This is a genomic window from Pseudomonas sp. GL_103, from assembly GCF_057835175.1.
The window spans coordinates 5,027,857-5,255,733 of sequence record NZ_CM174420.1 but is presented as its reverse complement, the minus strand read 5'-3'; the positions used below and the strand labels follow the sequence as shown (position 1 = coordinate 5,255,733).

203 protein-coding genes and 1 other RNA gene (1 of these 204 only partly in view) are annotated in these 227,877 nt (G+C 59.9%); 103 read left to right on the top strand and 101 right to left on the bottom strand.

Features of this window, described 5'->3' with window-relative positions; all coding sequences use genetic code 11:
• A protein-coding gene (locus tag AC3IP0_RS23600; RefSeq protein ID WP_489317185.1) for a tryptophan--tRNA ligase crosses the window boundary here: on the top strand, positions 1-1,055 show its 3' portion. The gene continues 301 nt to the left of window position 1, outside the view; 1,055 of the gene's 1,356 nt are visible here — the last part of the coding sequence; its start codon lies beyond the left edge, outside the window; the stop codon is at positions 1,053-1,055.
• A 90-nt stretch (positions 1,056-1,145) separates the two neighbouring features.
• Positions 1,146-2,240, top strand: coding sequence for a cell division protein ZapE (gene zapE / locus AC3IP0_RS23595; RefSeq protein WP_489326043.1), 1,095 nt, complete (start codon positions 1,146-1,148; stop codon positions 2,238-2,240).
• Between the two features lie 90 nt (positions 2,241-2,330).
• On the opposite strand, the gene AC3IP0_RS23590 is transcribed toward zapE, so the two are convergent.
• The 5 genes from AC3IP0_RS23590 to AC3IP0_RS23570 all read right to left on the bottom strand — a co-directional run bounded on the left by AC3IP0_RS23590 (position 2,331) and on the right by AC3IP0_RS23570 (position 8,763).
• The gene (locus AC3IP0_RS23590; RefSeq protein ID WP_489326041.1) at positions 2,331-3,314 is read right to left on the bottom strand and encodes an asparaginase; all 984 of its coding nucleotides are present in this window, start codon (positions 3,312-3,314) and stop codon (positions 2,331-2,333) included.
• Between the two features lie 77 nt (positions 3,315-3,391).
• Positions 3,392-4,585: a hypothetical protein gene (locus tag AC3IP0_RS23585; RefSeq protein WP_489326039.1), complete on the bottom strand. Its 1,194-nt coding sequence runs from the start codon at positions 4,583-4,585 to the stop codon at positions 3,392-3,394.
• Positions 4,586-4,601: 16 nt separating this feature from the next.
• Positions 4,602-5,489: a nitrilase family protein gene (locus AC3IP0_RS23580; RefSeq protein WP_218426738.1), complete on the bottom strand. Its 888-nt coding sequence runs from the start codon at positions 5,487-5,489 to the stop codon at positions 4,602-4,604.
• A 207-nt stretch (positions 5,490-5,696) separates the two neighbouring features.
• Positions 5,697-7,643: a flavin monoamine oxidase family protein gene (locus tag AC3IP0_RS23575; protein ID WP_489326037.1), complete on the bottom strand. Its 1,947-nt coding sequence runs from the start codon at positions 7,641-7,643 to the stop codon at positions 5,697-5,699.
• 199 nt (positions 7,644-7,842) lie between these two features.
• Complete coding sequence (locus AC3IP0_RS23570) at positions 7,843-8,763, bottom strand: GlxA family transcriptional regulator (RefSeq protein WP_489327834.1); 921 nt, start codon at positions 8,761-8,763, stop codon at positions 7,843-7,845.
• A 221-nt stretch (positions 8,764-8,984) separates the two neighbouring features.
• On the opposite strand from AC3IP0_RS23570, the gene AC3IP0_RS23565 reads away from it, so the two are divergent.
• Complete coding sequence (locus AC3IP0_RS23565) at positions 8,985-10,121, top strand: acyl-CoA dehydrogenase family protein (protein ID WP_489326035.1); 1,137 nt, start codon at positions 8,985-8,987, stop codon at positions 10,119-10,121.
• A 109-nt stretch (positions 10,122-10,230) separates the two neighbouring features.
• On the opposite strand, the gene AC3IP0_RS23560 is transcribed toward AC3IP0_RS23565, so the two are convergent.
• A complete protein-coding gene (locus AC3IP0_RS23560; RefSeq protein ID WP_489326034.1) occupies positions 10,231-11,271 on the bottom strand; it encodes an NADP(H)-dependent aldo-keto reductase in 1,041 nt (346 codons plus the stop codon).
• Positions 11,272-11,516: 245 nt separating this feature from the next.
• Here AC3IP0_RS23560 and rplM point away from each other — a divergent pair, with 245 nt between their 5' ends.
• The 7 genes from rplM to AC3IP0_RS23525 all read left to right on the top strand — a co-directional run bounded on the left by rplM (position 11,517) and on the right by AC3IP0_RS23525 (position 16,405).
• Positions 11,517-11,945 (top strand): 50S ribosomal protein L13, encoded by a 429-nt coding sequence (gene rplM, locus AC3IP0_RS23555; RefSeq protein ID WP_007917032.1) that lies wholly within the window; start codon positions 11,517-11,519, stop codon positions 11,943-11,945.
• Between the two features lie 14 nt (positions 11,946-11,959).
• Positions 11,960-12,352 (top strand): 30S ribosomal protein S9, encoded by a 393-nt coding sequence (gene rpsI / locus AC3IP0_RS23550; protein WP_003228056.1) that lies wholly within the window; start codon positions 11,960-11,962, stop codon positions 12,350-12,352.
• Positions 12,353-12,620: 268 nt separating this feature from the next.
• On the top strand, positions 12,621-13,214 hold the full coding sequence (gene petA / locus AC3IP0_RS23545) for a ubiquinol-cytochrome c reductase iron-sulfur subunit (RefSeq protein WP_046041913.1): 594 nt from the start codon (positions 12,621-12,623) through the stop codon (positions 13,212-13,214).
• Positions 13,214-14,425 carry a cytochrome b gene (locus AC3IP0_RS23540; RefSeq protein ID WP_008045954.1) on the top strand — a complete coding sequence of 404 codons (1,212 nt, stop codon included), beginning with the start codon at positions 13,214-13,216 and terminating at the stop codon, positions 14,423-14,425. The genes petA and AC3IP0_RS23540 overlap by 1 nt, the downstream gene beginning before the upstream one ends.
• Positions 14,425-15,207 (top strand): cytochrome c1, encoded by a 783-nt coding sequence (locus tag AC3IP0_RS23535; protein ID WP_489317178.1) that lies wholly within the window; start codon positions 14,425-14,427, stop codon positions 15,205-15,207. Before AC3IP0_RS23540 ends, AC3IP0_RS23535 begins: the two co-directional genes overlap by 1 nt.
• Before the next feature lie 150 nt (positions 15,208-15,357).
• Positions 15,358-15,975, top strand: a complete 618-nt coding sequence (locus AC3IP0_RS23530; RefSeq protein ID WP_007972581.1) for a glutathione S-transferase N-terminal domain-containing protein — start codon at positions 15,358-15,360, stop codon at positions 15,973-15,975.
• 16 nt (positions 15,976-15,991) lie between these two features.
• The gene (locus AC3IP0_RS23525) at positions 15,992-16,405 is read left to right on the top strand and encodes a ClpXP protease specificity-enhancing factor (RefSeq protein ID WP_007998247.1); all 414 of its coding nucleotides are present in this window, start codon (positions 15,992-15,994) and stop codon (positions 16,403-16,405) included.
• A gap of 51 nt (positions 16,406-16,456) precedes the next feature.
• Here the strand turns inward: AC3IP0_RS23525 and AC3IP0_RS23520 are convergent, their stop codons facing one another.
• From AC3IP0_RS23520 to AC3IP0_RS23505, 4 genes are all read right to left on the bottom strand, one after another.
• Positions 16,457-17,035: a BON domain-containing protein gene (locus AC3IP0_RS23520; RefSeq protein WP_008045952.1), complete on the bottom strand. Its 579-nt coding sequence runs from the start codon at positions 17,033-17,035 to the stop codon at positions 16,457-16,459.
• Positions 17,032-17,625: a phosphoheptose isomerase gene (locus AC3IP0_RS23515; protein ID WP_007972584.1), complete on the bottom strand. Its 594-nt coding sequence runs from the start codon at positions 17,623-17,625 to the stop codon at positions 17,032-17,034. Before AC3IP0_RS23515 ends, AC3IP0_RS23520 begins: the two co-directional genes overlap by 4 nt.
• 103 nt (positions 17,626-17,728) lie before the next feature.
• Positions 17,729-18,091 carry a YraN family protein gene (locus AC3IP0_RS23510; protein ID WP_008045939.1) on the bottom strand — a complete coding sequence of 121 codons (363 nt, stop codon included), beginning with the start codon at positions 18,089-18,091 and terminating at the stop codon, positions 17,729-17,731.
• On the bottom strand, positions 18,091-19,902 hold the full coding sequence (locus AC3IP0_RS23505; protein WP_489317177.1) for a penicillin-binding protein activator: 1,812 nt from the start codon (positions 19,900-19,902) through the stop codon (positions 18,091-18,093). The genes AC3IP0_RS23510 and AC3IP0_RS23505 overlap by 1 nt, the downstream gene beginning before the upstream one ends.
• Before the next feature lie 177 nt (positions 19,903-20,079).
• On the opposite strand from AC3IP0_RS23505, the gene rsmI reads away from it, so the two are divergent.
• The 18 genes from rsmI (at position 20,080) to lpxC (ending at position 39,696) form a co-directional block, all read left to right on the top strand.
• The gene (gene rsmI / locus AC3IP0_RS23500; protein WP_162130270.1) at positions 20,080-20,985 is read left to right on the top strand and encodes a 16S rRNA (cytidine(1402)-2'-O)-methyltransferase; all 906 of its coding nucleotides are present in this window, start codon (positions 20,080-20,082) and stop codon (positions 20,983-20,985) included.
• 75 nt (positions 20,986-21,060) lie between these two features.
• Positions 21,061-21,414: RNase P RNA component class A (gene rnpB / locus AC3IP0_RS23495), an RNA gene on the top strand.
• A gap of 448 nt (positions 21,415-21,862) precedes the next feature.
• Complete coding sequence (gene mraZ / locus AC3IP0_RS23490) at positions 21,863-22,318, top strand: division/cell wall cluster transcriptional repressor MraZ (RefSeq protein ID WP_007917012.1); 456 nt, start codon at positions 21,863-21,865, stop codon at positions 22,316-22,318.
• Entirely contained in the window at positions 22,315-23,262 is a 948-nt protein-coding gene (gene rsmH, locus AC3IP0_RS23485; RefSeq protein ID WP_007972589.1) for a 16S rRNA (cytosine(1402)-N(4))-methyltransferase RsmH, read from the top strand. Before mraZ ends, rsmH begins: the two co-directional genes overlap by 4 nt.
• Positions 23,259-23,552 (top strand): cell division protein FtsL, encoded by a 294-nt coding sequence (gene ftsL, locus AC3IP0_RS23480; protein WP_056726225.1) that lies wholly within the window; start codon positions 23,259-23,261, stop codon positions 23,550-23,552. Before rsmH ends, ftsL begins: the two co-directional genes overlap by 4 nt.
• The gene (locus tag AC3IP0_RS23475; RefSeq protein WP_489319820.1) at positions 23,552-25,291 is read left to right on the top strand and encodes a peptidoglycan D,D-transpeptidase FtsI family protein; all 1,740 of its coding nucleotides are present in this window, start codon (positions 23,552-23,554) and stop codon (positions 25,289-25,291) included. The genes ftsL and AC3IP0_RS23475 overlap by 1 nt, the downstream gene beginning before the upstream one ends.
• A complete protein-coding gene (locus tag AC3IP0_RS23470) occupies positions 25,291-26,754 on the top strand; it encodes a UDP-N-acetylmuramoyl-L-alanyl-D-glutamate--2,6-diaminopimelate ligase (protein ID WP_489317175.1) in 1,464 nt (487 codons plus the stop codon). Before AC3IP0_RS23475 ends, AC3IP0_RS23470 begins: the two co-directional genes overlap by 1 nt.
• The gene (locus tag AC3IP0_RS23465) at positions 26,747-28,114 is read left to right on the top strand and encodes a UDP-N-acetylmuramoyl-tripeptide--D-alanyl-D-alanine ligase (protein WP_489317174.1); all 1,368 of its coding nucleotides are present in this window, start codon (positions 26,747-26,749) and stop codon (positions 28,112-28,114) included. Before AC3IP0_RS23470 ends, AC3IP0_RS23465 begins: the two co-directional genes overlap by 8 nt.
• Positions 28,114-29,196, top strand: coding sequence for a phospho-N-acetylmuramoyl-pentapeptide-transferase (mraY, locus tag AC3IP0_RS23460; RefSeq protein ID WP_016773275.1), 1,083 nt, complete (start codon positions 28,114-28,116; stop codon positions 29,194-29,196). The genes AC3IP0_RS23465 and mraY overlap by 1 nt, the downstream gene beginning before the upstream one ends.
• 6 nt (positions 29,197-29,202) lie before the next feature.
• A complete protein-coding gene (gene murD, locus AC3IP0_RS23455; RefSeq protein ID WP_489326032.1) occupies positions 29,203-30,549 on the top strand; it encodes a UDP-N-acetylmuramoyl-L-alanine--D-glutamate ligase in 1,347 nt (448 codons plus the stop codon).
• Complete coding sequence (gene ftsW / locus AC3IP0_RS23450; protein ID WP_056726220.1) at positions 30,546-31,763, top strand: putative lipid II flippase FtsW; 1,218 nt, start codon at positions 30,546-30,548, stop codon at positions 31,761-31,763. Before murD ends, ftsW begins: the two co-directional genes overlap by 4 nt.
• On the top strand, positions 31,753-32,823 hold the full coding sequence (gene murG, locus AC3IP0_RS23445) for an undecaprenyldiphospho-muramoylpentapeptide beta-N-acetylglucosaminyltransferase (RefSeq protein WP_489326030.1): 1,071 nt from the start codon (positions 31,753-31,755) through the stop codon (positions 32,821-32,823). Before ftsW ends, murG begins: the two co-directional genes overlap by 11 nt.
• A complete protein-coding gene (gene murC, locus AC3IP0_RS23440) occupies positions 32,816-34,276 on the top strand; it encodes a UDP-N-acetylmuramate--L-alanine ligase (protein WP_489317171.1) in 1,461 nt (486 codons plus the stop codon). The genes murG and murC overlap by 8 nt, the downstream gene beginning before the upstream one ends.
• Positions 34,273-35,256: a D-alanine--D-alanine ligase gene (locus AC3IP0_RS23435; RefSeq protein WP_489326028.1), complete on the top strand. Its 984-nt coding sequence runs from the start codon at positions 34,273-34,275 to the stop codon at positions 35,254-35,256. The genes murC and AC3IP0_RS23435 overlap by 4 nt, the downstream gene beginning before the upstream one ends.
• Before the next feature lie 4 nt (positions 35,257-35,260).
• The gene (locus tag AC3IP0_RS23430) at positions 35,261-36,130 is read left to right on the top strand and encodes a cell division protein FtsQ/DivIB (RefSeq protein ID WP_489317169.1); all 870 of its coding nucleotides are present in this window, start codon (positions 35,261-35,263) and stop codon (positions 36,128-36,130) included.
• Positions 36,131-36,145: 15 nt separating this feature from the next.
• Positions 36,146-37,405: a cell division protein FtsA gene (gene ftsA, locus AC3IP0_RS23425; RefSeq protein ID WP_007972611.1), complete on the top strand. Its 1,260-nt coding sequence runs from the start codon at positions 36,146-36,148 to the stop codon at positions 37,403-37,405.
• Positions 37,406-37,478: 73 nt separating this feature from the next.
• Positions 37,479-38,672 carry a cell division protein FtsZ gene (gene ftsZ, locus AC3IP0_RS23420; protein ID WP_046041931.1) on the top strand — a complete coding sequence of 398 codons (1,194 nt, stop codon included), beginning with the start codon at positions 37,479-37,481 and terminating at the stop codon, positions 38,670-38,672.
• A gap of 112 nt (positions 38,673-38,784) precedes the next feature.
• Complete coding sequence (lpxC, locus tag AC3IP0_RS23415; protein ID WP_007916984.1) at positions 38,785-39,696, top strand: UDP-3-O-acyl-N-acetylglucosamine deacetylase; 912 nt, start codon at positions 38,785-38,787, stop codon at positions 39,694-39,696.
• Positions 39,697-39,869: 173 nt separating this feature from the next.
• Here lpxC and AC3IP0_RS23410 read toward each other — a convergent pair whose 3' ends face one another.
• From AC3IP0_RS23410 to AC3IP0_RS23380, 7 genes are all read right to left on the bottom strand, one after another.
• Positions 39,870-41,372: a sensor domain-containing diguanylate cyclase gene (locus AC3IP0_RS23410; protein ID WP_489326026.1), complete on the bottom strand. Its 1,503-nt coding sequence runs from the start codon at positions 41,370-41,372 to the stop codon at positions 39,870-39,872.
• 246 nt (positions 41,373-41,618) lie between these two features.
• On the bottom strand, positions 41,619-41,843 hold the full coding sequence (locus tag AC3IP0_RS23405; protein WP_489317166.1) for a hypothetical protein: 225 nt from the start codon (positions 41,841-41,843) through the stop codon (positions 41,619-41,621).
• A gap of 148 nt (positions 41,844-41,991) precedes the next feature.
• Complete coding sequence (locus tag AC3IP0_RS23400; protein WP_489317165.1) at positions 41,992-43,356, bottom strand: heavy metal sensor histidine kinase; 1,365 nt, start codon at positions 43,354-43,356, stop codon at positions 41,992-41,994.
• Positions 43,346-44,023 carry a heavy metal response regulator transcription factor gene (locus AC3IP0_RS23395; protein WP_056726212.1) on the bottom strand — a complete coding sequence of 226 codons (678 nt, stop codon included), beginning with the start codon at positions 44,021-44,023 and terminating at the stop codon, positions 43,346-43,348. Before AC3IP0_RS23395 ends, AC3IP0_RS23400 begins: the two co-directional genes overlap by 11 nt.
• Before the next feature lie 8 nt (positions 44,024-44,031).
• Complete coding sequence (locus AC3IP0_RS23390) at positions 44,032-47,133, bottom strand: multidrug efflux RND transporter permease subunit (RefSeq protein ID WP_489326024.1); 3,102 nt, start codon at positions 47,131-47,133, stop codon at positions 44,032-44,034.
• Positions 47,130-48,290 (bottom strand): efflux RND transporter periplasmic adaptor subunit, encoded by a 1,161-nt coding sequence (locus tag AC3IP0_RS23385; protein WP_489317163.1) that lies wholly within the window; start codon positions 48,288-48,290, stop codon positions 47,130-47,132. Before AC3IP0_RS23385 ends, AC3IP0_RS23390 begins: the two co-directional genes overlap by 4 nt.
• A 709-nt stretch (positions 48,291-48,999) precedes the next feature.
• Positions 49,000-49,968 (bottom strand): LysR family transcriptional regulator, encoded by a 969-nt coding sequence (locus AC3IP0_RS23380; protein ID WP_008050110.1) that lies wholly within the window; start codon positions 49,966-49,968, stop codon positions 49,000-49,002.
• Positions 49,969-50,310: 342 nt separating this feature from the next.
• Between AC3IP0_RS23380 and AC3IP0_RS23375 the strand changes: the two genes are divergently transcribed.
• From AC3IP0_RS23375 to AC3IP0_RS23360, 4 genes are all read left to right on the top strand, one after another.
• Positions 50,311-51,810, top strand: a complete 1,500-nt coding sequence (locus tag AC3IP0_RS23375) for an efflux transporter outer membrane subunit (RefSeq protein WP_489326022.1) — start codon at positions 50,311-50,313, stop codon at positions 51,808-51,810.
• Between the two features lie 138 nt (positions 51,811-51,948).
• Entirely contained in the window at positions 51,949-54,141 is a 2,193-nt protein-coding gene (locus AC3IP0_RS23370) for an FUSC family protein (RefSeq protein WP_489326021.1), read from the top strand.
• Complete coding sequence (locus tag AC3IP0_RS23365; protein WP_489317160.1) at positions 54,131-54,331, top strand: DUF1656 domain-containing protein; 201 nt, start codon at positions 54,131-54,133, stop codon at positions 54,329-54,331. Before AC3IP0_RS23370 ends, AC3IP0_RS23365 begins: the two co-directional genes overlap by 11 nt.
• A 39-nt stretch (positions 54,332-54,370) precedes the next feature.
• On the top strand, positions 54,371-55,234 hold the full coding sequence (locus AC3IP0_RS23360; protein WP_057395860.1) for an efflux RND transporter periplasmic adaptor subunit: 864 nt from the start codon (positions 54,371-54,373) through the stop codon (positions 55,232-55,234).
• Positions 55,235-55,278: 44 nt separating this feature from the next.
• On the opposite strand, the gene AC3IP0_RS23355 is transcribed toward AC3IP0_RS23360, so the two are convergent.
• The 15 genes from AC3IP0_RS23355 to yaaA form a co-directional block, all read right to left on the bottom strand.
• Complete coding sequence (locus tag AC3IP0_RS23355; protein WP_489326019.1) at positions 55,279-56,103, bottom strand: SDR family oxidoreductase; 825 nt, start codon at positions 56,101-56,103, stop codon at positions 55,279-55,281.
• Positions 56,104-56,137: 34 nt separating this feature from the next.
• Positions 56,138-56,602 carry a multidrug transporter gene (locus tag AC3IP0_RS23350; RefSeq protein ID WP_489317157.1) on the bottom strand — a complete coding sequence of 155 codons (465 nt, stop codon included), beginning with the start codon at positions 56,600-56,602 and terminating at the stop codon, positions 56,138-56,140.
• Positions 56,603-56,892: 290 nt separating this feature from the next.
• Positions 56,893-58,344, bottom strand: a complete 1,452-nt coding sequence (locus tag AC3IP0_RS23345) for a mannose-1-phosphate guanylyltransferase/mannose-6-phosphate isomerase (RefSeq protein ID WP_489317156.1) — start codon at positions 58,342-58,344, stop codon at positions 56,893-56,895.
• 125 nt (positions 58,345-58,469) lie between these two features.
• Positions 58,470-59,126 (bottom strand): alginate O-acetyltransferase AlgF, encoded by a 657-nt coding sequence (locus AC3IP0_RS23340; RefSeq protein WP_489317155.1) that lies wholly within the window; start codon positions 59,124-59,126, stop codon positions 58,470-58,472.
• 14 nt (positions 59,127-59,140) lie between these two features.
• Complete coding sequence (locus AC3IP0_RS23335; protein WP_489317154.1) at positions 59,141-60,316, bottom strand: alginate O-acetyltransferase; 1,176 nt, start codon at positions 60,314-60,316, stop codon at positions 59,141-59,143.
• Positions 60,317-60,327: 11 nt separating this feature from the next.
• Positions 60,328-61,893 carry an MBOAT family O-acyltransferase gene (locus AC3IP0_RS23330; protein WP_489326017.1) on the bottom strand — a complete coding sequence of 522 codons (1,566 nt, stop codon included), beginning with the start codon at positions 61,891-61,893 and terminating at the stop codon, positions 60,328-60,330.
• A gap of 209 nt (positions 61,894-62,102) precedes the next feature.
• On the bottom strand, positions 62,103-63,227 hold the full coding sequence (locus AC3IP0_RS23325; protein WP_489317153.1) for a mannuronate-specific alginate lyase: 1,125 nt from the start codon (positions 63,225-63,227) through the stop codon (positions 62,103-62,105).
• A gap of 8 nt (positions 63,228-63,235) precedes the next feature.
• Complete coding sequence (locus AC3IP0_RS23320; RefSeq protein WP_489326015.1) at positions 63,236-64,699, bottom strand: alginate O-acetyltransferase; 1,464 nt, start codon at positions 64,697-64,699, stop codon at positions 63,236-63,238.
• 10 nt (positions 64,700-64,709) lie between these two features.
• Positions 64,710-66,299 carry a mannuronan 5-epimerase AlgG gene (gene algG / locus AC3IP0_RS23315; protein WP_489317151.1) on the bottom strand — a complete coding sequence of 530 codons (1,590 nt, stop codon included), beginning with the start codon at positions 66,297-66,299 and terminating at the stop codon, positions 64,710-64,712.
• A 26-nt stretch (positions 66,300-66,325) separates the two neighbouring features.
• Positions 66,326-67,810: an alginate export family protein gene (locus AC3IP0_RS23310; protein ID WP_489326013.1), complete on the bottom strand. Its 1,485-nt coding sequence runs from the start codon at positions 67,808-67,810 to the stop codon at positions 66,326-66,328.
• A complete protein-coding gene (algK, locus tag AC3IP0_RS23305; RefSeq protein WP_489317149.1) occupies positions 67,807-69,309 on the bottom strand; it encodes an alginate biosynthesis TPR repeat lipoprotein AlgK in 1,503 nt (500 codons plus the stop codon). Before algK ends, AC3IP0_RS23310 begins: the two co-directional genes overlap by 4 nt.
• A gap of 15 nt (positions 69,310-69,324) precedes the next feature.
• Positions 69,325-70,494, bottom strand: a complete 1,170-nt coding sequence (locus AC3IP0_RS23300) for a PilZ domain-containing protein (protein WP_489317148.1) — start codon at positions 70,492-70,494, stop codon at positions 69,325-69,327.
• A 36-nt stretch (positions 70,495-70,530) separates the two neighbouring features.
• Positions 70,531-72,012 (bottom strand): mannuronan synthase, encoded by a 1,482-nt coding sequence (gene alg8 / locus AC3IP0_RS23295; RefSeq protein ID WP_489326012.1) that lies wholly within the window; start codon positions 72,010-72,012, stop codon positions 70,531-70,533.
• Positions 72,013-72,181: 169 nt separating this feature from the next.
• Entirely contained in the window at positions 72,182-73,498 is a 1,317-nt protein-coding gene (locus AC3IP0_RS23290) for a nucleotide sugar dehydrogenase (RefSeq protein WP_489317146.1), read from the bottom strand.
• An 824-nt stretch (positions 73,499-74,322) separates the two neighbouring features.
• Entirely contained in the window at positions 74,323-75,102 is a 780-nt protein-coding gene (gene yaaA / locus AC3IP0_RS23285; RefSeq protein ID WP_489317145.1) for a peroxide stress protein YaaA, read from the bottom strand.
• Between the two features lie 244 nt (positions 75,103-75,346).
• Here yaaA and AC3IP0_RS23280 point away from each other — a divergent pair, with 244 nt between their 5' ends.
• Both AC3IP0_RS23280 and AC3IP0_RS23275 read left to right on the top strand, forming a co-directional pair.
• Positions 75,347-76,471, top strand: coding sequence for a polysaccharide deacetylase family protein (locus tag AC3IP0_RS23280; RefSeq protein ID WP_489317144.1), 1,125 nt, complete (start codon positions 75,347-75,349; stop codon positions 76,469-76,471).
• Between the two features lie 336 nt (positions 76,472-76,807).
• Complete coding sequence (locus tag AC3IP0_RS23275; protein ID WP_223440979.1) at positions 76,808-78,202, top strand: PhoH family protein; 1,395 nt, start codon at positions 76,808-76,810, stop codon at positions 78,200-78,202.
• Positions 78,203-78,330: 128 nt separating this feature from the next.
• On the opposite strand, the gene AC3IP0_RS23270 is transcribed toward AC3IP0_RS23275, so the two are convergent.
• A complete protein-coding gene (locus AC3IP0_RS23270) occupies positions 78,331-78,774 on the bottom strand; it encodes an HIT family protein (protein ID WP_489317143.1) in 444 nt (147 codons plus the stop codon).
• Between the two features lie 599 nt (positions 78,775-79,373).
• On the opposite strand from AC3IP0_RS23270, the gene moaC reads away from it, so the two are divergent.
• From moaC to AC3IP0_RS23250, 4 genes are all read left to right on the top strand, one after another.
• Positions 79,374-79,847, top strand: a complete 474-nt coding sequence (gene moaC / locus AC3IP0_RS23265) for a cyclic pyranopterin monophosphate synthase MoaC (protein WP_056726185.1) — start codon at positions 79,374-79,376, stop codon at positions 79,845-79,847.
• Complete coding sequence (moaD, locus tag AC3IP0_RS23260; protein ID WP_075945584.1) at positions 79,844-80,086, top strand: molybdopterin converting factor subunit 1; 243 nt, start codon at positions 79,844-79,846, stop codon at positions 80,084-80,086. Before moaC ends, moaD begins: the two co-directional genes overlap by 4 nt.
• Before the next feature lie 3 nt (positions 80,087-80,089).
• Positions 80,090-80,542 carry a molybdopterin synthase catalytic subunit MoaE gene (gene moaE / locus AC3IP0_RS23255; RefSeq protein ID WP_007993258.1) on the top strand — a complete coding sequence of 151 codons (453 nt, stop codon included), beginning with the start codon at positions 80,090-80,092 and terminating at the stop codon, positions 80,540-80,542.
• Between the two features lie 307 nt (positions 80,543-80,849).
• Complete coding sequence (locus tag AC3IP0_RS23250; RefSeq protein ID WP_489326009.1) at positions 80,850-81,626, top strand: ABC transporter substrate-binding protein; 777 nt, start codon at positions 80,850-80,852, stop codon at positions 81,624-81,626.
• 84 nt (positions 81,627-81,710) lie between these two features.
• Here AC3IP0_RS23250 and AC3IP0_RS23245 read toward each other — a convergent pair whose 3' ends face one another.
• The 5 genes from AC3IP0_RS23245 to AC3IP0_RS23225 all read right to left on the bottom strand — a co-directional run bounded on the left by AC3IP0_RS23245 (position 81,711) and on the right by AC3IP0_RS23225 (position 87,030).
• Positions 81,711-82,352 (bottom strand): helix-turn-helix transcriptional regulator, encoded by a 642-nt coding sequence (locus AC3IP0_RS23245; protein WP_489317141.1) that lies wholly within the window; start codon positions 82,350-82,352, stop codon positions 81,711-81,713.
• A 90-nt stretch (positions 82,353-82,442) separates the two neighbouring features.
• Positions 82,443-83,570 (bottom strand): NAD(P)/FAD-dependent oxidoreductase, encoded by a 1,128-nt coding sequence (locus tag AC3IP0_RS23240; RefSeq protein WP_489326007.1) that lies wholly within the window; start codon positions 83,568-83,570, stop codon positions 82,443-82,445.
• Positions 83,571-83,716: 146 nt separating this feature from the next.
• The gene (locus AC3IP0_RS23235; protein ID WP_489326005.1) at positions 83,717-84,661 is read right to left on the bottom strand and encodes an ornithine cyclodeaminase family protein; all 945 of its coding nucleotides are present in this window, start codon (positions 84,659-84,661) and stop codon (positions 83,717-83,719) included.
• A 123-nt stretch (positions 84,662-84,784) separates the two neighbouring features.
• Positions 84,785-86,275: an ATP-dependent RNA helicase RhlB gene (gene rhlB / locus AC3IP0_RS23230; RefSeq protein ID WP_489317138.1), complete on the bottom strand. Its 1,491-nt coding sequence runs from the start codon at positions 86,273-86,275 to the stop codon at positions 84,785-84,787.
• 98 nt (positions 86,276-86,373) lie between these two features.
• Positions 86,374-87,030 (bottom strand): alpha/beta hydrolase, encoded by a 657-nt coding sequence (locus AC3IP0_RS23225; RefSeq protein ID WP_489317137.1) that lies wholly within the window; start codon positions 87,028-87,030, stop codon positions 86,374-86,376.
• Positions 87,031-87,498: 468 nt separating this feature from the next.
• On the opposite strand from AC3IP0_RS23225, the gene AC3IP0_RS23220 reads away from it, so the two are divergent.
• The 9 genes from AC3IP0_RS23220 (at position 87,499) to AC3IP0_RS23180 (ending at position 95,888) form a co-directional block, all read left to right on the top strand.
• Positions 87,499-88,530, top strand: coding sequence for an amino acid ABC transporter substrate-binding protein (locus AC3IP0_RS23220; RefSeq protein WP_046041975.1), 1,032 nt, complete (start codon positions 87,499-87,501; stop codon positions 88,528-88,530).
• A 65-nt stretch (positions 88,531-88,595) separates the two neighbouring features.
• Complete coding sequence (locus AC3IP0_RS23215) at positions 88,596-89,777, top strand: amino acid ABC transporter permease (protein WP_489317136.1); 1,182 nt, start codon at positions 88,596-88,598, stop codon at positions 89,775-89,777.
• A gap of 10 nt (positions 89,778-89,787) precedes the next feature.
• Positions 89,788-90,885, top strand: a complete 1,098-nt coding sequence (locus tag AC3IP0_RS23210; RefSeq protein WP_218494240.1) for an amino acid ABC transporter permease — start codon at positions 89,788-89,790, stop codon at positions 90,883-90,885.
• A 28-nt stretch (positions 90,886-90,913) separates the two neighbouring features.
• Positions 90,914-91,678 (top strand): amino acid ABC transporter ATP-binding protein, encoded by a 765-nt coding sequence (locus tag AC3IP0_RS23205; protein WP_489317135.1) that lies wholly within the window; start codon positions 90,914-90,916, stop codon positions 91,676-91,678.
• Between the two features lie 290 nt (positions 91,679-91,968).
• Positions 91,969-92,628 (top strand): FadR/GntR family transcriptional regulator, encoded by a 660-nt coding sequence (locus tag AC3IP0_RS23200; RefSeq protein WP_489326003.1) that lies wholly within the window; start codon positions 91,969-91,971, stop codon positions 92,626-92,628.
• Positions 92,618-93,922 (top strand): CynX/NimT family MFS transporter, encoded by a 1,305-nt coding sequence (locus tag AC3IP0_RS23195; RefSeq protein WP_489326001.1) that lies wholly within the window; start codon positions 92,618-92,620, stop codon positions 93,920-93,922. The genes AC3IP0_RS23200 and AC3IP0_RS23195 overlap by 11 nt, the downstream gene beginning before the upstream one ends.
• Before the next feature lie 110 nt (positions 93,923-94,032).
• Positions 94,033-94,503: a nuclear transport factor 2 family protein gene (locus tag AC3IP0_RS23190; protein ID WP_489325999.1), complete on the top strand. Its 471-nt coding sequence runs from the start codon at positions 94,033-94,035 to the stop codon at positions 94,501-94,503.
• Positions 94,504-94,543: 40 nt separating this feature from the next.
• On the top strand, positions 94,544-94,864 hold the full coding sequence (locus AC3IP0_RS23185; RefSeq protein ID WP_489317131.1) for a GIY-YIG nuclease family protein: 321 nt from the start codon (positions 94,544-94,546) through the stop codon (positions 94,862-94,864).
• Positions 94,865-94,952: 88 nt separating this feature from the next.
• A complete protein-coding gene (locus AC3IP0_RS23180; RefSeq protein WP_489317130.1) occupies positions 94,953-95,888 on the top strand; it encodes a glutathione S-transferase family protein in 936 nt (311 codons plus the stop codon).
• Between the two features lie 102 nt (positions 95,889-95,990).
• Here AC3IP0_RS23180 and AC3IP0_RS23175 read toward each other — a convergent pair whose 3' ends face one another.
• On the bottom strand, positions 95,991-96,341 hold the full coding sequence (locus AC3IP0_RS23175) for a glutaredoxin family protein (RefSeq protein WP_489317129.1): 351 nt from the start codon (positions 96,339-96,341) through the stop codon (positions 95,991-95,993).
• Positions 96,341-97,345, bottom strand: a complete 1,005-nt coding sequence (gene yejK / locus AC3IP0_RS23170) for a nucleoid-associated protein YejK (RefSeq protein ID WP_008018580.1) — start codon at positions 97,343-97,345, stop codon at positions 96,341-96,343. Before yejK ends, AC3IP0_RS23175 begins: the two co-directional genes overlap by 1 nt.
• A 396-nt stretch (positions 97,346-97,741) precedes the next feature.
• On the opposite strand from yejK, the gene AC3IP0_RS23165 reads away from it, so the two are divergent.
• Entirely contained in the window at positions 97,742-98,023 is a 282-nt protein-coding gene (locus AC3IP0_RS23165) for an HU family DNA-binding protein (protein ID WP_007905514.1), read from the top strand.
• A gap of 72 nt (positions 98,024-98,095) precedes the next feature.
• Here AC3IP0_RS23165 and rlmF read toward each other — a convergent pair whose 3' ends face one another.
• The 5 genes from rlmF to AC3IP0_RS23140 all read right to left on the bottom strand — a co-directional run bounded on the left by rlmF (position 98,096) and on the right by AC3IP0_RS23140 (position 106,004).
• On the bottom strand, positions 98,096-99,124 hold the full coding sequence (gene rlmF / locus AC3IP0_RS23160; RefSeq protein ID WP_489317128.1) for a 23S rRNA (adenine(1618)-N(6))-methyltransferase RlmF: 1,029 nt from the start codon (positions 99,122-99,124) through the stop codon (positions 98,096-98,098).
• Between the two features lie 158 nt (positions 99,125-99,282).
• Positions 99,283-102,129 (bottom strand): valine--tRNA ligase, encoded by a 2,847-nt coding sequence (locus AC3IP0_RS23155; protein ID WP_489325996.1) that lies wholly within the window; start codon positions 102,127-102,129, stop codon positions 99,283-99,285.
• 238 nt (positions 102,130-102,367) lie between these two features.
• A complete protein-coding gene (locus AC3IP0_RS23150; protein ID WP_489317126.1) occupies positions 102,368-103,684 on the bottom strand; it encodes an MFS transporter in 1,317 nt (438 codons plus the stop codon).
• Positions 103,685-103,946: 262 nt separating this feature from the next.
• Positions 103,947-105,179 carry a transporter associated domain-containing protein gene (locus tag AC3IP0_RS23145; protein ID WP_489317125.1) on the bottom strand — a complete coding sequence of 411 codons (1,233 nt, stop codon included), beginning with the start codon at positions 105,177-105,179 and terminating at the stop codon, positions 103,947-103,949.
• Positions 105,180-105,191: 12 nt separating this feature from the next.
• Complete coding sequence (locus AC3IP0_RS23140; RefSeq protein WP_489317124.1) at positions 105,192-106,004, bottom strand: cytochrome C assembly family protein; 813 nt, start codon at positions 106,002-106,004, stop codon at positions 105,192-105,194.
• 210 nt (positions 106,005-106,214) lie between these two features.
• Here AC3IP0_RS23140 and ffh point away from each other — a divergent pair, with 210 nt between their 5' ends.
• The 5 genes from ffh (at position 106,215) to rplS (ending at position 109,786) form a co-directional block, all read left to right on the top strand.
• Complete coding sequence (gene ffh, locus AC3IP0_RS23135) at positions 106,215-107,591, top strand: signal recognition particle protein (RefSeq protein ID WP_053155091.1); 1,377 nt, start codon at positions 106,215-106,217, stop codon at positions 107,589-107,591.
• A gap of 250 nt (positions 107,592-107,841) precedes the next feature.
• Positions 107,842-108,093 carry a 30S ribosomal protein S16 gene (gene rpsP / locus AC3IP0_RS23130; RefSeq protein ID WP_108214983.1) on the top strand — a complete coding sequence of 84 codons (252 nt, stop codon included), beginning with the start codon at positions 107,842-107,844 and terminating at the stop codon, positions 108,091-108,093.
• 5 nt (positions 108,094-108,098) lie between these two features.
• On the top strand, positions 108,099-108,635 hold the full coding sequence (gene rimM / locus AC3IP0_RS23125; RefSeq protein ID WP_489325994.1) for a ribosome maturation factor RimM: 537 nt from the start codon (positions 108,099-108,101) through the stop codon (positions 108,633-108,635).
• Positions 108,636-108,637: 2 nt separating this feature from the next.
• Positions 108,638-109,390, top strand: a complete 753-nt coding sequence (gene trmD, locus AC3IP0_RS23120; RefSeq protein WP_007897583.1) for a tRNA (guanosine(37)-N1)-methyltransferase TrmD — start codon at positions 108,638-108,640, stop codon at positions 109,388-109,390.
• A gap of 45 nt (positions 109,391-109,435) precedes the next feature.
• Positions 109,436-109,786, top strand: coding sequence for a 50S ribosomal protein L19 (gene rplS / locus AC3IP0_RS23115; RefSeq protein WP_003175895.1), 351 nt, complete (start codon positions 109,436-109,438; stop codon positions 109,784-109,786).
• A gap of 202 nt (positions 109,787-109,988) precedes the next feature.
• On the opposite strand, the gene AC3IP0_RS23110 is transcribed toward rplS, so the two are convergent.
• Positions 109,989-111,800, bottom strand: a complete 1,812-nt coding sequence (locus AC3IP0_RS23110; protein WP_489317122.1) for a cation:proton antiporter — start codon at positions 111,798-111,800, stop codon at positions 109,989-109,991.
• Between the two features lie 107 nt (positions 111,801-111,907).
• Here AC3IP0_RS23110 and xerD point away from each other — a divergent pair, with 107 nt between their 5' ends.
• The 6 genes from xerD to AC3IP0_RS23080 all read left to right on the top strand — a co-directional run bounded on the left by xerD (position 111,908) and on the right by AC3IP0_RS23080 (position 118,655).
• Entirely contained in the window at positions 111,908-112,804 is an 897-nt protein-coding gene (gene xerD / locus AC3IP0_RS23105) for a site-specific tyrosine recombinase XerD (protein WP_489317121.1), read from the top strand.
• Positions 112,805-113,084: 280 nt separating this feature from the next.
• Positions 113,085-113,816, top strand: coding sequence for a bifunctional protein-disulfide isomerase/oxidoreductase DsbC (dsbC, locus tag AC3IP0_RS23100; protein WP_008053501.1), 732 nt, complete (start codon positions 113,085-113,087; stop codon positions 113,814-113,816).
• 134 nt (positions 113,817-113,950) lie between these two features.
• Positions 113,951-115,255, top strand: coding sequence for a homoserine dehydrogenase (locus AC3IP0_RS23095; RefSeq protein WP_007998527.1), 1,305 nt, complete (start codon positions 113,951-113,953; stop codon positions 115,253-115,255).
• A gap of 66 nt (positions 115,256-115,321) precedes the next feature.
• Positions 115,322-116,731: a threonine synthase gene (gene thrC / locus AC3IP0_RS23090; RefSeq protein WP_056726157.1), complete on the top strand. Its 1,410-nt coding sequence runs from the start codon at positions 115,322-115,324 to the stop codon at positions 116,729-116,731.
• Positions 116,732-116,850: 119 nt separating this feature from the next.
• Positions 116,851-118,206, top strand: a complete 1,356-nt coding sequence (locus tag AC3IP0_RS23085; RefSeq protein WP_489317120.1) for a transporter substrate-binding domain-containing protein — start codon at positions 116,851-116,853, stop codon at positions 118,204-118,206.
• A gap of 161 nt (positions 118,207-118,367) precedes the next feature.
• Positions 118,368-118,655, top strand: coding sequence for a DUF3509 domain-containing protein (locus AC3IP0_RS23080; protein ID WP_046041997.1), 288 nt, complete (start codon positions 118,368-118,370; stop codon positions 118,653-118,655).
• A 169-nt stretch (positions 118,656-118,824) separates the two neighbouring features.
• Here the strand turns inward: AC3IP0_RS23080 and AC3IP0_RS23075 are convergent, their stop codons facing one another.
• On the bottom strand, positions 118,825-119,793 hold the full coding sequence (locus AC3IP0_RS23075; RefSeq protein ID WP_489325992.1) for a TIGR02285 family protein: 969 nt from the start codon (positions 119,791-119,793) through the stop codon (positions 118,825-118,827).
• Positions 119,747-120,946, bottom strand: coding sequence for a CaiB/BaiF CoA transferase family protein (locus tag AC3IP0_RS23070; protein ID WP_090457552.1), 1,200 nt, complete (start codon positions 120,944-120,946; stop codon positions 119,747-119,749). The genes AC3IP0_RS23075 and AC3IP0_RS23070 overlap by 47 nt, the downstream gene beginning before the upstream one ends.
• Before the next feature lie 147 nt (positions 120,947-121,093).
• On the opposite strand from AC3IP0_RS23070, the gene AC3IP0_RS23065 reads away from it, so the two are divergent.
• The 3 genes from AC3IP0_RS23065 to AC3IP0_RS23055 all read left to right on the top strand — a co-directional run bounded on the left by AC3IP0_RS23065 (position 121,094) and on the right by AC3IP0_RS23055 (position 124,785).
• Positions 121,094-121,636: a YaeQ family protein gene (locus AC3IP0_RS23065; protein ID WP_007971297.1), complete on the top strand. Its 543-nt coding sequence runs from the start codon at positions 121,094-121,096 to the stop codon at positions 121,634-121,636.
• Positions 121,637-121,702: 66 nt separating this feature from the next.
• A complete protein-coding gene (recJ, locus tag AC3IP0_RS23060; protein ID WP_046042001.1) occupies positions 121,703-123,412 on the top strand; it encodes a single-stranded-DNA-specific exonuclease RecJ in 1,710 nt (569 codons plus the stop codon).
• Between the two features lie 266 nt (positions 123,413-123,678).
• On the top strand, positions 123,679-124,785 hold the full coding sequence (locus AC3IP0_RS23055; protein WP_056726151.1) for an NADH:flavin oxidoreductase/NADH oxidase: 1,107 nt from the start codon (positions 123,679-123,681) through the stop codon (positions 124,783-124,785).
• A 67-nt stretch (positions 124,786-124,852) separates the two neighbouring features.
• On the opposite strand, the gene glpD is transcribed toward AC3IP0_RS23055, so the two are convergent.
• The 4 genes from glpD to AC3IP0_RS23035 all read right to left on the bottom strand — a co-directional run bounded on the left by glpD (position 124,853) and on the right by AC3IP0_RS23035 (position 129,922).
• On the bottom strand, positions 124,853-126,391 hold the full coding sequence (gene glpD, locus AC3IP0_RS23050; protein ID WP_489317117.1) for a glycerol-3-phosphate dehydrogenase: 1,539 nt from the start codon (positions 126,389-126,391) through the stop codon (positions 124,853-124,855).
• 248 nt (positions 126,392-126,639) lie between these two features.
• Positions 126,640-127,395 (bottom strand): DeoR/GlpR family transcriptional regulator, encoded by a 756-nt coding sequence (locus tag AC3IP0_RS23045; RefSeq protein WP_046042004.1) that lies wholly within the window; start codon positions 127,393-127,395, stop codon positions 126,640-126,642.
• 95 nt (positions 127,396-127,490) lie between these two features.
• A complete protein-coding gene (gene glpK, locus AC3IP0_RS23040; protein WP_489317116.1) occupies positions 127,491-128,996 on the bottom strand; it encodes a glycerol kinase GlpK in 1,506 nt (501 codons plus the stop codon).
• 74 nt (positions 128,997-129,070) lie between these two features.
• Positions 129,071-129,922, bottom strand: coding sequence for an MIP/aquaporin family protein (locus AC3IP0_RS23035; RefSeq protein ID WP_489317115.1), 852 nt, complete (start codon positions 129,920-129,922; stop codon positions 129,071-129,073).
• A gap of 347 nt (positions 129,923-130,269) precedes the next feature.
• On the opposite strand from AC3IP0_RS23035, the gene ybaK reads away from it, so the two are divergent.
• Both ybaK and AC3IP0_RS23025 read left to right on the top strand, forming a co-directional pair.
• A complete protein-coding gene (ybaK, locus tag AC3IP0_RS23030) occupies positions 130,270-130,740 on the top strand; it encodes a Cys-tRNA(Pro) deacylase (protein WP_489317114.1) in 471 nt (156 codons plus the stop codon).
• A 106-nt stretch (positions 130,741-130,846) separates the two neighbouring features.
• Positions 130,847-131,629, top strand: a complete 783-nt coding sequence (locus AC3IP0_RS23025) for a PhzF family phenazine biosynthesis protein (protein ID WP_489317113.1) — start codon at positions 130,847-130,849, stop codon at positions 131,627-131,629.
• Between the two features lie 114 nt (positions 131,630-131,743).
• On the opposite strand, the gene AC3IP0_RS23020 is transcribed toward AC3IP0_RS23025, so the two are convergent.
• Together AC3IP0_RS23020 and argF are read right to left on the bottom strand one after the other, a co-directional pair.
• The gene (locus AC3IP0_RS23020) at positions 131,744-132,853 is read right to left on the bottom strand and encodes an ABC transporter ATP-binding protein (RefSeq protein ID WP_489325989.1); all 1,110 of its coding nucleotides are present in this window, start codon (positions 132,851-132,853) and stop codon (positions 131,744-131,746) included.
• The gene (gene argF / locus AC3IP0_RS23015; RefSeq protein WP_489325987.1) at positions 132,850-133,770 is read right to left on the bottom strand and encodes an ornithine carbamoyltransferase; all 921 of its coding nucleotides are present in this window, start codon (positions 133,768-133,770) and stop codon (positions 132,850-132,852) included. Before argF ends, AC3IP0_RS23020 begins: the two co-directional genes overlap by 4 nt.
• Positions 133,771-134,344: 574 nt before the next feature.
• On the opposite strand from argF, the gene AC3IP0_RS23010 reads away from it, so the two are divergent.
• Positions 134,345-136,453, top strand: coding sequence for a molybdopterin oxidoreductase family protein (locus AC3IP0_RS23010; protein ID WP_489325985.1), 2,109 nt, complete (start codon positions 134,345-134,347; stop codon positions 136,451-136,453).
• Between the two features lie 97 nt (positions 136,454-136,550).
• A complete protein-coding gene (gene grxD, locus AC3IP0_RS23005) occupies positions 136,551-136,892 on the top strand; it encodes a Grx4 family monothiol glutaredoxin (RefSeq protein ID WP_046042012.1) in 342 nt (113 codons plus the stop codon).
• Positions 136,893-137,053: 161 nt separating this feature from the next.
• Here grxD and bfr read toward each other — a convergent pair whose 3' ends face one another.
• Complete coding sequence (bfr, locus tag AC3IP0_RS23000; RefSeq protein ID WP_489317110.1) at positions 137,054-137,527, bottom strand: bacterioferritin; 474 nt, start codon at positions 137,525-137,527, stop codon at positions 137,054-137,056.
• A 198-nt stretch (positions 137,528-137,725) separates the two neighbouring features.
• Positions 137,726-137,944, bottom strand: coding sequence for a bacterioferritin-associated ferredoxin (locus tag AC3IP0_RS22995; RefSeq protein ID WP_008053520.1), 219 nt, complete (start codon positions 137,942-137,944; stop codon positions 137,726-137,728).
• Between the two features lie 311 nt (positions 137,945-138,255).
• Between AC3IP0_RS22995 and AC3IP0_RS22990 the strand changes: the two genes are divergently transcribed.
• Entirely contained in the window at positions 138,256-138,858 is a 603-nt protein-coding gene (locus tag AC3IP0_RS22990) for a peroxiredoxin (RefSeq protein WP_489317109.1), read from the top strand.
• A gap of 88 nt (positions 138,859-138,946) precedes the next feature.
• On the opposite strand, the gene rnt is transcribed toward AC3IP0_RS22990, so the two are convergent.
• Both rnt and pyrC read right to left on the bottom strand, forming a co-directional pair.
• A complete protein-coding gene (rnt, locus tag AC3IP0_RS22985) occupies positions 138,947-139,624 on the bottom strand; it encodes a ribonuclease T (protein ID WP_046043606.1) in 678 nt (225 codons plus the stop codon).
• Positions 139,621-140,667 carry a dihydroorotase gene (gene pyrC, locus AC3IP0_RS22980; RefSeq protein ID WP_223447880.1) on the bottom strand — a complete coding sequence of 349 codons (1,047 nt, stop codon included), beginning with the start codon at positions 140,665-140,667 and terminating at the stop codon, positions 139,621-139,623. Before pyrC ends, rnt begins: the two co-directional genes overlap by 4 nt.
• A 159-nt stretch (positions 140,668-140,826) precedes the next feature.
• Between pyrC and AC3IP0_RS22975 the strand changes: the two genes are divergently transcribed.
• Both AC3IP0_RS22975 and AC3IP0_RS22970 read left to right on the top strand, forming a co-directional pair.
• Positions 140,827-141,732 carry a flagellar protein MotY gene (locus AC3IP0_RS22975; protein ID WP_489325983.1) on the top strand — a complete coding sequence of 302 codons (906 nt, stop codon included), beginning with the start codon at positions 140,827-140,829 and terminating at the stop codon, positions 141,730-141,732.
• Positions 141,733-141,861: 129 nt separating this feature from the next.
• The gene (locus AC3IP0_RS22970; RefSeq protein ID WP_489317107.1) at positions 141,862-143,079 is read left to right on the top strand and encodes an argininosuccinate synthase; all 1,218 of its coding nucleotides are present in this window, start codon (positions 141,862-141,864) and stop codon (positions 143,077-143,079) included.
• Between the two features lie 149 nt (positions 143,080-143,228).
• Here the strand turns inward: AC3IP0_RS22970 and AC3IP0_RS22965 are convergent, their stop codons facing one another.
• A complete protein-coding gene (locus AC3IP0_RS22965) occupies positions 143,229-143,927 on the bottom strand; it encodes a hypothetical protein (protein WP_489325981.1) in 699 nt (232 codons plus the stop codon).
• A 543-nt stretch (positions 143,928-144,470) separates the two neighbouring features.
• On the opposite strand from AC3IP0_RS22965, the gene AC3IP0_RS22960 reads away from it, so the two are divergent.
• Positions 144,471-145,097, top strand: coding sequence for a response regulator transcription factor (locus AC3IP0_RS22960; protein ID WP_008053528.1), 627 nt, complete (start codon positions 144,471-144,473; stop codon positions 145,095-145,097).
• Positions 145,098-145,177: 80 nt separating this feature from the next.
• Here the strand turns inward: AC3IP0_RS22960 and AC3IP0_RS22955 are convergent, their stop codons facing one another.
• From AC3IP0_RS22955 to metG, 8 genes are all read right to left on the bottom strand, one after another.
• Positions 145,178-145,357, bottom strand: a complete 180-nt coding sequence (locus AC3IP0_RS22955; protein ID WP_007972325.1) for a PA3496 family putative envelope integrity protein — start codon at positions 145,355-145,357, stop codon at positions 145,178-145,180.
• Positions 145,358-145,463: 106 nt separating this feature from the next.
• On the bottom strand, positions 145,464-146,102 hold the full coding sequence (nth, locus tag AC3IP0_RS22950) for an endonuclease III (RefSeq protein WP_007972326.1): 639 nt from the start codon (positions 146,100-146,102) through the stop codon (positions 145,464-145,466).
• A gap of 25 nt (positions 146,103-146,127) precedes the next feature.
• Positions 146,128-146,712 (bottom strand): Rnf-Nqr domain containing protein, encoded by a 585-nt coding sequence (locus tag AC3IP0_RS22945; protein WP_489325979.1) that lies wholly within the window; start codon positions 146,710-146,712, stop codon positions 146,128-146,130.
• Positions 146,705-147,316: an RnfABCDGE type electron transport complex subunit G gene (locus AC3IP0_RS22940; protein ID WP_489317103.1), complete on the bottom strand. Its 612-nt coding sequence runs from the start codon at positions 147,314-147,316 to the stop codon at positions 146,705-146,707. Before AC3IP0_RS22940 ends, AC3IP0_RS22945 begins: the two co-directional genes overlap by 8 nt.
• Entirely contained in the window at positions 147,313-148,299 is a 987-nt protein-coding gene (locus AC3IP0_RS22935) for an RnfABCDGE type electron transport complex subunit D (RefSeq protein ID WP_489317102.1), read from the bottom strand. The genes AC3IP0_RS22940 and AC3IP0_RS22935 overlap by 4 nt, the downstream gene beginning before the upstream one ends.
• On the bottom strand, positions 148,286-149,299 hold the full coding sequence (rsxB, locus tag AC3IP0_RS22930) for an electron transport complex subunit RsxB (RefSeq protein ID WP_489317101.1): 1,014 nt from the start codon (positions 149,297-149,299) through the stop codon (positions 148,286-148,288). The genes AC3IP0_RS22935 and rsxB overlap by 14 nt, the downstream gene beginning before the upstream one ends.
• Positions 149,296-149,865 (bottom strand): electron transport complex protein RnfA, encoded by a 570-nt coding sequence (locus AC3IP0_RS22925; RefSeq protein WP_489317100.1) that lies wholly within the window; start codon positions 149,863-149,865, stop codon positions 149,296-149,298. Before AC3IP0_RS22925 ends, rsxB begins: the two co-directional genes overlap by 4 nt.
• Positions 149,866-150,008: 143 nt before the next feature.
• Entirely contained in the window at positions 150,009-152,060 is a 2,052-nt protein-coding gene (metG, locus tag AC3IP0_RS22920; protein WP_223459662.1) for a methionine--tRNA ligase, read from the bottom strand.
• A 265-nt stretch (positions 152,061-152,325) separates the two neighbouring features.
• Between metG and apbC the strand changes: the two genes are divergently transcribed.
• Positions 152,326-153,420: an iron-sulfur cluster carrier protein ApbC gene (gene apbC, locus AC3IP0_RS22915; protein WP_095943841.1), complete on the top strand. Its 1,095-nt coding sequence runs from the start codon at positions 152,326-152,328 to the stop codon at positions 153,418-153,420.
• A 102-nt stretch (positions 153,421-153,522) separates the two neighbouring features.
• Here apbC and AC3IP0_RS22910 read toward each other — a convergent pair whose 3' ends face one another.
• Positions 153,523-154,281 (bottom strand): SDR family oxidoreductase, encoded by a 759-nt coding sequence (locus AC3IP0_RS22910; protein WP_150728303.1) that lies wholly within the window; start codon positions 154,279-154,281, stop codon positions 153,523-153,525.
• Positions 154,282-154,444: 163 nt separating this feature from the next.
• Between AC3IP0_RS22910 and AC3IP0_RS22905 the strand changes: the two genes are divergently transcribed.
• From AC3IP0_RS22905 to groL, 4 genes are all read left to right on the top strand, one after another.
• Positions 154,445-155,176, top strand: a complete 732-nt coding sequence (locus AC3IP0_RS22905) for a HugZ family pyridoxamine 5'-phosphate oxidase (protein ID WP_489317099.1) — start codon at positions 154,445-154,447, stop codon at positions 155,174-155,176.
• 66 nt (positions 155,177-155,242) lie between these two features.
• Positions 155,243-155,719, top strand: coding sequence for an FxsA family protein (locus AC3IP0_RS22900; RefSeq protein WP_008053539.1), 477 nt, complete (start codon positions 155,243-155,245; stop codon positions 155,717-155,719).
• A gap of 248 nt (positions 155,720-155,967) precedes the next feature.
• Positions 155,968-156,261, top strand: a complete 294-nt coding sequence (locus AC3IP0_RS22895) for a co-chaperone GroES (protein ID WP_095057064.1) — start codon at positions 155,968-155,970, stop codon at positions 156,259-156,261.
• 50 nt (positions 156,262-156,311) lie between these two features.
• Positions 156,312-157,958, top strand: a complete 1,647-nt coding sequence (groL, locus tag AC3IP0_RS22890) for a chaperonin GroEL (RefSeq protein WP_150728305.1) — start codon at positions 156,312-156,314, stop codon at positions 157,956-157,958.
• A gap of 173 nt (positions 157,959-158,131) precedes the next feature.
• Here the strand turns inward: groL and AC3IP0_RS22885 are convergent, their stop codons facing one another.
• Positions 158,132-158,875: a phosphatase PAP2 family protein gene (locus tag AC3IP0_RS22885; RefSeq protein ID WP_489317098.1), complete on the bottom strand. Its 744-nt coding sequence runs from the start codon at positions 158,873-158,875 to the stop codon at positions 158,132-158,134.
• A gap of 218 nt (positions 158,876-159,093) precedes the next feature.
• On the opposite strand from AC3IP0_RS22885, the gene colR reads away from it, so the two are divergent.
• From colR to AC3IP0_RS22860, 5 genes are all read left to right on the top strand, one after another.
• Positions 159,094-159,777: a two-component system response regulator ColR gene (gene colR / locus AC3IP0_RS22880; protein WP_007978572.1), complete on the top strand. Its 684-nt coding sequence runs from the start codon at positions 159,094-159,096 to the stop codon at positions 159,775-159,777.
• Positions 159,767-161,041, top strand: a complete 1,275-nt coding sequence (locus tag AC3IP0_RS22875) for a sensor histidine kinase (protein WP_489317097.1) — start codon at positions 159,767-159,769, stop codon at positions 161,039-161,041. The genes colR and AC3IP0_RS22875 overlap by 11 nt, the downstream gene beginning before the upstream one ends.
• 154 nt (positions 161,042-161,195) lie before the next feature.
• A complete protein-coding gene (locus AC3IP0_RS22870) occupies positions 161,196-161,864 on the top strand; it encodes a class I SAM-dependent methyltransferase (protein WP_489319818.1) in 669 nt (222 codons plus the stop codon).
• A 4-nt stretch (positions 161,865-161,868) separates the two neighbouring features.
• Positions 161,869-162,582, top strand: a complete 714-nt coding sequence (locus AC3IP0_RS22865) for a lipopolysaccharide kinase InaA family protein (protein ID WP_489317096.1) — start codon at positions 161,869-161,871, stop codon at positions 162,580-162,582.
• Positions 162,583-162,584: 2 nt separating this feature from the next.
• Positions 162,585-162,812: a hypothetical protein gene (locus tag AC3IP0_RS22860; protein WP_489317095.1), complete on the top strand. Its 228-nt coding sequence runs from the start codon at positions 162,585-162,587 to the stop codon at positions 162,810-162,812.
• A 93-nt stretch (positions 162,813-162,905) separates the two neighbouring features.
• Here the strand turns inward: AC3IP0_RS22860 and AC3IP0_RS22855 are convergent, their stop codons facing one another.
• The 8 genes from AC3IP0_RS22855 to AC3IP0_RS22820 form a co-directional block, all read right to left on the bottom strand.
• Entirely contained in the window at positions 162,906-165,932 is a 3,027-nt protein-coding gene (locus AC3IP0_RS22855; RefSeq protein ID WP_489317094.1) for a multidrug efflux RND transporter permease subunit, read from the bottom strand.
• Between the two features lie 13 nt (positions 165,933-165,945).
• Positions 165,946-167,094 carry an efflux RND transporter periplasmic adaptor subunit gene (locus tag AC3IP0_RS22850; RefSeq protein ID WP_458370392.1) on the bottom strand — a complete coding sequence of 383 codons (1,149 nt, stop codon included), beginning with the start codon at positions 167,092-167,094 and terminating at the stop codon, positions 165,946-165,948.
• A 201-nt stretch (positions 167,095-167,295) separates the two neighbouring features.
• Positions 167,296-168,396, bottom strand: coding sequence for a DUF1513 domain-containing protein (locus AC3IP0_RS22845; protein WP_489317092.1), 1,101 nt, complete (start codon positions 168,394-168,396; stop codon positions 167,296-167,298).
• A gap of 14 nt (positions 168,397-168,410) precedes the next feature.
• Positions 168,411-169,475: an imelysin family protein gene (locus AC3IP0_RS22840; protein WP_223445979.1), complete on the bottom strand. Its 1,065-nt coding sequence runs from the start codon at positions 169,473-169,475 to the stop codon at positions 168,411-168,413.
• A 27-nt stretch (positions 169,476-169,502) separates the two neighbouring features.
• Positions 169,503-170,930 carry a di-heme oxidoreductase family protein gene (locus AC3IP0_RS22835; protein ID WP_489317091.1) on the bottom strand — a complete coding sequence of 476 codons (1,428 nt, stop codon included), beginning with the start codon at positions 170,928-170,930 and terminating at the stop codon, positions 169,503-169,505.
• Positions 170,931-171,125: 195 nt separating this feature from the next.
• A complete protein-coding gene (locus AC3IP0_RS22830) occupies positions 171,126-172,475 on the bottom strand; it encodes an imelysin family protein (RefSeq protein ID WP_489317090.1) in 1,350 nt (449 codons plus the stop codon).
• A gap of 185 nt (positions 172,476-172,660) precedes the next feature.
• Positions 172,661-174,712, bottom strand: coding sequence for a putative bifunctional diguanylate cyclase/phosphodiesterase (locus AC3IP0_RS22825; RefSeq protein WP_489317089.1), 2,052 nt, complete (start codon positions 174,710-174,712; stop codon positions 172,661-172,663).
• A gap of 4 nt (positions 174,713-174,716) precedes the next feature.
• Positions 174,717-175,055: a hypothetical protein gene (locus tag AC3IP0_RS22820; protein WP_489317088.1), complete on the bottom strand. Its 339-nt coding sequence runs from the start codon at positions 175,053-175,055 to the stop codon at positions 174,717-174,719.
• 759 nt (positions 175,056-175,814) lie between these two features.
• Between AC3IP0_RS22820 and AC3IP0_RS22815 the strand changes: the two genes are divergently transcribed.
• On the top strand, positions 175,815-176,081 hold the full coding sequence (locus tag AC3IP0_RS22815) for a DUF6124 family protein (protein ID WP_489317087.1): 267 nt from the start codon (positions 175,815-175,817) through the stop codon (positions 176,079-176,081).
• A 129-nt stretch (positions 176,082-176,210) separates the two neighbouring features.
• Here AC3IP0_RS22815 and AC3IP0_RS22810 read toward each other — a convergent pair whose 3' ends face one another.
• The 3 genes from AC3IP0_RS22810 to AC3IP0_RS22800 all read right to left on the bottom strand — a co-directional run bounded on the left by AC3IP0_RS22810 (position 176,211) and on the right by AC3IP0_RS22800 (position 177,982).
• Positions 176,211-176,807 (bottom strand): superoxide dismutase, encoded by a 597-nt coding sequence (locus AC3IP0_RS22810; RefSeq protein WP_008022038.1) that lies wholly within the window; start codon positions 176,805-176,807, stop codon positions 176,211-176,213.
• A 164-nt stretch (positions 176,808-176,971) separates the two neighbouring features.
• Positions 176,972-177,574, bottom strand: a complete 603-nt coding sequence (locus tag AC3IP0_RS22805; RefSeq protein WP_489317086.1) for a LysE/ArgO family amino acid transporter — start codon at positions 177,572-177,574, stop codon at positions 176,972-176,974.
• Positions 177,575-177,580: 6 nt separating this feature from the next.
• Positions 177,581-177,982 carry an ACT domain-containing protein gene (locus tag AC3IP0_RS22800; RefSeq protein ID WP_095943858.1) on the bottom strand — a complete coding sequence of 134 codons (402 nt, stop codon included), beginning with the start codon at positions 177,980-177,982 and terminating at the stop codon, positions 177,581-177,583.
• Positions 177,983-178,078: 96 nt separating this feature from the next.
• On the opposite strand from AC3IP0_RS22800, the gene AC3IP0_RS22795 reads away from it, so the two are divergent.
• From AC3IP0_RS22795 to AC3IP0_RS22780, 4 genes are all read left to right on the top strand, one after another.
• Complete coding sequence (locus AC3IP0_RS22795; protein WP_489317085.1) at positions 178,079-178,972, top strand: LysR family transcriptional regulator ArgP; 894 nt, start codon at positions 178,079-178,081, stop codon at positions 178,970-178,972.
• Positions 178,973-179,026: 54 nt separating this feature from the next.
• Positions 179,027-180,019, top strand: a complete 993-nt coding sequence (locus AC3IP0_RS22790; protein ID WP_489317084.1) for an NAD-dependent epimerase/dehydratase family protein — start codon at positions 179,027-179,029, stop codon at positions 180,017-180,019.
• Positions 180,020-180,135: 116 nt separating this feature from the next.
• Positions 180,136-181,008, top strand: coding sequence for an ATPase (locus AC3IP0_RS22785; protein WP_489317083.1), 873 nt, complete (start codon positions 180,136-180,138; stop codon positions 181,006-181,008).
• Positions 181,009-181,159: 151 nt separating this feature from the next.
• The gene (locus AC3IP0_RS22780) at positions 181,160-182,008 is read left to right on the top strand and encodes a cache domain-containing protein (RefSeq protein ID WP_489317082.1); all 849 of its coding nucleotides are present in this window, start codon (positions 181,160-181,162) and stop codon (positions 182,006-182,008) included.
• Between the two features lie 123 nt (positions 182,009-182,131).
• On the opposite strand, the gene AC3IP0_RS22775 is transcribed toward AC3IP0_RS22780, so the two are convergent.
• Both AC3IP0_RS22775 and pobA read right to left on the bottom strand, forming a co-directional pair.
• Positions 182,132-183,649 (bottom strand): MDR family MFS transporter, encoded by a 1,518-nt coding sequence (locus AC3IP0_RS22775; protein ID WP_489317081.1) that lies wholly within the window; start codon positions 183,647-183,649, stop codon positions 182,132-182,134.
• Between the two features lie 78 nt (positions 183,650-183,727).
• Positions 183,728-184,921 (bottom strand): 4-hydroxybenzoate 3-monooxygenase, encoded by a 1,194-nt coding sequence (gene pobA, locus AC3IP0_RS22770; RefSeq protein ID WP_489317080.1) that lies wholly within the window; start codon positions 184,919-184,921, stop codon positions 183,728-183,730.
• A 181-nt stretch (positions 184,922-185,102) separates the two neighbouring features.
• On the opposite strand from pobA, the gene AC3IP0_RS22765 reads away from it, so the two are divergent.
• Positions 185,103-185,999, top strand: coding sequence for a helix-turn-helix domain-containing protein (locus AC3IP0_RS22765; protein WP_489317079.1), 897 nt, complete (start codon positions 185,103-185,105; stop codon positions 185,997-185,999).
• Positions 186,000-186,008: 9 nt separating this feature from the next.
• On the opposite strand, the gene AC3IP0_RS22760 is transcribed toward AC3IP0_RS22765, so the two are convergent.
• Both AC3IP0_RS22760 and AC3IP0_RS22755 read right to left on the bottom strand, forming a co-directional pair.
• Positions 186,009-186,230: a hypothetical protein gene (locus AC3IP0_RS22760; RefSeq protein WP_489319836.1), complete on the bottom strand. Its 222-nt coding sequence runs from the start codon at positions 186,228-186,230 to the stop codon at positions 186,009-186,011.
• A gap of 101 nt (positions 186,231-186,331) precedes the next feature.
• Entirely contained in the window at positions 186,332-187,237 is a 906-nt protein-coding gene (locus AC3IP0_RS22755; RefSeq protein WP_489317078.1) for a LysR family transcriptional regulator, read from the bottom strand.
• Between the two features lie 114 nt (positions 187,238-187,351).
• Between AC3IP0_RS22755 and AC3IP0_RS22750 the strand changes: the two genes are divergently transcribed.
• Both AC3IP0_RS22750 and AC3IP0_RS22745 read left to right on the top strand, forming a co-directional pair.
• A complete protein-coding gene (locus AC3IP0_RS22750; RefSeq protein ID WP_489317077.1) occupies positions 187,352-188,230 on the top strand; it encodes an MBL fold metallo-hydrolase in 879 nt (292 codons plus the stop codon).
• Positions 188,231-188,276: 46 nt separating this feature from the next.
• Positions 188,277-188,891 (top strand): NAD(P)-dependent oxidoreductase, encoded by a 615-nt coding sequence (locus AC3IP0_RS22745; RefSeq protein ID WP_489317076.1) that lies wholly within the window; start codon positions 188,277-188,279, stop codon positions 188,889-188,891.
• 102 nt (positions 188,892-188,993) lie between these two features.
• Here the strand turns inward: AC3IP0_RS22745 and AC3IP0_RS22740 are convergent, their stop codons facing one another.
• A complete protein-coding gene (locus tag AC3IP0_RS22740; protein WP_489317075.1) occupies positions 188,994-189,875 on the bottom strand; it encodes a LysR substrate-binding domain-containing protein in 882 nt (293 codons plus the stop codon).
• A gap of 159 nt (positions 189,876-190,034) precedes the next feature.
• Here AC3IP0_RS22740 and AC3IP0_RS22735 point away from each other — a divergent pair, with 159 nt between their 5' ends.
• The 6 genes from AC3IP0_RS22735 (at position 190,035) to AC3IP0_RS22710 (ending at position 197,412) form a co-directional block, all read left to right on the top strand.
• Entirely contained in the window at positions 190,035-191,672 is a 1,638-nt protein-coding gene (locus tag AC3IP0_RS22735) for a 5-guanidino-2-oxopentanoate decarboxylase (RefSeq protein WP_489317074.1), read from the top strand.
• On the top strand, positions 191,669-193,117 hold the full coding sequence (locus tag AC3IP0_RS22730; RefSeq protein WP_489317073.1) for an aldehyde dehydrogenase family protein: 1,449 nt from the start codon (positions 191,669-191,671) through the stop codon (positions 193,115-193,117). The genes AC3IP0_RS22735 and AC3IP0_RS22730 overlap by 4 nt, the downstream gene beginning before the upstream one ends.
• A 217-nt stretch (positions 193,118-193,334) precedes the next feature.
• Positions 193,335-194,438: an extracellular solute-binding protein gene (locus tag AC3IP0_RS22725; RefSeq protein WP_095942819.1), complete on the top strand. Its 1,104-nt coding sequence runs from the start codon at positions 193,335-193,337 to the stop codon at positions 194,436-194,438.
• 146 nt (positions 194,439-194,584) lie between these two features.
• The gene (locus tag AC3IP0_RS22720; protein WP_489317072.1) at positions 194,585-195,493 is read left to right on the top strand and encodes an ABC transporter permease; all 909 of its coding nucleotides are present in this window, start codon (positions 194,585-194,587) and stop codon (positions 195,491-195,493) included.
• The gene (locus tag AC3IP0_RS22715; RefSeq protein ID WP_223532186.1) at positions 195,490-196,338 is read left to right on the top strand and encodes an ABC transporter permease; all 849 of its coding nucleotides are present in this window, start codon (positions 195,490-195,492) and stop codon (positions 196,336-196,338) included. Before AC3IP0_RS22720 ends, AC3IP0_RS22715 begins: the two co-directional genes overlap by 4 nt.
• An 18-nt stretch (positions 196,339-196,356) precedes the next feature.
• Positions 196,357-197,412: an ABC transporter ATP-binding protein gene (locus AC3IP0_RS22710; protein WP_218427002.1), complete on the top strand. Its 1,056-nt coding sequence runs from the start codon at positions 196,357-196,359 to the stop codon at positions 197,410-197,412.
• 132 nt (positions 197,413-197,544) lie between these two features.
• On the opposite strand, the gene AC3IP0_RS22705 is transcribed toward AC3IP0_RS22710, so the two are convergent.
• Positions 197,545-198,474, bottom strand: a complete 930-nt coding sequence (locus AC3IP0_RS22705) for an AraC family transcriptional regulator (protein ID WP_489317071.1) — start codon at positions 198,472-198,474, stop codon at positions 197,545-197,547.
• A gap of 431 nt (positions 198,475-198,905) precedes the next feature.
• Here AC3IP0_RS22705 and AC3IP0_RS22700 point away from each other — a divergent pair, with 431 nt between their 5' ends.
• Positions 198,906-199,259 (top strand): putative quinol monooxygenase, encoded by a 354-nt coding sequence (locus AC3IP0_RS22700; RefSeq protein WP_477776903.1) that lies wholly within the window; start codon positions 198,906-198,908, stop codon positions 199,257-199,259.
• Between the two features lie 41 nt (positions 199,260-199,300).
• A complete protein-coding gene (locus AC3IP0_RS22695) occupies positions 199,301-199,531 on the top strand; it encodes a hypothetical protein (RefSeq protein WP_489317070.1) in 231 nt (76 codons plus the stop codon).
• Here AC3IP0_RS22695 and AC3IP0_RS22690 read toward each other — a convergent pair whose 3' ends face one another.
• From AC3IP0_RS22690 to AC3IP0_RS22665, 6 genes are all read right to left on the bottom strand, one after another.
• Positions 199,532-200,161: a flavin reductase family protein gene (locus AC3IP0_RS22690; RefSeq protein ID WP_489317069.1), complete on the bottom strand. Its 630-nt coding sequence runs from the start codon at positions 200,159-200,161 to the stop codon at positions 199,532-199,534. It abuts the gene before it with no gap.
• Between the two features lie 247 nt (positions 200,162-200,408).
• On the bottom strand, positions 200,409-200,642 hold the full coding sequence (locus AC3IP0_RS22685; RefSeq protein ID WP_489317068.1) for a hypothetical protein: 234 nt from the start codon (positions 200,640-200,642) through the stop codon (positions 200,409-200,411).
• A 456-nt stretch (positions 200,643-201,098) separates the two neighbouring features.
• Entirely contained in the window at positions 201,099-202,418 is a 1,320-nt protein-coding gene (locus tag AC3IP0_RS22680) for an MFS transporter (protein WP_489317067.1), read from the bottom strand.
• Positions 202,419-202,718: 300 nt separating this feature from the next.
• On the bottom strand, positions 202,719-204,053 hold the full coding sequence (locus tag AC3IP0_RS22675) for a sigma-54-dependent transcriptional regulator (protein WP_489317066.1): 1,335 nt from the start codon (positions 204,051-204,053) through the stop codon (positions 202,719-202,721).
• Positions 204,047-205,813 carry an ATP-binding protein gene (locus AC3IP0_RS22670; RefSeq protein ID WP_489317065.1) on the bottom strand — a complete coding sequence of 589 codons (1,767 nt, stop codon included), beginning with the start codon at positions 205,811-205,813 and terminating at the stop codon, positions 204,047-204,049. Before AC3IP0_RS22670 ends, AC3IP0_RS22675 begins: the two co-directional genes overlap by 7 nt.
• 144 nt (positions 205,814-205,957) lie before the next feature.
• Positions 205,958-207,481, bottom strand: coding sequence for a fumarate hydratase (locus AC3IP0_RS22665; RefSeq protein WP_489317064.1), 1,524 nt, complete (start codon positions 207,479-207,481; stop codon positions 205,958-205,960).
• Between the two features lie 313 nt (positions 207,482-207,794).
• Between AC3IP0_RS22665 and AC3IP0_RS22660 the strand changes: the two genes are divergently transcribed.
• Genes AC3IP0_RS22660 through AC3IP0_RS22650 form a run of 3 tightly spaced genes read left to right on the top strand, consistent with a single transcriptional unit; the run spans position 207,795 to position 210,608 of the window.
• Entirely contained in the window at positions 207,795-208,901 is a 1,107-nt protein-coding gene (locus AC3IP0_RS22660; protein ID WP_489325975.1) for a GGDEF domain-containing protein, read from the top strand.
• Positions 208,894-209,829, top strand: a complete 936-nt coding sequence (locus AC3IP0_RS22655) for an iron-sulfur-binding ferredoxin reductase (RefSeq protein WP_489325974.1) — start codon at positions 208,894-208,896, stop codon at positions 209,827-209,829. The genes AC3IP0_RS22660 and AC3IP0_RS22655 overlap by 8 nt, the downstream gene beginning before the upstream one ends.
• Before the next feature lie 29 nt (positions 209,830-209,858).
• A complete protein-coding gene (locus AC3IP0_RS22650) occupies positions 209,859-210,608 on the top strand; it encodes an enoyl-CoA hydratase-related protein (RefSeq protein WP_489325973.1) in 750 nt (249 codons plus the stop codon).
• Positions 210,609-210,705: 97 nt separating this feature from the next.
• Here AC3IP0_RS22650 and AC3IP0_RS22645 read toward each other — a convergent pair whose 3' ends face one another.
• Positions 210,706-211,989, bottom strand: a complete 1,284-nt coding sequence (locus AC3IP0_RS22645) for an NHL repeat-containing protein (RefSeq protein ID WP_489325971.1) — start codon at positions 211,987-211,989, stop codon at positions 210,706-210,708.
• Positions 211,990-212,178: 189 nt separating this feature from the next.
• A complete protein-coding gene (gene pyk / locus AC3IP0_RS22640) occupies positions 212,179-213,630 on the bottom strand; it encodes a pyruvate kinase (protein WP_150726740.1) in 1,452 nt (483 codons plus the stop codon).
• Between the two features lie 208 nt (positions 213,631-213,838).
• On the opposite strand from pyk, the gene AC3IP0_RS22635 reads away from it, so the two are divergent.
• On the top strand, positions 213,839-214,222 hold the full coding sequence (locus AC3IP0_RS22635; protein ID WP_489317060.1) for a tetratricopeptide repeat protein: 384 nt from the start codon (positions 213,839-213,841) through the stop codon (positions 214,220-214,222).
• Positions 214,223-214,452: 230 nt separating this feature from the next.
• Positions 214,453-214,812 carry a PilZ domain-containing protein gene (locus AC3IP0_RS22630; protein WP_489317059.1) on the top strand — a complete coding sequence of 120 codons (360 nt, stop codon included), beginning with the start codon at positions 214,453-214,455 and terminating at the stop codon, positions 214,810-214,812.
• Between the two features lie 37 nt (positions 214,813-214,849).
• Here AC3IP0_RS22630 and AC3IP0_RS22625 read toward each other — a convergent pair whose 3' ends face one another.
• Together AC3IP0_RS22625 and AC3IP0_RS22620 are read right to left on the bottom strand one after the other, a co-directional pair.
• Positions 214,850-216,178: a DUF58 domain-containing protein gene (locus AC3IP0_RS22625; RefSeq protein WP_489325970.1), complete on the bottom strand. Its 1,329-nt coding sequence runs from the start codon at positions 216,176-216,178 to the stop codon at positions 214,850-214,852.
• Positions 216,175-217,176: an AAA family ATPase gene (locus AC3IP0_RS22620; RefSeq protein ID WP_489317057.1), complete on the bottom strand. Its 1,002-nt coding sequence runs from the start codon at positions 217,174-217,176 to the stop codon at positions 216,175-216,177. The genes AC3IP0_RS22625 and AC3IP0_RS22620 overlap by 4 nt, the downstream gene beginning before the upstream one ends.
• A 1,192-nt stretch (positions 217,177-218,368) precedes the next feature.
• On the opposite strand from AC3IP0_RS22620, the gene AC3IP0_RS22615 reads away from it, so the two are divergent.
• Positions 218,369-220,879, top strand: a complete 2,511-nt coding sequence (locus tag AC3IP0_RS22615; protein WP_489317056.1) for a putative bifunctional diguanylate cyclase/phosphodiesterase — start codon at positions 218,369-218,371, stop codon at positions 220,877-220,879.
• 203 nt (positions 220,880-221,082) lie between these two features.
• On the opposite strand, the gene AC3IP0_RS22610 is transcribed toward AC3IP0_RS22615, so the two are convergent.
• The 4 genes from AC3IP0_RS22610 to AC3IP0_RS22595 are packed head-to-tail and all read right to left on the bottom strand — an operon-like array spanning position 221,083 to position 225,473.
• Entirely contained in the window at positions 221,083-222,246 is a 1,164-nt protein-coding gene (locus AC3IP0_RS22610; RefSeq protein ID WP_489317055.1) for a DUF4350 domain-containing protein, read from the bottom strand.
• The gene (locus AC3IP0_RS22605) at positions 222,243-223,787 is read right to left on the bottom strand and encodes a DUF4129 domain-containing protein (RefSeq protein WP_489317054.1); all 1,545 of its coding nucleotides are present in this window, start codon (positions 223,785-223,787) and stop codon (positions 222,243-222,245) included. The genes AC3IP0_RS22610 and AC3IP0_RS22605 overlap by 4 nt, the downstream gene beginning before the upstream one ends.
• Positions 223,774-224,751: a stage II sporulation protein M gene (locus AC3IP0_RS22600; protein WP_489317053.1), complete on the bottom strand. Its 978-nt coding sequence runs from the start codon at positions 224,749-224,751 to the stop codon at positions 223,774-223,776. The genes AC3IP0_RS22605 and AC3IP0_RS22600 overlap by 14 nt, the downstream gene beginning before the upstream one ends.
• The gene (locus tag AC3IP0_RS22595) at positions 224,748-225,473 is read right to left on the bottom strand and encodes an RDD family protein (RefSeq protein WP_489317052.1); all 726 of its coding nucleotides are present in this window, start codon (positions 225,471-225,473) and stop codon (positions 224,748-224,750) included. Before AC3IP0_RS22595 ends, AC3IP0_RS22600 begins: the two co-directional genes overlap by 4 nt.
• A gap of 187 nt (positions 225,474-225,660) precedes the next feature.
• On the opposite strand from AC3IP0_RS22595, the gene sbcB reads away from it, so the two are divergent.
• Positions 225,661-227,091: an exodeoxyribonuclease I gene (sbcB, locus tag AC3IP0_RS22590; protein ID WP_489325967.1), complete on the top strand. Its 1,431-nt coding sequence runs from the start codon at positions 225,661-225,663 to the stop codon at positions 227,089-227,091.
• 99 nt (positions 227,092-227,190) lie between these two features.
• On the opposite strand, the gene mvaT is transcribed toward sbcB, so the two are convergent.
• Positions 227,191-227,568: a histone-like nucleoid-structuring protein MvaT gene (mvaT, locus tag AC3IP0_RS22585; RefSeq protein ID WP_007933316.1), complete on the bottom strand. Its 378-nt coding sequence runs from the start codon at positions 227,566-227,568 to the stop codon at positions 227,191-227,193.
• Between the last annotated feature and the right edge of the window lie 309 nt (positions 227,569-227,877).

Here is a 227,877-nt window from a genome sequence, read left to right as displayed (position 1 = left end):
TTGCCGCCAAGGGCCTGCTCAATCGCGCCCATGCCTACAAGGCTTCGGTGGATAAGAACGTCGAGACCGGTGAAGACCCGGACGCCGGCATCACCATGGGCCTGTACAGCTACCCGGTACTGATGGCCGCGGACATCCTGATGTTCAATGCGCACAAGGTGCCGGTCGGTCGTGACCAGATCCAGCACGTGGAAATGGCGCGGGACATCGGTCAACGCTTCAACCACCTGTTCGGCCAGGGCAAAGAGTTCTTCACCATGCCCGAGGCGTTGATCGAAGAGAGTGTCGCCACGTTGCCGGGCCTGGATGGCCGCAAGATGTCGAAGAGCTACGACAACACCATCCCACTGTTCAGCAGCGCCAAAGAGATGAAGGACGCGATTTCGCGGATCGTCACCGACTCCCGCGCGCCGGGCGAAGCCAAGGATCCGGACAACTCGCACCTGTTCACCCTGTTCCAGGCGTTCGCCACCCCGGCGCAAGCCGACGAGTTCCGCTGCGAACTCTTGCAGGGCCTGGGTTGGGGCGAGGCGAAGAATCGTCTGTTCCAGCTGCTGGACAGCGAACTGGGCGAATCCCGCGAGCGTTATAACCAGCTGATCGAGCGTCCGGCGGATCTGGAAGACATCCTGCAGCACGGCGCGAAAAAGGCCCGTTCGGTAGCGACGCCGTTCCTCAACGAACTGCGTGAGGCGGTGGGCCTGCGCTCCTTCGTTGCCCAGACCCAAGTGGCGGCGACCACCAAGAAGAAAGCCGTGAAGGCTGCACGTTTTGTCAGCTTCCGTGAAGACGACGGTAGTTTCCGCTTCCGTCTGCTGGCGGCCGATGGCGAACAACTGCTGCTGTCGCGCAACTTCGCCGACGGTAAAACCGCGGGGCAGGTGACCAAGCAACTGCAAGCGGGCCAGGATCTCGACGTGCGCAGTGAAGGCCTGGGCTTCAGCGTCTGGCTGGAAGGCGAGTGCGTTGCCGACAGCCCGGCCTTTGCCGACAGCGCCGTGCGTGACGCTGCCATCGAAGCCTTGCGCATCGCCCTGACGCCGGTTCAGGAATAAACAACGGTTCGGCCCGACCAAGGGCCGATTGCCATTCCTCGGGGCCGTCGCTACAGTGTCGGCCCGTTTTTGTTGCCTTGCTAACGAATTATGACGCCCCTAGAACGATATCAAGCTGATCTGAAACGCCCGGAATTCTTCCATGACGCCGCACAGGAAACTGCCGTGCGTCATTTGCAGCGCCTGTACGACGACCTGGTCGCGGCCGAGCAAAACAAGCCGGGCCTGCTGGGCAAGTTGTTTGGCAAGAAGGATCAGACCCCGGTCAAGGGCCTGTATTTCTGGGGCGGCGTAGGTCGCGGCAAGACTTACCTGGTGGACACCTTCTTCGAAGCGCTGCCCTTCAAGGAAAAGTCCCGTACGCACTTCCACCGCTTCATGAAGCGCGTGCACGAAGAGATGAAGACCCTGAGCGGCGAGAAAAACCCGCTGACCATCATCGCCAAGCGTTTCGCCACCGAAGCCCGGGTCATCTGCTTCGATGAATTCTTCGTTTCCGACATCACCGACGCCATGATCCTTGGCACCCTGATGGAAGAACTGTTCAAGAACGGCGTGACCCTGGTCGCAACGTCGAACATCGTGCCGGACGGCCTGTACAAGGACGGCCTGCAACGCGCGCGCTTCCTGCCGGCCATTGCGCTGATCAAGCAGAATACCGAGATCGTCAATGTCGACAGCGGCGTCGACTATCGTCTGCGTCACCTCGAACAAGCCGAGCTGTTCCACTATCCACTCGACGAAGCCGCCAACGAAAGCCTGCGCAAGAGCTTCCGTGCGCTGACACCGGAATGCACGGCGGCGGTCGAAAATGACGTGCTGATGATCGAAAACCGTGAAATTCGTGCCCTGCGCACCTGCGATGACGTGGCCTGGTTCAACTTCCGCGAACTGTGCGACGGCCCGCGCAGCCAGAACGACTACATCGAACTGGGCAAGATCTTCCACGCCGTGCTGCTCAGCGATGTCGAGCAGATGAGCGTCACCACCGACGACATCGCCCGACGCTTCATCAACATGGTCGACGAGTTCTACGACCGTAACGTGAAGCTGATCATTTCTGCCGAAGTCGAGCTTAAAGACCTGTACACAGGTGGCCGCCTGAACTTCGAGTTCCAGCGTACCCTCAGCCGACTGCTGGAAATGCAATCCCACGAATTCCTGGCCCGGGCGCACAAGCCTTAGGACGATTCGGAAAATAAAAAAGGCCTGCGATTGCAGGCCTTTTTTGTCAGCGCAAATCCTCCGACCACAGGTTTGTACATTGTTTTGAAGTCAAATGTCTTCGTTGAGATACTGCGCAAGCTCGTGCTGCCGTTGGCAACCAAGCAGCAGCCAAAGCAGAATTCTGGCTTTTCGCGGACATAGAAAACCCGCCATCGATACCCCCTTGCGGATCAAGTCCATTTCACCACCGCCAAAACCGTAAGAGGCTCGTGCGGTGGAGCCGGAGCCGGTTCGGGTCGCAATGATTACGGGGATTCGTTTGGCAATATGCTCAATCATTGTCGCCCAGCGCTGCGAGATGTGACCGGCGCCGAAACCGCCGATCACCAGCCCGTCGTAATCGAGTGCGAGAATATTTTCCAGTAGCAGGGTGTCGGCCGAAAGTGAGGCCTCAAGCAGCGCAACCTTCTGTGTGGTCTGTTGCGGCAACGGTAACATCGTGCGCGGCCCCGGCGGGCGCAGGTAGCGAACAAGGTCTTCCAACAGTAGGCCCGCGGGCCCCACGACCGGAGAGGAAAACGCCTGCAATGCCAGCGAATCGGTTTTGCGTACGCTGCACGCTTGATGAATCTGTCCGTTCATCACGACCTGGACACCACGCTGCCGGCTGTTCTGCGCCAAGGCAACGCGACATGCATCCAGAAGATTGGCCGGTCCATCGGCACCTGGCTGCGCTGCGGAACGCATGGCACCGGTCAGCACCAAGGGGGTGTCGTAGGGCCACAGGTAATCCAAAAACACCGCGGCTTCTTCGAGGGTGTCGGTGCCCTGGGTTATCACGACCCCAACGGCGCCCTGTTTGACCTGAAACTCAGCCCAGGACAATACGTTCAGCAAAAACTCGAAATCCAGGGACGCACTGGGCAGCAGGCCGAGGGTCTCGACGGTGACTCCGGCCAGTGTCGTCAGTTCCGGTATGGAAGTCAGCAGGGCTTCGCCGCTGACAGTCGGGATGACGCCTTCACCGGCATTGCTCGCTTGCATGCTTACAGTGCCGCCAAGTGCCGCGATGGATAGTTTGGGCAGGTCCATGGGATACCTCGCTTGTCTGTAATGAAAAATGGCTGTATCCGCTTTTGAGGCCGCGATACAGCCGAATGGCTGGGGCATTAATCAGCGATCAAAAAACCGATCAGCGGCACGATCAGCAGTGTGCTGATGGCCATCGACAGTACATTGGCGATGTAGGCATGCATGTCGGCCGGTAATTTCCTGGCAATCACACAGGCCAGCGGTGGTGCGAGTAATGCCCCCAGCAGTGCACTTGAGACGATAATCTGCCAGCTGCCGCCATAGGCCAGGATCGCCGCGGGCACCACTGAAACCAGCGGGATGTAAGTGGGATACCAGCCGCGCAACTTCCATTGTTGACGCCAGATCAGCACGCCGATGGCCGAGGCCAATGCCTGTGCTCCAATGATGTGCAGCAACAGGCCCGATCCGTACGCGGGGCTTGAAGGGTTCAAACCGTACGCCAGCAGTGCACCCAGTATCAGGCCAAGGCTGGCCAGTTCATTGCCGAAGAACGGTGCTTCGGAAAAGTCCGCCAGAATCCGGCGCAGGCTCCAGGTGACGCCATAGTCGGGCGTCTTGGCGGGGGCGATCGAGGCGGGTGGCGTTTCCGACGACCTGGATTTCACCAGGCTCGGCCAATAGCGGCAGAACAGAAACGCCAGGACGCTGGCAACCGCCATGCCCAGCACATTGCCAATCACTGCAGGCAAGGCCAGCGGTTGGCACACGTAATTGACGATCAACAGGCACATCGGTGTGACGAGTACGGCGCCCATGAGTGCGCCGTTGATCGTGACCCTCCAGCCTCCGCCAAACATCAGCACCATCGCCGCTGGCAGCGAGACGAATGCTACGAATGTGGGTTGCCAGGTTGTGGCTGTTACCGTCCAGCCCCACAGCAGATTGCTCAGCAGCAGCCCGAGCAACGAACTGGTGACCAGCCAGGGCCAAAGTCCCGTTCCATAGGAGATGGCAAACCCTTGCCAGGATTTCCCCGTTCGATTCGCCCAGTAAGCCAGATAAGCGCCCGCCAGCAGGCCGATCGAGGCGAACTCGTGCTTGTAGAAAGCCACCTCGCTGATGTCGCCTAACACCCAACGCAACCAGGCACTCGGTTCGGGTAGCAGCGATACCATGTCGCCGTACCCGGGCCAATGCGCTCCCCAGAAAGTCCGGTTGCTGAAAGAAAGCCAGACGATCAGCAGTGTCGCGCCGATCATTAGCAGGACGACGGCTGTATCAATCGGTGATTTGTGCGATGGTTGGTTTTTGTCGGTTGTAACTTCCATGCGATAGCCCTCCTGATCAACGTGGGAGGCAAGGGTGTTGGGTGTAGCCGAGCATCTGGTCGTAAAGATCGGCTCGGCGATCGCGATGCAGATCGTTCAGGTTGTTCCAGATGGGCGCACTGCGGGAGCTGGTCAGGTCAACATCGGCAAACAGGATTTCCTGCCTGTCTGCCGAAGCCACGGCGCCAATCGGCCAGCCGTTGGTTCCGGCAATCAACGAGCAACCCAGGTAGCGCGCGCCGCGCTCCTCGCCGATCCGGCTGGCGGCAGCGATAAACACGTTGTTGACGTGAGCGGCGGTCATCGTTAGATACGACGCCATGCACTTACCGGCATCGTCGAACAGCGGCGGCGGTGTCCAGACCCAGTTGTTCAGGCTGCAAATGATGTCTGCGCCTTGTTGGGCGAGGATCCGTGGCACCTCCGGGAACCAGATGTCCCAGCAGATCAACAGCCCGATGCGGCCGATCGGTGTGTCGAAAACCGGGAAACCCAGGTCGCCGGGGGTGAACCAGAGCTTCTCCAGATTCCACAAATGGGCTTTGCGGTACTTGCCGATAAAACCGTCTGGTCCCACCAGAACGCCGGTGTTGAAGAGTCGCATACCGTCGCGTTCGGCCAGACCGGCCACGAGGTAAACGTTGTGCTCGCGGGCGAAGTCGATCCAGCACTGCACGCTTGGCCCGTCGGGAACCGCTTCGGCATGGGCGAAGGCATCCTGTCGATTGCTGAAGAAATAGCCGGTATTGGAAAGCTCGGGCAGAACGATGAGATTCGCACCGCCGTTTACCGCTTCAAGCGCCAATTCCAGGCTGCGACGCAGATTACCTACACATTTCTCGATGCCGACTTGTGGATCGAATTGCACGACTGCTACACGAACAGGGCTTGTTGGCTCAGTCATTCCGTCTTTCCTCTATTTATTGTTTTTCAAGCTGTTAAATGGCGTGTTTATAAGAGGGGAATCAGGAATGGGGCGTAAGTCAGCTACTTCCGTTTAGGTCGTAGTCCTTGTCCGAAAATGGATCAGCGTGATGTTTGATGGCGGTGGGTAGCAGGGGCGAGAGGTAGAGCCATGTATTGCGTGCATGGCTCTGGAACGGGGATGTGATCAGATTTTGAGTTGGTAGTGCGGGTAGTCGCTCAAGGAAAATCCGCCATTGAAGGTCGCGGCGGTTTTGTTGCAGATATGAATCACTGCATCGACAGCACCGCGAAAACATGGCTCCGTCCAACCGGCATCGACGGAAAATGACTCGCCGGACAAATACAAGCCTGATACATGAGCAAGGTCCCGGTTGTACTTCATCAGGCCGACGGCATCGTAGTAGGTGCCCGGTCGGTAAAGCTTGGCACAGCCCAGAGCATTTTTATCAGTGATCCAACGCTGAACCACCGCTTGATCAATGCCGATGTAGGGAGATATTTTTTCCTGGACGTTGGCAGAGTTCATGAGTATGCGATCCAGCTCTTCGGCGCATTTTGATACCAGCTCCTTATCGCTGAATGAGGCGAGCTTGGTTGCGTCATCTTCCCAGGTATAACTCAGCAGGATGCAGTCATAGCTGTAATTGTCGTTGTAGCGGTAGGTATATACATCGTGGATAAAACTGTCGGTTACGATGGCTTGCGGGATGTTTTTGTTTTTCGAGAGAAATGATTTTTTCAGCGGTGCAAACACTTTGCAGCTAGTTTCCCAGTGTGCGGTTTTGTAGGCGTTAATCGTCTCGAAAGGCAGCATCTCCCGGGTGAAATTTTCGAGCTTGATTCGAGTTTCAATCAGCCAGGAGGGTAGTGTCATGATGACCGAGTCAAAGTCATCAAATTGCTCCTGGATTTGCTCGGGTTGACTGTGTTTCCAGTTGTAATAGACGCGTATTTTTTGATTGGTCAGCTTTTCCAGTTTTGTGACGGATGAGTCGGTGAGCAGCCCATTGCTTCTTTCGAGGCAATGTTCGTAGATGGACTTTCCGGTTTCGTCGGTTTTCACAAACAGCAGGCATTCGTCCAAAGCGGCGAGGCCGATGTAGCGGGGCCTGTCGAAACTCTGCCCCATTGAGTCAAAAACGGCTTCGCTATTCAGGTAGGGCGAATCCAGTGGATCGCCGTTTGAGTCCACTCGACCATGGATCAGTTGCAATTGGCTGCTGAAACCGAAAATCGCGGTACGCAGAGGGTAGAGGCAGCAGACGTCGTAAAAAGCTCCCCAGCTACCGTCACCTATACCTATCGCGTAAAAAATTGCGGACTCTTGCGCAGACATTCCCATTCCGCCGAAATCCCCGGGTGAGCGGCCATCCCAAGCTTCCAGTGCTGGCATGCTGACCAGGTCGCGGAACGAGACACTCTCGTATTTTTCAACGATAGAAGCCCATATGGCTTCCCATTCCTGGCTCGCATAAAGCTCAGCAACGTGGCGGGTCATGCGATCGGCAAAGGCTTTCCACTTGGAATAAACCTTTTGCAGTTCATCGCCGGGAGGTGGTGTGACGCCGTCTTCGTTTTTCCATATCAACATTTGCGACGCCGATCCGCCGCCCATGCTGCCCTCCCGGAGATAGATGCCTGTCGAGTTAACCCATTGGCTACCGGGGTTGGCGAAGTCTGAAAACGCCAATTCAAATTGATTGGCGTAGTAAGCCATCAGTGACCGACCTTCTGTCGGTGGCTCATCCGCCCGGTTGAAGAAGGGCATGCGCATGGCGCCCATTTCAAACGGTGTATGGCTTGCTGCCGAGTTTTGGCTACCGGGAACGGTCAGATGCCTGCCGCCGATGCGTCTGGATTGTTCGATGAGAGTGATATGGGTAAAGCCGCAGCGATAGAGTTCTCTGGCGGCGGTCAGACCTGTGACGCCGGCGCCGATGATGCAGACTTTATGTTGCGGGTCAGTTGCCCTGGCGATGCCGTTTTCCTGTTCTACCAGTGCACGATAGTCAAAGCACAAATCCGGCGGATTGGGAAAGCGAGCCGCCCATTTGTTTTTAGCCGAGCGCTTTGTTCGGGCGGCCTCCTTGGCGATGTATGAAGGGTAGTTGTAGCTTGATCCGATAGTCATGGTTGATCTTCCCTGATGGTGTTTGCAGGGAAGATTTTGAAGTTTTTTAAGGGGCTGCGTCTGTGGGCGGGGTTGGGTTCTCCGGCGCTCTGTATTCCGCTTTTTACGTAGGAAAATGCACAGCGAAAGCACTGCGTGGCCGGCGCAAGATTCTATGTGGACGCGAGCAGGCTCGCTCCCACATTCGGTTGGGGTTCGGCTACGCAGCCTGCTGAAACTGCTGCCGATACTGGTTCGGCGACAACTCCGTATGCTGGCGGAACAGTCGTGCAAAGAAGCTCGCATCGTCATAGCCAACTTCATAGCTGATGGTCTTGATGCTCTTGCGGCTGCCGGACAGCAGGCCCTTGGCGGTTTCGATGCGCAGGCGTTGCAGGTAATGCAGTGGCTTGTCGCCGGTGGCGGTCTGGAAGCGGCGCATGAAGTTGCGGATGCTCATGCCGTGTTCGCGGGCGACATCTTCGAAACGGAACTTGTCGGCGAAGTGTTCTTCGAGCCAGTGCTGGATCTGCAGGATGATCACGTCCTGGTGCAGCTTCTGCCCGCCGAATCCAATCCGTCCCGGTGAATAGTTGCGCTGCACTTCATAGAGGATGTCTCGGGCGACGGCCTGGGACACGTTGGCGCCGCAGAAGCGCTCGATCAGGTAAATGTACAGATCGCATGCCGAGGTGGTGCCGCCGGCGCAGTACAGGTTATCGGCGTCGGTCAGGTGCTTGTCCTGATTGAGCTGGACCTGGGGGAAACGTTCGGCGAAGGCATTGAAGAAGCGCCAGTAGGTGGTCGCTTCCTTGCCATTGAGCAGCCCGGCTTCGGCCAGCCAGAAAACTCCGGTGGCTTCGCCGCACAGTACGGCGCCGCGCGCATGTTGCTGGCGCAGCCAGGGCAGGACTTGCGGGTAACGCTTGCAGAGGCTGTCGAAATCGTCCCAGAACGCGGGAAGAACGATGATGTCGGCGTTTTCCAGCCCGCCATCCACCGGAATCATCACATCGCTGAAGGTATTGACCGGTTTGCCATCGGGGCTGACCAGGCGGGTTTCGAACGCCGGTGTCAGGCCCTGGCCCAGCTGTTTGCCGTAGCGCAGGCTGGCGAGGTGGAAGAAGTCCTTGGCTTGCATGAGGGTGGAAGCGAAAACCCGGTCGATGGCCAGGATGCTGACGCGCCGCAGGGGCGTGGAGGCTTGGTTAGACATAATTCAACTTTATTTTTATAGGGGGAAGTGGTCACCAGACGGCTGGATCGTCTTATTTTTTGTCGGATGTGTCCAGTGTCCTGTATCGGAAGCGAGGCATAGTCTCTGAAGGTCAACTCCTTCTAAAAACAAAGAAAAGGTGCCGCATGATCCCCAGAACCCTGTTCAGTTCCGAGCACGAGCTTTTTCGCGACAGCGTGCGGACGTTCCTCGAAAAAGAGGCGGTGCCGTTCCATGGGCAATGGGAAAAACAAGGCTATATCGACCGCAAACTGTGGAACAAGGCGGGGGAGGCGGGGATGCTGTGTTCGCACCTGCCGGAAGAGTACGGCGGCCTGGGGGCGGACTTTCTCTACAGTGCGGTGGTGATCGAAGAAGTGGGGCGGCTTGGCCTGACCGGCATCGGTTTTTCCCTGCACTCGGACATCGTGGCGCCGTACATCCTGCATTACGGCAGTGAAGCGCTGAAGCAGAAGTACCTGCCGAAACTGGTGTCCGGCGAGATGGTTACCGCGATCGCCATGACTGAGCCGGGCGCCGGTTCCGATCTGCAAGGGGTGAAAACCACGGCCGTGCTCGATGGCGATGAGTACGTGATCAACGGCTCCAAGACTTTTATCACCAACGGCTACCTGGCCGATCTGGTGATCGTCGTCGCCAAGACCGATCCGAAGGCTGGTGCGAAGGGCACCAGTCTGTTTCTGGTGGAAGCCAATACGCCGGGGTTCGACAAGGGCAAGCGCCTGGAGAAGGTCGGGATGAAAGCCCAGGACACCTCGGAGCTGTTCTTCCAAGACGTGCGTGTGCCCAAGGAAAACCTGCTGGGCCAGGCCGGGATGGGCTTTGCCTACTTGATGCAGGAATTGCCCCAGGAGCGCCTCACCGTGGCCATTGGCGGATTGGCTTCAGCCGAAGCTGCGCTGCAATGGACGCTGGACTACACCCGCGAGCGCAAGGCGTTCGGCAAGTCGATCGCGGATTTCCAGAATACCCGGTTCAAGCTGGCGGAGATGGCCACGGAAATCCAGATCGGTCGGGTCTTCGTCGACCGCTGCCTGGAACTGCACCTGCAAGGCAAGCTCGACGTGCCGACGGCGGCGATGGCCAAGTACTGGGGCACCGACCTGCAGTGCAAGGTGCTCGACGAGTGTGTGCAGTTGCACGGTGGCTACGGGTTCATGTGGGAGTACCCGATCGCGCGGGCATGGGCGGATGCGCGGGTGCAGCGGATCTATGCCGGCACCAATGAAATCATGAAGGAGATTATTGCGCGGTCGCTTTGATTGGCGCTGATGGTTGAAAAGATCGCAGCCTCCGGCAGCTCCTACACAGAATTGGCGTACACCCTGTAGGAGCTGCCGAAGGCTGCGATCTTTTCGTGGTCATGACAAATTATGGAGCCGGATTCGGATGATCCTTGTGAATCGCCTCGATCCCTTCCAGCACTTCCTCCGACAGCTTCAAGTCGAAACTGCCGATGTTGCTCTCCAGTTGCTCCATCGTCGTCGCGCCAATGATGTTGCTGGTCACGAATGGCTGCTGCGTCACGAACGCCAGGGCCATTTGTGCCGGGTCCAGACCGTGCTCGCGAGCCAGGGCCACGTAACGGCTGCAGGCAGCTTCCGACTGCGGGTTGAAATAGCGGCTGAAGCGACTGTAGAGGCTCAGGCGACCTTTTGGTGGGCGGGCGCCACCTTCGTACTTGCCCGACAGGAAACCGAACGCCAGCGGCGAATAGGCGAGCAGGCCGCATTGCTCGCGGATGGCGATTTCCGCCAGGCCGACTTCGAAGCTGCGGTTGAGCAGGTTGTACGGGTTCTGGATCGACACGGCGCGCGGCCAGCCTCGGGCTTCGGCCAGGGCCAGGAAGCGCATGGTGCCCCATGGCGTCTCGTTGGACAGGCCGATGTGGCGGATCTTGCCGGCGCGGACCTGCTCGTCCAGCGCTTCGAGGGTGTCTTCGAGCGGGGTCAGGTTGGCTTCGATCTTGTGCTGGTAGCCCAGCTGTCCGAAAAAATTGGTGCTGCGCTCCGGCCAGTGCAATTGATACAGGTCGATGTAATCGGTCTGCAGGCGCTGGAGGCTGGCGTCCACCGCTTCGGTGATGTGCTGGCGGTTGTGGCGCAGGTTTTTATCGCGAATGTAGTCGATGGTGTTGCCGGGACCGGCGATCTTGCTGGCCAGGATCCAGTCGGCGCGGTCGCCGCGACTTTTGAAGTAATTGCCGATGTAGCGTTCGGTGGTGGCGTAGGTTTCGGCCTTGGGTGGCACCGGGTACATCTCGGCGGTGTCGATGAAGTTGATCCCGGCACTCTTGGCCCGCTCAATCTGGGCGAAGGCGTCTGCTTCGCTGTTTTGCTCGCCCCAGGTCATGGTTCCGAGGCAGAGGGCACTCACGTTCAGATTGGTTCGGCCTAGCTGGCGATAGTCCATCGGGTGCTCCTTGGGCAAAACAATCATAAAAGCAGGTTGAATTATTTTTCGCAATCTGCATAATTGCGCACCTCTTTCTGCAGTGGAAGTGATGCGCCGCCGCCGAAGAATCTTGCCGTTGAACGGACGCGCCGACCCGAGCCCCCGAAAGCGTCTGTATCCGGCTGCCTTTGACTTGTCAAAGTACGCACTATTCAGTAAGATCCGCCGTCTAATTTACAGGGCGGCCCCTGAGGCTATAAAGAATGAAAACTTTTACTGCTAAACCGGAAACAGTAAAGCGCGACTGGTTTGTCGTCGACGCTGCTGGTCAGACCCTGGGTCGTCTGGCCACCGAAATCGCGAGCCGTCTGCGTGGCAAGCACAAGCCTGAGTACACTCCTCACGTTGACACCGGCGACTACATCGTCGTAATCAACGCTGAGCAGATCCGTGTTACCGGTGCTAAAACCACTGACAAAATGTACTACTCCCACTCCGGTTTCCCGGGCGGCATCAAGTCGATCAACTTTGAAAAGCTGATCGCCAAGGCCCCTGAGCGCGTGATCGAGACCGCGGTTAAAGGCATGCTGCCTAAAAACCCACTGGGTCGCGACATGTACCGTAAGCTGAAAGTCTATGCGGGCGCTGCACACCCACATACTGCTCAGCAGCCCCAAGAACTGAAGTTTTAACGGAATAGTACATTATGTCGGCGACTCAAAATTACGGCACTGGCCGTCGCAAGACCGCAACCGCACGCGTTTTCCTGCGTCCGGGTACTGGTAACATCTCCATCAACAACCGTTCGCTGGATAACTTCTTCGGTCGCGAAACTGCCCGCATGGTAGTTCGTCAGCCGCTGGAGCTGACTGAGACTGTCGAGAAATTCGACATCTACGTCACCGTGATCGGCGGTGGTGTGAGTGGTCAGGCTGGCGCAATCCGCCACGGCATCACTCGTGCCCTGATGGACTACGACGAGACTCTGCGCAGCGCCCTGCGTAAAGCCGGCTTCGTAACCCGCGATGCTCGTGAAGTTGAACGTAAGAAAGTCGGTCTGCGTAAAGCGCGTAAGCGTCCGCAGTACTCGAAGCGTTAATTCGCTTTCACGTTCAAAAAAGAACGCCCAGTTTCCTCACGGAGCTGGGCGTTTTTTTGTGTCTGCGATTTATCAAAGAATTGCGCTGTGACAACTTGCCACATCCGCAGACGCCCTATACTACAAGGCTTGGGGGTGAGGGGCTCGGGTAATTACCTTGTCAGAATTGGGGCTTTTCATTACCATTCGGCAAAATTTTTATAAGTACATAGTTTTACTTAGTAGATGCCTGATTTAACAGGCCACAAAGCTGATGGGAGAGGACTGAATGAGCAATGACGGCGTGAATGCAGGCCGGCGTCGCTTCTTGGTAGCAGCCACATCCGTGGTGGGTGCTGCAGGAGCGGTGGGGGCTGCGGTCCCGTTCGTGGGGTCATGGTTTCCCAGTGCCAAGGCGAAAGCCGCAGGTGCACCGGTGAAAGTGAATGTCAGCAAGATCGAGCCAGGCCAGCAGATGATTGCTGAGTGGCGCGGCCAGCCGGTGTTCATCGTCCGCCGTACACAGGAAATCCTGGGGAATCTGAAGAAGATCGAGGGCCAGCTCGCTGACCCGACCTCCAAGAACTCGACACAACCGACTTACGTTGATCCGGAAACCCGTTCGATCAAACCCGAGGTCCTGCTGCTGATCGGTATCTGCACGCACCTGGGTTGCTCGCCGACCTTCCGTCCCGAAGTGGCACCTGCGGATCTGGGTAAAGACTGGGTAGGCGGCTATTTCTGCCCTTGCCACGGTTCCCACTACGATCTGGCTGGTCGCGTCTACAAGTCGCAGCCTGCGCCTTTGAACCTGCCAGTTCCCCCGCATTCCTATGAGACCGATGAAATTATTATCATTGGCGTCGATACGGAGAAAGCGTGATGAGCAAGTTCATGGATTGGGTTGATGCACGCTTTCCCGCCACCAAAATGTGGGAAGACCATCTCAGCAAGTACTACGCTCCGAAAAACTTCAACTTCTTCTATTTCTTTGGCTCCCTGGCGCTGCTCGTTCTGGTCAACCAGATCGTCACCGGTGTCTGGCTGACCATGAGCTACAACCCGTCGGCGGAAGAGGCGTTCGCTTCCGTCGAATACATCATGCGTGACGTCGAGTACGGCTCGATCCTGCGTCTGCTGCACTCCACCGGCGCTTCGGCGTTCTTCATCGTGGTCTATCTGCACATGTTCCGTGGCCTGCTCTACGGTTCGTACCAGAAGCCGCGTGAGCTGGTGTGGGTCTTCGGCATGCTGATCTACCTGGCGCTGATGGCCGAAGCCTTCATGGGCTACCTGCTGCCGTGGGGCCAGATGTCCTACTGGGGTGCCCAGGTGATCATCTCGCTGTTCGGTGCGATCCCGGTCATCGGCAACGACCTGACCCAGTGGATTCGTGGTGACTACCTGATTTCCGGTATTACCCTGAACCGCTTCTTCGCCCTGCACGTGGTTGCCCTGCCGATCGTTATCCTGGGTCTGGTGGTGCTGCATATCCTGGCGTTGCACGAAGTCGGTTCGAACAATCCGGACGGCGTGGACATCAAGAAGCACAAGGACGAAAACGGCATACCGCTGGACGGCATTGCCTTCCACCCGTACTACACCGTGAAAGATATCGTCGGCGTGGTGGTGTTCCTGTTCATCTTCTGCTCGATCGTGTTCTTCTTCCCGGAAATGGGCGGCTACTTCCTCGAAAAGCCGAACTTTGAAGTGGCGAACGCCTTCAAGACCCCAGAGCACATCGCTCCGGTCTGGTACTTCACCCCGTTCTACGCCATCTTGCGTGCGATTCCGGACAAACTCCTGGGCGTGATCGCCATGGGTGCGGCCATTGCTGTGCTGTTCGTCCTGCCGTGGCTGGACCGTAGCCCGGTCAAGTCGATGCGCTACAAGGGCTGGCTGAGCAAGATCTGGCTCTGGGTGTTCTGCATCTCGTTCGTGATCCTGGGTGTGCTGGGCGTATTGGCCCCAACCCCTGAGCGTACGTTGCTGTCGCAGGTATGTACCTTCCTGTACTTCGCCTACTTCATTCTGATGCCGTTCTACACCAGGCTTGAGAAGACCAAACCGGTTCCGGAAAGGGTGACTGGCTGATGAAAAAACTATTTGCTGTATTGATGCTTGCTGCGCTGCCGGTGTTTGCTTTCGCAGCCGAGCACGGTGGCCCCGAGCTGGAAAAAGTCGACATCGACGTTTCCGATAACGCAGCCATGCAGGACGGCGCGCGTACGTTCGCCAACTACTGCATGGGTTGCCACAGTGCCAAGTTCCAACGCTATGAGCGTGTTGCCGACGACCTGGGCATTCCCCATGAGTTGATGCTGGAGAAACTGGTATTCACTGGCGCCAAGATCGGCGACCACATGAGTATCGGCATGCAGCCAGCGGACGCCAAGGCCTGGTTTGGCGCAGCGCCGCCTGACCTGACCCTGGTTGCCCGTGTTCGCGGCACCGACTGGCTCTACGGTTACCTGAAGTCGTTCTACGAAGATCCTTCGCGCCCATGGGGCGTGAACAACAAGGTCTTCCCGAACGTGGGCATGCCTAACGTCCTGGCCGGCCTGCAAGGTCGCCAGGTGGTTGGTTGCAAACAGGTTCAGATCGTCGAAGACGGCAAGAAGCAATTTGATCCGTTGACTGGCACGCCATTGACTCATGAGGCGTGCGATCAACTGACCATCGTGCCGAAAAGCGGTGCCCTGACTGCAGAGCAGTTCGATGAGAAGGTCAAGAATCTGGTAACCTTCCTGGCTTACTCGGCTAACCCGGTTAAGCTGCAACATCAGCGCATCGGTACGTATGTATTGTTGTACCTGGCGTTCTTCTTCGTCTTCGCTTACCTGCTCAAGCGCGAATACTGGAAAGACGTGCACTGATAAAGCTTCAAGCTATTGCTGTTAATCGCGCGCGCCCAAGGGCGCCTCTGAAAATGTAGCGAAACTGGTGATCCAGTCGTTACGGGAGGCGCCCTCTGGGCGCGCTCGTTTTTGAGCTTTCGATAATTTCTACAAGCGAGGAGGATCGCCATGGGCGTGACCAATCGGTTGGCCTGTTACTCCGACCCCGCCGACCACTATTCCCACCGAGTGCGCATCGTACTGGCAGAGAAGGGTGTCAGCGCCGAGATCATTTACGTGGAGGCTGGTCGCCAGCCACCTAAACTGATTGAAGTGAACCCTTACGGCAGCTTGCCCACACTGGTCGACCGCGACCTGGCGTTGTGGGAGTCGACTGTGGTGATGGAATATCTGGATGAGCGTTACCCGCACCCGCCGCTACTGCCGGTTTATCCCGTGGCGCGTGCCAACAGTCGCCTGCTGATACACCGCATTCAGCGAGACTGGTGTGGTCTGGTGGACCTGATTCTGGATTCGCGGACCAAGGAGGCGGCCCGTGCCGTGGCTCGAAAAGAGTTGCGCGAAAGCCTGACGGGTGTGTCGCCACTGTTTGCCGACAAACCGTTTTTCCTCAGTGAGGAACAAAGTCTGGTGGATTGCTGCCTATTGCCAATACTCTGGCGATTGCCGATTCTGGGTATAGAACTGCCGCGGCCTGCCAAGCCGCTGCTTGATTATATGGAGCGCCAGTTTGCGCGTGAGGCTTTCCAGGCGAGTCTGTCTGGTGTCGAACGCGACATGCGCTAAGGCTTAAGGAGCCGTTATGAACTCCAGTCGACCTTATCTGGTCCGTGCGCTCTATGAGTGGATTGTGGACAACGATTGCACCCCGCACATGCTGGTCAATTCCGAGTATCCGTCGGTGCAGGTGCCTCAGGGGTTTGCCAGTGACGGACAGATCGTCCTGAACGTATCGCCACAAGCCGTGCGTCATTTGCACATGGATAACGAGGCGGTCAGTTTCGAGGGGCGCTTTGGTGGCGTACCACACACCTTGTACGTGCCAATTGCTTCGATCCTGGGTATCTACGCCCGGGAGAATGGCCAGGGCATGGTGTTCGATCTGGAGTCGCCGATGGGCGAGGACGACGAGATCGAGCCGGATGACGATCTTCCACCACCCGACAGCGAGCCTCCGCGTCCAAGCGGTCGCCCCAGTCTGAAAGTGGTGAAGTAATAAAAAAGGCGATCCAGATGGATCGCCTTTTTTATTGCGTGGGATTGCAGGTCAGTCGATGTACTCGAACAACTTCACAATCTTCTGCACGCCGGATACGCCCTGAACCAGGTTGGTCGCCTGCGCCGCTTCCTGCTTGGTCAGCAGGCCCAGCAAGTAGACGATGCCGTTTTCAGTGACAACCTTGATGCGCGAGCCAGGGATGTTCGCATCGGCGAGCATCTGGGTCTTGATCTTGGTGGTCAGCCAGGTGTCGTTCTGGCGTGCCAGCAACGAGGAGGGCGGCAGGACTTGCAGTTCGTTGTGCACCTGTTTCACGCGCTGGACAGCGGCGGCGGCCTGTTCGGCCTTGGCCTTGAGGTCCGCGCGTGGCGTTTGCCCGGCGAGCAGCACGACACCGTTGAAGCTGGTGACGACGATGTGCGAATCCTTATCCAGGGCCGGGTCGGCCTTGGCGATGTTCACGCCGACCTTGGTGTCGATCAGGGAATCGTCGATCTTGCTGCCCAGTGTGCGAGTGCCGCGGTCATCTTCAATCGGTGCTTCACGGCTGGCGGTCACCACCGAGGTGCAGCCGCTGATGCCGAGGCACAGGGTCAAGGCCAGTAGGCCAAGGCGATTAGGGGTCATTCTTCACTCCCGAACAATTGGCTGTCGATCAAGTCGCAAAGGCAATGGATCGCCAGCAGGTGGACTTCTTGAATACGAGCGGTGACGTTGGCCGGTACGCGAATCTCGACGTCCTCGGGCAATAGCAGCGACGCCATGCCGCCGCCATCACGCCCCGTCAATGCTACGACAATCATTTCGCGATCATGTGCGGCCTGGATCGCTTGAATTATGTTGGCCGAGTTGCCGCTGGTGGAGATGGCCAGCAACACATCGCCCGGTTGGCCGAGTGCACGAATCTGCTTGGAGAAGATTTCGTTGTAGCTGTAGTCGTTGGCGATCGAGGTGATTGTCGAACTGTCGGTCGTCAGGGCGATGGCCGGCAGGCTCGGACGCTCGCGCTCAAAGCGATTGAGCAGCTCGGACGAGAAGTGCTGGGCATCGCCGGCAGAGCCGCCGTTGCCGCAGGAAAGCATTTTGCCTTCGTTGAGCAGGGCGTTGACCATGACCTGGCTGGCTTGCTCGATGTGCGGTGCAAGTACTTCCATCGCCTGTTGCTTGGTGTCGATACTGGCCTGAAAAAGCTGGCGAATTCGCGATTGCATGTCCATCTGTGTGACCTTAAGTAGCGCGGCTGTTCGGCACGTGAATGTGCAGCCCGCAAAGCAAAGAGCAAAAGTGTGGGTGATAGTGTCCGGTTCGCAATGCCGGCGATCAGCCGTCGAAGGCATTCTGTAGCCAGTTCAATTGATCGAGGTTGCTGTCGATGGCAATCACGTCGAAGCGGCAAGGGGAATTGGCCCAGCGCGGCTCGCGCTGAAGAAAATATTGCGCGGCGAAAATCAGTTTTTGCCGTTTGCGCTCATCGATGCTATCGAGCGCGCCACCCCATTGAGTGTTTTTTCTGTAGCGGACTTCGACGAATACTACTGTATCGCCATCTAGCATGACCAGATCAAGCTCGCCGCGTTTACACAACCAGTTCTGCGCCAGCAGGCGCAGACCCTGTTGTTGAAGATGCTCGAGCGCATGGCGCTCGGCATCCTTGCCGCTTTGCTGGCGTGACCTGTCGGGCATCAGCGAGCGGTGTCCGGCAGGCGCTGAACCTGGCCATTGGCGAACTCGGCCCATGGCAACTGGCGCACGACCCGCTGACTCTGAGACATGCCAAGGCTGCCCGACTCACCGTCGATGCGGCTGTCCGGCAGGGACTTGAGCTGGCCCAGGCGTGGCGCCAGGCGATAAGCGTCCACACCCATTGCATACAGGCGCCCCAGGCTGCCGGCGGCTTGTGGCCACTGGGCGGTGACCTGGCGGCGCAGTGGATCATTGGCGTCCAGCAACCATGGCGTCTCGCAGAAGCGAATGCCATTCATGTCGTTGTACTGGTTGACGTCGCCGCTGGCGCTGAACACGTGGGAGGTGGCGTAGACCGGAACATCGCCTGCGTACTGGAAGTTCAGGGTCGGTTTGATCTGCTGGGCCTGTTGCGGTGTCGCGGCGAGGAAAATGAACTCGATGTCCTGGCGGCGCGATGGCTGGGCGGCCACTTGCGAGCCAACGGTGCTTTGCAGGCTCTTGGCGCGACCTTCGCTCTGGCGCAGCTGGAACATGTCGGCAATCTGCTGGGCCAACTGGACCGGCTGGTCGACGCGTTCGGTGGCGACGATGGTGCCGCCATTGGCTTGCCAATCCTGGCTGAACGCCTTGAGTACGCGGTCGCCCCACTCACCTTTCGGCACCATGATGGCTGCGCGATGCAGGCCGTCGGCGCGAGCGCGGCGCGACACTTCGCGAGCTTCGTCTTCAGCGGCAAGGCCGAACTGGAACAACTGCGCCGGGCCTTGATCGCCCTCGCTGTAGTTCAGTGCCAGGGTGGTGATCGGCAATTGCGGGCGAGTGCTCAACTGTTTGACCAGCGGCTTCTCCAGCGGGCCGACGACCAGTTGCACGCCATCGGCCTGGGCCTTGCGGTAGAACTCGTCCATGGAGGTCAGGCGCGAGCTGTCATAGAACTCGATGGCAGGTGGTTTCTGCCCGGCCTGTTGGGCCTGGTAGTGAGCGGCCATGAAGCCGTCGCGCAGCGCTTTGCCAACCGAGGCCAGTTGGCCGTCCTGAGGCAACAGCAGGGCGATCTTGCTCAGGGGCTGGCTGGCCAGCTCCTTGAGTTGGGTCAGTGGCTGCGGTAATTGAATGGCTGCCGGGTGCTTCGGATTCTGCGCGCGCCAGTTGTCGATGGCGGCCTGTTGCTGCTCCAGGGTGCCGGCGGATTTCACTGCCTGCGCCAAGGCCATCCAGCCGCCGAGATCGTCGGTGGTGTTTGGCTGCAACTGATTGGTCGGCAGCGAAGCGATCAGGGTCCAGATGGCTTCGTGGTTTTTGCTCGCGGCTTCACCTTCGAGCATCGGGGCGATGAAAATGCGCTGGCGAGCGGCGGCGAGGGTCTGGCCATCGGCTTCAAGTGCGCGGGCGTGAACGGTGCCGGTGCGGACCTGTTGTTCGTCGGGCAGTTCGCTCAAGTATTGCAGGCTTGGGTGGCTCAAGGCGGCCAGTGCGGCCTTGGGCTGATTGCGGGTCATGGCCAGTTCAGCCGCCAGGGTGTTGGCGAAAACCTGTGGGCCCGGCTTGAGCTGTTCGACAGGAACCTGTTGCAGGATTTGCGCGGATTGGCCGGCATTACCCTGGCGATAGGCCAGGTCGGCAGCGCTCAAGCGCAGCAGGGCGGCATCTTCCGGTGATTTGCTTTGGGAGGCCTTCTCAAGCAGTTGCTCGATACTGGCATCCGGTGTCCGTGGAAGTTCGCCAAGGCTGGACGAGGGCGAGCTGGCGCAAGCCGCCAGCAAGGCAGCGAGGCAGAGGGCAGATAACAGCCGCAGGCAAGCGATCATGTAAGCGTTCCTGATACTCGATCAAATTAGCGTGGAATTGTACCCAAGCACTGGCCGGGGCGCGATGTTACTGGCGTGAATCGATCAATTTAGCTGGTGTAAATGTTGCGCCAGCGCACAAACGGTCGCCGATACCTCGTTTGCTTGCGGGTATCGTGAGTCTCGCTACGCGCTACAATGGCGACTTTTACCGATCATGAGGTGTGCGCTTTGACTGCTCCAGGTGCTTTGAATTCCGCTGCTGGCTCGCTTTATGTGGTGGCGACGCCCATCGGCAACCTGGATGACATCAGTGCGCGGGCGCTGAAGATCCTGCGTGAAGTGGCCTTGATTGCCGCGGAAGACACCCGTCATTCCCAGCGCTTGATGCAACACTTCGGCATCTCGACGCCATTGGCGGCCTGCCATGAGCACAACGAGCGGGATGAAGGTAGTCGCTTTATCACTCGCCTGCTTGCCGGTGACAACGTGGCGTTGATCTCGGATGCCGGGACGCCGCTGATTTCCGATCCGGGTTATCACCTGGTACGGCAGGCCCGGGCGGCGGGCATCAATGTGGTGCCGGTTCCGGGTGCCTGCGCGTTGATTGCCGCGCTGTCGGCAGCAGGGCTGCCTTCCGACCGATTCATTTTCGAAGGTTTTCTGCCGGCCAAGGCGGTGGGGCGGCGTGCGCGTCTCGAACAGGTAAAGGAAGAACCTCGTACATTGATCTTCTATGAGGCCCCGCATCGCATCCTGGAATGCCTGCAGGACATGGAGCTGGTGTTCGGTCCCGAGCGCCCGGCACTGCTTGCCCGTGAGCTGACCAAGACGTTTGAGACCCTCAAGGGGCTGCCGCTGGCCGAGCTGCGCGAGTTTGTCGAGTCGGACAGCAATCAGCAGCGCGGCGAGTGCGTGGTGCTGGTGGCGGGCTGGTCCGCGCCCGAGGAGGAGGGTGCCGTCAGCAGTGAGGCGATGCGCATCCTCAACCTGTTGCTCGAAGAAATGCCGCTCAAGCGTGCAGCGGCTTTGGCGGCGCAAATCACCGGCGAGCGAAAGAATGTGCTGTACCAGATCGCGCTGGATCAGCAGAAGGGCGAGTAAAACCCGACGCACAGGCGTGCTCAATGGCGCTTGGCGCTTGTTCTTCGGGCGCTGTGCCGGTAACCTTCGCGGCGGAGAGTCGATCGGACAGTCGCTGCCCTCTATGAAAATTAGGGGGGGGAGGAAAGTCCGGGCTCCATAGGGCGAAGTGCCAGGTAACGCCTGGGAGGCGTGAGCCTACGGAAAGTGCCACAGAAAATAACCGCCTAAGCGCTTCGGCGCCGGTAAGGGTGAAAAGGTGCGGTAAGAGCGCACCGCACGTCTGGCAACAGTTCGTGGCTAGGTAAACCCCACTTGGAGCAAGACCAAATAGGGTCCCAAGGCGTGGCCCGCGCTGGGACCGGGTAGGTTGCTAAAGATGTCCAGTGATGGCCATCGTAGACGAATGACTGTTCAAGACAGAACCCGGCTTACAGATCGACTCTCCACCTTTTTCTCCTCTCTGCTTAATTTTTTGGGCAGAGTGTGTCGGTGGTAGCAATTTCCCTCCTGCACCATCGTCAGGAGAAGTGGTTTTGTGATATCGATTGGCCCGCGCTTGTAGTGATTGCATAAACTCCACGCAGCACCGGTTTCCCTCCTTACACAATCATCCGCAGAACCTCTTTTGTAATACCAAAAAAATCTTACTCTTAATAAATTACTTTAACTTTCGAACGCAGCCTTCTGTGCTGATTCAAGTTATCGGTCAGTTTCATCTGCCGGATTCTCGTTACCCCTCCGTTAATGCTCCTAAATCTCAGTTCTGTAAGGGTTTTCCTTTAATCCGCGCCTTGACGGTGTGGTGGGCGCATTCCTATAGTGTGCGTAAGTGGCGGAAAGTGGCATGAAGTGGGTTTTTTGAACTCAAAACGCTAGAATTTGGAGAAACGCTGACGTGTTTCGCGGAGCTAACGCTATCAGTCTCGATGCAAAGGGCCGTCTCGCAATGCCGAGCCGGTACCGTGACGAGCTCGATTCGCGCAGCTCCGGTCAATTGATCGTGACAATTGATGCCGTTGATCCTTGTTTGTGTGTTTACCCCCTCGATGAGTGGGAAATTATTGAAACCAAACTGCGCGCACTACCTTCGCTTCGCGAAGAGAACCGCCGCCTGCAACGTTTACTGATTGGTAATGCCGTCGACCTCGAGCTCGATGGCAGTGGTCGTTTTCTGGTTCCGCCGCGTCTTCGTGAATATGCCAAGTTGGATAAGCGCGCGATGTTGGTAGGCCAACTGAACAAGTTCCAATTGTGGGACGAGGATGCCTGGAACGCGGTTTCTGCCGCTGACCTGGCTGCCATTCAACAACCGGGCGCTATGCCTGATGAACTGCGTGATTTGATCCTGTGACTATTGATAGCGGCTTTAACCACATCACCGTACTGCTTGACGAAGCCGTCGAGGCTCTCGCCGTACGTCCTGATGGCTGCTATCTGGACGGCACGTTCGGGCGCGGCGGACACAGCCGGTTGATCCTCAGTCAGCTCGGTCCCGATGGTCGGTTGCTCGGATTCGATAAAGATCCACAAGCGATTGCCACCGGGCAGACGCTAGCGGCCGAAGACGGCCGCTTTGTCGTTGTGCAGCGCAGCTTTGCCGAGCTCGGTTCGGAAGTCGCCGAACGCGGTCTGGCCGGCAAGGTCAGCGGCGTGCTGCTGGATCTGGGCGTGTCTTCGCCACAGCTCGACGATCCTGAGCGCGGCTTCAGTTTCCTCAACGACGGCCCGCTGGACATGCGCATGGATCCGTCCCGTGGCATCAGCGCCGCTGAATTCGTCAACACCGCGCCCGTGGAAGAAATCGCCCGGGTGTTCAAGGAATACGGCGAAGAGCGTTTCTCCGGCCGCATGGCCCGTGCCGTGGCCGAGCGCCGCGACATCAAGCCATTCGAGCGCACAGGTGACCTGGCAGAAGTCCTGAAGGTCGCCAACCCGGCGTGGGAAAAGGGCAAGAACCCTGCAACCCGCGCGTTCCAGGGCCTGCGTATTCACGTCAACAACGAACTGGGTGATCTGGAAACCGGCCTCGAAGCCGCGCTGGAATGCCTGGAAGTGGGCGGTCGCCTGGTGGTGATCAGCTTCCATTCGCTGGAAGACCGTATCGTCAAACTGTTCATGCGCAAGCTGGTGAAAGGCGAAGCCGACAACCTGCCGCGCAACCTGCCGGTTCGGCATGTCGCTTTCGAACCGAAAATTAAAGTCCATGGCAAAGCGCAGACGGCCTCCGACGCCGAACTCAAAGCCAACCCACGTTCCCGTAGCGCTGTCATGCGTGTGGCGGAGAAGCTGCGGTGAGCAGGCTTTTCGCCAAGCCATTGCCCGGCGGAAGCTTCTTCATGCTGCTGCTGTTTGTCGGCGTGCTCGTGTCGGCCATCGGCGTGTCCTACAGCGCGCACTGGAACCGTCAGCTATTGAATTCGCTGTACAACGAACTGAGCGTGCGCGACAAGGCGCAGGCGGAGTGGGGCCGGTTGATTCTGGAGCAGAGCACTTGGACCGCCCACAGCCGTATCGAAGTGCTGGCCACCGAACAATTGAAAATGCACATCCCCGGTGCCGCTGACGTGAAAATGGTGGCGCCATGATGAAACTCGAAGGCGCGCTCTTCCCGTGGCGGTTCCGTCTGGTGCTGGGTTTACTCGGCATCATGGTGGCCGCGATTGCCTGGCGCATCATCGATTTGCAAGTGGTCGACCGTGCCTTCCTCAAAGGTCAGGGCGATGCCCGCAGTGTTCGTCATATTCCAATTCCGGCTCACCGTGGTCTGATCACCGACCGTAACGGCGAGCCTTTGGCAGTGAGTACTCCGGTCACCACCCTTTGGGCCAATGCCAAGGAAATGCAAACGGCCAAAGAGAAGTGGCCAGCATTGGCCGCTGCGCTGGGGCAAGACCCTAAAGCTTTGGCCGAGCGCCTTGAAGCGCAAGCCAATAAAGAATTCATTTATCTGGTGCGCGGGCTGACGCCTGAGCAGGGCCAGGCGGTGCTCGATCTGAAAGTGCCAGGCGTCTATGGCATCGAAGAGTTCCGCCGTTTCTATCCGGCCGGTGAAGTGACCGCGCATATGGTCGGCTTTACCGACATCGATGACCATGGAAAGGAAGGTATCGAGCTGGCCTATGACGAATGGCTGGCCGGGGTGCCGGGTAAACGACAAGTCATCAAAGACCGGCGCGGCCGGTTGATCAAGGATGTCCAGGTCACCAAAAACGCCAAGGCCGGAAAGCCCTTGGCGTTGTCCATTGACCTGCGCCTGCAATACCTGGCCAATCGCGAACTGCGTAACGCGATCATCGAGAACGGCGCCAAGGCCGGCAGCCTGGTGATCATGGACGTGAAGACCGGCGAGATTCTCGCGATGGTCAACCAGCCGACCTACAACCCGAACAACCGCCGCAACCTGCAGCCGGCGATGATGCGTAACCGCGCGATGATCGACGTGTTCGAGCCAGGCTCGACCATGAAAGCGATCTCGATGAGCGCCGCCATCGAAACCGGCCGCTGGAAACCGAGCGACACGGTCGAGGTGTATCCGGGCTCCCTGCAGATTGGCAAGTACACCATCAAAGACGTTTCCAAGACCGAAGGACCGGTGCTCGACCTGACCGGCATCCTGATCAATTCCAGTAACGTCGGCATGAGCAAGGTCGCGTTCGATATCGGCGGCGAAACCATTTTCCGTCTGGCGCAGAAAGTCGGTCTCGGCCAGGACACCGGCCTGGGCTTCCCGGGCGAGCGCGTCGGCAACCTGCCGAACTACCGCGAGTGGCGCAAGGCCGAGACCGCAACGCTGTCTTATGGCTACGGTGTTTCCGTGACCGCGATCCAGCTGGTCCACGCCTTCTCGGCCCTGGCCAACAACGGTCGCCTCGCACCGCTGACCCTGATCAAGACCGACAAGGCGCCGCAAACCACCCAGGTGTTGCCGGAGGCCGTCGCGAAAACCATGCAAGGCATGCTGCAACAAGTGATCGAGGCTCCGCGCGGTGTGTTCCGTGCGCAGGTACCGGCGTATCACGTGGGCGGCAAGTCGGGTACTGCGCGTAAAACCTCGGTCGGCACCAAGGGTTACGCCGAAAACTCCTACCGTTCGCTGTTCGCCGGCTTCGGCCCGATGAGCGATCCGCGTTACGCCATCGTGGTGGTAATCGACGAGCCGACCAAGGCTGGTTACTTCGGCGGCCTGGTTTCCGCGCCGGTGTTCAGTCGCGTGATGTCGGGCACCCTGCGCCTGATGAACATTACGCCGGACAACCTGCCACCTACTCAACAAGCGAACGCAACACCGGTCGTTCCGCTGAAAGCCAATGGAGGGCGCGGCTGATGTCTCTGAGCCTGAACAAGATTTTCCCTCACGCCGGCCACGATCTGCTGATTCGCGAGCTCGCCCTGGACAGCCGCAATGTGCGCGCAGGTGATCTGTTCCTCGCCGTGCCGGGCGGGAAATTCGATGGGCGCGCGCATATTGCCGACGCCTTGCAGCGCGGTGCTGCCGCGGTGGCCTATGAAGTAGAAGGCGCCACGGTCCTGCCGATCACTGAAGTGCCGCTGATTCCGGTCAAGGGGCTGGCGGCCCAGCTGTCGGACATCGCCGGGCGTTTTTATGGCGAGCCGAGCCATCACCTGAACCTGATAGGCGTGACCGGTACCAACGGCAAGACCAGCGTGACTCAACTGGTTGCCCAGGCACTGGACCTGCTCGGCCAGCACTGCGGCCTGGTCGGCACGCTCGGTTCGGGTTTCTACGGCGCACTGGAAAGCGGTCTGCACACCACGCCGAACCCGATTGCCGTGCAAGCGACTCTGGCGGACCTGAAAAAGGCCGGCGCCAAAGCCGTGGCGATGGAAGTTTCTTCCCATGGTCTGGACCAGGGCCGCGTGACTGCACTGGCGTTCGATGTGGCAGTGATGACCAACCTGTCCCGCGATCACCTGGATTATCACGGCACCATGCAGTCTTACGGCGAAGCCAAGGCCAGGCTGTTTGACTGGAATGACTTGAAATGCCGCGTGGTCAACCTCGACGACGAGTTCGGCCGGCAACTGGCCGCCGACAAGCGCGAGTCGCGGTTGATCACCTACAGCCTGGAAGATTCCAGCGCCTACCTGTATTGCCGTCAGGCGCAATTCGACGACGAAGGCGTGCGCGCCACGCTGGTCACGCCACAGGGCGAGCACCACTTGCGCAGCACCTTGCTTGGTCGCTTCAACCTGAGCAATGTCCTGGCGGCGGTCGGGGCGTTGCTCGGTCTGGATTACGCCCTGGACGAAATCCTCAAGGTACTGCCGAAGCTTGAAGGCCCTGCCGGGCGCATGCAGCGCCTGGGCGGTGGCTCGCAGCCGCTGGTGGTGGTCGATTACGCCCACACCCCGGATGCCCTGGAAAAAGTGCTGCTGGCCCTGCGTCCACACGCCAAGGGCCGGTTGCTGTGCCTGTTCGGCTGTGGCGGCGACCGTGATCGAGGCAAGCGTCCGTTGATGGCCGAAGTGGTCGAGCGCCTGGCCGATGGCGTGCTGGTCACCGACGACAATCCGCGTACTGAAGACCCGGCAGTGATTTTCGATGACATCCGCGCCGGTTTCACGGCTGTGGATAAAGTGGAGTTCGTTGCCGGTCGTGGTCAGGCGATTGCCCGGCTGATCGCCAGTGCCTCGGTGGATGACGTGATTGTCCTGGCCGGTAAAGGTCACGAGGACTATCAGGAAATCAACGGCGAGCGTCATGCCTTTTCCGATCTGGTCGAGGCCGATCACGCTTTGACCGCGTGGGAGGTGGCCCATGCTTAAGGCCTTGAAACTGAGTGAACTGACCGGTGCGCTGAGTGCTCGCCTGGTGTCCGTCGATGCCAGCTTCGACGGCGTCAGCATCGACAGCCGGGCGATCAAGCCGGGCCAACTGTTCATTGCCCTGACCGGTCCGCGTTTTGACGGTCATGACTATCTGAATGAAGTCGCCGCCAAGGGCGCCGTGGCTGCGCTGGTCGAGCGTGAAGTCGCTGGCAGCACGCTGCCGCAGTTGCTGGTCAGCGACACTCGCCAGGCCCTGGGCCAGTTGGGCGCGCTGAATCGTGCCGCCTACACCCATCCGGTTGCGGCAATCACTGGTTCCAGCGGCAAGACCACGGTCAAGGAGATGCTTGCGAGCATCCTGCGTACGCGCGGTGCAGTGCTGGCCACCCGTGGCAACCTGAACAACGACCTCGGCGTGCCGCTGACCTTGCTCGAACTGGCGCCGGAACACACCGCTGCCGTGATCGAGCTGGGTGCTTCGCGCCTGGGCGAAATTGCCTACACAGTCGGCCTGACCAGGCCGCACGTGGCCATCCTCAACAACGCCGGGACCGCCCACGTCGGCGAGTTCGGCGGTCCGGAAAAAATCGTCGAAGCCAAGGGCGAGATTATCGAAGGGCTGGATGCCGATGGCGTCGCCGTTCTCAATCTCGACGACAAGGCATTCGGTATCTGGAAGGCCCGCGCCGGTGATCGCAAAGTGCTGACGTTTGCGTTGAGCAATTCCAGCGCCGATTTCCATGCCAGTGATCTGGCCACCGATGCCCGCGGTTGCCCGGCCTTCAACCTGCACAACCCTGAAGGTGTGGAGCGTGTTCAACTGAACCTGCTCGGCACCCATAACGTCGCCAATGCCATGGCTGCCGCCGCTGCCGCCCATGCCCTGGGTGTGTCGCTGTCCGGGATCGCCACCGGCCTTGGCGCGGTGCAGCCGGTCAAGGGGCGCACCGTCGCGCAACTGGCCAGCAACGGCATGCGCGTGATCGATGACACTTACAACGCCAACCCCACCTCCATGTGCGCTGCCGTTGATATACTGGCCGGCTTTTCCGGTCGCACCGTCCTGGTGCTCGGGGATATCGGCGAGTTGGGCGAATGGGCGGAGCAGGGGCACCGCGACGTGGGCGAATACGCCCGTGGCAAGGTTTCTGCGCTGTACGCCGTCGGGCCAATGATGGCTCACGCCGTGAACGCATTCGGTCCACAGGCTTTTCACTTCAGCACGCAGGCTGAGCTGATCAAGGCCCTGGGCGCCGAGCAAGATACAAACACCACCATTTTGATCAAGGGGTCGCGCAGCGCTGCGATGGAAAACGTCGTCGCCGCCTTGTGCGGGTCCAGTCTGGAGAAACATTAATGCTGCTGCTGCTAGCGGAGTATCTGCAACAGTTCTACAAAGGCTTCGCGGTCTTCCAGTACCTGACCCTGCGCGGGATTCTCGGTGTACTGACCGCGCTGGTCTTGTCGCTGTGCTATGGCCCATGGATGATCCGCACGTTGCAGAACCGTCAGATCGGTCAATCCGTTCGCAACGACGGCCCGCAGTCGCACCTGTCCAAGTCGGGTACACCGACCATGGGCGGCGCGCTGATTCTGTCGTCCATCGGTGTCAGCACCCTGCTGTGGGCTGACCTGAGCAACCGTTACGTCTGGGTCGTGTTACTGGTGACCCTGTTGTTTGGCGCTATCGGCTGGGTCGACGACTACCGCAAGGTCATCGAGAAGAACTCCCGTGGCTTGCCGAGCCGCTGGAAGTATTTCTGGCAATCGGTATTCGGCCTGGGCGCGGCGATCTTCCTTTATATGACTGCCGCCACGCCGGTGGAAACCACGCTGATCCTGCCGATGCTGAAGGATTACAGCATTCCGCTGGGCGCCGGTTTCATCGTGCTGACCTATTTTGTGATCGTCGGTTCGAGTAACGCGGTCAACCTGACCGACGGCCTCGACGGCCTGGCGATCATGCCGACCGTGATGGTCGGCGGTGGCCTGGGCATTTTCTGCTACCTGTCGGGTAACGTGAAATTCGCCGAATACCTGCTGATTCCTTATGTACCGGGCGCCGGTGAGTTGATCGTGTTCTGTGGCGCGTTGATCGGAGCTGGCCTGGGCTTCCTCTGGTTCAACACCTATCCGGCACAGGTCTTCATGGGTGACGTCGGCGCACTGGCGCTGGGCGCGGCCCTGGGCACCATCGCGGTGATCGTCCGTCAGGAAATCGTCCTGTTCATCATGGGCGGCGTATTCGTGATGGAAACCCTGTCCGTCGTCATTCAGGTCGCCTCTTTTAAACTGACCGGTCGCCGCGTATTCCGCATGGCGCCCATTCACCACCACTTTGAACTCAAGGGCTGGCCCGAGCCGCGCGTGATCGTCCGTTTCTGGATCATCACCGTGATTCTCGTGCTGGTCGGCCTTGCCACCCTGAAGCTGAGGTAGAAACACGTGTCTCTGATCGCTTCTGACCACTTCCGCATCGTTGTCGGCCTCGGCAAGAGCGGCATGTCCCTGGTTCGCTTCCTGGCGAACCGGGGCGTGGCGTTTGCAGTGGCCGATACGCGGGAAAACCCACCGGAACTGGCCACGCTCAAGCGTGACTATCCCCACGTGGAAGTGCGTTGTGGCGAGCTGGACGTCGAATTCCTGTGCCGTGCCGACGAGCTCTACGTGAGCCCCGGCCTGGCGCTGGCGACCCCGGCCCTGCAGGCTGCCGCCGCCCGTGGCGTGAAGTTGTCCGGCGACATCGAGCTGTTCGCGCGTAACGCGAAGGCGCCGATCTTGGCCATCAGCGGTTCCAACGCGAAAAGCACCGTGACCACGCTGGTCGGCGAAATGGCGGCTGCGGCCGGCAAACGTGTTGCCGTCGGTGGCAATCTCGGTACCCCGGCGTTGGACTTGCTCAGCGACGACATCGAGTTGTACGTGATGGAGTTGTCGAGTTTCCAGCTGGAAACTACCGATCAGCTCAACGCCGAAGTGGCGACCGTGCTCAACGTCAGCGAAGACCACATGGACCGTTACAGCGGTCTGCCGGCCTATCACCTGGCCAAGCACCGGATCTTCCGTGGCGCCAGGCAGTTCGTGGTCAACCGCCAGGATGCCCTCAGTCGTCCGTTGATGGGCGAGGGTCAGCCTTGCTGGACCTTCGGCCTGAACAAACCAGATTTCAAAGCCTTCGGTATTCGTGAAGAAGGCGGCGAGAAATACCTGGCCTTCGAATTCCAGAACCTGATGCCGGTGCGCGAATTGAAGGTTCGTGGCGCCCACAACCAGTCCAACGCCCTGGCGGCCCTGGCCTTGGGCCATGCGGTCGGCCTGCCGTTCGATGCCATGCTGTCGAGCCTGCGCACCTTCGCCGGTCTCGAGCATCGTTGCCAGTGGGTCCGTGACCTCGACGGCGTGGGCTACTACAACGATTCCAAGGCCACCAACGTCGGCGCCGCACTGGCGGCCATCGAAGGCCTGGGCGCGGACATCGACGGCAAGGTCGTGCTGATCGCCGGTGGCGACGGCAAGGGTGCCGAATTCAAGGACCTGCGCGATCCGGTGGCGGCCAACTGCCGCGCCGTGGTCCTGATGGGCCGCGACTCCGACAAGATCGGCGAGGCCATCGGCGACGCCGTACCTCTGATCCGCGCCGGCTCCCTGGTCGAAGCCGTCGAGCAATGCCGTGCCGCAGCCCAGCCAGGCGATGTAGTACTGCTGTCGCCAGCCTGCGCCAGTTTCGACATGTTCAAGAACTACGAAGACCGTGGTCACCAGTTCGTCCAAGCCGTGGAGGATCTGGCATGAGCCTCAAAGGCATCATCAAGCCGTATCCATCGCCGCTCATCACCGGGCGCGGTATCGACCTCGACTTCCCGATGCTCGCCGGTTGCCTGACGCTGCTCGGCCTGGGGCTGATCATGATCGCCTCGGCATCGACCGAAGTGGCGGCCGTGCAGTCGGGCAGCGCCCTGTATTACATGATTCGCCACCTTATTTACGTAGTGCTGGGCCTGGGTGCCTGCATCGTCACCATGATGATCCCGATCGCTACCTGGCAACGCTTGGGCTGGCTAATGCTGCTGGGGGCGTTCGGCTTGCTGGTGATGGTGATCATTCCGGGGATCGGTCGTGAAGTTAACGGCTCGATGCGCTGGATCGGCTTCAGTTTCTTCAACGTCCAGCCTTCCGAGATCGCCAAGGTGTTCGTGGTGATCTACCTCGCCGGTTATCTGGTGCGTCGCCAGAAAGAAGTGCGTGAAAGCTGGATGGGCTTCTTCAAGCCGTTCATCGTGCTGCTGCCGATGGCGGGCCTGCTGCTGATGGAGCCGGACTTCGGTGCCACCGTCGTGATGATGGGGGCGGCGGCGGCGATGCTGTTCCTTGGCGGCGTCGGGCTGTTCCGTTTTTCCCTGATGGTGGTCCTGGCCGTCGGCGCGGTGGTGCTGTTGATTCAAATGCAGCCGTATCGAATGGCGCGTCTGACCAACTTTGCCGACCCGTGGGCCGACCAGTTCGGCGCCGGCTATCAGTTGTCCCAGGCATTGATCGCCTTCGGTCGCGGCGAGTGGCTGGGCGTTGGCCTGGGCAATAGCGTGCAGAAACAGTTCTACCTGCCGGAAGCCCACACTGACTTCGTGTTCTCGGTCCTGGCCGAAGAGCTGGGGGCGGTGGGTTCGTTGTGCACCGTGGCACTGTTCGTCTTTGTGTGTATTCGCGGCATGTACATCGGTTTGTGGGCTGAAAAGGCCAAGCAGTTTTTTGCAGCTTACGTGGCATACGGTCTGTCGTTCCTGTGGATTGGTCAATTCCTGATCAACATCGGCGTGAACGTCGGCCTGCTGCCGACCAAGGGTCTGACCCTGCCGTTCCTCAGCTATGGCGGTAGTTCGTTGGTGATCTGCTGTGCCTGTCTCGGCTTGTTGCTGCGAATCGAGTGGGAAAGTCGAACCCACCTTGGCAGTGAAGAGATGGAGTTCCATGAGAGCGACTTCGCCGAGGAGCCGAACCATGGGCGCTAACGTCATGATCATGGCCGGCGGCACCGGTGGTCACGTGTTCCCGGCGCTGGCCTGTGCCCGCGAATTCCAGGCGCGCGGCTATACCGTGCACTGGCTCGGCACCCCGCGTGGGATCGAGAACGATCTGGTGCCGGCGGCAGGTATCGAGTTGCATCGGATCCACGCCAGCGGTCTGCGGGGCAAGGGCAAATTGTCCCTGCTCAAGGCACCGTTCATGGTGATCAAGTCGGTCTGGCAGGCGCGGGCGATCATTCGCCGTCTGCAACCGGTCTGTGTCGTCGGATTTGGTGGCTTTGTGACCGGCCCAGGCGGCGTCGCGGCAAAACTGGCCGGCGTGCCGGTGATCGTTCACGAACAGAACGCCGTGGCCGGTACCGCCAATCGGTTGCTGGTGCCGTTGGCCGCCCGAGTCTGTGAAGCGTTCCCCGACACCTTTACCCTGTCGGACAGCCGCCGGACCACCGGTAATCCGGTGCGCACCGAGCTGTTCCTCGAGACATCGCGACCTGCCCTGGCCGGTCGCAAGGCGCGTTTGCTGATCCTTGGCGGAAGCCTGGGCGCAGAACCGTTGAACAAGTTGCTGCCTGAAGCCCTGTCGCAAGTCGCTGCCGACTTGCGTCCGGAAGTGTTCCATCAGGCCGGCAAAAACCACGATGAAGTGACTGCAGAGCGCTATCGCGCGGCTGGCGTCGAGGCGCAGGTGCAGCCCTTCATCAAAGACATGGCCCAAGCCTACAGCTGGGCCGACCTGGTGGTATGTCGCGCAGGCGCGCTGACCATCAGTGAACTGGCCGCCGCCGGTCTGCCCTCGATGCTGGTGCCTTTGCCCCACGCCATCGACGATCACCAGACCCGCAACGCCGAATATTTGGCCCGTGAAGGCGCAGCCTTCCTGATGCCACAAAGAACGACTGGCGCAGCGGATCTTGCTGCTCGCCTGACAGAGGTCCTGATGCAACCACAACGACTCAACGAAATGGCTACCGCGGCACGCCGCCTGGCCAAACCCGATGCCACCCGTAACGTGGTCGATAGCTGCCTGGAGGTGGCCCATGGTTGAGAGTCAGAAAGCCATGCCACAACCGGAAATGCGCCGTATCCGCCGCATCCACTTCGTCGGTATCGGCGGTGTGGGCATGTGCGGGATTGCCGAAGTGCTGCTGAACCTGGGTTATGCCGTGTCCGGCTCTGACCTGAAGGCTTCGCCGGTGACTGAACGTCTGGAGTCCTTCGGGGCGCAGATCTTCATCGGCCATCGCGCCGAAAACGCCGCGACCGCCGACGTGCTGGTGGTGTCGAGTGCCGTGAACACGTCCAACCCGGAAGTCGCTACCGCGCTGGAACGCCGTATCCCGGTGGTGCCGCGCGCAGAGATGCTGGCTGAACTGATGCGCTATCGCCACGGTATCGCCGTTGCCGGTACCCACGGCAAAACCACCACCACCAGCCTGATCGCTTCGGTGTTCGCCGCCGGAGGCCTGGATCCGACATTCGTGATCGGTGGCCGCCTGAACGCCGCGGGCACCAATGCCCAGCTCGGCACCAGCCGCTACCTGATCGCCGAAGCCGACGAAAGCGACGCCAGCTTCCTGCACTTGCAGCCGCTGGTGGCCGTGGTCACCAACATCGACGCCGATCACATGGCGACCTACGACGGTGACTTCAACAAGCTGAAGAAAACCTTCGTCGAATTCCTCCACAACCTGCCGTTCTACGGTCTGGCGGTGGTGTGCCTTGACGATCCGGTGGTGCGTGAAATCCTCCCGCAGGTCAAACGCCCGACGGTCACCTATGGTTTCGGCGAAGACTGCGACGTGCGCGCTATCAATGTGCGCCAGCAAGGCATGCAGACCTTCTTCACCGTGCTGCGCCCTGACCGCGAGCCGCTGGATGTTTCGGTGAACATGCCGGGCAACCACAACGTATTGAACGCACTGGCGACCATCTGCATCGCCACCGACGAAGGCGTCAGCGATGAAGCCATCGTCCAGGGCCTGTCCGGGTTCCAGGGTGTCGGCCGACGCTTCCAGGTCTACGGCGAACTGCCGGTGGACGGCGGCAATGTGATGCTGGTCGATGACTACGGTCACCACCCGACGGAAGTCGCGGCCGTGATCAAGGCCGTACGCGGTGGCTGGCCGGAACGCCGCCTGGTGATGGTCTACCAGCCGCACCGTTACAGCCGCACCCGTGACCTGTACGACGATTTCGTCAATGTACTGGCCGACGCCAACGTCCTGCTGCTGATGGAAGTCTATCCGGCCGGCGAAGAGCCGATTCCGGGGGCCGACAGCCGCAAGCTGTGCAACAGCATCCGTCAGCGTGGCCAGCTCGACCCGATCTACATCGAGCGTGGTGTCGACCTCGCACCAGTGGTCAAGCCACTGCTGCGTGCCGGCGACATCCTGCTGTGCCAGGGCGCCGGCGATATCGGCGGTCTCGCACCAAAACTGTTGAAAAGTGAGTTGTTCGCCGGTGCCGTTGCCGCGCCGGAGAAGGGGAAGTTGAAATGAGTGCTGCCTACGCCAACCTGGTCTCCACGATCGCGCCGAAAGACTTCGGCCGCGTCGCCGTGCTGTTCGGCGGCAAGAGCGCCGAGCGTGAAGTGTCCCTGAAGTCGGGTAACGCTGTTCTGGACGCACTGCAAAGCGCCGGTGTGGACGCGTTCGGCCTCGACGTGGGCGATGACCTGCTGCAGCGTCTGCAGAGCGAAAAGATCGACCGCGCCTTCATCATCCTCCACGGTCGTGGCGGTGAAGACGGCAGCATGCAGGGCCTGCTCGAATGCCTGGGCATTCCGTACACCGGCAGCGGCATCCTGGCGTCGGCCCTGGCCATGGACAAGCTGCGCACCAAGCAGGTCTGGCACAGCCTGGGCATTCCGACGCCGCGTCACGCGGTCCTTTGCAGCGAGGCCGATTGTATTTCGGCGGCGACGGAACTGGGCTTCCCTTTGATCGTCAAACCGGCCCATGAAGGTTCAAGTATCGGGATGGCCAAAGTGAGTTCCGCGTCCGAGCTGATCGACGCATGGAAAGCGGCCAGTACCTACGATTCGCAAGTGCTGGTCGAGCAATGGATTCACGGTCCGGAGTTCACCATCGCCACCCTGCGTGACCAGGTGTTGCCACCGATTGCCCTGGGCACGACGCACAGCTTCTACGACTACGACGCCAAGTACATCGCCAACGATACCCAGTACCGCATTCCGTGCGGTCTGGACAGCACCAAGGAAAAGGAACTCATGGACCTCACGGCGAAAGCCTGTGAAGCGCTGGGTATCGCCGGTTGGGGCAGGGCAGACGTGATGCAGGACGCCGACGGGCAGTTCTGGTTCCTGGAAGTCAACACCGCACCGGGCATGACCGATCACAGCCTGGTGCCGATGGCGGCCCGTGCCGCCGGTCTGGATTTCCAGCAACTGGTTCTGGCCATTCTGGCCCAGAGCGTTGTCGGCAACACTGCCGGTAACCAAGAGTCGACGAGAGGTTAAGGCCATGCAAGGCGCTCAGCTCAGACATCAGCCCTCCGCACCGACCGGCCGCAAGCCGGTGCCGCGGGGTGCCAGCCGAATGGTGGCCAAAGAGCCGATGTCCGCGCGCCTGCCGAAAGCCAACTTCGGTTTTCTCAAAGCGTTGTTCTGGCCGGTACTGCTGGTGGCCTTGGGGTTCGGTACTTACGAAGGCGCGACACGGTTGTTGCCGTATGCCGACAGGCCGATCACCAGGATCAATGTGCAGGGCGACTTGAGTTACATCAGCCAGCAAGCGGTGCAGCAGCGGATCGCCCCGTACGTGGCGGCGAGCTTCTTCACCATCGACCTGGCGAGCATGCGCACCGAGCTGGAAACGATGCCATGGATTGCCCACGCCGAAGTGCGCCGGGTGTGGCCGGATCAAGTGGTGATCCGCCTGGAAGAACAACTGCCGGTGGCCCGCTGGGGCGACGAGTCGCTGTTGAACAACCAGGGCCAGGCCTTCACCCCGCGCGAGCTGGCGAACTATGAACACCTGCCACAGCTGTTCGGCCCACAGCGGGCCCAGCAGCAAGTGATGCAGCAATACCAGGTGCTGAGCCAGATGCTCAGGCCGCTGGGCTTCTCGATTGCACGCCTCGAACTGCGTGATCGCGGCAGCTGGTTCCTGACCACCGGCCCCGGCAGTGCGGGTCCCGGGATCGAACTGCTGCTGGGACGCGGCAACCAGGTGGAAAAGATGCGCCGTTTCATCGCCATCTATGACAAGACGCTCAAAGAACAGATTACGAACATTGCGCGCATCGATCTGCGCTACGCCAACGGCCTCGCTGTTGGCTGGCGGGAACCTGTAGCGCCCACGGCAGCCCAACCCGCTGTCGCGAAGAATTAAGAAGAGGCAGGACCCATGGCAAACGTGCAAAGCGGCAAAATGATCGTCGGTCTCGATATCGGCACCTCCAAGGTGGTGGCGCTGGTGGGCGAGGTCGCGGACGACGGCACGCTGGAAATCGTCGGGATCGGTACCCATCCGTCCCGTGGCCTGAAAAAAGGCGTGGTGGTGAACATCGAATCCACCGTGCAATCGATCCAGCGCGCTATCGAAGAAGCGCAGCTGATGGCTGGTTGCCGCATTCACTCGGCGTTCGTCGGCGTGGCCGGCAATCACATCCGCAGCCTGAACTCCCACGGCATCGTGGCGATTCGTGATCGCGAAGTCAGCTCGGCGGACCTCGAGCGTGTGCTCGACGCCGCCCAGGCCGTTGCGATCCCGGCTGACCAGCGAGTGCTGCACACCCTGCCGCAGGATTACGTGATCGATAACCAGGAAGGCGTCCGCGAGCCGCTGGGCATGTCCGGCGTGCGTCTGGAAGCCAAGGTCCACGTGGTCACCTGCGCCGTCAACGCCGCACAGAACATTGAAAAATGCGTGCGCCGCTGCGGTCTGGAAATCGACGACATCATTCTCGAGCAACTGGCTTCCGCGTACTCGGTACTGACCGATGACGAGAAAGAGCTGGGCGTATGCCTGGTGGACATCGGTGGCGGTACTACCGACATCGCGATCTTCACCGAAGGCGCGATCCGTCACACCGCGGTGATCCCGATTGCCGGTGACCAGGTGACCAACGACATCGCCATGGCGTTGCGCACCCCGACCCAGTACGCCGAAGAAATCAAGATTCGCTACGCCTGCGCCCTGGCCAAACTGGCCGGTGCCGGTGAAACCATCAAGGTGCCAAGCGTCGGCGACCGTCCGCCGCGCGAGCTGTCCCGCCAGGCCCTGGCCGAAGTGGTCGAGCCGCGCTACGACGAACTGTTCACGCTGATCCAGGCCGAACTGCGCCGCAGCGGCTACGAAGACCTGATCCCGGCCGGCATCGTGCTGACCGGCGGTACCGCGAAGATGGAAGGCGCCACTGAACTGGCCGAGGAAATCTTCCACATGCCGGTGCGCCTGGGCGTGCCTCACGGCGTGAAAGGCCTGGATGACGTAGTGCGCAACCCGATTTATTCCACCGGCGTCGGCCTGTTGATGTACGGCCTGCAGAAGCAGTCCGACGGCATCTCGTTCTCGGGCATCGGCAGTCGCGACAGCTACAGCAACGAAGAGCCACAGGCTCCGTTGCTGGACCGACTGAAGAAGTGGGTCCAGGGCAATTTCTGAAGATTTACCGCAATACCGTTACACCGAAGCACGCAGTAGGCGAAAAAACTAGAGAATTGAAAGGAGAGGGAAAATGTTCGAACTCGTAGACAACATCCCCGCAAGCCCGGTAATCAAAGTTATCGGTGTCGGCGGTGGCGGCGGCAACGCTGTCAACCACATGGTCAAGAGCAACATTGAAGGCGTCGAGTTCATCTGCGCCAACACTGATGCCCAGGCGCTGAAATCCATCGGCGCGCGGACCATCCTGCAACTGGGTACCGGTGTGACCAAGGGCCTGGGCGCTGGCGCCAACCCTGAAGTAGGTCGTCAGGCTGCTCTGGAAGACCGTGAGCGCATTGCCGAAGTCCTGCAGGGCACCAACATGGTGTTCATCACCACTGGCATGGGCGGCGGTACCGGTACCGGTGCTGCGCCGATCATCGCCGAAGTGGCCAAGGAAATGGGCATCTTGACCGTTGCGGTCGTGACTCGTCCGTTCCCGTTCGAAGGTCGTAAGCGCATGCAGATCGCCGACGAAGGCATCCGTCTGCTGTCTGAAAGCGTCGACTCGTTGATCACCATTCCCAACGAGAAGCTGCTGACCATCCTCGGTAAAGACGCAAGCCTGCTGTCGGCTTTCGCCAAGGCTGACGATGTACTGGCCGGTGCCGTTCGCGGTATCTCCGACATCATCAAGCGTCCGGGCATGATCAACGTCGACTTCGCCGACGTGCGTACCGTGATGAGCGAAATGGGCATGGCGATGATGGGCACTGGCTGCGCCAGCGGTCCGAACCGTGCACGCGAAGCCACCGAAGCGGCCATTCGCAACCCGCTGCTCGAAGACGTGAACCTGCAAGGCGCTCGCGGCATCCTGGTGAACATCACCGCCGGTCCTGACCTGTCCCTGGGTGAGTACTCCGACGTGGGTAGCATCATCGAAGCCTTCGCTTCCGAGCACGCGATGGTCAAGGTCGGTACCGTTATCGATCCGGACATGCGCGACGAGTTGCACGTGACTGTCGTTGCCACCGGTCTTGGCGCTAAAATCGAGAAGCCTGTGAAGGTCATCGACAATACCGTCCACACTTCGATGGCTGCACAGCCACAACAACAGGCCCCTGTTCGTCAGGAAGCTCCAGCGGTGAACTACCGTGACCTGGACCGTCCGACCGTCATGCGCAACCAGGCCCAGGCCGGTGCTGCGACTGCCGCGAAGATGAATCCGCAAGATGACCTGGACTACCTGGACATCCCGGCTTTCCTGCGTCGTCAGGCCGATTGATGGAATGTATCAGGGCTATGAAGGTGATTGGTGTTCAGCAAAGGCTCGGTCTGCTATCATCGCCAGCCTTTGTTGATACCAGTTCGCAATTTGCGCTGAAGCGGCCCAAGCCATGATTAAACAACGCACACTGAAAAATATTATCCGTGCCACAGGTGTAGGCCTGCACTCCGGGGAGAAGGTCTACCTGACCCTCAAGCCTGCGCCTGTCGACACTGGCATTGTGTTTTGTCGCGCTGACCTCGACCCTGTGGTGCAGATTCCTGCCCGCGCGGAAAACGTCGGTGAAACCACTATGTCGACCACGCTGATCAACGGCGACGTCAAAGTGGACACGGTAGAGCACTTGCTCTCGGCCATGGCTGGCCTGGGCATCGATAACGCCTACGTCGAGCTCTCCGCGTCCGAAGTCCCGATCATGGATGGCAGCGCTGGACCCTTCGTATTCCTGATTCAATCGGCAGGCCTGGAAGAACAGGACGCCGCCAAGAAATTCATCCGCATCCTGCGTGAAGTGACAGTGGAAGACGGCGACAAGCGCGCCACTTTCGTCCCTTTCGAAGGGTTCAAGGTGAGCTTCGAGATCGATTTCGATCACCCGGTTTTCCGGGACCGCACCCAAAGTGCAAGCGTGGATTTTTCCAGCACTTCGTTCGTAAAAGAAGTCAGCCGCGCCCGTACCTTTGGTTTCATGAGTGACATCGAGTACCTGCGCAAGCACAACCTCGCACTCGGCGGCAGCGTTGAAAACGCAATCGTGGTCGACGCCGATGGCGTACTGAACGAAGACGGCCTTCGCTATGAAGACGAATTCGTGAAGCACAAGATCCTCGATGCAATTGGCGATCTCTACCTGCTGGGCAATAGCCTGATTGGTGAGTTCAAGGGCTTCAAGTCCGGCCACGCACTGAACAACCAGCTGCTGCGCAAGTTGATTGAGCAGACAGATGCCTGGGAAGTCGTGACGTTCGAAGACGCCAGCACCGCACCAATCTCTTACATGCGCCCGGTTGCGGCGGTGTAAGCAAAAAACCTCTCTAGTTTTTAAAGGCTGCCTTCGGGTGGCCTTTTTTTATGTCCTGAATTTTGTGTTGCCTGACAGGCCGCTTTCGCGAGCAAGCCCGCTCCCACAGGGAAACGCGGTCAACTGTGGGAGCGGGCTTGCTCGCGAAGAGGCCAGTCGATTCAGCATAGAATTCAACTGGCACAAACAACCCGGTTACGCCCCCCTTCCTTGGCCTGATACAACGCCTTGTCCGCGCTGAACAGCAATTGCTCCAGGTTGATATCGCTGGCCGCCGTCCAGGTGGCAATACCGATACTTACGCTCATCGGCGGCTCACCGGGGTCCACCAGTGGCAGTTTCTGCACCGCCTCGCGGATGTGCTCGGCGATCTGCTTCGCGCCTTCACCGTCAGTTTCGGCCAGGACCACCGAAAACTCCTCGCCGCCATAGCGAGCCACCAGATCCGCCGGGCGATGGACATTGGCGCGGATGACCTCGGCCAATGCCCGCAAGGCTTCGTCGCCGGCCTGATGCCCGTGCCGGTCATTGAAGGCCTTGAAGTGATCGGCATCGATCATCAGCAACGACAACGGCTTGCCACTGCGCTGCGCGCGAAACCATTCATGGCGCAGGGTCTGATCAAGGGATCGACGGTTGGCCACGCCGGTCAAGGCATCGGTGGCCGCCAGTTGCGCCAATTCCTGCTCGGCACTTTGGCGCCGTCGCAGCTCACGGCAGAGCAACCAGGTCAGCCACAACAGGCCGATGCACAAAACCCCTGTTGCACCACTGATCACATAGGCCGTGCGGTTCCAGGTGGCGAACACTTCATCGATGGAAAGGGCCACGATGACGGTCAGCGGCAGATTGCCGACCCGGGTAAAGGTGTACAGGCGCCGTTGATGATCGACACTCGATACGCTTTCAAAGGTGCCGCTGCGCTCGCGCAGCATGCGTACGACGTTGGGGCGGCTGGAGAAGCTTTTGCCGATGGTGTTTGGTTCCCGGTATGGTTTCTGCGCCAGGAGAATCCCGTCGTCGTTGATGATGCCCAGCGTACTGCCGTTGCCGATGTCGAGGCTGCTGAACAGCTGATCGAAGTAGCTCATGCGCATCGACGCCACCGCGACCCCCAGAAACTCACCCGTGGGCGATGAAATGCGCCGGCTGAAACTGATGCGCCATTCGTCGCTGTCATCGCAATCGCAGCGTGGCTTGAACGGCCGGCTGATAAACATGCCGGTGTCGCGATTGAAGGCATGGGCCAGGAAATAATCGCGATCAGCGAAGTTGCCCTGTTTCGGCTCGATCAATGATGAGTCGGCCAGCACGTCGCCGTGCTTGTCCAACAGCAGGACGTCGCCCTTGTAGCGCGCGGTGGTGGAGCGGTCGAACAACACCAGATGACGAATCTGTGGTGCAACCTGTTTAAGGTCGTCCCGTTGGGCGGCGGCGATCAGGCCCTGCAAGGTCAAGTCATAGAGCTCGACCGTACGCAGGACATCGGCATCGATCAGTTGCGCAATGGTAGTCGCGCTGCGTGTGGCGGTCTGCTGGGCGTTGGCGTGTTCGCGGATCAGCAGAAAGGCGACGATGCACAGGATCGAGATGACTGTCAGGGTGCTGCCCAAGATCACCATGATCTCGGGTCGCCCGGTCGGGCCTTGAAAATGTGCGGTGCGGCTTGCGGTCATAGGGCTGACGTCTGCTAAAGGGACGCTCTAAGCGTAGTTGCATAAACGCAGCAGCCGAGTGAATCCTGCCTGTTGCTCGAACGATTGATCGTTGACGTGGGCGTCAGTGACTTTGGTTGCAGAAATTGCAAGGAAGGTCGAGTCGCCACTATAAAAAAAGCCGCTGACAACAGCGGCTTTGGAGACAACTTTTCAAAGGGAAAAGCCGATGAAAGTGTCGAGGGAAACGGGAGTGATCAGTGCCGGTCAGCTGTCTTTCTCGGCCAGTGGCCGGGCCTGGATGCTGGATGCCTGCGGGGCTTGGGAGTCTTGCGCAGCCTTGGCCGTCATCTCGATCTGATGCTCTTCGAACGTCGCAGCGCGTGCGGCGTTATGCGCGACGAAAGTCTGCGATTCTTCCGCCATCGCCAATGGCGACAGGAACAAAGAGGACAAAACGAAAGCGCTGGCAATACCCATACTGTTGGACATCTTGAAAACCTTCTTGCTTGGCAAGTGCTGTTTGGTGCGGGCAAAGATAAGGATATGAGGCGAGGGGAAAAAGAGTGGATTCATGAAAGGACTGTTGCTGTTATGGCAATAGTTTTAGTGCCAGGTGTTTTTCTGTGGCGAGGGAGCTTCAGACGGGAAGGTGTATGCCGAAGGTATTCATCCCATGATCACTGCGCACAAACACATCCCCGCCATGCATCAGCGCAATCGCCTTGACGATGGCCAGCCCCAGACCGTGATTGTGGCCGCTGTTGCTGCGCGACGCATCGACCCGGTAGAAACGCTCGAACAGGCGCGGCAGATGCTCACTGGCAATCGGCGAGCCGGGGTTGGCGACGCCGATGCTGACTTGATGCTCCTGGGCTTCGATCCGCACTTGAATCACCTGCCCGGGCGCGGTGTGCTGCACCGCGTTATTCAACAAGTTGATCAACGCCCGGCGCAGATGGGCGATCTCGATCCGCACTTGCGCGTCACCACTGACCTCAACCTGGACCTGAGCGTCCTCGAGAATGAAATCCAGATACTCCAGGGTCGTGGCTACTTCATCCGCCAGCGACGTGGACGTCAGTTTGGTCGCCTTGCTGCCCTGATCGGCGCTGGCGAGGAACAGCATGTCGTTGATGATCGAACGCAGTCGCTCAAGCTCTTCGAGGTTCGATTGCAGCACTTCGAAGTAATGCTCGGCGGAGCGTCCTCGGGTCAACGCGACCTGGGTCTGGCCGATCAGGTTGGTCAGTGGCGAGCGCAGTTCGTGGGCGACATCGGCGTTGAATGACTCAAGGCGCGAGTAGGCTTGCTCGACCCGTTCCAGGGTCGAGTTGAACGAGCTGACGAATTGATCGAGCTCCGGCGGCAATGGTGACAATCGCAAGCGCCCCGAGCGCAACGGCGGGGCCAGGCGCTGGGCTTCCTGGGACAGTTTGATCAGTGGTTTGAGCCCGATCCGCGCCACCCAGTAACCCAGTGCCGAAGCCAGCAGCACGCCGACAATCGCCAGGCTGATCAGCGCGACCAGCAGGTGATGCTGGGTATGGAAAAACGTTTCGGTGTCGATGGCGATCATGAAACGCAGCGGTGGGCGCTGATCCTTGGCCGGGAATTCGCTGACCAGCACTTTCAGCGGATACGGGTGATCCGGCAGATGCATGTCGCGCGTGCCCAGCGGCCCTTGGGCAAAGGCACGGATCTGCGGGGTCAGGTTGCCATATTCGTAGTGTGGATCGCCGCTGATGATCCAGAAACTGATGCGCTTGTCTTCTTCACTCAGCAGGTTGAGCTTGTTGTTGATCTTCACCCAGTGCTCGGGCGTGCCGTAACGGCCGACCGTGGATTCGAGCACGCTGTAGCGCGCATCGAGTTCGGCTTCTGGCAGCAGGCCCAGGCCTTTGTCGACCTGCTGGTACAGCGCCCAGCCGATCAACAGAAAGACCAGAAGCGCCACCAGCGTGAACATCCCGCTTAGACGCAGGGCGATGGAATTACTGGACACCACGGCTCTCCAGCACATAACCCATGCCACGAATGGTGTGCAGTAGCTTTTCTTCGAATGGCCCGTCGAGCTTGGCCCGCAGGCGTTTGATCGCGACTTCGACGACGTTGGCGTCGCTGTCGAAATTGATGTCCCAGACCATCTCGGCAATGGCGGTTTTCGAAAGGATTTCACCCTGGCGCCGCGCCAGTACGCTAAGCAGCGAGAACTCCTTGGCGGTCAGGTCCAGACGTGTACCGGCACGGGTGGCCTTGCGGCTGATCAAATCTATCCACAGGTCGGCGATGCTCACCTGCACCGGTTCATGGCCGCCGCTACGGCGGGTCAGCGCTTGCAGGCGTGCCACCAGTTCAAGGAAGGAAAACGGTTTGCCCAGATAGTCATCGGCGCCTTCGCGCAGGCCCTTGATGCGATCTTCCACACGCTCGCGGGCGGTGAGCATGATCACCGGGGTTTGCTTGCGCGCACGCAGGGCGCGCAACACACCGAAGCCGTCGAGGCCCGGCAGCATCACGTCGAGGACGATCACCGCGTAGTCGCTCTCCAGCGCCAGGTGCAGGCCTTCCACACCATCGCGGGCCAGATCCACGGTGAAACCCTGTTCCGTCAGGCCGCGGTGCAGATAGTCCGCGGTTTTTTCTTCGTCTTCGATAATCAGAACGCGCATGACCCGCCTCAGTCTGTGGTCGCCAGCACCGGTTCTGGCGCAGGTTTAGGTCGATGGAATAGCCGCTCAAGCCACAAGTATATGACCGGCGTGGTGAACAGCGTCAGCGCCTGGCTCACCAGCAAGCCGCCGACCACCGCGATCCCCAGGGGCTGGCGCAACTCGGCACCGGTGCCATAGCCGAGCATCAGCGGCAGGGCGCCGAGCAGGGCGGCGAGGGTGGTCATGATGATCGGCCGGAACCGCGTGATGCAGGCCTTGAAAATCGCTTCCTCAGGCGACAGCCTGCCATTGCGCTGCGCTTCGAGGGCAAAGTCGATCATCAGGATGCCGTTCTTTTTCACGATACCGATCAGCAACACCAGCCCGATCAGCGCCATGATCGAAAAGTCCTGGCCGCAAATCCACAGCATGATCACCGCGCCGAGGCCCGCCGAAGGCAAGGTCGAAATGATCGTCAGCGGGTGCACGAAGCTCTCGTAGAGCACGCCGAGAATGATGTACACCGCCAACAGCGCCGCCAGGATCAGCCACGGCTGGCTGGCCAGCGAACTCTGGAACGCCTGGGCGGCGCCCTGGAAATTGCCGCTGATGGCGGTCGGCATGCCGATGTCGGCCTTGGCCTGGTTGAGCATGATCACCGCATCGCCCAACGCCACGCCGGGCGCGAGGTTGAACGACAGGTTGGCCGCCGGGAACATCCCGTCATGGGCGATGGACAGCGGGCCGATGGCCGGCGCATCGAACCTGGCCAGGGCCGACAGCGGCACCATTTCCCCGCTCAGGGGCGAGCGCAGGTAGAAGTAGTTGAGGCTTTCGGCCTTGCCGCGCTGTTTGGTGTCCAGTTCCAGGATCACGTTGTACTGGTTGATCTGGGTCTGGAATTCATTGACCTGGCGCTGGCCGAAGGCATCGTACAGGGCTTCGTCGACGTCGCTGGCGGTGAGGCCGAAACGCGCAGCGGCGCTGCGGTCGATGCTGATGTGGGTGATGCTGCCGCCCAGTTGCAGGTCGTTGGAAATGTCGCGGAAGGCCGGGTTGGCGCGCAGTTTTTCCGTCAGGCGCTGGGTCCAGGTACTGAGGGTCGCACCGTCGTTGCTTTTGAGGACGTATTGGTACTGGGCGCGGCTCGGGCCTGAGCTGAGGTTGATGTCCTGGCCTGCACGCAGGTACAGGACGATGCCCGGGACTTTCATCAGTTGCGGGCGAATCCGGTCGATGAACTGGCTGGCCGAGACATCGCGATCCCCGCGTTTTTTCAGGGTGATCCAGAAGCGGCCGTTAGCAATGGTCTGGTTGCTGCCCGAGACGCCGACTGAGTGCGAGAAGGTTTCGACAGCGGGGTCGGCGGCAACGATTTCGGCCATCGCCAGGTGTTTTTTCACCATGTCGCCGTAGGAAATATCGGCAGCGGCTTCAGTGGTACCAAGGACGAAACCGGTGTCCTGGATCGGGAAGAAACCCTTGGGAATGAAGATGTAGCCGGCAACGGCCAGCCCCAGCGACAAAGCGAACACGCCGATCATCAATTTCTGGTGGGCGAGGGCATGGCGCAGGCCTTTTTCGTACCACGCCAGCAGACGTTCACCAAAGCCCGGTTTGCTATGAGCGTGATGCACCGGTGCCCGCATGAACAGCGCTGCCAGCGTTGGCGCCAATGTCAGCGAAACCACCACCGAAATCAAAATGGTGGAGGTGGCGGTCAGGGCGAACTCCTTGAAAAGTCGCCCGACCACACCGCCCATGAACAGCAGCGGAATGAACGCTGCCACTAGCGAGAAACTGATCGACACCACGGTAAATCCGATCTCTCCGGCCCCCTTGATCGCCGCCTCGCGCATGCCGTCACCGGCCTCGAGATGTCGGTGGATGTTCTCCACCACCACGATTGCATCGTCCACCACAAAGCCCACGGCGACCACGATCGCCACCAGCGTGAGGTTGTTCAGGCTGAAGCCCATGACGTACATCAGCGCAAAGCTGGCGATCAGCGACACACCGAGCACTGCCGACACGATCAGCGTGGCCGACAGTTGGCGCAGGAACAGCGCCATCACCGCCACTACCAACATGATTGCAATCAGCAGGGTGATTTCCACTTCATGCAGCGAGGCACGGATGGTCTGGGTGCGGTCGATCAGCGTCTTGACCTGCACCGAGGCGGGGAGCATCGCTTCCAGTGCCGGCAAGGCGGCCTGGATGCGGTCCACGGTCTCGACGATGTTGGCGCCTGGCTGGCGGAAAATCACAAGGTTCACGCCCGGTTGCGAACCCGCCCACGCCTGAACGTAGGCATCTTCCGAACCGTTGACGACTTTCGCGACATCCTTGAGGTGAACCGGGGCACCGTCCTTGTAGGAAACGATCAACTGGCTGTATTCGTCGGGGTGGAACAACTGGTCGTTGGTCGACAGGGTTGAAATGCTCGATTCGCCGTACAGCGCCCCTTTGGCCAGGTTGAGGCTGGTCTGCTGGATCGCCAGGCGAATGTCCGTCAGGGTCAGGCCGATGGCGGCGAGTTTGTCGGCGGACACCTGGACGCGAATCGCCGGACGCTGCTGACCGGTGATGACGACCTGGCCTACACCGTCGACCTGACTGAGCTGACGGGACAACAGGGTTTCCGTCAGGTCGCTGAGCTCAGGGCCAGGCATCAGCGAGGAGTTGACGCTGAGGATCAGCACCGGGCTGTCGGCCGGGTTGACCTTGCGCCAGGTCGGCAGGTTCGGCATGTCCTTGGGCAGTTTGCCCGCGGCAGTATTGATCGCCGCCTGCACTTCCTGGGCGGCGGTGTCGATGCTCTTGTCGAGGGTGAATTGCAGGGTCAGGTTGGTCGAGCCCAGTGCACTGCTCGAGGTCATCTGGGTAACGCCGGGAATGGCACTGAATTGCACTTCAAGGGGCGTGGCCACCGAGGAAGCCATGGTTTCCGGGCTGGCGCCCGGAAGTTGCGCGGCCACCTGGATGGTCGGGAATTCCGCCTCCGGCAACGGCGCTACCGGCAGGCGCGGAAACGCGATGACACCCAGCAGCACCAGGGCGAACGTCAGCAGGACCGTGGCCACCGGGTGGTCGATGCACCAGGCTGACACCGAACCATGGCCCTTCATTGCGCCGCCTCCGATCGCACCACTTGAGGCGGCTCGGTCAGCACTTGCACAGTAGCGCCGGGCTTGAGCCGCGACTGACCATCGCTGACCAGTACATCACCCGGCTTCACACCCTTGATGATGTCCTGGCCGCTGCCTTGATAGACCATCTGCACCTGCACGGCTTCGACCTTGTCCCCATTGACCCGGTACACGAAGTGCTGGTCGAGGCCGCGTTGTACGACTGTCGGCGGCACCACCAGCGCATCTTTATCCAGGGCTGTCTGAATCTTTACCGTCACCAGCAGGCCCGGCCAGAGTTTCTGTGCGTCGTTGTCGAATTCGGCCTTGGCGCGGATGGTGCCGGTGTTGGCGTTGATCTGGTTGTCGATCAGGGTCAGGTGACCTTCGCCGAGCAGGTTGCCGGTTTCGCCGTCGGTGTCGGCCCCGATGTAGGCCTTGACCCGGGCGTGCTGTGGGTCGTTGATCAGGCCCTGCAAGGTCGGCAGCATTTGCTGCGGCAGGGAGAACTCCACGGCGATCGGGTCGATCTGGGTCACTGTGAACAGGCCTTGGGTGTCGGTCATGCGCAGGAAGTTGCCTTCGTCGACGGTGCGAATGCCGACGCGACCGGTCACTGGGGAACGAATCTGTGTGTAGGAAAGTTGTACCTGAGCTGCGTCGATTGAAGCCTGATTGCCTTGGGCGGTGGCTTTGAGTTGGTTCACCAGCGCCTGTTGCTGGTCGTAGGTCTGCTTGGAAACGCCGTCGTCAACGCTCAGCAGTTTGTAGCGTTTAAGGTTGACCAGCGCCACTTGCAGTTGCGCCTGGCTTTCGCCCAGTTGTGCCCGGGCCTGGTCGAGGCTGGCGCGGATCGACCGGTCGTCGATGGTGGCCAGCAGATCGTCTTTTTTCACCAGTTGGCCTTCCTTGACCATGATTTTGGTGAGAATGCCGTCGATTTGTGGGCGGACTACGACGCTGTGCAGGGACAGTACCGAACCGATGCCGCTGACGTAACGCGGCACGTCTTTTTCGGCGACGGCGACCACGCGCACGGGGATGGCGGTGGGGGTGGCGAGTTTGGCCTTGGCCGGTTTGGTCGCGTACCACAGGCCCAGCGCTGCCAGGACGATCAGAAGGGCGACGAGCAGGGCGGATTTTTTCTGGATTCGCATGCGAGTGGGGCGCCGGGGCTGGGTGGTCGGTAGGTGGGTAAGGTAGTTTCCTTTATAAACCTGTTTGCTGGTCAGGAGGGTGACTGCTAACTGACGGCGCTGTCAGTTTGCGGTTTGGTTAGGTCTTGGCGGCCTTTGGGCCGACCATGTTGTGGGGGACCGTGTACATATCCGTTTCTTCGGTAACGGCCACCTATGGTTTCGCCCTTACGGCGACTCACTTTTTTTAACAAGCGCCTCAAAAAAAGTAAGCAAAAAAAGCGCTCGCCCCGAACGTACGGCCCCTCGCCTGGGCTCGGGGTTCCTTCGCTCCGGCATTCATCCGGGGGCATTGCCCTCCGGTCTGCTTCGCGACGACCTACATGCAATGAGTTCGACTGCGTCGAACGGCGCTGCGCGCCAATCCCCGGATGAACGCCTCCGCTCAGCCTGCCGAGGGGGCGGGCAGATCAAAAGCAGCCGAGGCGGCCTACCGGCCGGCCTGATTTTATTGACCGTGCATAATTCAAAATGTGGGAGCGGGCTTGCTCGCGAAGGCGGCCTGACAGCCGGCCAATTTCTGGCAGATTGATGCAAATCCAACTGTGGGATCGAGCCTGCTCGCGAAAGCGGTGTATCTGCTCACAGAGATTTGAATGTGAGAACGCCATCGCGAGCAGGCTCGCTCTCACAATGAATCAATCTGATGTGAGCCGGGTTCGGGCATCCATCAATTCGCCACCCGAACCCCACCCAAACTCCCACTCAATTCATACGCCGCCAATTCCGCCTGATGCGCCGCCAGCAATTCCGGCAACGATCCACGCAAATACTCGACCCAGGTCTTGATCTTCGCATCCAGATACTGGCGCGACGGGTAGATTGCATACAGGTTCAGTTCCTGGGAGCGGTAGTTGGGCATCACGCGCACCAGCGTGCCGTTGCGCAGGCCTTCTATCGCGGCATACAGCGGCAGGACGCCAACGCCCATGCCGCTGATGATCGCGGATTTCATCGCGTCGGCGGAGTTCACCAGGAAGGGTGAGCTGTTGATGGTGACCATTTCCTGGCCATCAGGACCGTCGAAGGCCCATTTCTCCAGCGGAATCACCGGGCTGACCAGGCGCAGGCAGGCGTGGTTGAGCAGGTCGCTGGGTTTTTGTGCGCAGCCGTTGGTTTTGACGTAGGCCGGGGAGGCGCAAACGATGCTGTAGGTGATGCCCAGGCGCTGGGAGACGAAACCCGAATCCGGCAGTTCGCTGGCGAGGACGATGGACACGTCGTAACCCTCGTCGAGCAGGTCCGGCACGCGGTTGGCCATGGTCAGGTCGAAGGTTACATCCGGGTGGGTCTTGCGGTAGCGGGCGATGGCGTCGATCACGAAGTGCTGGCCGATGCCGGTCATGGTGTGCACTTTCAGTTGCCCGGCCGGGCGCGCGTGGGCGTCGCTGGCCTCGGCTTCGGCTTCTTCGACGTAGGCCAGGATCTGTTCGCAGCGCAATAGGTAGCGCTTGCCGGCTTCGGTCAGGGCGATGCGTCGGGTCGTTCGATTGAGCAGGCGGGTTTGCAGGTGGGCTTCCAGGTTGGAGACCGCGCGCGAGACGTTGGCCGTGGTGGTGTCCAGTTGCACGGCGGCGGCGGTGAAGCTGCCGGCTTCGGCCACGTAACTGAAGGCGCGCATGTTTTGCAAAGTGTCCATGGGGTGCTCTCTCGTCGAATGACAAATTGTGACACGAAGTTTCTGTTTGTTTACAGGCGACTAAAGATCGACTTACGGATTATCTCGTTAACGGTAACAAAGATTCACAGGAATCCCAGCTTATCGCCTTTCAGGCCGCCCCATAGAATTGCGCAACTTGGGTAACCGGGGTTCGACCCACCGCATAACCTGTGGGAGCGGGCTTGCTCGCGAAGACGGTCTGACATTCACCATCAATGTCGACTGATGTACCGCTTTCGCGAGCAAGCCCGCTCCCACAAAAGCGGAACCCCGGTTTCCAAAAAATCTCGTACCTCCCCCCTATTTCAGGAAATCGCAGCAGTGCCGCGTCGCATCAGCAGAGCGCTTCAGCCGCTCAGTGTTTTGGCTTTAACCCTGGCAATCAGCGGCTGCATCGGAACCGGAGGTATTGCCCCACAGGGCAAGGCGCTGGAGGCCAATTCACTGGCCACCGATGAAGCGATCCAGAGCGCTGCGCAAGATGCGCACTGGCCCACCGCGCAATGGTGGCAATCCTATGGCGATCCGCAACTGAATCGCTGGATCGACCTCGCCCTGCAAGGCAGCCCGACCCTGGCCATGGCCGCCGCCCGGGTACGCCAGGCCAAGTCCATGGCCGGTGTGGCCGAAGCCGCCGAGTCGCTGCAGATCAATGGCGAATCCACCCTCAAGCGTCACAACTGGCCTACCGACCAGTTCTATGGCCCCGGTGAGCTGGCCAACAGCACCACCTGGGACAACAACGCGGCGCTGGGTTTCAGCTATGCCCTCGACCTCTGGGGCCGCGAAAGCAATGCCACCGAGCGTGCCGTGGACATGGCGCACATGAGCGTCGCCGAAGCGCGTCAGGCCCAGCTCGAATTGCAGGACAACATCGTACGGGTCTACATCGAGTTGTCGTTGCATTACGCCCAGCGGGACATCGTCGAGGCGACCTTGAAGCAGCAACAGCAGATCCTTGAACTGGCGCAAAAACGCCTGAGCGGGGGCATCGGCACCCATTTCGAGGTCAGCCAGGCCGAGACGCCGCTGCCGGAAACCCATCGCCAGATCGACGCCCTCGACGAAGAAATCGCCTTGAGCCGCAACCAGCTCGCCGCTCTCGCTGGCAAGGGGCCGGGGGAGGGCGCGCAGTTGCAGCGGCCAACGCTGTCACTGGGTGCGCCGCTGAAACTGCCGTCGTCGCTGCCGGCGCAATTGCTCGGCCAACGCCCGGACGTGGTCGCCAGCCGCTGGCAAGTGGCGGCGCAGGCGCGGGGCATCGATGTCGCCCATGCCGGTTTCTACCCGAACGTCGATCTGGTCGGCAGCCTCGGCTACATGGCCACCGGCGGCGGGGCCCTGGAGTTCTTGACCGGCAAGAAACTCAACTACAGCGTGGGGCCGGCGATTTCGTTGCCGATCTTCGATGGCGGACGCTTGCGCTCGGAGTTGGGTGAAGCCTCGGCGGGTTATGACATAGCCGTGGCGAAGTACAACCAGACCCTGGTCAATGCGCTGAAAAACATCTCCGACCAGTTGATCCGCCGCGAGTCCATGGACAAGCAACAGGCTTTCGCTGCCGAGTCGGTGGCCACCGCGCAGAAGACCTACGACATCGCGATGATCGCCTACCAGCGTGGGCTGACCGATTACCTCAACGTGCTCAATGCCCAGACCCTGCTGTTCAAGCAGCAGCAAGTGCAGCAGCAGGTTCAGGCGGCACGCTTGAGCGCCCATGCCGAGTTGGTGACGGCGCTTGGCGGTGGTCTCGGTGCCGGTAATGACGTGCCGAACGCCGAACAGACCCAGGCACCGAAACCCCCGAGCCTTTTGCGTTGAACACAAGACCTGTGGGAGCGAGCTTGCTCGCGATGAGGGCGGCACATCCAACATTGATGCCGGCTGATACTCCGCTATCGCGAGCAAGCTCGCTCCCACAGGTTCCGGTTTTCACTGGAATTTATTGAGCAGGATTTGATGACTCCCTTGCCCGCACCCTTGCGCTGGCTGTACTCCCTGGAATGGCGTCGGGGTTTCTTCGACTGGGCACGCAGCGACGGCGTGACCTGGGTCTACATCTTCAAGGTGCTGTTCGCGGCATTCCTCACGCTATGGCTGGCCATGCGCCTGGAACTGCCGCAACCGCGCACGGCGATGATCACCGTGTTCATCGTCATGCAGCCGCAAAGCGGCCAGGTGTTCGCCAAGAGTTTCTATCGTTTTCTCGGTACTCTGGCCGGGTCGGCGGTGATGGTCGCGCTGATCGCCTTGTTTGCGCAGAACACTGAACTGTTCCTCGGTTCGCTGGCGATCTGGGTCGGTATCTGCACGGCCGGCGCCGCCCGCTGCCGCAACTTCCGCGCCTACGGTTTCGTACTCGCCGGATACACCGCGGCGATGGTCGGCTTGCCCGCGCTGGCCCACCCGGACGGCGCGTTCATGGCCGCGGTCTGGCGGGTACTGGAAATCTCGTTGGGCATTCTCTGTTCGACACTGATCAGTGCGGCCATCCTGCCGCAATCGGCGAGCGCGGCGATGCGCAATGCCTTGTATCAGCGCTTTGGCGTGTTCGCCCTGTTCGTCACCGACGGCTTGCGCGGTCGCAGTCAGCGCGAGGCGTTCGAGGCCGGCAACGTGCGTTTCATCGCCGAAGCCGTGGGCCTGGAAGGCTTGCGCAGTGTCACTGTGTTCGAAGACCCGCACATGCGTCGGCGCAATGGCCGGCTCAGTCGCCTGAACAGCGAGTTCATGGGCATCACCACGCGCTTCAACGCCTTGCACCAGTTGCTCGAACGCCTGCGCAGCAGCGCGGCGGACCAGGTGGTGGCGGCGATCAAACCGGGTTTGCAGGACCTCGCCGAACTGCTCGACGGCTTCAGCGGTCGTGCGCTGACCAGCGCCGATGCGGCGCGCTTGGTCACGGTGCTGAGCGCCTACAAGGAAGGGTTGCCGGCGCGGGTGCGTTGTCTGCGGGCGACGTTCCAGCAGCACAATCCGAGCGATGCCGAGCAACTGGATTTCCATACCGCCTACGAACTGCTCTATCGCTTCGTCGACGATCTGCACAGTTATGCACTGACCCACGCCTCCCTGGCCGATCACAGTCACGAACGGGAGCGCTGGGACGAGCCGTTCACTCCGCAAACCAACTGGATGGCAGCGGCAGCATCGGGGATACGCGCAGCGTTCATCCTGGCGGTATTGGGCAGCTATTGGGTGGCAACCGCCTGGCCGAGCGGCGCGACCATGACCCTGATTGCCGCCGCGACTGTGGGCCTGTCCGCCGCCACCCCGAACCCCAAGCGCATGGCCTTTCAGATGGCGTGCGGGACGTTGCTCGGGGCGCTGATCGGCTTCGTCGAGATGTTTTTCATTTTCCCGTGGATCGACGGATTTCCGTTGCTGTGCGTGATGCTCGCACCGGTGATCGTACTCGGCTCGTTCCTGACCTCGCGGCCGCAATACGTCGGCGTCGGCCTGGGCTTACTGATCTTCTTCAGCACCGGTTCGGTGCCGGACAACCTCACGGTCTACAACCCCTACACCTTCATCAACGACTACATCGCCATGGTGCTGGGCATGTTGGTATGCGCAGCGGCCGGGGCGATCATTCTGCCGCCCAACAGCCGCTGGCTGTGGCGTCGGCTGGAGCAGGATCTACGCGGCCAGGTGGTGTACGCCATCAGCGGCAAGCTCAAGGGGCTGGCGTCGAGTTTCGAAAGCCGCACCCGTGATCTGGTGCATCAGGCCTACGGCTTCGCTGCGGGTCAGCCGCAAGTGCAGCGGGACTTGCTGCGCTGGATGTTCGTGGTGCTGGAAGTCGGTCACTCGATCATCGAGTTGCGCAAGGAACAGTCGATTCTGCCGGTGCATCCGGCCTATGCCGAATCCCAACCATGGCGCCAGGCAATCCGGGTGATGGGGCGTGCGTTGGTGCGGCTGTTCCTGCAACCGAGCAGCAGCAACCTGGAGCGCGCGCTGATTGCCGTCGATCACGCGATCAGCCGTGTGCAGTCCACCGACGAACCCTTCGCCCCGCACTTCGATACCTCGGCGTTGCGCCGGGTGAAGAGCTACCTGCACTTTATCCGCACCTCGCTGCTCGATCCGCAATCACCGCTCGCCGCCTTTGCAAGCAGCCAGCCCCAAGGACTTGAACATGCCTCGTGAAATCGCCTTCCACGGCGTGTACATGCCAACCATGACCCTGATGTTTTTCATCGCGGCGGCGCTTGCCTGGGCGCTGGACCGGTTCCTGTCCGGGTTCGACCTATACCGTTTTTTCTGGCATCCGGCGTTGCTGCGCCTGAGCCTGTTTACCTGTCTGTTCAGCGCGTTGGCGCTGACTGTCTACCGTTGACTCTCTATCACTGACTCTCTATCTCTGAAGAATGCCCCGATGAAAAAGTTTTTCAGCCTGCTCGCGACCTTGCTGGTGCTGGCCCTCGCGCTGTGGATCGGCCGCTCCTTGTGGGAGCACTACATGAACACGCCGTGGACCCGTGACGGCCGCGTGCGCGCCGACATCATCAACGTCGCCGCCGACGTCACCGGCGAAGTGGTGGACGTGCCGGTGCGCGACAACCAGCTGGTGAAGAAGGGCGACTTGCTGATGCAGATCGACCCCGAGCACTACCGTCTGGCGGTCAAGCAGGCACAAAGCCTGGTGGCATCGCGCAAGGCGACCTGGGAGATGCGCAAGGTCAATGCCCATCGTCGCGCCGATATGGACAACCTGGTGATCTCCAGGGAAAACCGTGACGACGCCAGTAACCTCGCCGACTCGGCCCTGGCCGATTACCAGCAGGCCCAGGCGCAACTGGAAGCCGCCGAACTCAACCTCAAGCGCACTGAGGTGCGTGCGGCGGTGGATGGCTACGTCACCAACCTCAATGTGCATCGTGGCGACTACGCGCGCATTGGCGAGGCGAAAATGGCCGTGGTCGACATGAACTCGTTCTGGGTCTACGGCTTCTTCGAAGAAACCAAGCTGCCCCATGTGCGCGTCGGTGATAAGGCCGATATGCAACTGATGAGCGGCGAAGTGCTCAAGGGCCATGTGGAAAGCATTTCTCGCGGCATCTACGATCGCGACAACCCGGAGAGCCGCGAACTGATCGCCGATGTCAACCCGACCTTCAACTGGGTACGCCTGGCGCAGCGGGTGCCGGTGCGGATTCACATCGATGAAGTGCCGGAAGGGGTGCTGTTGGCGGCGGGGATTACTTGTACGGTGGTGGTCAAGCAAGGTGATGGGGCATAACCGATAGACCGAGTCGCCTGCTCGCGAAGTGGGGCGATCCGGTCTCAGAGCTGCCCACGCAACCCGAACCGCTTCATCAACCCTGATTCGAGCAAACCTTTGGGCAACAAACCTGCCAGCAGCGGCAACGCGCGGCTGCCATTGCCCAAGCGAATCAGTCGCGGTGGCTTGTCCTGCTGCACAGCCTTGAGCAGTCCGGCGGCAAACTCATTGGCCGGGGTCGGGTTGTCCTGAGAGGCTTTGGCCCGGGCGCGAATGCCTTCGCGCAGCGCAAACCATGGCGACTGTTCGCTGATCAGTTGCTCGGCTTCGTGCCCGGCGTTCTTGGCGAAGCTGGAGGCGATGGCCCCCGGCTGGACTTCCATGACTCGCACACCGAACGGCGCCAGTTCCATGCGCAAGGCATCGCTCAAGGCATGCACGGCGGCTTTCGAGGCGCAGTAGGCGCCGGCGAATGGCGTGACCAACACACCCGAAACGCTGCCGATATTCACGACCAATCCTTTGCTCCGGCGCAGCACGGGAAACATCGCACGGGTGACGCCAACGACAGCGAATACATTGGTTTCGAACTGGCGCTGCATGGCCGGTACGCCGCCATCGAGCAGCGGCCCCATGGCGCCATAACCCGCGTTGTTGATCAGCACGTCGAGACCACCGCGCTCCTGGTTGATGCGCTCGCTCAACTGCTCAAGGGCAACACCGTCGTTTACATCAAGCTGCACGGCGGTAAACCCGGCAGCGCCCAGCATGGCGACATCTTCGGCCCTGCGCGCACTGGCCCAGACGTCATAGCCGGCGACCTTGAAGGCATCGGCAAGGGCGCGGCCAATGCCGCTGGAACAACCGGTAATCAACGCAACGGGCATGGCGCATTCCTTGTGCAAAAAAAGGGCGGAGGGATCAGTCGGAAAAACTACCCTGCAATCGCTCGGCGCGAAACTCCAGGGTTTCCGGACGGTAGCCAGGGCGCAGTGGCGGCAGCGGCAAGCAATCTTCCCAGTTGCCTCCGGCCTGCAGTTCGCCGGGGCCACGATAGCGCGGTGCGGTGTATTGATTGTCGGCCAGGTTCACCGTATCGCCCGGTGCATAAGCCGCGACCCGCCAGCGCAGCTCAGTCAGCGGCACGTCATTGCCGTTGTTCAGGGTCAATTGCAATGGGCGGTCGGCGGGGCATTGTTGTGGCGCGTAAGTGATGCGCAACTCCAGGCGTTGCAGTTGCTTGAGTTCGTGGTGGTCCATCCAGATGACCCAGGTCGCGACGATGCCCAACCCCGCGGCAGCCGCCAGGGATACGGGCAAGGCCTTGGCCGGATAGCGCAGTAACAGGATCACCCAGGTGATGACCAGCAGGACGCCGATGAACATGACGTGAAATCTCGGGAATAGAGAGGGTCATCCTACCTAAGCGCAGGTGGGGTTGGCGATGGGCGATTCGGTGGTGTGCTGACTGGCCCCATCGCGAGCAAGCCCGCTCCCACAGTGGACCGAGCCGAGCACAAAATCTGTTATCAACCCAATACCCTGTGGGAGCGGGCTTGCTCGCGAAGAGGCCAGTCGAGGCACTACAAAAACCCAGTGCAAAAAAAGCCCCCGCCCAGCCTGCTGCGGATAGGGAACGCAGCAGGCTGGACGAGGGCTTCTTGTTTTACTGAGCGTTACTGCGCGATGGTTTTCACCGCCACGCCACGCTCAACCGGCGTCGAGCGCCCGTAGATATCTTCAAACCGCTCGATATCGTCTTCGCCCAGGTAGCTGCCCGATTGAACTTCGATGATCTCCAACGGAATCTTGCCCGGGTTGCGCAAACGGTGAACCGAAGCGATCGGAATGTAGGTCGACTGGTTCTCGGTCAGCAGGAACACGTTCTCGTCACAGGTCACCTCGGCAGTGCCGCTGACCACGATCCAGTGCTCGGCGCGGTGGTGGTGCATCTGCAGCGACAGGCACGCGCCCGGTTTGACCGAGATGTGCTTGACCTGGAAACGGCCACCCATGTCCACCGAGTCGTAGGAGCCCCACGGACGGTAGACTTCGCAGTGGTTCTGGGTTTCAGTGCGGCCCAGTTCGTTGAGGGTGTTGACCATCTGCTTCACGCCTTGGACCTTGTCCTTGTGGGCGATCATCATGGCGTCCTTGGTTTCGACCACGACGATGTTTTCCAGGCCGATCACCGACACCAGCTTGCCGTTGCCGTGGATCATGCAGTTTTTGCTGTCCTGGATCACCACGTCGCCTTTGGTGACGTTGCCGTTGGCGTCTTTGGCATTCACTTCCCACAGCGACGACCAGCAGCCGACATCGCTCCAGCCCGCGGTCAGCGGCACGACGCAGGCGCGTTGGGTTTTTTCCATCACCGAGTAGTCGATGGAATTGTCCGGGCAGCAGGCGAAGGTGGCTTCGTCGAAGGTGATGGTATCGGCATCCTGATGGCTGCGTTCCAGGGTCAGCAGGCAGGTATCGTAGATGTCCGGATCGTGCTTCTTCAGCTCTTCGAGGAAGCGGCTGGCGCGGAACAGGAACATGCCGCTGTTCCAGAAGTAACCGCCGGACTGGACGAACTCGGTAGCGCGCTTCACGTCGGGTTTTTCGACGAAGTGCGAGACGCGGCTGACGCCTTCAGGCAGCAGCGAGTCGTTGGTCGACTTGATGTAGCCATAACCGGTTTCCGGCTTGGTGGCCGGCACGCCGAACAGCACCATTTCACCGTTTTCGGCGGCGACGGTGGCCAGGGCCAGGGCGCGTTGCAGGGCTTTCTGGTCTTCCAGTACGTGGTCGGCCGGCAGCACCAGCATCAGCTCGTCGCGACCTTCACTGACCAGCATCATCGCAGTCAGGGCCACGGCCGGCGCGGTGTTGCGACCGAACGGTTCCATCAGGATGCGCTGGGACTCCAGCTTGCGGGCCGCCAATTGCTCGTTGACGATGAAGCGGTGGTCCTTGTTGCAGACCACGATTGGCGAATCCATGCCTTCGAACACCAAGCGTTCCAGGGTTTGCTGGAACAGGGTGTGTTCGCCGGTCAGGGCCAGGAACTGCTTAGGGAATTGTTTACGGGAAAGCGGCCAAAGACGTGAGCCACTACCACCTGACAAGATCACCGGAATCATGTTGTTACTCCTTGAATATCGATTGGTTAGAGCTACTGCGTTCTGTCGTTTCACTCTTGTTTTTGTTCCGTGTCCCGGCTGACGCTGCGATTCAGTGTGGGAGCGGCGTCAGCCAGGCAAATCGTTTAGCGCGTCGACACCGGGCGCTTCACCCAGACCGGCGACAGGCTGCTGCCGCTGCCGGTGACGTACAGCACCGCGGCTTCACCGCGTTCCAGGGCCACTGGCTTCACGTCGCCGACTTTGGTGGTGCCGTCATACAGCGCCAGGCTGACCTTCACCGGGTTGATTTCACGCTCGCCGCGACCCTTGGGCGCAACGTTCGGGACCACGTCGGTCTTGCCGTCGGCGGTCTTCAGGGTCAGCGCCTTGTCGCTGAGGTTTTGCACGCGTACCAGGGACTTCTGCTTGTTCTTGAACGGCGGCTCTTCGATCAGTTGCGGTGCGCCACTGGCGTTGTTGACCAGGGTGTAATAGTGGTCGCCGGCCAGTTTCACCGGCAGGCTCTGGCTGCCGACCTTGGCGCTGTAGTCGCCGCCCGGCATGAAGCTGAAATCACTGCTCGCCAGTGGCGCGACGTCGCTCAGGTTGGTGCTGCCGACGGTCGCGCTGACTTCCGCGTTGCTGGCGTTGTAGATGCGCACGAAGGTCGAGCCTTTCGGCGCGGTCGGGCCATACAGGGCGGCGTCGCCTGCGGCGAATGCCTGTACCGACAGCACGCTGAGGCCGGCAACCAGGGCAAAGCTTTTAGCGAGACGACGAGGAGTTGTAGTGAAAGTCATGGTGTACCTCTCTTTCAGTTTTGCGCCCGGTCGGGCGTCTCGGATTTAGTGTTTGCAGCTACGTTTTGTTGGCGGGCGCCGGCTTGTTTAAGCTCTGCGACCCACTGCGGGTCGGCGTCGCCGATTTCGTTGTTCACAGGCAGATATCGTTCAGGGAACTCCCAGATCAGCACCTGTGGCGGGCTGTTCTTGAAGGCGTCACTTTTGAGGTAGCTGAGCATCGGCAGAATCGGGCCGTGGCCGTCTTCGGCGTAATTGACCACGTCGCTGTTCAGCGCTTGCTTGAGCGCACCCACAAAATTCCAGCTGGGGTTGGCGCTGTAGCTGGTGCCGATCAGGGCCACCGGCACTTCGGTGTTGGCGAACAGCGCGTCGTCGCCGGCGGGCTGATCTTCAGCCGCGACCGTATTGCGCTTTTGCAATTGCTCCTGTTTAGGCATCAGGTTTTCGAACAGCGGGTCCAGTGGCAGGAACAGACGCAGGTCGCCCTTGTGCGTAATGGTTTCCGCAGGTTCAGTGACGAAACGCTGCGGCTCGCCGCTCAGCGGGTACTTGTCGGCGATGGTCCTGGCCAGATGGTTGGCGGCGATCTCGGCGCCTTGCGGGGTCCAGTGGGTGTCGGTGCGCAGGAACACTTGCTGGCCATTCTGCTTGGCCTGTTGCAGCGGGCCGAGCAGGTCAGGGGCCGGAATCCGGTCGGCGGCCAGGCGCTGGTGGAAGTCCTTGTAGAGGTTGGCGTGGATGCTCGCCGGTTTCACTTCACCGAGGTGTTCCGGGTACAGGCGCACCTTGGCCGGCACCACCGCCATCACCAGTTGCACGCCTTTCTCTTTCAAGGTCTGGCGTACGCCTTCGACCAGCGCGTAGTTGCCTTGCAGGTTCAGCTCTTCGTTGACCACCGGGTGGAATTCTTCATCGCTGTACAACCACTGGTCGCGACCGAGCACCACGCCCGGACGACCTTCGTTGAACAGTTTGAAATCCAGCGCGGCCCAGAGGTTGGTGCCCAGGCGCTTGATCGGGAACTCGTCGTCGTAGTGCGTTTCCACGGCTTTGCTCCAGCGGCCGTTGAGCACCGTCGCATCGGCGTTGGTGCTGAAGCCGAAGAAGCTGCGCACCGACCACAGACCGAGCACCAGCAGGGTCACCAGGAACAGCGCGATGTAGAAGATGCGTAATGAGCGGGTCATGGTCAGATCCCTCAGAACTGGAAGTAAAGGAACGGCGAGAAGCTTTGCGCCGAGAGTTTGAGAATCGAGGCGATGAACAGCAGCAGCACCAGCGCACGCATTACGTAACGCGACCAGTCAGCGGTCCAGTAGGCCGGTTGCACCTGGGCTTCGACGCCGACGGTGTAGCCAGGCTGGTGGATGCTCGCCGGGTTATCCCCAGGCACGGCCTTGATGGTTCCCGGTGTCGCAGCGGCCGGGCCATCAGAGTCGACGTTCACAGCGGGTTTGGTCTTGACCGGAGGCTGATTGGTGTAGAAATCCCGCAGGCCGAAGAACGCCAGGGTTACGTAGGCCACGATCAGGGTCGCCACTTGCAGACCGGTGAGGCTGGCCTGGTTGAGTTCCGACAGCGACCAGTCGCCGAAGCTGAACATCGCGCCGTACATGCGCCCGGCGACGTGCAGGTTTTCCGCGCGGAAGATCACCCAACCCATCACCACCAGCAGGAAGGTCAGTGCCCAGCGGATCGGGTTGATGCTGCGTGGCGAGGTGTTCAAGCCGATGGCTTTTTCAATCGCCAGCCACATGCCGTGCCACGCACCCCAGACGATGTAGGTGATGTTCGCGCCGTGCCACAGACCACCCAGCAGCATGGTCAGGAACAGGTTGCGATAGGTCATCAGCGTGCCCTTACGGTTACCGCCGAGGGTGATGTACAGGTAGTCACGCAGCCAGGTCGACAGGCTGATGTGCCAGCGCCGCCAGAACTCGGTGATCGACTGGCTGATGTACGGCTGCTTGAAGTTTTCCATGAAGCGGAAACCCATCATCAGGCCCAGGCCGATGGCCATGTCGCTGTAACCGGAGAAGTCGAAATACAGCTGCGCGGTGTACGCCAGCGCGCCGAGCCAGGCATCGCCCGTGGTCGGGTTTTGCAGGGCGAAGCAATGGTCGGCCACCACCGCCAGGGTGTCGGCGATGAAGACTTTCTTGATGAAACCCTGCATGAACCGCGTGCAGCCCTCGGAGAACTTGTCGAGGGTGTGGGTGCGGTTGTTGAACTGATCGGCCAGGTCGCGAAAACGCAACACAGGGCCGGCGATCAGGTGCGGGAAGATCGCCACGAACGCCGCGAAGTCGATCAGGTTGCGGGTCGCCGGGGTGTCGCCACGGTAGACATCGATGATGTAGCTGATGGACTCGAAGACGTAGAACGAGATCCCGATCGGCAGCAGTACGTGGGTCAGGATGAAAGGCTCCAGGCCCACCGACGTCATCATTGCGTTGATGCTGTCGACGCCGAAGTTGGCGTACTTGAAGTAACCGAGGATGCACAGGTCGACAGCCACGCCGAGCAGCAGCCAGCGCTGTGCCGGTTTGGTCCTGACCCCGGCGGCCCCGACTTTCAGGCCGATCCAGTAGTTCCACAGCGTGACGCCGGCGAACAGCGCGAGGAAGTCCACACGCCACCAGGCGTAGAACACGTAACTGGCAATCAGCAGCAGCAAATTGCGATAGCGTTGCCCGCTCAGGTAGTACAAGCCGAGGAAGATCGGCAAGAACAAAAACAGGAACACGTTGGACGAAAAAACCATCCCGATCTCTCCTTGTTTGAACCAACAGTCAAGGGCCAACGGCCCCCCCAAACCCCCCACAAAAATCCGGGGGGCTAACTCACAAAACCTACTTTCGACACCGACCCTGTAGGAGCTGCCGAAGGCTGCGATCTTTTGATCTTGATCTTTAAAAAGCAGGATCAAAAGATCGCAGCCTTCGGCAGCTCCTACAGGGGGGTGTGTCTGGTCTAGGAACCCTTGCTGCCCTTTTCATTGGCCGGGTCGTAGACCTTGGTCAGGTCACCGCCAAGGCGGAAGGTCTTGAACGGTTGCATCTTGTGCTTCTTCGCCAGCACCTCGGGCGAGCAGGTGTAGAGCGAGCAGAACGGTTCGAGCCAGGCGAATTTCATGTCCTCTTTCAGGTCGGTCATGTCCTGTTCCTTGCCGTTCTTTTCCTCGAACTCATCCGGGTCTTTCACCCCGGACAGCACCCGGTCACCCAGGCGTTTGAGTGCGCCATTGTTTTCCTGACGCAAGTCCACACCGTTGACCTGGGCGAAACTGGCGATCATCGCCAGCGGCGGCAGGGCGTAGTTGTGGTAGGCCAGGGCCCGTTGCTGACGCTTGAGTTCGTTGGGCAGGTAGCCGTCGGCGTCGACCTGGTTGGCGCCGACCTTGTATTCCTTGACCGCCCAGTCGAACAGGTCGCGGCGGTTGGTGGCGACGGAAGTGGCCATCACCGACCAGGCGGCCCAGTACGAGTGGTTGTTGGTCTGGTCGAGCGGCAGGTTGTCCCAGTCGCTGACCACCTGGTCGGCCATCTTGCTGAACCAGGCTTCGATCAACTGCGCTTGCTGCTGATGGGTGGCCAGCGGGTGGGAGTCGGAAAACTTCAGGCGGATATACGCCGAAGCCATGCTGCCCAGCGCCCATTTGCGCATCGACTTGCCGGTGTGGTTGAAGTCCTTGGACATCAAGGCATCGGCCTGGGCCCAGGCCGTCAGCCAGCTCAGCGTGCATTCCAGTTGTTCCGGGCGGCCGTCACGCATGAACTGCATCACGCGCTTGCTGATGCCGCGCTCGATCTTGGTGATGTCGGCGGTGCTTTCGCGGAAGGCTTTTTCCGACTGCTCGTTCAGGGTCGCGCGGGCCTTGTCCGAACCTTCGTACTTGCTGCGAAATTGCAACGAGCCGGTGTACGGCGTCGGCATTGCATCGCAGCCTTCGCTCTTGTCGCCCGTCTTGAATTTATCCACAGGCGCAAAATAGCCCTGGGGTGGACGCAGTGGCGCAGCCGCTTGCGTGGCCCCGGCGAACATCGCCAGGCTCAAGAGCGTCGGTGCCAACAGTGTTGAAAATTTCGGATAGTGCATAGCAGACCTCATTGCCCGACCGAAGCAGTACGCTGTTCGGCGCCCGGGAATACGTTGCGTTTGCAGATTTTCGCTTCGACTTTCTGTGGCGCGGCACCCGCTTGTTCCGGGCCCTGGACTTCGACGGCCAGCAGGTTCTGCGAGGCCCAGTCTTCGTCCGTGCGCAACTCGAAGGCGAAACGCCCGTCAGTCTCGGAGGTTTCCGGTTTGTCGATCTTGATGTCCTCGTGGCGACCGTTCATGTACCAGAGGGTGGCTTGCAGGGTTTTCACCGACGTGTCGGCGAAGCGGATGTCGACCTGGTGGCTAGCGTTGCGCAGGTCCAGGTTCTTGCTGTTGACCATCAACTCGTTTTTGCCCGGCTTGAGCGTGGCGCTGCCGGACATCTGTGCATCCTTGCCTTCGCAACCATTGTCCAGCAGCGCCATCATCTGGCGGTAGATGGTTTCCTGGTCGAGGCGGTACAACGGCGAGAATTCCCAGATGAGAATCTTCGGCGGGTTCTTCTGGAACTCGTCGCTGCCCAGGTACTGCAGCATCGAACCTTCCAGGCCACCGCCGGGGAACGCCACGTTGAGGATGTCGGCGCCGATGGCCTCTTCGAGGAAACCGGCGAAGTTGTAGTTCTTGCCACTGTGGGAGGTACCCACGAGGGTGATTTGCGGGTTACCGGATTCGCCGAACAGATCGCCATCGCCCGCTTCGCCCTTGGGCTCGGTGGTGAACTGATCCATGTACTGGATCGCGTAGCTGGTGCCACAGAGTTGACCGGCCATGTTGTGCAAGGTTCCGGTCTTGCCCATGCGCCCCGACTTTTTGGTCTCGAATTCGCGCTTGGGAATGTCGGCGAACTCGGGCAATTGCTTGACCTTCTCGGCGACGATTTTCGCCGTGCGCTGGGCACCGTACGGGGTCCAGTGCTGGTCGCCACGGAAGTAGAAATCGTGGGCGGGCAGGGTGTCGGGCAACGACTCGTTGGTGAGCGGCGACAGGTCCGGAACGACGTAGCCCATCTGCGCGAAACGACCGAGCATGGACTTGTAGTTCCTCAGCGCCTTGTCGAAGTCGAAGCTGGCTTTTTCCGCCGGGTTGAGCTTGTTGCGGTTCACCAGGCCACGGGTCGGCTGGTACACGACAACCAGTTCCACGCCTTTGCTCTTGAACGCATCGTGCAGTTGTTTCATGCGTTTGTAGCCGGCGGGCGTGGTGTCGAACTCGGTACGCAAGTCTTCTTGCGTACGGAACAGCCAGTCGCCCTGGGCCTGTACCAGCGTGGTGAAGTTCTGCTGATAACGGGTGGTGTAGTTCTTCGCGTCGTGGGCGGCCGGGCACAGGCTGCAGCAGGGTTCGGCTGTGAATTTTGGTGGGCTTACTTTACCGGCAACCTCATCGGCACGCGCGCCGCCGCTGGCCGCGAGAATGCCGGCGGTCAGGGCCGACAGGCTGAGTAATTTGATCAAGTGTGGGTGCATAAGATTATCCTCAGTCCCGCATTTCGGTCTGGCGTTCGACAGGGTCGATCAGCACGGCTTTCTGCTGGCGCACCAGCAGGTCGAGAATTTCATCCTGGCGCTCGCCAAGAATGCCGGTGAAGCTGATGCCGCTGGATTTGGTCGGTGCGAGCATGGACACGCGATACAACTCGACACTCAACGGCGAGTCGATGGACAGCGGTCCGCTGCCGTTGGCCGCCAGCTCACCGCCGACCACGATCAGCGACACCTGGGCGTCGAACGGGTCGAGCTTGATGTCACGGTCGGTGTTGCTCAGGTCCTTGATGTGCCCGTAGACACCGGTCAGGCCGTTGGCCATGGCGACGTTTTCGTACAGGCGAATGTTCACGCTGTTACGAATGCGGATGCCGTGGCGGCGGTTGCTGACGACTTTGTTGCCCCACAGCAGGTTGTCGGCACTCTCGTAGAGGGTGATGCCGTCGGTGTGGTTCTGGTAGATCTCGTTGTGGGCGATCAGGTTGTTGACGCTGTTACGGTCGATCACCAGGCCTGACAGCTTGTTGTCGTAGCTGCGGTTGTTGAAGATGAAGCTGTCGTTGACCTCACGGGAAATAATGATCCCGTGCTTCTTCTTGGTCCCGTACACCGTGTTGTCGGCAATGATCAGACCGTGGGAACGGTCGTGCGGGTCAATGCCGTAGACGATGTTGTCTTTGTAGGTGTTGCCCTTGACCACGAAGTCGCGGGTCTCATAGCAGTAGAAGCCGTACCACATGTCCGAGAATTCGGAGCCGACGATCCAGCCGGTCGGCTCAGGACGCTTGAGCACCTTGGCCATGTTTGGCGTGTACTGGGAAATACTCACGCCGTAGGACTTACTGTTGGCATAGCCGAAACTGGCGATCTTGCTGTTGGCGATGTAGGTCTCGGTGCCGCCCCAGGACAGCAGGAACGGACGGAATTCCTTGGGCGAGTTGAACGTCGCCGGGCCGTTGTCCTTCTCGCGCCAGCCAGTGATCTTGGTATCGCGTACGAACAACTGGCCGTCGTTGACCAGGAACGCACCGGCCTCCTGGGACAGGCGCAGTTCCTGGGTCTGCTTGTCGATTTCCAGGATGCCGTGACGACCGACCACGATCGGCAACCGGGAGAGGAACACACCTGGCGAGGTTTCGCTGAAGTACTGCTTGGGCAGCTTCTTCGCCAGGTCCTTGAGGTTCATGTAGCCGTCGTCGACGAAGATCGCCTGAGGGATGCCGTGCTGACGCACCACCCACTCGGCCATCTTGTTGTCGCCACCGATGAAATCCTTCAGGGCGTCTTCCTGCATCATCCGGCGCACGCTGATCTTGCCGGCCTTGCTGCGCACGATTTTCGCGGCGATGGCCTCAGCGGTGTAGCCGGAAACGTCCGGCAGTTTCGGCGTGGCCAGTTCCAGCGGCGCGGTCGGTGCGCTGCTGACGGTGTAGGTCTTGGCCTGTTGCAGCTCCTTGGCCACGGTCGCAGGCTTCGCCGGTGCCACATTGGCCGGCTCCACATTGGCGAAGCCAGTCGCACTGGCCAGCAGCATCGCGCCGGCCAACAGGCTGATCGAGCCTTTTCGGGCTGGATGATTCATCTGGGAGACTCCCTTCGCAATGTGCATCAGAAGCGCCAGATCACGTCGATGAACGCGCGGTGCATGTACGAATCGACTTCCTTGCCGTACGCATCGCCTGGCTTGAACACGCCACCACGGAAGCGCACCAGGGCCGACGGCTCATCGATCGCCTGACTCATCGACGCCGGCAACAAGCCTTGCTTGAAGTACTTGGTCACCACCAGGTCCATTTCCTGACCGAGGTCTTTCTCGCCATCGTTCAGCGGCAAGGACGTGCTGGAGAGGATCGCGCCGGTCACGTCGTCGGTGTTGTTCTGCACGGCGTCGATGCCGTTGCTGCCGACCGGCTTGTTGCCGTCGACGCGCCAGAATTTGTGGTAGATCAGGCTGGCGTCGTATTCGTCGTTGAGCATCCACGAACCGAACAGGGTGGCGCTCTGCATGTTGTTCATTTCGCCACGGAAGGCCTCGCCGAAACGGTGCACGCGCGAGCGGGTACCGGTGTAGTTCGAGCGGTTACTTTCCAGACCGTTCTGTTCATAGTCTTCGCTGGCGCGAGCGTAGGCCGCACCGACTTGCCATTGCGGATCGAGGCGCAGGCGAACACCCAGGTCGGTGGCCCAGCCATCGACATCGCCGCTGCGCTTGGCTTGTGCGGGAGCGGTGCCATCGGCGTTCAGCGGGTTGACCGTGTCGCGGTCGCCGCTCATGCCGGTGATGCTGCCCCAGTAGTTGACGGTGTTGGTGTTGCGCCAGTTATAGGCGTCGCTGTCGGCGGTGAGGCCGAGCCAGCTGATGTCGCCGTTCTGTTTCTTGTCCAGCGAATCGCTCGGCACGCCCGGTTGTGCGTAGTCGAGTTTGCCGTCGTCGTGGGTGTGATGACCGCGAATGCCGACCCAGTTGCCCGGTGTCCACTGGTACGCCGCATCGGCGTAAGCGTGCAGGCGATCCTTGTCCTCTGGCGCGAGCTCCTTGAGGTCGGTGCGGTACTCGCTGAAGCGTTCGGCGATACCGACGTTGGCGCGCAACAGGGTGGTGTCGAAGGTCCAGTTCAGGGCTTCGATGTTGGTGTCGCGCCACTGGCCGTCGTCGTTGCGCAGGCGCTGGCGACCGAGCTTCAGGATCTCGCCAGGGTAAGGCGTGAAGCCGCTGTAGCCGACCCAGAACTCACGCATGGCCAGGTAGTTTTTCTTGGTCTCGCGATCACCGTTGTCGGTGTTCTCGGCGCCATCGGATTGTTGCAGGGTGTCGGTCTCGATGATGTCGGTGGACGTCACCGCCTGACCCATGGCGTAGGCGCTCCACGCGCCACTTTCGCCGTAGACCCATGGACGCAGGTCGAGGCCGACGCCGTTGACGTCGCCGCCGGGAGCGGTGCCGAGGTCGCGGTCATCTTCGGACTGGCCGGTGATTTTCACGTCCAGGCCGAAGTTCTTGGTTTCTTCAGTCATCGCAGCAAGCGTCGGGCAAGACCAGATCAGCGCGAATGTCAGGCCGATGCCGGCCTTCATGAATGGATTCAACTTCATTGGGATTCCTCGCCATCTTCTTCTTGCAGGGCATGCAGTTCCGGCGTGTTCGGGCTCAGGGCACCGCGCACGGCCTGTTCTTGTTTCAACAGGCGTTGGGCTTCGGCCAACCGGTCGGGCGGCAATTGCGTTTGGATTGTTTGCGCAAGCTCGGTGGCTTGCGGAGTGTTCTGGGCCAGGGCCAGTTGGCTGAAGACGTACGCGTTCAGCGGATCAGGCTTGGTGCCCTTGCCTTGGGAAAACAGTTGGGCAATGGCGAAGTCGGCGCTGTTCTGGCCGTTGCGCGCAGCGGTCAACAGATGGTCGAGGGCCTTCTGCGGATAGACCTTGCCCAGGTAGCCACGGCGATAGATCTGGCCGAGGTAGTAATCGGCAGCGACTTCGCGGCCGACGGCTTTCTGGAAATGCGCTTCGGCGACCTTGGCATCGGCCGGCACCAGTTTGCCTTCGAAGTAGAGCTTGCCCAGCAACAGCTCGGCGCGGGGCTGGTCGGCGGCGCGACCGTTGTCCAGGTACTTCATCATCTGGTCGACGTCGCCGAGTTCCGGGAAGTCGTAGAGCAATTGCGCGAGGGTGACCCACGACGCCGGGTAACCCGGTGCGATCGGTTCGAGCAGCGACTGCGCGGTTTTCTCGTCAGTCTTGCCCAGGGACGCATCGGCGAGCACGCGGGCGACGCTGTCGACGCGCTGCGCCGAAACGGTGCCTAGGGCATGAGCCGCTTGCATCTGCTTGATCAGCTCGGCCTGTTGCTCTGGCTTGGCCTGTTTCTGATAGACCGTGGCCAGTTCGACGTAGCAGATATCGCTGATGTTGAGCGCGGCCTTGCAGATTTTTTCCACGTCATCCAGATGCTGGTCGTAGGTGCCCTGGGTGCGATAGAGCAGCACCTGCGCCAGACCCGCTTCCGGTTTGTTTTCGGCACGCCATTGGCTGATCTGCTGCTGCGCGTTCACGTTGGGGAAGCTGTGCGGGTATTGCAGGTACAGCATCGCCAACGGGATCAGCGTGTTGCCTTCGCCTGCCGCAGCGGCTTTTTTCAACAGGGTTTCGGCTTCGTGTTGTTCCGCTTCGGTGGAGCCGGGCTTGGCCACCAGCAGGCGACCGAGGCGTGCCTGGGCGCGCGGCGAAACGCTGGCCGCAGCGCGGTAAGTCGCCTCGGCCTGTTTCATCTGCGCCGGGTCACGGCTGTCGACCTGGATATCGGCCAGGCCGACCTGCGCTTCGCTGTAGCCCAGGTCTGCCAGTTGCCGGTAGTTCGCCGCGGCAGTGGTGGTGTCGCCACGCTTGAGCGCTTCGTTGGCCAGGCGCTGGTCGGGCAGGCCGGCGCAGCCGCTGAGGCTGACCGCCAGCGCCAGTGCACACAACGCATACCCAGTGTGGGAGCGAGCCTGCTCGCGAAGCAGGCGACTCGGTGCATCAGACAGACCGCGTCGATCCCATCGCGAGCAAGCTCGCTCCCACAGGGTCGGCGGCGTGTTGAGGGTTGGAGTAGTCACAGGCATGTCCTCGACTTAAAGACCGACAGCCATGGCTTTGTCGATCAGCCAGTTCAGGTTCGGGCCACGGTCGCTGTTCACTTCCACCGGGCGGCCGGCGAGGGAGCTGTCCAGGGTTTCGTCCGGCTGGATCAGCACGCGGATGTCCGAAGACAGGTCGGCGCTTTTCAGGCTGGTGCTGCTGACGATCTTGCCGGTGCGGCTCTTGTCCTCGCCGGCGATCTGGAAGCGCACCGAAGTACCCGGGCGCACGTCGCCGAACTGGCGATAGGAGAAGCGCGCTTCAACATTGGCTTCGCCGCCCCGCGGGACCAGTTGGAAGATCACGTCGCCTTTGCTGGCGTACTGACCGTTGGCGACCATTTGCTGGGCCACGGTGCAGTCGCAAGGCGAGGTCAGGGTGCCGGTCATCTGCTTGCCGAACAGTTCTGCAACCTTGGCCGGTTGCAGTTGGTCTTCGTCCAGATGGCCCTTGAGCACGTCGAGCATGCTGGTGCTGAAGGTCGCCAGCGGTGCGCCCTTGGCGGCCACGCCGTCGGCTTTCACCAGGCTCTGCACGGTGCCGTCGCGGGGCATGGTGATGTTCACGCCCGGCACGCTGACCAGGCCGGCCTGGGCGTGACTGACGAAGTACATGCCGTACACCGATTTGAAGACAAAGCCGAATGCAGCCACGCCGACAACGAAGATCCCCAGGCTGAAGGTCACGGCTTTCAGGCGTCCGAACGCGGACATGCCGTGGCCGCCGTCCTTGACCTTGCGCGCCTTGGTGAAGTTGTCGCGCTGCAGGGTCGCCAGCATTTCACCCACGCTGACGATGTCGCCCGCCAGGTGCGAAGTGATCAGGTGGCGCAGGGTCGAGATGTCCCGTGGTTCCAGGTTCTGGAACTGGCAGCCGGCGCGTCCGGTCTCGCGGTCGAAGGAGCGGACCTGCAACTCGACGTCCATGGCCAGGCCGAGGTTGTCGATGACGAATTGCAGGCGGGCCTTGTACACGTCACCCATCTTCAGCGGCAATTGACCGGCGTTGAAGGCCAGGCCACCGGCGGACAGGTCGATCACCCGGGCTTCGACCGGCGTCCGGTCAGGGCCGAAGAAACGCAACTTGGCCGGGATTTTCACTCGGGCGTGTTGGCGCTGGGCTTCGGATTCGTGCACTACGTTGGCGTTGACGGCGGTATTCATAGGGGGCGTTTTCCTAGTTAATTCAGGCGAGTTCGGTCAGACCATCAACAGCAGCACGGCGACAAAAATGCTGCCGGCAGAGAAGGTCATGGTCCGAGACGACCAGGTGTTGAACCAACGTTGAAAGCTGGCGAGATCACGGGTCAGAGAAGTGGGTTGGCGAGTCCAGGACTGTTGGTCGAGGCGGAAGAACACGTAGATCTTCACCAGCGCGCCGACGATCTGGTTGTAATAGAGAATCGCCGGGTAGGCCGGGCCGATCCGGTGTCCGGAGCACGACAGCAACAAGGTCAGGATGAACCGGGTGATGCCGATCCACAGCAGGTACACCAGGATGAACGCGGTGCCGTACTTGAAGCTGGCGATCAACGCCACGGTCAGGCCCAGCAGCGAGGTCCACATCGACACGCGCTGGTCGAACAGCACCACCGAAGTGAACACGCCGAGGCGTTTGATCCCCAGGCCCAGGGCGCGGGAGTTCTGCCGCAGGTTGTTGCCGTACCAGCGGAACATCAGCTTGCGACTGGCCTTGATGAAGCTCTTTTCCGGCGGATGCTCGACGGTGTTGATCGCCGCGTCGGGCACGTAGAAGGTGTCGTAGCCCAGGCGCATCAGGCTGAACCAGCTCGACTTGTCGTCGCCGGTAAGGAACTTGAAACGACCCAGGCGCCAGTGTTGCAGCGAGTCGCTTTCCACGTCGGCGATGAACTCCGGGTTGGTGACCACGGTGGCACGGAACACCGACATCCGCCCGGTCATGGTCAGCACGCGCTTGGACAGGGCCATCGAGCACATGTTGATGTGACGCTGGGCGAAACGCAGCTTGTGCCATTCGCTCATGATGTAGCCGCCGCGCACTTCGCAGAACTCGTTGGTGGTCAGGCCGCCGACGTTGCCGAACAGCTGGAACCACGGCACGGTCTTGCGCACCGTGCCTTCGCCGAGCACGGTGTCGCCATCGATCACCGCGACCACGGCGCGATCATCCGGCAGGTGCCGGGAGATGGCGCGGAAGCCGTAGGCCAGGCCATCGCGCTTGCCGGTGCCGGGAATACGCACGAAGTCGAGCTTGACCCGGGACGGCGGGTTCATCCGTTTCCACAGGCTTTTGACCAGCAGCTCATCGGACATTTCCACGATGGAGCAGACCACGGTGGTCGGCAGGCCGCAGTCGATGGCTTCGCGGATCACCGAGCTGTAGACCTGCGCGGTGGTCAGGGCGTCGATGCGGAAACTGGTGACCATCAGGAACACGTGGGACGGGTCAGCCGCTTTGCCCAGCTTGCGCACTTTGCGCCGCAGGTGCGGGTAGACGATGTACAGAAAAATCATGCCGCGCACAAAGTGCGTGGCACCCATCGAGTAGCGCCAGATACCCACGGCGCCAATCAGGAAAATGAAGTCCTTCGACTCGGAGTCGAACGTGGACACGGGCAACGCCATGGCGAGGCCCATCAGTAAACTCAGGTAGAACAGCCAACCGGCGGCCTGGAGTAGGCCGTGCTTTAGCCTGTGCATAATCTGCATCCGTCTCGATCTCGGGCGAGCCTTTGGGGTGGCCCGATGGGGTTTAGGCAGGCGTAGAAAGCAGCCCGTAGGAGCTGCCGCAGGCTGCGATCCAGGGATCCCTGGCGCCCGTGAAGGCGCCAAAGGATCGCAGGCTTCGCCAGCTCCTACGGAACCGTGGTTACCAGCAAATGCCTTCAGTGCGGGCAGTTGTGCTGGTGGCCTTGGACATGAAACCAACCAGGTCGATCACCTGCTTGCCGTGTGGAACGTCCTGCACCAGGGCGCGGAATTTCTCGTCACGGTTGCCGAGGATGATCACGTCGGAGTTGTTGATCACCGCGTCGAAGTCGGAGTTCAGCAAGGACGAGACGTGAGGGATCTTCGACTCGATGTAATCCTTGTTCGCACCGTGAACGCGGGCGTACTCGACGTTGCTGTCGTAGATGCTCAGGTCATAGCCCTTGCCGATCAGCATTTCCGCCAGGTCGACCAGCGGGCTTTCGCGCAGGTCGTCGGTGCCGGCCTTGAAGCTCAAGCCCAGCAGGGCGACTTTGCGTTTGTCGTGGCTGGAAACGATGTCGAACGCGTTCTGCACCTGGGATTCGTTGCTGCGCATCAGCGAGTTGAGCAACGGCGCTTCCACGTCCAGGGAACCGGCGCGGTAGGTCAGGGCACGCACGTCTTTTGGCAGGCACGAGCCGCCGAAGGCGAAGCCTGGGCGCATGTAGTACTGGGACAGGTTGAGGGTCTTGTCCTGGCAGACCACGTCCATGACTTCGCGGCCGTCGACGCCGACCGCCTTGGCGATGTTGCCGATTTCGTTGGCGAAGGTGACCTTGGTAGCGTGCCACACGTTGCAGGTGTACTTGATCATCTCGGCGACCGCGATGTCCTTGCGGATGATCGGTGCGTCGAGCTCTTCGTACAGCGATTGCAGAACGTCGCCGGACGCCTTGTCGAATTCGCCGATGACGGTCATTGGCGGCTGGTCGTAGTCGGCGATCGCGGTGCTTTCGCGCAGGAACTCAGGGTTCACGGCCACGCCGAAATCAACGCCGGCCTTCTTGCCGGAGCAGTCTTCGAGAATCGGGATGACCACGTTGGCCACGGTGCCCGGCAGCACGGTGCTGCGTACGACGATGGTGTGGCGGGTGGTCTTGTCACGCAGGACAAAACCGATTTCGCGGCACACGGCCTCGATGTAGTTCAGCTCCAGGTCGCCGTTCTTCTTGCTCGGCGTGCCCACGCAGATCATCGACAGGTCGGTGTCGCGAATCGCCTCGGCGAAGTTGGTGGTGCCACGCAGACGACCTGTCTGGATGCCCTGGGCCAGAAGTTCACCCAGGCCCGGTTCAACGATCGGCGATTTGCCGGCATTGATCATATCGATCTTGTCTTTGGCCACATCGACGCCAACGACGTCATGGCCCCGTGCAGACAGGCAACCGGCACATACTGCGCCGACGTAACCCAAACCAAAAATGCTGATGCGCATCGCAATTACCTCTCTGTTATCAAGCCTGTATACATCAAGCCATTAGATGGCCGGAGTTAATGGTGTTCAGCGTGTTTAGTGCACTCGCAAGTGTGCCTTTCAGGCACGAAAATGCCCTGTGCTGGCATATAAGTTACGAGTGTCTAAATAAATGCACTCAAGGTGTGCGCAACTAGGCCTTGTTGTTATGATTTGCCCTGTTATGTAGCCGATCCTCCTTTCAGAAGGATGCAGGTGCAACGGCCTTGCACGCTTGATGTCAGGCCGAAAGCCCGTGGATCAAGCGGTTGGGTGCTCGGGTGAGCACGTTTATAGGGGCGCTGTCGTGGCCTTGTAGGGGATAGTCATACCGCGTTATCTCCTGTCCGATTGCTGTTGTCCAAATCAGTGATTAGTCAGCGCAAGTTTGTATTACAACTTCGCTACATGAATCGCTTATCTGCGTAAGTTATCTCGTACACGCTCGGCGAGAATCGTTACCGGTGGTATGAGCGGCGCGTTTGGACATAGTTCCAGTCCGCTCATCGCGAAATCTGAAATTTCTTGAAATATTGAGAAAGATGGCACTGCTCTCAAACTGATAGCACTTGCCGTTTCGCCCTTTATATATAGGCGGATCATTGGGCGGGATATTTTTGTGCCACTACTGTTAAAAAAAGTCAGTGCCACTACGCAAAAAAATGATTGAAGTCGAGTGAAACTAAAGTTAGAAAACCGCTTGGTATTTTTCTGGCGCCATAAAAATGGCGAAAAGGCGGGGAAGGCTGAAGTGAGTCAAGGGTCGGCGCACTAGGGTGGTGGAGGTCGTGCGCCGACCGGATGCATCACTCTGGTGCGTGATCGCGCAGAAACACCAGATTGTCCGGCTTGGACTGTTCGGCGCTGTAGCGATAGCCTTGAGCGTCGAACTGCTTGAGGGTGGCCGGGTCGTTGATGCGTTCTTCGATGACGAAGCGGCTCATCAAGCCGCGGGCCTTTTTCGCGTAGAAGCTGATGATCTTGTACTGGCCGTTCTTCAGGTCCTTGAATTCGGTATTGATGATGCGCGCGTTCAAGGCATTGCGCTTGACCGCCGAGAAGTACTCGTTGGACGCCAGGTTGAGCAGCACGTCATCGCCTTGATCGACCAGGGCTTCGTTCAGCCATTCGCTGATGCGCGTACCCCAGAAGGCATACAGATCCTTGCCCCGGGCGTTGGCCAGCCTGGTGCCCATTTCCAGGCGATAGGGTTGCATCAGGTCCAGCGGGCGCAGCAGGCCATAGAGGCCCGAGAGCATGCGCAGGTGTTTTTGGGCGTAATCGAAATCGGCTTCGCTGAGGGTTTGCGCATTCATGCCGGTGTACACATCGCCCTTGAAGGCCAGCAGCGCCTGCTTGGCGTTTTCCGGGGTGAACGCGGGCGTCCAGCTGCCGAAACGCGCGGCGTTGAGCCCGCCGATCTTGTCGGAGACGTGCATCAACTCGCTGATTTGCGCGGGCGTCAGCTCGCGCAATTGCAGGATCAACTCCTGGGAGTGGTCGAGGTACTGCGGCTGGGTGAAGCGCTGGGTCGCCGGCGGTGTTTCATAGTCGAGGGTCTTGGCGGGTGAAATCACCATCAGCATGAAGTCGTCTCCTTTAATCGTGGCGGCGATTCTAGGGGGTTGTTGGTGTTGACTCCAGCTATCGAGGCTATAGGTGATCGGTGGTGCCATGGGACAAGATCGCAGCCTCGCTTCGCTCGACAACTCCTACGGGACCGGGTTGGCTCAAAAATGGAATCGGATCGCGTAGGAGCTGCCGTAGGCTGCGATCTTTTGATCTTCCCGGGATATAGTGCCGCGCGGGTTTTGTTATGGAGACATCCCATTGCGTATCGCTTTTCTCATCTCGATCTGGCTACTGAGCTTCGGCGCCATCGCGGCCCCGGGCGATGTGGCGACGCTCGATCGCAGCACCTGGCCGGAAAAACTCGGTAACCCGACGCTGTTCGACGTGGCGTCGAGGGCCGAGATCCTCATGTTTTCCAGTGTCCTGTTGGCCAGCGAGGCGCTGGATGAATCCGCCCTGGCCCAGCGTCTGGGCTTGCGCACGATCAATCTGGAGTCGGTCAACCGGGTTCGCCAGCGCATGTGGCAACGGCTGCTGGCCAACTACAACTTCGCCCAACAGAGCTGCGACCAGGATGCTTCCTTCTGTTTTCTGGTCGAGGACATGCCCACCTTGCGCGAGCAGGCTGCCAAATTCCAGGTCGGCGCAGACAGCTACTACATCAAGTGGGCCGAGCCGAGCCGTGTGTTCCACACCCAGTACCTGGACGAACAGTTGCGCAAGGCCGCTTTGTTCCCGCAAACCAGCAGCGAAGTCGATCATTTTGGCGACTATGAGCGCAGCGGCGACGGGATGCATGACCGGCTGTTTCTGCTGACCTTCGACAGTGCCGCCAACGCCGTACCGGATAACACCGCCTGGGTCACCGAGTACCTGCGCAAGTCGAACCTGAGCGGGACGTTCTTCGTCCTCGGCAAGGACATCCAGGCGCGTTTGGCCGAGCATTCGGTGAGTAACCTGCAAGCGACCTACTCGAGCCAGTGCATCGGCGTACAAGGCTGGGAGTTCCGTTCTCACAGCCACTGGCAGGACTGGCAGGACTCGGTGCGCCGCAGCGCCGAACTGGTCAAAAGCAAGTTGCCGGAGAACTACGTGCCCCTGTTCCGTCCACCCGATGGCCAGCGCCGTTCAGATGCCGAAGGCTTCTTCAAGACTCAGGGGCTGCAGGTAGCGTTGTGGGATATCGATGCCCAGGACGGTGCCGGCAAACTCAAGGGCAACCCGAGTGCGCAACGGGTGCTGACCTTGATGCTGCTGTGGCGGCACGGGGTGATCAATTTCAATGCGAAACAGGATGCAGTGAAAACGGCGTTGCCGTGGCTGGTCGCGCAAACGGCGCCTGTCGGGATCGGCTGGGAGGATTGCCAGGATGCGTTTCGCTGAAAATGACAAAACCCCGTAAACATTGGGTTTTTGGCAATTTTGGAAGGGGATTCGTTGCAGGTGGACTTCCGACTGTAAACGGGTGATGGCAGTCCGCCAAGTGCTATCGGTCATTCTGAAAAATAAATTTCAAAAAAGCGTCAAAGTACTTTTTTCTGTCACACGTTTTGGAGTATTACGAAGACAGACCGCCGAAACCTGCAACACAGGTGGCGTCTTCCAAGACCCCGCATGTATGCAGAACACTTGAGTCCCCGCAGGTGTATTCGGCAGTCACTTCGAGGCGCAGCACCGCCAAGGTATTGCGTCGAATGGCTCCCACAAAGGTGACCGAGTATGGATGATCACGGACGTAGCTCTTCTTCCAACCAGCCAATCCTTTATGTACTCGATACCAACGTATTGATTCACGATCCAAACGCGCTGCTTAACTTCGAAGAACACCACGTCGCGATCCCGATGACCGTGCTTGAAGAGCTCGACAAGCTCAAGAGCGGGCATCACAGCGTAGCCGCCGAATGCCGCCAGGCCATCCGCCTGATCGACAAGACTCTGGGCGATGCCTCACCCGAGGATGTCGAGCAGGGTGTGCCGATCCAGCGTGGCAAAAGCGGACCCAAGGGTTTGCTGTCAATTCTGATGAGCAAGCATGCCGAGCCGAACCTGATTCTGCCCGAGCACCTGAACGACAACAAAATCATCAATCAACTGATCGACCTGCACGCGCGCGACCCGAAGAAGCCCGTGGTGCTGGTCACCAAAGACATCAACATGCGCCTCAAGGCGCGCGCCTGCGGGATCGCGGCCGAGGACTACAGCACCGACCAACTGGTCGATGACGTGTCCTTGCTGCCCAATGGCTACCACAACATGACCGGCTCTTTCTGGGACCGCGTGAGCAAGGTCGAAACCCGTCAGGACCACGGCCGCACCTGGCATCAGGTGCAATTGATCGACAACCTGCCGGCAGTGCACATCAACGAATTCATCATTGATGAACAGGGCTTTGTCGGCTGGATCAAGGAGATTGAAGAAGACCGCTTGCTGATTCTCGACCTGCACCAGGAACCGCTGCTGCACCAGGAAGCCTGGGGCCTTAAACCGCGTGATATCTATCAGAGCCTGGCGCTGTATGCCTTGCTCGATCCTGACATCCACCTGGTCAACCTGTCGGGTGCCGCGGGTTCGGGTAAAACCATCCTTGCGCTGGCCGCTGCGATCGAGCAGACCATGGTCAGCAAACGATATCGCCGCATCATCGCCACCCGTAGCGTGCAGGGCCTGGACCAGGAAATCGGTTTCCTGCCCGGCACCGAGGCGGAAAAAATGGAGCCGTGGCTGGGCGCCATCACCGACAACCTCGAAGCCTTGCACATGGATGACGAAAGCACCCATGGCAGCGTCGACTACATCCTCAGCAAAGTGCCGTTGCAGTTCAAATCCCTCAACTACATCCGGGGCCGCAGCTTCCAGCAGAGTCTGATCCTGATCGACGAATGCCAGAACCTCACGCCGCACCAGATGAAAACCATCATCACCCGTGCCGGCGCCGGTTCCAAAGTGGTGTGCCTGGGCAACCTGGCGCAGATCGATACTCCTTACCTGTCCGCGACCAGCTCCGGGCTGACCTACCTCACTGAACGCTTCAAGGACTTCCCGAACGGGGTGCACATCACCCTGCAAGGGGTACCACGCTCGATCCTGGCCGAATACGCCGAAACGCATTTGTAACTGTCCACCGGAACCGGGCGGCCCTACAGCCGCCCGGTTTTTTGTACGCGACGAAAAGGCCGTGCCTCTGGGCAGACTCAATACCGATGAATGTGTTTCTGCAAAGCCTGGGGCGAAAGCAGTCTTGTTTACAGAGATTGCGAAAAATAGCCCTTGAGGGTTTCCGTCAGAATTGATTGAGCGTTCAATACCTCTTGGGTCGGCTCAGGCTGTGAGCTACTAAACTTTTTTCGCGTCCAGCTGAAAAAGAAGGGGCCATCAATAATGCGTTCATTGTGTTCCGACAAATATAATTTGGTCACGGAGGCATACCTGGGGAAAACATGAAAATGTAGCTCATGATTGAGCTCGGAAATACGCATTATGTATATTTTCTCAGGAGAAAATAGAGTGTTTAAAGCTCGCTCCGTAAATGCCAAACCTTTCATCAGCTCAGCACTTTCCGTCGAACTTAACTCTTCCAGTTTAAATATCTTCCGCTTGAGAGAAATAATCATGTAGCCCGGGATGTCACAGTCCCGGCAGTGAGAGATTACGATGTGTTTTCCTGAGTAAATTGTCCGCGCTGACATGACTAGCCTCCCGTGTGCCACCATGGTTGACGTGTAGGACCTGCCCCGTTGAGCTGCTGCCGGAGGTCAGTAGAAAAAACCTAATGCGATACCTCAGTACTGAGATTTTTAGAGTCGTTAGCTTTGTTGGTCAGTTTTTCTCGAATTAACAAATCGGTCTAACATTCAATTGTAGGAAGTTTCATGGCGGGCCATGAGTGCGTACTTACGGAAAATTCTCACGTCGAGATTTGTTATAAAATAATCAGTAACTTATCGGCTGGTGCACCAATTAAAACTGATCGGTGATGGCAGAAAAAGCGAATACTTAGTAGGCTTTTGTTACATTTCTTTCTGTTGTTTGGTATGACTTTAATTTGTGTTTTTAAAACTTAATAAGGAATCGCATCTGAAACTGTCCACCGAGTCCGGGCGTATGAGGAACCTGTGGGAGCGAGCTTGCTCGCGATGACGGTGTGTCAGTCGACATCTCAGGTTAATGACAGGCCGCTTTCGCGAGCAAGCCCGCTCCCACATTGGTTTGTGGTGGGCCGATAATCAGGCGTGCGAAAAATTGACCCGCAGGTTTACAATCGACGCTCCTGATCAGGAGTAATCCCGTGCTGACTCATCTCGATTCCCAAGGTCGCGCCAACATGGTCGACGTCACTGAAAAAGCCGTGACGTTCCGTGAGGCGACCGCTCAAGCGCTGGTGCGCATGCTGCCCGAAACCCTGCAGATGATCGTCAGCGGCGGCCACCCCAAGGGTGATGTGTTTGCTGTGGCGCGCATTGCCGGCATTCAGGCGGCGAAGAAAACCAGCGATCTGATTCCCCTGTGCCATCCGCTGATGCTGACCGGTGTCAAGGTCGAGCTCAGTGCCGAAGGCGACGATTCGGTGCGCATCGTGGCGCGCTGCAAGCTGTCCGGGCAGACCGGCGTCGAGATGGAGGCCCTGACCGCCGCCAGCGTCGCCGCGCTGACGATCTACGACATGTGCAAGGCCGTGGATCGTGGCATGACCATCGAAAGCGTGCGTCTGCTGGAGAAGGTCGGCGGCAAGAGCGGACATTTCCAGGCGGAGCAGTCATGAACGTTACCGTGAAGTTTTTCGCCCGTTATCGTGAAGCGCTGGGGCTGGACTCGGTGAAAGTGGAAGGCAACTTCGCCACCGTCGACGACGTCCGCGCACTGTTGGCCCAACGTGACGGCGCCGAGGTGTTGAGCGAGCAGAACCTGATGTGCGCCCGCAACGAAGACCTGTGCCAGCTCGACGAGCCGGTCAGCGAGGGCGATGAAGTGGCGTTCTTTCCGACTGTGACCGGAGGCTGAGCCATGGCGATTCGCGTGCAGTCCACTGCGTTCGACCCGGGTGCCGAAGTCAACGCCATGCACGATGCCAATGTCGGCGTGGGTGCGGTGGTGAGTTTTGTCGGCTACGTGCGCGATTTCAATGACGGGCTCGATGTTGCGGGGATGTTCCTCGAACACTATCCGGGCATGACCGAAAAGGCCTTGGGCAAGATCGCCGTCGAGGCCGAGCAGCGCTGGCCGTTGCTCAAGCTGGAAGTGCTGCACCGCATCGGCGCCCTGGAGCCGGGCGAGCCGATTGTCTTCGTCGGCGCGGCCAGCGCCCATCGTCAGGCGGCATTCGACGCCTGCGCCTTTGTCATGGATTACCTGAAAACCCGTGCGCCGTTCTGGAAGAAAGAAAACACCAGTGACGGACCGCGTTGGGTCGAGGGGCGTGACAGTGATCATGCGGCGGCGGATCGCTGGAAGCAGTAAATCCTGCGGCGTTCTCAAGTCAGCCTTCGCGAGCAAGCCCGCTCCCACAATGGATCTGGTTGAACACAAATTTTGTGTACGACACAGAACCCTGTGGGAGCGGGCTTGCTCGCGAAGGGGCCATCTGACTCACCCAATACCTTGCAGAACCACCACCCGACCATCGGCCGGCACGGGCTGCATTTGCCTCATTGACGATTTATACGTAAAAGTCCAGTATGGAATTATAAGTACAAAAAAAGGTTTCCACCCGTTTCAGCTTTTTCTTCTGTCTTGCCAAACCAACAACAACCGCGAGAAAACGAACATGAAGAAGTTCCCCCTCATCACCTGTCTGGCCCTGAGCCTGTTGGCGTGCAGCGCTGTGTTCGCCGCCGAGAAAACCCTGCGCATCGGTATCGAAGCGGCGTATCCACCGTTCGCCTCGAAAACCGACAAAGGCGAAATCGTCGGTTTCGACTATGACATCGGCAACGCCCTGTGCGCGCAGATGAAGGCCAAGTGTGTGTGGGTCGAAGGCGAGTTCGACGGTCTGATTCCTTCCCTGAAGGTGAAGAAAATCGACATGGCGCTGTCGTCCATGACCATCAACGAAGACCGCAAGAAGTCGGTGGACTTCACCCACAAGTACTATTTCACTTCGTCGCGCCTGGTGATGAAGGATGGCGCGGTGGTAGATGACCAGTACGCCAGCCTTAAGGGCAAGAACGTCGGTGTGCAGCGCGCCACCACCACCGACCGTTACGCCACCGAGGTGTTCGAGCCCAAGGGCATCAACGTCAAGCGTTACAGCAACAACGAAGAAATCTACATGGACCTGGCAGCCGGCCGCCTCGACGCGATTTTTGCCGACACCATTCCGCTCAATGACTTCCTGTCGATGCCGCGTGGCAAGGGTTACGCCTTTGCCGGGCCGGAGCTGAAAGATCCGAAATATGTGGGCGAGGGTGCCGGGATTGCAGTGCGCAAGGGCAACGCCGAGTTGGTCAGCGAGCTGAACACGGCCATTGATGGCATTCGCGCCAGTGGTGAGTACCAGAAGATTTCGGACAAGTACTTCAAGTCTGATATCTACGGCGACTGATTAAAAAGATCGCAGCCTGCGGCAGCTCCTACAGGGGAATGCGTTCCACTGTAGGAGCTGGCGAAGCCTGCGATCTTTTGATTTTCAGCCCTTCAATTCCTTCAAATGCTTGTACACCGTCGCCCGGCCCATGTTCAGCACATTGGCCACGTAGTTCGATGCGCTTTTGCCCTTGAACGCGCCTTCGGCGTGCAACGCCAGCACCAGTTCACGCTTGTGGTCGCGAGTCAGCAGATTCAGGCTCAACTGGCGCTCGCGCAGCCAGGCGTGGAGGAAGGTGTTGATCCGCTCCTGCCAGTCATCGCGAAACAGTGAATCCGGTTGCGGGATCAGCTTGGTCGGCGACAGGAACAGGTCCAGGGCGGCCTTGGCATTTTCGAACAGCGAAATATTCAGGTTGATGCACAGCACCGCCAGTGGACGATCTTCGCTGTCCCGTAGCACCGTGCTGAGGCTGCGAATCTTCTGACCATCCCAATTGAGCTTTTCGTACGGCCCGATGTTTCGTTCGCTGACATCGTCGCTGAGCATGTCTTCCAGCGCCGAGTCGTCGCCGATTTCCCGCTTGGACAGATTGTTGGCGATGTAGTCGACCTTTTGCGTGCGCAGGTCGTGCAGCACCACTTCGGCGTGGGGGAAAAACAACGTGGCGATGGCGTCGGCAATCGCATGGAAGTTATCCAGGGACGTGTCGTCCAGGGCCGAGTCTTTTTCGGGGGCGTTCATACAGTGGAACTCCAGGCAGCGTCAGCGCCCCATCAAAGGGGCGCTGAAAGTGTGCCGTAATCGTGTGGGCACGTCACCTGAGGATCAGGATCAGCCGAGGCGGGCAGGGGAGAGCATTTCGGCATTCAGGCCGAAATGGCTGAGCGACTCGGGCAATGCGGCGCCGCGCACCAGTGCCGCGCTGGCCTGGCCCATGGCCGGCGAGGTCTGGATGCCATAACCGCCCTGTGCCGCGACCCAGAACAGCCCCGGCACCTGTGGATCGAAGCCGGACAGCAAGTCGCCGTCGCTGACGAAGCTGCGCAGGCCGGCCCAGGTGCGGGTCGGGCGGCGAATGGTCAGGGTCGTGGCTTCTTCGATCTGGTAGATGCCCATGGCAATGTCCAGCTCTTCGGGCTGCACATCGTGGGGTTCCACCGGGTCGGCGTTGGCTGGCGAGCCGAGGAACATCCCGGCGTCGGGTTTCATGTAGAAGGATTCGTCGAGGCTGACCAGCATCGGCCAATGATGGATGTCCAGGCCTTCGGGGCCGGCGAAGATGAACGCGGCACGGCGTTTGGGTTGCAGGCCCAGCGGCTTGGCGCCAGCCAGTTCGCCGATCTTGTCGGCCCAGGCGCCGGCGGCGTTGATGATAATCGGCGCGCTGAAGGTCTGGTTGCCGGTCTGGACGTGCCATGTACCTTGGTCGTCGCGGCTCAGGCTGACGACTTCGCTGTCGGTAAGCACTTCGCCCTGATTGCGACGGATACCACGCAAATAGCCCTGGTGCAGGGCGTCGGTGTCGATGTCGCTGGCGGTCGGGTCGTAGATGGCGCCGTGGACCTTTTCCCGGCGCAGGATCGGCACTAGCGCGCAGGCCTCGTCGACGCCGAGCAATTGCATCTCCGGCACCGTGGTTTTTGCGCTCTGGTATTGCCTGTTCAGTTCGTCCGGGTCACCGGTCAAGTCCACGGTCATTTCGCCCCGCGGGGTCAGCAGCGGGTGTTCGCAGAAACCGCTGGGCGGGTTGTCGAAAAAGCCCCGGCTGGCCAGGGTCAACGCCCGCACTTGCGGGGTGCCGTAGGCCGCTGTGTACAGCGCCGCCGAACGGCCGGTGGAGTGATAGGCCGGATGGGATTCGCGTTCGAGCACGATCACGCGCCCGTGCTGCGACAGCCAGAAACCCGTGGAAGCACCGGCAATCCCGCCGCCGATGATGATGAAATCTGCCTGGCTCATGAACGTCTCCAGTGAAGTGCGATGCTGAAATAGTGGTGATCCCCTGTGGGAGCGGGCTTGCTCGCGAAAGCGGTGTGACAGTCGACATCGCAGGTGAATGTCGGACCCTATTCGCGAGCAAGCCCGCTCCCACAGGTTTCGCAGTGTTAGTGATTCAGGCGATAGATCGCATTGGCCAGCGCAATGTCTTCCAGGCCCAGGCCGATGGAGCGGAAAAACACATGGCGATCGTAATCCGGGCGCAGGGCTTTTCCGCTGAGCAGGTCGGGCAGGTCGCCGACAATCGCATCCTTGTCCCAGCCGTGCCGTTCGGCGGCGATCAGCATTTCACCGGCCGAGCCCGGGGTGGTCAGGCGATAGTCGCAGAACACCTGCATGTCGTTGAGGCTCTGCGGCGGCACTTCGTGGGCGCGTGGGGCGTTGGTGCTGATGGAGGTGATCAACGCCGGTTTGCACAAGCTCGATGGATCGATCACCGGACCGGCGGACGAGGTGCAGAGCATGATCACGTCGGCGTCCTGTACGGCAGCTTCGCGACTGTCGACGATGTTCACGCGTGGCTCGATGTTTTTCAGCAGGCTCACGGTTTCGGCGTCTTCGCTCAAGCTCGGCGAGTACAGGCTGATGCTCTGCCAGTCGCGCAGGCCTTTCACGTAATGCAGGTGCGCCTGGGCCACTTTGCCGCTGCCAATAATGGCAAGGCGATTGGCTGTGAGTGGTGCGAGGGCATCGACCGCCACGGCGGTGGTGGCCGCAGTGCGCGCGGTGGTCAGTTCGCCTGCATCGCACAGCAACAGCGGCTGACCGGTCTGCATCGACATCAGCAGCGTCCACGCCGTCACCAGCGGCCCTTGTTCGCGCACGATGTATGGCGAGGTCTTGATCCCGTACACACCGTCTTCAGCCAACACACCCAGGTAGTTGATGAAGTCGCCGGCACCCTGTGGAAACTCCACCAGTTGCTGTGCCGGTTGTACGGCCTGCCCGGCGGCCAGGTCGCGGAACAGTTTGCGCAGGATCTGCGGCACATCGACCTGCGCCAGTAGCTCGCGAGCCTGGGCCTGGGGGATCACTTGGGGCGTACTGGACATGGTCGGCTCCGGAGCTGGAAGTAAACTAATTTGTCCATTATGGACTTTTAGTTATCGCGAGCAATATCCAAAGCAAAAAAAAGCGCAGTCCGTTTCCGGCTGCGCTTGTCTTTTCAGCGTCGCTTAATGAGGACGCTTGCGTTCAACGGCCCGCAACAGATGCGTCGGTGGCGTTTCACAGCTGATCTTGCGCCCCAGCAGTTCTTCGATGGACGGTAGCTGGTAGGAGTCGTCTTCACCGGCAAAGCTGATGGACACACCGTCGGCACCGGCACGCCCGGTACGCCCGATGCGATGCACGTAGTCGTCCGGCACTTCCGGCAGGGTGAAGTTGATCACGTGGCTGATGCCGTCGATGTGGATGCCGCGACCGGCCACGTCGGTGGCGACCAGTACGCGGATCTTGCCTTCGCGGAAACCTTCGAGGGTCTTGATGCGCTTGTGCTGCGGCACGTCGCCGGACAGTTGCGCGGCGTTGATGCCGTCGCGCACCAGACGTTCTTCGATGCGCCGCACTTCATCCTTGCGGTTGGCGAAGACGATGACCCGCTCCCAGCCGTTGTCGTTGACCAGGTTGTAGAGCAGTTTGTATTTGTCAGCGCCGGCCACCGCGTAGATGTGCTGCTCGACGTTTTCGCTGGCTACGTTCTGCGACTCGATCTCGACGATCGACGGGTCGGTGGTCCATTGCTTGGCCAGGTTCATCACGTCTTCGGTGAAGGTCGCGGAGAACAGCAGCGTCTGGCGCTCGGACTTCGGCGGCGTCTGGCGAATGATCTGGCGCACTTGCGGGATGAAGCCCATGTCGAGCATGCGGTCGGCTTCGTCCAGCACCATCACTTCGACCATGTCCAGATGCACGTCGCCGCGCTGGTTGAAGTCCAGCAGGCGGCCCGGCGTGGCCACGAGGATGTCGCAGTGGCGGGCTTCGAGGTGCTTGAGCTGCTTGTCGAAGTCCATGCCACCGACGAACGTCATGACGTTGAGGCCGGTGTACTTGGTCAGGTCGGCGGCGTCCTTGGCGATCTGCACCACCAGCTCGCGGGTCGGCGCGATGATCAGTGCCCGTGGTTCACCCATGTAGCGCTCTTTCGGCGGCGGGGTTTGCAGCAACTGGGTGATGATCGAGACCAGGAACGCAGCAGTCTTGCCGGTACCGGTCTGGGCGCGGCCGATGGCGTCTTTGCCCGCGAGGGTGAAGCCCAGCACCTGTGCCTGGATCGGCGTGCAATACGGGAAGCCCAGGTCCTGGATGGCGTGCATCAGTTCCGGGGCGAGTTTGAAATCGTGGAAGCGGGTCTTGCCTTCCTGGGGCTCGACGACGAAGTCTTCGAGTTTCCATGGAATGACCGGGGCCTTGGGTTTGGGTTCGCGGCGCGGTCTGGCGGGTTTCGGCGTTTCGCTGAGCGGCTGTTCCGGGGCTGTTATCGCCGCAGGCTGGTCAGCTATTGCGGTCTTCGGCTCATGCTTGGGTGCCGCCGTGGCGGTGGCTCGTTCAGACTGATTACCGTCGGTGCGGTGGCCGGGAGCGTGAGACGCAGGGCTGGGAACTGGCGCGAGTTGCTCAGTCTCGCTTTTACCGAACATTTTCTTGAGTGCTTTGAGCACGGTCATCTCATCAATTGATTAAGGAATGTACGCCGGGCAGTGTAATGCAAGAATCGGGCGCGGCGTAGTGGGATGGATCAAAGGGCGCTTTTAAACAGAAATGCTTAACGCAAGCGCTCGGCGAGCCAGACGCCGATGTCGCGAATTTCTTCGGGTAACACTTCGTGACCCATTGGGTACTCCTGCCATGTCACGGTGACACCACGCAGCTTCAAATGCTCGTAGGCGCTACGCCCCATCGAGTTTTGCACCACATCGTCGTACTGGCCGTGCATCGACAGCACCGGGATCCGCTGCTGGCTGGCGGACAATTGCAGTTCTTCGCTGAAGGTCGGTGCATAAGTAGAAAGGGCAACTACGCCACCCAACGGTCCTTGCCATTTCAGAAACGCGGTGTGGAATACCACGGCACCGCCCTGGGAAAAACCTGCCAGGAAGATCCGCGAGGCGTCTATTCCGCTGGCCTTCTGCGTTTCGATCAGTTCGATGATCCAGTTGGTCGACTCTTCCAGTTGCTCGCGATTGATCGCGCGCGCCGGGCTCATGGCCAATATGTCGTACCAGCTCGGCATCTCGTAACCGCCGTTGATGGTCACGGCGCGGCTCGGTGCCTGGGGCAAAACAAAGCGGGTGCTCAACAGGGTTTCCTGCAGGGCTTCGGCCACTGGCAGAAAGTCGTAGCGATCGGCACCCAGGCCGTGCAGCCAGATAACGCAGGCATCTGCGGTCTTGACGGGTTGAAGAATCAAGGGGTTGGTCATGGCTGCTCCAAAAATGTGCGTGCGCTCTCATTGAGTGCGAGGGCTGAGTGCGCGTCTGGTTGATCTGTTACGAAGATGTCGCAAGGTTACAAGTTTTGCTATTGACCTGCAGCTGAACCGCTTCGGAGAGCGGTGTGGTACGGGCTTTGCTATGGCGAAGTCTGTATGAAAAATCCCACGCCTGTCGGTAACACTATCAGGCCAAGGTTATTAGTGGGATTGAAAAGAATCCGGTGATGGATGTTCGCCAAAGGCCGATACGGGGCTTCGCGAACGTGAAAGGGCTACAGCCCGTTCGGCCGACTGGTGAGAGCGAGTTTTCCATGACGTGGATTTTCTCCTACTAGACTCATAGCTAACGTCTTACGTCGGTTGACCCCAAAAAAAGCCAACACGGGTCAACTACGCCTCAAAAGGGTGCGACAGGACTCACGCTCCGACACAACAAGAGCAAAACTGGAGGTTTGAATGAAGATGTTGAAATCCACCCTGGCTATCGTGACTGCAGCCGCGGTACTCGGTGTCAGCGGGTTTGCCCAGGCGGGCGCAACCCTGGATGCAGTGATGAAGAAAGGTTTCGTGCAGTGTGGCGTCAGCGATGGCTTGCCAGGCTTCTCGGTTCCGGATTCCACCGGCAAGATCGTCGGTATCGATGCTGACTACTGCCGTGCAGTAGCGGCGGCTGTCTTCGGCGACGCGACCAAGGTCAAGTTCAGCCAGTTGAACGCCAAGGAGCGCTTCACCGCGCTGCAATCCGGCGAAATCGACATCCTGTCGCGCAACACCACCATGACCAGCTCCCGCGATGCGGGCATGGGCCTGAAATTCCCGGGCTTCATTACCTACTACGACGGCATCGGCTTCCTGGTAAACAACAAGCTGGGCGTCAAGAGCGCCAAGGAACTGGACGGTGCAACCATCTGCATCCAGGCCGGTACCACCACCGAACTGAACGTTTCCGATTACTTCCGCGGCAACGGCCTGAAATACACCCCGATCACCTTCGACACCTCCGACGAAAGCGCCAAGTCGCTGGAATCCGGTCGTTGCGACGTACTGACCTCGGACAAATCCCAGCTGTTCGCCCAGCGCAGCAAGCTGGCTTCGCCGAAAGACTACGTGGTTCTGCCGGAAACCATTTCCAAGGAGCCTCTGGGCCCGGTCGTGCGTAATGGCGACGACGAGTGGCTGGCCATCGTGCGTTGGACTGGTTACGCCATGCTCAACGCTGAAGAAGCCGGCATCACTTCGAAGAACGTCGAAGCCGAAGCCAAGGGCACCAAGAACCCTGACGTTGCCCGTCTGCTGGGTACCGACGGTGAATACGGCAAAGACCTGAAAGTGAAGAAAGACTGGGTCGTGCAGATCATCAAGCAAGTCGGCAACTACGGCGAAGTGTTCGAGAAAAACCTCGGCAAGGGCACTCCGCTGGAAATCGACCGCGGGCTGAACGCCCTGTGGAACGCTGGCGGCATTCAATACGCACCACCAGTGCGCTGATGGTTCTGTCACCCGGTGGGCCAACCACCGGGTGATGTTCTGTTCCATTATTTCCGGGGCACTTCATGCAAAATTCAATCGGCGCACCAAAGCAGAGGCTCAGCCTCAGCGATCCGAAAGTGCGTGCGTGGCTATTCCAGATCATCACCATTGTCGCGGTGGTCTCGATGGGCTGGTATCTGTTCGATAACACCCAGACCAACCTGCAACACCGGGGAATTACCTCCGGTTTCGACTTTCTGGAGCGCAGTGCCGGTTTCGGCATCGCTCAACACCTGATCGACTACACCGAATCGGACACTTACGCCCGGGTGTTTGTCATCGGCCTGCTCAACACGCTGCTGGTGACCTTTATCGGCGTGATCCTGGCGACGATCCTCGGGTTCATCGTCGGCGTGTCACGGCTGTCGAAGAACTGGATCATCAGCAAGGTAGCGACGGTGTATGTGGAAGTCTTCCGCAATATTCCGCCACTGCTGCAAATCCTGTTCTGGTATTTCGCGGTGTTCCTGACCATGCCGGGGCCGCGTAACAGTCATAACTTCGGCGACACCTTCTTTGTCAGCAGCCGTGGCCTGAACATGCCGGCGGCGTTGATGGCGGACGGTTTCTGGCCGTTTGTGATCAGCGTTGTAGTCGCCATCGTCGCCATCGTGCTGATGAGCCGCTGGGCGACCAAGCGCTTCGAAGCCACCGGTGTGCCGTTCCACAAGTTCTGGGTTGGCCTGGCGATATTCCTGGTCATCCCTGCGCTGTGCGCGCTGGTTTTCGGCGCACCGGTGCACTGGGAAATGCCGAAGCTGCAAGGCTTCAACTTCGTCGGTGGCTGGGTGTTGATCCCGGAACTGCTGGCGCTGACCCTGGCCCTGACGGTGTACACCGCGGCGTTCATCGCCGAGATCGTGCGTTCGGGCATCAAGTCGGTCAGCCATGGCCAGACCGAAGCGGCGCATTCCCTCGGCCTGCGCAACGGTCCGACCCTGCGCAAGGTGATCATCCCGCAAGCCCTGCGCGTGATCATTCCGCCGCTGACCAGCCAATACCTGAACCTGGCGAAGAACTCCTCGCTGGCGGCCGGTATCGGTTATCCGGAGATGGTCTCGCTGTTCGCCGGGACCGTGCTCAACCAGACCGGCCAGGCGATCGAGGTGATTGCCATCACCATGAGCGTGTACCTGGCGATCAGTATCAGCATTTCCCTGCTGATGAACTGGTACAACAAGCGCATTGCGCTGATCGAGCGGTAAGGAAAAGCGCATGAGTACTCATACTTTCAAACCTGACATGCCTCCACCGAGCCGCAGCATCGGTGCGGTGGCGTGGATGCGCGCGAACATGTTCTCCAGCTGGCTCAACACCCTGCTGACCCTGTTCGCGTTCTACCTCATCTACCTGGTGGTACCGCCGATCCTGCAGTGGGCGATCCTTGACGCCAACTGGGTCGGCACCAGCCAGGCCGACTGCACCAAGGAGGGCGCCTGCTGGGTGTTCATCCAGCAGCGTTTCGGCCAGTTCATGTACGGCTACTATCCGCCGGTACTGCGCTGGCGCGTGGACCTGACGGTGTGGCTGGCGATTGTCGGCGTGGCGCCGTTGTTCATCTCGCGCTTTCACCATAAAGCGGTGTACGGGCTGAGCTTCCTGGTGCTGTACCCGATCATTGCCTGGTGCCTGCTGCATGGCGGTGTACTGGGTCTGGACGCCGTGGCGACCAGCCAGTGGGGCGGCCTGATGCTGACCCTTGTGATCGCCACCGTCGGCATCGCCGGTGCGTTGCCACTGGGCATCGTCCTGGCGCTGGGCCGTCGTTCGAACATGCCGGCGATTCGGGTGGTCTGCGTGACCTTCATCGAATTCTGGCGCGGCGTGCCGTTGATCACGGTGCTGTTCATGTCCTCGGTGATGCTGCCGTTGTTCCTGCCTGAGGGCATGAACTTCGACAAGCTGCTGCGGGCACTGATCGGCGTGATCCTGTTCCAGTCGGCCTACGTGGCTGAAGTGGTGCGTGGCGGTCTGCAAGCGATTCCCAAAGGTCAGTACGAAGCGGCGGCGGCGATGGGCCTGGGTTACTGGCGCAGCATGGGCCTGGTGATTCTGCCGCAAGCCCTGAAGCTGGTGATCCCCGGCATCGTCAACACCTTCATTGCGCTGTTCAAGGACACGAGCCTGGTGATCATCATCGGCCTGTTCGACCTGCTCAACAGCGTCAAGCAAGCCGCCGCCGACCCGAAATGGCTGGGCATGGCCACCGAAGGCTATGTGTTCGCCGCCCTGGTGTTCTGGATTTTCTGTTTTGGTATGTCGCGCTATTCCATGCATCTGGAACGCAAGCTCGACACTGGCCACAAGCGCTAAGTCGCTACCTAATTTAGGAAGTTTTGTGATGAGCGAAGCAATCAAACAGCCTGTGAGCCCTGAAGGCATTATTCAGATGCAGGGCGTGAACAAGTGGTACGGTCAGTTTCACGTACTCAAGGACATCAACCTCAACGTCAAGCAGGGCGAGCGTATCGTGCTGTGCGGGCCGTCGGGTTCCGGAAAATCCACCACCATCCGCTGCCTCAACCGTCTGGAAGAGCACCAGCAGGGCCGCATCGTGGTCGATGGCGTGGAGCTGACCAACGACCTCAAGCAGATCGAAGCGATCCGTCGTGAAGTCGGCATGGTGTTCCAGCACTTCAACCTGTTCCCGCACCTGAGCATCTTGCAGAACTGCACGCTGGCGCCGATGTGGGTGCGCAAGATGCCCAAGCGCAAGGCCGAGGAAATTGCCATGCACTACCTGGAACGCGTACGCATTCCGGAGCAGGCGCACAAGTACCCGGGGCAACTGTCCGGTGGTCAGCAACAGCGTGTGGCGATCGCTCGCGCGCTGTGCATGAAGCCGAAGATCATGCTGTTCGACGAACCGACCTCGGCACTCGACCCGGAGATGGTGAAAGAGGTGCTGGACACCATGATCGGCCTGGCCGAAGACGGCATGACCATGCTCTGCGTGACCCACGAAATGGGCTTCGCCCGCACCGTGGCCAACCGCGTGATCTTCATGGACAAGGGCGAAATCGTCGAGCAGGCGGCGCCGAACGACTTCTTCGACAAGCCGCAGAATGAACGCACCAAGCTGTTCCTGAGCCAGATCCTGCATTGATCGACCCCAGGCACTGAAATAAACCCGGACTGAGTTCCGGGTTTATTTTTGCCTTCAATTAAACATCCAAACGCCAAACCCTGTGGGAGCGGGCTTGCTCGCGAAAGCGGAGTGTCAGGCAACATACTAGTTGAATGTTAAGCCGCCTTCGCGAGCAAGCCCGCTCCCACAGGGGGATTGTGCTACCGACTCCATTGATCACGCGCCAATTCTGAACGGTTGCCCTCTTGGAACAAGCTGACTAACATGTCAGAAAATTCATCCTATGATTGGATGAGAGGGCGAATTCCATGTCAGAAATTTCTCCATTGGTGAAACGATCCCTGGTCGATCAGGCCCTGGATCAGTTGCGCCTGCGCATCAACCAGGGCACCTGGGTCGTGGGCCAGCGTTTGCCCACCGAGCCTGAGTTGTCCGCCGAGCTGGGCATCAGCCGCAACACCGTGCGCGAAGCCATGCGCGTGTTGGCGTTTTCCGGGTTGATCGAAATCCGTCAGGGCGACGGCAGTTACCTGCGGGCGGTGATCGATCCGCTCGATACCTTGAAGGCACTGTCCCGTTGCTCCCTTGAGCAGGCCCGGGAAACCCGGCACATCCTCGAAGTCGAGGCCATCGGCCTGGCGGCAGTGCGCCGTACCGATGAAGACCTGGTGGCATTGCGCGAGGCCCTGGGTGTCAGCGGTAGCCACTATCACGGCGATCTCGACACCTACATCGCCTGCGACCTGGTGTTTCACCGACGTCTGGTGGACGCCGCGCACAACCCGACCCTCAGTGAGCTGTATCGCTATTTCTCCAGCATCGTCGGCGGGCAGTTGCGCCAGACCCTGAGCATCGTCCCGCGCCGTCAGGAAGTGTTCGACCTGCATATCGCGTTGCTCGATGCCGTCGAGCAACGCGACCCGGAACGGGCCAAAGCCCTGTCGAGGCAGTTGATCAATGAACCTTGAAACCGAGAAGTCCATGCACCGCAGTGAGTTATCCACAGCCCTAAAACGCTCGGCAGAGCTGGAAGAGCTGCTGATCGATGCCGAGGCCGATGACGAACAGGTCCAGCAAACCCACCCGGTTCTGCGCCGGCCATGGTTGTTGCTGCTGGGTCTGATTCTGGTGGCGCTGAACCTGCGCCCGGCGCTGTCGAGCATGGCGCCGATGCTCAGCGAGGTCTCGAAGTCCCTTGGCTTGTCGGCGTCCGCGGCGGGATTGTTGACCACGTTGCCGGTGCTTTGCTTGGGCCTGTTTGCGCCGTTGGCACCCGTGCTGGCGCGGCGATTTGGTGCGGAGCGGGTGGTGCTGGGCATTCTTCTGACCCTGGCGGGCGGGATCATCCTGCGCAGTTCGTTCGGTGAGATCGGCCTGTTTGCCGGCAGTGTGCTGGCCGGTGCCAGCATCGGCGTGATCGGCGTGTTGCTGCCGGGCATCGTCAAGCGCGATTTCCCGAAACAGGCCGGGACCATGACCGGTGTCTACACCATGGCCCTGTGTCTGGGAGCGGCGATGGCGGCGGGTGCGACCGTGCCGTTGAGCGAACACTTTGACAAGAATTGGGCGATGGGCCTCGGCTTCTGGGTCATTCCGGCATTGGCGGCCGCGCTGTTCTGGTTGCCGCAAGTCGGCCAGAAACACGGCGCGCACAACGTGGCCTACCGGGTTCGCGGCCTGCTGCGCGATCCGCTGGCCTGGCAGGTGACCTTTTACATGGGCCTGCAATCGTCACTGGCCTACATCGTGTTCGGCTGGTTGCCGTCGATCCTGATCGGGCGCGGCCTGACCCCGACCCAGGCCGGACTGGTGCTGTCGGGTTCGGTGATCGTTCAACTGGTCAGCTCCCTCGCCGCGCCATGGCTGGCGACACGGGGCAAGGATCAGCGTCTGGCGATTGTGATCGTGATGGTGTTGACCCTTGGCGGTCTGTTCGGTTGTCTGTACGCCCCGATTGAAGGTCTGTGGGGCTGGGCGATTGTGCTGGGGTTGGGGCAGGGCGCCACGTTCAGCCTGGCATTGACCCTGATCGTGCTGCGCTCGCGGGACTCCCACGTTGCGGCGAACCTGTCGAGCATGGCCCAGGGCTTCGGTTACACCCTGGCGTCCATGGGGCCGTTCGCGGTCGGCATCGTGCATGACTGGACCGGCGGCTGGACGGCCGTGGGCTGGATCTTCGGTGTCATCGGCCTTGGTGCGATCCTCGCCGGCCTGGGGGCCGGACGTGCGTTGTACGTGCAGGTCGAAAGCGAAAAAGTCTGATCCCGCACACTGTCGGTATTCGTCTTGCGAATGCCGATAGTGTTCGACCCATTTGCAGACTATCGTGCAGGCAATCTTTCGATACCCATTGCACAACAGGGAGTCTGCCCATGAGTGAAGTCCACAGCGCCTTGATCACCCGCTTCTACCAGGCCTTCCAGCGTCTCGATGGCGAAGCGATGGCTGCCTGCTACACCGATGACGTGGTGTTCAGTGACCCGGCGTTCGGCGAGCTCCGTGGTCGTGATGCTGGCGATATGTGGTGCATGCTCACCACCCGCGCCAAGGATTTCTCCCTGACCTTCGATCATGTCCGTACCGATGATCATATCGGTAGCGCCCATTGGGTCGCGACCTATCTGTTCAGTCAAACCGGCAATACCGTGGTCAATGACATCCAGGCACGTTTTGTCTTTCGCGATGGCAAGATCTGCGAGCATCACGACAGTTTCGACCTGTGGACATGGTCGCGTCAGGCCCTGGGTTTCAAAGGCCTGCTGTTGGGCTGGACGCCACTTGTTCGCAACGCCGTTCGCTCACAGGCCCTGAAGGGGCTGAAGGCATTCCAGGCCAGTCGCTGATAAGATCGCGGCTTGTTTTCTTTCAAGCCCTGATCGTTACGTGACCACCCTCAGCGAAAGCCCTGTCGACGCCGATACCCCCGCGAGCAAAACCTGGTTCGTCTACCTCGTTCGCGCGGCCAACGGTTCGCTTTATTGTGGGATCAGCGATGATCCCGTGCGTCGCTTCGCCAAGCATCAAAGCGGCAAGGGAGCGCGATTCTTTCTTTCCAGCCCGGCCATGGCCCTGGTCTACACCGAACGCTGTCGCGACAAAAGCGATGCGTTGCGTCAGGAACGGCTGATCAAAAAACTCAAGAAGAGCGCCAAGGAATGCCTGGTGGCGAGCGCAGCGAGTGCCGCCCTTGGCCCATCACTCTGACTGATCAGTTCCCATCAGGCAGATCTGTAGGCTGCCAGGTGATTGCGCGCTAAGCTGCGGACTCCTGATCCTTGCGGCGGAGCCGAGCATGTCCGAGTTGATTCTGCATCATTACCCGACGTCCCCCTTTGCCGAGAAGGCCCGCCTGCTGCTGGGCTTCAAGGGCTTGTCCTGGCGCTCGGTGAAGATCTCGCCAGTGATGCCCAAACCGGATCTCACGGCGTTGACCGGTGGCTACCGCAAGACACCGGTGTTGCAGGTCGGTGCCGATATCTATTGCGATACGGCATTGATTGCCCGGCGACTGGAACAGGAAAAGGCCTTGCCTGCGTTCTTCCCGGAAGGCCAGGAAATGATCACTGCATCGTTTGCCGCCTGGGCTGATTCGGTGATGTTCCAGCATGCGGTCAGCCTGGTGTTCCAGCCGGAATCGATCGCGGTGCGCTTTGGCAATTTGTCGCCGGAAGCGATCAAGGCGTTTCTGGCCGACCGTGCCGGCTTGTTCAGTGGTGGAAGCGCGACAAAATTGTCTACCGAACAGGCGAAGCATCAGTGGCCAACGATCATGTCGCGTCTGGAGCAACAGTTGCAGCGCGAGGAAGGTGACTACCTGTTTGGCGAGCCGTCGATTGCCGACTTCGCCCTGGCTCATTGCCTCTGGTTCCTCAAGGCCACGCCGGTGACGGCTCCGCTGGTCGAAGCTTATCCGGCAATCAATGCATGGCATGCGCGGGTATTGGGCTTCGGTCATGGTGCCTCCAGCGAGATGAGTTCCGAGGAGGCTCTGGCAGTGGCGCGCGCGTCCACGCCAGCGGCCTTGCCGGATGAGCAATTCGTCGATCCCAATGGATTAAAGGTGGGGCAGCAGGTAGTGATCGCAGCCACGGACTACGGCGTGGATCCGGTGGCCGGGGAGTTGTTGTTTGCCGGCCGCGAGGAGCTGATTGTACGGCGAGAGGACGAGCGTGGCGGTGTGGTGCATGTGCACTTCCCGCGGTTTGGATTCCGGATCGAAGCCTGCTGACATTTCTGTTGATAGCAAAAACGAAAAGATCGCAGCCTTCGGCAGCTCCTACACCAATCTCATGTAGGAGCTGCCGAAGGCTGCGATCTTTTGATATTTGGGTTACTTCAGTGCAGCCAAAATCGCATCCGGGTCATACCCGCGAATCAGCGTCCCGTTCACATCGATGATCGGAATGCCGCCACCGCCCAGCGCCTGATAGTCCTCGCGCGCGACGGCATCCTTCTCGATATCGAACTCCTTGTACGGAATGCCTTTCTGATCGAGGAAACGCCGGGTCAGCTTGCAGTAGCCACACCATTCGGTGGCGTAGAGCACGACGTTGGCCTTGGCCTGGGTCTGCGCAGGCACCACTTGCGATGGGTTGAACACCCGCTCGATCTTGCCCCAGTTCTGATAGGCCACGACCACCAGCAGGATCAGCAGGAATTTCTTCAGCACGCCGCCGAGCATCAGTTGCGACGCTTCAGCTGATCGGTGAGCGAAGTGGGCAGGCCCTTGATGATCAACGTGCCGGCTTCTTCGTCATATTCGATCTTCGAACCCAGCAGGTGCGCTTCGAAACTGATCGACAGGCCTTCGGCGCGGCCGGTGAATCGGCGGAACTGGTTCAGGGTGCGTTTATCGGCCGGGATTTCCGGCGAGAGGCCGTAATCCTTGTTGCGGATGTGATCGTAGAAGGCCTTCGGGCGTTCTTCGTCGATCAGTCCGGACAATTCTTCCAGGCCCATCGGTTCACCGAGCTTGGCCTGGCTGCTGGCGTAATCCACCAGGGTCTTGGTCTTCTCGCGGGCGTCGTCTTCCGGCAGGTCTTCGCTTTCAACGAAATCACTGAAGGCCTTGAGCAAGGTGCGGGTTTCACCCGGACCGTCGACGCCTTCCTGGCAGCCAATGAAGTCGCGGAAATACTCCGAAACCTTTTTGCCGTTCTTGCCTTTGATGAACGAAATGTACTGCTTGGATTGTTTGTTGTTCTGCCACTCGGAAACGTTGATCCGCGCCGCCAGGTGCAACTGGCCAAGGTCCAGGTGACGGGACGGGGTTACGTCCAGTTCGTCGGTCACGGCCACACCTTCACTGTGGTGCAGCAGGGCGATGGCCAGGTAGTCGGTCATGCCTTGCTGATAGTGTGCGAACAGCACGTGGCCGCCGACCGACAGGTTCGATTCTTCCATCAGCTTTTGCAGATGCTCGACCGCCACGCGGCTGAATGCAGTGAAATCCTGGCCGCCCTCGAGGTACTCCTTCAGCCAGCCGCTGAACGGGAACGCGCCGGATTCCGGATGGAACAGGCCCCAGGCTTTACCCTGTTTGGCGTTATAGCTTTCGTTGAGGTCGGCGAGCATGTTCTCGATGGCCGCGGACTCAGCCAGTTCAGAGTCACGGGCGTGGAGAACTGCAGGTGTGCCGTCGGGTTTTTTGTCGATCAGGTGGACGATGCAATGACGGATCGGCATGGGCTTCTCGGCTGAATGAAGAGAGGAGGGCGTGCTCCCCCGAAAAAGCGCTCAGTGTACCGCAACCACTGGTTTTGGCGCGGTGCGAAGGGCAATTGACGGGCGACCGACGGCGCTTATGCAGTTTTTTCCTGTTTTAGCGCAATAAAGCTGACCAAATGGGTAGCTAGAGGCGGATATTTCCACGTCTGTGTGCTAGCTTTGCCCGGTCTTGCGCGAAGTCACTGCGTTAAGCGTGCAGTCAGCATTTGTCAGGTCGAACCAAACCCTGATTTCGGTATCTATAACCCCGATCCCGAGGTTATTTGGCCGAGGGTGCCAGATCCAAAAGATCGGGCTCGATAGCTGACATTGCACTCTGCAATCCATATGAATTTGATAGGGAAGGAACACTAAATGGCTCTTACTAAAGACCAACTGATCGCCGACATCGCTGAAGCTATCGACGCGCCGAAAACCACCGCGCGTAACGCTCTGGACCAACTGGGCCAAATCGTTGCCGATCAGCTGGAAAACGGCGGCGAAATCACTCTGCCAGGTATCGGCAAACTGAAAGTGACTGAGCGCCCTGCCCGTACTGGCCGCAACCCTTCGACTGGCGCTGCCATCGAAATCGCTGCCAAGAAAGTGATCAAGCTGGTTGTGGCCAAAGGCCTGACCGACGCTGTTAACAAGTAAGACTTGTTAAGAAAAAACCGTGCACCGGAGCGATCCGGGCACGGTTTTTTTGTGGGCGCGATAAAGCGCTCACTACGCTTGAGCGTTGCTCCATCGTGCCTGGCGCCAGGCCTGTTGCTGCGCTTTGGTCTGGAAGGTCCAGGCGACGAAGCGGCTTTGCTTCTGCCCTTGGGACATTTCCACTACCTGGCTTTCCAGGGCGCCGGCCTTTTTCAGGGCGGTCTGGATCGCCGGCAGGTTGGACGCCTTTGACACCAATGTACTGAACCACAGCACCTGCTGAGCGACCTGCACGCTTTCGCTGACCAGTTGGGTCACGAAGCGTACTTCACCGCCTTCACACCACAACTCGGCCGACTGGCCGCCAAAGTTCAACACCGGCAGCTTGCGTTTCGGATCGGCTTTGCCCAGGGCGCGCCATTTGCGCGTGCTGCCCCGCGTGGCGTCGTCCAGCGAGGCGTGGAATGGCGGGTTGCACATGGTCAGGTCGAAGCGTTCTGTGCTCTCCAGCAGGCCTGTGAGGATCTGCTTGGGATTGCTCTGTTGGCGCACCTGAATGGCTTTGTTCAGACCATTGGATTGAACGATGGCCTTCGCCGCGGCGATGGCGGTCGCATCGATATCGGAACCGAGGAACTGCCAGCGATAGTCGCTGTAACCGATCAGCGGATACACGCAGTTGGCGCCCATGCCGATGTCCAGCACTTTCACGGCGGCGCCACGGGGAATCACACCGTCATTGCCGTTGGCCAGCAGGTCGGCAAGGAAGTGCACGTAATCGGCACGGCCTGGCACCGGTGGGCACAGGTAGTCGGCCGGAATGTCCCAGTGAGCGATGCCATAGAACGACTTGAGCAGCGCCCGATTGAACACCCGCACGGCTTCCGGGCTGGCGAAGTCGATGCTTTCCTTGCCGTATGGATTGATGATCACGAACTTCTTCAGTTCCGGGGCGCTTTTGATCAGCGTCGGAAAGTCGTAGCGACCCTGATGGCGATTGCGCGGATGCAGGCTGGCCTTTTCCTTCGGGGCGACGGCCGTGGCCGGGGTCTTCGGGGCAGGCTTTTTGCGCGCAGGCTTGGGGGAGCGGGGGGCGGTCATGGCGGTGGTCGATTCGGGTATGGCTAAAAGTGGCGGGCATTGTCCCACATCTGTGGGGCAACACCGATCAAATGTGGGGGTCTTCATTGGATGTAAGAAAGTGGCAGGCATAAAAAAGGGAGGCCACTTGGGCCTCCCTTTTTCATAGCGATTTGCCCTTACAGGCTGGCAATCCGCGCATGTTGCTCGGCCAGCTTGCCCAGGGCCTGTTCGGCCTCGGCCAGTTTGGCGCGTTCTTTCTCGATGACTTCGGCTGGGGCCTTGTCAACGAAACCGGCGTTGGACAGCTTGCCGCCGACTCGTTGCACTTCACCTTGCAGGCGCTGGATTTCCTTGTCCAGACGCGCCAGTTCCGCACCCTTGTCGATCAAGCCGGCCATTGGCACCAGCACTTCCATCTCGCCGACCAGTGCGGTGGCGGACAGTGGTGCTTCTTCGCCAGCAGCCAGCACGGTGATCGATTCGAGGCGCGCCAGCTTCTTCAGCAGGGCTTCGTTCTCGGTCAGGCGACGCTGATCCTCGGCGCTGACGTTCTTCAGGAACAGCGGCAGCGGTTTGCCCGGGCCGATGTTCATTTCGCCACGGATGTTGCGAGTGCCGAGCATCAGGCCCTTGAGCCATTCGATGTCATCTTCGGCGGCCTGATCGATGCGAGTTTCGTTGGCCACCGGCCAAGGTTGCAGCATGATCGTCTTGCCATCGATGCCGGCCAGCGGCGCGATGCGCTGCCAGATTTCTTCGGTGATGAACGGCATGAACGGGTGCGCCAGGCGCAGGGCGACTTCCAGCACGCGTACCAGGGTGCGACGGGTGCCGCGCTGGCGTTCGACCGGTGCGTTTTCGTCCCACAGCACAGGCTTGGACAGTTCCAGGTACCAGTCGCAATACTGGTTCCAGATGAACTCGTACAAGGCTTGTGCGGCCAGGTCGAAACGGAACTGGTCCAGCTGGCGGGTCACTTCGGCTTCGGTACGTTGCAGCTGCGAAATGATCCAGCGGTCAGCCAGGGACAGCTCGTAGGCTTCGCCGTTCTGGCCGCAGTCTTCGCCCTTGTCCAGCACATAGCGCGCTGCGTTCCAGATCTTGTTGCAGAAGTTGCGATAGCCTTCGACGCGGCCCATGTCGAACTTGATGTCACGACCGGTGGATGCCAGCGAGCAGAAGGTGAAGCGCAGGGCGTCGGTGCCGTAGCTGGCGATGCCTTCGGCGAACTCGTCGCGGGTCTGCTTTTCGATCTTCTTCGCCAGTTTCGGCTGCATCATGCCGGAGGTGCGTTTCTGCACCAGGGCTTCGAGCTCGATGCCGTCGATGATGTCCAGCGGGTCCAGGACGTTGCCCTTGGACTTGGACATCTTCTGGCCCTGGCCGTCACGCACCAGGCCGTGCACGTACACGGTCTTGAACGGAACCTGCGGCGTGCCGTCTTCGTTTTTCACCAAATGCATGGTGAGCATGATCATCCGGGCAACCCAGAAGAAAATGATGTCGAAGCCAGTCACCAGGACGTCGGTGGAGTGGAACTTCTTCAGGAATTCGGTTTTTTCCGGCCAGCCGAGGGTGGAGAACGTCCACAGGCCCGAGCTGAACCAGGTGTCGAGAACGTCATTGTCCTGTTGCAGCGCAACGTCCGGGCCGATGTTGTGCTTGGCCCGCACTTCGGCTTCGTCGCGACCGACGTAGACCTTGCCCGACTCGTCGTACCAGGCCGGAATCCGGTGGCCCCACCACAGCTGACGGCTGATGCACCAATCCTGGATGTCACGCATCCACGAGAAGTACATGTTTTCGTACTGTTTCGGCACGAACTGGATGCGGCCGTCTTCAACGGCGGCAATCGCAGGCTCGGCCAAAGGCTTGGTGGACACGTACCACTGGTCGGTCAGCCACGGTTCGATGACGGTGCCGGAGCGGTCGCCTTTCGGCACTTTCAGGGCGTGATCGTCAACGCTGACCAACAGGCCGACAGCGTCGAACGCGGCCACGATCTGCTTGCGCGCTTCGAAGCGGTCGAGACCGGCGTATTCGGCCGGGATCTTGCCGTCGATGGTTTCGTTTAGCGTGCCGTCGAGGTTGAACACCTGGCACGCTGGAAGAACGGCTGCGTTCTTGTCGAAGATGTTCAGCAGCGGCAGGTTGTGACGCTTGCCGACTTCATAGTCGTTGAAGTCGTGGGCCGGGGTGATTTTCACGCAGCCGGTGCCGAATTCAGGGTCGCAGTAATCGTCGGCGATGATCGGGATGCGGCGGCCAACCAGTGGCAGCTCGACAAATTTGCCGATCAGGGCTTTGTAGCGTTCATCGTTCGGGTTAACGGCCACGGCGGAGTCGCCGAGCATGGTTTCCGGGCGAGTGGTCGCGACGATCAGGAAATCGTTGCCTTCAGCGGTCTTGGCGCCGTCAGCCAGCGGGTATTTCAGGTTCCACAGGAAACCTTTCTCGTCGTGGTTTTCCACTTCGAGGTCGGAAATCGCCGTGTGCAGCTTGGTGTCCCAGTTGACCAGGCGCTTGCCGCGGTAGATCAGGCCGTCTTCGTGCAGGCGTACGAAAGCTTCTTTAACGGCTTCCGAGAGGCCGTCGTCCATGGTGAAGCGCTCGCGGCTCCAATCTACGGACGAACCGAGGCGACGGATCTGACGGCTGATGTTGCCACCTGACTCATCCTTCCACTCCCAGACTTTCTCGAGGAATTTCTCGCGGCCCAGGTCGTGGCGGCTCTGGCCCTTGGCTTCGAGCTGACGCTCTACCAGCATCTGCGTGGCGATACCGGCGTGGTCGGTACCCGGCTGCCACAGGGTGTTGCGACCCTGCATGCGGCGGAAACGGATCAGGGCGTCCATGATCGCGTTGTTGAAGCCGTGGCCCATGTGCAGGCTGCCGGTGACGTTCGGCGGCGGGATCATGATGGTGTAGGACTCGCCCGCGCCTTGCGGGGCGAAGTAATTCTCTGACTCCCAGGTGTTGTACCAGGAAGTTTCAATGGCGTGCGGCTGGTAGGTCTTATCCATGCGCGGCGGGACCCTATTGGCATTTATTCAGGAAAAGCCGGGAAGTATAGCGGGGATGAGCCGATGCGCGTAGAGCGAGGTGACAATGGGTGGGGGAAAGTTGTGGTTTTTCAGGGGGTGTTTTGTCTGCAATGACGCCATCGCGGGCAAGCCACGCTCCCACAGGATCAATGTCGATCACAAAATAGTGGTTCGACAAAATACCTGTGGGAGCGGGCTTGCCCGCGAAAGCTATCTATCAGACAACCTGATTCAGGTCGTTATGCCGCGTTTCCTTCAGGCACAGCACTGCAATCAAACTCAGCACCGCCGCCCCGGACACATAGCCGCCGACGTAACTCAACCCGCCCATCGCCACCAGTTTCTGGGCGAAGAACGGCGCTGCGGACGCACCGACGATACCGCCCAGGTTGTAGGCCGCCGAGGCGCCGGTGTAGCGCACGTGGGTGGGGAACAGCTCCGGCAGCAGCGCACCCATCGGCGCAAACGTCACGCCCATCAGAAACAGTTCGATGCACAGGAACAGCGCCACACCCCAGGTCGAGCCTTGGGTCAGCAGCGGTTCCATGAGGAAGCCGGACAGGATCGCCAGTACACCGCCGATGATCAGCACGGGTTTGCGCCCGTAACGGTCGCTGGCCCAGGCCGACAGCGGGGTGGCGGCAGCCATGAACAGCACCGCGAAGCACAGCAGGCCGAGGAAGGTTTCGCGGCTGTAGCCGAGCGTTGCCACGCCGTAACTCAGGGAAAACACGGTGGAGATGTAAAACAGCGCGTAGCACACGACCATCGCGCCGGCGCCCAGCAATACGGGTACCCAGTACTGGCCGAACAGCTCGAACAGCGGGATCTTCACTCGTTCCTGGCGCGCCATGGCATTGGCGAATACCGGGGTCTCATGCAGCTTGAGGCGCACGTACAGGCCGACCATCACCAGGGCGGCGCTGAGCAGGAACGGAATACGCCAGCCCCATGAGCGGAACTGTTCATCGTCCAGCACCACGGCCAGGGTCAGGAACAGGCCGTTGGCCGCCAGAAAGCCGATGGATGGACCCAGTTGCGGGAACATGCCGAACCACGCGCGCTTGCCTTTCGGCGCGTTCTCCGTGGCCAGCAGTGCCGCGCCACCCCATTCACCGCCCAACCCAAGGCCTTGGCCGAAACGCAGGACGCAAAGCAGGATCGGTGCCCAGGCGCCAATGCTGTCGTATCCCGGCAGCACGCCGATCAGCGTGGTGCACACGCCCATCAGCAGCAGCGAGGCGACCAGTGTCGACTTGCGGCCGACACGGTCGCCGAAGTGACCGAAAAGGGCCGAACCCAAGGGGCGTGCAAGGAAGGCGATGCCGAACGTGAGGAACGCCGAAAGCATCTGGGCGGTGCCGGATGTCTGCGGAAAGAACACTGGGCCAATTACCAGTGCGGCGGCGGTGGCATAGACGTAGAAGTCGTAGAACTCGATGGCGGTACCGATGAAACTCGCGGTGGCCACGCGGGTTGCGGAGTTCGTCGGTTGCGCAGGTGTGGAGTCGCTGTAAGTCGTGCTGGTCGTCATGCGGTTATCCCTGACAGTCATGTGCTCCAGTGGAGCGAATTATTATGGTCGAGAACCCAGGGATGTGGGTGGAAGCACGGTCGCTGTTCAAGGTAGGAACAGTCGTCGGTTTATTGCGGACTTTGCTGATGGACGGGCCGGAAGCTGCGAAGTGCGGGGTAAGCACGGGGGCCGGCGAGGCTTGGGTAAGCGCTTCGATTATAGGAAGGTGGCTAACGATCGAACAAGTGGCTTGAGTGGCCACAAAAGATTTGCCCGATTGTTAGATAACGACCGGCATCGAGCTGGTCTGCCAGATCAGCACCCGCGTGACACGGTTGTCCTCGGTCTCGAGAATTTCCAGGCGATACCGGCCGATCTTCAGGCACACCGCGCTTTCGGGAATGGTTTCCAGCGCCTCGGTGACCAGGCCGTTCAGGGTTTTCGGGCCATCGCTGGGCAGGTGCCAGCCGAGGCTCTTGTTCAGCTCGCGAATGGATGCGGCACCGTCGATCACCAGACGTCCGTCGGCTTGCGGATGAATGTGCGGATTGTCCAGGCTCTGCTGGCTTTCGAACTCGCCGACGATTTCTTCGAGAATGTCTTCCAGAGTGACGATGCCCAGCACTTCGCCGTATTCGTCGACCACCATGCCCAGGCGCCGTTGCTGTTTGTGGAAGTTGAGCAGTTGCAGCTGCAACGGCGTACTTTCCGGTACGAAGTACGGCTCGTGACTGGCCGCCAGCAACGCTTCCCTGGTCAGGCTCGCATCGGGCAGCAAGTGAAGGATGTGCCGGGTGTTGAGGACGGCTTCGACCTGGTTGATATCACTGTGGAACACCGGTAGGCGAGTACGCCTGTTGTGGCGCAATTGTTCGATGATTTCTTCGATGGAGTCATCGAGATTGATGCCGTCCACGTCACTGCGCGGTACCAGGATGTCATTGACGGTAATGTTGTCCAGCGCGTGGATGCCTGGCAGCGGGTGAGGGCGGTTTACGGTTTCGGAGGGCACATGCCGCTCCGTCAGCGCTTCGTCCTCACTCTGTTGCACCACTTTGGCTCTACGGGCGAATGGCCGCGTCAGCAACTGACTGATGCTATTGAGCAGCCATGCCGCGGGATAGATGATTTTCAGCGGCACCCGCAGCAGGTTGTTGCCCTGGACCAGGATCGCATCCGGATAGCGTGCGGCGAGGGCGCGTGGCAAGTAGTCGGAAAACACCAGCAACATGGCGCCCGCCCCGAGGCAGGCGACCCACGGGCCGTTCTCGGCCCAGGTGAAAATGGCCAGCAAGGTGCTGATGACCACCACGAGTGCGCGGCACAGGGTGTTGCAAAAAATCAGGCTGGCCAGGGGGAAGCTGAGTTTCGCCACCGGTTTGTCGCTGGAACGCGTTGCGGTGCGCTGGGCCAGCAAATGCTGGTGCGCCGCTTCGATGGCGGTAAACAGCCCCGACCATAAAACCAGCAGGGTCACTACCGCGAGCATCGGCCCTATGGGCAAGTCGTCCATTAATGCCGCCCGTCAGATATGCAGGATGTATTCACGAACCAGCTTGCTGCCGAAATACGCCAGCATCAACAGGCAAAAACCGGCCAGGGTCCAGCGAATGGCTTTGTGCCCGCGCCAGCCAAGGCGATTGCGTCCCCACAGCAGCACGCTGAAAACGACCCAGGCCAGGCAGGCCAGCAGGGTTTTGTGCACCAGATGCTGGGCGAACAGGTTCTCGACGAACAGCCAGCCGGAAATCAGCGACAGCGACAACAGCGTCCAGCCGGCCCAGAGGAAACCGAACAGCAGGCTTTCCATGGTTTGCAGCGGCGGGAAGTTCTTGATCAGCCCGGATGGGTGCTTGTGCTTGAGCTGGTGGTCCTGGATCAGCAGCAGCAAGGACTGGAACACCGCGATGGTGAACATGCCGTAGGCCAGGATCGAAAGCAGGATGTGGGCGAGGATGCCCGGCTCCTCGTCGATGACCTGTACCGTGCCGGCGGGGGCAAAATGCGCCAGCAACACGGTCAGGGCCCCAAGCGGGAGCAGCAGGACCAGCAGGTTCTCCACCGGAATCCGCGAGCAGGCCAGCAGGGTCAGTGCGATGACTGCCACGGCAATCAGGCTGGCGGCACTGAAGAAGTCCAGGGCCAGGCCGGTCGGGGTCAGCAGGTGGGTGAGCAGGCTGACGCTGTGGGCCAATACGGCGAGCACGCCGAGCATGACCAGCAGGCGTTTGTTGACCTTGGCGCCGGACGCCAGGCGAGTGCCCTGGTAAATGGTCGCAGCGGCATACAAGCAGGCGGCGGCGAGGGTAGTTAGCAAGCTGGGTGACAAGGGGAGCATAAATCCTGTTAGGCAAGCCCGAAAGTCGCTGAGTTTGGCATAGAACCCCCACCACACGAAAGACCGCGCAACCCGACAGCGAGGTGTCCGCCGGCCACAGTCTTCGCTATAATCCGCGACCTGCCCACGCCGCAGGCTCGCCGAGCACACGTTTAGTCCGGTCCGGGCCGCCATTATCCCGGTCTACACAGGGCCTGAAAGGATCGCGCAATGTTTGAAAACTTAACCGACCGTCTCTCGCAGACGCTGCGCCATGTCACCGGCAAGGCCAAGCTGACTGAAGACAACATCAAAGACACCCTGCGTGAAGTGCGCATGGCGTTGCTCGAAGCCGACGTCGCCCTGCCGGTGGTCAAGGATTTCGTCAACTCGGTCAAGGAGCGTGCCGTCGGTACCGAGGTGTCGCGCAGCCTGACGCCGGGCCAGGCCTTCGTGAAGATCGTCCAGGCCGAACTCGAAAGCCTGATGGGCGCGGCCAACGAAGATTTGAACCTGAGCGCCGTGCCGCCAGCGGTCATCCTCATGGCCGGTTTGCAGGGCGCTGGTAAAACCACCACCGCCGGCAAGCTCGCGCGCTTCCTTAAAGAGCGCAAGAAGAAGACCGTCATGGTCGTGTCCGCCGACGTTTACCGTCCCGCGGCGATCAAGCAGCTGGAAATGCTCGCCGGTGAAGTCGGCGTTACCTTCTTCCCGTCCGACCTGAGCCAGAAGCCGGTCGAGATCGCGCAAGCGGCTATTAAGGAAGCAAAACTCAAATTCATCGACGTGGTCATCGTCGATACCGCCGGTCGCCTGCACATCGATGAAGAGATGATGGGCGAGATCAAGGCCCTGCACGCCGCGATCAACCCGGTCGAAACCCTGTTCGTGGTCGACGCCATGACCGGCCAGGACGCCGCCAACACGGCCAAGGCCTTCGGCGATGCATTGCCGCTGACCGGTGTGATCCTGACCAAGGTCGACGGCGACGCCCGTGGCGGTGCCGCGCTGTCGGTGCGCGCCATCACCGGCAAGCCGATCAAGTTCATCGGTATGGGCGAGAAGAGCGAAGCGCTCGATCCGTTCCACCCAGAGCGTATCGCCTCGCGCATCCTCGGCATGGGCGACGTGCTCAGCCTGATCGAGCAGGCGGAAGCGACGCTCGACAAGGACAAAGCCGACAAGCTTGCTAAAAAGTTGAAGAAGGGCAAGGGCTTCGACCTCGAAGACTTCCGCGATCAGCTGCAACAGATGAAGAACATGGGCGGCCTCGGCGGGCTCATGGACAAGCTGCCGAACATGGGTGGCGTGAACCTGGCGCAAATGGGCAACGCCCAGGGCGCGGCAGAAAAGCAATTCAAGCAGATGGAAGCCATCATCAACTCCATGACCCCGGCCGAGCGCCGCGACCCTGAGATGATCAGCGGTTCGCGCAAGCGCCGGATCGCCATGGGCTCAGGCACCCAGGTGCAGGACATCGGTCGCTTGATCAAGCAGCACAAGCAGATGCAGAAGATGATGAAGAAGTTCTCCGCGAAAGGCGGAATGGCCAAGATGATGCGCGGCATGGGCGGTATGTTGCCCGGCGGCGGCATGCCCAAGATGTAAAGAATTCGCGCCGGTCGTCGCACCGGCGCTAACCCACACGGACGTGGGATACACAGCAAACCCGCACTTGGCGGGAGCTGATCGGCCGTTTTCAACGACGGCTCTATAGCAAATCTGCATGGCGGCCGATAGACCGCCGGAAAAAGTCATTTGCAAAAGTCCGGATATTCCTTAGAATATGCGGCCTTTCGGGCACCCATGCCCGCTGTGCCTTTAGATTTGCAGCACCGACTACAGGAACGATGTTCACATGCTAACAATCCGTCTTGCCCTTGGCGGCTCCAAAAAGCGCCCGTTTTACCACTTGACCGTAACCGACAGCCGCAACCCGCGCGACGGTTCGCACAAGGAACAGGTTGGCTACTTCAACCCTGTTGCCCGTGGTCAGGAAGTTCGTCTGTCCGTGAACCAAGAGCGCGTAGCCTACTGGCTGAGCGTTGGTGCACAACCTTCTGAGCGCGTTGCTCAGTTGTTGAAGGAAACTGCTAAGGCTGCGGCCTGAGCAATATGAACGCGACGCCTGCCATTGCTGATGATTTGATCGTTATCGGCAAGATTTATTCTGTTCACGGCGTTCGCGGCGAAGTGAAGGTGTACTCCTTTACTGATCCGATTAAAAACCTGCTGGACTACAAGACCTGGACGCTCAAGCGTGAGGGTAATGTAAAGCAGGTAGAGCTGGTCAGCGGACGCGGGAACGACAAGTTCCTGGTCGCAAAGCTCAAAGATCTCGATGATCGCGAAGAAGCTCGTCTTCTGGCCGGTTATGAGATCTGCGTGCCGCGCAACCTGTTCCCTGAACTCACCGACGGCGAGTACTACTGGTACCAGCTGGAAGGTCTCAAGGTCATCGACACCCTCGGACAACTGTTCGGGAAAATCGATCACCTGCTGGAGACCGGCTCGAACGATGTCATGGTGGTCAAGCCTTGCGCTGGCAGCCTGGATGATCGCGAACGCCTGTTGCCCTATACGGAGCAATGCGTGTTGGCCGTCGACCTGGCCGCGGGCGAGATGAAGGTGGATTGGGACGCGGATTTCTAAGCGTGGCTAACTTGCGCGTAGAAGTGATCAGTCTGTTTCCCGAGATGTTTTCCGCCATCAGCGAGTACGGCATCACCAGTCGGGCGGTGAAACAGGGGCTCTTGCAGCTCACCTGTTGGAATCCGCGAGACTACACGACGGATCGACATCACACTGTGGACGATCGCCCGTTTGGCGGTGGTCCGGGCATGGTGATGAAGATCAAGCCCCTGGAAGATGCTCTGGTTCAGGCCAAGGCAGCAGCCGGGGAGGCGGCGAAGGTAATTTACCTGTCCCCCCAAGGCCGTCAACTGACTCAGTCGGCGGTACGCGAGTTGGCGAATCTGGATGCATTGATCCTGATTGCCGGCCGCTATGAAGGCATTGACGAGCGTTTTATTGATGCTCATGTCGATGAAGAGTGGTCGATTGGCGACTATGTACTGTCTGGCGGCGAGCTGCCGGCGATGGTCCTGATCGATGCGGTTACACGACTGCTGCCTGGAGCTTTAGGGCATGCGGACTCCGCCGAGGAAGATTCCTTTACGGATGGTTTGCTGGATTGCCCGCACTACACCCGACCGGAGGTGTATGCGGATCAGCGTGTTCCCGACGTATTGCTAAGTGGCAATCACGCGCACATCCGGCGTTGGCGTTTACAGCAGTCCCTTGGTCGGACCTTTGAACGACGCGCCGATCTTCTGGAAAGCCGCTCGCTTTCTGGAGAAGAGAAGAAGCTGCTCGAGGAATACATCCGCGAGCGGGACGATAGTTAACAACGTATCGATGGTAGATCCGACGATTTACCTTAGGAGCACAGCATGACTAACAAAATCATCCTTGCACTCGAAGCAGAGCAGATGACCAAAGAGATCCCTACCTTTGCCCCGGGCGACACCATTGTCGTTCAGGTGAAAGTGAAGGAAGGCGACCGTTCGCGTCTGCAAGCGTTCGAAGGTGTTGTTATCGCCAAGCGTAACCGCGGCGTAAACAGTGCATTCACCGTTCGTAAAATCTCCAACGGTGTTGGCGTAGAGCGTACTTTCCAGACCTACTCCCCGCAAATCGACAGCATGGCTGTCAAGCGTCGCGGTGACGTACGTAAAGCCAAGCTGTACTACCTGCGTGACCTGTCGGGTAAAGCAGCTCGCATCAAGGAAAAACTGGCTTAAGTCCAGCTTCCGATGCAAAAAAAGCAGCCTGTGGGCTGCTTTTTTGTTGTCTTCGATTTAATGAGTTCTCCGGTTCGCGGCCTGGCGCAAGACCGAGTCGCGGCCATCGCGAGCAGGCTCGCTCCCACAGGTGATCTTCAGTGGATGCAATATCTGTGAGCACCAAAGATCATTGTGGGAGCGAGCTTGCTCGCGATGCGTTTTAGCCGGCGCCAACAGTCTCCGGCTGAATCAACGCCAGCAACGTCCATCCCGCCGCGGGCTTGATCGTGCTTTCCGGTGTCACCACGTGCACCCAACCGCTGTCGTCGCGCACGAACAGCAGGGTCGCACGCTCGCCATGCAGCGCGCGGTAGTCGTCCCAACTGAAACCGTCTGTCAACGTTGTGCTGTACAGCTCTGAGCCCTGGCTCAGCTGGCTGGCGAGTTTGGCGTAGGTCAGCGCTTCGCTGCCCAGTTGATTGCCGCGATGTTCCAGGCTGGTACGGTGCTTGTCGGTGCGGCGGCTTTCCTGGCCGCTGGCCAGGCCGAACATGCGCTGATGGCCCAGTTCATGCCGAAAGCGCATCAGCGCCAGGGTGTTCATCTCGCCGGAGGGGGACAACGCCAGCAAATGCCCGAGGCCGACCAGGTCCAGGTGCGCATCGGCATGTTGCGATGCCGGGTTGCCAAAATAGGTCGGCAAGCCTTCCATCCGCGCTGAGCGAATGTTTTCCCAGCTCGAATCCGTCAGCAATACGCGACTGCCCAATTGTTGCAGGGCCTTGCCCAGCGTGCGCGCAGGTCCGTTGGCGCCGATGATCAGGAAGCCGCTCGGTGCCGGTTCCGCCACCTTCAGCAGGCGAGCCAGCGGTCGTGCCGTCGCGCTTTGCAACACCACCGTGCCGATGATCACCGCAAAGGTGAGCGGCACCAGCAGCAACGCTCCCTGATGACCGGCCTCATGCAGGCGAATAGCGAAGATGGCCGACACCGCCGCTGCCACGATGCCCCTTGGGGCAATCCATGCCAGCAGCGCTCGCTCGCGCCAACCCAGGCTGGAGCCCGCCGTGCTCAGCAGCACATTCAAAGGTCGGGCGATGAACTGAATGACCAGCAGCAAAATCAGCACCAGAGGCCCGAGGCCGATCATGGCGTTCAGGTCCAGCCGTGCCGCCAGCAGAATGAACAGGCCGGAGATCAGCAGCACGCTGAGGTTCTCCTTGAAGTGCAGGATGTGCCGCACGTCCACGCCTTTCATGTTGGCCAGCCACATGCCCATCAAGGTCACGGCCAGCAACCCGGATTCGTTGGTGACTTCGTTGGAGCCAATGAAAATACCCAGGACTGCCGCGAGCGCTGCCAGGTTGTGCAGGTATTCCGGCAGCCACTGGCGGCGAATCAGTGTACCGAGCAACCAGCCACCAAAAACACCGAACAGGCTGCCGCAAAAAATCACGCCACCGAAGGTCAGCAGGCTTTCCTCGAGGCCGTTCCCTTCGGAGCTGGCGATGATGAAGCTATAGACGACCACCGCCAGCAGGGCACCGATGGGGTCGATGGCAATGCCTTCCCAGCGCAGGATGTTGGCAATCGACGCTTTCGGGCGCACGACGCGCAGCATCGGTACGATCACGGTCGGCCCGGTCACCAGGGTCAGGCTGCCGAACAGGATGGCCAGCATCCAGTCGAAATCCAGCAACCAGTGAGTGGCGACAGCAATGACCACCCAGGTGGAGAGGGCGCCAATCGTGACCAGGCGATGGACGACGCTGCCGATTTCGCGCCACTCGGACAGATGCAGGGTCAGGCTGCCTTCAAACAGGATCAGCGCCACTGCCAGGGACACCAGGGGCATCAACAGTGGTCCGAACATCTCCTGCGGGTCGAGCAAGTGCAGCACGGGGCCGGCCAGGATGCCGGTCAGCAGCAGAAAAAGAATCGCCGGCAGTTTCAAGCGCCAGGCCAGCCATTGGCAAAGCAGCGCCGCCGCGCCTATCCCGCCAAATGCCAATAAAATCTGCTGCTCGCTCATTGCTGCTCCCTGTTCCTTGAAATGGCGGCCTATGAAAGACTAGCGGCCGTTTCCGTGTCCAATTTTAATTTTGTGCGCAGTCCCAAGGCTGCGTGATTCGAGTGCCCATGCCTGCCATCGATCACCCGCTGATAGACCAATTCCTCGATGCCTTGTGGCTGGAGAAAGGCCTTTCCGATAACACCCGCGATGCCTATCGCAGTGACCTGGCGCTGTTTAACGGCTGGTTGCAGGACAAAGAGCTGGAGCTGGTCAATGCCGGGCGCGAGTTGATACTCGACCACCTGGCCTGGCGCCTGGAGCAAAACTACAAGCCTCGTTCCACTGCGCGATTTCTCTCGGGTGTGCGTGGCTTTTATCGTTACCTGCTGCGGGAAAAGATGATCTCGGTCGATCCGACATTGCGCGTTGATATGCCGCAACTCGGCAGGCCGCTGCCAAAGTCCTTGTCTGAGGCGGATGTGGAAGCCTTGCTGAAGGCGCCTGATTTGAGCGAGGCCATCGGCCAGCGCGACCGGGCGATGCTTGAAGTGCTGTATGCCTGCGGCTTGCGGGTGACCGAGCTGATCAGCCTCACCCTGGAACAAGTCAATTTGCGTCAAGGCGTGTTGCGAGTGATGGGCAAGGGCAGCAAGGAGCGGCTGGTGCCGATGGGCGAGGAGGCGATTGTCTGGGTCGAGCGCTACATGCGTGATGCCCGCAGCGAACTGCTTGGCGGGCGTCCCAGCGATGTGTTGTTCCCGAGTCTGCGTGGCGAGCAGATGACCCGCCAGACCTTCTGGCACCGGATCAAGCACCAGGCCAAGGTGGCGGGGATCGGCAAGTCGCTGTCGCCACACACCTTGCGCCATGCCTTCGCCACGCACCTGCTCAACCACGGCGCAGACCTGCGGGTGGTGCAGATGCTGCTGGGGCACAGCGATTTGTCGACGACGCAGATCTACACCCATGTTGCCCGGGCACGGTTGCAGGATTTGCATGCTAAGCATCATCCACGCGGGTGAACTTCCCGAGATCCGCTTTTCTGTGGGAGCGGGCTTGCCCGCGAAGAGGCCGGCACATACAACATTGATGTCGCCTGACACGACGCTTTCGTCGGAACGCCGCCCGGGGCAAGCTCGCTCCCACAGGGGATTGTGTCGCCACAAATGTCTTGCATCAGGTGCATTCGGCCCTGCGGACCTTATGTGATAGGCTGGGCCGGTTTGCACGATGGGCGGTTATGACCCGGTGTTTCGGCACGGGCGTTCTGATCGTCCCATTTGTCCGCCTTCAGGAGTTCTCATGCGTCTGACCCAGATTTTCGCCGCCGCAGCCATTGCGTTGGTCAGCACCTTTGCCGTCGCCGATGACGCGGCCGACAAAGCCATTCGTAAAAGCCTGGAAAACCTCCAGCTCGAAGTGCCGGTAGAGACCATCACCGCCAGCCCGTTGCCAGGCCTGTACGAAGTCAAGCTCAAGGGCAGCCGTGTGCTGTACGCCAGCGCCGACGGCCAGTACGTGGTTCAGGGCTACCTGTTCGATCTCAAGGACGGCAAGCCGGTCAACCTGACCGAGAAGACCGAGCGTCTGGGCATCTCCAAGCTGATCAACGCCATCCCGGTTGCCGAAACCGTTGTCTACCCGGCCATTGGCGAAACCAAGTCGCACATCACCGTATTCACCGACACCACCTGCCCGTACTGCCACAAGCTGCACGCCGAAGTGCCGGAGCTGAACAAGCGCGGCATCGAAGTGCGTTACGTCGCGTTCCCGCGCCAGGGCCTGGGTTCGCCGGGTGACGAGCAACTGCAAGCGGTGTGGTGCTCGAAAGACAAGAAAGCGGCCATGGACAAAATGGTCGACGGCAAGGAAATCAAGGCCGCCAAGTGCGATAACCCGGTTTCCAAACAGTTCGCACTCGGTCAGTCGATCGGCGTGAACGGCACACCGGCCATCGTTTTGGCCGACGGTCAGGTCATTCCGGGCTACCAGCCTGCGCCACAAGTCGCCAAACTGGCGCTGGGCGCGAAGTAAATTCGCATCGTCACGGTCAGCCATTGACGATCATGGTCCGGTAGCGACATTCGCCGGGCCATCAATAGAGAACCGCGAGCATGCGGTTGTTTTCACGGCCGGCCTCGAGTCGGCCGTTTTATGGGGAGTTCACAGTGAAACCGGTCAAAGTAGGCATCTGTGGGTTAGGAACCGTCGGTGGCGGTACCTTCAACGTACTTCAGCGCAACGCCGAGGAAATTGCTCGTCGTGCCGGGCGTGGGATCGAAGTGGCACAAATTGCCATGCGCACGCCAAAGCCTCAGTTCCAAACGACCGGTATTGCGATTACCAACGATGTCTTCGAAGTGGCCACGAACCCTGAGATCGACATCGTTATAGAGCTGATGGGCGGCTACACCGTTGCCCGCGAGCTGGTACTCAAGGCCATCGAGAATGGCAAGCATGTGGTCACCGCGAACAAGGCGCTTATCGCCGTTCACGGTAATGAAATTTTCGCCAAGGCCCGCGAGAAGGGCGTGATCGTTGCGTTCGAAGCGGCGGTGGCCGGTGGCATCCCGGTGATCAAGGCGATCCGCGAAGGCCTGTCCGCCAACCGCATCAACTGGGTAGCCGGCATCATCAACGGCACCGGCAACTTCATCCTGACGGAAATGCGCGAGAAGGGTCGCACCTTCGAAGACGTATTGGCCGAAGCCCAGGCACTGGGTTACGCCGAAGCCGATCCGACCTTCGACGTCGAGGGTATCGACGCGGCTCACAAGCTGACGATCCTGGCGTCCATCGCGTTCGGTATTCCGTTGCAGTTCGACAAGGCTTACACCGAAGGCATCACCAAGCTGACCACCGCCGACGTGAACTACGCCGAAGCGCTGGGCTACCGCATCAAGCACCTGGGCGTGGCGCGCAGCACCGCGGCCGGTATTGAACTGCGCGTGCATCCGACGCTGATCCCGGCCGATCGCCTGATCGCCAACGTCAACGGCGTGATGAACGCGGTGATGGTCAACGGCGATGCTGCCGGTTCGACCCTGTTCTACGGCGCTGGCGCCGGCATGGAGCCGACCGCTTCGTCGGTGATCGCCGATTTGGTGGACGTGGTTCGCGCCATGACTTCCGACCCGGAGAACCGCGTGCCGCACCTGGCGTTCCAGCCGGATTCGCTGTCGGCGCACCCGATCCTGCCGATCGAAGCCTGCGAAAGCGCCTACTACCTGCGTATTCAGGCCAAGGACCATCCGGGCGTGTTGGCTCAGGTCGCGAGCATCCTTTCGGAGCGCGGCATCAACATCGAGTCGATCATGCAGAAGGAAGCCGAGGAGCACGACGGCCTGGTGCCGATGATCCTGCTGACCCACCGCGTGCTGGAACAGCATATCAACGATGCCATTGCTGCTTTGGAAGCCTTGGCGGGTGTGGTCGGTCCGGTCGTACGGATCCGTGTCGAGCACCTGAACTAAGTCGATATCGTTGACCGGGCCCGCTTGCGGGTCCGGCACTACGAACACTGTCCATTGGAGTCAGTCATGCGTTACATCAGTACCCGCGGCCAGGCACCGGCCCTGAATTTCGAAGACGTCCTGCTGGCAGGCCTTGCCACCGACGGCGGTCTGTACGTCCCGGAAAACCTGCCACGTTTCACCCAGGAAGAAATCGCTTCGTGGGCAGGCCTGCCGTATCACGAGCTGGCTTTCCGCGTCATGCGCCCGTTCGTCACCGGCAGCATTCCCGATGCCGATTTCAAGAAGATTCTTGAAGAAACCTACGGCGTGTTCGCCCACAGCGCCGTTGCGCCGCTGCGTCAGCTGAACGGCAATGAATGGGTGCTGGAGCTGTTCCACGGCCCGACCCTGGCGTTCAAGGACTTCGCCCTGCAACTGCTCGGTCGTTTGCTCGACTACGTGCTGGAAAAGCGCGGCGAGCGCGTGGTGATCGTCGGTGCCACCTCCGGTGATACCGGTTCGGCTGCCATCGAAGGCTGCAAGCACTGCGAAAACGTCGACATCTTCATCCTGCACCCGCACAACCGGGTGTCCGAAGTGCAGCGTCGGCAGATGACCACCATCTTCGGTGAGAACATCCACAACATCGCCATCGAAGGCAACTTCGATGACTGCCAGGAAATGGTCAAGGCGAGCTTCGCCGACCAGGGCTTCCTCAAGGGCACTCGCCTGGTGGCGGTGAACTCGATCAACTGGGCGCGGATCATGGCCCAGATCGTTTACTACTTCCACGCAGCTCTGCAACTGGGCGGCCCGGCGCGTTCGGTGTCGTTCTCGGTGCCGACCGGCAACTTCGGCGACATTTTCGCCGGTTACCTGGCGCGCAACATGGGCCTGCCGATCAACCAGTTGATCGTCGCCACCAACCGCAACGACATCCTGCACCGCTTCATGAGCGGCAACCAGTACGTCAAGGAAACCCTGCACGCCACGCTGTCGCCGTCCATGGACATCATGGTGTCGTCGAACTTCGAACGCCTGCTGTTCGACCTGCATGGTCGCAACGGCGCGGCCATCGCCGGGCTGATGGATTCGTTCAAGCAGGGCGGCGGTTTCAGCGTCGAGCAAGAGCGCTGGACCGAAGCCCGCAAGTTGTTCGACTCGCTGGCCGTGGATGATGCGCAAACCTGCGAAACCATCGCCGAAGTCTACGAGCAGACTGGCGAAGTGCTGGATCCACACACGGCCATCGGCGTGAAAGCTGCCCGGGAATGCCGCCGTAGCCTGGACATTCCAATGGTGATCCTGGGCACCGCCCACCCGGTAAAATTCCCGGACGCCGTGGAAAAAGCCGGTGTAGGAAAAGCTCTCGAACTGCCGGTACATCTTTCTGATTTGTTTGAGCGAGACGAACGTTGCACCGTATTGCCAAATGACCTGAAGGCCGTGCAGGCCTTTGTCAGTAAGCATGGCAACCGCGGCAAGCCGCTGTAACCGGTCAGCACAGTTACATTTTGAAGCCCGTCTCCTGACGGGCTTTTTCATTTCTGCATGCACACTTGTCGTGTTATCGCCGCGAAGGGACAGGCGAATGGATCACCAAGGACGTGGGAATGCTGTTTACAAGTGTGTTCAAGCCAGTCGCGCGCTGGCTGTTTTTGTTTGGCGTGCTGGGAATCGCCGAATGGGGAGGGGCGAGCCCTGCATCGATTCAGGAGCGTGGGAAGACTGTCGCACGTTCAACGGTTGTGCTGGATGACCGGGAGCTGCAGTGGATGGCCAGCCATCCACGGGTCGTGGTCACGGCACTGGAATACCCGTTGTACCTGTTCAAGGATGAACATGGCCGATGGACGGGCTTGAACAGTGACCTGCTCAAGCGCATCAGTGAAATGACGGGATTGCAGTTCGTTTACCAAGAGTCTTTTTCCACCGATCAGATGCTGGCCCATCTGGAAAGCGGCGCTGCGGATTTGAGTACGACCCTGGCGATGAATGACGAACGCAAGGCGTTTCTCGATTTCAGCCATGCGTTCGGCGGTGCAGGATGGGTCTTTGTCGGGCGGGCCGGGGCACCGCCGGTGCAGTCGCTGGAGGATATGGCGAAGCGGGTACTGGTGCTGCCGACCCGGCATGCACTGGAAGCGATGATCCGTCGCAATTATCCGGCAATCGAGTTGCGTTCGGTTAAAACCTACGCCGAAGCCCGTGCCTGGGTGGAAAGCGGCGAAGCCTACGCCACCATCGAAAGCGAAATCGGTGCCCAGCTTATTCCGTCGGGCCGGCTACAGATCGGCGCCGTGGTACCGGGCAAATGGGATGCGGATTATCTGGCGGTGCGCAAAGGCCAGCCGCAGCTGCTGAGTATCCTCAACAAGGCGCTTGAGGCGTTTCCTGAACAGGAGTTGCGCGACCTTCGCCGGAAGTGGTTCGGCGGCGCAACCGTGCCACAGGTGTCTGGCCTCTGGCAGCGGATTGACCAGTGGGTTTGCTGGGGCGTGTTGGTGGTCAGCCTGTTCGGTCTGTTGTCCTTGCTCTGGAATCGGCGGTTGGCGGTGGTGGTCAGGCAACGGGTCGAGGCCCAAAGCAGTCTGCGCGATCAGCTCGCCTTCCAGCATGCCCTGATGGATGCCATGCCTGACCCGATGTTTGTCCGTGATCTGCAAGGGCGCTTGATCATGTGCAACAAAAGTTATGAGGACGCCTTGTCGACGCGTTTTGACCGAATGCAGGGGCGGCAGTTGATCGAGATCGATGCCATGCCCAGACAAACCGCGGAACTGCTGCATGCCGAGTACATGGCGCAATTGAGTACACGAAGGACGCGCTTTTTCGAGCGTCAATTGATGTTCAAGGACGGTGTCAGGGATATCTACCAGTGGACAGTGCCGTTCTACACGGCTGATGGCCAGCTACGGGGATTGTTGGGAGGCTGGGCCGACATCGCCCGGCGCACCCGACAGACGTGATGGTGGCGTTTTTTCTCTGTCATGTTCGCCGTGCATGCTCACTTGACTGGGTTGCAGGTTCGCCTGCGGTCAGTATCCAGAACTTTCTTCTCGGGCCAGCGGTCATTTGTTGTAGGCCTGCCCCAGGCACGTTGTTTTCGGACTATTGAGTGGTGATCGGGATGGAAAGTATCAGTCTGTTACTCGGTGAGGCGCTGAGCCCGTATCAGGTTACGTTGACCCCGTCAGGCATTCGTGGCGAATGCCGGGTGACCCTGAAGAATGCTATCGGCGCGACCGTGGTCGAGCGCGAGTTCAATCAGGCCCAGTTGAATGACAAACGCCTGCTGACGGATGTGGTCGACGGTTTGCATCGCGACGTGCTGATCGCTGAAGGACGCCTTGAACCTTGTGTCATTGCGGCATTGCGTAATGCGGCGCAGGACAAGCTGCTGGCCAGCCGCAATTGAACGGTTTTTTGTGGGAACCTTCCTGCGCCCAGGTCAGTCAGACTTTGTAACAGCAGGATCAAGCATTGTGCTCCGGTGCTTGTAGCTTGCTGCTACTGGTCTCCAAACAGACCACGTTTAACCCCGAGTCGTCTCCCCACTTCTCGGGGTTTCTTTTGCCCGGGATTTGTCAGGGTTGCGCCAGGTTGTCGAAAAACGCCTTGGTGTCTTTCAGGTAATCGCTGCGACTCTCCGGATCCAGCCAGGCGGCGTAGGCCTCGTCAAGGCGTTCACGGGGAAGGGTGCGCAGCACCTGGTTGATCTCGACAATGGCCTGACGGCCCTTTGGCGTGTCGGTGCAACCGATGTAGCCGGACAGGTATTTGCCCGTGCCACGGATCGGATAGAACTGCAGTTCATCCTCGGCGATGCCTTGTAGTGAGGCCTGGTAGCGAATTTCCGGGCGATAACCCAACAGCAGGCGCAAGCGTCCCAGGCGCTGCATCTGCAGCAGGCTGCCCAAGGCGTCGTTGCCGTAATGAGCGGTCAGCGCGTCGGCCGGCGCTTGCTTGAGCAGCCCATCGAGGTACTCGCCGTAATTGCGCTCGGCAATGATCCCCAGCTTTTCGCGGCCGCTGTCGAGCAGCTCTGCCAGGTCCACTTCGCCGTCCTTGATAAAGGGGACCAGCACTTTCTGGTCAACGCGCCGCACGGCCAGGCCATTGCTCATGGCGCGGAAGACCGGGATGGAAAAGGCGATCCACTGTTCCCGTTCCTTGCTCCAGTTCAGCGCCGCGTCGCAGACGAGGGACGGTTCGTGGAGCATTTGCAGTCCGCGCGCGCGATTGACCCTCATCACGTTGTGCTGGTATTGCGGCATGCCGGCAATCAACAGTGGAAGCAGTTGATCGATCACGCCCTGGCCCTTTTTCGGCCCGTCGAAGATCGTCAGTGGCGGCAGGTCGCGCTTGAGCCAGATCAGGGTTTCCCTGGTTTGCGCCAGGGCTGAGGAGACCGGTTCAAGGAGCAGGAACAAGGTCGCCAGCACGCACAGTAGCCACCCGCCGCGCGACGAGCAGTGTCTAGTGGCCCATGCAGGCAGGTGCCTCCGTTCAGATGGCTCCGTCTTTGCGCAACTGTGCGATCTGCGTCGCGTCATAGCCAAGTTCCTGGAGTACCTGTGCGTTGTGCTCACCCAGTTGCGGCCCGACCCATTCACATTCCCCGGGTGTCTCTGAGAGTTTCGGCACAATGCCCGGCATCTTGAAGTCCTTGCCATCAGGCAGCTTGGCTTGCAGAAACATTTCCCGCGCCAGGTACTGTGGGTCATTGAACATGTCTTCGGCGCTGAAGATCCGGCTGGCCGGCACTTCGGCCTGATTGAGCTGCGCCAGCACCCTGTCCAGCGGCAACGAGTTGACCCAGCGATCGATGACGCCATAAATCTCGTCGCGTCGGGCATCGCGGCCATCGTTGCTGGCAAGCTGGGGGTCGTTTGCCAGGTCTTCCCGGCCAATGATCAGCATGAAGCGTTTGAAAATCGCGTCGCCATTGGCGCCGATCTGCACGTGCTTGCCATCGGCGCTGGTGTGGATCGAGGACGGAGTGATGCCCGGCATGATATTGCCCGTGCGTTCGCGGATGAAGCCGAACACGTCGAACTCCGGGACCATGCTTTCCATCATCGCGAAGATGGCTTCGTACAGCGCCACGTCCACCACTTGCCCCTGACCGCCGTTGACTTCGCGATGACGCAGGGCCATCAACGCGCCAATCACGCCCCAGAGCGCGGCAATCGAGTCGCCGATGGAAATGCCGGTGCGCACCGGTGGCCGGTCTTCGAAGCCGGTGATGTAGCGCAGGCCCCCCATGGACTCACCGACCGCGCCAAAGCCGGGCTGGTCTTTCATCGGGCCGGTCTGGCCGAAACCCGACAGCCGCACCATGACCAGTTTCGGGTTCAGGGCGTGCAGGACGTCCCAGCCCAGGCCGAGTTTTTCCAGGACGCCGGGACGAAAGTTTTCGATCAGGATGTCTGCCTCACCCAGCAGCTGTTTCAGGATCGCCTGGCCGTCTGGGTGCTTGAGATTGAGGGTCAGGGACTTTTTGTTGCGGGCCTGGACGAACCACCACAACGAAGTGCCTTCATACAACTTGCGCCATTTGCGCAATGGATCACCGCCGTCCGGAGATTCGATCTTGATCACGTCGGCACCGAATTCCGCGCAAATGCGCGAGGCAAACGGGCCGGCAATCAAGGTGCCCAATTCGATGACTTTCAGACCGGAAAGCGGTTTGGCGGTGAACGGCATGCTGGATCCTGTGGGGCAAAGGTTGGGCGGATACAGCGTTTTAACATAGCCGACTGTCAGACGCTCCAGCTTGATTGTGTTCAATTCGTGGATTGCCCGTCGCATCGGTTAGACTTGCCGCCTTTCCTCGTATCAAGAAGCCCGTTCATGGCCCAGCCGTCCACGACCTACAAGTTTGAACTGAACCTCACCGACCTCGACCGCAGCGTCTATGAGAGCGTGAAGCAGACCATCGCCCGTCACCCTTCGGAAACCGAAGAGCGCATGACCGTGCGCCTGCTGGCCTACGCCCTCTGGTACAACGAGCAGCTGTCCTTTGGCCGTGGTCTGTCGGAAGTGGATGAACCTGCCTTGTGGGAAAAAAGCCTGGATGACCGCGTCCTGCACTGGATCGAAGTCGGCCAGCCGGATGCCGAGCGCCTGACCTGGTGCTCGCGCCGCACTGAACGTACCAGTCTGTTGGCCTATGGCAGCCTGCGCGTGTGGGAAGGCAAAGTGGTGCCGGCGGTGAAAAACCTGAAGAACGTCAACATTGCTGCCGTGCCTCAGGAAGTCCTGGAAACCCTGGCCAAGGACATGCCCCGCGTTATCAAGTGGGACGTGATGATCAGCGAAGGGACGATCTTCGTCACCGACGACCGTGGTCAGCACGAAGTCCAGTTGCAGTGGCTGGCCGGTGAGCGCGGCTGATTTTTCGCCGCTGCCCCGCGTCACCCGGTTTTATCCTACGTATTGAAGAGAAGCATCTTTCACCCCATGCGCATCGAACCTCGCCTGCTGCCCGACACCCTGCCATTCCTCGGTGATATTCCGCCGCTATTGACTCGGCTGTACGCAGCTCGGGGCGTGCTGTCCGAGGCGGAACTGGACAAGAGCCTGGCGCGGTTGATTCCGTTCCAGCAACTCAAGGGCATCGATGCCGCTGTGGATCTGCTGGTGACTGCGCTCGAACAACGCCAGCGTATTCTGATCGTCGGCGACTTTGATGCCGACGGCGCGACGGCCAGCACCGTCGGCACGCTGGGCCTGCGTTTGCTGGGTGCGGCACATGTCGATTACCTGGTGCCTAACCGATTCGACTACGGCTACGGCCTGACACCGGAAATCGTCGCGGTGGCGCTCGAGCGTCAACCGCATTTGCTGATCACCGTCGACAACGGCATCTCCAGCGTCGAAGGCGTGGCAGCGGCGAAAAAGGCCGGGCTCAAGGTACTCGTCACCGACCACCACTTGCCCGGCGACGAGCTGCCGCTGGCCGATGCCATCGTCAATCCGAACCAGCCCGGTTGCGAGTTTCCGAGCAAGGCGCTGGCCGGCGTCGGGGTGATTTTCTATGTGCTGATGGCCCTGCGTGCGCGGTTGCGCGAGCTGGGCTGGTACACAAGCAAGCCGCAGCCGAATATCGGCGAACTGCTTGACCTGGTGGCTCTGGGCAGCGTGGCCGACGTGGTGCCGCTGGATGCCAACAACCGGATTCTGGTGCATCAGGGGCTGGAGCGGATTCGCGCCGGACGTGCCCGGCCGGGGATCAAGGCGATCCTCGAAGTCGCCAAGCGCGATCATGCACGCATCACCTCTACCGATCTGGGCTTCATCGTCGGCCCGCGCCTGAACGCCGCAGGGCGCCTGGATGACATGAGCCTGGGCATCGAATGCCTGCTGACCGAAGACGCAGGTCTGGCCCGGGAGATGGCGGCGCAACTGGATGGCATGAACCAGGATCGCAAATCCATCGAGCAAGGCATGCAGCGCGAAGCGCTGGCACAGCTCAAGGATCTGCCGGTGGAGTCGATGCCGTTCGGCTTGTGCCTGTTCGATCCCGAGTGGCATCAAGGCGTCATCGGTATCCTCGCGTCACGGATGAAAGAGCGCTATTTCCGCCCGACCATCGCCTTTGCCGATGCCGGGGATGGTTTGCTCAAGGGCTCGGGGCGTTCGGTCCAGGGCTTTCATATCCGCGACGCCTTGAGCGTGGTGGCGGCACAGCATCCGAATCTGATCACCAAGTACGGTGGGCACGCGATGGCGGCCGGCCTGACGCTGCCGGAAGCGAATTTCCCCTTGTTCGCCGAAGCCTTTGACGCTGAAGTGCGCCGGCAACTGCGCGAAGAAGACCTGACGGGCCGCCTGTTGTCGGACGGCACCCTGGCGGTGGAAGAGTTCCACCTGGAACTGGCCCGTGCCCTGCGGCATGCCGGCCCTTGGGGGCAGCACTTCCCGGAACCGTTGTTTCATGGGGTATTCCAGTTGGTCGAGCAGCGCGTCGTTGGCGAGCGGCACCTTAAAGTCGTGCTCAAAAGTGAATGTGGTTCGGTGAAGCTCGACGGCATTGCCTTCGGGATCGACCGCGACATCTGGCCGAATCCGACCATCAAGTGGGTGGAACTGGCCTACAAACTCGACCTCAACGAGTTTCGTGGCAACGAGACGGTCCAGCTGATGATTGCCCACATCGAACCGCGATAGTGCGTTAAAGATCAAAAGATCGCAGCCTTCGGCAGCTCCTACAAAGGCATGACGTACACCTGTAGGAGCTGCCGAAGGCTGCGATCTTTTCTTGAACCCTCCACTGATCTCCGATGTCGACTAGGCTCTAAGCACTGCTTGATTTTGGCCTTGTGACGTCTTGTCGAATTTTTTGCCCGCGGGGGCGGGTGTTGTACCTTTTTCCTGTCACTCGTCGACTATTCAAACAGAACCTGGAGCCTGCCCACTGATTCGAGAGGTGCCCCATGAGTCTGCTGCTTGAACCCTTTACCCTTCGCCAATTGACCCTGCCCAACCGCATCGCGGTATCGCCGATGTGCCAGTACTCCAGTGCCGATGGCCTGGCCAATGACTGGCACCTGGTCCACCTCGGCAGCCGCGCTGTCGGCGGGGCCGGGCTGGTGTTTACCGAAGCCACGGCGGTCACCGCCGACGGGCGTATCACGGCCGAGGACCTCGGTCTTTGGAATGACGAACAGATCGAACCCCTGCAACGCATCACCCGCTTTATCACCGCCCAGGGCGCCGTTGCCGGCATTCAGCTGGCTCATGCCGGGCGTAAGGCAAGCACCTACCGGCCGTGGCTCGGCAAGCATGGCAGCGTCAAGCCCGATGAAGGCGGCTGGGTGCCGGTCGGCCCTTCACCGATTGCATTCGACCCACAGCACACCCAACCCAGGCAACTCGATGACGGCGAGATCGCCAAGGTCATCCAGGCCTTTGTCGATGCGGCAAAGCGCTCACTGACGGCCGGTTTCAAGGTGGTCGAAGTACATGCGGCCCATGGTTACCTGCTGCATCAGTTCCTGTCACCGTTGAGCAATCAGCGTCGCGATCAATATGGCGGTTCGTTCGAAAATCGTATTCGGCTGGTGCTGCAGGTCACCGAGGCGGTGCGTGCGGTGTGGCCTGAAGAGTTGCCGGTGTTTGTCCGGGTCTCGGCCACCGACTGGGTGGAAGACGGCTGGAACCCCGATGAAACCGTGGAGCTGGCGCGCCGCCTCAAAGCCCTGGGGGTGGACCTGATCGACGTCTCGTCGGGCGGGACGGCAGTGAATGCGGAGATTCCCACAGGGCCGGGTTACCAGACCCGCTTCGCCGAGCGGGTGCGCAAGGAGTCGGGCATGGCCACCGGCACAGTCGGCATGATCACCGAGCCGGCCCAGGCCGAGCACATCCTGCGCACCTGTCAGGCGGACATCATCTTCCTGGCCCGTGAGTTGTTGCGCGATCCGTACTGGGCGCTGCACGCGGATGACGATCTGGGCGGGCACAAGGCCGTGTGGCCGGCGCAGTATCAGCGGGCGACTCACCGTGAGCAGCCGATTCATGAATCGGATTTGCGCGACTGAAATCCATCGATACGAAAAAGCCCCTGAATCGCGAGATTCAGGGGCTTTTGTTTATGCCGGTGACCGATCAGGCCGCTTCGATCTTGCTGCGGTTCTGTTCGACCTGGTTCAGGTAGCCCTTGAGCTTTTCCTGTTCGGCCGTCGTCGTGAACAAGCCGAGCTTGCTGCGACGCCAGAGGATGTCGTGGGCGCTGGTGGCCCATTCTTCGCTGCACAGATAGTCGACTTCGCGGGTGTAGAGACCGCCGCCGATGTGCTCACCCATATCGCTGAGGTCCTGTACGCCTTCGAGCATGCGCCAGGTGCGGCTGCCGTAGGTGGTGGCCCAGCGGCGCGCGATCTCGCTCGGTAGCCAGTCGAATTTGTCGCGGATACGCGAGCTCAAGGCCTGCGGGGTGGTCATGTCTTCACCCCCCGGCAGCGTGGCGCTGGCGGTCCAGCTTGGCTTGATGTGCTTGAAGTAGGGTGCCAGTTGCGCCAGCGCCGACTCGGCCAGTTTGCGATAGGTGGTGAGCTTGCCGCCGAACACCGACAGCAACGGAGCTTCTTCGCCAGTGCCAGACAGCGCCAGGGTGTAATCGCGGGTCACGGCCGACGGGTTGTCGGATTCGTCGTTGCACAGCGGACGCACACCGGAATAGCTGTGCAGGATGTCGTCGCGGCCGATTTGCTTTTTGAAATGGGCGTTGACCACGTTCAACAGGTAATCGGTTTCGCCGTCGGTAATTGCCACCTTCGCCGGATCGCCGGTGTACTCGCGGTCGGTGGTGCCGATCAGGGTGAAGTGATTCAGGTACGGAATGGTGAACACGATGCGCTGATCTTCGTTTTGCAGGATGTGCGCGTGTTCGCCTTCGTACAGTTTCGGCACGATCAGGTGGCTGCCCTGGATCAGGCGGATGCCGTATGGCGATTCCATCTTCAAGTCATCGCGAATGAACCTGGCGACCCATGGCCCGGCCGCATTCACCAATGCCTTGGCGCGAATCGAAAACAGGCTGCCATCGGCGCGTTCCAGGTGCAGGTGCCACAGGCCCTTGGCGCGGCGTGCGCTGACGCAGCGGGTCTGGGTGTGAACGTGGGCGCCTTTTTCCCGGGCGGCCATGGCGTTCAGCACCACCAGGCGCGCGTCGTCGACCCAGCAATCGGAGTATTCGAAGCCTTTGGTGATCTCGCTTTTGAGCGCGCTGTCGGGGCCGAACTTCAGGCTTTTCGAACCTTGCAGTTGTTCGCGCTTGCCCAGGTTGTCATAGAGGAACAGACCGGCGCGGATCATCCACGCCGGGCGCAGGTGCGGGCGGTGCGGCAACACGAAACGCATTTGCTTGACGATGTGCGGAGCCTTGGCCAACAGCACTTCACGTTCGGCCAGGGCTTCACGCACCAGGCGGAATTCGTAATGTTCGAGGTAGCGCAGGCCACCGTGAATCAGCTTGCTGCTGGCCGACGAGGTATGGCTGGCCAGGTCATCCTTTTCGCAAAGGAACACCGAGAGGCCGCGACCGGCGGCATCCGCTGCGATCCCCACGCCATTGATCCCGCCACCGATGACGGCGATATCGTAGACCTCGGCGAGAGGGGGCGTAGGCAAGGTGGAAGTGGGCATCGGCACGGCCTCGGAATTCTTTGATGTTCTGTATTTGAATTCGAACATTAATGTTCATTTGCGAAAATACTAGCCCATAAAGACGCGCGCAGCCAGTCAGCTTCGATTGAAAATACTCATCGAAGGGCCGTTAAAGGAAAATTTACGAACATAAAAGCAAAAGATCGCAGCCTTCGGCAGCTCCTACAGGTTTGAGTGCATCCGTAGGAGCTGCCGAAGGCTGCGATCTTTTAAGGCCGAGGGGGGGGTTAAACGACTTCCAGCCGAACCTTATGCTGGTTCAACAGCTGCGCCAGCGCCGGGGAGGGTTGCTGATCGGTGACCAGGCAATCGACCAGGCTGATCGGCCCCAGGCGAATCATGGCGTTGCGCCCGAACTTGCTGGAGTCGGCTGCGAGGATCACTTGCCGGGCATTGGCGATGATCGCCTGGGATACCCGCACTTCCTGATAGTCGAAGTCCAGCAGGCTGCCGTCTTCATCGATGCCGCTGATGCCGACCAGGGCGAAGTCGACCTTGAACTGGTTGATGAAATCGACACTGGCCTGACCCACCACGCCACCATCGCGCCGCACGTTGCCGCCGGTCAGCAGGACATCGAAATCGTCCTTGGCGCTGAGCATGGAGGCGACGTGCAGGTTGTTGGTGATGATCTTCAGGTGATTGTGATTGAGCAGTGCCCGGGCAATGGATTCGGTGGTCGTGCCGATGTTGATGAACAACGAGGCATGGTCGGGAATCTGCGCGGCAATGGCTTCGCCGATACGCTGTTTCTCATCGCGCATCTGATCGGCGCGCATGGCGTAGGCGGTGTTTTCAACGCTGGAGTCGTAAGCCGCGCCGCCGTGGTAGCGACGCAACAAATTGGCTTCCGCGAGCTGATTGATGTCGCGGCGAATGGTCTGCGGGGTAACTACGAACAGCGTGGCCATTTCCTCGATGCTGACATAGCCGCGTTCGCGGACCAGTTCGAGGATTTGCTGCTGACGGGGAGGCAGATTCATGGGGCGTCCTTTGGGCTGCCGTGCAAAATTTGCCCATGATGCCGCAGGAATCCGCTCCCTACCAGTTACATACAGATACGAGCCTGCGTCTTGGCTTATTCGGCCTCGTCTTCAGCCGCCCAATCGCGGGTGCGGCTGACCGCTTTTTTCCACCCTGCGTAGAGTTTTTCCTTCGCCGTTTCATCCAGCGTCGGCTCGAACTTGCGCTCGATCACTGCCTTGCCGCGCAATTCGTCCAGGCTGCCCCAGAAGCCACAGGCCAGGCCTGCCAGGTAAGCCGCACCCAGTGCCGTGGTTTCGCGCATTTGCGGACGCTCGACCTGTGTGCCGAGGATGTCGGCCTGGAACTGCATGAGGAAATTGTTCGCCACTGCACCGCCGTCCACGCGCAGGGCCTTGAGGCGTTCGCCGGAGTCCTGCTGCATGGCGTCGAGCACGTCGCGGGTCTGGTAGGCAATCGACTCCAGCGCGGCACGAATGATGTGATCCACGCGTACGCCGCGGGTCAGGCCGAACAGTGCGCCACGGGCGTACGGGTCCCAGTAGGGAGCGCCAAGACCGGTGAAGGCTGGCACCAGATACACGCCGTTGCTGTCCTTGACCTTGTTGGCGAAGTATTCGGTGTCGTGGGCGTCGTTGATGATCTTCAGTTCGTCACGCAGCCACTGCACGGTAGAACCGCCGTTGAACACCGCGCCTTCCAGCGCGTAGGCCACTTCGCCACGTGGGCCGCAAGCGATGGTGGTGAGCATGCCGTGTTGGGATTTCACCGCTTTGTCGCCGGTGTTCATCAACAGGAAGCAGCCAGTGCCGTAGGTGTTTTTCGCTTGGCCTGGCTCGACGCACATCTGGCCGAACAGGGCGGCTTGCTGGTCACCGGCTATGCCGCCGATGGCGATGCCGCTTTTGGTACGGCCATAAATTTCCGAGGACGATTTAACTTCCGGCAGCATTTCGCGCGGAATATCCAGCACCTCCAGCATCTTCGCGTCCCACTCCAGGGTGTGGATGTTGAAGAGCATGGTGCGCGAAGCGTTGGTGTAGTCGGTGACATGCACCTTGCCGCCGGTAAATTTCCAGATCAGCCAGCTGTCGACGGTGCCGAACAACAGTTCGCCGTTGCGCGCGCGCTCGCGGCTGCCTTCGACGTTGTCGAGGATCCACTTGAGCTTGGTGCCGGAGAAATACGGATCGGTGACCAGGCCGGTGGTGTCGCTGATGTATTGCTCGTGGCCATCGCGCTTGAGCTGCTGGCAGATCTCGGTGCTGCGTCGGCACTGCCAGACGATGGCGTTGTAGATCGGGCGCCCGGTGTTCTTGTCCCAGACCACGGTGGTTTCGCGCTGGTTGGTGATGCCGATGGCTGCCACTTGGTCGTGGTGCAGGCCGGCTTGTGCCAGGGCCTCGACCATCACGGCGCTTTGGGTGGCGAAGATTTCCATCGGGTCGTGTTCGACCCAGCCGGCTTGCGGGTAGTGCTGTGCGAACTCCCGTTGGGCGGTGCAGACCACATTCGCGTCGCGGTCGAAAATGATCGCGCGGGAGCTGGTCGTACCCTGATCGAGGGCAATGATGTAGTTCTTATTCTGTGTGTCGGTCATGTCGATTGCCTTGGACGAAATAAGGGAGTGAGGTCTGGCGCGCGATCAAAGGGCAGGGGCACGCGCCAACGGTATCAAGAAGTTCTGGGTTTGCCGTCAATGGCAGCTGTTGCATCCTTTGTAGCAGGTACGGCGCTGGGCAGATGGCGGGCAATCAACCCGCGATAGGCTGCAGCACCGAGGCAGGCACCGACAATCGGTGCAAAAACAGGAATCAGGAAATACGGAATATCGCGTCCGCCGGTGAGGGAAATTTCACCCCAGCCAGCGAAGAAAGTCATCAGTTTAGGGCCGAAGTCCCGCGCAGGGTTCATGGCAAAACCGGTCAGCGGTCCCATCGAACTGCCGATCACCGCAATCAGCAGGCCGATCAGCAGCGGTGCCAGCGGGCCTTTGGGCAGGCCATTATTGTCATCGGTCAGGGACATGATCACGCCCATCAGGATGGCCGTGATGATCACCTCGACCAGAAATGCCTGGGCGGTGGTCAGCACAGGATTCGGGAAGGTGGAGAACACGGAGGCCAACTCAAGGCTGGCTTGAGTGCCGCGAACCATATGGTGCGTTTGTTCGAATTCGAAAAATAGATTGCTGTAGAGGGTGTAGACCAACAGCGCTCCACAGAAGGCGCCCGCCACCTGGGCGAGTATGTAGAAAGGCAATTTACGCTTTTCGAAGTCCGCGAAAATGCTCAGGGCAATGCTGACGGCAGGGTTCAGATGAGCCCCGGAAATCCCGGCGGTAAGGTAGATCGCCATGCTGACGCCGACGCCCCAGATAATGCTGATTTCCCACAAGCCAAAACTGGCACCCGCGACCTTGAGCGCGGCAACGCAACCTGTACCAAAAAAGATCAGCAGCGCCGTACCCAGGAACTCGGCCATGCATTGGCTCGAGAGCGACGGTTGTTGTAAAGCAGTTGTCATTGAAACCTCATTTTTTTGTTGTCTGGCGCTTTTTTCCATCATGGTCGGAGCGCATTTTTCGCCGAGGCAGGATCCCCATCCTGGTCGCGGTTTACTGCTGGGTGCAGCGGTAGGACGTTTCGTACAGTTTCAGAAACGAAAAAATATAGACAAGAAACGCTGATGTCAAAGGTCGAAAGTGAACCATCGGTCACAAAAAAACTATTCGTTGCATGAATGAATGAGTCATTGCGCAATGGGATGGCCAGGCAATGGCGTCATGGATGCGCCGCCGTAGAGCCTTTTAATGATCAATGTCCTAGAATCGGGCGCAGTATTTTTCTTCTGCCGCCCAGTCTGGAGCTGTCATGACCCCCGCATTGGATTTGTTGAAAAAGGTTCGGGCCGAACATCGCGTACACAGTTACGAACATGACCCCAAGGCCGCCTCCTACGGGCTGGAAGCGGCGGAAAAACTCGGGCTCGATCCGGCGCAGGTGTTCAAGACCTTGCTGGCGGCCAGCGAAAAAGGAGAGTTGCTGGTGGCCGTGGTGCCGGTTGTCGGCAGCCTGGACTTGAAAGGGCTGGCCCACGCCGCGGGCGTGAAAAAGGTCGAAATGGCCGACCCGGCGGCAGCGCAGCGCTCCACTGGCTATTTATTGGGCGGGATCAGTCCGCTGGGGCAGAAAAAGCGTTTGCGTACCTTCATTGATAATTCGGCCCAGCCCTTCGCCAGCATTTTTGTCAGTGCGGGCCGACGAGGGCTGGAAGTTGAGCTGGCACCGGCAGTGCTGGCCGAACACACCCAGGCGAAGTTTGCCGATATCGGCCGTGAGTGAGCCTCGAAGCAAGTGCAGCGCTGTATGGTGAAAATCAGCCGGCTCTGTCACTGGTGCCGGCTGGGCCAGCGCGGCATGCTCGGCAGTCTGACAAAGGGAGAAGGTTATGCAGCTTGAGTTTCATCAGGTCGACGCGTTCAGCAATCAGCCATTCAGCGGCAATCCGGCGATGGTCTATCGGCTCGATACATGGCTCGCCGATGAGTTGATGCAAAAGATTGCCGCCGAACACAACCTCGCCGAAACGGCGTTTGTCGTGCGTGAAGGGCAGGGCTGGCACATCCGCTGGTTTACGCCGACCACCGAGGTGCCATTGTGCGGTCACGCGACGCTGGCTAGCGCCTATGTGCTGTTTGAAATCTATAAGGAGCCCGTCGAGCGACTGGACTTTAACTGTAAATCCGGCCCGTTGAGCGTTACCCGTGAAGGTGGGCGACTGTGGCTGGATTTCCCGTCGATCACTGCGTCGCCGGTGAACGTGATCTCGGACATCGAGCGTGCACTGGGCGTGAAGGCTGTCGAGGTACTGGCTTCGAATGAGCTGTTCGTGGTGCTGGAGTCGGAGCAAGCGGTGCTCGACTGCAAGCCGGACATGGTGGCCCTGGCGAAACTGCCATGGTTGGGCGCCATCGTGACGGCGCGGGGCGAGCAGCACGATTTCGTTTCCCGCTACTTCGCCCCGGCAATCGGCATCAATGAAGACCCGGTGACCGGATCGACCCATTGCCTTCTGATTCCATACTGGTCAAAGCGTTTGGGTAAATCGAGCCTGACGGCTTTTCAGCGTTCGGCACGGGGCGGGGAGTTGTTCTGCCGCCTGGAAGGCGATCGGGTGAAGATCGGCGGCAATGCGACACTCGTAGCAAGCGGAACGCTGATGTTGAGCTAGCGCAAATCCAATGTGTGAGCGAGCTTGCTCGCGATAGCGGTATTACATTCAACAAGGTTGTTGACTGATCCGACGCCATCGCGAGCAAGCTCGCTCCCACAGGGATTGTGTTGTTCAGTTAGCGGGGCTGTAACGCCGGACACCGGATTCAGCCACCGGAATCTGCGCCGCCGTGCTGCCGGACGCCTGGAACAGCACCAGGTGTTCAGCCGCGACACGAATCCCCACATCCGCCCCAACCTGACGGTCGACATGGCTCGGGAAGATCGATTCCAGCTGTGCGCCTGTCGGCAGTTGCAAGCGATACAGGGTCGATGCGCCGAGGAACGTCTTGCCGGCAATTCGCGCCTTCAGTGCGCTTTCCGGCGCATAGACGATATCGTCCGGGCGCAGCAGCACGTCCACGGCGCCGCCTACCGGCCAGGTGTAAGCCCGATTGCCGCGCAACTCACCCAGCTCGGTTTGCACCGATTCGGGGCTGCTCATCTGACCGCGAATGAAATAGCCCTGGCCGATGAAACTCGCGACGAAGGGTGTCAGCGGTTCGTGATACAGGTTGTAGGGCGTATCCCACTGTTCCAGGCGACCTTCCTTGAACACGCCAACGTGGTCGCTGACCGCGAAGGCTTCTTCCTGGTCGTGAGTCACCAGAATCGCGCTGGTGCCACGGGCCTTGAGGATGTCGCGTACTTCATGGCTGAGCTTGCGGCGCAATTCGCCATCAAGGTTGGAGAAGGGTTCGTCGAGCAACAGCAGTTGCGGCTCCGGCGCCAGGGCACGGGCCAGGGCGACACGTTGCTGCTGACCACCGGAAAGCTCGTGGGGGAAGCGCTTGCCGAGGTTCTTCAGATTGACCAGTTCCAGCAGCTCTTCGGTCACGCGATCCTTTTGCGGATGCTTGCGTATGCCGAAGGCGATGTTGTCGGCCACGCTCAAATGCGGAAACAGCGCGTAGTCCTGGAACACCATGCCGATACGACGCTTCTCCGGAGCGAGGGTGAAGCCGGCGCTGGAGATGGTCTCGCCAGCCAGCTGGATTTCGCCTTCGTGAACCGGTTCGAAACCGGCAATCGCCCGCAGGGTGGTGGTCTTGCCGCAGCCCGAAGAGCCCAGCAGGCAACCGATGTCGCCTGCGTTGAGGTGCAGGTTGAGGTTCTGCACCACGCGCTGGTCTTGATAGCCGCAGGCGAGGTTGCGCAGGTTAAGCAGTAATGGCTGGCTCATGCGTGGTGGTACGAAGGCGGAACGAGGAATTCGAGCAAGGCCTTTTGCGCATGCAGACGGTTTTCGGCTTGATCCCAGGCCACAGAGCGCGGGTCGTCGAGCAGGTCGACGCTGATTTCCTCGCCACGGTGCGCCGGCAGGCAGTGCATGAACAGCACGTCTTCAGCGGCCAGGTCGAGCAGGGCGCGGTTGACCTGGTACGGTGCGAACAGTTGCAGACGCTTGGCGGTTTCCTCTTCCTGGCCCATGGAGGTCCAGACGTCGGTGCTCACCAAGTGTGCACCACGCACGGCTTCCTTCGGATCGCGAACGATGGTGACCCGATCGCCGGCCTTGGCCAGGAACACCGGGTTGGGTTCGTAGCCTTCCGGGCAGGCAACACGCAACTGGAAGTCGAACTGGATCGCCGCTTCTATATAGCTGTTGCACATGTTGTTGCCGTCGCCGATCCAGGCCACGGTCTTGCCCTGGATGGAGCCGCGGTGTTCGAGGAAGGTCTGCATGTCGGCCAGCAACTGGCACGGGTGCAGGTCATCGGACAGGCCGTTGATCACCGGTACGCGGGAGTTGGCGGCGAATTCGGTCAGGTTGCTGTGGGCAAAGGTACGGATCATCACCGCGTCGAGCATGCTCGACATGACGATGGCGCAGTCGCCGATCGGCTCGCCACGGCCCAGTTGGGTGTCACGGGGCGACAGGAAGATCGCCTGGCCGCCGAGCTGGATCATGCCGGCCTCGAAGGAGATCCGGGTACGGGTCGAGGATTTCTCGAAAATCATCCCCAGGACGCGGTTTTTCAGAGGCTCGAACAGTACGCCGCGGTTACGCAGGTCCTTGAGCTCAACGCCTCGACGGATCACGCTGACCAGCTCTTCGGGCGTGCAATCCATCAGGGAGAGAAAGTGCCTTGCGCTCATCATTGACTACCTTTTGCTACAAACCGCAGATACTCAAAGCCTTGTTTAACGGAACAACGGGCGAGACCTGCGGCGTAAGCCGCACGGGGCGACGAAATAGGGGAAGGCGCGATCTTATAATTAAATGTCGCGTCTTACCAATAGGGCTACAGTTTTTAGGGAGTTTCAGAGGTGCTACGGGTTCACCGAGGTAGCGCTTTTGAAGCCTGTTTCCTGATAGCAGCGGTTCATTTGTACACCGGCCCCTCGGGGCTTGGCAATCAGGCGGGGCGGCAATGGTGCGCTGACAGTCGGTTTCTGACCTGTCATTCATCAGTGCCGGGCTCGACGAACACTGGCGCCTGATCGGCGAACTGACCGGCGTGCATGGCCCCCACGGGCCGATTGAAGCCCTTCAGGAAATCCAGTTGCAGGCACCGCCCAGGCTGCCTTCGAGCTGAACTCGGGCGGCCATCGGCTGGCCTGATAACGCTCGATTCACAAGACGAACGTCGCTGGCGTGGCGGCGGCTCTGGCGCCATAGTTTTGTTTCCGCGGCCAACGTTGCCCGCCCAAAACAAGACAGAGACTGGCCATGACCAAGACTCTCCATCACCGTGCGTGCCATTTGTGCGAAGCCATCTGTGGCCTGACCATCGAAACCACCAGGGTCGAAGGCGGTAACGTCCAGATCACTTCGATCAAGGGCGACCCCCAGGATACGTTCAGCCGTGGGCACATCTGCCCCAAGGCCGTGGCCTTGCAAGACATTCAGAACGATCCGGATCGCCTGCATCAGCCGATGCAGCGGGTGGGCAATGAATGGCAACCCATCGAGTGGGAAGCGGCATTCAATCTGGTTGCCGAACGCCTCGCCGCCATACAGGAGCGTCACGGGCAAAACGCCGTGGCGGTCTATCAGGGCAACCCGAGCGTGCACAATTACGGGCTGATGACCCACAGCAACTACTTCCTCGGCCTGTTGAAAACCCGCAACCGGTTTTCCGCCACCTCGGTCGATCAATTGCCCCATCACCTGACCAGTCATTTGATGTACGGCCACGGTCTGTTATTGCCGATCCCGGACATCGATCACACCGATTTCATGCTGATCCTGGGCGGCAACCCGCTGGCGTCGAACGGCAGCATCATGACCGTGCCGGATGTGGAAAAACGCTTGAAGGCGATACAGGCCCGGGGCGGCAAGGTGGTGGTGGTCGATCCGCGCCGTAGTGAGACGGCGGCGATTGCCGACCAGCATCTGTTCGTGCGCCCGGGTGGGGATGCAGCGCTGTTGTTCGGCCTGCTCAATACCTTGTTCGCTGAAGGTCTGACCCGCGACAGCCATTTGCCGGTAGACGGACTGGAGGACGTACGGAAGGCCGTCGCGCCGTTCACTGCCGAGACCATGAGCCCGTTGTGCGCCGTACCGGCCGAACAGATCCGCCAGTTGGCGCGGGACTTCGCCGCGGCGCCGAGTGCAGTCTGCTATGGCCGCATGGGCGTCTCGACCCAGGCCTTTGGTACGCTGTGCCATTGGGTGGTGCAGTTGATCAACCTGGTCACCGGCAATCTCGATCGCGTGGGCGGTGCCTTGTGCACCGAGCCAGCAGTGGATCTGGTGGCAACGACTTCGGGCGGGCATTTCAACCTGTGGCAGAGCCGGGTTTCCGGGCGCCCGGAGTACGCCGGAGAGTTTCCGGTGTCGGCGCTGGCCGAGGAGATGCTCACCGAAGGGGAAGGGCAAGTCCGCGCGCTGATCACCGTGGCGGGCAATCCGGTGCTGTCTACGCCCAATGGCCGAAAGCTCGAACAGGCGCTGGACGGGCTGGAGTTCATGGTCAGCATCGACCTGTACATCAATGAAACCACGCGTTACGCCGACTTGATCCTGCCGTCTACATCGGCGCTGGAAAACGACCATTACGACACCACGTTCAACCTGTTTGCGGTGCGCAACGTCAGCCGCTTCAACCGCGCGATCCTCGCAAAACCCCAAGGTGCATTGCATGACTGGGAGATTTTCGTCGGCCTGGCCAAGGCATTTGCCGCCAGGACCGGTAAAGAGTTGAAGCCCACCATCGCTCCGGCGCAAATGATCGATCGCGGCCTGCGCATGGGAATGTACGGCGACAATTCAGAGCACAAGCTGTCGCTGGCGACTTTGTTCGATCATCCCCATGGCGTCGATCTGGGCGCGCTCAAGCCTAACCTGACGCCACGCCTGAAGACTGCCAATCAACGCATCCAGGCCGCACCGGCCGCGATTCTCGCTGACCTGGCGCGCTTCGCAGCCTTGCAGGCGCCGGCCGCCGACGAGTTGTTGATGATTGGCCGCCGGCATGTACGCAGCAACAACTCATGGATGCATAACTATCATCGGCTGGTGAAAGGCAAGCCACGTCACCAGTTGCTGATGCATCCGGACGACCTGGCCAGTCGCGGGCTCAGCGACGGACAGCGCGTCCGGGTCAGCTCGCGGGTGGGTGTGATCGAAGTCGAAGTGCTTGGCAGTCTGGACATGATGAAAGGCGTGGTCAGCCTGCCTCACGGTTGGGGCCACGCGCGGCCGGGCGTACAAATGTCGATTGCCAGCAGCCAGCCGGGCTCCAGCGCCAACGACCTGACCGACGAACGCCAGATTGACGAACTGTCGGGAAATGCCGCGCTCAATGGCGTGCCGGTGACCGTGGCGGCGGCTTGAATCAGTCAGACGGAGAGACCGAGCAGGGTGCTCGGCTTTCCGTTACAATGCGCCACCGTGCCGACCCATGAGTCGGAAAGTTCAGCCGAGGTGCTCCATGGATATCATCGAAACGATTAAAGAGCAGATTGCCAACAACACCATTCTGCTTTACATGAAAGGCTCGCCGAATGCCCCGCAGTGCGGCTTCTCCGCGAAAGCCGCGCAGGCCGTGATGGCGTGTGGCGAAAAGTTTGCGTACGTGGACATCCTGCAGAACCCGGAAATCCGCGCCAACCTGCCAAAATACGCCAACTGGCCAACCTTCCCACAACTGTGGGTCGGCGGTGAGCTGGTCGGCGGCAGCGACATCATGACTGAAATGGCTGCTGACGGTTCGCTGCAGAGCCTGATCAAGGACGCCGCCGCCAAGGCTGCTGCTCCAAAGACCGAAGCCTGATTCGCTTGGCTCCCCTGTAGGAGCTGCCGCAGGCTGCGATCTTTTGATCTTCAGCAATAAAAAGCCCCGCTACTCGAAAGAGTGCGGGGCTTTTTTTTGTGTCTGGATAGTTACTGCATAGTTGCCGCTGCAATCGCCAGGATCGCAGCCTGCGGCAGCTCCTACTCTTCGCCCATCTGCGATTGCAGGTAGTTCTCCATACCGATCTTGTCGATCAGGCCCAATTGGGTTTCCAGCCAGTCGATATGTTCTTCTTCGGACTCGAGGATATCTTCGAGCAGCTCACGGCTACCGAAGTCGCCAACTGTTTCGCAATGCGCGATAGCCACTTTCAGATCGGCATGGCCGGTTTTCTCGATACGCAGATCGCACTCCAGCATTTCCTTGGTGTGCTCGCCGATGTGCAGCTTGCCCAGGTCCTGGACGTTCGGCAGGCCTTCAAGGAACAGGATGCGCTTGATCAGCTTGTCCGCGTGCTTCATCTCATCGATGGATTCGTGGTACTCGTGCTTGCCGAGCTTGTTCAGGCCCCAATCTTCATACATGCGCGCATGCAGGAAATATTGATTGATCGCGACCAGCTCATTGGCGAGGATCTTGTTGAGATGCTGGATGACTGTAACGTCGCCTTTCATGATGGGGTCCTGCCCTGTATTAGCTGTCAATAGAGCAGAGTTTGAGCCGCGTATTTAATAGTGTCAAACCTAAGTTATTGAAACTTAAATGAAAATTAATCGGAATAAGAATGTTTGTGTTCCGCGTCTAGAGCATAACTAGTTGATTTTGAGGCATAAAAAAACCGGACATATGTCCGGTTCTTTGAAATTCGATATTTAAGCGGCTGTAAATTCTGCTGGAAAAGGAATTGCAGCCTGGGCTGTTTGCAGTTTGGTCAGCGTCTCGCGGACCACTTCCTTGGCGAGGCAGGCACATTTGCCGCACTGGCTGGCAACGCCGGTAGCCACACGGACTTCCTTGTAGCTGCAGCATCCTTCATAGATCGCATCGCGGATTTGACCGTCGGTGACGCCAGTGCAGAGGCAAACATACATAAGGAAGGACCGTCGCTGGTTTTGACTCAATTGCGATGGATCTTAATGTTAACGAGAATGATTGTCAAAGTGGTTTCAGAGCACTTTTCGTCATAAACGGGTATGGCTGACGAACGGTCGGCATGGCAAATCGGTGATACAAAACCGTCGGGGATTTCATCGTACGGGGAAAAAACAGCTAAGCCAGCTCAAACACGCGGTGTATGATGGCCGGTCTTTTGCGACCGGGGATCGTGTCACAGGGCTGTCGCCTCAGGGTGGCAGGCTGATGCGAACCCTGTTTCTCACGCTATTACACCAGGAGATATCCAATGAGCGTACTCGTAGGCAAACAAGCCCCTGACTTCACCGTACCGGCCGTACTCGGCAATGGCGAGATCGTTGACAGCTTCACCCTGTCTTCGGCGATCAAAGGCAAATACGGCCTGGTGTTCTTCTACCCACTGGACTTCACCTTCGTTTGCCCGTCCGAGCTGATCGCTCTGGACAACCGCATGTCCGAGTTCAAGGCACGCAACGTTGAAGTGATCGCTGTTTCGATCGACTCGCACTTCACCCACAACGCATGGCGCAACACTCCAGTGAACAGCGGCGGTATCGGCCAGGTTCGCTACACCATGGCTGCCGACATCAAGCAGGACATCATGAAGGCCTACGACGTTCAGTCCGCTGACGGCGTGGCTTTCCGTGGCGCGTTCCTGATCGACGACAAAGGCGTTGTCCGCTCGCAGATCATCAACGACCTGCCGCTGGGCCGTAACATGGAAGAGCTGATCCGTCTGGTCGACGCTCTGCAATTCCACGAAGCGCATGGCGAAGTCTGCCCTGCCAACTGGAAAAAAGGCGACAAAGGCATGAACGCTTCGCCAGAAGGCGTTGCCGCTTACCTGACCGAGCACGCTGCCGCTCTGTAAGGCGCACGCTCCAGCTATAAAAAGCAGGTACAAAAAAACCGGCCATCGAGGCCGGTTTTTTTATGGGCGGGATAACGCCGGGGCCGACTCAGTCGTCGAAGTCTTCCCAGCCACCCATCTGTTTCCAGCGATTGACGATGCCGCAGAACAGCTCTGCCGTCTTCTCGGTGTCATAGCGAGCCGAGTGAGCCTCGCGACCGTCGAAGTCGATGTCCGCTGCCTGGCAAGCCTTGGCCAGTACGGTTTGACCGTAAGCGAGGCCGGCGAGCGTTGCGGTATCGAAACTGGAGAACGGATGGAACGGATTGCGCTTCATGTCCAGCCGCGCAACCGCCGCATTGAGGAAGCCCAGGTCGAAGCTGCTGTTATGCCCGACCAGGATCGCCCGTTTGCAGCCATTGGCCTTGAGGGCCTTGCGCACGCCGCGGAAGATATCGTTCAGGGCAGACTCTTCGCTCACCGCCATGCGCAGGGGGTGATCGAGCTTGATCCCGGTGAACTCCAGGGCCGCCGCTTCGATGTTTGCGCCTTCGAACGGCTCGACACGGAAGAAGTAGGTGTGATCCGGGTAAACAAAACCCTTTTCATCCATGGCGATGGTGGTCGCGGCGATCTCCAGCAGGGCGTCGGTGGCCGAATTGAAGCCACCGGTTTCTACGTCGACGACAACCGGCAGGTAACCACGGAACCTTGCCGCCATTGGATGACGAGGGCCGCCTCCGCCGCCATTGCCTTCCAGTTCGTCGTCGAAATGGTCTTCACTCACGCGTGTTCCTCCAGCAGGCGCCAGCGCAGTTTTTCACCGGCGCGCAGCGGGATAACGGTCAGCTCGCCAAATGGCAGGCTGGTCGGGGCGGTCCATTCTTCGCGGACCAGGGTGATGCGATCGGTGTTGGCCGGCAGACCATAGAACCGCGGGCCGTTGAGGCTGGCGAAGGCCTCGAGCTTGTCCAGCGCATTGCGCTGTTCGAAGGCTTCGGCATACATCTCGATGGCCGCATAGGCGGTGTAGCAACCGGCGCAACCGCAGGCCGCTTCCTTGGCGTGCTGGGCGTGGGGCGCCGAGTCGGTGCCGAGGAAGAACTTCTCGCTGCCGCTGGTGGCGGCGTCGAGCAGGGCTTCCTGGTGGGTATTGCGCTTGAGGATCGGCAGGCAATAGAAGTGCGGCCGAATCCCGCCCACCAGCATGTGGTTGCGGTTGTACAGCAGGTGGTGCGCGGTGATGGTCGCGCCCACGTTGGCCGAAGCCGAGTTGACGAACTGCACGGCGTCCGTGGTGGTGATGTGTTCGAAGACCACTTTGAGGGTCGGGAAGCGCTCGACCACACGACGCATGTGCTCGTCGATGAAGATTTTTTCGCGGTCGAACACGTCGACATCGCCCCGGGTGACTTCACCGTGGACCAACAACGGCATCCCGACTTCGGCCATGGCCTCGAGTGCAGGGAAGATCTTGTCGATGCTGGTGACGCCAGAGTCCGAGTTGGTGGTCGCGCCGGCCGGGTACAGCTTGGCGGCGTGAATGAATCCGCTGGCCTTGGCCTCGCGAATTTCTTCGGGCTGGGTGCGGTCGGTCAGGTACAGGACCATCAATGGCTCGAACAGGCTGCCAGCCGGGCGGGCAGCGAGAATCCGCTGGCGATAGCCGTCGGCTTCGGCCGCGTTGCGCACTGGTGGAACCAGGTTGGGCATGATGATGGCGCGGCCAAAGGTGCGCGCGACATCCGCGACGGTATTGGTCAACACGGCACCATCGCGAAGATGAATATGCCAGTCGTCGGGACGCAGCAGGGTCAGGCGGTCGGACATGAGGGGATTCCAGGCGGGTCAAACTCAAGGGAATGCTACCGGAAAAGACTCTTGCAGGCACTCGCTATCAAGTTTTGCAGGAAGCTTCCGATATCCAACAGGTATGCCGTAAACATGTGTGTGTCGGTCTTTTTGTTGTAGAAGCCAGTGGAGCCTCCCGTGCGCCAGCGTTATTTAGCCTTGCTCATTGTGTTTGCCAGCCTTCCGGCGATGGCGCTCACTTTCCAGACACGTCTGGAGAACATTGAGTGGACGGTCGAAGGCGACAAGTTCGAATGCCGCCTGACTCAGCCGGTTACCGACTTCGGTTCGGGCGAGTTCGTGCGTCGTGCCGGCGAGCAGGCGACGTTTCGTCTGAAAGCCTACAACCCGATGATTGGCGGTGGCTCGGCGACGCTGCTGGCCGCTGCTGCGCCGTGGCAACCGGGACGTGACGATATCAACCTGGGTACGGTGAGAATCGGCAGTGGCAACGTATTGTTCAACAGCTCACAGGTTCAGGCCGGGCGTCTGATCAGTGGTCTGATGGACGGTCGCAGCCCGGTGGTTCGACATTCATCGGGGGATGGACGGGTGTCGGAAGTGCGCTTGTTGCCGGTCAGGTTCACCAAAGCATTTGCCGACTACCAGGGTTGCGTGGCGAAACTGTTGCCAAAGAATTTCGAACAGGTGAAGCAATCCGAAATCGGCTTCCCCGGCGGCGGAATCGAACTCGACAGCGCCGCAAAAGCCAAACTGCAGGTGATGCTGGAGTACATGAAGGCCGATCCGACGGTTAATCACATCGAGCTCGACGGTCACTCCGACAACAGCGGCAACCGCCTGACCAACCGCGACCTGTCGCGGCGCCGAGCCCTGGCAGTGATGGAGTTCTTCAAGGCCAACGGCATCCAGGAGTCGCAAATCACCCTGCGTTTCCATGGCGAGCGTTATCCGGTGGCGCCTAATACCAACAACACCAACCGCGCGAAGAATCGTCGAGTAGCGGTGCGCCTGGAGCGCGGAGCACCAGCGGAACAAGTCGCCCCGCAAGCGACGAAAGCGGCCGCTTCGGCCACTTCCTGACCCGGCTGTAATCGTCGCGCCCTCGACAGAATCTGTCGCTTCGTCGTCATAAGCTGTCGCGCCACTGTAAATTATTCTGTATGAGCGGTAGACTTCCCGGCTTTCCGTAGAACCCCGTGGAGTGATGGCATGGCGGACGTAAACAAGGTTGTTCTGGCGTATTCCGGCGGCCTGGACACTTCGGTGATCCTCAAGTGGCTGCAGGATACTTATAACTGTGAAGTGGTGACCTTCACCGCTGACCTGGGTCAGGGCGAAGAGGTCGAACCTGCACGCGCCAAGGCTCAGGCCATGGGCGTCAAAGAGATCTACATCGACGACTTGCGCGAAGAGTTCGTGCGCGATTTCGTTTTCCCGATGTTCCGCGCCAACACCGTTTATGAAGGCGAGTACCTGCTGGGTACTTCCATCGCTCGTCCGCTGATCGCCAAGCGCCTGATCGAAATTGCCAACGAAACCGGTGCAGACGCCATTTCCCATGGCGCCACCGGCAAGGGTAACGACCAGGTTCGTTTCGAACTCGGTGCGTACGCCTTGAAGCCAGGTGTGAAAGTGATCGCCCCTTGGCGCGAGTGGGACCTGTTGTCCCGTGAAAAGCTGATGGATTACGCCGATAAGCACGGGATTCCGATCGAGCGCCACGGCAAGAAGAAGTCCCCGTACTCCATGGATGCCAACCTGCTGCACATCTCCTATGAAGGCGGCGTGCTGGAAGACACCTGGACCGAGCACGAAGAAGACATGTGGCGCTGGACCGTTTCCCCGGAAAACGCACCAGACAAGCCGCAGTACCTGGAACTGACCTACCGTAACGGCGACATCGTTGCGCTGGACGGCGTCGAAATGACTCCGGCCACCGTGCTGGCGACCCTGAACCGTATCGGTGGTGAGCACGGTATCGGTCGTCTCGACATCGTCGAGAACCGTTATGTGGGCATGAAGTCCCGTGGCTGCTACGAAACCCCTGGCGGCACCATCATGCTGCGCGCTCACCGTGCGATCGAATCGATCACCCTGGACCGCGAAGTCGCTCACCTCAAAGACGAGCTGATGCCGAAATACGCCAGCCTGATCTACACCGGTTACTGGTGGAGCCCTGAGCGTCTGATGCTGCAACAAATGATTGATGCGTCCCAGGCCCACGTGAACGGTGTTGTTCGCCTGAAGCTGTACAAGGGCAATGTGATCGTTACGGGTCGCAAGTCTGACGAATCGTTGTTCGATGCCAACATCGCTACCTTCGAAGAAGATGGCGGCGCGTACAACCAGGCGGATGCAGCGGGCTTCATCAAGCTCAACGCCCTGCGCATGCGCATTGCGGCGAACAAGGGCCGGAAGCTGTTCTGAGACCTTTGAAATCGTGATGGATACCTGACCTCGTCCTCGACGAGGTCAGGTACCTGAAAACGGGGTGTGACGCCAGTTACTACGTTGTCGGGTATTTCGTTTGCGCTGACGATTTCCTGTTTTTCTCCTTCTCGATGGTCTGACCTGTACTACAGGTTGTTGTTCGCCGGTTGCCCGGCCTGATCAATGACCGATAACCTGTGCGAGTCCAGATTGTAGGCAACATAAAAGGCGGCATTGCGCTTGCTGGCCTGCTTTGAATGTTCAAGCGCACTGGCTTTCAGTAAAGTCTCCGAAACGGCACAAGTGACAAACAGAATCACGTACGCCGTCTTTTCCCGTGGTCTCTGGATTTTTTCCAGCAGTGCTCCAAACTCGACCTCCTTGCTCATCCAGCGTGCATCTATGATGTACAGGTCTTTTACAAGTTCTGGTAACTGAAGCTGATGCTGAACAAAGACGGTGGTTTGCAGACCAATCTCCGTTGGCGGGTCCTGTGCGCCGCAGGGCGTCCGAGCTGATGGCTGGTCATTCGTTGACGCTTCCAGAGCAGGGTTCTCGGACGACTTCCCGGACGCTTTTTTTTCCGGCCGCCCAGCATCATCCATGACCTTCATGAAGTGCTTTCCCTTTTCAAAGTCCGAAGGCGCATAAAGGGATTTGTAGTTGAAGTTGAGTGTCGCGAAAAAAAGCAGAAGTAAATAAAACGGAAAGCTGATCAGAAACCAGACATAGAGTTCTCTTTCCTCTTGGTCAAGGAAGGGTAGAGAAACAGCAGCCGAAGTTTCAGAGAGTGCTGCGAATATCGCGATAATTGTCATTGGGTTGGTGATTCGGCTTTTTATCATGTTCTGTGCTCATGCTGGATTGTCTTTTCTCGAATGTTTATGAGGTTGGTTTTGTATGGTGATTATTGTAGTTATTTTTATTGCTTGTTGATTTTGATAGGCGTTTTTATTTGTTTGTGGTGTTGCCCTCCGATTTTGAATATTGGTGGTGTGTTAATAATTGCTCAAAAAATATTATTTGCTGTAAGAGTAGTTGGATGCTTGGTGTGTGATATTTCTGGTGTGAGTGATGAATGCGAAAATATCAGTTACGTTTTAACGGAGAGGTAGAGGCTAGTGTTTATCAGGGCGCGACTGATCAAGCCGACTCTCGGAAAATTTTGGTCGTAAATCGACAGGGGTAGCTGCTGGAAAGTGCGACACACTGACGCTGATACAGTTTTTAATTCATTCTGTTCGAGGGATTTTTGTAGGAGGAATCCGTGTTGTTTGTAGGGTATGTCTCTTGGTGTAGGTGGCCGGGAGGGGCGACATGCCATGGGTGAAACGACTAGGCTATTGTGCGGGCTCTAAAAATTCGAACAGCGAAAATTGGACTTGCCCATGAATAAAGTGCTGATCGTGGATGATCACCCCGTCATTCGTCTTGCGGTACGTATGCTAATGGAGCGTCATGGCTACGAAGTTATTGCAGAAACCGATAATGGTGTGGACGCACTGCAACTAGCCCGTGAACTTATGCCGGACATTGTCATTCTGGATATCGGGATTCCGAAGCTGGACGGATTGGAAGTCATCGCGCGCTTGTCTTCGACCTCAATGCCGATGAAAGTGCTGATTTTGACTTCCCAGGCGCCGGGGCATTTTTCGATGCGTTGCATGCAATCCGGTGCGGCCGGTTATGTCTGCAAACAACAAGACCTCACGGAGTTGCTCAGTGCAATAAAGGCCGTGTTGTCAGGCTACAGTTACTTTCCTAATCAAGCCTTGCATACCGTGCGTTGCAGTTTGGGGAATGCCAGTGAGGCCGATATGGTTGATCGGTTGTCGGGGCGGGAAATGATGGTCCTGCAACAGTTGGCCCGAGGAAAGACCAATAAAGAGATTGCCGATGGAATGTTTCTCAGCAATAAAACAGTCAGTACTTACAAGACCCGCCTGTTGCTCAAACTGAATGCGCGGTCTCTGGTCGATCTGATCGAGTTGGCACAACGCAATGGTCTGGTGTGATGACGTAACTGCGCGACAAGGGGCGCCTACCGGGGTATGGCACTTAGAAAAAAGCCTCCGTTTCGGGAGGCTTTCAGGTGTCATAAGTCAAAATCGTAATCGGCCAATTGCTTTTGCAGTCGGCGCTCCTCCAGCAGGTTGTCGATGGTGCGGCGTTTGCTCAGATTGGTTTTCGCTACTTCAACCACCGGCTCAGCGTCATCGGTTTCAGCGGTGGTGAAATCGTCTTCTACGTCCAATTGCTCTTTGCCAGTACTCATTTAGTTGCTCCAGGCTAAGAAGGCCTTTGGCGCTCCTTATATCGACAATCTCCCGGCGGGTAAAAAAGATTTTTTCAATCGATATATCAATAAACCTAATAGCGCCTCAATCGTCGGAGGTTTTGTGCTTGTATTCGCACAAGTCCTCGATCCGGCAGCTCCCGCATCGGGGCTTGCGGGCCAGGCAAACATAGCGGCCGTGAAGGATCAGCCAGTGATGGGAGTCGAGCAGGTACTCCCTGGGCACGAATTTCATCAGTTTTTTCTCGACTTCCACCACATTCTTGCCGGGAGCAATGCCCGTCCGGTTGCTGACTCTGAAAATATGCGTGTCGACGGCCATGGTCAGCTGACGGAATGCCGTATTGAGTACCACATTGGCGGTCTTGCGGCCGACGCCGGGCAGTGCTTCCAGCTCTTCGCGGGTTTGTGGGACTTCGCCGGCGTGACGCTCGACCAGCAAGCGGCAGGTTTCGATCACGTTTTTCGCTTTGCTGTTGTACAGGCCGATGGTCTTGATGTACTCCGACAGTCCCTCGACACCCAGGGCATGGATCGCTGCCGGGGTATTGGCGACCGGGAACAGCTTGGCCGTGGCCTTGTTGACGCCGACATCGGTGGACTGCGCCGAGAGAATCACGGCAATCAGCAATTCGAAGGGTGAGGAATAGGCCAGCTCGGTCTTTGGTTCCGGGTTGTCCTCGTGCAGTCTGCGGAAGATTTCCAGGCGTTTTGCGGCATTCATGGGCAGTACGTTTCCTCGAAGGCAATCAATGTGTGGGCGTGGGGCGCCAGGCCTGCCAGGCGGCGATCAGCAGTCCGAGCAGGATGAACCCGCCAGGGACCAATGTGGCCAGGCGCAGGCCACCATCAGCCACCAGTACCCAGCCTTGCCAGTCAGTTTGTGTTGCGCCGAACAGCCACGATAGATGGTTTCCAAGTGTTCCGTTGCCGATGAGTTCGCGCAGCAGGCCCAGCGCGATCATCAGCGTGGCAAACAGGCCATTGAGTCGCAGGCGTTGGCGCCAACCGTTCTGAAAGAACCTGGTGTGTTCCAGTACGACGCATTGCAAGGCGATCAAGGCGCCATAAAACCCGAGATGCTGCTGCCATTGCAGCGACCAGGCTTGTGCCATGAGTTCCGCGCAACTGGTGAGCGTGGCCGCCAACAGGATGCTGGCCAGCAAGCGGGTCGCCGGGACCAGTCGGGATCGCAGGGCGCCCATGGCCAGGCTGAACAAATGGGTCACCGCCATGAACATCAGGCACAGGCCAAGTGCAGCCATCAGTGAGTGGGTGGCGCCGATCAGCGGCGTCAGCATCAAGGCGTTGCGCAGAGTCGATGAGTTATCCATGGGCAGGGATTCCGAGCAGTTGTTGCCGGTGTTCATCGAAGTAGCGCAAGGCATCGTGGACGGCATTGATCACCGCTCTTGAGGTGATGGTCGCGCCTGCGATCTGATCGAACTGCCCCTGATCCTTTTTCAGCGCCCAGCCGCTGTCACCGGGTTCTGTTCGAGACTTGCCGGAAAAAACCTGGAGCCAGGCATTGGGCCAGTCGGCGATCCGTGCCCCCAGTCCTGGTGTTTCCGACTGTTTGAGGGTTTTGACGCCCAGCAACCTGCCATTGGCGTCGACAGCGATCAACAGGTCGATGGCACCGGCGTAGCCAAGGGTTTGACTGCGCAGCAACACCGCGACGGGTTGATCGGCCCGGGTCGCCCGATAACCACCCAGCAAGGTGCTGTTGGTCAGTGCGGTTGCTTCAATCGTTATGGGGTGTTCGAGCGGTTGATTGTCGTAGCTGTCCGGCGCGATCAGGTCCAGCAGATGACCGCTGTCGATCAGGCGCTGTTCGGCTGCAATGCGTGGCGCGCTACCGAGTTGCACGAAGTAGGTCACGCCAAGGCCCAGTGCGGCCAATAGCACCACAAACACGATGCTTGATGTCCGGTTCATGGCGCCTCCGGCTGTTGCCTGGCCGCCACGAACCGCTCCAGCGCCGGCACGCACAGGTTCATCAACAGCACGGCGAAGGCGATGCCGTCTGGATAGCCGCCCCAGGTACGAATCAGATAAGTCAGGAGCCCCACGCCAACGCCGAACAGCAGTTTCGCGCCAGGGCTTCTGGGGCCGGACACTGGCTCGGTGATGATGAAAAACGCCCCCAGCATGGTCGCGCCGGTCAGCAGATGAAACAACGGCGAGCCATGGGAGTCGGAGCCCGAACCGTTCCAGCACAGCAGGCTGATGATGAACAGGCTGGCCAGCATGCCGACCGGTGCATGCCAACTGATCACCTTTCGTTGCAGGAGAAACACTCCACCCGCCACAAAGGCCAGGTTCACCCATTCCACCCCCCGGCCGCCAAAGTGGCCGAATGCCGGGTTGCCGGCAAACAGCTCGTCCATGGTCAGGCTTTTGTTGATCCGCAGACTGTCCAGTGCGGTGGCCTGCACCCACGCATCCGGCGCATGGCCGACGCCAAACACGTGCTGCAAGCTGCTCGGCAGATCCATGCCATGGGGTGATGGCCAAAGGGTCATTGGCTGGGGAAAGGTCACCAGCACCAGGGCAAGACCGAGCATCGCCGGGTTGAAGGGATTCGAACCGACGCCGCCATACAAGTGCTTGCCGAACACCATCGCAAAAGCGGCAGCACTGAGGGTCAGCCACCATGGACAGTAAGGCGGCAGCGCCAGCGCCAGCAACGTGGCACTGACCAGCGCGCTACCGTCACTCAAGGTTGGCCCCGGCGGTCGCTTGCGCAAATACACGACGGCGGCCTCGACGGCCAGCGCGGCAGCGGCCGCCAGAACCAGATTGATCAACACGCCCCAGCCATACAGCCAGAACGCCGCCAGAATTCCCGGCAGCGTGGCCAACAGCACCAGTTTCATCGCCTGTTTCAGGCGATCATCCACCACGTCAAGGGCTGGCATGGGCGTCCACCAGGCGTTCGGCTTCGCCGAGTGCGCGCTCCAGGGCTTCGATTTGTTCCGCCGGTGCTTCGTTGGCCTGAGCCTTCTTGAGTTCGGCGCGACGCATGGCCAGCTGGATCTTGGCCCGTTTCAGATCGGCATCATTCGGCGACACAACTGCGGCCGTCGGCGCTGGGGCAGTTGGGGCGACGCTTTCCAGTTGCGCCAGGTTTTGCTCGGCGGCTTCGAACTGCTGTTGCAGGACGATCAACTGCGATTGCTGCTCGAAGGTTGGCGGGTGCCCAAAGGCCTTCAGCGATTTGTGCAGCTGCGCCCGACTCATCGCCACATCGATTTTGGCCTTTTTCAGCACGGCATCGGCATTGGCGGTTTTCTGTGCGCGGACGCGCTCGAGGGCCGCCTGCACCGGGTCGGCTGTCGCCGCGGCAGGTTGCGCGGCTCGCTGCCTTGCCTGGCGCTCGGCGATTTTCTGTTGTTCCTCACGCTGCAGGCGGGCATTGCGTTGTTCGAAGCGGCGTCGTGCGTGATCGCGCTTGAGGGTGCGGGCCTGACGCGCCTGCGGTGTGAGGGCCAGGCCCCCGACAACGGGCAGTACCGTGTTCGGCGGCAGTGGGCGCATTTCGATGCAGTCCACCGGGCACGGTGCCACGCAGAGGTCGCAACCGGTGCACTCATCGATGATCACCGTGTGCATCAGTTTGGCCGCGCCGACGATGGCATCGACCGGGCAGGCCTGAATGCACTTGGTGCAACCAATACACTCGGCTTCGCGGATATAGGCGATCTGCGCAGGTGCCGAGCCGCGAGTGATGTCCAGCTCCAGCACCGGAACCTTCAGCAATTCGGCCAGGGCATTAATGGTTTCGTTGCCGCCTGGCGGACACTTGTTGATCGGCTCGCCATTGGCGATGCCTTCGGCGTACGGCTTGCACCCGGGGTGGCCGCACTTGCCGCATTGGGTTTGCGGCAAGAGTGCGTCGATGCTTTGAATCAGACTCATGTTTTGATCAGTCCGCTGAATCCGAGAAAAGCCACTGCGATCAGGCCGGCACCAATCAGGTCGATCGGCAAGCCGCGAAAGGGCAGGGGAATATCGTTGTCGGCCGTGCGTTCACGCAAATCAGTGAACAGGCTCAACACCAGCCAGAAGCCCAGCCCTGCACCGAGGCTCAAGGCTGTGGCGTGAAAGAAACCCTTGTCTTGCTGAGTGTTGAGCAAGGCCACGCCGAGCACACCGGCATTGCCCAGCAGCAACGGCCAGAGGCCTTCGAACGGCAGTGTCGAAAACACCCGCGTCAGCAACTTCAGCAGCGGGCTGATCAGCAGCACGCTCAATGGCAGAAACACAAACAGACGCAACGGCGTCAATTGCAATGGCACCAGCAGCCATTGATAGAGCGCGTAGCCGAGCATGCTCACGACCAGTATCAGGCAGGTCGTCGCAATACCCAAGGCATGGACCTGACGGCGCTGGCCGGCCAGCAGCGGATCGACGGCCAACGGCCAGTGCAACACGATGTTGTTGATCAGGGCGGCGCTGATAAGCGTAAGCAGGATTTCGGTCATTGTTCGTGCCGGCAGGAACAGGGCTTTTTTAGCGCAGTTGTCTAAAAAGAGTAGGCATTATCCGGCAAGGCGGGAGGGTGGGCCAGACATGAAAATCCCACAGCCGCGCCAGGCACGACTGTGGGATCGATTTTCCGCAGACCTTACTTGATGCGCTGGCCCGGCTTGGCGCCGCTGTCAGGGCTGAGCAGGTAGATCTCTTCACCGCCAGGGCCGGCCGCCATCACCATGCCTTCGGAGATACCGAACTTCATTTTCCGTGGCTTGAGGTTGGCGATCATCATGGTCAGTCGACCATCGAGCTTGGACGGATCCGGATAAGCGCTCTTGATCCCGGAGAACACGTTGCGTTGCTCGTCACCGATGTCGAGGGTCAGGCGCAACAGCTTGTCGGCGCCTTCCACGTGTTCTGCCTTGACGATCAGTGCGACACGCAGGTCGACGGCGGCAAAGGTGTCGAACTCGATTTCCGGCGAGAGCGGATCCTTGGCCAGTTCGCCATTGCCGGCAGGTGCGGCTGCGCCGGTGTCGGTCTGGCTGGCGGTCAGGTCTTCTTTCGAAGCGTCGGTCATGGCTTGCACCTTGACCGGGTCGATACGGGTCATCAGCGGCTTGAACTCGTTCAGCTGGTGATTGCTGAGCAAGGTCGCGTGGTCGTTCCAGGTCAGCGGTGCGACGTTGAGGAACGCCTCGGCGTCGGCGGCCAGCAGTGGCAGGACTGGTTTGAGGAAGATCACCAGTTGACGGAACAGGTTGACGCCGGTGGCGCAGATGGCCTGGACTTCATCCTGCTTGCCTTCCTGTTTGTTCAGCGACCACGGCGCCTTGTCGGCGATCCAGGCGTTGGCGCGGTCGGCCAGGCCCATGATCTCGCGCATGGCGCGGGCAAAGTCGCGGGCTTCATAGGCGTCGGCGATGCTTGGCGCGGCGGCCAGGAAGGCTTCGGTCAGTTCAGGCGCGGCGTTGGTGTCGACCATCACGCCGGCATTGCCTTTGTTGATGAAACCGGCACATCGGCTGGCGATGTTGACGACCTTGCCCACCAGGTCGGAGTTGACCTTCTGCACGAAGTCTTCGAGGTTCAGGTCGAGGTCATCGACGCCACGGCCCAGCTTGGCCGCGTAGTAATAGCGCAGGTATTCCGGCGACAGGTGATCCAGGTAGGTGCGGGCCTTGATAAAGGTGCCTCGGGACTTGGACATCTTCTGGCCATTGACGGTCAGGTAGCCGTGCACGTTGATGCCGGTCGGCTTGCGGTAGCCCGCGCCTTCGAGCATGGCTGGCCAGAACAGGGCGTGGAAGTTGACGATGTCCTTGCCGATGAAGTGGTACAGCTCGGCAGTGGAGTCCTTGCCCCAGAACGCATCGAAGTCCAGCTCCGGCGTGCGGTTGCACAGGTTCTTGAAGCTGGCCATGTAGCCGATCGGCGCATCCAGCCACACGTAGAAGTATTTGCCCGGCTCGTCGGGGATTTCAAAACCGAAATACGGCGCATCGCGGGAGATGTCCCACTGTTGCAGGCCGGCATCCAGCCATTCGGCGATCTTGTTGGCCACGGCATCCTGCAGGGTGCCGCTGCGGGTCCAGGTTTGCAGCATTTGCTGGAAGTCTGGCAGCTTGAAGAAGAAGTGCTGGGAGTCCTTGAGCACCGGGGTGGCGCCGGAGATCGCCGACTTCGGATCCTTCAGGTCGGTCGGTGCGTAGGTCGCGCCGCATTTTTCGCAGTTGTCGCCGTACTGGTCTTCGGTGCCGCATTTCGGGCAGGTGCCCTTGATGAAGCGGTCGGCCAGGAACATTTTCTTTTCCGGGTCGAAATACTGGGTGATCGAACGTGTGGCGATGTGCCCGGCGTCGCGCAGCTTCAGGTATATCTGGCTCGACAGCTCACGGTTTTCTTCGGCGTGAGTGGAGTGGAAGTTATCGAAGTCCACCAGGAACTCGGCAAAGTCGGCGCTGTGTTCAGCCTGGACGTTGGCGATCAGTTGTTCCGGGGTGATGCCTTCCTTTTCCGCGCGCAGCATGATCGCCGATCCGTGGGCGTCGTCAGCACAGACATAGATGCATTGATTGCCGCGGTGCTTCTGGAAGCGCACCCACATATCGGTCTGGATGTATTCCAGCATATGGCCAAGGTGGATCGAACCATTGGCATAGGGCAGGGCGCTGGTGACGAGGATCTTGCGTGGCTCGGACATGGGGCTCGGCTACTTGATGAAACGGAGGTCGGCCACTATAAAGCGCCGGCGCATATTTTTCACCCTGTGAGCCTGTTTCATTGGATGAGTAACAGGGGAAAGATCAAAAGATCGCAGCCTTCGGCAGCTCCTACAGGGGCTCGTAATTGATGTTGCATTTTTTGTAGGAGCTGCCGAAGGCTGCGATCTTTTCAACATCCCGCCGAACGCGTAGAACAGGTACGATACCCATCATCTTTTCCAAGTCCTGTTTTCGGAGTTGCCCATGAGCGCCGTCAATCGCGCAGCGGTGGAAGCCGTCCTTCGCCAATACACCGACCCTTACCTGAACCAGGACCCGGTCAGCGCCGGGTGCGTGCGCAACATCGAGATCCAGGGCGAGCGCGTCAGCGTTCAGCTTGAACTGGGTTATGCCGCCGGTCTGTTCAAGAGTGGCTGGGCGCAGATGCTGGAAATGGCCATTCAGGGGTTGGACGGCGTGGCAAGTGCCAAGGTCGAAATCACCAGTGTGATCGCTGCGCACAAGGCTCAGGCGCAGATTCCGGGCCTGGCGAACGTGAAAAACGTGGTGGCCGTGGCGTCCGGCAAGGGCGGCGTGGGCAAATCCACCACGGCAGCCAACCTGGCCCTGGCCCTGGCCCGCGAAGGCGCCAAAGTGGGGATTCTCGACGCAGATATTTACGGTCCGAGCCAAGGCATCATGTTCGGCATCCCCGAGCGCACCCGCCCCGAGGTCAAGGATCAGAAGTGGTTTGTACCGCTCAAGTCCCATGGCGTCGAAGTGATGTCCATGGCGTTCCTCACCGACGACAACACGCCGATGGTCTGGCGTGGGCCGATGGTCTCCGGCGCCTTGTTGCAACTGGTGACTCAAACCGCTTGGGGCGACCTGGATTATCTGGTCATCGACATGCCGCCAGGCACCGGTGACATCCAGCTGACCCTGGCGCAGAAAGTGCCGGTGGCCGGCGCGGTCATCGTGACCACTCCGCAGGACCTGGCATTGCTGGACGCGCGCAAGGGCGTGGAAATGTTCCGCAAGGTCAACATTCCGGTGCTGGGCGTGGTGGAGAACATGGCCGTGCACATCTGCTCCAACTGCGGACATGCCGAGCATCTGTTCGGTGAAGGCGGGGGCGTGAAACTGGCCAACCAGTATGGCGTCGAGTTGCTGGCTTCTCTGCCGCTGTCGATGGTCATCCGCGAGCAGGCCGATGGCGGCAAGCCAACGGTGATCGCCGAGCCTGACAGCCAGATTGCCATGGTTTACCAGGAACTGGCCCGCCATGTCGGTGCGCGGATCGTGTTGCAGGAAGCGTTGACGCCGGCGATGCCGAATATAAGCGTCAGCGACGATTGATTCCGGTCGCCTGTTGAAAGATCGCAGCCTGCGGCAGCTCCTACAGGGTGAACATCAATCCCATGTAGGAGCTGCCGCAGGCTGCGATCTTTTGATCTTGCTTTAGATACGCAACCCGCCATCCATCTCCAGAATCCGACCGGTGTAATAGTCGTTCTCGAAGATGTACGCCGCCGAATGGGCGATTTCCTCAGGCCTGCCCATGCGCTTGAGCGGAATCCCGGCAGTCATCTTCTCCAGCGCTTCAGGCTTCATGCCCAGGGTCATTTCAGTTTCGATGAAGCCCGGTGCAATGCCGGCGACGCGAATGCCATAGCGCGCCAGTTCCTTGGCCCAGGTCACGGTTGCCGCAGCGACACCGGCCTTGGCGGCGGAGTAGTTGGTCTGACCGACGTTGCCGGCGCGGGAAATCGACGAGATATTGATGATCGCGCCGCTGTTGTTCAGCTCGACCATTTTCGCCGCGACTTCACGGGTGCACAGAAACACGCCGGTCAGGTTGACGTCGATGACGGCCTGCCACTGGGCCAGGCTCATCTTGGTCATTTCGCCATCCTTGACCTTGAGCAACAGGCCGTCGCGCAGGATCCCTGCGTTGTTGATCAAGCCATGGATCGCGCCAAAGTCTTCAGCGACCTGGGCAACCATGTGGGTCACTTGCTCTTCGTTGGCCACGTTGCACAGGTAGGCGCGGGCCTCGACACCCTGGGCCTTGCAGGCCGCGACCGCGTCGTCGAGTTTTTCCTGGTTCAGGTCCACCAGCGCGAGTTTCGCGCCCAGGCCTGCGAAATACTCGGCCATGGAGCGGCCTAAACCCTGGCAACCGCCAGTGATAATGATTACTTTGTCAGTGAGTTGCATTCGCATGCCCCGGTAGCAGGTCTGAGTGTTTTCCTTGTAGAGAGCCTCTCGATCTGCGCCTGACGTGGCCCGGCTGCACATGAGAACTGCCCCGATGGCGTGCTGGGACTTTCACCAGCAGCTCGTCCGTTTTTCTGACGGATTCTATTTAAGGAGTCATAAATTGAGCGTTGAAGCGGCTAAGCATGCACGAGAATTGCTCCTCAAGGAATACCGTGGGGTGCTCTCGACGCACTCCAAATCGATGCCCGGTTTTCCGTTTGGCTCCGTGGTTCCGTACTGCCTGGACGAGCAGGGCCGGCCGCTGATCCTGATCAGCCGTATTGCCCAGCACACGCATAACCTGCAAAAAGATCGGAAATGCTCGCTCTTTGTCGGCGAGCGTGGCGCCGAAGATGTCCAGGCCGTTGGTCGACTGACTTACCTGGCCGAGGCGCATCAGCTCGAAGACGAAGCCGCCATCGAGGCCGCTTCCGAGCGTTACTACCGCTACTTCCCGGAGTCGCAGGGTTATCACAAGGCCCACGATTTCGATTTCTGGGTGCTCGAGCCTGTACGCCACCGATACATCGGCGGTTTTGGCGCGATTCATTGGGTCAACGAGCTGACCCTGGCCAACCCGTTCGCCGGCAAGGCCGAAATGAGCATGGTCGAGCACATGAACGCCGATCACGCCAAGGCCATCGCCCATTACGTCGATCTGGCCGGGCTGCCGAAGAACGTGCCGGCGCAAATGGTCGGTATCGACACCGAAGGCATGCACCTGCGCATCGGCCAAAGTCTGTACTGGTTGCCGTTTCAAACGCCTTGTAATACGCCGACACAAGTTCGCGAAGCCTTGGTTTCTCTGGCCCACGCCGATCATTGGCCGAAAAATGAAGTGGCCGACGCTTGAATTCACGAAACGGCGACGTCATCTAAGGTGAACTGGCAAGGCATTCTTGCGTTGAGGAACCATTTGATGCGCCCTTTTTTGTTGCTCTTTCTGCTGTTCCCGGTGTTGGAGCTGTTCGTATTCGTCAAGGTGGCAGGGTCCATCGGGTTTTTCCCGGCCCTGCTGCTGATCATTCTCGGCTCGATGTTCGGCGTGTTCGTGCTGCGCATTGCCGGCCTGGCCACGGCCCTGCGTGCCCGTGAAAGCCTGAGCCGCGGCGAACTGCCGGCCCAGACCATGCTCGAAGGCCTGATGCTGGCATTGGCCGGTGGCCTGCTGATTCTTCCGGGTTTCATCAGCGATGTGATCGGCCTGTTCATGCTGCTGCCGTTCAGTCGTCGCCTGCTGGCCAATAAAATGCGCCAGCGCGCCGAAGAGCAGGCGATGCGTCAGCGAGCGTTCGCCGACGACCTCCAGGCCCGTGGCGGCCCGGCGCCTCGCGAGCCGCTGGGCCGCGAGCCCAACGTGATCGAAGGCGAGTTCGAACACCGCGATACCAAGTAATACGCACATCGACACGGCACCTTCGGGTGCCGTGTTCGTTTGCGGGGCAGCGAACTGAAAATTTTTCGCTCCCCGCCCTTGTAATAAGCTTATGCGCCCTTATGTAACGGTCACCGCAAGGTTTCTGGCGATCACGCCAGACAGACTTCCGCGGTTCGCTTGACGAACCGCAACCGGCACCGCCGGCCTTTGTTAAACCCGCCGGGACTACACCGGCCGATGAAAACCACAATTAGGAGAGATCGACAATGAAGCTTCGTCCTCTGCATGACCGCGTCGTCATCCGTCGCAGCGAAGAAGAAAAGAAAACCGCTGGCGGTATCGTCCTGCCAGGTTCGGCTGCTGAAAAAGCCAACAGCGGCGAAATCCTCGCTGTAGGCCCAGGCAAAGCACTGGAAAGCGGTGAAGTGCGTGCACTGTCCGTGAAAGTGGGCGACAAGGTTGTGTTCGGCCCTTACTCCGGCAGCAACACTGTGAAAGTCGACGGCGAAGACCTGCTGGTAATGAGCGAGAACGAAATTCTCGCCGTTATCGAAGGCTGATACCCCCGTTCATTTTCCCGCTACTACAAAGTATTTAAGGAATATCGATCATGGCTGCTAAAGAAGTTCTGTTTGGCGATTCCGCCCGCAAGAAAATGCTCAAAGGCGTCAACGTCCTGGCTGACGCGGTAAAAGCGACCCTGGGCCCGAAAGGCCGTAACGTGATCATCGAGAAGAGCTTCGGCGCTCCGACCATCACCAAGGACGGCGTTTCCGTCGCCAAAGAAATCGAACTGGAAGACCGTTTCGAAAACATGGGCGCGCAGCTGGTCAAAGACGTTGCCTCCCGTGCCAACGATGACGCTGGTGACGGTACTACCACCGCTACCGTTCTGGCTCAGTCGATCGTCAACGAAGGCCTGAAAGCCGTCGCTGCCGGCATGAACCCGATGGATCTGAAGCGCGGCATCGACAAGGCGACCATCGCCATTGTCAAAGAGCTGAAAAACCTGTCCAAGCCATGCGCTGACACCAAGGCAATCGCTCAGGTTGGCACCATCTCGGCCAACTCCGACAACTCCATCGGCGACATCATTGCCGAAGCCATGGAAAAAGTCGGTAAAGAAGGCGTGATCACCGTTGAAGAAGGCACTGGCCTGGAAAACGAACTGTCGGTTGTAGAAGGCATGCAGTTCGACCGTGGCTACCTTTCCCCGTACTTCGTCAACAAGCCGGAAACCATGGTTGCCGAGCTGGACAACCCGCTGGTTCTGCTGGTCGACAAAAAGATCTCGAACATCCGCGAAATGCTGCCAGTGCTGGAAGCCGTTGCCAAAGCCGGCCGTCCACTGCTGATTGTTTCCGAAGACGTTGAAGGCGAAGCCCTGGCGACTCTGGTCGTGAACAACATGCGTGGCATCGTTAAAGTCGCAGCCGTCAAGGCTCCAGGCTTCGGCGACCGCCGCAAGGCCATGCTGCAGGACATCGCCGTTCTGACCGGCGGTACCGTTATCTCCGAAGAGATCGGCCTGAGCCTGGAAGCAGCCACCCTGGAAAACCTGGGCAGCGCCAAGCGCGTGACCATCTCCAAGGAAAACACCATCATTGTTGACGGTGCTGGCGTAGCAGGCGACATCGAGTCCCGCATTGCTCAGATCCGTGCTCAGGTTGCCGAAACTTCCTCGGACTACGACCGTGAAAAACTGCAAGAGCGTCTGGCCAAGCTGTCCGGCGGCGTTGCAGTGATCAAGGTTGGCGCTGGTTCCGAAGTAGAAATGAAAGAGAAGAAAGCCCGCGTTGAAGACGCCCTGCACGCAACCCGTGCAGCCGTTGAAGAAGGCGTGGTACCTGGCGGTGGCGTTGCGCTGATCCGCGCTCTGGAAGCAATCCTCGACCTGAAAGGCGACAACGCCGACCAGGACGTGGGTATCGCCGTTCTGCGTCGTGCCATCGAAGCACCGCTGCGTCAGATCGCTGCCAACAGCGGTGACGAGCCAAGCGTTGTGGTCAACGAAGTCAAGAACGGCAAAGGTAACTTCGGTTACAACGCTGCGACTGGCGAATACGGCGACATGATCGAAATGGGCATCCTGGACCCAACCAAGGTCACCCGTTCCGCGCTGCAAGCTGCATCGTCGATCGGCGGTCTGATCCTGACCACCGAAGCTGCTGTTGCTGATGCACCGAAGAAAGACGGCGGTGCTGGCGGCGGTATGCCAGACATGGGCGGTATGGGCGGCATGGGCGGCATGATGTAAGCCAGCCTTACCCCTGTACGAAAAAACCCCGCCTGCGAAAGCAGGCGGGGTTTTTATTGCCTTCAATTTGGGGTTGGCTGGAGATCGCGTCGCGCCCATCGCGGGCAAGCCACGCTCCCACAGGGAACTGCATAAATCCTGTGGGAGCGTGGCTTGCCCGCGATGGCGTCAGATCAGGCGCCGACAGGTACTGCGCTGGCCTCGCGTTCAGCCCTCAAGGCCGGTCGATACAGAACGTAGTAATACGACCCCAAACAGATCAGCCAGCAGAACACCGCCGTCCACACGTTGTGCGAGAAGAAATGCGCGCCCTGCATCATCCTCCCGATGGAGAATACCGAGCCGAGGGCGAAGGCGAAGACAAACGCTGCGCGAGCCATGCGCGGGCGACGGTCACGCAGTACGAAAAACAGGGCAAACAGGGTGAAGCCAGTGGCCGCATGACCGCCGGGCCAGCAACGCCCCGGTTTTTCGGTGTGCGGGCGAGGGCTCAACAGTTCGCTGTAGGTCTCGTGACCACCGAATTGCTCAAGGCTCCATGGGCATTGCACCGCGGTCACTGCTTTCATGGGTGTGACAAAGGAAGTCGCCAGGCCCAGGGACAGCACCAGACAACCCAGTTCCCGCTTGAGCGGTTTGAGCCTGGCCATGAAGAACGAAGCGATGAAGCCGAAGATGGCAAACACCGAGAAGGCGATGACCACCTGTTTGGCGCGATCGTGCAGGATGTCCTCGAGGAAGTAACTGTGGCGTCCGATGAATTTCCCGGCGACCGGGTCGTAAAACAGCTTGGCCAGGTCCATGTCCAGACTGGTCAATTCGAGCAATACCAGAATGATCGCAGCTACGGCGGGGACTCCAAGACACACCCGGAAATTGAGCGGACGAGGGGCAGGGCGGGCAAGGGTCGAAACCATGCTAGTTCCTTGATCAGTGAAATGTTCTCAAATGCGCAGCCGCGCAGAGTTTGAACCCGATTCTGTCGCCAGCGTGTGAATCGCCGGTGAAAAACTCGTTAAGGCTGTAATCGGTCAATTTCCACGCTTTTTCGCTTCACTCAGTCCTAGCCGTGAGCTGAACTACGCCTTAAGCTGCGCGGGCCACGACGGCCGTTACTGTGGACGGAGAGATACCCATGCGAATTCTATTGGTTGAAGACAACCGCGATATCCTGGCCAACCTGGCCGATTACCTGGGGCTCAAAGGCTATACCGTGGATTGCGCGCAGGATGGTCTGTCTGGCCTGCATCTGGCGGCCACCGAGCACTACGATTTGATCGTGCTCGATATCATGTTGCCCGGCATCGATGGCTACACCCTGTGCAAGCGCCTGCGTGAAGATGCCCGCCGCGAAACGCCGGTGATCATGCTCACGGCTCGCGATCAACTGGATGACCGTCTGCAAGGCTTCAAGTCCGGCGCCGATGACTACCTGATCAAACCGTTCGCCCTGTCGGAACTGGCAGCGCGTATCGAAGCGGTCATGCGCCGAACCCAGGGCGGCGGGCGACGGACCTTGCAGGTCGGCGACCTGAACTACGACCTCGACACCCTGGAAGTCACTCGCGAAGGCCGGTTGCTTAAACTCAACCCGGTCGGCCTGAAGTTGCTGGCCGTGTTGATGCAGAAAAGCCCTCATGTGTTGCGCCGTGAAATTCTTGAAGAAGCGCTCTGGGGCGACGACTGCCCGGACAGCGACAGCCTGCGCAGCCATGTCCACCAACTGCGCCAGGTGATCGACAAGCCGTTCGCCAAGCCATTGCTGCAAACCGTGCACGGTGTGGGGTATCGCCTGGCCGAGGGCCGTGATGGAGTTTAAGCAGAGCCTTGCTCAACGCATCATCATTGCCTTTGCGCTGATGAGCGCACTGGTGGCGGGCGCCTTTGCCATGGGCATCGTGGCGACCGTGCACCTGGTGGAGGAAAAGCTGATTTCGGCCGGTCTGGGCGGCGATTTGCAGCGCCTGTTGCTGATGGACAATGTCACGGACTGGAGCCATCGCCCCGAACCGGATCAATTGTTCTACTTCAGCAACGGGCCAGGCGATTTCAGGTTGCCCAAGGATTTGCGGCACCTGGAGCCGGGTTTCCACGAAGTGTTCCGTGAAAACCTGTCGTACCACGCCATGGTCGAAATCGTCGACGGCCGACGTTATGTGCTGTTGCAGGACCAGAGCGACTTCGAAGAACGTGAGCGGGTGCTGTTTGCCGTGGTGCTGGTGGGATTCGTGCTGAGCCTGGCACTGGCGGTATTTCTCGGTTGGGTGCTGGCACGCAAGGTCATGGCGCCGGTGGTGCGACTGGCCCGCCAGGTACGCCATCGCGACCAACTGCTGGGTTTGGCTCCCCCCTTGGCGCCGGACTATGCCGCCGACGAAGTGGGCGAACTGGCCGTGGCCTTCGACGCCACCCTCGGGCGCTTGCGTCAGGCCCTGACCCGCGAGCGTTTGTTCACCAGCGACGTCAGCCACGAATTGCGTACGCCCCTGATGATCCTGGCCAGTTCCTGCGAACTGTTGCTGGAAAATCCTGGTCTCGATCAGCGCGGTCGCGCCCAGGTCGAGCGCATCGCCCGGGCCTGTGAAGAAATGCGTGAGCTGGTGCAAACCTTCCTGATGCTGGCCCGCGCCCAGCGCGAAAATGCCAGCATGTCGCCGCAGCAGTCCCTGGGCCAGGTAGCCGAGGGCCTGGTCGGTCTGTGGCGCGAGCCCATTGAAAGCAAAGGGTTGAAGCTGATTTTCGAACCGGGCAACCCCGAGGCCAATGGCTACAATGCGACGCTCCTGCACGCGGTGATGGGTAACTTGCTGCGCAACGCCTTGCATTACACCGAACGCGGCTTCATCCGCCTGAGCCTGACGGGCACGGGATTTCTGGTCGAAGACAGCGGTGTGGGCATTCCCGAGGAAAAACGCGAGGCGATGTTCGAACCCTTCGTTCGGGGCACTGAAAAACGCGGGGAAGGCTTGGGCCTGGGGCTTTCACTGGTGCAGCGGATCTGTGAAAACCAGGGCTGGAACGTCAGCCTGACTACGATGGAGCCCAGTGGCTGCTGTTTTCAGGTGGAGCTGTCCCGAACTTGATCTGTTAAGTCAGGCGTCCAGCAAACCCTGTCAATTCCGTAAAGCCCTGTAATACTTCCGGGTTTCCGATAACGATATTTTCACAAATGGATGACCAGTCACCGACACTACAAAATCTAAGGTAGCTGCTATCAGAAGTTCAGGAGACCTGATGATGGACGGCCCGATCAAGCTCGATTTTTCAGAAAAGTATGACGATCAACACGCGCAACGCTATTTGCGCAAACACCAGGAAGGTCTCGGCCGTCGATTGTCCCACTGGCGTGACGAACAACTGGCGCGTAAGGCGCTGGCCCTGGTTGGCGAGCCTGGTCTGGTCCTCGATTTGCCTTGTGGTGCAGGGCGTTTCTGGCCCTTGTTGGCGGAAAAATCCAACCGCGTGATCATCGGTGCCGATAACTCGGAGTCCATGCTGAAGATCGCAACCCAGGCGCAACCTGCCGACGTGGTGAAACGGGTACAACCCTTGCACACGTCTGCATTCGACATTGCCTTGCCGGGCAACGCGGTCGACAGTATTTTTTGCATGCGTTTGCTCCACCACATCGGTGAAGCCGGGCATCGCATGGCTATTTTGCGTGAATTCGAGCGGGTTTCCCGTGACAGCGTGATCCTTTCGCTGTGGGTCGATGGCAACTTCAAGGCCTGGAAACGCAAGCGTTCGGAGAAAACCCGTGGGCAGGAAGGTTACCAAAACCGGTTTGTGTTACCGGCCGCTACCGTAGAGAAGGAATTTGAGCAGGCGGGTTTCCGAATCCAGGAACAACTGGACTTTTTGCCGCTCTATGCCATGTGGCGAGTTTACGTATTACGCAAGAGGTAACAGGATGGCAGTGCAGTGTGCAGCAGAAACGGAAGTCGTTCCCCAGGACCGCTTCGATTACTTCTGGAATCAGCGCGGAGAATGGGTAGAAGAACCCAACGTCCGTCGCGGCGGGGAAAGCGGCGTTCAGCGCCTGATGGGCAGTGATGGTCAACTGCTCTACGTCAAGCGCCAGACCGGGCATATCCATCGTAGCTTGCAGCACCCTTTCGGGCGGCCTACGGTAATGCGCGAGCATGCTGCGCTCACCGGTGTGACCGAGCTTGGCGTACGGGTTCCGGAAATCGTTTTCTGTGGCGCTCAGCGCGATCCTGTGCACAAGTGGCGTGCCTTGCTGGTCACCAAGTCGCTGGACGGCTTCGAGGAAATCGATCGCTGGTACGCCGGTGGCGGTCGCGAGCGTCATGGTGAAGCCATAAACGAACGAGTGCTCAACGACCTGGCTGAAAACCTGGCTCGCATGCACAAGGGCCGCTGGCAGCACGGTTGCCTTTACGACAAGCACGTATTCGTTCGCGTGACCGGTGAGGGCGAGACGGCCAAGGTCGAAGTGGCCCTGATCGATCTGGAGAAATGCCGAAAGCGTTTGACGGCCCATCGCGCAGCTGTCCATGACTTGAAGCAGTTGCGTCGCCACTCGTCGTTCAGCGACGCAGACTGGAAAAAGCTCATCTATTTTTATGAGACGGCGTTTGGCAGCGCTATCAAGGGTTTATAGCGATGAAACTCGAAATTGCACGAGGTTTGTTTCTGGTAGGAGCCTTGGCAGTTGCATCGATCGCGATGGCAACCTGGGAGCAACCACGCCCCCAGGTTCTCAGCTCGATAAGCGCAGAAGAACATTGTCCGTTGCCACGGGCTGCGAAGGCATCCGTGGCCACTCGACCCGATCATGACTTGTTGCTGTTCATGTTCGGTCTTTCTCAGGGATTGAGGCCGCAGAGTTGAACCGATTGAAGCCAAAATGAAAGGCCTCGCTGATGCGAGGCCTTTTTTATTGCCCTGATTTCAGGTTTCAACGCTCCCACAGGTTTTTCTGCATCAGGGTTTATCGGGCTTGGCCAGCAAGGTGTAGACGCAAGGCAACACAAACAGGGTGAACAACGTGCCGATCGACATGCCCGTCGCGATGACCGTGCCGATGTCGAACCGGCTGACCGCGCCAGCACCGGTGGCGATGATCAATGGCACCATGCCGAACACCATCGCCGCGGTGGTCATCAAGACCGGACGCAGCCGGATGGCCGCCGCTTCCTCCACCGCTTCCCGCGCTGTCAGGCCCTTGTCCTTGCGTAGCTGGTTGGCGAACTCGACGATCAGGATGCCGTGCTTGCTGATCAGCCCGATCAAGGTCACCAGCCCGACCTGGGTATAGATGTTCATGCTCGACCAACCCAGGAACAGCGGAATCAATGCGCCGCAGATAGACAACGGCACGGTGACCAGGATCACCAGCGGGTCTCGGAAGCTTTCGAACTGGGCCGCCAGCACCAGGAAAATGATCGCCAGTGCCAGGGCAAAGGTGACCCACAGGGCACTGCCTTCCTGAACGTACTGCCTCGATGCGCCGGCGTAGTCGAAGGCAAAGCCGGCGGGCGCCTCTTCCCGGGCGATCTGGCGCACGAGGTCGATGGCTTCCCCCATGCTCACCAGCGGCACGCCGGACAGGATGGCCGAGTTGAGTTGCTGGAACTGGTTCAGCTGTCGCGGTCGAGCACGGTCGGTGACGGTGATCAGGGTCGACAACGCCAACAGTTCACCCTTGGTGTTTTTCACGTAGTAATTGTTCAGCCAGTCCGGATTGTCACGGAACGGCCGCTCGACCTGGGCAATGACCTTGTAGCTGCGACCTTCAATGGTGAATCGGTTGATCTCGCCTTCACCCAGCAGGGTCGCCAGGGTTCCCCCCAGGTCCTGCATGGAAACCCCCATCTGCGCAGCCTTGGCGCGGTCGATATCCACCACCACTTCCGGCTTGTCGAAGGCCAGGTCAACGTGGACAAACGCAAACTTGCCGGATTCCTTCGCACGTTTTTTTACCCGGTCGACCACTTGCAGCAGCAATTCGTAATCGTTGGCGGAGTTGATGACGAACTGGAACGGCACGCCTTCGCCGGTGCCCGGCAGTGACGGCAGGTTGAAGCCGAAAATCTGCAGCCCCGGGATCTTTTCCAGTTTGGCCTGCACCTCGGGCAGGATCGCCATTTGCGTGCGACTGCGATCGTCCCATGGCTTGAGCAGGAAACCGCCGATGCCCGATTGCACGCCGTTGAAGCCGTTGATCTGGAACGACGAGTAGTACTCGGGAAACGCCTTGAAGATCGAGACGAACTCGTCGGTGTAGGTGTTCAGGTAGTCCAGGTTGGTCGGCTGCGGGGCGTTGGCAATCATGAAAATGATGCCCTGGTCCTCATCCGGCGCCAGTTCCGATTTGGTGAAACTGAGAAGGACCGGAATAAGGCACAACACGATCACGGCGAACACCAGCACCACCGGCCGGGTGTTGAGGGTGCCATGAAGCAGGCTCTGGTAGCGGCGCTTGAGGCTTTCGAAAATCATGTCCAGGCGATGGGCCAGGCCGCTGGGATTCTCGTCGTGACGCAGCAGAAACGCGCACATCATTGGCGACAGGGTCAGGGCAACGATGCCGGAAATCACCACTGCGCCAGCCAGGGTCAGGGCGAACTCCTTGAACAGCGCCCCGGTCAGGCCTGTCAGGAAACCGATCGGTGCATACACCGCCGCCAGGGTGATGGTCATCGAAACCACCGGCATGGCGATTTCCCGGGCGCCTTCAATGGCAGCCTCGAGCGGTGTCTTGCCTTCCTCGATGTGACGGTGAATGTTTTCCACCACCACGATGGCGTCATCCACCACCAGGCCGATGGCCAATACCATTGCCAGCAAGGTGAGCAGGTTGATCGAGTACCCCATCATTTGCATGAAGAACATCACGCCGATCATCGACAGCGGGATGGTCACCACCGGGATCACCACCGAGCGCAGGGCACCGAGGAACAGGAACACCACCACGATCACGATCAGCACCGCTTCGAACAGGGTTTTCACCACTTCGTCGATCGAGGCCTGGATGAACAGGGTGGCGTCGTAGGCGATTTCACCTTTCAGGTTCGGCGGTAGCTGGGCCTCCAGGTCCGGCATGATCTTGCGCACTTCCTTGATCACTTCCAGCGGGTTGGCGCCGGGCGTCGCCTTGATGCCGATGTACACCGAAGGGGTGCCACCGAACGAGCTGATGGAGTCGTAGTTTTCCGCACCCATTTCCACACGCGCCACATCGCGCAGCAGCACACGGCTGTCGCCATCGACCTTGAGCGGAATCCCCCCGAAGGCTTCGGCGGACTTGAGTTCGGTATTGGCGTTGATGCTGGTGACCACGTATTCGCCCTTCACCTCGCCGGCGGCAGAGAGGAAGTTGTACTGGCGCACCGCGTTGGTCACATCGCTGGCACTGAGGCCGAAACCCGCCAGCTTCATCGGGTCCAGCCACAGGCGCATGGCAAACACCTGGTTACCGAGGATCTCGGCTTCGGCCATGCCGGGCAAGGTCGCCAGCTTGGGCTGGATCACCCGTGACAGGTAATCGGTAATCTGCGGGTTGCTCAACTCCTTGCTGAAGTAGCTGATGTACATCAGCACTGACGCATCGGCAGACTCTTTGCTCAGCACCGGGTCTTCGGCGTCCTGGGGCAGTTGGTTCTTGACTTCGTTGGCCTTGGCCAGCAGTTCGGTAAACAGACGGTCGCTGTTGGAGCCGACGCGCGCGTAGATCGAGATCACCGAGAAGTTCTGGCGACTGACCGAGGTCATGTAGTCGATGCCCTCGGCGCTGGCCAGGCTTTGCTGCATCGGTTGGGTGATGTAGCCCTGGATAGTCTCGGCGTTGGCCCCGGGGTAGGCGGTGGTCACCGTGATCAGGGCGTTTTCCATTTGCGGGTACTGGCGTAGCGGCAGCTTGCTCCAGGCCTGGAAGCCCAGCAGCACGATCAACAGGCTGACCACCGTAGCGAGAACCGGACGGCGGATGAACGGGTCGGTAAAAGCCATGGGGATTCCTTGATCAGTCCGCTCGTGGCGGGCTGTTCTGCCCGGCCAGGGTCTTGTCGTCGCTGATGGCAACGCGTGAGCCGTTATCCAGTTTGAGCTGGCCGGCGGTCACCACTTTCTCGCCGCTCTGCACGCCTTTGGTGATCATCACTTGCCCGTCGCGGCGTTCGCCGGTCTCGACAAAACGCCGCTCGGCGATCAGCACCGGTTGGCCCTTGTCGTCCTTTACCAGACTGCCATCCTCGGCCTTCTTTGGTACGGCCACATACACCGAGTTGCCGTAGAGCGTGTAGGTAATCGCGCTTTCCGGCACCACGATGCGCGGCTGCGGGTCGGGCAGGAGCACCTGGAGGCTGGCGAACATGCCTGGAATCAACTTGCCATCGGGATTGGCGAGGGTGGCGCGGACCTGCACGTTACGGGTGCTGTTCTCGACTTTAGGGTTGATTGCACTGATGGTGCCGGGGTACTCCCGGGTCGGATACGCCGCGACAATGACCCGCACTGGCTGGCCGAGCGCAATCTTCGGCACCGACTGCTCGGGCACGAAAAAGTCGACATACAGGCTACTGAGGTCTTGCAGGGTGGCGATCATGGTGCCACTGGCCACATAGTCGCCGACGTCCACCTGACGAATGCCGATGGTGCCGCTGAAGGGCGCGACGATGCTTTTTTTGCCGAGCGCAGCCTTGAGTTGATTGACCGTGGCCTTGCTCTTTTTCAGCACCGCCGAAAGTCGGTCGAACTCGCCTTTGGAAATGGCCTGGCTGCCGACCAGTTGGCTGCCGCGACCGTAATCGAGTTGTGCCAGCCCAAGGTCGGCCTGAGCAGTTTCCAGCAGGGCACTTTCCACGGCGCTGTCGAGGCGCAGGAGTGGTTGACCGGCCTTGACCTTTTGCCCTGACTCGAACTGCAAATCGATGACGGTGCCATCGGTCTCCAGGCTCAGGTCCACGCCCTGCAATGCCTTGAGCGTGCCAACGGTAGGCAGGCGGGCTTGCCATGGGCGCTCGGTGGCGGTGGCCACGGCAACGCTGATGGCCGGTCTGGGCACAGAGAAGCCTTGAACCATCGTGTAGATCGAGAAGGCTTTGTACGCGGCCAGGACCAGCACAATCAGTAGAACAACACCCAACATGATCAGCATGCGGCGACGCAGCATATCCAGTTCCTTGGAGAAAATCAGGTGAGACAGTGGGGGCACATTACCGGGAGTGTAGAGGGTAATCCAACTGCCGTTTTTACAGGTTGTGAGGTATTAGAGGGGTGAAAGCCTGAAAAGATTCGCCGCCTCGGGTCGCGCCTGCGGGGTGTACGTCATCCCGATGCAGGCGCGGCTCAAGGCGGCGACTTTTTCAATGATTCAGGCCATCAGATGCAGATGGTTGTCCCAGAGCCCTGCGGGTAGCTCCAGCGGTTTTGCAACAAGGTTTGTCTGGCGGCAGTCGTAGTAGCGGCAGCGTCCCTGGCCCGAGGTCACGACAAAACCATCGGCCACGGCACCGACCCCGGCGCAATCGGGCAGTGGCGCGTCCAGGCGTACTTCACCGCTGTCCAGGTCCCAGATGAAAAAGCGGTTGCCCCGCGGTGCGGTCAACGCCACCAGACGCAAGTCGCTGTGTACCGCGACGCTGGCGGTGTAGTGCCCCATGGCCTGCAACTGGTGCTCGGGCACCGGGAACGCGACGAAGGGCTGACCGGGCCGCTTGATCGCCAGCAACTCCGACGACTCGTGGGCCGCGCCCATGAACTGCTGACTGGCGAAGATGGTGCCGTCGCTGGCGATGGCCAGATGGCGCACGCTGTTCATCTGCTGGGCGAGGGTTTCCTTGCTCAGCAGGGTGCCGTCGCGCTGCATCAGGACCAGGCTCGGTTCCATGGCGTTGAGGTTCATCTCCACCCGGCTTTCGGCCTCGGTGCGAATCCCGCCGTTGGCCACCACCAGGGTTTCGCCATCGGGCATCCACGACACCTGGTGTGGACCGAGGCCGTGGGTGGAAATCTCACCGCTATGCACTAGCCGTTCGCCTTCGAACTTATACACACCGAGCAGGCCGCGACCCGGATCGGTGGTGTCGTTTTCGGTGGCGTAAAGCCAGTCGCCGCTGTGGTGAATGACCGCGTGTCCGTAGAAGTGCCGGTTCGGCTGTGACACCACGGTTTGCAGGAGCGCGCCGTCGCGCAGGTCGATCAGGTAGCTCTCGGTGCCCGGACGGCGGGCGACGAACAGCGCAATCGGCAGTGTCGGGTGGTTGATGATGTCGTGGCAACGCTGGCCGACCCGGGTGGCGAACACCTGGGTGCCATCCAGACGATAACCGACGGCGTAATGCTGGCCGTCGGTGTCGTCCCGTGCCGAAAGCAACAACGGACTCTTGTCCTTTTGCTTGAACAGCTTCCAGCCGCCCAGCGTCACTGCACCCAGCAGCAAACTACCTAATGTCAGAACCTGACGTCGCAGCATGGAACCGGCCCTCATCAGTCACCGTCGTTGGCGTTGAAGCCCAGCTGGATGCCCAGTGCCTTGGCCAGATCGGCCTCGTGCAGGCGATGGACGACGTTGAGGCTGTCATACAACTCGTTGAGTTGCTGGCGGCCGGCCTCGTCATTGAGCATGTCGGTCAGCGAGCGCTGGTTGCCGGCAAACAGTTTCAGCGAGGCGGCATAGGCTGCATCGATCTTGTCGGCCAATGGCTTTTGCTCGCTCGGCAACAGGCCGCGCAGGCCTTTGTTGTCCACACCTTCCCAGACGGTCCTGGCGGCCGCGAGGCTGGCTTCCAGGCTTGTCAGGGATGCCTGGCTGCGCCATGCATCGGCCTGGAACGGTTGCGGCACGCCCTTGCTCTGGCGGCCCATCGGCGTGCCGAGTTTTTTCTTCAGGGTGTCGATGGCGGTGACTTGCACTCGCAGCAGATCGGCGATCGCCTCATGGGAGTCCGCGTAACGCTGGTTCGGGAATTTGCTCATTTGCGCGAGCATGCCGTCGGTGTTGTTCCAGGTTTGCAGAATCTCTTCGGCCAATTGCTTCTGGCGTTCGCCGATGGCGATCAGCAGCGGGCAGTATTTGCTCTTCTGCTCAGCGTTGGCCACGTCAGGCTTGCTGTCGAACAGAATGTATTCGTAGGCCGAGAGCCCCTGTACCACAACGCTGGACTTGGCCAGGGCGGCGGCATCGATTTGCGGCTGGGCGGTGACCAGTTGCTCGACCTGACGGCCGACCAGGTTTTTCTTGTCCGGCCAGAACTGCACTTGCCACGAACGGTTGCCTTCGGCCAATGGCCCGATCAGCAGCGGTTGCAACTCGGCCCAGGCTTTTTGCGCATGAAGGAAGTCGGCACGGGCGGTTTCCAGGTTTTCCTTGCCTTCGCAGTAGGCGAGGGCGCTGACCGCCAATTGACGGTCGGCTTCGACCCAGCGGGTGTAGGTCGGCAGGATCACCGACTTGGCGATGGCTGCCGACGTGACCGCTTGCGGGTCCTGGGGCGAGCAGGCGCCCAGGGCAAGTGCGGCAAGGCTGGTGAACAACAGTTTGGGACGGAACATGTCGGGCTCCCGCGAATGGAATGCGTGTTAAAGGGAATTCAGGAACGCCAGCAACGCAGCGCGCTGCTCGGCATTGAAAGACAAAACCTGTTGCTGCGCCGCTGTCGCCTCGCCGCCATGCCAGAGCACGGCTTCGAGCAGGTTGCGGGCGCGGCCGTCGTGCAGGAACTGGGTGTGGCCGCTGACCGCCTGTGTCAGGCCGATGCCCCACAACGGCGCGGTACGCCATTGGCGGCCGCTGGCCTGGAACTCGGTACGGTTGTCGGCCAGGCCGTCGCCCATGTCATGCAACAGCAGATCGCTGTACGGGCGAATCAATTGATTGGCCAGTTCAGGTTCGGCGGCGTTGGCGGCGGTGGTGTATTTCGGTGTGTGACAGGACTGGCAACCAGCCTGATAAAACAGGGTCTTGCCGGCCAGCACTTCAGGTGCGCTGACGTCACGACGAGCCGGTACGGCGAGGTTACGGCTGTAGAACAGCACCAGGCGCAGGATGTTGTCGCTGACTTCCGGCTCGCCATTGGGGCCGTTGCCACTGGGTGCCTGTTTGCAGGCCGTTTGCGCGTCCGTGCAGTCATCAATGGGTCTCAGGCTGGTCGTGAGTCCCATATCACCGGAAAACGCGTGAACATTTTGTTGATTGAGGTTCGGTTGTCCGGCTTTCCAGCCAAATCGCCCCAGGACGGTCTTTTGCTGGGCGTCATCCCAGACCCGGTTCGGTTGTCCGCTGATGCCTTTGTTCGCCTTGGCCTGTGCCTCGGCGTTGGCCAGGATCGCCTCCTCGGGGATCGCTTCGAGCAAGCCCAGGCCAATCATCGGCGGTGCCACGCGGGCCGAGAAGCGGGTGTCGGGGTGCATCGGGCCGTAGCCCAGCTGGGTGATGTTCAGGTTCGGTTTGCGTAGCTCGACTTCGGTGCCGTCCTTGAAGCGAACCGGCACGGCGGTGTATTCGACCCGCACTTTGCCTTCGGGGGCCACGCCGGGGACGGACATGTCCTGGAACTGGCCGCCGTAGACGGGCTCCGGCACCACGCCGAGCTGTTCGATGACCTTGGCATACGCCGGGGCGTCGGGTATCGACAGGCGTACCAGCATCGACACGGCGTTCACATCGTCGGGAGTCGGCGGATGGCCGCGGCCGTCCTTGATGTGGCAGCCCTGGCAGGCATTGGTGTTGAACAGCGGGCCGAGGCCATCGCGAGCGGTCGTCGTCGACGGGGCGATCACCCAAGGGCTGCGGAAGAAACTGTTGCCGACACTGAAATCCACGCGCCGTGACGGCGGCAGGTTCGCCGAGGGCATGGAAAACGCGTTCTGATCGGTCTTGCGCACCGTCGCACTGCCGCCGGAACGGGCCTCACCAGGTTCGGCCTGGGTGAATTTCGGGGCGTCATCGCAGGCACTCAGGCCCAGGGCCAGAAACAGTGCGGACAAGCGAAGAGGCAGCGAGGGCATCAGACATCCTGCAAGACGAGCAAAACAAGGGCGCAAAGTCTAACAGGGGATGGGAATTTGAATAAGAGGAATTATCGTTTGCTTGATGTGGGACAGGTAATTTGGCTTACCCATAAACCCCACAATGGACTGTGTAGGGCAGATATGAAAAAGGCGACCCGAAGGTCGCCTTATTACTCACTCAGCCAGCATTGATCAGAACTCGTGATCAGCGTTGTCCGGGTTCAGGTCGTTGATGCCCAGTTTGCCAGCGGCGGCTTCGATCGAACCGGTCTGCTTGACCAGGGACGCGATGGCGTCACGGACGATCTGGTTGCCCGCGGTGTTGCCGGCAGCGATCAACTGGTCGTAGTGCTCACCCTTGTTGGCATGGTCGACCATGATCTGAAGCTTGGCTTCGGTGGCGGCCAGGTCGTCTTTCAGTGCGGTGTCGGCAGCCGGGTCGGCTTTGGCCACCAGGGACGACAGGCTGGCGCCGGTCATTTTGGTGCCGTCGACGCGAGTGTATTCACCCAGGTACACGTTACGAATGCCCTTGGCATCGTAGAAGTGCGAGTTGTGGGTGTTGTCGCTGAAGCAATCCTGTTCGTCTTCCGGGGAGTTGGCTTCCAGGGAAACCTTCATGCGCTCGCCCGCCAGTTCGCCCAGGGACAGGCTGCCCATGCCGAACAGCATTTTGCGCAGGCCGGTTTCAGCCGGTTCTGCTTCCAGGGTGGCGCGGTAGTTGTCGGCCACGTTCGGCTTCCAGTTACCGACCATTTCTTCCAGGTCGCTGACCAGCAGCTGAGTCACGGACTTCAGGTAGGCACGACGACGATCGTTGTGACCGCCGGTAGCGCCTTTGCCTTCCAGGTAATCCGAAGCCGGACGGTTGCCGGCGCCAGGGCCGGTGCCGTTCAGGTCCTGGCCCCAGAGCAGGAATTCGATGGCGTGGTAGCCGGTGGCGACGTTGGCCTCGGAACCGCCCAGCTCGTTCAGGCTGGCGAGTTTTGCCGGGGTGATGTCTTTGACATCGACCTTGTCTTCGCCGATCTGCACTTGAGTGTTGGCGATGATGTTGGCAGTGGCACCCGGGTTGCCCAAGGCGTGTTCGTAGGATTTGTCGACGTAGTCGATCAGGCCTTCGTCCAGCGGCCAGGCGTTCAGCTGACCTTCCCAGTCGTCAACGATGGTGTTACCGAAGCGGAACACTTCGCTCTGCAGGTAAGGCACGCGAGCGGCAACCCAGGCAGCCTTGGCGGCTTTCAGGGTGTCGGCGTTCGGCTTGGCGAGGAAGGCGTCTACGGCGGTTTGCAGGGTCTTCGCGGTGGATTCGGCATCGCTGTAAACGGCGAAAACGATGTCGGCGTAATGGGCGACAACGGCCTTGGCGGCAGCTTCGTCGACTTTACCGGCAGCGGCAGGTGCAGCGGCTGGAGCAGCCGGGGCAGCCGCAGTGCTGGCAGCTGGCGCGGCAGCTTTTTCTTGGTCTTTACCTTCGCCGCAACCGGCGAGGGAAATAGCGATGGCCAACAGACTGGCGGTAGCCAGAGGCATACGAATCATGGCGAACATCCTGCTTCGATAGGGGTGGAGTCGTGCTATGCACACGCAAAACTGCGACATAATGCAAATCTTTCGCATTATGTGTAAAGGGTTGTACCTGTAAATATTTCTTATTCAGCGGGTGCTTTGCTGCAAATCAAAAGATCACCCGAGCGGATGAGCGCCGCCGTGCGGTTTTTGACGATTCAAAGGATGGCTGCATTACTGCGTTGGGCCTGCTTCAGGTAAACGCCGAGTTCCCGTGCCGGCAACGGCTTGCTGTAGTGATAGCCCTGACCTTCGTGGCAGCCTTCGGAAATGATGTAGGCCTCTTGCTCGGCGGTTTCCACGCCTTCGGCAATCACTTGCATGCCCAGGCTCTTGCCCAGCTGGATGATGGCGCGAACGATGGTCGCATCGTCGTCGTCATCGAGCAGGTCCTGAACGAAGCTCTTGTCGATCTTGATCTTGTCCAGAGGCAGACTCTTGAGATAACTCAGGGACGAATAGCCGGTTCCGAAGTCGTCGATGGCGATCAGCGCGCCGGAGCGGCGCAGGCTGAGCAAGTGCTGGGCCGCGGTGCTGATGTCTTCCATCAGGCCGGTTTCGGTGACCTCCAACTCCAGGCTGCGCGGTGGCAGGCGGTACATCTGCAGCAGGTTGTTGACCACTCGTGGCAGTTCGGCGTGGTGCAATTGAACCGTAGACAGGTTCACCGCCATGCGCAGGTCGGAGAAGCCCTGGTCATGCCATTCGCGCAGTTGTTTGCAGGCCTGGTCCAGCACCCATTCGCCGATGGCAATGATGGTACCGTTCTGTTCGGCCAGCGGAATGAACAGGTCTGGCGGCACCATACCGTGCTCGGGGTGTTGCCAGCGAATCAGGGCTTCGACGCCCACCACGCGGTTGTCGCGATAGCTGATCTGCGGTTGGTAGACGAGGTAGAACTGATTGCGGATCAGCGCATCGCGCAGGTCTTTTTCCAGCTCGCGGCGCCGACGCATTTCGGTGTCGACGCTGGCGATATAGAACTGATAGCGGTTGCGCGAACGGGTCTTGGCCAGCGTCATGGTCTGCTCGGCCTTTTGCAGCAATTTCTCGGTGCTGTCACCGTCCTCGGGGAACAGGGTGATGCCGATGGTGGCGCGCAGGCGGATTTCCTGATGGTCGAGGGCAAACGCCGCTTCCAGGTCATCGAGAATGCTTTGCGCCAGCTCGGCGGCTTCGTAGGGCTGCTCGATATCGGCCTGGACCAGGGCGAACTGGTCGCCACCGAGGCGGGCGAGGGCGCCCAGGCGACCGCTATGACCACGCAGGCGATCGGCCAGGGCCAGCAACAACTGGTCGCCGGTCTGATAGCTGAACTGCTCGTTGATGCCCTTGAAGTCATCGAGACCGACACACAACACCGCGACCCGGCGCTGCAATTTGCCGGCGTCGATGAGGATCTTGTCCAGTTGCTGCTGCAATTGCTGGCGGTTCGGCAGCCCCGTCAGGAAATCGTACTGGGACATGCGCACCAGGCTGTTTTCCGCTTCGTGGCGCAGATGGGTATTGCGTTCGATGGATTCGAGCAACTGGTTGGCGGTGTTGATCCAGATGCCCAGTTCGTTGTTCTCGTGCCCCTTGAGCAGCGGAATCTTGTGTTCGCTGGGACGATCCGGATTGATTTCCGTGAGGTGCTCGATGATCCGCGACAGCGGCTTGGTCAGCAGCCAGTGGTAGACCAGGTACAACACCAGCCCCATGGCGAGCGCGCGCAGGACGCCCGAGATGAAGATGATCACGGAGCTGACAATGAACCCTTGGCCGTAGTTGGCGGTATCGAGGGTGATGCTCAGGTCGCCGTAATACTCGCTGTAGGGCCCGCGGCCGACCAGTTGGGTGGTGAAGGTGCGTTCCTTGCCAAGAATCAGGTCGGTCAGCCAGCGACTGTTGGAGTGCTGCAATTCGCGGTTTTTTTGCGCGAGCATGGCTTCGTTGGGATGGCCGATGGAGGCCTTGCGCACGGCTTCGTCCTGAAACAGGCCTTCGATCACCTGCATGCCCATTTCCCGGTCCAGGCTGTAGACGGCCTGGGTCGAGGGGTCGCGAAACATGTCGAGGATGCGTTCGGCATCGCTGGCGACGGCCTGGCGTGTTTTATAGGCATCGAACACAATCTGCGCGCAGCTCAAGACCACGCCGACGATCAATGCCGACAGGAGCACGACCCGGAGCAACTTCACCGACAAGCTGTTCTTGAGTTCCAGCTTCAAAGGGTTATTCCTTGTTCCGTGCGGGTAGCATCAAGTTGCCATGAGTATTGGCAATCCCGTGATGGCAGTCAAAGGGACAATCATCCCTGGGGGATTTTGCCTGCAGCTTGGCCGATTTGCAGTTGTCCTGGCGAGTTAGCCTATTAGTACTGTGTCGGTTGTCGAGTCCTTCAACTTGAGGGGCGGGGGTGGAGATATTTTCCTTTTGTTTGATGTTAGTCGTCCGCGGCGGGGGAGCAAGGGCCGGAAGGCTGGTTTCATCGTCGGAAAATGCCTTGGATTCTGTAGGTTGTTTTGGAATTTGAACGGAGAGGGACATATCCATTTCTTCGGTAACGGCCACTTATGGTTCCGCTCTTACAGCGGGTCACTTTTGGCAAACGCCCCAAAAGTAACCAAAAGGTCACGCCCCTTACGTACGGCCCCTCGCTAAGGCTCGGCGTTCCTTCGCTGCGGTATTCATCCGGGGGCATTGCCCTCCGGTCGGCTTCGCTTCGACTTACATGCAATGAGTTCGACTGCGTCGAACGGCGCTGCGCGCCAATCCCCGGATGAACACCTCCGCTCAGCCTCCCGAGGGGGCGGGTGGATCAAGATCAAAAGCTGCAGGCGAGCTAACGCTCGGCCTGATGAGTGGTGAGGAGCGTCTGTGTACACCGACCTGCCTTTGCTTTTCTGTGGGAGCGAGCTTGCTCGCGATGGCGGCCTGACAGCCGACCTGGTTTTTGCAGATGTCCCCGATCCCTGTGGGAGCTGGCTCCGCGTTACGCTTTTGCGGGTTAACGCGGTGTAGGAAAGCGCCAGAAGTTTCCCACGCAGTTTTCAGGTTGCCCGTCGGAAGCGGACTCAATAGCCTCTGACTGTCGCTGAAAACTCAGCGATCGGGTGTGAGAACCCGGCAAGTCATAGTCATCCAGTGCCAGTATCCGCATAATTGCCGCCAGCTTATCCGCTGTCTGTAAATGCGTTATGGCGGCTGTGTGCGGGCAGACTTTTGTCTGGCCGGGTGTCTATGACCGGTTTTCTCACCTCGCACATAGCTGCCACCTCTTTGCCGAGTGAGAACGGCATTGGGTGGCACCCACCGCATAGGAATATTTCAGTGGATAAGTTAATCCCCGATCCCCCCTACAACACCACCAAACCCTACACCCCCACCACCATGTTCATGATCGTCCCGAACATGGATACCGAATCCCTGCTGGCCCACGCTTGTGAGTCATTGGCTTCGGCCAACGTCATGGCGAGTGATTTCGCCACCTTCCTGACCGGCCCTCAGCGCAACACGGCGTTAGCCATTGCGCAGATCATCATGCTGGCGGAACTGGCGGTGAATCGTGCGTTGGATAACGTCGATCCGCAGGGATAGGTATTCAGTCAGGTTGACCGCGTCATCGTTCATCGCGAGCCTGCTCGCGAAGGGGCCCTGCCGAACGCTGAAAATCCCGGGCAATAAAAACCCGGCTAAAAAGCCGGGTTTTCTTGACTGGCATCGAGCTTAAGCGGTGAAGGTTTTGCCTTCGAACTGCTCAGCCACGAACTTCCAGTTGACCAGGTTCCAGAACGCTTCGACGTACTTCGGACGCAGGTTGCGGTAGTCGATGTAGTAAGCGTGTTCCCAGACGTCGCAGGTCAGCAGCGGGGTGTCGCCGTTGGTCAGCGGGTTGCCGGCACCGATGGTGCTGGCCAGGGCCAGGGAACCGTCAGCCTTCTTCACCAGCCAGCCCCAACCGGAACCGAAGGTGCCGATGGAAGTCTTGCTGAACTCTTCCTTGAACTTGTCGAACGAACCGAAAGCCGCGTTGATGGCTTCAGCCAGTGCGCCGGTTGGTTGACCGCCAGCGTTTGGCGCCAGGCAGTTCCAGTAGAAAGTGTGGTTCCAGACCTGAGCGGCGTTGTTGAAGATACCGCCCGAGGAAGTCTTGACGATTTCTTCCAGGGTCTTGCCTTCGAACTCGGTGCCTGGCACCAGGTTGTTCAGGTTCACGACGTAGGTGTTGTGGTGCTTGTCGTGGTGGAACTCCAGGGTTTCCTTGGAGATGTGCGGCTGCAGGGCATCGTGTGCGTACGGCAGTGGCGGCAATTCGAAAGCCATGATGATTCTCCTAATCAGGTCAGTTGCGGTGAGCGCAAGGCCGATCACGGGCGGCCAGACAAGCGCCGGGGAGTTTGTACTCTTTGCGGCGCAGGGAGTCGGATCATAGCACCGGGGGGGCGGCATAACCACGCAACAACTGTGTGGAATAGAGGTTCCGCGAATCAGCTGGCCACGATCAACTGCAGTGCTACGGCAAACATCATCACAGCCACCAACAGATCGAGTATTCGCCAGGTGCTGGGACGGGCGAGCCACGGTGCCAGCCATGCCGCACCGAGCGCCAGGGTGAAAAACCACAACAGCGAGGCGCTGGCCGCGCCGACTACATAAGCGCCGGGCTCGGTTTGTTGGGCACCCAGGGAGCCGATCAGCAAAACGGTGTCCAGATAGACGTGCGGGTTGAGCAAGGTCACCGCCAGCGCACTTAGCATGACCGCTCGCAGCGAGCGTACGGTCTGGCCTTCGCCCTGCGCCAGGCTCTGCTTCGAGAAGGCCCGACGCAGCGCCTGGCTGCCATACCACAACAGGAACGCTGCACCGCCCCAGCGGGCGATGGCCAACAGCGTCGGGTTCTGCGCCAGTACCGTCGCCAGGCCGAACACTCCGGCGGCCACCAACAGGGCATCGCAGGCCACGCAGAGCGCCGCCACCGGCAGGTGATGTTCACGCCGCAGGCTTTGCGCCAGGACAAACGCATTCTGGGTGCCGATCGCCATGATCAGGCCGAAGGCCACGAGCAGGCCGTTCACATAACTTTGCCACATGATTCTTTACTCCGCGTTGGCTGCCAGATCCCGCAGCACTTGCAGGGCACGGTCGGCGTCGGCCTGGCCGACAAACAAATGGTCGTGGTAGTAGCCGGCAATCACGTTGCAACTGATTCCGGCCTTGCCCAGTGCCGTGGCGAACGCGGCGGTCAGGCCGACGGCTTCGAGGGCCGAATGTACGTTCAAGGTGATCCAGGCGGCGATGTAGTCGAAGCTGAATCCGGCTTTTTCGGCGTGGGAACGCTCGAGAATCACGGTCAGGCCTTCCTGTTCGCGGAAGCTGCCGACAATCTCCAGATCCCTGGGCAACTTGCCGTCGCGCAAGGTGCAGAACACGTATTCGCCGGCGTTGAGTTGCGGGCTCATGCTGCGCAGCAGCGTTGCCAATGAAGTTTCGCCAGCCATGTGGGTGATCCTTGTTCAAGAGTTCTTGCTGGTCATTGTCCTTGTGAAGGCTGTATAAGAAAAACCAATCTTGCTGATCGCTCATTAGGAAAACTGATGTTCGACTATAAATTGCTTTCTGCCCTGGCCGCCGTGGTCGAACAGGCCGGTTTTGAACGGGCGGCCCAGGTGCTGGGCTTGTCGCAATCGGCGATATCCCAGCGCATCAAGCTGCTGGAAGCGCGGGTTGGCCAGCCGGTGCTGGTGCGGGCCACGCCGCCAACGCCGACGGAAATCGGTCGACGATTGCTCAACCACGTGCAGCAGGTGCGATTGCTTGAACGGGATCTGCAAAGCCTGGTGCCGGCGCTGGATGAAGAAGGTCTGCCGGAACGCCTGCGGATCGCCCTGAACGCCGACAGCCTGGCCACCTGGTGGGCGCAGGCCGTGGGGGCGTTTTGTGCCGAACAGCATCTGTTGATGGATCTGGTGGTCGAAGACCAGACCGTCGGCCTCAAGCGCATGCGCGCCGGTGAAGTGGCGGCCTGCGTCTGCGCCAGCGAGCGTCCGGTGGCGGGTGCGCGCAGCGTGTTGCTGGGGGCCATGCGTTACCGGGCACTGGCCAGCCCCGCCTTCATTGCCCGGCATTTTCCGCAGGGCGTACGCGCCGATCAGTTGGCCCGAACCCCGGCGCTGGTATTTGGCCCGGACGACTTCCTGCAGCATCGCTACCTCGCGTCCCTCGGCGTCGAGGGCGGTTTCGAACACCATTTATGCCCGTCCTCCGAGGGTTTCATTCGTCTGACGGAAGCCGGGCTGGGCTGGGGTCTGGTCCCGGAACTGCAGGTGCGCGAGCAACTGCAAAGGGGGGTATTGCAGGAGCTGCTGCCAGATAAGCCGATCGATGTGCCGCTGTACTGGCATCATTGGCGTAATGGCGGTCAGTTGCTGGGGCTGCTCACCGATCAATTGGTCAGCGCATCGAAGCAATGGCTGGTGCCCTTGGACTGACGCGCAGCGTCAAGACCTCACGTAATACGCAAAACGAAATATTCGGAGCAATTCATGAAGATTCTGGTTACCGGCGCAAGCGGCTTCATCGGCGGGCGCTTTGCGCGTTTTGCCCTGGAGCAGGGCCTGGACGTGCGGGTCAACGGTCGCCGGGCCGAGAGTGTGGAGCATCTGGTACGCCGCGGAGCCGAGTTCATCCAGGGAGACTTGAGCGACCCCGAACTGGCGCGCGAGCTGTGCTCGGACGTCGAGGCCGTGGTGCATTGCGCCGGTGCCGTCGGTTTATGGGGACGTTATCAGGACTTCCATCAGGGCAACGTCCAGGTCACCGAGAACGTGGTCGAAGCCTGCCTCAAGCAACGGGTTCGGCGGCTGGTGCATTTGTCGTCGCCGTCGATCTACTTCGATGGTCGCGATCATCTGGGTCTGACCGAAGAGCAGGTGCCCAAGCGCTTCAAACACCCTTTCGCCGCCACCAAGTACCTGGCCGAGCAAAAAGTTTTCGGTGCCCAGGAGTTCGGCCTCGAAACCCTGGCCCTGCGCCCGCGTTTCGTCACCGGGGCCGGCGACATGAGCATCTTCCCGCGCCTGTTGAACATGCAGCGCAAGGGGCGCCTGGCAATCATCGGCAACGGTCTGAGCAAAGTTGATTTCACCAGCGTGCAAAACCTCAACGAGGCGTTGCTCAGCAGTTTGCTGGCCAGCGGTTCCGCGTTGGGCAAGGCTTACAACATCAGCAACGGCACGCCGATTCCCCTGTGGGACGTGGTCAATTACGTCATGCGCAACATGGAAGTCCCACAGGTCACCCGCTACCGTTCCTACGGCCTGGCCTACAGCGTGGCGGCGCTCAACGAGGGCGTGTGCAAGTTGTGGCCGGGGCGTCCCGAACCGACGCTGTCGCGTCTGGGCATGCAGGTCATGAACAAAAATTTCACCTTGGACATCAGCCGCGCCCGGCATTATCTGGATTACGATCCCAAGGTCAGCCTCTGGACGGCGCTCGATGAATTCTGTGGCTGGTGGAAGGCCCAGGCTGTTCGCTGACGCTCGAACAACGACCCCTGACTGAACCGGATTCGGGCTTGGGGGTCAATGGTTGCGGCTGTGGGGTTTATACTGCGCGGCATAAAGCCATTATGTGATTCACTAAGGTTGATTCAATGTCTATGCGAAACGATGCCAACGACGACTTCGATGATGTACCGAGCTTGCGTGCAGACGTTCTCGATGACGACTTTGCGCCCACCGCCCGCACGGTCGTGCACTCGCGCACGGCGCCGGTGGTGAAGGTCAAGGCGGCGAGTACCGGTGCCTTGTGGGCGCTAGTCGGAGCGTTGTTCTTCGCCTTCGCGGGCCTGGCCTGGTGGAGCTTTCAGCAGATCTCCCTGATGGAACAGCAACTGGTGGCGACCCAGGAAAGCTTCGCGCGAATCAGTGAGGAAGCGGCGGGGCGCCTGCAGGATATTTCCGGCAAGGTTGTTGCTGGCCAGACCAGTGTCAACACCGACAGCGAGGCCTTGAAGCTGCAAATCCGCCAGCTGGAAAGCAAGCTCCAGGACCAGAACGCCCAGCAGCAAGGTGTTGCCGGCCATGCCTCGGACCTGGATAAGCGACTGGCGCAAATGACCGCGCAAACCACCGAACTGGACAAACGCCTGGCGCAATTGACTGCCCAGGACACTGAACATCAGACGGCCAATACGCAGTTGCAGGCCCAGGTCAAAGCCTTGAGTGCTGAATTGGCCGCCCTGAAAAGTGCCCCGTCGGACTCGGAAAAATTCGATGCGCAGCTCAAAAGCCTGGGTGCCGATATCGTCGCGCTGAAGAAACAAGGCAACCCGAGCGCTGCCATCGAGCGTCTCGAGCAAGACATGATCGTGCTCAAGAGCGTGCAGGACAACCGTCCGGCGGTCACACAGGGCTCGGCCAACACGGCCGAGTTCGATGCCTTCCGCAGCCAGGTCACCCGCAACATCAATACCCTTCAGGCGCAGATCCAGAACCTTCAGCAGCAACTGCGCGCCCGGCAGTAATTGTCAGTAGTGTGAGTATGTGTGGCGAGGGAGCAAACTCCCTCGCCACACAAGCCCATCTCACCGCAGCACTATGCGTTTTCCTGAATACCCATACATCCCCCATTGCCGTCTACGCTCTTGAAACACCATCAGGAACGAGGGATGCGCAATGGGGTTTCTGTACAGGTTCGCCTTGCTGTGCGGCATGTTTTTGTTGTGCCTGGGCCAGGCGCAAGCCGCCGGGACGGAAAAGGACGACAGCAAGGCGGCCATCGCCCTGCTGGAAAAAGCCCTGGCCTACTACCACCAGAATGGCGACAAGGCCCTTGCTGCGTTCAGCCGCCAGGGTGAGTTTGTCGACAAGGACCGTTATGTCTTCGTGCTCGACACCAAGGGCGTGATGCTCGCCAGTGGCGGGCCGTCGTCGGCGCTGATTGGCCGGGACGTCTCGCAAGTGCTCGGGCCGGACTTGCAGAAAACCTTCAAGGACGCCCTGAAAGTGCCGGAAGGCAATGGCATTCAGCAGGCGGAATATCGCTGGCAGAACTGGAATGACGGCAAGGTCGAGCGCAAGCATGTCTACTACCAGCGCATCGGCCAGCGGATTCTGGCGGTCGGTTATTACCTGCCACGAGCCTCCGCCGAACAGGCCATGGCCTTGCTGAATAAAGCGGCAACCGATCTGGCCAAGGACGAAAAGGGCACCCTGACAGCGATCAATTCCCTCAAGGGCGGCTACCTGCAGGATGACCTGTATGTGTTTGTCGTCGACCTGGACACCCAGCGTTACGTGGCCCACGGCACCAACCTGCGGTTGATCAATACCGACTTCAGCAAGATCGTGGATCCGGAAGGCAAACCGGTGGGCGAGCCGATTCTGGCGTTGATGGCCCAGCAGGATCACGGCGATTACGAATACCGCTGGAAAAACCCGGTGACCGGCAAGGTCGAGAACAAACATGCCTACCTGAAGAAGGTCGGTCATTTTCTGGTGGCGGTCGGGTATTACAGCCCTTGATAGGTGGTGTCTGAAAAATCGCTATCGCGAGCAAGCTCGCTCCCACAGTTGACCGCGTACTCATGAACAACTCGGTCTAATGTGGGAGCGGGCTTGCTCGCGAATACAGGCGACTCGGTCTATCTAGCGAACCTTGTCCTCACGCCCGCGCAACAACATGTTCGGCATGGCAATCGCCGCCGTCAGCCCCAGCAATGAAACAGCCGCACTGACCGTCAGCAAATACCGGAACGTCAACAGCAATTCGGCACGCAAGGCGTTCTGCGCATCACCCGGCGCGGCATTCAACCCGTCCAGCAACACATTCCCCGAACTGCCTTCGGCAATCAGCGATGAACCTGCCAGGTGCGCGAAACTCGAATCCTGCAACAACGCCAACAGCAGCGCCGACATCAACGCCACGCCGACCGCGCCACCCAGCGAACGGAACAGATTGGTGGTGCTGGTGGCGACGCCGATGTCTCGCTGCTCCACCGAGTTCTGCGTGCCGACCAATGACGTCGGGAACTGCATGCCGGAGGCAATCCCGCAGAGCAGCATGAATAGACTGCTGACGACGAACGCCTGCGGCGGGCTGAACGCCATGCCGATAATCGAGACAGGCATCAGCGCCGCGCCGGCAAGGATCATCGGTTTGTAGCGCCCGGTTACCGAGGTGCGGCGGCCGGCGAAATATGCGCCAATCGGCAAGCCCATGGCCAGGGGCAGCAGGTGCAGGGCGGCGCTGTCGGCACCGGCGCCGGTGACGCTCTGGAAGCGCAGCGGCATCAATACGATCAGCGAGATGGCCTGGAAGCTGGTGAAGAAAATCGTGCACCAGCACAGGATCGCGTTGCGGTTGGCGAACAGATGCATGGGCAACAACGGCTCCCGCGCCCGCCGCTCGTGAACGACGAACAGCCCCAGTACCAGCACCGCACTGGCCAGCAGCGCCAACACCTCGGCGCTGCGCCACGAATGGCCCTGGCCGACCTGGGTGATGCCCAGCAACAATGCCGTGAGCCCGATGATCATCAGCACGGTGCCCAGGTAATCGATGATCGGTTTGCGTTGCGGAATCGGCAGGCCCACCAGCGTGCGATAGGCCACCAGCCAGGCGCCCAGGCCCAGCGGCAGGTTGATCAGGAACACCCAGCGCCATGACAGGTATTCGGTCATGTAGCCGCCAAGCACCGGGCCGGCAACGCTGGCCACGGCGTACATGCTGCTGAAATAGCCCTGGTAACGACCGCGCTCCCGTGGCGGCACGATGTCACCGATGATCGCCTGGCTCACCGAAATCATCCCGCCGGCGCCGATGCCCTGGAGGATCCGCGCCAGCACCAGCTGCTCCATGCTCTGGGCCATGCCGCAGAACACTGACGCGAGGGTGAACAGGCCCATGCCGAACAGCATCAGCTTGCGCCGCCCATACAGGTCGCCCAGTTTGCCGTAGATCGGCACCGCCACGGTCATGGCCACCATGTAGCCGGAAATCACCCAGGCCAGCAGGCTGATGTCCTTGAATTGCGCGGAAATGGCTGGCATCGAAACAGCGACGATGGTCTGGTCCAGCGCGCCGAGAAAGATCGCCAGCATCAGGGCGATCAGCACGCTGCGGATCGCTGGTTTGGGCGTTTCAGGCTGGTGGAGATTGGTCACGGGAAAACCTGCGGGCGGTGATTGACCCGCAAGTAGCAAGGCGAGCGGGGATGCTCGCCAGTGTAAGTCGATAGCAAGCTATTCGATAGCCTCGTAGGGAAGCCCGACGTAGTTTTCTGCAATGGTTTTGCGACCCGCTTCGGAGCCGACAAAATACTCCAGCTCCGACTCGGCAATGCGCTGGCTAAAGGCATCGTGGTCATCGAAACGGTGCAGCATCGAGGTCATCCACCAGGAAAACCGCTCGGCCTTCCACACCCGGCGCAGGCAGATTTCCGAGTACTTCTCCAGCAAATCGAGGCGATCTTCGCGGTAAACCTTGACCAGGATGTTGAACAACGTGCTGACATCACTGGCCGCCAGGTTCAAGCCCTTGGCGCCGGTGGGCGGGACGATGTGCGCGGCATCGCCGACCAGGAACATCCGCCCGTATTGCATGGGTTCGACCACGAAGCTGCGCAGTGGCGCGATGCTTTTTTCGATGGACGGCCCCGTTACCAGTTTGTCCGCCAACGCTTGTGGCAATCGCGACTTGAGTTCGTCCCAGAAGCGTTGATCCGACCAGTTATCCACATGATCGCTGGTGGGCACTTGCAGGTAGTAACGGGTGCGTGTCGGCGAGCGCATGCTGCACAGCGCGAAACCGCGCTCATGGCGGGCGTAGACAAGCTCTTCGTGGACCGGCGGGGTGTCGGCCAGGATCCCGAGCCAGCCGAAAGGATAGATCCGTTCGAAGACTTTCAGGCTGTCGGCGGGAATCGATTGCCGCGCCACTCCATGGAAGCCGTCGCAACCGGCGATGTAGTCGCAATCGAGACGATACAGTTCGCCGTCTTTCTCAAAAGTGACAAACGCTTCGTCGGTTTTCATGCCGTGGGGAACGACGTTGTCGGCCTGATAAATCGTCTGCGCGCCAGCCTCCCGACGAGCGGCCATCAGGTCGCGGGTGACTTCGGTCTGGCCGTAGATCATCACGGTCTTGCCACCCGTCAGGGCGTGCAGATCGATGTGTACCTGGCGTCCGTCGAGGGCCAGTTCGAAGCCGCCATGGACCAGTCCCTCGGCGTCCATGCGCTGACTCACGCCGGCCTGACGCAACAGCTCTACCATGCCTTGTTCAAGCACGCCGGCGCGGATTCGGCCGAGCACGTAATCGGGGGGTTGACGTTCGAGAACGATGTTGTCGATGCCGGCGTTGTGCAGCAATTGGCCGAGCAGCAAGCCTGAAGGGCCAGCACCGATAATGGCAACTTGGGTTTTCAGCGTTTTCATTGTTCTTATGACTCGCAAGCTTCACGCGACCAGGGCCGGTGAATTATTTTTATGGATCGAGTGCTTGCATTTTTCCCTTGCGGGTCTGTCAATTGAAGGTGAAAACTGAGCCGATAGCTGTACATTCTGCCAATCGGTGCGATTATCGCCCGAGATCAACCCCGAGGCCTGGATTGAAGTGATGAACAAGCCTGACCTGCCTTCGATTCCGGTGTTCAAGCTCTACGGTGAAAGCCTGGATTGGCCGACCCCGGACTTGCTGCACTGTGAAACCATTTCCAAACGCAGTCGCGAACATCATTGGGAAATCAAACCTCACCGCCACGCTGACTTGTGCCAGTTGCTCTTCGTGTTCAAAGGTCAGGCAGAGCTTGAAATCGAAGGCAAGCGAACGCAACTGGTGGAGCCGGCGATCCAGATCCTGCCACCGTTGTCGGTGCACGGCTTTCGCTTTTCCGAGGACGTGGAAGGGTTTGTCGTGACCCTGGCCGCGCCGCTGATCGGCCACCTGCAGATGCAGTTGGGGCAATCGGTCAATGCCCTGGCCCAGTCCGAAAGCTACCCGGCAGGCAAGGACGCCGAGTACCTCAACAGCCTGTTCAGCGCCTTGCAGAACGAATACACCAGCCATCAACCGGCGCGGGAAATGCTCATGCATTCGCTGGTCAGCGTGATCGTGGTGTGGGTAAGCCGCCAGGTGATCCAGCGTCGCACCGCCATGGCGCGACCGCAGCGGGCCCGGGAATACCTCAACGGGTTTATTCAGCTGGTGGAAGAGACCTATCGTCAGCACGTCAAGGTCGAGGACCTGGCGCACCGGCTGGGGATTTCCGTGTCCCACCTCAACGGCACCTGCCGTGAGCTGGCGGGGCAACCGGCGTTGCAGATCATGCACGAACGGCAATTGCTGGAGGCCAAGCGATTGCTGACCTACACCAGCATGACCATTTATGAAATGTCCGACATGTTGGGGTTTTCCGATCCGACCAACTTCACGCGCCTGTTCCGGCGTCGAGTGGGGATTTCGCCCAAAGCATTTCGTGACCGCTTGAAGGCCGATCAGGACAACGAAGCCTGACCCCCTTCGTTACCGGAGGGTGTTGAAGGTAGCGTTGTGGGGGATGCAGCGCTCGAAGTTGCAGCTCGCGGCTTCACGGGGCAGGTTACGCAGTTGCTCGACCCGCCAGGCCGCAGCGCCATACAGCCCGAGCGTGACCGCGCAGGTGATGAAAATTGCGAGGTATCTTCTTGTTCTGATGTTCATGGCGTTGACCTCTGAACGAATACCTTCCGGTATTACTTTGAGCATAGGTCAGCGCCATTGAGTTGTGTAGGAGCTGCCGAAGGCTGCGATCTTTTGACTTTGATTTTAAGAAGCAAGATCAAAAGATCGCTACAGGGGGGGCGGTGTTACAACCCGATATCCCATTCCGGTTCTTCCGGAAACCTCACCACCAGAAAATCCAGCAAACTGCGCAACGCCGCCGGCATGTGCTTGCGCGAGGCATACACCGCATACACGTTCATTTGCCGGGGCTCGGCCGTCGGCAGCAGGCGAATCAACTCGCCGCTGTGGATGTGCACGCCGGCCTGGTACGTGGGCAGCATCGCCACCCCGGCGCCGGCGATCGTTGCGCGCAACAGCGTGCTGGCCTCGTTGGCGCTGATGTTGCCCTGCACCGGTACAGAAACCTGCTCGCCGTCCTGCTCGAAATGCCAGAGGCTTTTGCCGAAGTAGGAGTGGGTCAGGCAATTGTGCAGGCTCAGGTCCTCGACCCGTTGCGGCGCCGGGTGCTCGCGCAAGTAAGCGGGGGACGCGCAGATCACCGAGCGACAAACCGTCAGGCGGCGGGCGATCAGGTTCGGGTCCAGGTCGTTGCTGGTGCGGATCGCCAGGTCGATGCGCTCATCCACCAGGTTCACGGTGCGGTCGAGCATCTGCATGTCGATGCTGACGCCGGGGTAGCGTCGGACATACGCAGCCATGGCATCGGCCAGTTGCGCCTGACCGAAGGAGGTGCTGACGCTGATCCGCAGCAGGCCTCGCGGCGCGTCATCCGGTTCGCTGACGGCGGCCTGCATGTCGGTGGACAAATCGAGCATCTGCCGACAGCGGGGCAGTATCTCGTTGCCGGCGGCGGTGAGGCTCAACTTGCGTGTGGTGCGATGCATCAGGCGCGCGCCGATCCAGTCTTCCAGTTCCGCCAGATACCGCGACACCACCGGCCGTGACAGCTCCAGATGATCGGCGGCGGCCGACTGGCTGCCGAGGTCGACCACCGTGACGAACACCCGCATTGCTTGAAGACGATCCATGATTTGCCCGCTTTCAGAAACAAACTATGTTCAAGCATCGCATTTTTTGTACTGAGTCAGGCAACTAAGCTCTGTTCCATCGCCATGCAAGGCATTCGGACAACGGAGCAACAGATGATCGGTTTCACCACTTTAAAGCGCATTTTGCTGGCCAGCGCCGCCCTCGGTTTCGCCGCCCATGCAGCCGCCTCGCCCCTGACCCTGGATGTCTACAACCCAGGTGAAAAAGCCATCTTCCCGGTGACTTCGGTGCTGGTCAGTGGCGAGAAAGAAGCGATCCTGGTGGATGCGCAATTCGGCAAGTCCCAGGCCGAACAGGTGGTGGAAAAAATCCGCGCCAGCGGCAAGCAACTGACCACCATCTACATCAGCCACGGTGACCCGGACTACTATTTTGGGCTCGATACCCTGACGGCTGCATTCCCCAAGGCCAAGGTCCTCGCCTCGCAGCCGACCGTCGACCACATCAAGCGAACCGTCGACGGCAAACTGGCGTTCTGGGGCCCGAAAATGGGCGCCGACGTGCCGGCCAAAACCATCGTGCCTGACGTGCTCAAGAGTGACAGCCTGATCCTCGAAGGGCAGAAGTTGCAGGTGGTTGGTCTTGAGGGCCCGCAGCCGGATCGCAGCTTTGTGTGGATTCCGTCGATCAAGGCGGTCGTCGGTGGTGTCGTGGTGGCGCAAAACATCCACGTGTGGATGGCGGACACGCAAACGCCACAGTCCCATGCCGATTGGTTGGCTACGCTGCATTCCATTGAAACCCTGAAACCGCAGACCGTGGTGCCGGGTCATTACCTCGGCGAGAGCGATCGCTCCCTGGCCGCCGTGCAGTTCACTGCCGCTTACATCAAGGCCTTCGACGAAGAAACCGCCAAGGCCAAGGGTTCTGCCGCGCTGATCGCGGCGATGAAAAAGCGCTTCCCGACCCTGGGAGATGAAAGCTCCCTGGAGCTGAGCGCCAAGGTCGCCAAGGGCGAGATGAAGTGGTAACCCGCCTCAACTGAAATCCAAGAAGCTCAACCCACTGGAGAACGTCATGAGCAAAATCGCAATCATCGGTGCCACCGGTCGGGCCGGTAGCCAACTGCTGGAAGAAGCCCTGCGTCGCGGTCACAGCGTTACCGCCATTGCCCGCGATACGTCGAAAATCGACCCGCGTGAAGGTGTGGCCGGCAAGGCCGTCGATGCCCTTGATGCCGCTGCGTTGCAAGCTGCAATTGCGGGCCATGACGTGGTTATCAGCGCGGCGCATTTCGCCACGCTACCTGCCGGCGCAGTCGTTGGCCCGGTGAAAAAAGCCGGGGTCAAACGCCTGCTGGTGGTGGGCGGGGCCGGTTCGCTGTTGTTGCCCGATGGCACTCGAGTGATCGATAGCGAAGGTTTTCCTGAGGCTTACAAGGCCGAGGCCGGCGCCGGTGCCGAATTCCTCGCAAACTTGCGTGAAGAACGGGATCTGGACTGGACCTTCCTGTCGCCATCGGCCGAATTTGTCGAGGGCGAGCGCAGCGGGAAATTCCGTCTCGGTCAGGATGATTTGCTGGTGAGCAGTGAAGGGCGCAGTTGGATTACCTTTGCCGACTACGCGATTGCAATGCTCGACGAAGTGGAAGCGCCGAAGCATTTGCGGCAGCGGTTTACAGTCGGGTACTAACACCGCAATCCATGTAGGAGCTGCCGCAGGCTGCGATCTTTTGATCTTGAAAATCAAAGTCAAAAGATCGCAGCCTGCGGCAGCTCCTACATATTCCGTGGTTCAACGCGACTGCGCCTGCTCCACCAACCAGCCCATCAATTCACGCAACTTCGGCGAAGGCCCGGGTTTTTCGGGGAACACCAGGTAATACGCCAGCCCCGTTGTCACCTTCAATTCGAATGGCATGACCAGCCGCCCGGCGTTCAGGTCATCGCCGATCAGCGACCAGTCGCCAATCGCCACCCCCGTTCCCTGGGATGCCATCGACATCGCCAGGTCCAGTGTTTCGAAATGCTGGCCCTTGCCGACATTGGTCAAATGCACATCTGCCGCTTTCAACCAGGCCTTCCAGTCCCGCTCGTCGCGGGTCGGATGCAGCAGCAGGTGCTGTTGCAGGTCGGCCGGACTCTGCAGGGGCATGGGGCCTTCGAGCATCGGTCTGGAACACACAGGCGTGAGTTGTTCGTCGAAGAGTTTTTGCGACATCAATGAATCGTCCGGCGGTGCGCCGTACATCACCGCTGCATCGAACTGCTCGCGATGAAAATCCACCCCGTGCTTGACCGTGGTGGTCAGTTCCACCGGCACGTCCGGGCGTTCTCTTTGCCATTGCAGCAGACGCGGCAGCAACCAGCGCATGACACAGGTCGGTGCCTTGAGTTGCAGGGTTTCGCGCTTCTCGCCGATCTGTTCAACGGCCTCGTCGATCAGACCGAAAATCTGCTGGACCCGTGGCAGCCATTCCCGTCCCTCGGCTGTCAGGTCCAGGCCTCGGGCCAGGCGGATGAACAACTCATAACCCAGATGATCTTCCAGACCGGCGATCTGCCGACTCACCGCGCCCTGGGTGATGTGCAGCTGTTCGGCGGCCCGGGTGAAATTGCAGCACTGCGCGGTAATCAGAAAGGTGTGCAGCGCCGGCAGGGGAGGCAGTCGTTTCATTGGGATCCAAGGTATGACGTGAGGACATGGCTAGTATGACTTTTTATCCATTGTTGCGGCTACGTCCCGCCCGTTCCAATGAGGCCATTCCCGGGCCTGCGAATCCATCATAAACACAGCGCACGCCCGGCGTCTCAAACGAACAAAAAGGGCAAAGACATGGCGACGTGCGGCGAAGTATTGGTCAAGTTACTCGAAAACTACGGGGTCGAGCAGGTGTTCGGCATTCCGGGGGTGCATACCGTGGAGCTGTATCGCGGGCTGGCCCGTTCGAGCATCAACCACGTCACGCCGCGCCACGAACAGGGCGCCGGCTTCATGGCCGACGGCTACGCCCGCACCAGCGGCAAACCGGGCGTGTGCTTCATCATCACCGGCCCTGGCATGACCAACATCACCACCGCCATGGGCCAGGCCTACGCCGATTCGATCCCGATGCTGGTGATCTCCAGCGTGCAATCGCGCAGCCAGTTGGGCGGCGGTCGCGGCAAGCTGCACGAACTGCCGAACCAGGGCGCATTGTGTGCCGGTGTCTCGGCGTTCTCCCACACCCTGATGTCGGCGTCCGAGCTGCCGGGCGTACTGGCTCGCGCCTTTGCACTGTTCCAGGCCGGCCGTCCGCGTCCGGTGCACATCGAAATTCCATTGGACGTATTGGTCGAAGAAGCCGATGACCTGCTCAGCAGCCTGCCGGTCAATATCGACCGCGCCGGTGCTTCGCCAAGCGCCGTGTCGCGCATGAGCGAATTGCTGGCCGACGCCAAGCGTCCGCTGATTCTCGCCGGTGGCGGCGCCATCGACGCGGCCGTCGAGCTGACTGAGCTGGCCGAGCTGCTGGACGCGCCGGTCGCCCTGACCATCAATGCCAAGGGCATGCTCGCCTCCGGCCACCCGCTGCTGATCGGCTCGACCCAGAGCCTGGTCGCCACCCGTGCACTGGTCGCCGAGGCCGATGTGGTTCTTGCCATCGGCACTGAACTGGCCGAGACCGACTACGACGTAACCTTCGCCGGTGGCTTCGAAATTCCTGGCAAGTTGCTGCGCGTCGATATCGACCCGGACCAGACCGTGCGCAACTACCCGCCGCACGTGGCACTGGTGGCCGACTCGCGCAACGCCGCCCAGGCTTTGCTCAGCGCCCTGTCGCACAAAGCCCTGGCCGAGCGCCGCAACGATTGGGGTCAGGTACGTGCCGCCCGTCTGCGTGAAGACCTGGCCGCGACCTGGGATGCACCGACCCTGGCCCAGACCCGCTTCCTCGAAACCGTTCTGCACGAACTGCCAGACGCGGTATTCGTCGGCGATTCGACCCAGCCGGTTTACACCGGCAACCTGACGTTCAACCCGGAGCGTCCGCGTCGCTGGTTCAACTCGTCCACCGGTTACGGCACCCTCGGTTACGCCTTGCCGGCGGCGATTGGCGCCTGGCTGGGTGGCCGCGTCGAAGGTGGCGCGCGTCCTCCGGTGGTGTGCCTGATCGGCGACGGCGGCCTGCAGTTCACCCTGCCGGAACTGGCCAGTGCCGTTGAAGCACGCACCCCGGTCATCGTGCTGCTGTGGAATAACCAGGGCTACGAAGAGATCAAGAAATACATGGTCAACCGCGCCATCGAACCGGTGGGCGTGGACATCTACACCCCGGACTTCATCGGTGTGGCCAAGGCATTGGGTTGCGCCGCCGAAGCCGTCAGCAGTGTCGAGCAACTGCGCGGCGCATTGCGTGTGGCCACCGATCGCCAGGGCCCGACCCTGATTGAAATCGACCAGACCCAGTGGATGCAGGCGGTGTCGAAATGACTTTCCCTACGACCCTGGATGGCCTGTACATCAATGGCCAATGGTCAGCCGGCAACGAACACCTGCGTGTGATCAACCCGGCGACTGAAGCCCTGCTGACCACCGTCAATGGCGGCGATGAGCGCGCCGTCGATCAAGCCGTGAGCGCGGCGACCCAGGCGTTCGCCGACTGGTCGAAAACCACGGGCGCCGAACGCGGCGCGATCCTGCGCAAAATTGCCGCGGGGGTGCAGGCCAATCGCGAAAAACTGATGCACTTGCAGTCGAGCAACAACGGCAAGCCGCAATTCGAAGCCGCGATCGACGTCGATGACGTGATTGCCACATTCGAATATTACGCCGGTCTGGCCGAAGGCCTGGACGCGAAACAGGACAGCGCCATCGAGCTGCCGACCGACGACTTCAGCGCTCGTTTGCGCCGTGAGCCGTGCGGTGTGGTCGGTCTGATCGTGCCGTGGAATTTCCCGATGGTCACCACCGCGTGGAAACTCGCCCCGGCCCTGGCCGCCGGTTGCTGCGTGGTGCTCAAGCCTTCGGAAGTGACGCCGCTGCCGGAGCTGGAACTGGCGGCGATCATCGCTGAAGCCGGGTTGCCTGCGGGCGTGTTCAACCTGGTGTGCGGCACTGGCCTCGCGGTTGGCGCGCCTCTGTCGGCTGACTCGCGCATCGCGAAAATTTCCTTCACCGGCAGCAATGCGGTCGGTGTGCAGGTCATGCAACGGGCGGCGGAAACCGTCAAGGGCGTGAGCCTGGAACTGGGCGGCAAATCCTCGCTGCTGGTGCTGGCCGATGCCGATCTCGACCTGGCGGTGGAAGTGGCCTGTGGCGGTGGTTTCTTCAACGCCGGGCAGATGTGCTCCGCCACCAGCCGCGTGCTGGTCGCCGATGAGCTGGCCGATGAATTCCTGATCCGTGTGAAGGCCCGTGCCGAAGCGATCCGCGTGGCCGACCCGTTCGATCCGAAGGTGGAAATGGGCGCGCTGGTCAATCAGGCGCAATACCAGCGCGTGCTCGGTCACATCGATCGCGGTTTGAGTGCCGGCGCCAAGCTGGTTTGCGGTGGCAATCGCCCGGCCGACCTGCCGCGCGGATATTTTTTGCAGCCGACGGTGTTCACCGAAGTGCCCCTCGACAGTGCGTTGTGGAATGAAGAGATTTTCGGCCCGGTGATCTGCGTGTGCCGTTTCGCCTCCGAGGCCGAAGCGATTGCCCTGGCCAACGACAGCCAGTTTGGCCTGGTCGCCAGTGTGGTGACGCGCAATGCACAGACCGCTGACCGCGTCGCCAACGCTTTGCAGGCGGGGCTTGTGTGGATCAACGCGCCGCAGGTGATCTTCCCGCAGACCGCCTGGGGCGGCTACAAGCAGAGCAGCATCGGCCGCGAATTGGGGCCGTGGGGCTTGCAGGCTTTCCAGGAAATCAAACACGTGATCCGGGCCGTCTGAAGGCACGAAAAAGGTGAGCGCATGCCTCTCGATGAGGCATGCGCTGGCGTCATGGCTTCAATGAGTTTTTATCGATAGTCAGGTGTTTTACACGACCTCAGGATGAACTCGCCGGCTCAGCCAAGCCCCCGAAAATACGAGGGCTAACGCTGGCCCGGTCGCGCGGATGCAACAGTTTCGACCTGCCTTATACCTACAAAAACAAAGGGAGTCCGTAATGGGCGAGCATGATCTGAACAGACGTCAATTTATCAAGACCGTGGGCGTAGCCTCGGTTGCAGCGGCAGCCATGAGCATGCCGTTCATCAAGGCCAATGCCAGCGACACACGTTTTGCCGGCAAGACCCTGCGTTTGCTGACCTGGTCCGATGACACCGGCCTGGCTGCACTGCGCAACATCGCCGCGACCTTCGAAGACAAGTACGGCTGCAAGGTCATCGCCGACCGCACCGGCAGTACCTCGGAAATGGTCGCCAAGCTCAAGGCCGGCGGTGATCGTCCGCAGTACGACATCATCACCCTGGCAGGCGTCGGCGCCGAAGGTCTGGCCGCCGCCAACCTGCTGGAAAAACCCGACCTCAACCGCATTCCCAACCTCGTCGATGTACCGGAGAAGTACCGCACCGGCGCCAATGGCCACGGTATCGGTTACCTGCTGTGGTGCAACAGCCTGGTCTACAGCACCCGCACCCAGAAAGAAGCCCCGACCAGCTACGCCTCCCTGTGGGATGCCGACGCGGCACCGAACATTTTCCTGCCGCCGCCGAACTGGACCGAGGCCATGGACCTGATCATCATCGCCGCCAAACTGGCCGGTGGTGACGAACACAACATTGAGCCGGGCTTCAAGAAACTCGCCGAGCTGAAAGATCGTGTGGTGACCCTGGGTGAAAACCCGAACCAGATCGCCGAACTGTTCCGCACCGGTTCCCTGGACATGGGCGGCCTGTACGCACCAGCGTTCTTCCCGAAACAGATCCGCGATCCGGCCTACGGCCTGGGCGCCACCTTTGGCATGAAGGAAGGTTTCTACACCGACCTGATGCTGTCGGTGATGCCGAAGAACCGTCCGGGCGACACCGACATGGCCTACGCCTTCATCAACCACTCTCTGGACCCGCTGGTGCAGGGCAAGATGGCTGAAGACATCTACAACGGCCCGGTCAACGCCAAGGCGATCATCTCCGCCGAAGCACGCAAGAGCCCGTACATCCTCACGCCGGAGCAGATTGCCGAGAAGGCAATCATGCACGACAACGCCTTCCTGGCGACTGTGCATGACCAATGGATTCGTCGTTACACGGAAATCTTTTCTTCCTGATCCGTAGGAGCTGCCGAAGGCTGCGATCTTTTGATCCTGCTCTTCGGTGGCTCTGAAAAAGATCAAAAGATCGCAGCCTGCGGCAGCTCCTACAGGGGGCCGTACAGGCTGATATTTCTGATCTTCCATTGACGAGACCCTTTGCTATGGAACACCAACCTCTGACTCATCCGGTGAGTGCCGCCCCCGTGCGCGCCGCTCGGGGTGTTTCGCCAACGACGCGCGCCTGGCTTTTCCTCTCGCCGTCGATGCTGTTTCTTGGCGTACTGATTGCCGCGAGCCTCTTGGTACTGCGCATGAGCGTGGGCACCAAAGGCGCGGAATGGTCCGGGTTCAGCCTGGCCAGTTACGCCCAGTTGCTGGAACCCTATTACCTCAAGTCGCTGATGCTGACCCTGCGCCTGGCGTTGATCAGCGCGGTGATCGCAGTGATTCTGGCGATCCCGGTGGCCTACACCATGTCGCGCCTGACCTCGCCGTTCGTGCGCCGGATCTTCCTGGCGGCGGTGTTGCTGCCATTGCTGGTCAACCTGCTGCTGCAAAGCTATGGCTGGCTGGTGATCCTCGGCCCTGGCGGCATGCTCAACCAGGCACTGATGGGCCTGGGCCTGATCAAGCGTCCGATCATGCTGCTCTACAACCAGAACGGCGTGTTGATGGGCCTGGTGCAGACCGCCTTCCCGTTGGCCGTATTGCCGATTGCCAGCGCCATGCGCGGCGTCGCCCGCAGTTACGAAGAAGCTGCCGCCACCCTCGGCGCCAGTCGCCTCCAGGTGTTCCGCCAGGTGGTGCTGCCGATGAGTCTGCCGGGGATCATTACCGGTGCGACCCTGGTGTTCGCCTACAACGCCAGCAGTTTCGTCGTGCCCTTGCTGCTCGGTGGCCGGCGCGTGCCGATGCTGGCGGTGATGGTGCATGACCAGATCGCCCCGCTGATGAACTGGCCCGCCGCATCCGCTGCCGGTGTGGTGCTGATCGTCACCACCCTCGCGATCATGACCCTGTCCGAATACATCACTGGCCGTCGTCGCCGCATGCTGGAGGCTTCGCAATGAGTACCCTGATCAAGAAGCGCCAGTCACTGTTGCCGGGCGATACCGGCAAGTTTGCCGGCATCCTCTCGGGCTTCATCCTGCTGCTGGCGGTGTTGCCGATCCTGACCATGATCGTGATGTCGTTCAGCGGCGCGTCGAACCTCGACTTCCCGCCGAGCAGCTACAGCCTGCAATGGTACAAGGCCGCCTGGCACACCTTCGTGTCGCCGGACGCCAGCGACGTCCTGAGCCTCGGCCAGGCCATGTCCACCAGCTTGCTGGTGTCGTGCCTGACCATGATCTTTGCCACGATCATCGCAGTGCCGGCGGCCTACGCGCTGACTCGTTGCGAGTTCCGCGGCAAGGCCGTGGCGCTGCAACTGATGTCGTTGCCACTGGTGTTCCCGATGGTGGTGTTGGGTCTGGCGTTGCTGCTGGTGTTCGACAGCCTGCCGTTCCACATGACCACCTCGCGCCTGGTGATTGCCCACGTGATCCTCGCGTTGCCGTTCGTGGTGAAGAACTGCACGGCGGCGATGCTCTCCATCGGCAGCGAAGTCGAAGAGGCCGCGCAAATGCTCGGTGCTTCACCGCTGCGGGCGATTGTCGATGTGGTGGTGCCGTTGATGAAGTCGGGGATCCTGGCGGGCATGCTGCTGGCGTTCATCGTCTCGTTCAACGAATTCACCGTGACCTATTTCCTCTACACCATCGACGTCATGACCGTGCCGATCTGGATGTACAGCCGCACCGTGTCTTCGCTCGACCCAACCGTATTTTCGTTTGCCGTGCTGATCGTGCTGATCGACTTCGTCCTGATCTGGGCGCTGGAGAAGCTGGTCGGTGAAGGTGGCGTTTCGTTCTGATTTCTTGAGGTGATTCACATGTCTGGTCTGATTCTGGAAAACGTCGAGAAACATTACGGCTCGGCCTGCGCGGTAACGGATGTGAACCTGCATTTGCCCGAGGGCAAACTGGTGTGTTTCCTCGGCCCTTCGGGCTGCGGCAAAACCACTTTGCTGCGCATGATCGCCGGCCTTGAAACCCTGACCGGTGGCGAGATCCGCCTGGACGGCGAAGACATCGGCAACACCCCGGCGCACCTGCGCAACTTCGGCATGGTGTTCCAGTCCCTGGCGCTGTTCCCGCACATGACGGTCGGGGAGAACATTGCCTATCCGCTGAAACTGCGCGGGGTCAGCAAGGCTGACCAGCAGGCGCGGGTGGTTGAGTTGCTGGAACTGATCCAGCTGCAGCAGATGATCAATCGTCCGGTGGCCAAGCTGTCCGGCGGCCAACGCCAGCGCGTGGCGATTGCCCGGGCGATTGCCTCGCACCCGAAAATCCTCCTGCTCGACGAACCGCTGTCGGCGCTGGACGCCAAGTTGCGCGAGTCGATGCAGGTGGAAATCCGCCAGCTGCAACAACGCCTGAACATCACCACCATCATGGTGACCCACGACCAGCGCGAGGCCATGACCATGGCCGATATCGTGGTCGTATTGGGTGAGCACAAGGTGCAGCAGGTGGGCACGCCGATCGAGATCTACCGGCACCCGGCCAACGAGTTCGTCGCGGACTTCATCGGTTCTGGCAACATCTTCCCGGCCACGGTGCTGGGTAACGGCAAGGTCAGCTTGCCGGGCGGCGATGCGCTGCAAGTACCGATCTGCAGCAGCATTGTGGCCGGTGAAAAGGTGAAGATGCTGATTCGCCCGGAAGACCTGCAACTGTCGGCGCCGCAGGCGACGGCGGGTAACCGTCTACTGGGCAAGGTGACCTTCGTGCGTGATATCGGCGCGACCATCGAGACCACGGTGGAGTGTTCTGGCGTCTCGTTTACCGCGCTGAGCACGCCTTGCCAGGGCTTTGGCTTGAGCGTTGGTCACCCGGTTTCGGTGACCTTGCCGGTGGAGGCTTGCCGGGTACTTGGGGCCTGATCCAAATTTGATGCTGTTTGTGCTGGCCCCATCGCGAGCAAGCTCGCTCCCACAGTGATATGTGGCGTTCACAGAACCTGTGGGAGCGAGCTTGCTCGCGATGAGGCCGGTACTGCTTGCAAAGAAACAAGCTCAAACCGATAACCGCAACCGCGCCAGATCCCGCAACGGCGGCGCCCCGAACAACCGGCTGTACTCACGGCTGAACTGCGACGGGCTTTCATACCCGACCCGATACCCCGCCGCCGAAGCCTCCAGCCCTTCGGCCAGCATCAACCGCCGTGCTTCCTGCAGGCGCAACTGCTTCTGATACTGCAGCGGACTCATCGCCGTCATCGCCTTGAAACGATGATGCAGCGTCGACACGCTCAGGTTCACTTCCTTGGCCAGATCATCAATGCGCAATGGCTGTTCGAAATTGCCGTTGAGCCATTTGATCGCCTGGCTGATGCGATGGCTCTGACTGTTGGCGATGGCGATTTCGTATAGCCGATGCCCCTGTATGCTGCGCAACAGTCGATAGAGAATCTCCCGGCGAATCAGCGGCGCGAGCATGGCGATGTCTTTTGGCGTGTCCAGCAACCGTGCCAGACGCAGCACGGCGTCGAGCATCGCGGTGTCGAGTTTTTCGACATACAGCCCGCGCCCGGTCGGCCGGGTGGGCACGCCGAGGGGACCGGCGTCAGCGATCAGTGCGGTGATTTCCGTCGGGTCGATGTCCAGGCGCAAGGCCAGGATCGGTTCCTCAGGCGAAACATCCACCACCCGTCCACTGAGCGGCATCGAGACCGAGACCACCAGGTAGTTCAACGGGTCGTAGTTGAAGTATTCGTTGGCCAGCTGAACTTCCTTGCGCCCCTGGGCCATGATGCACAGCGCCGGTTGCGCGAGCACCGGGGCGAACTCGTGGGACTGGCTGTGGCGTGACATGAACAGCGAGCCGATGGCAGTCGCATAACTGCCATCCTCGGCGGTGTTACGGCGAATGATCGCCGCCAGTTCCGCGCGCTGCTTTTCCATGTCGGTGTCCAGCGGGGCTTGAAAGTGATCGAGCGACGACATGCGAGGCATCCTCGGCAAGGCATGGAGGGAGTGGTGCAGAGCATAAGTTTGTGCAAGCCGCAGCGGTAGACACATCCTGCCGGATGCTTGCCTGATTCTGCTCGGTGTTGGTTTCGTTCCCAAACACGGCCAACGCACAGGCGCGCTTCAACTAACGCCGATAACCCCGTAGGAGCTGCCGAAGGCTGCGATCTTTTGATTTTGAAAGTGAAAGTCAAAAGATCGCAGCCTTCGGCAGCTCCTACACAAAACTCGTATGTCAGAACCGTGACAGGGTTTTACCGCTTGTTACAGGCTTCCCATGCAGTTTCGCAGGATTGTGCAACGCACCGGCAGGAATCGACTAACGAGACAGGCGTCGCGGCCCTTAACCTTTGATCCTGTCGCAGCCCGTCCCCCGGCTGCCACGCGACTCCCCGGGAGGGTTGAACATGTCCACGCAAATCCCCGTCAGTCATATGGCCTTCGTTCGAGCGCGCGCCGGGCGTTCGGCGGAACTCGGTGTGCGCCTCAGCGCCCTGATCGAACCGTCCCGCGCAGCGCCAGGCTGCCTGAGCTTTGCTTTGCAGCATTCGCAATGCGATCCGGAGCTGTGGCTGGTGTCCGGTTTCTGGAGCAATCAACAGGCCATGACCGCGTACTTCAGCACGCCGGCGATGGAGATTTTTGCCGAGTTGGTGCAGGAACTGGTGGTCAACAGTCTGGATTTCCACACCTTCAAGGATGTCTCGGCGGCGCAGGCCCTGGGTCAGTCCGCCGTGGCGGTACACAAACTGGCCGGTTGAGGGTTTAATGACGGCATTCTCAACCAGCCAGGATGCGCGACATGGCACGTAAAGCCTTTGAACACTTCGAAGCTGTTTCCGCTGTAGTACCGGGCGAGGGTGGTTACCACGCCGCTATCGCCGTCAAAGCGCTGGGTGGTGCCGGCGCCCCGCGTTTTCACAAAGTGCTGGAAGGCCAGATCTTCAAGACCGCTCACGAGGCCGATGATGCGGCCGCCAGGGAGCTGACCCGCCTCAAGGACGTCAAGGAAAACACCGACCTGCTCTGGTGATCACTTCACCGCCCCCGGGCGGTACATCTTGAACAACGCCTCAGGCCCCAGCTGGAAATAATCCGCCGGCCCGCCGCCGCGCAGAATCGGTTCTGCCGCGGCGGTGTCGTATACCCCGTCCTTCAACAGCCATTTGGCGATATGCACGGCGACCACTTCGCCGAGGATCAGCCAGCTCGGCACCACATTGCCGTCCACCCGTTGCAACTGGATGATCTGCGTGACCTTGCACTCGAAGGACACCGGGCTCTCGGCCACCCGCGGGACCTGAATGACTTTCGAGGCAGCGGTCGTCAGCCCGGCCAGTTCGAACTCGTTGACCTCAGGTTTGACCATGGCGCTGCTCTGGTTCATCTGCTCGGCCAGCGGCCGGGTGGCCAGGTTCCAGGCGAACTCGCCGGTTTGCTCGATGTTGTTCAGGCTGTCTTTGCGCCCGACGCTGGAAAACCCAATGATCGGCGGAATGTAGTTGAAGGCGTTGAAGAAGCTGTAGGGCGCCAGGTTCAAGCGGCCCTCGGCATCCTGTGAAGAGATCCAGCCAATGGGGCGCGGGCCAACGATGGCGTTGAACGGATCGTGGGGCAGGCCGTGGCCGTTGGCGGGTTCGTAGAAGTGGATGTCGTCGGGCATGGGATTTCCAGAGCTTTCGGGAGACGTTCATGGTGCAAGCACGCGCCACGGATTTCCAGTCGGATGTAGAACCCTGTGGGAGCGAGCTTGCTCGCGATGACTGACTTTCAGTCGACATTTATGTTGAATGTCAGTCCGCAATCGCGAGCAAGCTCGCTCCCACAGGTCTTCGGCCAATCTTGAGATTTGCTTTACCCCAAAAACGACTAAGCCCGGCCGAAGCCGGGCTGTGAATTTCCCTCCACGATCAGCCGATAGCTTCAGCGCTACCGGTTTTGTCGAAACCGTCGGCAGCGACAGCGTCCGCGGTGCCGGTCTTATCGAAGCCGTCAGAAGCATAGGTGCCCGAGTGGCTGCGTTCGATGGCGGCGCTGGCACCGGATTCGAAGGAAGCCGAGCCGGTTTTGTCGTAGCCATCGGCGGCGAACGTGTTGGCGGCCAGTACGGAAAGGGCCAGGGCAAGGATCAGTTTGGTTTTCATGGTGGTGACTCCCGTCTCGTTGGCGTTTTGTAAAAAAAGCCAAGACGCCAGATAAATCGATTAAATTTCGCAATTAAATCCTGCTACTGATCGATTAATTGGATGTTAAGGCCGTCAGGCTTTTTCGCTTTCAAGGACTGAGTGAGCGCATCGCAATGAATCGATCAGGCCGTTAAAGGTTGGGCGGCGGGCATTAACGCGTGATTAATCGGCTCTTTACCTGCGTGACAGATTTTTCATGAATCCCTTGCCCATTTTCACTGCCGCAACGCCAATCCGGGCGCCGGTCGAACCTGGATTTGGCTGTCATGACTATGCTGACTTGGTACCGAGTCGGCTCCATTCGCGAGCAAGCCCGCTCCCACATTTAACCGGGTTGTTCCAGAAGGAACGCGGTCGGATGTGGGAGCGGGCTTGCTCGCGAAGAGGCCGGTACAGCCAGCTTCGATCTATCTGTCAGTCAGTGACGATCCGCGAATGCTTGCGGGTGTCTTTCATGGTGACGTACACCAGCAATGACACGGCGATGCACGCGGTAACGTACCAGTAGTAACCCGTTTCCATGCCGATGCTCTTGAACCACAGTGCGATGTATTCAGCGGTGCCGCCGAAGATCGAGACGGTCAGTGCGTACGGCAGGCCCACGCCCAGGGCGCGGATTTCGGTCGGGAACAGTTCGGCTTTCACCACCGCGTTGATCGAGGTGTAGCCGCTGACAATGATCAGCGCCGCCATGATCAGGAAGAACGCGCCCCACCAGGTCGTAATGGTGTGCAGGGTGGTGAGGATCGGTACGGTGAACAGCGTGCCCAGAATGCCGAAGGCAATCAGGATCGGCCGGCGACCGATTTTATCCGACAGCCCGCCGATGATCGGTTGCAGGCACATGAACAGGAACAGCGTGGCGGCGGAAATGGTGGTGGAGTCGGAAATGCTCATGCCGACGGTGTTCACCAGGTATTTCTGCATGTAGGTGGTGTAGGTGTAGAACGCCAGGGTACCGCCCATGGTCAGGCCGACCACGGTCATCAGTTCCTTGGGGTGACGCATCAAGGTGCGCATCGCGCTTTCCTTGGCTTTTTCCTTTTTGGTGAACGACTCGGTCTCTTCCATGCCGCGTCGCAGGTACAACGCAACCACGGCACACAGTGCGCCGATGGCGAACGGGATACGCCAGCCCCAGGCGTAGAGCTCCTCGGTCGTCAGGAAGTTCTGCAGGACAATCAGCACCGCCAAAGCGATGAGCTGGCCGGAGATCAGGGTCACGTACTGGAAGCTGGAGTAGAAGCCGCGACGCTCCTTGGTTGCCATCTCACTGAGGTAAGTGGCCGAGGTGCCGTATTCGCCACCCACCGACAGGCCTTGCAGCAAGCGCGCGAACACCAGCAGGATCGGCGCGCCGATGCCGATGACTTCATAACTCGGGCTAAGGGCGATCAGCAGCGAGCCGAAGCACATCAGGTACACCGAGGCCATCAGGGCCTTTTTGCGCCCGACCTTGTCGGCATACAGACCCATCAGCCAGCCGCCGATCGGGCGCATCAGGAAGCCCACGGCGAAGATCGCGGCGGTGTTCAGCAGTTGGGCGGTGGTGTCGCCTTTGGGGAAGAAGGTCTTGGCGAAGTACAGGGAGAAGGCGGCGTAGACGTACCAGTCGTACCACTCGACCATGTTGCCGACAGAACCGCTGAAAATCGATTTGATGCGACTGGCGGTGGTTCTTACTTTAGCCGGCGTGGCAGCCGACCCAAGGGGCAGGGCGTTGGAGTTATCCATTGAAGGATCCTTCATTTAATTGTTTTTGTGGAGCGCGATTAAACGCAGCCTGCCAGGGCTATAGCAGGAGCTGTGCCAACGGGGAGAGGGCCGGTTTAGAGGGGGTAGGGTGTTTTTGTGAGCGGAAATCCGCTTATTCGTGGCGGGTGGTTGGCGGAAAATTGCTTATGGTTTTGTTGTTTGCTTTGCCTGTACAGGCCTCATCGCGAGCAAGCTCGCTCCCACAATGTTCGGCGTACATAGATCCAATGTGGGAGCGAGCTTGCTCGCGATGAGGCCAGAGCAGACACCAAAAAAAAATCAGGCATCGGGCAAAAACATCTCCCGGCTCAACCCATGCCGCTGCATCTTTTCATTGAAGGTCCGGCGCGGCAGTTGCAGTTCTTCGAGCACCGCTTTCACATCGCCCTTGTGCCGGGTCAATGCCGCACGCAGGCATTGCGCCTCGAACGCTTCCTGTTGCGCCGCCAAAGACTGGCCCGGTTCGATGCCCAAGGGCTCAGGCTCACCGAGCCCCAATACCTGACGCTCGGCGACGTTCGCCAGTTCGCGCACGTTGCCCGGCCAGTCGTGGCTCAGCAGGTGGCTCAATTGCGCGCCGCTCAGCGGTGGGAATTTGCGTCCCAGGCGTTCGGCGGCGTTTTGGGCAAAGGATTCGAACAGCAGGGGTATGTCTTCACGGCGTTCGCGCAGCGGCGGCAAGCGCAACTCAGCGACGTTCAAGCGATAGGCCAGGTCTTCGCGAAAACGTCCGGCCCGCGCTTCGTCGAGCAGGTCCGGTTTGGTCGCGGCAATGATGCGCAAATCCACGCGGATGCTCTGGTTCGAGCCCAGTCGTTCAAGCTTTTGCTCCTGCAACACCCGCAGCAATTTCACTTGCTGGGCCAACGGCATGCTTTCGATTTCATCGAGAAACAGCGTGCCGCCATCGGCGTACTCGAGTTTGCCGATGCGCTTGCCGGACGCCCCGGTGAACGCTCCGCTCTCGTGACCGAACAGTTCGGCCTCGAACAATTGCTCGGGGATGGCCGCGCAGTTGAGTGCGACAAAGGGCTTGTCGGCCCGCGGCCCGAAGTCGTGCAGGCAGCGGGCGACCAGTTCCTTGCCGCTACCGGTTTCGCCGCGAATCAGCACGTTGACCGGCAGTGCCGCCAGGTCCAGAACTTGCCGGCGCAGGGTCTGCAAACCCCGGGACACGCCAAGCAGCGTGGCATCCAGTTTGGCGCGGTTGTCCGCCTGCTCGTGCAGCGCGCGGTTTTCCAGCACCAGCCGGCGCTTGTCGAGGGCGCGGCGCAGGCTGCCGAGCAGGGTTTCCGGGCTGAAGGGTTTTTCGAGGAAATCGTAGGCACCGTCGCGCATGGCTTCGACGGCCATCGGCACATCGCCGTGGCCGGTCAGCAGGATCACCGGCAAATCGGCATCCCGGCGTTGCACCTCGGCCAGCAGTTCCAGGCCGGTCATGCCGGGCATGCGCACATCGCTGAGAATTACCCCGGCAAAATGCCTGGGCAATTGCGCCAGGCATTCATCGGCGCGGCTGAACAGCTGTACCTCGAAACCCGACAGGCTCAACCATTGCTCGACGGCACTGCGGATGCTGCTTTCGTCGTCGACCACGATCACTGAGTTCAGCATGGTTCATGCACCTCCAGGTCGATGGGCAAGGTCACGGTAAACACGGCCCCTTTGTCATGATTTTCGGCACTCAAGCGCCCGCCGGACTCGTGGACGATGGCGAATGACACCGCCAGCCCGATGCCCAGGCCTTCGCCCACCGGTTTGGTGGTGAAGAACGGATCGAAGACCTTGGGCAGGTTCTCTTCGGCGATACCGCCACCGTTGTCGATCACGCTCAGGCGCCATAGTTGTTCGTCGGCTTCGAGGCGGATTTCCAGGCGTTTGCAGGGTTTGTCCTGCATGGCATCGAGGGCATTGCGCAGCAGGTTGATCAACACCTGTTCCAGGCGAATTGCATCGCCACGCACCCAGGCCGGGCGGGTCAGGTGCAGCACGGTGCTGACCTGTTCGTCGCGCAGCCGGGTGTCGAGCAGTTGCAGCGACTGGTCCACCACCGCCGCCAGGTCCAGGCGTTCGCGCAAACCGCTGGGGCTCTTGCGGGCGAAGGTTTTCAGGTGGCCGGTGAGGGCGGCCATGCGCGTGAGCATTTCATCCACCGGTTTGAGCGCCTTGTAGGCGTCGTCGACGCGACCGTGGTCGAGCAGCAGCCTCAGAGTAGCAAGCTGCATGCGCTGGGCGGTAAGTGGCTGGTTGATCTCGTGAGCCAGGGCCGCCGACATCTGGCCAAGCGCGGCGAGTTTGGCCGATTGCACCAGGCCTTCCTGAGCGGTGCGCAAGTCGCGGGTGCGCTCTTCTACAAGCTGTTCGAGTTCTTCGCGGCTGCGCTGACGCAGTTTGGCCAGGCGCCAGCGTTGGTTGAGAAACAGCAACAGGAATACCAGCGTCAGCCACAGACCGGCGGCAGCGAGGGCGGCGTTGCGGCTGTCTTCGAAGGCGACTTGCGGGCGCCGCAGCAGGTGCAGCGTCCAGCCTTCGGTGCTCAGCGGCAGGGATTCCCACAGGTAGTCCGCCTTGCCGTCGGGGCCATCGACCCGAGCCAGATCACTGTTGTCGTCGAAGCGTCGCAGCGACTCAAACGCCAGCGGGGTCAGGGTTTGTTTGTCGTATTGGCGAGTGGTCTTGAGTTCGGCGTGATCGCTGGCGCTCAACGGTTTTAGCAAGCGATAGCGCCAGCCTGGCTGATTGGCGATGAAGATGATCCCGCGCGCGTCGCTGACCAGCAGTGTGTCGCTGCCCTGACGCCACTCGCGTTCCAGTTCTGGGAACTCCAGTTTCACCACCATCGCACCGAGGAACTGCTCTTCGTCATCCGTGACGGCGCTGGACAGGAAATAGCCGGGAATCCCGCTGGTCACGCCCACAGCGTAGAAGCGCCCGGTGCCCTGGGTGCGGGTCTGGTTGAAATAGGGACGGAAACCGTAGTTGTGGCCGACATAACTGCTGGGCAAACGCCAGTTGCTCGCCGCCACGGCCAGACCGGTGCGGTCGAGCAGCTCCAGGGTCGAGGATTCGGCGGCGCCGTTGATCTTCTCCAGTTTACGGTTCAGTGCATCCTGCTGCTCGGCACTCACCGGTCCCTTGAGGGCCGAGCGCAGCTCCGGGTCCAGGGCCAGCACGGCGGGCAGGGCACGGTAACGTTCGATCAAGGTGTGCAGGGAATTGGCGTACAGCGCCAATTGTTGATTGGCACGGGCGGCGTCTTCGACCATCGACTGGCGCACGGTTTGACGCATGGCCAAGGTCGCGGCAAGGGCAGCGCCGGCGATGATCAACAGGGTATAGAGCGCCAGGCGCAAGGGGCGGGAAGTCAGGAACATGCGGTCGGCAACAGGCGAAAATAAGGGCGAGCACCATAGCATGCGAATCGCGTTCTTCTCTCCTGAGAGAGCCATTGTCGTGCCGAAAAAAAACCGGTCTGTCGTTGCCGACAAACCGGTTTTTTCAGCGGACCTGAGTGCCGTTTATTGCACTTCTACCGCCAGGCTTTCACTGATCTTTTTCTGCCAGATGGCAGGACCGGTGATGTGTACCGACTCGCCATTGCTGTCAACCGCAACGGTCACAGGCATGTCTTTTACGTCGAACTCGTAGATCGCTTCCATGCCCAGTTCGGCGAAAGCGACAACGCGGGATTTCTTGATCGCTTGCGCCACCAGGTAAGCCGCGCCGCCGACAGCCATCAGATAAACGGCTTTGTGGTCCTTGATCGCTTCGATCGCGGTAGGGCCGCGCTCGGATTTGCCGATCATGCCCAGCAGGCCAGTTTGCTCGAGAATCTGACGGGTGAACTTGTCCATCCGCGTCGCGGTGGTCGGGCCAGCCGGGCCAACCACTTCTTCGCGCACAGGATCAACCGGGCCGACGTAATAGATGAAGCGACCCTTGAGGTCCACCGGCAGGGTTTCGCCCTTGTTCAGCATCTCGACCATGCGCTTGTGCGCAGCGTCGCGACCGGTGAGCATCTTGCCGTTGAGCAGGACGGTTTCGCCCGGCTTCCAGCTCTGCACTTCTTCCGGGGTCAGGGTGTCGAGGTTGACGCGACGGGCCGACGGACCGGCTTCCCAGACGATTTCCGGGTAGGCGTCCAAAGGTGGCGCTTCCTGGGCAACCGGGCCGGAACCGTCGAGCACAAAGTGCGTGTGACGGGTGGCGGCGCAGTTCGGGATCATGCACACCGGCAGCGAGGCTGCGTGGGTCGGGTAATCCATGATCTTCACGTCGAGCACGGTGGTCAGGCCACCGAGGCCCTGGGCGCCGATGCCCAACTGGTTGACCTTCTCGAACAGCTCCAGACGCATTTCCTCAATGCGATTCTGTGGGCCACGGGCTTTGAGCTCGTGAATGTCGATGGATTCCATCAACACTTCCTTGGCCATGACAGCGGCTTTCTCGGCGGTGCCGCCGATGCCAATGCCGAGCATGCCTGGTGGGCACCAGCCGGCGCCCATTTCCGGGACGGTTTTCAGGACCCAGTCGACGATCGAGTCGGACGGGTTGAGCATGGCCATTTTCGACTTGTTCTCGGAACCGCCGCCCTTGGCCGCCACGTCCACTTCTACGGTGTTACCCGGAACGATGGAGTAGTGGATGACCGCCGGGGTGTTGTCCTTGGTGTTCTTGCGAGCGCCCGCCGGGTCGGCGAGGATCGAAGCGCGCAGGACGTTTTCCGGCAGGTTGTAGGCGCGACGTACGCCCTCGTTGATCATGTCGTCCACGCTCATGGTGGCGCCATCCCAACGCACGTCCATGCCCACGCGGACAAACACGGTCACGATGCCGGTGTCCTGGCAGATCGGACGATGGCCGGTGGCGCACATGCGCGAGTTGATCAGGATCTGTGCCATCGAGTCGCGGGCCGCTGGCGATTCTTCGCGCAGGTAGGCCTCGTGCATCGCCTGGATGAAATCCACGGGGTGGTAGTAGGAAATGAACTGCAGGGCGTCGGCAACGCTCTGAATCAGGTCGTCTTGCTTGATCACGGTCATGAGTCGCGCTCCTCTAAAAGACGGGAACATTCAATAAGGTGCTTGCAGCTTGGGTGCATCGGTCGGTTGCAAGCACCTTTCAAGGCACGCCGGGCAAGCTGGCGCGACGCTAAAAAGGCGCGGCAGTATACCGCGCCTCGCGGACAGGCACACGCGCCGGCAGTCAATCGTTGGTCGCATAAGCTCCTGCAACCGAGACGACCTTGCCCATCCCGAAAATTGAATGGTCATTTATCGGTCTCGCCACTAAAGTGACATACGGTCTGTAGAGTAGGACGCTCTATCAGTCTCCTTTCATCTGGTGAGTCAACGATTGACCCATAACGCCATCCAGCGCCTGTTGCTCAAACGTTTCGCCCTCGCGGCCGGCACCTATGCCCTGGCATTGCTGTTGCTGTGGCTGGCGTTTTTTACCGGTCACTATGATGCACCGCTTTCCAATATCGCCATCGGCAGCGCACTGGTGGTGATCAGCCAGGCCACCCTGTTCGCGGTGTTCTACAGAGGCTACAACCTGCGCTTCGCCGACCCCAGCCTGACCGAGGCGCAAGTATTGCTGGGGCTGGGCTGGCAAACGTGGCTGATGGCCCATCTGGACGAAGCCCGGGGCGCGTTTCTGGTGTTTTACGTGCTGATCCTGCTGTTCGGCCTGTTCCATCTGTCACGCCGGTCTTTAGTACGATGCGCGCTGCTGGTGTTCTTCAGTTTCAGTGCGATCACGCTGTGGGAGGGCTACCACTTCCAGTTGCCTGACCCGGCCATGGCGGTGTTGCAGGTCTGTGTGCTGTTCATCGTGCTGGTGTGGCTGGTGCTGTATGCCCGCTATGTGCAGGCTTCGCGACAACGTATGCGCCAGCGGCGTTTTGCCTTGCAGGCGCACCAGGACACGTTACGCGGGATGATGCGCCAACTCGAAGACCTGGTCGCCACCGACGAGCTCACGGGCCTGTTCAATCGCCGGCATTTCCTGCGCCTGGCTTCCCGCGAATTGAACGCCATGGACCCCGGTGTCGTGCATGGCCTGGCGCTGATCGACCTTGACCATTTCAAGCGCATCAACGACCTGCACGGCCATGCCGCTGGCGATCAGGTGCTGCAAGCCTTTGCCGGCGTTGCCTCCGCGTGTCTGCGCGACGGTGATGTTCTGGCCCGCTATGGCGGTGAAGAGTTCGTGGTACTGCTGCCCGATTGCGATGCCGACAGTCTGACTTCGTGCTGCGAACGGCTGCGCATCGCGTTCACCGATGTCGAGTTGATTGGTCTGGATGTGCGCAACCTCAGCCTGTCCGCCGGCATGACCCTGCTGGAACGGGGCGACGACCTCGATGACGCCCTGCAACAGGCCGATCAGGCGCTTTATCGCGCCAAGCGTGACGGCCGCAACCGCTGCGCGGCAGCGTGGGAGAACGTCGATGCCTGAGCTGCGGGTCGGTGAGCGCCAATGGTCAGTGACGGCGGGCAGCAATCTGCTCGACGCGCTGAACCAGAACGGCGTGCCAGTGCCTTACAGTTGCCGCGCCGGCAGTTGCCATGCGTGCCTGGTGCAGTGTGTGCGGGGCCTGCCGAGCGACAGCCGCCCCGATGCCCTGAGTGCACAGCAGCGTGAACAGGGCTGGCGCCTGGCGTGCCAGTGCCAGGTGATCGAGGACTTGCAGGTGCATGCCTTCGACCCGCAAACCGATGGCCATCCGGCCGAAGTCGCGGCGATCGATTGGTTGAGCACCACGGTGCTGCGCTTGCGGGTAATCCCGCAGCGGCCGTTGCGCTACAGCGCCGGACAGCATCTGGTGTTGTGGGCGGGCAGCGTGGCGCGGCCGTATTCTCTCGCCAGTCTGCCGCAGGAAGACCGTTTTCTGGAGTTTCATCTCGATTGCCGCATGCCCGGGGAATTCAGCGATGCCGCCAGGCAATTGCGCATCGGCGATCCGATCCGTCTCGGTGAACTGCGCGGCGGTGCCTTGCACTACGACCCTGACTGGCACGCCAGGCCGTTGTGGTTGATGGCGGCCGGCACCGGGTTGGGGCCGTTGTTTGGTGTATTGCGCGAAGCGCTACGCCAGGATCACCAGGGGGCCATCCGCGTCATCCACCTGGCCCATGATGCCGATGAGCACTACCTGGCCAAACCGCTGCAAGCCATGGCCACCAGCCGTCCGAACCTGAGCGTCGAACTGTGGACGCCGGCCGAGTTGCCAGCGGCTTTGGCGCAACTGCGGCTTGTTTCGCGGCAAACCCTGGCCTTACTCTGCGGAGGCCCCGACAGCGTCGACGCCTTTGCCCGGCGCCTTTACCTGGCGGGATTGCCGCGCAATCAACTGCTGGCCGATGTGTTCCTGCCCCGTGGTTGAGCGCTGACTTTTCAGACGCGAGACCTGCCATGACCGATGCCATCCAAGTTGAACGCGAACGCGGCCTGTTGACCCTGCGCCTGAATCGCCCGGACAAGAAAAACGCCCTGACCCGCGCCATGTACAGCGACCTGGCCGAGGCGTTGAAACAGGCCGACAGCGACCCCGGAATCAACGCCGTGCTGATCACCGGTTCTGCCGAGTGCTTCACCGCCGGCAACGACATCGCCGATTTCATCCAGCAACCGCCGAGCGGCCTCGACAGCCCGGTATTCCAGTTCATGCTCAACCTGCTCGAATGCCGCAAACCGGTGATCGCCGCCGTGGCCGGTGCAGCGGTGGGCATTGGCACGACGATGTTGCTGCATTGCGATCTGGTCTACGTCAGTCGCGACGCCCGCCTGCGCATGCCGTTCGTCAACCTTGGCCTATGCCCGGAGTTCGGCTCCAGCCTGATCCTGCCGCGTCTGCTCGGGCAGGCCAAGGCGGCGGAGTTGTTGCTGCTCGGTGAAGGTTTCAACGGTGAGCAGGCCGCTGCGTGGGGCATTGCGTCGCAAGCGCTGGGCAGTGGCGAAGAAGCCTTGGCCAAGGCGCGGGAGATGGCGCTGCGCTTCGAGTCGCTGCCGCCGGAAGCGGTGCGCATCAGCAAGCAACTGATGAAGGCGCCGGACCGGGAGTTGGTGCGCAAGGTGATTGAAGAGGAGGGGGCGTTGTTTACCCAGCGGGTGCGTTCGCCGGAGGCGTTGGCGGCGTTGATGGGGTTCATCAAACGGCATTGATTTGACCAGGCGTCCAAAAAGATCGCAGCCTTCGACAAACCCTTGTTGGCGTTCCCGAAGGCAGCGATTTCTTCATCCTTGAAGGGGAAAGCAAGCTCTAGGGTAGATAACGCAAGATTCTGGGTATCTCCGCTCGTCCGACAGTAGAAACCAGGATTTTCCCGTCATCCTGCAATGCGATGGAGCTTGGATAGCCTCCACCTTCGTCCGGCAAACGAGTGCGCACCCAGCCTTGTCCATTGCCGAATGAGGTGTCAATTTTTTCGTTGATAAAGCGTGCAACGACAACTTCATACTCTCTGGTTGAATCGTCACCCAGTGTAGCGGCCGTCACAATCTTTCCATCCTTTTGTATGGCGGCGCCCATCCACAATGTTCGCTTGTTGCTTTCCAGGCTGGTGTACAAGGGCTCGCCCCGGTTGAACTGGATATTAGGTTTACCGTCAGGTTCCAGGCTGTGTAATACGCCGCTTTCAAATATTTCGTAACTGCTTCCGACACCCAGAATTCGCTGGTTCGGTTGTCTTGTCATTCTTTCGATACCAACTCCAGCCGGACCGTTGATGACGACAAATCCGTCTCCACGTGTACCAAAAGTTCGGTCGATACTGCCTGCGCTGTCGCAGCGTACAAATGTTGCTTGAAAGTCTGCATTCAAAGGGAAGGCTGTACCGCAGGCGACATATTTGCCATCGCTTTGCACCAGGATGTCGTACAGTTGCAGCGAATTCAGCGGATAATCAGGGTGATCAACCTTTAGATAACCCGTCCGGTTGAAGTCTTTGTCCAAAGCTCCATTCTGGGTCAGCCGTACGATGTAGCCTGCATAGGTGCAAGCTACGATCTTTCCATCGGGCAGGATTTCCACTCCCAAAAGACCGCCATTGCTACTACCGGTGATGCGCTCTCGATCATGAGCCAATGGTGGCCCGCTGGATGCATTGTCAAAATCGATAATGGAATAGCCGTTTTCCCCGAACTCCATATCAAGAGTTCCATTCGCGTTGAAACGAGCAAAGACGGAACTCCCCTCTTCATACCCCTGAATGACTATTTTTTCATCGGGTTGAACGGCAAATGAGGTCACCATTGCCTGCGGTTTTCGCGGGAACACATCCTGAACAATTCCTTTGCCACCAAACTTCGTGTCAGGTGTCCCGTCGCTGTTCAAACGACCTACGAAGTATCTTTCTTTGTCTCCGAAACCGTTGCCAGCGAAACCTGCGAAATAAATTTTAGAGTCCGGGCCGGTACCCACCGACGTGACACTCCGTACATAACGCCTGCGGTACTGCGGATCTATGCCTTCGATGATCACCATGCCTTCATCTCCGAATGTCGGATCAAGCATTCCAGCATCGAACCTTTTTTGAATAGTCATTATCGCGTACTCAGTCTAATAGTGAGGTCAATCCGGGCACCGGTTGAGTGACCAATGGACGAGACTGGATTGAAGTACGTTCGGTAGAGGAGAACTACTGTCAGATCTGACAGTTCGTTCAATCTGTTTGGAATAAAAAAAGCCCCGCCATTCACATGGCGGGGCTTTTGTTTTTCAGCAACCGGTCACTCAGACCATCGGGTCGCCAACGTGCAGGATCTTCATGCCGTTGGTGCCGCCGGTGGTGTGGTAGCTGTCGCCCTTGGTCAGAATGACCCAGTCGCCTTTCTGTACTACGCCGCGCTTGACCAGCTCGTCGATAGCCTTCTGGCTGACTTCGTTCGGCGCCAGCGAAGCCGGGTCGAACGGGATGGTGTACACGCCACGGAACATTGCCGCGCGGGCCTGAGCCTCGCGGTGCGGGGTGAACGCGTAGATCGGCACCGAGGAGCGGATGCGCGACATGATCAGCGGGGTGTAGCCACTTTCGGTCAGGGCGATGATCGCCTTCACGCCCGGGAAGTGGTTGGCGGTGTACATGGTCGCCAGTGCGATGCTTTCGTCGCAGCGCTCGAACTCTTTGCCGATGCGGTGGCTGGAGGTCTTGCTGGTCGGGTGCTTTTCGGCACCGATGCAGATGCGCGCCATGGCCTGAACGGCTTCCAGCGGGTACAGGCCAGCGGCGCTTTCGGCCGAGAGCATCACGGCGTCGGTGTAGTCGAGCACGGCGTTGGCTACGTCGGACACTTCGGCGCGGGTCGGCATCGGGTTCTGGATCATCGACTCCATCATCTGGGTCGCGACGATCACAGCCTTGTTGTGGCGGCGTGCGTGCAGAATGATCTTCTTCTGGATGCCCACCAGCTCGGCGTCGCCGATTTCCACACCCAGGTCACCACGGGCAACCATCACCGCGTCGGACGCCTTGATCAGGCCGTCGAGGGTTTCGTCGTCGGCCACGGCTTCGGCGCGTTCGATCTTCGCCACCAGCCAGGCAGTGCCGCCGGCTTCGTCGCGCAGTTGACGGGCGTATTCCATGTCGGCGGCGTCACGCGGGAAAGATACCGCGAGGTAGTCGACTTCCATTTCCGCAGCGAGCTTGATGTCAGCCTTGTCTTTTTCAGTCAGGGCCGGAGCGGTCAGGCCGCCACCGCGACGGTTGATGCCTTTGTGGTCGGACAGCGGGCCGCCGATGGTCACGGTGCAGTTCAGTTCGGTGGCCGTGGCGGTATCGACGCGCATCACCACGCGACCGTCGTCGAGCAGCAGCTCGTCGCCCACACCGCAGTCCTTGACCAGGTCCGGGTAGTCGATGCCGACCACTTGCTGGTTGCCTTCGGTCAGAGGATGGCTGGTGGAGAAGGTGAATTGATCACCGATCTTCAGCTCGATCTTCTTGTTGGCGAATTTGGCGATACGGATTTTCGGGCCTTGCAGGTCACCCAGCAGGGCGACGAAGCGGCCATGCTTGGCAGCGAGGTCACGCACCAGCTTCGCGCGAGCCTTGTGCTCGTCGGGGGTGCCGTGGGAGAAGTTCAGGCGGGCGACGTCCAGGCCAGCCAGAATCAGCTGTTCGAGAACTTCCGGCGAGTTACTGGCCGGGCCAAGGGTGGCGACGATTTTGGTACGACGGACGGACATGCAAAGACTCCTGAGTTCAAGCGCTGAGTGAGGCTACTATGCTCCGAAGGTGTAGTCATTGTTCGTATGCACTACTTTTCGTGAAGAGCTTGGTTTTTTCGAAGAACCTGGTTATTGCCTTCTTTATTGAACTGCGCAACTTTGCATCCGGCAGCCTGAAGATTTCCGACCATGGGTCGATACAGCGTTCATGACAGGAGATTTTCCCATGCGTTGCGTACTCATTGCCGCCCTTGCCATCAGCGCCCTCAGCGTCACGGGTTGCACCCGTTGGTCGATGAACCATCATTTGAACAATGCCTACAAAGCCTATGACCGGGGCAATTGCGAGCAAGTCATGCTTGAACTGTCCAAGGTCGAGCGCGAAAGCCGGGCGCGGCCTTATGTGTGGCCGGAAGCATCGATGATGCGCGGCCTGTGCCTGGAACGGCAGAAGATGTTTGTCGATGCGGCGCAGACGTATCAGTTCATCATCGCCTCGTACCCACAGAGCGAATACGCCTACCGCGCCCGCGCCCGGCTGGAAACCCTGCAAAGCCTGGGTCACTACCCGTTGCGCAGTGCCGCAGCGGCAAAACCCACGCAGTTCTGACGGCCGTAACCCCCTGAACGCTGGCTCACCGGCGGTGGTGAGCTATAGTCCAGTGAACCGGTTTCAGAGCGTTGCCTCTGATGAACCGGGGCAACACCTGTGACCGGCCAAGCAGGACTCTGCGCTACAAGGACTGGCGCACCGGAAGCGGGGAGAGCGGGCAAGACTTATGCGTACCCCCGAAGCAGTAGTGCGGCTCTGCTTAAGAGCCTTGCATAGCGAAATTGCACATGTTCACCGACCGCCGAATCGAGCGGCATCAACTGCCGTACTTCCTGAAAGTGTTCAACGGCATCACCGGCAAACCCATCGGCTACCTGGGCAATGTCTCCGAAGACGGGCTGATGCTGATCAGCCAGCTGCCGATGATGATCGGCGCGGACTTCAACCTGCGCCTGAAAATTCCCGTCAGCGAAGGTGGCCAGCGGATCATCGACCTGCAGGCCTGTTGTCTGTGGTGCCACGAAGACGCGACCCCCAGACATTACGACGCCGGATTCAGCCTGCAACGGGCGCCACCGGAGTATGGGCAACTGGTGGAGGCGTTGAAGCAATATTTCAGTTTTCTGCCGTTGCCGGCTTCGGCCTGAGATCAATGGGAGCTCGGCTGTGAGTGACTGCTCAGGCTCAGAGTCCGGTTCTTTTCCAGCCCAGGTACCGGGTCACCAATTCTGCCCCCAACTCACCGGGCCGCGCATCCATCAGCAACACTCCATGAGCGTTCAAGCGCTCATGGAGTTCGGCGCGTGCATTCAGGTAGTCCACGGTCCCGCAATAGGCCAGCGCTTCGGGCAAGGTCTGCACCGGTGATTGACGCAGGGTATCGAGCACGTCTTCGCGCAGGCTCGCGACCAGCACCTGATGCTGCCGGCTCAAGCGGTGGACGGCCGGAAGCAGTTCATCGTCGTCCTCTTCGCGCAGGTTGGTCACCAGCACCACCAGTGCCCGGCGTTTTTGCCGTGCCAGCAATTGCGTGGCCGCGGCTTGATAGTCGGCGCTGCGTTGGCTGCTGTTCAAGTCATAGACGGTGTTGAGCAGGGTGTTGAGATGGCTGGTGCCTTTTACCGGCGCGAGGTAGCGCGGCTGTTCGCAGGCAAAGGTACTCAGGCCTACCGCGTTGCCCTGACGTAGCGCCACGTAGCTGAGCAACAAACAGGCGTTGAGGGCATGATCGAAGTGCGACAGCTCATCATCCTGGCTGCGCATGTGCCGGCCGCAGTCGAGCATGAAAATGATCTGCTGATCGCGTTCGTCCTGATACTCCCGGGCAATCGGCGTGCGCTGTCGGGCGGTGGCTTTCCAGTCGATCTGGCGCAGGCTGTCGCCCTCGCGAAATTCGCGCAATTGATGGAATTCCAGGCCCAGGCCCCGTCGTTGTTTCTGGCGGACGCCAAGCTGGCTGAGCCAGTTGTCCACCGCCAGCAACTGCCCTTCATACAAGCGGGCGAAATCGGGATAGACACGGGTGGCGTCGGGCAGGTCCAGCAAGCGTCTGTCCGACCAGAGCCCCAAGGGGCTTGGCAGGTCAATTTCGCAGCGTTTGAAGCTGAAGTGGCCGCGCTTGAGCGGGCGCAGGCGATATCCGGCAAGGCTGTGCCGGCCGGGTTGCAGCTCAACCGTCAGTGGCAGGTTTTCGAAGCTCAGGCCAGGTGGCACGTGGTCGAAGACTTGTACGTTCAGCGGTTGTGCGAAGTCGTGTTCGACTGTCAGTTGCACCTCGCTCCATCGACCCAGCGCCAGGCTGCCGGGCAACTGGCGTTTCAGTCGGGGCGAAGGCAAGCGCTTGAGGCGAATGGCATCGAGGATGGCCAGGGCCAGCAGCGCCAGGAGCAACCCCCAGTTGATCGCCATGAGATTCGCCGGAACCGCGAACTCCAATGCCCGCAAAGCGCCCGACACAATGGTGCAGGCCAGCAGGGTCAACAGCCAGGCGAGCATCAGGCGCGAGGGTTTCACAGGCGCGGCGCCGGCACTTGGTCGAGCATCTGCTGGAGCACCTGATCGACATCCAGGCCCTCGATGTCCAGCTCCGGCGCGATGCGCACACGATGGCGCAGCACGGCCAGGGCGCAGCCTTTGATGTCATCCGGAATCACGAACTCACCGCCGCGCAGCAGCGCACGGGCCCGGGCACAGCGCACCAGCGCGATGGATGCGCGTGGGCCGGCGCCGAGGATCAAGCCGGGCCAGTTGCGGGTGGAGCGGGCCAGGCGCACGGCGTAATCGAGCACCTGGTCATCCAGGGCCAGGTCGCTGGCGATGCGTTGCAGGGCCAGTACATCCCTGGCCTGGAGCAACGTGCGCATCGGCTGGACATCAAGCATGTCGGCCCGGGTCGAGCGGCTGACCTGACGCACCATGTCCAGCTCTTGCCCGGCGTCGGGGTAATCCATGCGCACCTTGAGCATGAAACGGTCCAGTTCAGCCTCCGGCAAGGGGTAAGTGCCTTCCTGTTCGATCGGGTTCTGCGTGGCGAGCACCATGAACGGTTGCGCAATCGACAAAGGCTGGCCTTCGAGGGTGACTTGCCGCTCCTGCATGGCTTCGAGCAGCGCGGCCTGGGTTTTCGCCGGGGCACGGTTGATCTCGTCCGCCAGCAGCAGGTTGGTGAACAACGGCCCCTTGCGCAGTTTGAATTTCTCGGTCTGCAAGTCATACACGGCGTGCCCGGTGACGTCGCTGGGCATCAGGTCCGGGGTGAACTGGATGCGCGCGAACTCACCGCCGAAGCAGCGGGCGAGGGCGCGTACCAACAGTGTCTTGCCCAAGCCCGGCACGCCTTCGAGCAACACGTGGCCGCCGGCGATCAGTGCCGTCAGGACGTCGTCGATCACGCCGTCCTGGCCAATCACCGCTTTTTGCAGTTCCTTGCGTACAGCCTGGGCCAGATGGCCGGCACGCTGACGTTGTTGAGTGGCATGGCTCGGTGCGTCGGGCTCGATCGGTTGACTCATGGGTTCCGGAGCCTTGTTAACAGTTATATTTGTTTTATCTTCCATAAATCAGTCACTTATCTAATCTAACTTTTTTCACGTATTTTTTTACGCGTGGAACGAGTGAGTGACTGCCAATCTGCCTCATTGCAATCCCATGGCAACCCTTCATTTGAGCGTTCGTCAGAGGTGGAGGTTAGTCTATGACGGTCAACCGACTCCCTCATTTCGTTGCCGTTGCAAATGCGCTGCGTCAAGGCGCGGGCTTGCCGCTTTAAATGAAACGATTAGGCAGTCGTCGCGGAGCGCGGGGGCGTCCGCTTTTTGGAGGCCGAGCGGCCAGCCCGCTGTCAAAAAGTTGGTGCCAGCGAACGACAGCTCATGGCCGAACGCTGCCGACCATCAAGGGCTGCTACCGACCTGGAGCAGTCGGCGAACAGAATAACGGCAAATTAGTGGCTATGCTTGGTCTGCTGTCGAGACTGATCAGGCAGTCCGGCAGGCTGCGCGGAAATGACCCGCAACGTGCCCTATGTCACCCGACTATTCTGCGTGAAGCATCCAGTTCAGGGGTGCAAATCCGCAACGACACTCGGGAAGACATGGAGCAAACCCTGCACCTGCAGGCGCAGGGTTTGGACTAGATCTGTTGGGATCACTCAGGATCGAATCGACTTTCGCTACGGTGCGGCTGGGCACTGCGAAAACGGGGATCTGCTCACCCCAGACCTGCTGGCCAAGGTCTGCACGCTCGCCAGAGGCGCAGAACGAGGCTGAGGAAATTGAAAGGAACAGAGCATCTGGCAAAAGTGATTGTCGACGTTCAGTTCTACAATGGAAAGCGAGGAGAATCGTTACCTGAAACGATGATGTCAAACACAACAAATGAAAATGATTTCGTTTTATCGCCGAAATGTTAAGAGACTGCTTCCGAGAGTAAAAAATTTCACCATGAAATTAGCATCGCCAAATGCATTGCTTAGTGTCGAATAGTTGGTTGGCGTGACACTTAAGACGTATAGCTTCGGTAGATATTGCTTGTCTCGGGAGCTTCGCTCACGAAAACCAGCGTGAATCCAGAACAGAGAAAAAATTTGGCTAATGCTACGTGCGGTGTGTTCTCAGGTTCAGGTGTCGGCACAAAAGGTTAATTGGTTTCCGAATACCGCTTCTATTGGTCAATTTTAAAAGGATTATGTTTGGAGATTGTGAAATGGATTCTTTCAGGAAGAAAAGCGCCGCAAAGCAAGCCATACCCACCAGTTCAAATAAGCCGCGCTCGACCAAATGGCACCGCATGTACTTTTTTCTTGCGGGATTCGACGTGCTGGTTGTTGTGCTGAGCGTGCTATTGAATCACCTGATCGTCGATACCTATCACCGCTCCATCAAGGCAAACCAGTCGTGGGTCCAACAGCTGTCGAGCTATTCAACGCTGGGCAGCCTGGCTTCCACAGTCAATGCGCCGGGCAATAATGTGTTCGATACACATAATGTTGAAGCCGAATCGTGGAACATGAATGAAGCCTTGCGCGCCTTCAACGAGCATTTGGCAATGGCCAAAAAACAGTTGGAAGTACGGATCGCCAATGAGGCTGAACACAGTGCAGATATACAAGCCTTTACCCTTGCATTGAAGGATGAGGTGGGTGCAGTTGATGCCGCGATGGTCGAAATGGTGAACGAGGCCTTGCTGATCTTTTCCTACTTCAGGGAGGGGCAGTCGGATAATGCCGGCAAACGCATGGCAACGATGGACAGGAAGTTTGCCCTGTTGCTCGCCTCACTCAGTACCGTGCGGGATCGCGTTGGCCTGATTCAAAGCAAGCTCCTGGAGGAGGAGCTTGAGTCGGTCGAAGAACTGCGCCGGGTCGAATACGCGATCATGGTGTTCGTACTACTGATGGTCAGTGCGGCCGTTATCTACGGGGGCAAGATCAGGCGCGAAATGGAGTCGCAAGCAGCCGAAAGGGAAGGTTATCTGGCAGTGCTGCGCGAAAGCGAGAAGCAGGCCCGCCAGCAAGCATCGCTGCTGGACAAGGCCCAGGACGCCATTGTCGTTCACGGGATGGATAACCGCATCCTGTACTGGAACAAAAGTGCCGAGCGTCTCTACGGTCTGTCAAAGGAAGAGGCACTCGGCAAATCGGCACAGGAGTTGATCTACCAGGGTAGCGCCGCTTTCAATGCGGCCACTAACAGCCTGATAGAAACGGGTGACTGGGCGGACGAAGTTACACTTCGACGCCGGGATGGCTGCACCATCACGCTCGAAAGTCATCGAACCCTGGTGCGAGACGATGATGGCCAGCCGCAATCCGTTCTGTCGATCAATACTGACATCACCCACCGTAAGACCGCTGAGCAAGAGGTCCAGCGTTTGGCCTTCTACGATCAGTTGACCGGGCTGGCCAACAGGCGGCTCATGTTGGACCGGTTACAGCATCTGCTGGCGGGCAGCTCCCGTAGCCTGCATACGAGCGCGATAATTCTCATTGACCTGGATAACTTCAAGGCACTGAACGACACGCTGGGGCATGACAGAGGCGACATGTTGCTGCAGCAAGTTGCTCTGCGCCTTTGCGGCTGCATACGCGAGAACGACACGGTGGCTCGCCTGGGCGGAGACGAATTCGTCGTCCTGCTGGATGGCCTTAATGAGAATCCTCCAGAAGCAGCTATCCAGGCCAAGGCTATTGGCGAAAAGATTCTCAAATCTCTGAACATTTCCTACCAGTTGGATGGATATGAGCACCACAGCACCCCCAGTCTCGGCATTGCGCTGTTCCAGGGGCAGCTGAGCACAGTGGACGATATTATGAAGCGCGCTGACCTGGCGATGTATCGCGCCAAGGCGGCGGGCCGCAATACCATGCGCTTCTTCGATCCGGAAATGCAGGCGGTTGCCACCGCACGCGCCAGACTGGAAGTAGACTTGCGCCAAGGCTTGCAGGACAACGAATTCCTTCTTCATTACCAGCCGCAGGTGAATAGTGAGGGCCGTATCATTGGCGCAGAGGCACTGATGAGATGGCAGAATCCTGAGCGCGGAGTCGTGTTTCCAGGCGAGTTCATTCCATTGGCAGAGGAAACGGGGTTGATTCTGCCGTTAGGCCGTTGGGCGCTGCAGGCAGCCTGCACTCAGCTGGTTGCCTGGGCAAAGCATTTCGAAACCGCCCGACTGGGTATGGCTGTGAATGTCAGCGCCCGCCAGTTTCACCATCCGGACTTCGTCGAGGAGGTACTGCAAGTACTGAGATACACGGGGGCCGATCCGAAGAAATTGAAACTGGAACTGACCGAAGGCCTGCTGATAGAGGATATGGAAGGTACTGTCGCCAAAATGATTGAGTTGAAAGAGATCGGCATAGGCCTTTCGCTGGATGATTTCGGAACCGGCTACTCGTCACTGTCATACCTGAAGAGCCTTCCGCTGGATCAACTCAAGATCGACCAGTCCTTCATCAGAGATGTGCTGGTTGATCCCAACGACGCCGCCATCGCCTGCGCGATTGTGAGCCTGAGCCAGATATTGGGGCTTTCGGTGATTGCAGAAGGTGTGGAGACAGAAGCTCAGCGCACCTTTCTGGTCAAGCATGGCTGCCAGACCTACCAGGGCTTCCTGTTTTCCCCGCCACTGCCAGCCGCACAATTTGAGGCGTATGTTCACGAAAGATTAATGGCGAGCACTGATTTCCCACGGACCAAGACTAAATCGCCATAACTTCGTAGGTGCCTGGGAACATCCGCTTTCGGCTGTGGATTCAACTCAATGCGGACGATGAGAGGTCGACTCAAATGTGGCTCGCACCCGCAACTGCCGGAGGTAGCCTCGAACAGCTAGTAGGAGCGAGCCTTCTTGCCCATCTGAGGATTTAGCGGCAGTTCCTAACTATTGTTGATACCTAACACTTGTTAGGTACCAGATCATAGGGCGTTCCTCAAGGTTTGCAGGTGGGCGACCTGACGGCTGAATTCAACGCTGGAAAGCCGTTGTTTCGGTCGCGGGCTCATGGCCTGGCTGATGGCGCGTGTGGGTTGGCCGGTCAGGCGCGCGAGCACCAGCCATTGTTCGGCAACGCCGAGTTGTTCAAAACCGGGATGGCGACGCCGCACGCGCCGCAGGATGTCTTGCTGCAAGGCTTGCAGCAGGCCGACCTGACCGTTGCGGCGCAACAGGAAGTCGGCACTGGCGCGCAGGTGCTCCTGCAATTGCCGGCGCGCTTTCGGCGCCGGTTCCAGCAGTGGCCCCTGACGCACGCCAAAGTGCCAGAAGCCCAGGCCGATCAAGGCGAACAGCGCGACCAGCGCCTGGGGGAAATAACGCAACAGCAAGGTCAGCAGGCTGTCGTGATCGGTGTTGAATATCAGCGTCACGCGAGTGTCGGCGGTCAGGTACCAGAGCAGCCAGGCGTTGTCGTAGTGGTCGATGGCCGGGGTTTTCCACAGGTCGGCATCGGTGACCACGATGATCGAACCGAGCCCGTGGTCGAGTTGCATCATGTGGGTGGCCCTGGCGCTGTTGGCCCAGGCCAGGGCAAGGTTTTTCGGGTCTTCGAGATGGAACGCGGTATCGAAACCGGCATACGCCGGGGCGTCCTCGTCTTCCAGATAGAGCTTGGTCAGTAGCGGGTATGGATCGTCACCGACACCCGGCGGTGGGGCCTTGAGGTCTTTGCTCAGGGACTGGTGCAGTTGCACCCGGTCGAGCAGCAGGTCATTGCTATGGCCGAGTTTTTCATCCCACAGCGACTCGGCGACGAACAGAAGCCGGCCGCCGGCCCGGGTCCAGTTCATCACCTGGTCGATTTGCCGTGGGGTCATGTTGCCGCGTTCCCCGAGCAACAGCAGGCTGTGTTGACGCGGGTCGAGGCTGGGCAGGATGTCGAGGCCGTTGGCGTGGCCGACGTTCAGGCCTTGCTTGCGCAGGAACAACTCTGCGGCCAGATAAGGATCGGCATTGGCTTCGGGGGAGGGACCGTGGTCGATTTCGGTCTGGTAGGGGGTAGCCTTGAGGTACAGATAAACGCTCAGCGCAGCCAGCAATACGGCAACCAATGCACCGGCTATCGAGCCCCAGCGCCGACTCAACGGGCAGCCTCCGGGCCGAACAGAACACGCCAGCCGTTACACAGTTCCTGCTGCACCTGAGCGGGCGGCAGGCGATGCCCGTAGGCCATGTTTTGCCAGTGCCCGGTCAGGTTTTGGCTGTAGGCCAGCAAGGCCGGCTGCTGCAGTAGTTCGACACGCCGAAGCACCTGGCCTTCAGTGTCGGCGGACTTGAGCGCGATGTTGAAGTCGTGCAACAGACGGCTGAGCAGGGCGCGATAAAGCAAACCAAGCGCTTCGCGTGGATGCGTCTGCCAAAGACTTTCTGCGTGGGCGGCGATGTCGGCGGGCAGGGACTCGGGCTTGAGGTCCATGCCGAATGCCTGCTGCGGGAATGGTCGCGTAGCTTTGCTGTCGGGGATCGATCGTCGGCTGACGAACGCCTGCAACCAGTCGCGATAGCGCCAGATCAACAGGCCGACGGCACCCATGACGGTGCCCCACAACACGATTTCAATCAGTGTCGCCAATGCCCCGAAGCGTTGCCCCTCAAGCAGCTTCAGCAGGGCCTTCAACCATTGCGGCGTCTTGCCATCGTCCGCGGCTTCAGCACTCGGTTGCTCTTCGCCAAAGCGGTAGCGCGTGACCAGCTCCCGGTTCTTGAAAGGCGGCTGTTCGAGGATCGACTTGATGCTGTCCCTGGAAGCCTGGCTGGTCAGGGGCTGATCCAGCAAGCGCGGGCTGTCGGGTGAGAGGGCCGGTTCTGTGGCCCATGCGTTGTGGGTGGTCGGCATCAGCACAATCACGGCCATCAACAGGACAGCGCTTGCACTGACCAGACGTTGGCGCATTCGGCGGAACACCAGTTCGATATCCCAGGCCTCCAGTACGGTGCGCCGGTTCAGGTACAGGCTGAAACCGCAGGCGACATAGATCGGTTCCCAAATCACCAGCACCAGTGCATAAAAGGCATTGGTCAGGTGTTCCAGCCAGCGCCAGTCCTGGGTGGCCGCCGAGATCAGCGACTGCCAGCTCCAGTCGAGCGCGACCTGTTGTGGCAGCAGCAAATAGAACAACACCATCAAGCCGATCCACAATGCGCCTTCCAGGTGCGCGCCGATGATCGTCAGCCAGCGTGCGGCGCCGGCGTCTCGCTGCAACAGCACCTGTAGACGCTGTTGCCGTTGCTGCCCGTGGAGTCCTTCGAGCTGCACCACCGGCATCACGAAACTGCGGGGCAAACTCAGGCGTCGCCAGGTCAGGCTGGCCAGCAATTGCGGTTTGAGCAGGCGTGGCCATTGGTGAAGGGCCTGCTTGAGCGTGGGCGTTTCACCGAACATGGCCTGGGACAGGATGTACAAGGGCAGGCGTTCGAACGCCGGCTTCAGCCACCAGAAAATGAACACGGCGAGAGACGGCGAATCCCAGAGTCCCCAGCTGAGCAGCACGAAAACCGGCAAGGTGACCAAGGCCCAACTGGTCATCAACAGGCGTCGGTGGCGTTGGCTCAGGAGCACCCCGAGGTCCATGGCTTCCCAGGTCGAACGTGGGCGAATCACCACCGTGGCGTCACTCAGGCGCATGGCGGTGACGTCCGGCAAACACGAGATAAACCACCACCAGCAGCCAGAGCGCCGCGCCGACCAGGTACTTGGTCTGGTGCGAAGGGCCGGTCTTTGACGACCAATAGGCTTCGATAAAGGCCGCGATCAACAGAAACAGCATGGCCCCGCAGATCAGCAGCACGCTCTTGCGCGCCGCCAATCGCAAGGCCTCGGCCCGTGGCAGGCGCCCCGGGGCGACCAAGGCCCAGCCCAGCTTCAGACCGGCGGCACCGGCCAGGGCGATGGCGCTGAGTTCGAAAGCGCCATGGCCGATCACAAATGACCAAAAGGTTTGCCCGTAGCCGACGTAGGTCAGATGTCCGGCCACCGCCCCGATCATCAGACCGTTGAAAATCAGGAAAAACACGCTGCCCAGACCGAACAGCAAACCACTGGCGAAGGTCTGAAAGGCAATGCCGATGTTGTGCATGATGTAGTAGCCGAACATCGCCCAGTCCTCACTGGCAGCCCGTTCCGCCGTGCGCCCGAGGTGACCGGCAACGGGGTCGTACATGCTTTGCATCTCGCTGACCTGCTCGGCGGGGATCAGGTTGTAGACCAGCTCCGGGTACAGGTACACCAGCAGCGCGAAACCGGCCAGGCTGCCAAAGAACATCAGGCTGGCGGCGAGGACGAAACGCCACTGTTCGCGCACCAGTCGCGGGAAGTCGGCCAGGATGAATGCCAGAACATTGGCCCCCAAACGGCTGCGATGACGGTAAAGCTGTTGGTGTCCGCGCAGCACCTGTTGCTGCAAAGAGTCGATCAGGAAACTGCTGTAGCCACGCTCCCGTGCCAGTGCCAGGTGTTGGCAGAGGCGTCGGTAGTCCTTCGGGAAACTGCCGGTGTCGGTGGCCTTATCGTCCCGTTCCAACTGCTCGAGCAGGTGGGAGAAATGGTCCCATTCGGCCTTGTGCCGGCTTTCAAAAAGGCTTTGCTTCATGTCGGCCCCAACAAGCCGCGGGCGATGCCGTTGAGCTCGGTCACCGCCTGCGGGGGCTGGACTTGCAAGGGGTGGGCGAGAATCGAAGCCAGTTCATTGACCCGCGCTTCGGAGAGTTCACCCTGGCGCTCGGCAAACCCGAGGATGGCCCGTTGCTCGGTGAGTGTCAGGACAAAGGCCGGGCGACGCGACTGGGCTTCGGGGAGTTCGGGGCGGGTGTGCGATTGTTCGCGGTAGATCACCAGGGTCCCGGCGGCGATATCGCCGAGGCGCTTGAAGTGGGGGTGTTGCAGGCAACTGACGGCCCCGAGGAAGTAACCGAACGGCAGCAGGTCGACCACGCGCAGCAGGTTGCGCAGCAGCGACGCGGACCAGCCGACCGGAGTGCCATCGTCGTGCACCACCCGCAAGCCCATCCATTGCTTGCCCGGCGAGCGGCCGTGGTTCAGCACCTCGAACAGCACCATGTACCACCAGCTCACCACGAACAGCAGGATCGAGCCGAGCCCGGCGCCCAGTTTGCCGAGCATCGCCAACACAATGAACAGCACGCCCAGGACCAGGCCGCGCAATCCAAGATCGATGGAGAATGCCAGCGCACGGACCATCAACCCGGCCGGGCGCAGTGGCAGATCGACGCCCTCCGGCGTTTCGACCTGGTACCGCGTATCCAGTGGCGGTGACAGCGGCGCATTCCGTGGCTGTGCTGTGGTCTCGAGCATGGGCAACCTGACGATGTGGCCTGGATCGGGATTGTGTATCCATCCGATGCTAGCAGCCTATGCGGGGAGAAACGACATAACTATGTATTGCATGGTGGGTCGTGCAAGGTGCTTGAATGACAAGACTACTGGCCGGGGCGGGAGGTGAACGCCTAGACTTTGCCGATCTTCAGTTCAGGAATCGCCCGTGACCTCCATCTTCTGGTACGACTACGAAACCACTGGCATCAACCCCCGTTGCGACCGTCCGTTGCAAATGGCCGGCCTGCGCACTGACTTCGATCTCAATGAAATCGACGAGCCGGTCAATCTTTACTGCCAGCCCAGTGATGACATCCTGCCGCATCCGGCTGCCTGCACGATCACGGGGATCACCCCCGGGCAACTGCAGGCGCAAGGCTTGAGCGAAGCCGACTTCATGACCCGGGTGCATGCCCAGCTCGCGGCGCCCGGTACCTGTGGCGCGGGGTATAACACCCTGCGTTTCGATGACGAGATGACCCGCTACAGCCTGTACCGAAACTTTTTCGACCCGTATGCGCGGGAGTGGCAGGGCGGCAACAGCCGCTGGGACCTGATCGATGTGGTGCGTGCCGCCTATGCCTTGCGCCCCGATGGCCTGGTCTGGCCGACCGATGACGAGGGGCGGGTCACGCTCAAGCTTGAACGCCTGACCGCTGCCAATGGCATCGATCATGGCAATGCCCACGAAGCGCTGTCGGACGTTCGCGCGACGATCGCTCTGGCGCGCCTGATACGGGAAAAACAGCCAAAGCTGTACGACTGGCTGTTTCAACTGCGCAGCAAACAAAAAGTCATGGACCAGATACGCCTGCTGCAACCGTTGGTGCATGTTTCCGGGCGTTTCTCGGCTGCGCGCAACTATGTGGGTGTGGTGTTACCGCTGGCCTGGCACCCGCGCAACAAGAACGCCCTGATTGTCTGTGACCTGCACCTCGATCCCCAGGGCCTGCTCGACCTGGATGCCGAAAGTTTGCGCCAGCGCTTGTATACCCGCCGCGACGAACTGGCCGAAGGCGAGTTGCCGGTGCCGTTGAAGCTGATTCACATCAACAAGTGCCCGGTGGTGGCACCGTTGTCGGTACTTCGCCAGGAAGATCAGCAGCGTTTGGGGCTGGATATGGCGCTGTATCAGCAGAGGGTGTCGCAGCTCAATGACGCCCGGAAAGTTTGGCTGGATAAAATCCTGGCGATTTATGCCCGCGAAGACTTTTCCCAGAGTCAGGATCCGGAGCAGCAGTTATACGATGGATTTATCGGTGATCGGGATCGGCGATTGTGTGAACAAGTCAGAACCGTTGACCCGATGCAATTGGCACAAGAGCAGTGGCCTTTCGATGACGAACGCTTGCCTGAATTGCTGTTTCGATATCGCGCACGCAACTTTCCCGACACGTTGAATTCCGAAGAGCAAGAGCGCTGGCGAATATTCTGTCAGAAACGTTTGTCAGACCCTCAATGGGGTGCGCCAAATACCCTTGAAAGTTTTGTAGAAGCCGCGGCCCAATTGAGCGTTAGTGCTACTGCGTTTCAGCAGGGGGTGCTCAGTGAGTGGCAGGATTATGTCCAGGGACTGCGCCAGCGTTTGCGTCTTTGAAATCGAACATGTCAGGGCTTAAAAGCCGCGCATAAAAAAACGCCAGCATTTGCTGGCGTTATTTTTTGTCACGGATCCATCTGCGACAAGCGCTGAGGCTTAGCCCAGCAGGGTAGCCCAGCCTTCGACCACGTCACCGCCCCACTTGGCTTTCCACTCTTTCAGAGTCTTGTGGTTGCCACCTTTGGTTTCGATGACTTCACCGTTGTGCGGGTTTTTGTATTGTTTAACTTTGCGAGCACGCTTGGTGCCGGTAGTTTTCACTGCACCGCCGCGTGGTGCCTTGGTTTTGGATTCTGGATCCAGCAGCGCGATAATGTCGCGCAGGGACTTGGAGTATTCACCCATCAGGGTGCGCAGTTTGCCTTCGAATTCCAGCTCGGTTTGCAGTTTGTCGTCTTGGGACAGGTTCTTCAAACGGGCTTGCAGCTCTTTGATAGCTTCTTCGGTGGCGCGATATTCGTTGATCAAGGACATGGTGACTACCTTATGTTGTGCGCTGGATGGCAGGTGACAGTGCGGCAATAATAGTCACGGTGTTTCATCAAGTAAACATTTAAGGCAAGTTTATTTAATTTAATTGCCGGGGGTTTGGCGCACATTGGTAATGCAGTTATTAGTGTGGTCCCGGTCTGTCAGATATACATAAATTAACAATTGACCGGTACCGCTAGAGCATCCGGGCGAACCGGTACCGGTACTGCCCACCCTGCCGCACCGACCTTCCGGCAGGGCGAAGCGTCAACAATACTGCAGTTTTGCTGCGCAATCGCTAGAATGGCAGCC

Excerpts from the sequence above, each read along its gene's own strand:
- zapE (WP_489326043.1), top strand. The coding sequence starts at position 1,146 with ATGACGCCCCTAGAACGATATCAAGCTGATCTGAAACGCCCGGAATTC.
- AC3IP0_RS23590 (WP_489326041.1), bottom strand. The coding sequence starts at position 3,314 with ATGGACCTGCCCAAACTATCCATCGCGGCACTTGGCGGCACTGTAAGC.
- AC3IP0_RS23585 (WP_489326039.1), bottom strand. The coding sequence starts at position 4,585 with ATGGAAGTTACAACCGACAAAAACCAACCATCGCACAAATCACCGATT.
- AC3IP0_RS23580 (WP_218426738.1), bottom strand. The coding sequence starts at position 5,489 with ATGACTGAGCCAACAAGCCCTGTTCGTGTAGCAGTCGTGCAATTCGAT.
- AC3IP0_RS23575 (WP_489326037.1), bottom strand. The coding sequence starts at position 7,643 with ATGACTATCGGATCAAGCTACAACTACCCTTCATACATCGCCAAGGAG.
- AC3IP0_RS23570 (WP_489327834.1), bottom strand. The coding sequence starts at position 8,763 with ATGCAAGCCAAGGACTTCTTCCACCTCGCCAGCCTGCGCTACGGCAAA.
- AC3IP0_RS23565 (WP_489326035.1), top strand. The coding sequence starts at position 8,985 with ATGATCCCCAGAACCCTGTTCAGTTCCGAGCACGAGCTTTTTCGCGAC.
- AC3IP0_RS23560 (WP_489326034.1), bottom strand. The coding sequence starts at position 11,271 with ATGGACTATCGCCAGCTAGGCCGAACCAATCTGAACGTGAGTGCCCTC.
- rplM (WP_007917032.1), top strand. The coding sequence starts at position 11,517 with ATGAAAACTTTTACTGCTAAACCGGAAACAGTAAAGCGCGACTGGTTT.
- rpsI (WP_003228056.1), top strand. The coding sequence starts at position 11,960 with ATGTCGGCGACTCAAAATTACGGCACTGGCCGTCGCAAGACCGCAACC.
- petA (WP_046041913.1), top strand. The coding sequence starts at position 12,621 with ATGAGCAATGACGGCGTGAATGCAGGCCGGCGTCGCTTCTTGGTAGCA.
- AC3IP0_RS23540 (WP_008045954.1), top strand. The coding sequence starts at position 13,214 with ATGAGCAAGTTCATGGATTGGGTTGATGCACGCTTTCCCGCCACCAAA.
- AC3IP0_RS23535 (WP_489317178.1), top strand. The coding sequence starts at position 14,425 with ATGAAAAAACTATTTGCTGTATTGATGCTTGCTGCGCTGCCGGTGTTT.
- AC3IP0_RS23530 (WP_007972581.1), top strand. The coding sequence starts at position 15,358 with ATGGGCGTGACCAATCGGTTGGCCTGTTACTCCGACCCCGCCGACCAC.
- AC3IP0_RS23525 (WP_007998247.1), top strand. The coding sequence starts at position 15,992 with ATGAACTCCAGTCGACCTTATCTGGTCCGTGCGCTCTATGAGTGGATT.
- AC3IP0_RS23520 (WP_008045952.1), bottom strand. The coding sequence starts at position 17,035 with ATGACCCCTAATCGCCTTGGCCTACTGGCCTTGACCCTGTGCCTCGGC.
- AC3IP0_RS23515 (WP_007972584.1), bottom strand. The coding sequence starts at position 17,625 with ATGGACATGCAATCGCGAATTCGCCAGCTTTTTCAGGCCAGTATCGAC.
- AC3IP0_RS23510 (WP_008045939.1), bottom strand. The coding sequence starts at position 18,091 with ATGCCCGACAGGTCACGCCAGCAAAGCGGCAAGGATGCCGAGCGCCAT.
- AC3IP0_RS23505 (WP_489317177.1), bottom strand. The coding sequence starts at position 19,902 with ATGATCGCTTGCCTGCGGCTGTTATCTGCCCTCTGCCTCGCTGCCTTG.
- rsmI (WP_162130270.1), top strand. The coding sequence starts at position 20,080 with ATGGCGACTTTTACCGATCATGAGGTGTGCGCTTTGACTGCTCCAGGT.
- AC3IP0_RS23475 (WP_489319820.1), top strand. The coding sequence starts at position 23,552 with ATGAAACTCGAAGGCGCGCTCTTCCCGTGGCGGTTCCGTCTGGTGCTG.
- AC3IP0_RS23470 (WP_489317175.1), top strand. The coding sequence starts at position 25,291 with ATGTCTCTGAGCCTGAACAAGATTTTCCCTCACGCCGGCCACGATCTG.
- AC3IP0_RS23465 (WP_489317174.1), top strand. The coding sequence starts at position 26,747 with ATGCTTAAGGCCTTGAAACTGAGTGAACTGACCGGTGCGCTGAGTGCT.
- mraY (WP_016773275.1), top strand. The coding sequence starts at position 28,114 with ATGCTGCTGCTGCTAGCGGAGTATCTGCAACAGTTCTACAAAGGCTTC.
- ftsW (WP_056726220.1), top strand. The coding sequence starts at position 30,546 with ATGAGCCTCAAAGGCATCATCAAGCCGTATCCATCGCCGCTCATCACC.
- murG (WP_489326030.1), top strand. The coding sequence starts at position 31,753 with ATGGGCGCTAACGTCATGATCATGGCCGGCGGCACCGGTGGTCACGTG.
- murC (WP_489317171.1), top strand. The coding sequence starts at position 32,816 with ATGGTTGAGAGTCAGAAAGCCATGCCACAACCGGAAATGCGCCGTATC.
- AC3IP0_RS23435 (WP_489326028.1), top strand. The coding sequence starts at position 34,273 with ATGAGTGCTGCCTACGCCAACCTGGTCTCCACGATCGCGCCGAAAGAC.
- AC3IP0_RS23430 (WP_489317169.1), top strand. The coding sequence starts at position 35,261 with ATGCAAGGCGCTCAGCTCAGACATCAGCCCTCCGCACCGACCGGCCGC.
- ftsA (WP_007972611.1), top strand. The coding sequence starts at position 36,146 with ATGGCAAACGTGCAAAGCGGCAAAATGATCGTCGGTCTCGATATCGGC.
- ftsZ (WP_046041931.1), top strand. The coding sequence starts at position 37,479 with ATGTTCGAACTCGTAGACAACATCCCCGCAAGCCCGGTAATCAAAGTT.
- lpxC (WP_007916984.1), top strand. The coding sequence starts at position 38,785 with ATGATTAAACAACGCACACTGAAAAATATTATCCGTGCCACAGGTGTA.
- AC3IP0_RS23410 (WP_489326026.1), bottom strand. The coding sequence starts at position 41,372 with ATGACCGCAAGCCGCACCGCACATTTTCAAGGCCCGACCGGGCGACCC.
- AC3IP0_RS23405 (WP_489317166.1), bottom strand. The coding sequence starts at position 41,843 with ATGTCCAACAGTATGGGTATTGCCAGCGCTTTCGTTTTGTCCTCTTTG.
- AC3IP0_RS23395 (WP_056726212.1), bottom strand. The coding sequence starts at position 44,023 with ATGCGCGTTCTGATTATCGAAGACGAAGAAAAAACCGCGGACTATCTG.
- AC3IP0_RS23390 (WP_489326024.1), bottom strand. The coding sequence starts at position 47,133 with ATGAAGGGCCATGGTTCGGTGTCAGCCTGGTGCATCGACCACCCGGTG.
- AC3IP0_RS23385 (WP_489317163.1), bottom strand. The coding sequence starts at position 48,290 with ATGCGAATCCAGAAAAAATCCGCCCTGCTCGTCGCCCTTCTGATCGTC.
- AC3IP0_RS23380 (WP_008050110.1), bottom strand. The coding sequence starts at position 49,968 with ATGGACACTTTGCAAAACATGCGCGCCTTCAGTTACGTGGCCGAAGCC.
- AC3IP0_RS23370 (WP_489326021.1), top strand. The coding sequence starts at position 51,949 with ATGACTCCCTTGCCCGCACCCTTGCGCTGGCTGTACTCCCTGGAATGG.
- AC3IP0_RS23365 (WP_489317160.1), top strand. The coding sequence starts at position 54,131 with ATGCCTCGTGAAATCGCCTTCCACGGCGTGTACATGCCAACCATGACC.
- AC3IP0_RS23360 (WP_057395860.1), top strand. The coding sequence starts at position 54,371 with ATGAAAAAGTTTTTCAGCCTGCTCGCGACCTTGCTGGTGCTGGCCCTC.
- AC3IP0_RS23355 (WP_489326019.1), bottom strand. The coding sequence starts at position 56,103 with ATGCCCGTTGCGTTGATTACCGGTTGTTCCAGCGGCATTGGCCGCGCC.
- AC3IP0_RS23350 (WP_489317157.1), bottom strand. The coding sequence starts at position 56,602 with ATGTTCATCGGCGTCCTGCTGGTCATCACCTGGGTGATCCTGTTACTG.
- AC3IP0_RS23345 (WP_489317156.1), bottom strand. The coding sequence starts at position 58,344 with ATGATTCCGGTGATCTTGTCAGGTGGTAGTGGCTCACGTCTTTGGCCG.
- AC3IP0_RS23340 (WP_489317155.1), bottom strand. The coding sequence starts at position 59,126 with ATGACTTTCACTACAACTCCTCGTCGTCTCGCTAAAAGCTTTGCCCTG.
- AC3IP0_RS23335 (WP_489317154.1), bottom strand. The coding sequence starts at position 60,316 with ATGACCCGCTCATTACGCATCTTCTACATCGCGCTGTTCCTGGTGACC.
- AC3IP0_RS23330 (WP_489326017.1), bottom strand. The coding sequence starts at position 61,893 with ATGGTTTTTTCGTCCAACGTGTTCCTGTTTTTGTTCTTGCCGATCTTC.
- AC3IP0_RS23325 (WP_489317153.1), bottom strand. The coding sequence starts at position 63,227 with ATGCACTATCCGAAATTTTCAACACTGTTGGCACCGACGCTCTTGAGC.
- AC3IP0_RS23320 (WP_489326015.1), bottom strand. The coding sequence starts at position 64,699 with ATGCACCCACACTTGATCAAATTACTCAGCCTGTCGGCCCTGACCGCC.
- algG (WP_489317151.1), bottom strand. The coding sequence starts at position 66,299 with ATGAATCATCCAGCCCGAAAAGGCTCGATCAGCCTGTTGGCCGGCGCG.
- AC3IP0_RS23310 (WP_489326013.1), bottom strand. The coding sequence starts at position 67,810 with ATGAAGTTGAATCCATTCATGAAGGCCGGCATCGGCCTGACATTCGCG.
- AC3IP0_RS23300 (WP_489317148.1), bottom strand. The coding sequence starts at position 70,494 with ATGAATACCGCCGTCAACGCCAACGTAGTGCACGAATCCGAAGCCCAG.
- alg8 (WP_489326012.1), bottom strand. The coding sequence starts at position 72,012 with ATGCACAGGCTAAAGCACGGCCTACTCCAGGCCGCCGGTTGGCTGTTC.
- AC3IP0_RS23290 (WP_489317146.1), bottom strand. The coding sequence starts at position 73,498 with ATGCGCATCAGCATTTTTGGTTTGGGTTACGTCGGCGCAGTATGTGCC.
- yaaA (WP_489317145.1), bottom strand. The coding sequence starts at position 75,102 with ATGCTGATGGTGATTTCACCCGCCAAGACCCTCGACTATGAAACACCG.
- AC3IP0_RS23275 (WP_223440979.1), top strand. The coding sequence starts at position 76,808 with ATGGATGATCACGGACGTAGCTCTTCTTCCAACCAGCCAATCCTTTAT.
- AC3IP0_RS23270 (WP_489317143.1), bottom strand. The coding sequence starts at position 78,774 with ATGTCAGCGCGGACAATTTACTCAGGAAAACACATCGTAATCTCTCAC.
- moaD (WP_075945584.1), top strand. The coding sequence starts at position 79,844 with ATGAACGTTACCGTGAAGTTTTTCGCCCGTTATCGTGAAGCGCTGGGG.
- moaE (WP_007993258.1), top strand. The coding sequence starts at position 80,090 with ATGGCGATTCGCGTGCAGTCCACTGCGTTCGACCCGGGTGCCGAAGTC.
- AC3IP0_RS23250 (WP_489326009.1), top strand. The coding sequence starts at position 80,850 with ATGAAGAAGTTCCCCCTCATCACCTGTCTGGCCCTGAGCCTGTTGGCG.
- AC3IP0_RS23245 (WP_489317141.1), bottom strand. The coding sequence starts at position 82,352 with ATGAACGCCCCCGAAAAAGACTCGGCCCTGGACGACACGTCCCTGGAT.
- AC3IP0_RS23240 (WP_489326007.1), bottom strand. The coding sequence starts at position 83,570 with ATGAGCCAGGCAGATTTCATCATCATCGGCGGCGGGATTGCCGGTGCT.
- AC3IP0_RS23235 (WP_489326005.1), bottom strand. The coding sequence starts at position 84,661 with ATGTCCAGTACGCCCCAAGTGATCCCCCAGGCCCAGGCTCGCGAGCTA.
- rhlB (WP_489317138.1), bottom strand. The coding sequence starts at position 86,275 with ATGACCGTGCTCAAAGCACTCAAGAAAATGTTCGGTAAAAGCGAGACT.
- AC3IP0_RS23225 (WP_489317137.1), bottom strand. The coding sequence starts at position 87,030 with ATGACCAACCCCTTGATTCTTCAACCCGTCAAGACCGCAGATGCCTGC.
- AC3IP0_RS23220 (WP_046041975.1), top strand. The coding sequence starts at position 87,499 with ATGAAGATGTTGAAATCCACCCTGGCTATCGTGACTGCAGCCGCGGTA.
- AC3IP0_RS23215 (WP_489317136.1), top strand. The coding sequence starts at position 88,596 with ATGCAAAATTCAATCGGCGCACCAAAGCAGAGGCTCAGCCTCAGCGAT.
- AC3IP0_RS23210 (WP_218494240.1), top strand. The coding sequence starts at position 89,788 with ATGAGTACTCATACTTTCAAACCTGACATGCCTCCACCGAGCCGCAGC.
- AC3IP0_RS23205 (WP_489317135.1), top strand. The coding sequence starts at position 90,914 with ATGAGCGAAGCAATCAAACAGCCTGTGAGCCCTGAAGGCATTATTCAG.
- AC3IP0_RS23200 (WP_489326003.1), top strand. The coding sequence starts at position 91,969 with ATGTCAGAAATTTCTCCATTGGTGAAACGATCCCTGGTCGATCAGGCC.
- AC3IP0_RS23195 (WP_489326001.1), top strand. The coding sequence starts at position 92,618 with ATGAACCTTGAAACCGAGAAGTCCATGCACCGCAGTGAGTTATCCACA.
- AC3IP0_RS23190 (WP_489325999.1), top strand. The coding sequence starts at position 94,033 with ATGAGTGAAGTCCACAGCGCCTTGATCACCCGCTTCTACCAGGCCTTC.
- AC3IP0_RS23180 (WP_489317130.1), top strand. The coding sequence starts at position 94,953 with ATGTCCGAGTTGATTCTGCATCATTACCCGACGTCCCCCTTTGCCGAG.
- AC3IP0_RS23175 (WP_489317129.1), bottom strand. The coding sequence starts at position 96,341 with ATGCTCGGCGGCGTGCTGAAGAAATTCCTGCTGATCCTGCTGGTGGTC.
- yejK (WP_008018580.1), bottom strand. The coding sequence starts at position 97,345 with ATGCCGATCCGTCATTGCATCGTCCACCTGATCGACAAAAAACCCGAC.
- AC3IP0_RS23165 (WP_007905514.1), top strand. The coding sequence starts at position 97,742 with ATGGCTCTTACTAAAGACCAACTGATCGCCGACATCGCTGAAGCTATC.
- rlmF (WP_489317128.1), bottom strand. The coding sequence starts at position 99,124 with ATGACCGCCCCCCGCTCCCCCAAGCCTGCGCGCAAAAAGCCTGCCCCG.
- AC3IP0_RS23155 (WP_489325996.1), bottom strand. The coding sequence starts at position 102,129 with ATGGATAAGACCTACCAGCCGCACGCCATTGAAACTTCCTGGTACAAC.
- AC3IP0_RS23150 (WP_489317126.1), bottom strand. The coding sequence starts at position 103,684 with ATGACGACCAGCACGACTTACAGCGACTCCACACCTGCGCAACCGACG.
- AC3IP0_RS23145 (WP_489317125.1), bottom strand. The coding sequence starts at position 105,179 with ATGGACGACTTGCCCATAGGGCCGATGCTCGCGGTAGTGACCCTGCTG.
- AC3IP0_RS23140 (WP_489317124.1), bottom strand. The coding sequence starts at position 106,004 with ATGCTCCCCTTGTCACCCAGCTTGCTAACTACCCTCGCCGCCGCCTGC.
- ffh (WP_053155091.1), top strand. The coding sequence starts at position 106,215 with ATGTTTGAAAACTTAACCGACCGTCTCTCGCAGACGCTGCGCCATGTC.
- rpsP (WP_108214983.1), top strand. The coding sequence starts at position 107,842 with ATGCTAACAATCCGTCTTGCCCTTGGCGGCTCCAAAAAGCGCCCGTTT.
- rimM (WP_489325994.1), top strand. The coding sequence starts at position 108,099 with ATGAACGCGACGCCTGCCATTGCTGATGATTTGATCGTTATCGGCAAG.
- rplS (WP_003175895.1), top strand. The coding sequence starts at position 109,436 with ATGACTAACAAAATCATCCTTGCACTCGAAGCAGAGCAGATGACCAAA.
- AC3IP0_RS23110 (WP_489317122.1), bottom strand. The coding sequence starts at position 111,800 with ATGAGCGAGCAGCAGATTTTATTGGCATTTGGCGGGATAGGCGCGGCG.
- xerD (WP_489317121.1), top strand. The coding sequence starts at position 111,908 with ATGCCTGCCATCGATCACCCGCTGATAGACCAATTCCTCGATGCCTTG.
- dsbC (WP_008053501.1), top strand. The coding sequence starts at position 113,085 with ATGCGTCTGACCCAGATTTTCGCCGCCGCAGCCATTGCGTTGGTCAGC.
- thrC (WP_056726157.1), top strand. The coding sequence starts at position 115,322 with ATGCGTTACATCAGTACCCGCGGCCAGGCACCGGCCCTGAATTTCGAA.
- AC3IP0_RS23085 (WP_489317120.1), top strand. The coding sequence starts at position 116,851 with ATGCTGTTTACAAGTGTGTTCAAGCCAGTCGCGCGCTGGCTGTTTTTG.
- AC3IP0_RS23080 (WP_046041997.1), top strand. The coding sequence starts at position 118,368 with ATGGAAAGTATCAGTCTGTTACTCGGTGAGGCGCTGAGCCCGTATCAG.
- AC3IP0_RS23075 (WP_489325992.1), bottom strand. The coding sequence starts at position 119,793 with ATGACGCGACGCAGATCGCACAGTTGCGCAAAGACGGAGCCATCTGAA.
- AC3IP0_RS23070 (WP_090457552.1), bottom strand. The coding sequence starts at position 120,946 with ATGCCGTTCACCGCCAAACCGCTTTCCGGTCTGAAAGTCATCGAATTG.
- AC3IP0_RS23065 (WP_007971297.1), top strand. The coding sequence starts at position 121,094 with ATGGCCCAGCCGTCCACGACCTACAAGTTTGAACTGAACCTCACCGAC.
- recJ (WP_046042001.1), top strand. The coding sequence starts at position 121,703 with ATGCGCATCGAACCTCGCCTGCTGCCCGACACCCTGCCATTCCTCGGT.
- AC3IP0_RS23055 (WP_056726151.1), top strand. The coding sequence starts at position 123,679 with ATGAGTCTGCTGCTTGAACCCTTTACCCTTCGCCAATTGACCCTGCCC.
- glpD (WP_489317117.1), bottom strand. The coding sequence starts at position 126,391 with ATGCCCACTTCCACCTTGCCTACGCCCCCTCTCGCCGAGGTCTACGAT.
- AC3IP0_RS23045 (WP_046042004.1), bottom strand. The coding sequence starts at position 127,395 with ATGAATCTGCCTCCCCGTCAGCAGCAAATCCTCGAACTGGTCCGCGAA.
- glpK (WP_489317116.1), bottom strand. The coding sequence starts at position 128,996 with ATGACCGACACACAGAATAAGAACTACATCATTGCCCTCGATCAGGGT.
- AC3IP0_RS23035 (WP_489317115.1), bottom strand. The coding sequence starts at position 129,922 with ATGACAACTGCTTTACAACAACCGTCGCTCTCGAGCCAATGCATGGCC.
- ybaK (WP_489317114.1), top strand. The coding sequence starts at position 130,270 with ATGACCCCCGCATTGGATTTGTTGAAAAAGGTTCGGGCCGAACATCGC.
- AC3IP0_RS23025 (WP_489317113.1), top strand. The coding sequence starts at position 130,847 with ATGCAGCTTGAGTTTCATCAGGTCGACGCGTTCAGCAATCAGCCATTC.
- AC3IP0_RS23020 (WP_489325989.1), bottom strand. The coding sequence starts at position 132,853 with ATGAGCCAGCCATTACTGCTTAACCTGCGCAACCTCGCCTGCGGCTAT.
- argF (WP_489325987.1), bottom strand. The coding sequence starts at position 133,770 with ATGAGCGCAAGGCACTTTCTCTCCCTGATGGATTGCACGCCCGAAGAG.
- AC3IP0_RS23010 (WP_489325985.1), top strand. The coding sequence starts at position 134,345 with ATGACCAAGACTCTCCATCACCGTGCGTGCCATTTGTGCGAAGCCATC.
- grxD (WP_046042012.1), top strand. The coding sequence starts at position 136,551 with ATGGATATCATCGAAACGATTAAAGAGCAGATTGCCAACAACACCATT.
- bfr (WP_489317110.1), bottom strand. The coding sequence starts at position 137,527 with ATGAAAGGCGACGTTACAGTCATCCAGCATCTCAACAAGATCCTCGCC.
- AC3IP0_RS22995 (WP_008053520.1), bottom strand. The coding sequence starts at position 137,944 with ATGTATGTTTGCCTCTGCACTGGCGTCACCGACGGTCAAATCCGCGAT.
- AC3IP0_RS22990 (WP_489317109.1), top strand. The coding sequence starts at position 138,256 with ATGAGCGTACTCGTAGGCAAACAAGCCCCTGACTTCACCGTACCGGCC.
- pyrC (WP_223447880.1), bottom strand. The coding sequence starts at position 140,667 with ATGTCCGACCGCCTGACCCTGCTGCGTCCCGACGACTGGCATATTCAT.
- AC3IP0_RS22970 (WP_489317107.1), top strand. The coding sequence starts at position 141,862 with ATGGCGGACGTAAACAAGGTTGTTCTGGCGTATTCCGGCGGCCTGGAC.
- AC3IP0_RS22965 (WP_489325981.1), bottom strand. The coding sequence starts at position 143,927 with ATGATAAAAAGCCGAATCACCAACCCAATGACAATTATCGCGATATTC.
- AC3IP0_RS22960 (WP_008053528.1), top strand. The coding sequence starts at position 144,471 with ATGAATAAAGTGCTGATCGTGGATGATCACCCCGTCATTCGTCTTGCG.
- AC3IP0_RS22955 (WP_007972325.1), bottom strand. The coding sequence starts at position 145,357 with ATGAGTACTGGCAAAGAGCAATTGGACGTAGAAGACGATTTCACCACC.
- nth (WP_007972326.1), bottom strand. The coding sequence starts at position 146,102 with ATGAATGCCGCAAAACGCCTGGAAATCTTCCGCAGACTGCACGAGGAC.
- AC3IP0_RS22945 (WP_489325979.1), bottom strand. The coding sequence starts at position 146,712 with ATGGATAACTCATCGACTCTGCGCAACGCCTTGATGCTGACGCCGCTG.
- AC3IP0_RS22940 (WP_489317103.1), bottom strand. The coding sequence starts at position 147,316 with ATGAACCGGACATCAAGCATCGTGTTTGTGGTGCTATTGGCCGCACTG.
- AC3IP0_RS22935 (WP_489317102.1), bottom strand. The coding sequence starts at position 148,299 with ATGCCAGCCCTTGACGTGGTGGATGATCGCCTGAAACAGGCGATGAAA.
- rsxB (WP_489317101.1), bottom strand. The coding sequence starts at position 149,299 with ATGAGTCTGATTCAAAGCATCGACGCACTCTTGCCGCAAACCCAATGC.
- AC3IP0_RS22925 (WP_489317100.1), bottom strand. The coding sequence starts at position 149,865 with ATGACCGAAATCCTGCTTACGCTTATCAGCGCCGCCCTGATCAACAAC.
- metG (WP_223459662.1), bottom strand. The coding sequence starts at position 152,060 with ATGTCCGAGCCACGCAAGATCCTCGTCACCAGCGCCCTGCCCTATGCC.
- apbC (WP_095943841.1), top strand. The coding sequence starts at position 152,326 with ATGAGCGCCGTCAATCGCGCAGCGGTGGAAGCCGTCCTTCGCCAATAC.
- AC3IP0_RS22910 (WP_150728303.1), bottom strand. The coding sequence starts at position 154,281 with ATGCAACTCACTGACAAAGTAATCATTATCACTGGCGGTTGCCAGGGT.
- AC3IP0_RS22900 (WP_008053539.1), top strand. The coding sequence starts at position 155,243 with ATGCGCCCTTTTTTGTTGCTCTTTCTGCTGTTCCCGGTGTTGGAGCTG.
- AC3IP0_RS22895 (WP_095057064.1), top strand. The coding sequence starts at position 155,968 with ATGAAGCTTCGTCCTCTGCATGACCGCGTCGTCATCCGTCGCAGCGAA.
- groL (WP_150728305.1), top strand. The coding sequence starts at position 156,312 with ATGGCTGCTAAAGAAGTTCTGTTTGGCGATTCCGCCCGCAAGAAAATG.
- AC3IP0_RS22885 (WP_489317098.1), bottom strand. The coding sequence starts at position 158,875 with ATGGTTTCGACCCTTGCCCGCCCTGCCCCTCGTCCGCTCAATTTCCGG.
- colR (WP_007978572.1), top strand. The coding sequence starts at position 159,094 with ATGCGAATTCTATTGGTTGAAGACAACCGCGATATCCTGGCCAACCTG.
- AC3IP0_RS22875 (WP_489317097.1), top strand. The coding sequence starts at position 159,767 with ATGGAGTTTAAGCAGAGCCTTGCTCAACGCATCATCATTGCCTTTGCG.
- AC3IP0_RS22870 (WP_489319818.1), top strand. The coding sequence starts at position 161,196 with ATGGACGGCCCGATCAAGCTCGATTTTTCAGAAAAGTATGACGATCAA.
- AC3IP0_RS22865 (WP_489317096.1), top strand. The coding sequence starts at position 161,869 with ATGGCAGTGCAGTGTGCAGCAGAAACGGAAGTCGTTCCCCAGGACCGC.
- AC3IP0_RS22860 (WP_489317095.1), top strand. The coding sequence starts at position 162,585 with ATGAAACTCGAAATTGCACGAGGTTTGTTTCTGGTAGGAGCCTTGGCA.
- AC3IP0_RS22855 (WP_489317094.1), bottom strand. The coding sequence starts at position 165,932 with ATGGCTTTTACCGACCCGTTCATCCGCCGTCCGGTTCTCGCTACGGTG.
- AC3IP0_RS22850 (WP_458370392.1), bottom strand. The coding sequence starts at position 167,094 with ATGCTGCGTCGCCGCATGCTGATCATGTTGGGTGTTGTTCTACTGATT.
- AC3IP0_RS22845 (WP_489317092.1), bottom strand. The coding sequence starts at position 168,396 with ATGCTGCGACGTCAGGTTCTGACATTAGGTAGTTTGCTGCTGGGTGCA.
- AC3IP0_RS22840 (WP_223445979.1), bottom strand. The coding sequence starts at position 169,475 with ATGTTCCGTCCCAAACTGTTGTTCACCAGCCTTGCCGCACTTGCCCTG.
- AC3IP0_RS22835 (WP_489317091.1), bottom strand. The coding sequence starts at position 170,930 with ATGCCCTCGCTGCCTCTTCGCTTGTCCGCACTGTTTCTGGCCCTGGGC.
- AC3IP0_RS22830 (WP_489317090.1), bottom strand. The coding sequence starts at position 172,475 with ATGATTCGTATGCCTCTGGCTACCGCCAGTCTGTTGGCCATCGCTATT.
- AC3IP0_RS22810 (WP_008022038.1), bottom strand. The coding sequence starts at position 176,807 with ATGGCTTTCGAATTGCCGCCACTGCCGTACGCACACGATGCCCTGCAG.
- AC3IP0_RS22805 (WP_489317086.1), bottom strand. The coding sequence starts at position 177,574 with ATGTGGCAAAGTTATGTGAACGGCCTGCTCGTGGCCTTCGGCCTGATC.
- AC3IP0_RS22800 (WP_095943858.1), bottom strand. The coding sequence starts at position 177,982 with ATGGCTGGCGAAACTTCATTGGCAACGCTGCTGCGCAGCATGAGCCCG.
- AC3IP0_RS22795 (WP_489317085.1), top strand. The coding sequence starts at position 178,079 with ATGTTCGACTATAAATTGCTTTCTGCCCTGGCCGCCGTGGTCGAACAG.
- AC3IP0_RS22790 (WP_489317084.1), top strand. The coding sequence starts at position 179,027 with ATGAAGATTCTGGTTACCGGCGCAAGCGGCTTCATCGGCGGGCGCTTT.
- AC3IP0_RS22785 (WP_489317083.1), top strand. The coding sequence starts at position 180,136 with ATGTCTATGCGAAACGATGCCAACGACGACTTCGATGATGTACCGAGC.
- AC3IP0_RS22780 (WP_489317082.1), top strand. The coding sequence starts at position 181,160 with ATGGGGTTTCTGTACAGGTTCGCCTTGCTGTGCGGCATGTTTTTGTTG.
- pobA (WP_489317080.1), bottom strand. The coding sequence starts at position 184,921 with ATGAAAACGCTGAAAACCCAAGTTGCCATTATCGGTGCTGGCCCTTCA.
- AC3IP0_RS22765 (WP_489317079.1), top strand. The coding sequence starts at position 185,103 with ATGAACAAGCCTGACCTGCCTTCGATTCCGGTGTTCAAGCTCTACGGT.
- AC3IP0_RS22760 (WP_489319836.1), bottom strand. The coding sequence starts at position 186,230 with ATGCTCAAAGTAATACCGGAAGGTATTCGTTCAGAGGTCAACGCCATG.
- AC3IP0_RS22755 (WP_489317078.1), bottom strand. The coding sequence starts at position 187,237 with ATGGATCGTCTTCAAGCAATGCGGGTGTTCGTCACGGTGGTCGACCTC.
- AC3IP0_RS22750 (WP_489317077.1), top strand. The coding sequence starts at position 187,352 with ATGATCGGTTTCACCACTTTAAAGCGCATTTTGCTGGCCAGCGCCGCC.
- AC3IP0_RS22745 (WP_489317076.1), top strand. The coding sequence starts at position 188,277 with ATGAGCAAAATCGCAATCATCGGTGCCACCGGTCGGGCCGGTAGCCAA.
- AC3IP0_RS22740 (WP_489317075.1), bottom strand. The coding sequence starts at position 189,875 with ATGAAACGACTGCCTCCCCTGCCGGCGCTGCACACCTTTCTGATTACC.
- AC3IP0_RS22735 (WP_489317074.1), top strand. The coding sequence starts at position 190,035 with ATGGCGACGTGCGGCGAAGTATTGGTCAAGTTACTCGAAAACTACGGG.
- AC3IP0_RS22730 (WP_489317073.1), top strand. The coding sequence starts at position 191,669 with ATGACTTTCCCTACGACCCTGGATGGCCTGTACATCAATGGCCAATGG.
- AC3IP0_RS22725 (WP_095942819.1), top strand. The coding sequence starts at position 193,335 with ATGGGCGAGCATGATCTGAACAGACGTCAATTTATCAAGACCGTGGGC.
- AC3IP0_RS22720 (WP_489317072.1), top strand. The coding sequence starts at position 194,585 with ATGGAACACCAACCTCTGACTCATCCGGTGAGTGCCGCCCCCGTGCGC.
- AC3IP0_RS22715 (WP_223532186.1), top strand. The coding sequence starts at position 195,490 with ATGAGTACCCTGATCAAGAAGCGCCAGTCACTGTTGCCGGGCGATACC.
- AC3IP0_RS22710 (WP_218427002.1), top strand. The coding sequence starts at position 196,357 with ATGTCTGGTCTGATTCTGGAAAACGTCGAGAAACATTACGGCTCGGCC.
- AC3IP0_RS22705 (WP_489317071.1), bottom strand. The coding sequence starts at position 198,474 with ATGTCGTCGCTCGATCACTTTCAAGCCCCGCTGGACACCGACATGGAA.
- AC3IP0_RS22700 (WP_477776903.1), top strand. The coding sequence starts at position 198,906 with ATGTCCACGCAAATCCCCGTCAGTCATATGGCCTTCGTTCGAGCGCGC.
- AC3IP0_RS22695 (WP_489317070.1), top strand. The coding sequence starts at position 199,301 with ATGGCACGTAAAGCCTTTGAACACTTCGAAGCTGTTTCCGCTGTAGTA.
- AC3IP0_RS22690 (WP_489317069.1), bottom strand. The coding sequence starts at position 200,161 with ATGCCCGACGACATCCACTTCTACGAACCCGCCAACGGCCACGGCCTG.
- AC3IP0_RS22685 (WP_489317068.1), bottom strand. The coding sequence starts at position 200,642 with ATGAAAACCAAACTGATCCTTGCCCTGGCCCTTTCCGTACTGGCCGCC.
- AC3IP0_RS22680 (WP_489317067.1), bottom strand. The coding sequence starts at position 202,418 with ATGGATAACTCCAACGCCCTGCCCCTTGGGTCGGCTGCCACGCCGGCT.
- AC3IP0_RS22675 (WP_489317066.1), bottom strand. The coding sequence starts at position 204,053 with ATGCTGAACTCAGTGATCGTGGTCGACGACGAAAGCAGCATCCGCAGT.
- AC3IP0_RS22670 (WP_489317065.1), bottom strand. The coding sequence starts at position 205,813 with ATGTTCCTGACTTCCCGCCCCTTGCGCCTGGCGCTCTATACCCTGTTG.
- AC3IP0_RS22665 (WP_489317064.1), bottom strand. The coding sequence starts at position 207,481 with ATGACCGTGATCAAGCAAGACGACCTGATTCAGAGCGTTGCCGACGCC.
- AC3IP0_RS22655 (WP_489325974.1), top strand. The coding sequence starts at position 208,894 with ATGCCTGAGCTGCGGGTCGGTGAGCGCCAATGGTCAGTGACGGCGGGC.
- AC3IP0_RS22650 (WP_489325973.1), top strand. The coding sequence starts at position 209,859 with ATGACCGATGCCATCCAAGTTGAACGCGAACGCGGCCTGTTGACCCTG.
- AC3IP0_RS22645 (WP_489325971.1), bottom strand. The coding sequence starts at position 211,989 with ATGACTATTCAAAAAAGGTTCGATGCTGGAATGCTTGATCCGACATTC.
- pyk (WP_150726740.1), bottom strand. The coding sequence starts at position 213,630 with ATGTCCGTCCGTCGTACCAAAATCGTCGCCACCCTTGGCCCGGCCAGT.
- AC3IP0_RS22635 (WP_489317060.1), top strand. The coding sequence starts at position 213,839 with ATGCGTTGCGTACTCATTGCCGCCCTTGCCATCAGCGCCCTCAGCGTC.
- AC3IP0_RS22630 (WP_489317059.1), top strand. The coding sequence starts at position 214,453 with ATGTTCACCGACCGCCGAATCGAGCGGCATCAACTGCCGTACTTCCTG.
- AC3IP0_RS22620 (WP_489317057.1), bottom strand. The coding sequence starts at position 217,176 with ATGAGTCAACCGATCGAGCCCGACGCACCGAGCCATGCCACTCAACAA.
- AC3IP0_RS22615 (WP_489317056.1), top strand. The coding sequence starts at position 218,369 with ATGGATTCTTTCAGGAAGAAAAGCGCCGCAAAGCAAGCCATACCCACC.
- AC3IP0_RS22605 (WP_489317054.1), bottom strand. The coding sequence starts at position 223,787 with ATGCGCCTGAGTGACGCCACGGTGGTGATTCGCCCACGTTCGACCTGG.
- AC3IP0_RS22600 (WP_489317053.1), bottom strand. The coding sequence starts at position 224,751 with ATGAAGCAAAGCCTTTTTGAAAGCCGGCACAAGGCCGAATGGGACCAT.
- AC3IP0_RS22595 (WP_489317052.1), bottom strand. The coding sequence starts at position 225,473 with ATGCTCGAGACCACAGCACAGCCACGGAATGCGCCGCTGTCACCGCCA.
- mvaT (WP_007933316.1), bottom strand. The coding sequence starts at position 227,568 with ATGTCCTTGATCAACGAATATCGCGCCACCGAAGAAGCTATCAAAGAG.